Consider the following 174,687-nt stretch of genomic DNA (forward strand, 5'->3'; position numbering starts at 1 on the left):
GGCATCAACATCGTGGCCGGCTGGAACAAGCCGGAGTACGACACCTTCGGTGTCGAGCTTCCCCAGGACCACGACGACCGCTACGCCCTCGCCCAGGAGTGGTGGGACGTCATCCGCAAGATCTGGACGACACCGGGCAAGTTCGACCATGACGGCAGGTTCTTCCATCTCCGACACGTCGAGGGCATGCCCAAGCCCTACGACGGCGTCCTGCCCGTGCTGAACGCCGGCTCGTCCAAGCAGGGACGGGAGTTCGCCGCGCGCAACGCCGACTTCGGGTTCACGATCGTCGGCGGCCCCGAGGACGGGCGCGAGATCGCCGCCTCCATGAAGGCTCAGGCCCGCAACCAGTACGGCCGCGAGGCCGGCGTCTTCACCCTCGGTCACGTCGTGTGCCGCCCCAGCCGGAAGGAGGCCGACGAGTTCCTCCACTACTACGCGGACGAGCAGGCCGACTGGTCCGCCGTCGACAACCTCATGGCCCTCCAGGGCCTGCACGCGCAGTCCTTCACGCCGGAGATGCTCGCCACGTTCCGCGCCCGCTTCGCCGCCGGCCACGGCAGCTGCCCGCTCATCGGCACGCCCGACGACGTCGCCGACGAGATCCAGCGGTTCCACGAGGCAGGCTTCGACGGGATGACCGTGGCGTTCTTCGACTACGCCGGTGAGCTGGAGTACTTCGCCGCCGAGGTCCTCCCTCGCCTCGAGGCCCGGGGTGTCCGCCAGGCCCGCGACTGGGACCGGGAACCCGCGACGCTGAAAGCCTAGACGGCCCGGCCGCGTGTGATGGATGATCACATCCTCAGTCGAGGAGGTGGTCCTCCTGATCACGCAGCAGCCGGCTGGGGGTCGCACGGCGCCGCGCCCCCAGCAGCCGGTGCCACCGCCGGCGAAGTCACGCACTCCCCAGGCCACCGCGGCGGGCGCAGCCGCCGCGCCCGCCGCGGTGGCCCGCATGCGCACGCGCCGGTTGCACGAGCTTCGTGACTCGGTGGCGCGGGCGGCGACTCCCCACGAGATCACGTTGCGGGGCGGGAAACTCGACGGCGCCATGGAAGCGTCGCCGGTGGCCCAGACGAACGTCGTGTTCATCCGCTACGGGGCGGACGTCCTCGTTGAGGCGGGGCCCACCGGCGACCGCTTCGTCCTCACCCTCCCGCTGGGACCGATGGGGGTGGGCAGGGACACGGTGGAGCGCCGGCTCTCCTCCCCCTTCGTGCTCGCGCCCGACCGCCGGACGCTGATGGCCCCGGAGCCGGTGGACGGTGCCCTGGTGGTGGCGACGAGCATCGCCCGGGTACGGGACCAGCTCGCGGCCCTCGCCGGCACAGCCCCCGACGGCGACCTCGAGTTCCGGTCGGAGTCCGCCGAGCGCGCGCCCCTGCCGCCGGCGTACCTGGAATCTGCCTGCCGGTCGGTGGCCGAGACGCTCTTCCGCTGCTCCGGCCTTCCCGACCTTGCCGCCCGGTCGCTCGAGCAGACCCTGCTCTCCGCGGCGCTGCTGGCCGTGCCGCACAACCACTCGCGGATGCTGCTGAGCGGGTCGGCGCGGGTGTCGACGTCGCACGCGGAGACGGCCAGGGCGTGGATGGCGGACAACCACGGGGTCACCGTCACGGTGCCGGACGTCGCGGGCGCGGTGGGCCTGTCGGTGCGCCAGCTGCAGAGCGTCACCATGGAGCGTTTCGGCCTCACGCCGACCGCGCTCCTGCGGGGGATCCGGCTGGCCGACGCGCGCCGCCGCCTGACCGGGGACGGCGGCGACGTCGCCACCACCGTGGCCAGCGCCGCTCATCAAGCGGGTTTTGCCCATCTCGGGAGGTTCGCGCAGGTCTACAGGAGGACGTACGGCGAGACGCCGTACCAGAGCCTGGTCCGCGCGCAGGGGCGTTGACATGTGATCACACTGATCGTAGGTTCGCGCCACGCTGCGACTCTTACCGATCGGAGAAACACGGCATGTCGACCTCGACCCGCGAGCTGGTCAATCCGCCGGCGCTCCACCCGGCGCCCGGCTTCAGCCACATCTGCATCGCCCCGCCCGGCCGCGTGGCTTACATCGCGGGACAGACCGCCCTCGCCCCAGACTTCAGCGTCATCGGCGGCGACGACCTCGGCGAGCAGACGCGGGCGGCCATGGAGAACGTCAGGCTGGCGCTCGAAGCGGTCGGAGCCGGCTGGCACGACGTGGTGCGGCGCACCATCTACACGCTACGGCCCACCGAGTACGAGGTGATCACGGCCGCCGTCGAAGATGTCCAGGGCTCCGACCAGCACCCCGCCCAGACGATCGTCGGCGTCACCGGTCTCGCCGTCGAGGGGCTGCTCATCGAGATCGAGGTCACCGTCCACCTGCCGTGAGGCCGACGGAAGACCGTCGAGCCGGCGGGGCTGACCGTTCCGTCCCGGCGCGCGCACGATGTCTCGCACCTGCGGACGTCGCTGCCGGAATGCGTCATACCGGCCGGCGGGCCACCGCCAGGAACACCGAGTAGCTGACGCCGTCGCGGTCGAACTCGGTGCAGTCCCGGACCGAGACGTCGACCAGGCCGGCCTCCGTCAGCTGCGCGGACAGCTCGTCGCGGTCGAAGCCGTGGTGGCCGTCGAAGTCATGGCCGTGGAAGGAGCCGTCCTCGCGGTCCAGGTCGGCGATGCACAGGTGTCCGCCCGGTTCCAGGAGCTCGGCGAAGCGGGACAGCACCCGGTCCAGGGCGTGGACGTGGTGCAGCACGAGCGAGGTGACGATGAGGTCGAACCGCTCGTCCGGCGCGGGCTGGGACTCCAGATCCAGGTCCCAGACGCGGGCGCTCTCGGGGAGCGCCCCGGCAGCGATCTTGTCCTGGATGACAGCGCGCATCCCGGTCGAGTTGTCCGCCAGGGTCGCCGCGCCCACCTGGTCGCCGAGCGCCTGCGTCACCAGGCCGGTCCCGGCACCGTACTCGAGGAGCCGGGTGGAGGGCCTCAAGGGAACCGCTGCTGCCACGGCGCGTGCGACCTGCCGCGCCCGGACGACCTTCTGCTCATCACGGTCCCAGTCCGCCGCGACCGCATCGAAGTGCTCGGATCCCATGGCCCCACCTTGGCATGCGACCGGCCCGTTCTCGCCGCGGCACAGCCCGGACCGTCCTACATTGCGAAGGACGCCGGCGACCCCGGCGACCGTGAACCATCCGACCGCAACGGAGCGGCGGAGGACGCGCGAACGCTTCTCCCGCGCTCCGCACCACCAGGTGAGGGGTTAGACGTGATGACCGTCGACGACGACCAGCTTCGCGAGATGTACCGCCGGATGACGCGGATCCGGCAGTTCGAGAACACCACCAAGGAGCTCCTGCTCCGGGGCGAGCTCTACGGCGCGTTCCACACCTCCACCGGGCAGGAGGCCTCCATCGTCGGCTCCTGCATGGCGCTGCGGTCGGACGACTACATGGTCGGCACGCACCGCTCCCACGGGCATCCGATCGGCAAGGGCGCCAAGGTCGACCGGCTGCTCGCCGAGCTCATGGGCAAGGAGACGGGCATCAACCACGGCAAGGGCGGGTCGATGCACCTGTCCGACTTCGGTGTCGGATCCCTCGGCGAGACCTCGATCGTCGGCTCGGGGCTGCCGGTGGCCACGGGCGCGGCCCTGGGCTCGAAGATGCAGGGCAGCGACCGCGTCACCCTGTGCTTCTTCGGCGACGGCGCCTCCTCCGAGGGCACGTTCCACGAGTCCCTCAACCTCGCGGCGCTCTGGACGCTGCCGGTGGTCTACGTCTGCGAGAACAACGGCTACGGCGAGATGACCGCCACCCGGGACGCGGTGGCCATCGAGCACATCGCCGACCGCGCCGCTGGGTACAACATGCCCGGCGTGACCGTGGACGGCCAGGACGTCCTCGCCGTCTACGAGGCGGTCGACGCCGCCGTCCGCCGCGCCCGCGTCGGGCAGGGCCCCTCCCTGGTGGAGACGAAGACCTACCGGTTCGAGAACCACGCGATCGGGCTGCCGATCGAGAACTACCGCCCGGCCGAGGAGGTCGAGGACTGGAAGGTCAACCGCGATCCGCTCGAGCTCTACCGCGCCGCCCTCACCGAGCGCGGCTGGGACCCGATCGACCTCAAGGAGATCGACGAGGAGGTGGCCGGAGAGATCGCCGCCGCCGTGGAGTTCGGTCGCTCGAGCGCCACTCCCCCGGTCGACGCCGCCTACACCAACGTGTTCACCAATCCCGTCCCGATCGCGCGCTGAGCGGCGCAGGAAGCAGGACACCATGCACACCGTGACCTACCTGCAGGCGCTCAACGAGGCCCTGCACGAGGAGATGGCCCGCGACGAGAGGGTCTTCATCATGGGCGAGGACGTCGGGTGGAACATGCTCGGCGCCACCGGCGGCCTGAAGGAGGTGTTCGGCACCGACCGGGTGCGCAACACCCCCATCGCCGAGGCCGGGTTCGTCGGCGCCGGCGCGGGCGCCGCCATGGTGGGCATGCGCCCGGTCGTCGACATGCTCATCGCCCCGTTCCTCTACGTCGCGTTCGACCAGATCGCCTCGATCATCGCCAAGTCCACCTACCTCTACGGCGGCCAGGCGAAGATGCCGCTGACGCTGCGCGCCCCGATGATCTACGGCGCGGGCAACGCGGCCCAGCACTCCGACCGCCCGTACTCGACCTTCATGTCCATCCCCGGGCTGAAGATCATCGCCCCGGCCTCGCCCTTCGACGCCAAGGGCATGCTCAAGGCCGCGATCCGCGACGACGACCCGGTGATCTCCTTCGAGGACTTCGGCCTCGCCGGCCTGCGCGAGGACATCCCGGACGACGACTACCTCGTGGACCTGGGCCAGGCCGCCGTGCGTCGCGAGGGCACCGACCTGACCATCGTGGCCGTCGCCGGGGCGGTGCCTCAGGCCCTGCAGGCCGCCGAGCAGCTCGACGGCGCCGGCGTCTCCGCCGAGGTCATCGACCTGCGCTCGATCGTGCCGCTGGACCGCGAGACGATCCTGGCATCGGTGGCCAAGACCGGCCGGCTCGTCGTCGCCGACCCGGCGCACGAGATGGGCTCGGTGGCGTCGGAGATCTCCGCCGTCGTGGCCCAGGAGGGCTTCTGGGACCTGCAGGCGCCCATCGTCCGGGTGACGACGCCGCACACCCACATCCCCTTCAGCGCCCCGCTCGAGCGACCTCTCTACCCCAGCGCCGAGCGGATCCTGGCGGCCGCCCAGCGCGTCATGGCCTAAGGAGGAGCGGCGTGGGCATGGAGATCCGGATGCCGATGTGGGGCATGGGCATGCTCGAGGGCACCGTCGTCGAGTGGTACAAGCGGGAGGGCGACGCCGTCGAGGAGGGCGAGCCGCTCGCCGAGATCGAGGCGGCCAAGACGATCGAGGACCTCGTCGCGCCGGCCGCGGGGATCGTGGAGCGGATCGTGGTGCCCGAGGGGGCGACGGTGCCGGTGCAGGAGGTGCTCGCGATCCTTGCCGCCGACGGTGTGGGCAGCGAATCGGCCGAGGACGGCGCAGCAGGCGTGCGTGGCTCGGCCGCTGCGCCCGCGGGACCCCCGGTGCCCGGCCCGGTCCCGACGGCGGCCGGCGGCCTGGTGCCTGCGGCCGCCCCGGCGGGCGGGGCGGCGGAGGCCCCGCCCCCCGGGCCGGTGCGCAACGTGGTCCCACGAGCCAGACAGCGCGCCAAGGAGCTCGGCGTCGACCTGGCGGCCGTGACGGGCAGCGGGCCGGGCGGGCGGATCGGCGTGGAGGACGTCGAGCGGGCCGCCGCCGTGCCCGCCGCTTCTAAGCCGGCAGCCGCCGGTCTGGCCCCGCCCCCGCCGGCGTCGCCCGGCGCCGAGAGCAGCGTCGCCCTGACGGGCATGCGCGGCACCATCGCCCGGCGCATGCACGAGTCGCTGCAGTCGACGGCGCAGCTCACCCTCGTCACTACCGCCGACGTCACCGAGCTCGTCGAGTACCGGGAGTCGCTGGAGCGGCGGCCGACCTACACCGACTTCGTCGTCAAGGCCGCCGCGCTCGCGCTACGCGAGCACCCCCGGCTGAACGCCACCATCGACGGCGACCGCATCCGGCTGCTGCCCGACGTCCACATCGGGATCGCGACGGCGGTGCCGGACGGCCTGGTGGTGCCGGTCGTCCGGCATGCCGACACCATGCCGCTGGCCCGGATCGCCGAGGAGTCCGCCGCTCTCGTGGCCAAGGTGCGCGCAGGCGCGTTCGGCGCCGACGACGTCACCGGCTCCACCTTCACGGTCACATCGCTCGGCGGGCAGGGCATCGACGCCTTCACGCCGATCCTCAACCCGCCGGAGGTGGCCATCCTCGGCGTGGGCCGGGTCGTCGACCAGGCCGCCCGCGACGGCGACGCACTCGTCTGGCGCAAGGTGATCAACCTCAGCCTCACGATCGACCATCAGGTCGTCGACGGCGCACCCGGGGCGGCGTTCCTCCAGACGCTGGGCGAGCTCCTGGGGAGGCCGGAGCAGCTGGCGCGGTGACCCGTGGGTGGACGGAACCGCTCACCCCTCGTTCTTGCGGCGCACCATCTCGTTGATCCAGATCGGCGCGAAGGGCGACGTGCAGTTGGGCGGGGTCGGGTAGTCCCTGAGCACCTCGAGGCGCTCGCCGATGGCGAGCGCACGGGCACGGTGCTCGGCGTGCTCGATCCCGATCTGGGCCAGGCAGGTGTTCATCGCCCACTGCAGCCGGTCGGGCGCGTCCTTCATCTCCGCCTCGATGACGTCGAGCAGGCCCGGCAGGTCCAGCCCCTCGGGCTTCTTGGCCACCCGCTCGCTCGTCAGCGCCCAGCCGGCACTGGCGACGACGGGATCGGGGTCGGCGGACCAGCCCAGGCGCAGCTCCTCGGCATGGGGGCTCTTCTTCACGACGTAGTTGACGAGCCAGTCGTGCACCTTCGGCGTCCGCGCCTCCCGCAACATGGTGTCCAGCTTGTCGCGCGTGAAGGCCTTGGGGCGGCAGATCAGCAACGCCAGCAGCCTGGCGGCGCTGTCGCCGGTCGCCCAGAGGTCTTGCGCGAGGTCCTGCTGGGTCTTCAGCCGCTTGGCGAGCGCCCGCAGCTTGGTCAGGTTCACCCCGTGGTCATCGCCGTGCCGCTCGTTGACCGCGCGCACCTTGGGGTCCTCGAGCGCGGCCAGCTCAGCCATCACCTCGGTCACCGTCGCCTGGGTCTCCGCCGCCTGCGCCACGCGCGCCTCCCGTCTCTCGCCAGAACGGCTCAGCCTAATGGCCACCGCGAGGCCCGATCGGAGCTGCTCCACCGGCGACAGGCTCACCAAAGTGCAATGGAAGGGTTGCACCTGCGGCCTCGTAGTGCAACTCTGGAGTTGCACACACATTCCACCTTCGAAGGGCAGCGCACCATGGACGAGCTGGACAGGATCGAGAAGCAGATCGACATCGACGCACCCGCGGCGAAGGTGTGGGCGCTGATCAGCGAACCGGGCTGGTTCATCAACGACAACCAGATCGTCGAGCACCGGATCGAGCGGGACGGCGACCTCGACATCGTCCACGACCCCGTCCACGGCGCGTTCGCCATCAGGACCGTCACGCTCGATGAACCGCACTACGCCGCATTCCGCTGGGTGGCCGACCCGACGGCGCCCGACGCCGCCTCCACGCTCGTGGAGTTCTTCGTCGAGGAGACGTCGCCGAGCGCGGTCGTGCTCCGTGTCGTCGAGAGCGGCTTCGCGTCGCTTCCCGGCACCGACGCCGAGCGGCGGAAGCACTTCGACGGGAACACCGAGGGCTGGAACGTCGAGCTGGCGCTGGCCAAGCGCCACCTCGAGGGCGTGGCGGCCCGTGAAGGCTGACGCGCGCCCCACCGCGGCCGCCGAGGAGGCGCCGTCGATCCCTGCCGTCTGCGCCGTGCTGGCCGACGAGACCCGGTGGGCGATCCTCGTGCGACTGGGGACGGCGCCGGCGTCAGCCTCGGCGCTGGCGGCGGAGATGCCCGTCTCGCGCCAGGCGATCGCGAAGCACCTGGCCGTCCTGCGCGACACCGGGCTGGTCTCCGCCGAGCGCGTCGGCCGGGAGGTGCGGTTCGTCGCCGTCGGCTCCGAGCTGAGCCGGATCGGCCGTGCCATCGAGTCCGTCGCCGCCGGGTGGGACCGCCGCCTCGGGCGGATCAAGGCGCAGGCGGAGAAGGGACACCCCGGCGCCGCCGGAACCTGACGGCGCGATCAGCGCACCGGCGCAGCAGGCTCGGGCGGAGTCCAGCCCATCGCGGCCCGCGCCCCGCGGAGGACGGCGGTCGCGGGGGTGAGCCGCATGAGGGCGTTCCGCCCGGTCTGCCGCCATCCGCCGCCGAGGTGGGCGCCGATGCGGCCCGACGCCACGGAGGCGCGGGCGAGCGCGCGGCATCGCGGGCGTCGCGCGGCGTCGAACCCTGCGAGCGCGGGGCCGAGTCGACCGCCGGCTCTGACGGGCTCGCCTACCAGCAGCCCCAGGCACAGTCCGTCCTCGAGCGCGGTCGCGGCGCCCTGCCCCATGGTAGGCAGGGTGCCGTGGGCGGCGTCGCCGACCAGGACGACCCGGCCGGTCGTGTAGCGGGGCACCCCGCCGGGCAGGTGGTCGACCTCGTGCCGCAGGACCGCGTCGGGTGGCGTCGCGTCCATCACCTCGCGCACCGCCGGCGTCCACCTGGCGAACCCGGCCTTGGCGGCGGTGAGCTCGTCATCGAGCACGGTGTGCTGGGGCATCGCCACGTAGCCGTACCAGTACGTCTCGTCGTCGGACACGCGCAGGATGCCGAACTCGGCGCGCGGCCCCCAGTACTGGCGCAGCGCCGTGTCGCCGAACGCGCCGGGGGCGATCGCTCGCCAGCTCGAGAATCCGCTGTAGACGGGCCGGGCGTCGGGAAAGACGGCAGCACGCATGGCGCTGCGTATGCCGTCGGCGCCGACGACGAGCTCGGCCTCCCGGCCGTCGACGACGGCCGACGCCCCCTGCGGGGCCCCCGGGTCCACCGCCGCTACTGGCACGCCGGTGATGATCGCGACCCCGGAGTCGAGGGCGCGTCGATGCAGCGCCGCGTGCAGCCGATGCCGGTGCACGCCGACGAGGCTCACGGTCGCCCGGGTGGCCGGGGTGTCGGGCAGCGCGAGGATCGGCCGGCCGTGGAGGTCGTAGGTGCCGCCCGCCCAGGTCGGGTAGCCGAGCGCGGCGACGTCGTCGTCGTCGAAGCCGAGCCCGCGGAACGCGGCCACGGCGTTCCGCGACATGGCGAGCCCCGCCCCGACCTCGCCGAGATCTGCGGACCGCTCCAGCACCGTGACGCGCCACCCCGTGCGCGCAAGGGCGATGGCCGAGGCCAGTCCGGCGATGCCCGCGCCGACGACGACCGCCGAATCTCCCACGCGCCCTCCTCTCGGCCGGGTACCGCTACGCCCGCGTCCGCTCCCGCACATGGGTCGCCCTCCTGCTTGCCGGACTACACCGCCATGGGCGAGACGACCACGTCGACACTGATCCACCTCGGGATGGGAGGCGTGCTCGTACCGTCCCAGCTGTCGAAGGAGATCGAGAAGAAGGAGGCTTGCGCCACGGCGGCGGCCCCTAGCGCGACGACGATCACGATCGCGCCGGCCAAATCGAGGGCGCGCAGCGCAGCCGCCTCATCATGAGCGTACTGAAGCGCCCTGACGACCGCGCCGAGGACGATCAGTGCGAGCAGCAGGTAGAGCGCCCCACTCGGGCGAAGCGCCATGTCGATGCACGTCGGCACGACATCGGTCGGGTTGCCGAACCGGTCGGCGAATCCACCGTCGGCACTCGTCCCACCGAGACAGGAGCCGTAGCTTGCTGTCGAAAGTCCCGAGTAGGCGAACCCGGCGATAACCGCCGTGACGACGAGCCGGCGGACCCGGGCGCGCACCTCGCCACGAGGCGCGCACGAGATCGGGTAGGCCCGCGCGCTGGTCGTCTCGCTCGGCATTGAGTCGCTCCACTCCGATTCCCGGTGCGCCACCGTTCACCTGGGCGGCGCGGTCGATCGGCTGCTGCACACCCCGGCGCGCCGTCGCTGGCGCTCCGCGTCGATCATGGCACGGGGAGCCCCTGAGAGGGGCGTCCCGGTAGCCGCGGCGGGCCGATGCCGGGCCCCGGAGGCCGTACTCAGCGGTACCGGCCGGCCCCCGCGGGCGCCGCGACGTTCAGGTACGCCTCGTCCACCGCCCGGCGCAGCAGCACCGAGTCCCGCGCCGAGATGACCAGGTCCATGCCGCGCGCCACCCAGTGCCGCGCCGTCGCCGGCTCCGCGCAGTCGACGCCCGCGGCGATGTCGGCGGCGTGCGCCGTCGTCATGACGTGCTCGACCGCCTCCTGCAGCTCGGACGAGTCCTCGAGCGGCACCCGGCCCAGCCCCAGGCTCAGCGCCAGGTCGTTGGGGCCCACGTAGACGGCGTGGACACCGGGCACGCGCACGATCCGCTCGATGTTCTCGAGCCCCGCGGCGGTCTCGATCATGACGATGCAGGTGGCGATCCGGTCGCCCTCGTCCGCCTCGGGGAAGCCGCGGCGGACGTCGCCCCACAGCGGCCCCCAGCTGCGGGTGCCGGCCGGGGCGTACCGGCAGGCGTCGGCGGCCCGGCGGGCCTGGGCGGCGTCGTCGACCATGGGCACCACGACGCCCTCGGCGCCCAGGTCGAGCACGCGCATGATCTGCTCCGGGGCGTTCCACGCCACCCGGACGACGCCGGCCGAAGGGGTGCCGTGCAGGGCGTGCAGGATCCGGCCGACGGAGCCGAGGTGGGCGAAGCCGTGCTGGAGGTCGACGCAGACGAGGTCGTACCCGGCGCGGCCGACGATCTCGGCGGCGACCGGGTCGTCCAGGGCGCTCCACACGCCGTGGGTGACCCGGCCGCCGGCCCAGGCGTCCTTGAGGCTCACAGGCTGACGTCGCCGCACAGGTGGACGGTCACGCCCAGGCGGTCGAACATCGCCGCCTTGGCCACGAGGGCCTTGTCGGCGCTGGCCGCGTCGTCGCCGTAGGCGACCTGGACGTGGTTGGCCTTGTGCCGGGCCATGAACTGGTCCCGGCCCACCCCGTGCAGGACGACGTTGGCCACCGGCCACTCGGGGTTGGTGGCCTGCTTGCGCCGCTCGGTCTCCGCCGCCGGGAGCTCGACGACGCTGGCGCGGCCGAGGTCGACGTGCAACCCGCCGTCGGCGATGTACACCCGGGACCAGACGATCTCGCCGGGCTTGGACACGCCGTTGATGGTGGCGCCGCCGGCGGGGAAGAACACCGGGCCCTGGCGCCAGGCCTCGGCGTCGGCGTAGCCGTTCTCGAAGTGCGAGGGCGGGACGGACCCGGAGATCTCGTAGACCCAGACGAACTGCCCGTCGTACTCCTCGCCCCAGCGCACGTCATGCAGGGTGTTGGCCGGGTCCAGGCCCATGGCGGTCCACACCCGGTTGGTGACCAGCGCGTCGACCGCCACGCCCTCGTCGACCTCGTTGAAGTGCGGCAGCGCCTGGCCCTCCCACAGCACGCGGGAGCCGTCGCGGCTGGTCACCGGCGGGCGGGCGACGTTGTTGAGCAGGCCCTCGACGAGGTCGGAGGCGGGCGCGAGGTCCTTCATGCCCTGCTGGTACTGGATGCCCACGGCGTCCAGGCCGAAGTCGTCGCTGATCCGCAGGGCGGCGATGTACATCTTGTACTGCCAGCGCAGCTGGTTCTCGGTCAGCTCGGTGGCCTCGTCGGTGCCGAGCTTGAACCGCATGCCGGCCTCGCGCAGCCACGCCCCGACGGCGTCGGCCTCGGCGTCGCTGACCTTCTGCATCTCCGCCCACAGCGCCGACTGGGAGAGGCGCTCCTTGTAGATGCCGATGGGGTTGAGCAGCTCGTCGTCGATGATGGCGTTGTACATGCCCATGCAACCCTCGTCGAAGACGCCGATGATCGCCTTCTCCTCCAGCAGCTGCGCGGCCAGGGCCTCGCCGAGCTCGCGCTCGGGGCTCGCGGGCAGGGGCGGCAGGGCGCGCACGTGCGAGGCGTCGTGGCGGATCGCCCCCTCCTGCAGCCAGGAGCGGATGCCGTCCTGGAACCAGGCGTCGGTGCCGTCGACGGTCCAGATCGTCGAGTAGGAGGTGCCCATCTTCGTCAGGCCGGCGTTGAGGCCGAGCAGGCCCACGAGGCCCGGCCAGGCGGGCTCGAAGTTCGCCACGGTGAGGATCGGGCCGCGGTGGCTGCGCAGGCCGGCCAGGACGTGGTGGCTGTACTGCCAGTTGGCGATGGCGACGATCAGCGGGGCGTCGGTGGGCAGGTTCTTGAAGACCTCCAGGCCCATCCGCTGGCTGGTGATGAAGCCGTGCCCGGTGTCCGGGTCGACGTCGAAGCCGCGGACGACATCCCACCCGTGGGCGGTGACGGCGTCGGTGACGATGCGCTCGAGCTGGGCCTGCATCGGCCAGCTCGCCGTGTTGGCCGACTCGCGCAGGTCGCCGCTGGCGATGAGGTAGGCGGTGCGCGGGGCCGCGATCGGCCGGGCGAGCGGGGCCGGGAGGGTGTACGTCATCGGTGGGGCTCCTTCACTGGGTCCGGGCCAGGGCGTGCACGACGTCACGGGTGGCCGGGTAGAGGTCGAGGTAGAGGTCGTAGAGGCGGTCGTAGACCGCGGTGGTGGCCGGGTCCGGGGTGCGGGTGGCGGCCGGCGGGTTCCACTGCGCCATCGAGGCGTCGGTGAGCAGGCGGGCGGCGAGGAACGCGGCCCCGTAGCTGGCGCCGATGGTGCGGGTGGGGATCACCTGCTCCAGGCCGGTGACGTCGGAGACCACCTGCGTCCACAGGTCGCCCTGGGTGCCCCCGCCGACGGCGACGACCCGGTCGATCCGGGCGCCGGCCGCGCGCAGGGCGTCGACGTTGTGCCGGACGCCGAAGGCGGTCGCCTCGAGCACGGCGCGGTAGAGGTCACCGCGCGTGTGGGTCAGTGTCAGGCCGGCGATGACGCCGCGGGCGTCGGGGTCGAAGATCGGGGTGCGCTCCCCCGCGAAGTACGGCAGCGCCAGCAGGCCCCGGGCGCCGGGCCCGGACGCCGCGGCCTCGGCGAGCAGCGTGGGGTAGTCGACGCCGCCGGTGAGGTCGCGCAGCCAGGCGGTGACGGCGCCGGAGGTCGCCATGCCGCCGGCGAGGTTGCGGGTGCCCTCGAACGCCCCGACCGTGCCCCACATCAGCTCGCTGGTGACCCGCACGGGGACGGTGGCCACCAGGAACATCGTGGTGCCGTACATGAGCATGAGGTCGCCGGGGTTCTGCGCGTCCACGCTGATCGCCTCGGACCAGGCGTCGATCGTGCCGGTGATGACCGGCACCCCGGCGGGGATGCCGGCGACCGCGCGCGCGGTCACGCCGGCCTGCTCCCCCGCCCAGCGCAGCGGCGGCAGCTCCAGGTCCGGGGCGATGTGCTCCGCCCACGGGGCGTGCCAGGCCAGCGCCTCGGTGTCGAACAGCGGGGTGCACTGGCTGGCGGAGTGGAAGTCGAGGACGTACTCGCCGGTGAGCCGGTAGGCCAGCCACGAGGCGGGCATGAACAGCCGGCGGGCGCGGGCGAAGACCTCGGGCTCCTCCTCCGCGACCCAGCGCAGCTTGGGGCCGACGGCCTGGCTGGACAGCAGCGAGCCTCCGCGCTCGAGGATGGCCGCGGCGCCGAGCTCGGCGTCGAGCGCCGCGATCTGGGCCTGGGCGCGGGTGTCGACGCCGTAGAGGATGGCGGGCCGCAGCGGGGTGCCGGCCTCGTCGGTCAGGAGCACGCACGGGCCCATCCCGGAGACACCGACCGCCGCGACGTCGACGTCGCCGGGGGCGGTGAGCTCGCTCGCCAGCTCGACGAACTCGGCCCACCACAGCTCGCCGTCCATCTCGACGTGGCCAGGGGCGGGCCGGCTCACGGCGTGCTCGCGCACCGCCGTCCGGAGGATGTCGCCGTCCTCGGCCACGAGCACGCCCTTGCTGCTCGAGGTGCCGATGTCCACTCCCAGAAAACCGCGCCGTCGCATGGCCGGGAGCGTGTCAGAAATCGATTACTGGCGCAAGCCCACCTCGCCCGCCTCCGGCCCGGGGACGCCGTCGATGCGCTGGACGACGAGGCGCGCGGGCTCGTCGTCGCCCGCGATGCGCTCGACGAGCATGCGCGCCGCCGTCATGCCCATCTGACGCGCCCCGAGGGGCACGACGACGAGGCTGTCCGGCGCGGCGGCGAGGAACGGCAGGTCGCCGATGACGGCGACCTGCACGTCGGTGCGCCCGCGCTCGGCGAGCGCCTGCAGCGCGCCGACGCCGACGAGGTTGTTGGTGGCGAGCACGGCGTCCGGCGGCGCCCCGAGCGCGAGCAGCTCGCCCATCGCGTGCCGCCCGCCCTCGACCCGGAAGGTGGTGCGCACGAGGAGCTCGTTGGGGGCGTCGAGGCCGGCCTCGGCCAGCGCCCCACGCCAGCCCTCGGCCCGGTCGTTGGCGGTGCTGGTGGCGGCCGGGCCCGCCAGGCACGCGATGCGCCGGTGACCGCGCTCAACGAGGGCGGCGGTCGCCCGGCGCGCCAGCGTGACGTTGTCGAACACCACCTGGTCCACCGCCCCGGCCACCGGCCGGTCCACGACGACGACGGCCCGGTCCCGCGCGAGCAGCCGGGAGACGGGCGGCTCGCCGTCGGCCGGGGCGATGATGACCCCGGCCATGTTCTCCCGCTCGGCGATGTCGAGGTAACGCGCCTCCTTGGCCGGGTCGTCGTCGCTGTTGCACAGCACCACGGAGTACCCGGCCTCGCGGGCGACGTCCTCCACCCCGCGGGCCAGCGAGGTGAAGAACGGGTTCTCGATGTCGGCGACCACGAGCGCGATGACGTCGCTGTGCCGGCGCCGCAGGGACCGGGCCGTGCGGTCCGGGGAATAGCCGAGCTCGTCGGCGGCGCGGCGCACGGCCTCGGCGAGGTCCGCGCGGACCGTCTTGCCGTTGAGCACGCGCGAGACGGTCGCCGTCGACACGCCCGCCCGGGCGGCCACGTCCACGATCCTGGCCATCACCCCTCCTTGGGAACCGCCTCACTGTAGGGCAACGGCGCAGGTCAGAGCAGTTCCCCGGGCTGCAGGGACTCGTCCGGGCACCGCGGCGCGCCGAACTCCGGACGGGACTTGCGCCTTACCGCCGTCCACCCCTATGTTCCCGGTCAACGGTTAACCGGAAATCGATTACAGACGACGAGGAGGTCGCCGTGAGTCTCAACGGGTCCTGGCGCAACGCGGTGACCACCGTGCGCCCCGCGCCCGCGCTGGGGCGGCACGTGGTCGACCACCTGCGCCGGCTGATCATCACCGGCCAGCTGGCTGCGGGCACCCACCTGGTCGAGTCCCAGCTGTCCGAGACCTTCGACGTCAGCCGCGGGCCGGTGCGCGACGCACTGCGCCAGCTCGAGGCCGAGGGCCTGGTCGAGTCGCGCCGGCGCGGCGTGTTCGTCATCGGCCTCACCGTCGACGACATCGAGGAGCTCTACGTGCTGCGCCATCTGCTCGAGGCGGAGGCCGTGCGGCAGTGCATGCGGCGGGGCGGCGACCTCCTCGAGCTCGACGCGATCGTCCTCACGATGGGCGAGGCGGCCCGTGAGGGTGACGCGGCCGCCTTCGCCGAGGCGGACCTGGAGTTCCACTCCGCCTTCTACGCCCTCGCGGGCCACCGCCGGCTGGAGAAGGTGTGGCAGCAGTACCGCCCCACCTTCGCGGACATGCTCTCGGTGACCAACGCCGAGGACCGCGACCTCGCACCCATCCACCGGGACCACCTCGACCTACTGGCCCGCGTGCGCGCCGGCGACCAGCCCGGCGCCCTGAGCCTGCTGCGCGAGCACATCGACGGCTCGCGAGAACGCATGCTCACCGCCTACGCGCGGTTCATCGCCGATCCGAGCGCCTGACCTCTTTCCCCCGCAGTACCCCTCCAACCCCTGCAGTACCCCGACAAAGGAGTTGTTCACATGAAGCGCACGACCCGCCTGGCCTGCCTGGGCGCCGTCTCCTCCCTCGCCCTGGTGCTCGCCGCCTGCTCCGGCAGCGCGTCCGGCGACGACGCCAGCGGGGACGCCGCGGCGTCCTCCTACCCCGAGAAGGACATCAACTTCATCGTCCAGGCCGCCGCCGGCGGCGGCTCGGACCTCAGCTCGCGCGCCCTCGTCGCCGAGCTGGAGCCGATCCTCGACACCTCCATCATCGTCGAGAACCGCCCGGGCGCCTCGGGCTCGACCGCCATGCAGTACGTCGCCGACCAGGACACCGACGGCTACACCATCGGCTTCGTGCCGGTGGAGATCGCGATGCTGGGCCACCAGAACTTCGACGTCGACCCGGCCGACTTCGACTTCCTCGGCCAGATCATGCTCGCCCCCGGCGTCCTGTCGGTGCCGGCGGACAGCCCGTACCAGACGCTCGAGGAGTTCATCGAGGGCGCCAAGACCGAGGCGCTGTCCGTCTCCAACTCCGGTGCGGGCTCCATCTGGGAGGCCGCCGCCCTGGGCCTGGCGGCAGAGACCGGCGCCAAGCTCACCCCGGTGCCCTTCGACGGCGGCGCGCCGGCGCTGGCCGCAGCCATCGGTGGTCAGGTCGACGCCGCCGTCGGCGGCGCGGGCGAGACCCTGGCCGCGTTCAAGGAGGGCCAGGTGCGCCCGCTCGCGATCTTCCACAACGAGCGTCACCCCGACATGCCCGACGTGCCCACCGCCGCCGAGGCCGGCTACGACCTCGAGTTCGGTGGCTGGGGCGGCATCTACGCGCCCGCCGGTCTGCCGGACGACGTGCGCGAGACCCTTGAGTCCGCCATCGAGGAGGCCGCCGGCTCCGACAGCTTCACCGGCACCATCACCAAGGCCGGCAACCTGCCCGTCTACCGCGACTCGGCCGAGTTCACCGACTTCGTGAACTCCGAGTACGAGCGCTTCGGAGAGATCCTCGGAGCTCAGTGATGACCTCGTCCGCACACCCGCGGCAGCAGGGCGCCCCGTCCGGCCACGTGCCGGACGGGGCCGCCCCGTCCGGCCGGCACGCCACCGGGTCGGACACGACGTCAGGCGTGGTCGACGCCGTCGAGCCCGCCGAGGCCGACCACGCCGTGCTCGCCGCGCCCTCGCGCCGTCTCGAGATCGTCTGCGCGGCCCTTGCCGTCGTCGGCTCGGGCGCGCTCTACCTGCTCGCGCGCGCCATCGAGGTGCGCACCGAGACCGGCGGCATCGACCCGCGCTGGTGGCCCGAGCTGCTCGGCACCCTGGGCCTGGCCCTCGGCGTGGCCCTCCTCGTGGTCGCCGTCGTGCGCCCGCCGTTCTCCCGGGAGGACCTCGAGGCCGCCACCCGCCAGGGCTGGGTGCGCCTCGTGTCGGCCGTCGCCCTGTCGGCCGCGTTCGTCGTGCTATGGCCGCTCGTGGGCTTCCTTGTGGCGACGCCGGTGTTCCTCATCGCCGCCACCTACCTCTTCGGCGGGCGCGGGTGGAAGACGCTGCTGCTCTTCCCCCTGATCACCACCGCCGGCATCAACCTGCTCTTCCACACCCTCCTGAAGGTGCCGCTGTGAACGCCGTTGCCGAGGGCCTCAACGCCCTCATGGACCCCACGGTCGCGATCTGCCTGGTCGCCGGCCTGCTCATCGGAACCCTCGTCGGCGCCTTCCCCGGGGTGACCGGGTCGATGGCGGTAGCGCTGGCGTCCGGCTTCACGCTCACGCTCGAGCCGGTCCAGGGCCTCGCCGTCCTGCTGACCATCTACGTCGGCGCGAACTACGGCGACCGGATCCCCTCCATCCTCGTCAACACCCCCGGAACGCCGGCGGCCATCGCCACCACCCTCGACGGCTACCCCATGGCCAAGCAGGGCAAGGCCGGCCTGGCGCTGGTCAGCTCCTCGATGGTGACCACCGGCGGCATCCTGCTGTCGATGGTGGTGTTCCTCCTGGCCGCCCGCCCGGTCGCGAGCATCGCTCTGAAGTTCGGCCCCGCCGAGATGTTCGCCCTGGTGGTCTTCGGCCTGACGGTGATGATCTCCATCTCGTCGAAGTCGGTGCTCAAGGGCGTGCTCGCCGGCATCGCCGGCCTGGCCATCGCCACCGTCGGGCGCGACCCGATCACGGGCGACTCCCGGTTCGTCTTCGACGTCAACGACCTCAACTCCGGGCTGCCCTTCATCGCAGTGATCATCGGCCTGTTCGGCATCGCCGAGCTGTTCGACCAGCTGCTGACCCATCGCCAGCAGCACATCAAGCCGATCTCCAGCCTGGGCCGCTGGTGGCCCACCAAGGCCGAGTACAAGGAGATGGCCAAGCCCTTCGGGCTCAGCACCGTCATCGGCACCGTGGTCGGTGTGGTGCCCGCCGCGGGTGGCGACATCGCCGGCCTCATCGGCTGGGACCGCGCCAAGCGGATGTCCAAGCACCCGGAGAAGTTCGGCAAGGGCTCCCTCGAGGGGCTCGCGGCGGCGGACACCGCCTCCAGCGCCACCCTGGGCGGCTCCCTGACCACCACCATGGCGCTGGGCATCCCCGGCGACTCCGTGATGGCGGTGATGATCGGCTCGATGATCATCTGGGGCCTGCAGCCCGGCCCGTCGCTGTTCACCAACAACCCGGACCTGATGATCAGCATGGCCGCCATCATGATCCTGGCCACGGTGCTGTCCCTCGGCATCAGCCTGGTGCGCATGCGCGGGATGGTGAAGCTGCTGGACCTGCCCAACCACTACCTGTGGGCCGGCATCCTCATCTTCTGCATCGTCGGTACCTACACCACCACCAACAACCTCTACACCGTGTGGGTGATGCTGGCCTCCGGCGTCGCCGGCGTCATCATGAAGCGCACCGGCTTCCCGCCGGGACCGGTGGTGCTCGGCCTGCTGCTCGGCCCGCTGGCGGAGGCCAACCTGCGGCGCGCCCTGCTCATCGACGGCCCCGCGATCCTGGTCACCCAGCCGATCTCGGCCGGCCTGCTGGCGCTGGCGGCGCTCAGCCTCGTCCTCCCCCTCCTGGGTCGCGCCCGTGCGGCGCGCCGGGCCCGGGCCGAGGTCGCGGCGCCCGAGGACGAGCCGGCCCTGACGCGATGATCACCCCCGGCATCGAGCGGCGCTGGGTCGCCGTCGACCACCCCGGCTGGCGGCAGGCGCACGCCTCCACCGTGCTGGCGGTCGACGGCGGCCTGGTGGCCGCGTGGTTCGGCGGCACCCGGGAGGGCACACCGGACAACCGCATCTGGCTGGCGCACCGCCCGGCCGGTGCGCTGTCCTGGCGCGGGCCGTTCCCGCTGGCCGAGGCCGACGAGGCCCACTGGAACCCTGTCCTCGCCCACGGTCCCGACGGTGCCGTCTGGCTGTTCTTCAAGCGCGGCCCGCTCATCTCCCGGTGGACAACCTGGTTCTGCCGCTCGGAGGACGGCGGCTCGTCCTGGTCCCCGCCCGCCGAGCTGGTCCCCGGCGACGCCGGAGGCCGGGGCCCGGTGAAGAACCCGCCGCTGCTGCTCGACGACGGCGCCTGGCTCGCCCCGGCGTCTTCCGAGCGCTGGGACGACGCCCCCGTGTGGGACGCGTTCGTCGACCGTTCGACCGACGGCGGGCGCACCTGGACCGCCGCGCCCGTCCCGCTCGACCGGGCTCGGCTGATCGGCGCCGGCGTCATCCAGCCGGCGCTGTGGCAGCGCGAGGGCGCGGTGTTCGCGCTCCTGCGCAGCACCGAGGGCAGTGCCTACCGCTCCTGGTCCGACGACGGCGGGGTGACCTGGTCGCCCGCCACCGCGACCGCGCTGGCCAACAACAACTCCGGCCTGACCGTCGCCGCCCTGCCGGACGGGCGGGTGGCCTGCGTGCACAACCCGGTCTCGGAGAGCTGGGGCGCGCGCTGCCCGCTCGTGGTCTCCGTCTCCGCCGACGACGGCCTCACGTGGCGTGCGGCGGTCACCGTGGAGGACGGCGTCACGCCGTTCGACGACCACCCCGGCCGTGCGCCCGCCCTGCCCCCGCCCGGGGCCTTCTCCCCCGCCGACGCCGGGGTCGCCACCACCGGCGTCGGGGAGTACTCCTACCCGGCCGCCCTGGTGGACGGGGACACCTTCGTCATCACCTACACCTGGCAGCGCCGCGGCATCGTGGAGGCGCGGGTCCCGATCGCCCTGCTTCACCCGTAGCCCCATCCCGCGTCCCGCTCGGCCCGCTCCGCTCGTCGTTCCATCCCGCTTCTTCGAAAGGACCCCCATGCCCGCCCGCATCATCAGCGCCGTGCCCGTGCCGTTCACCGCCGACGGCGCCCTCGACCTGTCCGAGTTCGAGGCCGCGCTGCGCACGATCGACCCGCACGTGGACGGGGCGCTGATCGCCGGCACCACCGGGGAGTTCCCCGCCCTGGACGACGACGAGCGTCTCGAGCTCTTCCGGCGTGCCGCCGAGGTGCTGGGCACCGAGCGGGTCATCGCGCACCTCGGCCACGGCTCCGTCCGGCAGGTGCTGCGGCTGGCGGAGGCGACCGCGGAGCTGGGCATCGACCGCCTCGCGCTGCTCTCCCCGTACTACCTGCCGACCGACGACGACGGCGTGGTCGACTTCTTCCGGGCGCTGACCGAGGCCTTCCCGGCCGCGTCGGTGTACGCCTACCTCTTCCCCGAGCGCACCGGCATGGACGTGCCGGTGGAGGTGCTGCGCCGGGTGATGGAGCTGCCCGGCATGGTCGGGGTCAAGCTCTCCGGCGGCGCCGCGGCCCGGCTCACCGAGTACGCCGCCGTGCTGCGCGAAGGGCAGGAGCTCTACTCCGGCGACGACTCGACGCTGCCGTGGGTGCTCGAGCAGGGCGGCACGGGCGTGGTGTCCGGGGTCTCCTCCGCCTTCCCGGAGACCTTCGCCGCGCTCGCCCGGGCCCTGAACGCCGGCGACGCCGCGACCGCGGCTGAGATCCAGACCTCGGTGGTGGAGGTGGTCCGGCTGACCGGGCCGACCATCCCCCGGCTCAAGGCCGCCCTGGCCGCCCGCACCGGCGCACCCTGGGCGAGCCGCATGGCACTGCCGGCGGTCGACGCCGAGCTGCGACGGCAGATCGAGGCGGCCGTCGCGCGACACGGCTGACATGAGCTGAACTCCTGCCATCTGGCATGGTGAGGCGCCGCCGGACCCGTCGGTCCGGCGGCGCCTCTCGTTGCTGAACCGGACGGCCTGCCGAGCACGTCGCGAGGGCCGCGGAGCCGGGCCGGGGACGTTCCAGCCCTCCCTACCGTCCCAGCAGCACGGGGCCATCGGGCGTCTCACCTGCGGCGATCCGGACGTATCAGTATTCGGACATTTGTGGCCACATCGTGATACGGCCGCCGGGCACCAAATGTCTAGATGTTCTACTCGGTCGCGTCGCTCGTCCGGCCCGGCCGATCTCGCGGGCCGAGACACCAGCCCCACCCCGAAGGATCCCGCATGCCCATGCGCAAGCCTGCCCGCCTCGTCTCCGGCGCCGCCGTCGCCGCGGCCGCCCTCCTCCTGGCCGGATGCTCCGCCGCCTCCTCCGACCCCTCGGCGGACGAGGCCGACATCACGATGCAGTCCTCCTGGATCAACGACGCCGAGTTCAGCGGCTACTTCGCCGCCATGGACGAGGGGCTGTACGAGGCCGAGGGGATCTCCTTCGAGTACCTCCCCGGCGGCCCGAGCGTCATCCCCGAGAGCTCGCTGCTCTCCGGCGCCGCCGACGTGGCCCTGACCACGCCCGACACCACCATCAACGCCATCGTGGACCAGGGCGCGGACTTCGTGATCATCGGCACCCAGTACCAGCGCAACCCGCTCGGCGTCGTCTCCCTGGCCTCCTCCGGCATCGACGAGCCCGCGGACCTGGTCGGCAAGACGATCGCCGTCCCGGACGTCAACCGCCTGGCCTTCGACGCGATGCTGACCATCAACGACGTCGACCCCGCGTCGGTGACGGTCGTCCCCTACGCCTACGACCCGACGCCGCTGCTGGAGGGCGAGGTGGACGCCACGATCGACTTCGTCACGAACGTGCCGTACACCATCGAGCAGGCCGGCGAGGAGGCGTCCTCGTTCCTGCTGTACGACGTCGGGTACAAGATCCCCAACGACACCGTCGTGGTCACCCGCGACACCCTGGAGAACAAGCGCGACGAGCTGGTCGCGTGGCTGCGGGCCAGCCGCGCCGGCTGGGACGCGGTGCTCGAGGACCCGGCCGTCTACCCGCCCAAGTTCGCCGACACGTGGTTCAAGGGCACCGGGCGCACGGTGGAGAACGAGATCTACTTCAACACCGCCCAGAAGCCGCTGATCGAGTCGGAGAACGGGGTCTTCGCCCTCACCGACCAGCAGGTCCAGGACACGATCGACACCCTCGCGCTGATCGGGATCGAGGCCGACAAGGCCATGTTCGACACCTCCCTGCTCGACGAGCTGTGACGCCGGCCCGCACGCCCAGCTACGTCCACGTCACGGCCGCGCTGCGCGAGCTCGCGCTGGCCCAGCCGTGGGCGGTGGAGCGGCCGCTGCCGCCGGAGAAGGACCTGGCCGAGCACTTCGGGGTCAGCCGGGGCACGCTGCGTCGGGCCACGGAGGAGCTCGTCCGCGAGGGCCTGCTCAGCTCCGAACCCGGCCGGGGCACCTTCGTGGTGCGCAAGACCCAGATCCGCCTGCTCATGGAGGACGGGCTGCGCGAGATCGCCCGCCCGGACAGCCGCTGGCACCTGGACGTGAGCAAGTTCGTCCCCGACTTCGAGGGCTCCGAGCGCTGCCACGCGGCGCTGCGCGAGCTGCCCGCCTACCGCGCGGCCCGGACGGTGTTCATCACCCCGGACAACAGCCTGCAGGCGGCGGTCCACCATGCGCTCGACGACGGCAAGGCCGTGCTCGTGCCGACCTACGGGCTGCGGCGCGGGATCGTCCTGCTCGACGACGTCGCCCCGGCCGACCGGGCCTTCGCCTCCACCCTCGACGGGCTGGAGCGTTTCGGCCGGACCCTGGACGTCGACGGGCTGCGCGCCGTCGGGTCGGTGGACGTCGTCGTGTCCGGGGCGACGGCGCTCACCCGCGCCGGCCTGCACATCGGCGGCGAGAGCGGCTACTTCGGGCTCGAGTGGGCGATCCTCGCCGACCTCGGCCTGGTCGAGGAGGCCACGCCGATCGTCGCCGTCGTCCACGACATCCAGGTGCTCGACATCGACCTGTCCCCCGGCCCGGAGGACCTCGGTGTCGACACCATCCTGGCCCCCTCCGAGACCATCCACACCCACCGGGCGTTCGCCCGGCCCGTCGGCGCCCACCCGCTCCCTGCCGGCGGCGCCCTCGACCACCTGCCTTACCTCCGCGAGCTCCGTCGCCCCACCCTGAGGAAGTGACCCTGTGACCGACACCGACCTGTACCGCCAGCGCATCTGGGACTCTCTGAAGCGCGTGGGCCGCCCCGACTCCCGCTTCCACTGGGACTTCTCGTCCTTCATCGCCGACTTCGAGGGCAATGAGGCCGCCACCGACCGGATCCTGGCCCTGGACGCCTGGGCCCGGGCCTCCCGGGTGTTCATCACCCCGGACAACTCCACCGAGCTGCTGCGCCGCGCGGCCATCCGCGCCGGCAAGACCCTCCTGGTCACCACCTACGGCATTCGCCGCGGCTTCCTCCAGCTTGACCCCGGCACCGTGCCCGCGGACGAGGTCAGCTACGCGGCCACCCTCGACGGGCTGGACCACTACGCCCGCCCGGTCAGCCTCGCCGAGCTCCGCGACGGCGAGCCGCTGGCCCTGATGGTCACCGGCGGGTCCGCCATCAGCCGCAACGGCATCCGCTTCGGCAAGGGCCACGGGTACTTCGACCTCGAGTGGGCCATGCTCTCCGAGATCGGGCTGACCTCCGCGGCCACGGAGATCGTCGACATCGTCCACGACGAGCAGGTCGTCGACGAGGACCTCGAAGGCGAGCCGCACGACGTCGCCGTGGACTGGATCGTCACCCCCACCCGCACCGTCCACGTCGAGCTCGACGGCGCCCGGGAGCCCGGGCGGGTGTTCTGGGACCTCGTGCCGGGCACCGAGCACGAGACCATCCCCCCGATCATCGAGCTGCGCGAGCTGACGACCGCCGGGGCCGGCCGGTGAGCGGCATCTCCGTGCGCGGGGCCGCCAAGGTCTACGCCGGGCGGCACGGCGAGACGGTGGCGCTGGAGGGCGTGGACCTCGAGCTGCCCGAGCACTCGATGACGGCGCTGATCGGCGCCTCCGGGTGCGGGAAGTCCACACTGCTGCGGCTGCTGGGCGACCTCGAGCAGCCCACCGCCGGCGGGGTCCTCGTGGGCGGCCGGCCGCCGCACGAGCTGCGCCGCCAGGGGCGGATCGGCGTGGCCTTCCAGGACGCCGCCCTGCTGCCCTGGCAGAGCGTGCGCAAGAACATCGCCCTGTCCGTGCGGGCGTCGGGCCGGAAGGTGGACTGGGCGGAGGTGGACCACCTCGTCCGGCTCGTCGGGCTCGAGGGCTTCGCCGACGCCCGGCCCGGCCAGCTCTCCGGCGGGATGCGCCAGCGGGTGTCCATCGCCCGCGCGCTGGCTGTGCGGCCCCAGCTGCTGCTGCTCGACGAGCCGTTCGGGGCGCTGGACGAGCTGCTGCGCACGCAGATGAACATCGAGCTGCAGCGCATCTGGCTCGAGCAGCGCAGCACCACGGTGATCGTCACCCACTCCGTCGGCGAGGCCGTCTTCCTCGCCGACCGGGTAGTCATCATGGGCGCCCGGCCCGGCCGGGTGGTCGACGTCGTCGACGTGCCGTTCCCCCGCCCGCGCGACGCCGAGCTGATGCGCTCGGCGGAGTACCACGCGCTGTGCGACGAGGTCTCCGCCCGCCTGGCCGCCGCCATCGGCGGCGAGGAGGCCGCGCCGTCGGCCCCGGCGGCGGCGGCCCCCGCGCCAGTGCCCGCCGCAGCGGGGGTGGGGGCGTGACCGCGGAGCGGCGCCGCACGCTGGTGACGCTGGCCGGCCTGGTCCTCGTCTGGGAGGTGGTGGGCCGCCTCGGCCTGGTGGCCGACGGCGCGCTGCCGTCGCTGTCCGCCATCGCCGCCTCGCTGGTGCAGAACTGGGCCGTCTACCCGCCGCACCTGGCCGCGACGCTGAGCGCCGCCGGCGCCGGCTTCGTCCTGGGTAACGCGGTCGCCGTCGTCCTGGCGCTGGCCTTCGCGCTGGTGCCGGTGCTGCAGCGGGTGACCTCCACGCTGCTGGTGACCCTGTTCTGCCTGCCCATCGTCGTCGCCGCGCCGATCCTGGGCATCGCCTACGGCGGGGACTGGCCGAAGATCATCCTGGCGGCCCTGGCCGTGTTCTTCCCGACGATGATCTCCACCCTGGTGGGGCTGCGCACCGTACCGCCGGGCGCCGTCGAGGTCGTGCACGCCTCGGGCGGCGGACGGCTGCGGGCGCTGGCCCTGGTGCGGCTGCGCCACGCCCTGCCGGACCTGCTCGCCGGCCTGCAGGTGGCCGCGCCGGCCGCGATGCTCGGCGCGCTGCTCGGCGAGTTCCTCGGCGGACGGCGTGGCCTGGGCGTGTACCTGCTGGGCTCGATGGGCCGGGCCGAGCCGGCGACGCTGTGGGCCATCGGGCTGGTGGCGGCCGGCATCTCCGCCGCCGCATACGGCGTGCTCGGGCTGGTGCGCCGTGCGCTCGGCGCCCACGACGTCCAGCCGATCGCGGACCCGTCAGACTCTGGCGCCGGTGCGGCCGGGCGGCCCGCCGCCCGGGTGCTGCTGGCCCTGACCGGCGTCGTGGTGCTGCTCTGCGCCTGGTACGCCTTCGTCGGGTCCACCGGGCTGCCCACCACGGTGATGAACACGCCGCTGGACGTGTGGCACAACCTGGTCAGCGGGGCCAACGCCGGCCGGACGCGGGAGGCGCTGCTGCCCGCGCTGGGCGGCAGCCTCCTGGCCGCCGCCATCGGCTCGCTCGCGGGCATCGCCGTGGCCTGGCTGCTCGCCGTGGCGCTCACGCTCGTCCCGGCGGCCGCGCGCGTGACCATGCCGTTCGCGTTCCTGAGCCAAACCATGCCGATCATCGCGCTGGTGCCGCTCATCGCCCTGCTGTTCGGGCGCGGGACGCTCACCGTCGTCGTCGTGACGATCTCGGTGACCTTCTTCCCCGCCCTGGTGACCATCCAGCAGGGCCTGGCCAAGGCGCCGCAGGGCCAGCTCGACGTGCTGCGCTCGGTCGACGCCTCCCGGTGGACCACGCTGCGGCTCGTCACCATCCCCAACGCGACGCCGTACCTGCTGGCCTCCGTGCGCCTGGCGGCGCCGCGGGCGCTGGTCGGGGTGCTCCTGGCGGAGCAGTTCGTCACCGGCACCGGTCTGGGCGGGCTGCTCGGCGCGTCCCGCGGCTATCTCGACTACCGCATGATGTGGGTCATCACCGCGGTGGTCGCCGCCGTCGCGGTGCTCACCTACGCCGCGGCCGAGGGTGCCGAGCGGGTCGTCCAGCGGCGCCGGGCTTAGGGTGCCGCGGCGGGACGACGACGTCGGCACCTCCCCCGCTCTCGGCGGGCGGCAATCCAGGGCAGGTAGCCGTTCCGGCCGGTGCCCCGGGCGCGATGGCGTCCGGGGCGCCGGCCGGCGGTGTCAGCCGAGGATCGAGCCGAGCGGAAGCGGTACGCCTGACGGGCCACCAGCCATCACTGCCTGCTCCGCGCGGTGGGCTGCCGTCAGGCAGGTGCGCGGTCCGGCGGGAATCCACCCGTCGCGACCGGACCCCACCCGGTGATGCTGATGCGGATGAGCGACTTGCCCTGCTTGCGCATCGCCGCGCGGTACTCCGCCCAGTCGGGGTGCTCGCCGGCAATGCAGCGGAAGTACTCCACTAGCCCGTCCTCCGCCTCCGGCGAGGGCATGTCCAGGACCTCGGCGGTACCGTCGACCTGCACCCAAGCGTCGTCCCAGTCGTCGGAGACAACCAGCACCGAGGCCGCCGGGTTCCGCCGTAGGTTCACCGCCTTGGCCCGGTCCGGGTAGGTCGAGATGACGAGCCGGCCGCCGTCGTCCACGCCGCCGGTGACGGGAGACAGCTGAGGACGGCCGTCGGCGCGGGTCGTCATGAGGACGTAGCGGTGGCGGCCGCTCAGGAACTGAAGCAGCTCCTCGGGAGAGACCCGGTCGGCAGTGGCGATTTTTGGCATGGCGCAGATCGTACGACGGCGACAACGTCCCGCCGCGGGCCGCCGCCCTCACCGGCCTCCGAGCCGCTCCTCCTCGGTCGGCTGCGTCGCCCCCGTCATCAGGGCTACCACCTCGCTCATCGATCGCTCGCGGGGGCTGACCACCGCTGCCCGCCGGCCCAGCCGGTGGATGTGGATCCGGTCGGCCACCTCGAAGACGTGCGGCATGTCGTGGCTGATGAGGACGACCGGCATGCCCTTGTCCCGGATCTGCTTGATCAGGTCGATGACCGTGCCGGACTCACGAACGCCGAGCGCGGCGGTGGGCTCGTCCATGATGATGACGCGCCGGCCGAACGCCGCCGCCCGGGCCACCGCCACGCCTTGGCGCTGGCCGCCCGAGAGCGTCTCGACCGGCTGGGTCACCGACCGGATGCCGATCTTGAGGGAACGGAACAGCTCCTCGGACTCGCGCCGCATGCGGGCCTTGTCCACCCGTCGGAACACCGCGCCGAGCACCCCGGGACGGCGCGCCTCCCGGCCCATGAACAGGTTGCTGGCGATGTCCAGCGCCGGCACCAGGGCGAGGTCTTGGAACACGGTCTCGATGCCGTGCGCTCGCGCGTCACGGGTGGAGTGGAAGCGCATGAGCTCGCCGTCGATCCGGATCTCGCCGGAGTCTGGGACCACCACCCCGGACAGCGCCTTGATGAGCGTCGACTTTCCGGCGCCGTTGTCCCCGATGACGGCGAGCACCTCGCCCTCGCGCAGCTCGAAGTCCGCCTCGTCCATCGCCGTCACGCTGCCGTATCGCTTGGTCAGCCGCGACGCCGTGAGCACGGGGCGTCCCGCGACGGGCCCCGCGCCCCCGGCGGGCTCGGTGCCCGGGGCAGGCTCGGTGCCTGCGCCGGGGTCGGTCGCCTGGCTCACTGCGTCCTCCTGCGCGTTATCTGGTCGAGGGCCACAGCGGCGACCACGAGGATCCCGGTGGCGATGTTCTGGTAGAGGTTGTCGATGCCGGCCTGCGTCAGCCCGTTGCGCAGCACCGCCACGATGAGCGTGCCCACCAGGGTGCCCACCACCCCGCCGCGACCTCCGAAGAGGCTGGTGCCGCCGATGACGACGGCGGTGATCGTCTCCAGGTTGGCGTTCTGGTAGGCGTTCGGGTCCGCGTTCGGGATCCGGCCGAGTGCCGCCCACGCCCCCAATGCGGCGATGAGCGCCGCCGAGAGGTAGACGGACACCAGGACCCGGGTGCCGCGGATGCCGGACAGCCGCGCCGCCTCGGGGTTCCCGCCGACGGCGTAGAGGTGCTTCCCGGCGGAGGTCTGCGTGAGGACGTACCACGCCCCGACGTAGAGCCCGAGCATCACCACCACGCCCCACGTCGTCGACGCGTTCCCGATCGAGATCCGGGCGCCCAGGACCGTCAGCGGCCCGTCCGGGACCGCGTACGTCGTCGAGCCCGCGTACAGCTGGGTCGCGGCGTAGACGACGGTCAGCATGCCCAGCGTCACGATGAACGGCGGCAGCCGCAGCATGGCGACCAGCGTGCCGTTGACCAGGCCGAGCACGGCGAGGACGACGACGGCGACGACGAGGCCGGCCGCCGGCCCGTGGTCCAGGGAGACCTTGGCCATGATGATCGTGCCGAGCACAGCCAGCGCCCCGATCGACAGGTCGATCCCGGCCGTGAGGATGATCAGCGTCTGCCCGACAGCGAGCATGCCGATGACGACGGACTGCTGGAGGACCAGGGAGAGGTTGTTCGCGGTCAGGAACGTGTCCGTCGCGAAGCTGAAGACCGCCACGGCCACGACGAGCGCGGCGAGCGGCCCGATGAGCGGGTTGCGCAGCACCGTGGCCAGGTCGAGGTGCCCTCGCGCCGTCTCCGGCGGAGTCACGGTCCGATCGCTCATGTGGTCTCCGGTCCGCCCTGGTGGCGCCGTGCTGCCGGGCGCCGTCGTCATTAGCCCCAGCAGTTCTCGAGACCCCAGGCACTGTCCTTGGAGTCGAGCCCGGAGACGGGCTTGTCGGTGATGAGCTGGGCGCCGGTGTCGTTGAACCCCGACGGCTTCGTCCCGTCCTTGGCGTACGCCGCGACGGCCTTGACGCCGTCGGTGGCCATGAGACCGGGGAACTGCATCACGGTGGCACCGATCTGCCCGTCCTTGATGGCCTGGACGCCCGCGCAGCTGCCGTCGATGGAGCCGATGGTCACCTGGTCGGCCAGCCCGGCGTCCTTGAGCGCCTGGTAGCCGCCGCGCGCCGCGGGCTCGTTGATCGTGTACAGCGAGTTGATGTCTCGGCTGCGGGCGATGAGGTTCTCCATCGCCGCCTGCGCCTTGTTCTGGTCGCCGTTGGTGTTCTCCTTGCCGACGATCTCCGGCGAGTCCTCCTTGAGGCCCATCCCGGTGAGGAAGCCCTCGTGGCGGAAGGTGTCCACGGTGCCGCCGGGCGTCCCGTCGAGCATCGCGAGCTTGGGCGCCGTGTCCCCCAGCGTCGCCTTGACCCACTTGCCCTGGAGCTCCCCGGCCATCCGGTTGTCGGTCGCGAACGTCGCGTCGACGGCGTCGGCGGGATCGGTGGCGGTGTCGAGGGCGATGACGACGACGCCCTTGTCGCGGGCCTGCTTGATGGCCGCGAGGATGCCGGAGGAGTTGTTCGGCGTGATGAGGATGCCCTTGGCCCCCTGGGACACGAGGTTCTCGATGGCGGATACCTGGCCCTCGTTGTCCCCGTCGAACTGCCCGGCCAGCGCCACGAGCTTCAGGCCCTCGGCGTCGGCCTCCTTCTGCGCGAACTCCTTCATCTTCACGAAGTAGGGGTTCGTGTTGGTCTTGGTGACCAGCCCGACGACGGCGCCGCCGCCACCGCCGCTGGTCGCACCGCCCCCGGTCGGCGACGAGGACGGCGTCGAGGGGCTCGAGCACGCGGCGAGGAGGAGCGTGCCGGCGAGGACCGCGCCGCCGGCGACCCGAACAAGGCGTCCTGCGATGAACCGACGAGCGTGCGACATGGCGGCCCCCGACCGTGGTCTCCCGGGCGCCGTTGCCCAGGACCTGGCCGTCAAGGTAGGCCCGGACGGGGAAATGGTCAACAAGTGTCGCCGTGGACGACTGGGGTGGACGACTGGGTAAGCGCCCGCCCGCTGACGTGAGCGGACGGTCATCGCCCCCTGCGGTCTTCGACGGCGTCTGCGCGAAGTGCTCCTTGAACACCCCGGAGAAGTGCGCCTGGGACGCGAACCTCCCCCGCCCGGTGATGTCGGCTATTCAGATGCACCGCCCGGCGCAGGCGCGGGAGATCGCCGGGATCGTGCTGTTCCTGTCCTCCGACCAGGCCAGCTCCGCCACCGGCGGGGTGTTCACGGTCGACGGCGGACAGACCGCGCACTGAGTCTCATCGGTCCTCGTTCGGTATGCGTTCCCTGCGCCGCCGTCGCTGATGGAGGACGTCGCCGCCGCGTGGTGCCCAGCGCGGCGGCACCGCAGCGGCGGCCTCAAAGAACGTGGTCGCCGATGAGCCGGTTGAGACCACGGATGTCCACCCCGCGCGCGAACTCGAGCTTGACCCGGCCCAACCCGCTGAACCACAGCTCCATCTCGGAGTCGAGGTCGAAAACGCCGGCGGTCTCCACCGAGAATGCCTGTATCCGGCTGTACGGCAGCGAGGTGTAGTCCTTCTTCTTGCCGGTCATGCCCTGGACGTTCAGCGCGATGAGGCGCTTGTTGGTGAAGGTGACCGAATCGCGGATCCCCTTGAAGGCCAGGTGGACGACCTCGTTCTCGATGAGGATCGGCGCAAACTCTTCCCGCGCCGTGGCAACGTCCCAGGCGCTGAGCTTGATGTAGGAAGCGTTCTGGAAGTCGATCACGGGTGCTCCTCCATATTGGTGAGGGCATGACCGTATCGCTCGCGGCTCGCCTCCCGACGCGAGAACATCCCTGCCAAGGCCCAGGATCCAAACTCCGCCTCTTCGCATTTGACGGTGTGTCGGGGCGGGAAGTCTCCCGCTTCGATCAGCCGCCCGGGATAACGTACCGCGGGGCCCGTCAAGGTCCGGCGGACGGTGGATCCTTTAACTTAGGGCCGGAAGACCTCACCCCGGCGAACGCCGCGCCCACCCCCGACGACCCACAACTGAGACGAGCCACAGGAGCCGAAGATGGACAACGAGATTCAGTTGATCAGCGACGGCGATGGGCTCGCGGTCATCGGGAATGCGACCGACGTCGAACGCTTCCTAGCCTCCGAAGGACTGCCGTCGTCGCGAGACCTCGGACCGCAACGACTCGGATCTCTCCTCAGTACCGGGGCTGCAGCAGTACAGGCGGGCTCCTCGATCGCAGCCAACTCCGGTCGCTGGGTGAAACTGACTGAGAAGTCCGCAGAGCTTGTCAAGAAGTACGGGCTGATGGAGAGCAAGACAGCGGGAGTCAGCCACGCCATGGTGGGGAAGCCAGGCGAGATCGCCAAATGGCTGCAGATCGACAACGCCGGATCGCTTCTGACCAACCCGGCGATGCTCGCTGGTGCCGCGGGCATCATGGCGCAGGTCGCGATGCAACAAACCATGGACGAGATCACCGATTACCTCGCCACGATCGACGAGAAGGTCGACGACGTGCTCCGCGCCCAGAAGGACGGCGTGTTGGCCGACATGATCGGGGTGGACCTCGTGATCGAGGAGGCCATGACCATCCGAGAGCAGGTGGGCCGGGTCTCTGAGGTCACCTGGTCGAAGGTGCAGGCCACAACGGCGACGATCGCACGAACCCAGGCGTATGCGCTGCGTCAGCTGGACGCGCTTGCGGAGAAGTTGGAGCGGAAGCGCGAGATCGGGGATCTCGCCAAGACGGCGAAGGAAGCCGAAGCCAAGGTTCAGGAGTGGCTGGCGGTTCTGGCCCGTTGCTTCCAGCTGCAGGACGCGATCGCCGTGCTCGAGCTCGATCGGGTGTTGGACGCATCTCCAGACGAGCTGGACCGCCATCGCCTCGGGCTCAAGACTGCCCGGCAGAACAGACTAGACCTCATCTCGCGCAGCACCGAGCGGCTCGTGGCGCGCATGCTTGCGGCCGCCGGCACTGCTAACGCGAAGGTGCTGCTGCACCCGACCACGTCCCCGGCTGTCGTCCGATCGAGCAACCACGTCACGGCCGGCGTCCACGACTTCCGCGGGAGGCTCGGGATCGAGTCCGGTAATCAGTCATCGGAGGCGAAGCGATGGGCAGACGCGGCGGCTGAGACCCGAGACAAGGTGCTCGAGACGGGGGCAGAGGGGGTCGATGCCGCCCGGCGCCTCGGTAACCAGACCTTCGACCGAGCCACATCCGTGACAGGAAAACTCTTCAGCGGTATCGCTGAGCGAGGCCAACGTCGGCGCGGGGACGAGCAGAAGCCGACGAGGACGGCTGAGTGAGCGCCGACCGTCGGCCCCGGGAGGCCGCTGCCACACAGTCGAGTCGGACGAGCCTGGGTACGAGCCCAACGGCCCTGTACGGCTGCATGGGGCTGGGCGGCACCTGGGACACCACGGAGTACGGCACGACGGAGATCGACCGCGCCGCGGCAGCCCTCCAGGCGGCACTGGACTCGGGCTTCACCTGGTTCGACCACGCCGACATCTACGGACGCGGCAAGGCAGAGGCGGTCTTCGGAGAGGTCGTCGCGCGCTGGCCCGGGCTGCGCGAGCGAATCGTCATCCAGACCAAGTGCGGCATCCGCCTGCCCGGCGGGGACCGTCCAGGCCTGTACGACCTCCGCCGCGAGACGATCCTGTTGCGCGTGCGCGAGAGCCTGCGGCGCCTTCGCACCGATTACCTGGACGTGCTGCTCCTGCACCGCCCCGACCCTCTCGCCTCTCCCGCCGAGATCGCCGGAGCGTTGGCGCTCCTTCACGAGGAGGGCCTCGTCCGTCAGTTCGGCGTCTCCAACATGAGCGGTCAGCAGATCGCTCAGCTCCAAGCCCATCTCGACCATCCGCTGATGGTCAACCAGCTTGAGATGAGCCTCCACCGGCGCGACTGGCTCGAGGCCGGCGTCCTGGTCAACACTGCGGAGGCCACAAGCAACGGCTTCCCACTCGGCACCCTGGAGTACTGCCGTGAGCACGGCATCGCCCTGCAAGCATGGGGCCCGCTGGCGCAGGGCCGGTACACCGGCCGGCCGGAGACGCCAGCCGATGACGACGCCGCGGAACTCGTGAACTCCCTCGCTGCTGCAAAGGGCACCACGCCGGAAACCGTCGTGCTGTGGTGGTTGCAGCGGCACCCCGCCGGCATCGCGCCGGTCATCGGCTCGACGAACCCGGACCGCATCCGGGCGTGCGGCGACGCTGTCAGCGGCCCGCCCAGGCTGACGCACGAGGAATGGTACGACCTCTGGACCGCCGCCCGGGGCGCGCCGCTGCCCTAATCGGCGAAGTCCCGGCCCCGGGAAACGCCAGCGCAGTCGGCGGCTAGTTGCCCCAAGCTGAGATTCGGGCTCCTTTCTATCCATAACCACCTCGGCTGAGCGAGCAGCCGCCATAGGCTGCGGCCCTTCGATCTCCCTAGGACGGCCATGGACCAGAACATTCGCAGCCAGGGGCACATACCCTCCCCGGTCCTCGACTTAGCCTCCCTGAACTGGCACCAGAGGATCTGGCCGCAGCATCCCGTCGTCTGGCCAACGCAGACGCAGGCCGAGCCGCCGCCATTTGACGGGGCCGCTCAGCGCGGGGTGGTCACTCTCGTGGCGATCAGCGTGCTGGGCATCGCCGCGAGCCACCTCGCCGGCGATTCCAGCGGGGCGGAGACGGTATTCGGCCTCGCCCTGTTCGGCGGCGCCGTCACGTGCGTCGGCCTCCGCGCACGCGGCCGGGCACCGCGCGCTTGCCGGCTCCTCTACCTGGCGGTCACGGCAACGCTCCTCCTCTCGCTCATCTCGAACGGTGTCGGGATGACCGTCTTGCTCGTCTCGGGCGCGCTCCCCCACCCGCTGATGGTCGTCCCCTTCGCCTTTTTAGCCCTGTATCTAGCGCTGCTCCGCCGTGGCTGGCACCGCGCGTCAGCCCTCGCGACCGCCCGTGCGGACGCGCTCAATCGGCGCGCCGCCCGGCTCGATCCCAACTGGGACGCCGAGCAGCGCGCCTTCGGCACCCCGGGCGTGAATCTGGTCGGTGCGCTGCCCCGGTTCGGCGAACGCAACGTCGCGCTTGGCACACTCGGCGAACAGATCACCGCCAGCCTCCTGGAGCACTTCTGCGTCATGCCGGGTGTGCGTGTTGTCCACGGCATGCGCTTCCCTGGATCAGCGCGAGCCGACATCGACCACGCGGTGGTCGCCGGCAATCGTGTGGCGCTCATCGACTCCAAGCTCTGGCAGCCCGCTCTCTACGAGCTCGATCCGTGGCGCCGCATTCTTCGGAACAAGCAGATGCATGCCGGCTATCGCACGAGCTTGGGCACGGCGATCGAGCGCGTTCGCATGCTCATGCCGGGTGCCGAGGTTCGCGGGTGGATCGTCGTGCACCCCAACGCCCCTGGCGCCGTCGGTGTCGTCAACTCTTGCCCATTCATGCGGATCGTCACCGCGCAGACCCTGCTGCAGGAGGTCGGTGAGTGGCTCGCCCCGCAGGGGCACCTGGTGGACCGGTTCGTCCTCGAGGACGTACTGGACATGCGCGTGTAGCCGGGGTCACTGACGCCGCAGACCACCGCACATTCGCATGGCGAGCCCGGGCCGACCTTGCCATGCGGCGTGCGATTTCGGGACGCTGCCCACGTTTTTAGCCGACGGACCCGCCGGTCCGCCAAGCTTCCCGACGACGGCGAAGCTCGGAGTAGTTGGGGTGCGCGCTGTTGTGCACATAGTTCAGCGGGGGCAGCAGGAGCCGAATGACGTCCGCCTCAACGTCACTGGGGTTGGGATGCCTCACCCAGGTCAGGTACAGGTTCTCGCGCATCCATCGCGTGAGCTCGGCCTCGGACGTCGAAGAATGCTGCTGGCGTCCGCTACGCCATTCGCGTTGCCATCCCTCTGCCTCCCCGAGCCACGCGCCAAGCGCGCGGCGAAGGGTGCTCGAGCCCGTTCGGTTGCCGAGGTGATTGCCCACGATCCGCTGCCGCAACGTGCCCGTGGTGAGTCCGACGTACAGGAGTTCCAGTCGGCCGTCCTTACTCACGGTGGGACCGTCGGGGGCGTGCGCAAGGTCCGGGACGAGTCCGGGCTCACACCACCATGCGTACAGCCCTGGACCGTTCGGGCAGACGGCACGCGTGACGTCACGCGCCTTCGTCGCTGGCGTTGATCTCAGAGCGGCAGCGACGTCGACGGGGGAAGAGCGCGCGAGCAGGTCGGCCTGAGGACCGCGTGCGCCGTCCGACCTGGTAGAGGCGTCCGCAGGAGGCTCGGCAGGGCTCGTGGCCGACGTGTTCTCTTCTGGCATGGCTCCATAGACGAGGGCCGATCCAGCCTCCGTTGGAACGGCGAACCACTGCGTCCGCTCGTCCGCGCCCCTGCCCCGCCTCACGGCCGAGTAGTCACCATGCGAGCCGGCGGCGAGGTTGCGCACCATCTGCACTTCGATCCACTCCGTCAGCTGCGACTGACCCAGCTGCTCGACAAAGCCCTTCTCAGTGAGCCGGCGGATGACGGCGTGCGGCAGCTGAGCGGATCTCTTCCGGCTGACCGGCACGGGGCCGCGGAGTTCGAGCACCATGCGGGCAAGGCCATAGGCCTCATCGAACGTGAGATCGCTGGCAGCCACGATGCCGTGTGCAGCGACGAATGCCGGCTTGCCCCCTACCGGTCTGTCCACGGAGCCATCACCCATGGATCAGTCCGTCGGTTTCGCGGAGGCTGCCAGCAGCGAGCGCGCCGTCGAGGACCCGCTCGAGCCGCTCCCGGATCTGGGTTGTCAGCCGCCCGACCCCGAAGACGGCGGCTGTCTCGCGCAACGTCTCTTCTCGTGTCGCGCCGTGGCTCGCCCCGACCACCCAGCTCATCGCGTTGGCAATCTCCTGAGGTGCGACCTCGTGCAGCGTGCGGTCCACCCCATCGGGTGTGGACCGGAAGATCGTGTAAGTCTCCGGCGCGGTGCCCTCCGCCCACACGAACGTGCCGAGCGGTCCGCGGTCCACCAGCTGCCGAGGCACCAGAGACACGATGGCCTCCGACCGCTTTGTCGTCACCCGCTGCAGACCGAACCGTCGACCCACGATCCGGCCGAGGCGGGCGGCCTCAACCGGTGCCTCCACGGCTATGACGTCCATGACGACCTCGCGCACTCGGGATGCACCGCGGCGCTGGTCGATGTGGTCGAGCAGCGCCCGATCGCCAGCGTGAATGGGCGCATCGTCGGCCCCAACGAACACCGGTTCGTCGAGGGCGACCGCGACGGGCGCAAGAGAGACGGTCGCTTCCTCCTGCGCGCCTGAGGCCACGAGCGCGAAGTCCTCCTGGAGGGGGGCAGCCGACGTCGTGAGCGCCGCCGGCGGCGGTCCCGCTGGGATTGCCATCGGCCCGTTGGCTGCTGCTGGCACGTCCACCGGCATCGGCACGCCATTAGCAGGCGCGCCCTCTGCGGCATCGGCTGGGCCATCCGCATGTTCACGCGCGGTGTTAGGCGCGCCATGCTCGGCGGTTTCCGCGGCCTGGACCAGGTGCGTCACGACCTCATCGCGGCGTGCCAGCCATGCGGGCATCCACACGCGCTCGACCGCTGCCCACCCCATGGTGCCCGCGAGCACGGTAGTCGGCAGGGCGTCGCGGTCTCCCACCGTCTCCCGGCTCGCCCAGCCAGGTCCGTCGAGGAGGACCGCCACCCAGGGCCGTCCGGCCCCGGCGCTGACCGCAAGGTCGATGGAGAACGAGGACAGTCCGAGCTCCTCCTGAACCAGCAAGCCCGCCCCGCGCAGCGCTGTGGCGACCTCGTCGCGGTGGAGGTCCTGCACCGGGGCACGCTTGATGCCGCTCGCCCCGCCGACGCCGCGCGCGGCGAGAGTGAGGTAGTCGCGCAGGTGGGCCAGCCCAAGAGAGTTGGTCCGGCTTAGCTCGATGTCCTCCGGGGCAAAGGAGGAGAAGAGCACCACCTGTTGCCGGGCGCGGGTGATGGCGACGTTGAGCCGTCGCTCTCCCCCGACCCGGTTGAGTGGCCCGAAGTTCAGCGGCAGCTTCCCGGTGACCGGATCGACGGAGAATGCGAGGGAGAACAGGATGACGTCACGCTCGTCGCCCTGCACGTTCTCCAGGTTCTTGACGAAGATCGGGTCTCGCTGCGCCTCCAGTGCGGCGCCCACGGCAGGGACGTCCGAGGCCTCGAGTAGGTCGAGGATGAGGTCGCGCTGCTCGACGTTGAAGGTGACGACGCCGATCGAGGTGTCGGGGTCATTCACGAGGCGATGTTCGATCTCAGCGACGATCGCCGCGGCCTCCCCGCGGTTAACCCGGCCCCGACCGCGCTCGAACGTGCCGTCCACCCGGGTCCAGCGCACTCCCAGCTCAGGGCGCTCCTCGGGCGGGCCGGGGAAGCTCGCGAGCCGGTCCTCGTAGTAGTACTGGTTGGAGAACGCGATGAGCGACTCGTCCTGGCTGCGGTAGTGCCAGGACAGCCAGATGCGCTCAAGGTTGGACTCGACCGCCTCGGAGAGGATGCTCTCCTGGTCCACGGGCACCATCCCCGCGGGGATGTCGTCGTCCCCCTCCTCGCCGTCCCCGCCACCGAACGTCGACGGCGGCATCTGCTTCGAGTCGCCGACGACGACGACGGACTTGCCACGCCCCATGGCACCGACTGCCTCGGCCACCTTGATCTGCGAGGCCTCGTCGAAGACGACAATGTCGACGTCGATGGCGCCGGGTTCCAGGAATCGGGCGACCGAGTGGGGGCTCATCAGCAGGCAGGGCGTCAGCTCCCCGATGACCGACCCGAACTTCGACAACAGCGCGCGGGTGCTCAGCGCGCCGCGCCGCCGACCGAGCTCGCGGTTGAGCTCGCCCACGCGCCCCATGAGCCGGTCGGTGCGGAAGCTGCGGGCGGCGATGATCCGGGCCGGCAGCTCGGCGACCATCCGCTTGCGGACGTCCTCGCCGGTTTCGAGGTAGCGGGTGATGAGCCGGCCCCGGTGGGCCTCGTCGAAGCCGTCGAGACCGGCGGCGGAGAGTCGCTCGGTCAGGGCTGCGCGCGCGACGGCATGCCGAACGGTGTCGCCCACATCGAGCGGATCGATTCGTCCGTGGCGGACGGCTTCGGCGATTTCGTCCAGGCCCGCCTTCGCGAGGTCACGGAGGTGGCAGCGCACACGCGACCACCGAGCCAGATGGTGGAACTGACGGCCGTTCGCGTCGGTTTGCCAGGCGGGTGCGGATTCTCGCAGCGCCCCGGTGAGGGATCGGCCAGCACGCCAGGAGTCCACGTCCTTGGGCGTGCAGGCGAGGACGCCGAGCCACTCAGACCAGGCTGCCGCGAGAGTGGCGACGGCAGCGCCCGCGCCGGCAGGCAGTGCAGATCCACCGGTTGGGGCCTGGCTGCCGTTCCCCCCGAAGGGTGGTTGGACGTCCGACGCGGGGACGGCGTGCGAGCTCCACCCGGACGACATACCCCCATCCATCGGTGCCGCGGCACGCGCCTCGGCGGTGGCCTCGGGCAGCAGCCGCCCGAGCACGGCGGAGTCATACAGCGCGACAAGGTTCGCGCCGTATCGGGTGTCGGCGCCGACCTCCAGTGGGTTCCAGCCCCTTGGCAGCGTGACGCCGGGGACGGCGGCGAGCAGAGCGTCGACGCTCTGGCAGTGCGCCCGTAGTTCGAGGAGCTGGGTCAGTGTCGGGGTCAGCTGCTTGGGCGCCACGGCTACGCCGTCGACCATGTGGGGTGCCAGCTGCTCGAGGATGAGGCGGCGCGGCTTGCCCTTGAAGAGCTTGCCGTCTGCTGTTCGGGACTGCCCGAGCAGCCCTTCAAGGTCGGCGCCGAGAACGCTGGGCCGGAAGACGGCAAGCATGGCTGCGGCCGCTTGGCGTACTTCCGCGAGTGCGCCTTCTGCCGTGGTCGCCTGATGCTCCCAATGGGCGTTGACGAGCCGAGCAGCGTCGTCAGGGGCGACGGCGGTCCCATTCTCGGCATGTCCGAGCCAGGTTCCGATTGCGCGAAGCTGGTCGATGGAGTTGGCGCGGCCGACGAGGGCGCGTACCCGGGCGTCCATGATCGATGCATCTGCGGCAACGAGGGCGTCAAGCGCACTCGCGATGCGAGCACGGTCCAGGGTCTCCGGGTCGGCGGGACCGGCGAGCGTCCAGGGATGGCGCGCAACAGAAGTGCCAAGGTCCTGCGCCGACTCCCCCAGGTCGCGGGCAGCGCGATAGACGGCCTCGATGTCCGTGCCACCCGAGACGACGTGCGGCGGAACGGCGAGGTCGGCGTCCTCAGCACGGCCAAGTGTGAGGAGAACCTGTCGGGCGGTCCACGCCGAAAGACCGGCAGGGCCGACGTCGTGCAGGCCCCGGGGGTAGCGGGCCAGGTTGGTGACCAGGCTCCGATAGGTCGCGCGTAGCGCCTCCCACGAGTCGGGGTTGCTTGCGACCTGTCGGGTCAGGGCGGCGCGAAGCTGCTCCCGCACGCCGGTGGCCGACTGCTCCTTGCCGTGCAGGTCGAGACTGAAGTCACCGAGGCCAGCGGCATCGAGCCGCCGCTTGACGACGGCGAGCGCGGCCTGCTTCTCGGCGACGAAGAGCACCCGCTTGCCGTGGGCAAGGCTGTTCGCGATGAGGTTGGTGATGGTCTGGGACTTGCCGGTGCCAGGCGGGCCCTCCAGGACGAAGGACCGACCGGCCGTGGCGGCACGGATCGCCTCGAGTTGGGAACCGTCGGCGGGCACTGGCAGATACGCGGTGGCCTCAGCGTGTGGGTCTGGCTCCGGCGCCGGGACAGGGTCGACGAACGATTCCACCGGAGTTTCGACCATGTGCTTCACGACGGGGTTCTTCAGGTAGGCCTGCCAGTGCTGGCCCATGTCCTGCCAGAGCTGCAGAGTGGAGAACTGAAGGATGGCGAGATGCGCGGTCTCCTCCACCCTGTACGGCAGGCCAGCCTGGACGAGGGCAACGCGAATTTGCTGAAGAGCGTCGGCGAGGTCGATGCCGCTGTCGTCGAGCTCCGGGTTGCGGAATGCCGGCACGTCGAAGCCCTTGGAGAGTTTGAGCTTCTCCATGAGCGTCTGGTTCGGGACGGCGAAGCCGCCCTCCTCGAGCTGCATGACGAACGCCCGGCCGCGCTTACCGCGCAATGTGACCGGGACGAGGAACAACGGCGCCTGGGCCTGTCGGCCGTTGTCCTCCCAGTGCAGCGTCCCGAGCGTCAGGAAGAGGTTGTTGGCTCCGGTCTCTTCGACGATGGTCTTGGCCTTGCGGGCGAGGCCCCGGGCGCGCGCGAGATAGCCAGACTTGGAGATGGCTGCAAAGAGGGTGCGTTCCTCGGCAAGGATCGCCGCGAGCTGGTCGGCGTCGACGTCCTGAGCGGTGCGAGCGCCGGCAACGGCGTGGATCTCTTCGAGCTGGTCATGCGGCAGGAGCGTGATGGCGCGCCCCTCGGCAATGAGGTCCTCCAACCGCGGCAGACTGCCAGAAGGTACGTGTAGCTCCAGGCCGCTGCGCCCGGTACGTAGGTTCAGGAGCGGGTTGCGGAAGCTGAGGTCCAAGAGCGCGTTACGCCATTTGGCGATACGTGCCGGGAACTCATCGGCGGCCGGCTTGCCGGCCTGAACGGCGGGTTCGGCGACCTTGGGTGCGGAGACGGTGCGCGGCACCGGGATCTCTCGTCCCGGCGCGCGTTCCACCTCGACGGTGACGGCACCGTCCGAGGTGATCACCGGAAGCGGTCGGACCCGACGGTGGGCGGCACGCACGTCGAGGAGGTACTCGACCTGGTCGAGGCCTCCGCGGAACCAGTTGCCGGAGGTCGCTCGGGCGTCGCTGAACGAGCCTGGCTTCCCTGCGGTCAGAGCGACGGTCTCAATCGAGACCAGGAGGCCGCTGTCCGCGGAGGTGACGATGACGTTGGGGTCCGTGACCGCGACCTCTGGCAGGTGCACCTCGCTGACCAGAAGGCCGCCGAATGCGTGCCCCTCGCAGACGGTGATCACCGGGTTGAGGCCGGCGGCCTCCAGCGCGGCCGCATAGGTAGTGGCCAGGTCCAGGCATGTGCCCCAGCGATCGTCGAGAACCTCGCCCGGCCGCCGGATCTTCTGACCGGTGCCCTCGAAGGATGGTGGCGGGTCGATGTACCGGATCTCGCGGGCTCGCATCGCGTCGAAGACTGCCTCCGCGATGGCCAGGACGCGCTCGGCGCCAGCCTGGTAGCCCTGGAGGGACGGGTCACCGGTACGGGACGCGAGCAGGTCGCTTGCCTCGGAGAGCAGACGCCCGACAGCCCTGTCGCGAGGCAGGACGAAGGCGGCGAGGGACTCCGGGATCGCGACGGCCCACCACTCGTCCCGGGCCAGCAGCCGAACGTCGGATTCAGTGTGTCGACGCCGCCCCCCGGCCACGACAGAAAGGTGCAGCTGGGCGCCGACGGCCTCCTCGAGCTGGACGAAGGCGCGCGGGTCGAGCGACCACTTGAGGTCGGCGGCGAAGAGGTGAACGTCCCCTCCGGCCGGGATGCTGGGCACGACAAAGTGCAGCTCGCTGGCCACCTCGATGGGCAATGGCGCGGCGATGCTGAGGGAGATGTCGATGTCCCCGGTCGGCTCGGCGCCGGGGTTGGCGATCGCCAGACCGAGCAGCGGAGTGATGCCGTTGTTCACGAGGGCGAAGTTCACCGCGTCGCGGTAGACGAGCTCGACATCGAGGCCAGCCTCGGCGATGACCGTGCGGGCCATGCCGCGACGGAGCTCAGCGCGCTCTCGCCTGGCGAAGTGCTCACCCCCTGTTGCCTCGCGCTCGTTCGTTACCGGCGCTTCGGCTGCTGACGCCTCCGGGACATCGAACTCCACCGCCGCATCTTGACTGGAGGTCGCAGCCTCCGGACCGGTACGAAGTTCGCGGACCAGACCTGCTCGTTCAGTTGCGCCGACCGATCTGAGCAAGCGCTCCATGGTGTCGAGCGCCCGGACGGCGTCCTCGTCGGGAAGGGCCGGCTCGTGGGCCCAGCGGTTTCCCACATCCCGGAGTTCCTGCGCGAGGGCCTGTTGGACGCGGTCGAAGTCCTCCCGGAAAACCCGCCACTCTTCGGTTAGGACCCGCAGGAGGAACCGAGGGTCCTCCATCGAGTACGCCCCGGGAGGAACCGGTGCGCTGTGCATCGCGCGCTCCGAGCAGTGCAACCCAGTCCTTGCCATGGGCCTGGGCGGACATGTGCTCGTCGACGAAGGGACGCAGTCCCTCGGCCAGCAGATCCAGTCCGCGTCCGACACGTTCCTTGGCGGTCAACATCGATCGAGTTCCTTAGGGTGCGATGCAGGGGTGCGACCACAGAGCGGCGATGCCTCGGTGGGCGGTTACTGAACTGTATGGGTGCAAACCCACATCACGCGGCCAGTTTCCGACCAGTACCTAGGAAAAACCGCCAAAGCAGTGCCCACCTTGCCTGCACTGCGGCGCCGGTCAGCCATCGCGCCGCGCTGCGACTCGGGTGGAGACGCGAATGCTTGCTTAACACGACCAGACATGTCATCCATCAACGAAGATCGATGCTCGTCGCCAGCGGATTAAAGGAACGCGGCGGTGCTGACGGAGGCCCCCAGGGATGACCGGAATGTGCCGGACTCCCCGCCCCCGACTCTGCGACGCGCCGGACAGACCCGGATCGTGCCGGGGTTGACCGTCGCCTCCGTGACCACAACCGTGACCACACCGGCGCGCTCGTAGCCGACGATTACGGAGCACGTCGGCGAGTTATGCCGCACTTGGCCGGGTCGGCAATACGCTGCAGCCATGTCGCCCGCCGTGAACCCGTCGACCCCCGATCTCAGAGCGAGCCTGGCCGCGTTCGCTCAGTGGCGCAGAGAGAAGCTCAAGGGGGACGAGAAGGGGGAGGCGCAGCCGTTCCTCGACCGCCTGTTCCGCGCCTTCGGCCACGAGGGCGTCCAGGACGCTGGAGCCGAGTTCGAGTCTCGGCTCCGCCGGCGAGAGGACAAGGGCACCGGCTTCGCGGACCTGATGTGGAAGCCCCGCGTGCTGATCGAGATGAAGAAGGCCGGCACGCCGCTTCGCAAGCACTACCGACAGGCATTCGACTACTGGGTTCGCGCGGTTCCAGACCGGCCGCGCTACGTCGTGCTCTGCAACTTCGACGAGTTCTGGGTCTACGACTTCGAGAACCAACTCGACGAGCCGGTCGACGTGGTGACCCTCGACGAACTGCCGCAGCGGTGGGAAGTCCTCGGCTTCATGCTGCCGCGGGAGGTCAAGCCCGTCTTCGGTAACGACCTCGTCCAGGTCACCCGAGAGGCCGCCGCCGAGGTGGCGCGCGTCTTCACCTCGATGAAGGCGCGCGGCGTCACGACCGAGGTCGCCCAGCGTTTCGTGCTTCAGTGCGTCATGGCGATGTTCTCCGAGGACATCGGCCTGCTGCCTCGGCACTCGTTCACGGAGGCGATCAGCGACGCGCACACCGGGGCCGAGGCGTTCGACCTCATCGGCGGGCTCTTCCGCGAGATGAACACCCCGGGCAAGACCGCGGGAGGCCGGTACCAGGGAACCCCGTACTTCAACGGCGGTCTCTTCGCCCACATCCACCCCCAGGAGCTCACCACCGAGGAGCTCGACCTGCTCCGCGAAGCCTCGCAGACGAACTGGGCCGAAGTGCGACCCGAAATCTTCGGCACCCTCTTCGAGGGCTCGATGGACGCCGGCGAACGGCATGCCAGGGGCGCGCACTTCACCTCCCAGGCAGACATCGCACGGATCGTCGGGCCATGCATCGTCGATCCGTGGCGCGAACGCATCGACTCTGCGACGACGATCCCGCAGCTGCAGGCACTTCTCGACGCGATGGCCATCTACAAGGTCCTTGACCCGGCGTGCGGGTCGGGGAACTTCCTCTACGTGGCGTACCGCGAGCTCCGTCGACTTGAGCACGAGATCGCCGAGAAGATCGCTGCCCGACGCACGGGCCGGCTCACCGTCGGGCAGACGGCCCTTCGGTACGTCGACCCGGAGAACTTCCTGGGGATCGACAACAACCCTTTCGCGGTCGAGGTCGCAAAGGTCACCATGCAGCTCGGCAAGAAGCTCGCCGCCGACGAACTCGGCGACGAGGGCACAGTGCTGCCCCTCGACAACCTCGATGGCGTGATCAGCTGCTCCGACGCACTGTTCTCGCCATGGCCCCGCGCCGACGTGATCATCGGAAACCCGCCTTACCTGGGGAACCGGCGCATGGTCGACGAGCTCGGCGGCGACTACGTCGCCAGGCTGAACGAGCGGTACCCGGCACGAGGCGTCGCCGACTTCGTCACGTACTGGTTCCCCAAGGCGCATGATCACTTGCCGGAGGGGGGACGCGCAGGCTTCGTCGCGACGAACTCCGTGCGTCAGGGCGACAGCCGCAAGGCCTCTCTCGACTACGTCACCGACCACGACGGCGTCATCTTCGACGCTGTCTCTTCAGTGCCGTGGTCTGGCGACGCCGTCGTCCACGTTTCGATCGTGAATTGGCAGAAGGGGGGTCAGCCGCCCGTAACGCGCACGCTCTGGCTGGACGAAGGTCAGCACCCGGTCGAAGTCGCCGAGATCTCCAGCTCCCTGTCGCCCCGCACCGACCTGAGGACGGCTCAGATCATCAAGGCCAACGACGCCATGGTCTTCCAGGGGCAAACCAGCGGAGCCTCCAGCGTGTACGAAATCACCAGCGCAGCGGCTCGGTCCTTCCTACAGGCCGAACCGGCAGACGCCGAAGTGATCCACCCCGTACTCGGTGGCAAGGCGCTCTTGCACCGCACCGACGTGGAGAAGTGGATCATCGATATACCGGTAACCGACGCCGGGGACGTGTGGGCGCGGTACCCGAAACTCATGGCGTACATGGACCGCGACGTCCTGCCGCTGCGACAGGAGAAGGCGGAGGCCGAACGACAGCGGAACGAGGCGAAGCTTGCGTCCAACCCCGCCGCGCGCCTGACCTGGCCCCGCCGGGACTTCATGAGGCAGTGGTGGCGGCTCTGGCGCTCCCGGCCTGAACTGGCGGCAGCGGTGGCGGCTCTGCCGCGCTACATCGCGCTCACGAGAACCACGTCGTTTGAGCGAGGGCCTGTCTTCACCTTCGTGGACGGTCGATACCGAGTGACGGACTCGATCGTTGCTTTTCCCTTCGCCGACGACTACTCCCTCGGAATCTTGCAGGCCGCGCCGCACGTGGCGTGGTACCGGGAACGCTGCACGACGATGAAGGTCGATCCGAACTACACCACGACGACCGTGTCCGACACATTCCCGTGGCCCCAGGACCCAACCCCAGAGGCGGTGCAGGCGGTCGCAGAGGCGGCCGCAGCGATCGTCGACCACCGCGCGAAATCCTTCGCGATGGGCGTGTCCCTCGCGGCCCAGTACGACGTGCTGCGCCGGCCAGGTCGGTCCCAGCTCCGCGACCTTCACGCAGAACTCGACGCCGCCGTGATGGACGCCTACGGCTTCGACGCCGAGGCGGATGTCTTGGCGCAACTCCTTGCTCTCAACCACCTGGTGGCGGAGCGGGAACGAGCGGGCGACCCGGTTACGCGCCCGGGCCCCACCCAGAACGCCGGGATGGTGTCCGACTGGGCGTTCCCGGCGCCCACTCTCTGAACTGTCGCCGGAGGGCCTGCCTCCGGTACGGCCGAACCGCCTAGGGCCGACTGAATGGTGGCGGAGACAAACGCGCCTGGGTGGGGGAACGAGGCGGAGCAGCGCGCCCGACTGAGGTGGGTCGTCGAGATGGGGCGGGGGGCTTCGCGCAAACGCACCCGCCCCCTCCTTGATACGAGGCGGCCGGTTGCCGGGCGGGTGGGGCCGGCGTCCCCCGGCGCCGCGTGTTCTCGCGAGGCGGATCGCCACTGCTACCTCGTGAGCGCCGCGCCGATGCGCGTGTCGGGCATCGAGACGAGCCTGCCTCCATTGAGGTCGAGAGATAGCGGTGACTCGTGGCCGTGGCGGCCGTGGCCGTGGGCCGTGGCCATGGCCGTGCCCGTGTTCGGGTGCGGCGCCGAGCCGGAGGCCCGTCGTCGCTCAATTTTGCGGTCCGGGGCGCCCGATACGGTTCGTGCATGACGTGGGACTTCTCCGCCAACTTCTGGACCGGCGTGGGACTAGCTGCTGCTGCCGCGACGGCGGTGGCGACTGTGACGTCGACGGCAATCGGCCTGTGGTGGCGGCGAGTGGACACCAGAAGGCCCGAGTGGGTGTTCTTCGGGGCGAGGTCCATCTGGAGTGCTTTCGATCGTTACGGGAACGGGGAGCACCCGCACGCGACGTGCTCTCTCGGCAACGCCGGGCAGGGGCCTGGGTTCCGGGTCCGCGTCGAGGGCGTCGGATGTCAGGTCTGGGCGCACGGCGAGATGCGCTACTCCCAAGGCGCCAGGGCACACTTCGCGCAGGACATGGCGCTGGTACCGGCCTTCGCGGCCGGGGAGAAGGTCGAGTTGCACGTGTACTGCGAGCTTGCCGACTGGGACCGGGCGGCGATCGCGATCCTCTGGCGGGAACCTTCTGCCTCGCGCACGCGGCACCGTCGGCGGGTGAGGACCGAGCCCCTGCGGAACGTCGCGGCTCGGCCCAGGCTCACCTCGAGCGACTGGGACCCGGAGGCAGGAAGCGCTGAGCAGGTCCTGCCCGAGCCGGTGGGGCCGGTCCTGCCGGAGGAGTGGCAGGCACAGCACCCCCTGCCGCCGGACGGCGTGCTGGAGCGATTCCGCCACCGCGCACGGCTGCGCCGACTGGCGTGACCCTTCCCCGGTGCGCCGTCACCGGCATGGGTCGGCAGCGGACTCCATATCACCTGCACCTCGAGGTGTGCATCTGCACGGCGCTTCGCTCGAGCCTGAGTGTCGTCTTCGGCACTCGGCCAGCGCCGCGACTCGCGGGGAAGCTACGCAAACAGGCCAAAAAGAGCGACGGTAGCTGGGGCACACGCTCACTCCGCGGTGGGTGGGCCCGTAAGGGTGGTACTCGCACTCGGCACGTCGAGGCGTGCGGCCCTCTGCTTGGCACTGTTCATGCCGAGGACGATCAACTCGCTCGGGCCGACCGGCGATGCTAGACCGACCGCTACCGTGACCCTTCGTGGATTATCCGGGCCTCGGCACCCTCACCAACGTCGGCGCGATCGTCGTCGGCTCTCTCCTCGGGATGGCCGTCGGCCAACGCCTCCCGGACCGTGTGCGCGACGTCGTCACCGACTGTCTGGGACTGGTCACGCTGCTGGTGGCGGCGCAGTCCGCCATGAGCGTGGCGGACCCCGCGCTCGCCGCCGCCGTGGGCTCCGGCGCGGTGCTCATCGTTCTCGGCGCGCTCCTTATCGGCAGCATTGTGGGCTCCGGCCTGCGGATCGCCGACCGCCTCGAGCAGCTCGCCGGTCGCGTCCACACTTGGACCACTCGCCCGGGCACCGTGAGGCTCGAGGCGTCCGGCGCGCGGCAGCGGTTCATCGACGGCTGGCTGACCGCCACCCTGCTCTTCTGCGTCGGCCCGCTGGCGGTGCTCGGCAGCATCTCGGACGGTCTGGGGCTCGGGATCGACCAGCTCGTGCTCAAGGCCGTGCTCGACGGCTTCGCCGCCCTCGCCTTCGCCTCCACCTTCGGCGTCGGGGTGCTGCTCTCCGCGGTGTCCGTTGGCGTGTACCAGGGCGCCCTGACCGTCGTCGGGATGTTGCTCGGCTCGGTGGTGCCCGAGGCGCACGTCGCGGCGCTGACCGCCACCGGCGGGCTGATGCTGGTAGGCATCGGCCTGCGTCTGCTGCGCATCCGGGACGTCCCGGTGGCAGACATGCTTCCGGCGCTCGTCGTCGCCCCGCTGCTCACGCAGGTCGTCGTACTGTTCCGCTGACGCCCGGCCACGCCGTCGGGCGTCGCACGGCGCGCCCAGCCGCCGCCACCGTTCAGTGCAGGCGGCGTCGTTCCCAAGCCGACCCCAAGTGGCGCCCAAGCGTCCTCGGCCACGGTGATCCCAACAGATCACCATCACACCGAGAGCGAGCTCATGTCCCCCGACATGCCCACCGGCACCACCACTGCCACCGACCTGCGCGAACCCGGCGCGGGCACCGTCCACCTGCCCGGCGACCCCGGCTACGACGCCGCCCGCCAGCCCTGGAGCATCGGCCACGACCAGCGCCCCGCCGCCGTCGCCACCCCTACCACCGCCGCCGAGGTCGCCGCCGTCGTGCGCCGCGCCGCGGCCGCCGGGCTCCGCGTGGCCCCGCAGGGCACCGGCCACAACGCCGGCCCGCTGGCCGCCCAGGACCTCAGCGACGTCGTCCTCCTGCGCACCGGCGCCCTGGACGAGGTCACCATCGACCCCGCCACCCGCCGCGCCCGCGTCGGCGCCGGCACCATCTGGCAGCCGGCCGTCGAGACCGCCGCGGCGCACGACCTGGCCGCCCTGCACGGCTCCTCCCCCGACGTCGGCATCGCCGGGTACTCCCTGGGCGGCGGCATCGGGTGGTACGCCCGGCAGCTGGGCCTGGCCGCGAACAGCCTGACCGCCGTCGAGCTGGTCACCGCTGACGGCGAGCTGGTCCGCGCCGACCGGCACGAGAACGCCGACCTGTTCTGGGCGCTGCGCGGCGGGGGCGGCGGCCTGGGCCTCGTCACCGCCCTGGAGTTCCGCCTCTACCCCATCGAGTCCGCCTACGCCGGCTTCCTGCTGTGGGACGTCGCCGACGCCGAGAAGGTGCTGCGCACCTGGGCCGCCTGGGCTCCGACCGCCCCCGACGAGATCACCACCGCCTTCCGGCTCATGAAGCTCCCGCCGCTGCCCGAGTTGCCCGCGCTCGTGCGCGGCCGGCACCTCGCCGTGGTCGACGGCGCCGTCCTCGCCTCCGACGAGCGGGCCACCGAGCTCCTCGCCGAGCTGCGGGCCCTGCGCCCGGAGATCGACACCTTCGCCCGCATACCGGCCCCGGCCGTCACCCGCATCCATATGGACCCCGAAGGCCCGACCCCGTCGGTCTCCGACGCCGCCCTGCTCGCCGGCGCCCCGGACGGCGCCGTCGACGCCCTGCTCTCCCAGATGGGCCCGGGATCGCCGTCCACGCTCCTCATGGCCGAGCTGCGCCAGCTCGGCGGGGCGCTGGGCCGCCGGCACGAGGGCGGCGGAGCCCTCGACCGGCTCGACGCGGCCTTCACCGCCTACGGCGTGGCGATCGCGGCCACGCCGGAGATGGCCGCCGCCGGCGCGGCCGACGCCCGCGCCCTGATCGGTGCTCTTTCCCCCTGGGCCAACGGCCGCCAGTACCTCAACTACGCCGAGAATGTTGTCGACCCGCGCACGGGGTTCGACGCCGACACCTGGGCGAAGCTGTCGGCAATCCGTGCCTCGGTGGACCCGGGCGGGCTGTTCGTGGCCAACCACCCGGTGGGCCGGGAGACGGCCACCTCCTGACCGGTTGCCGGCACGTGGGAGAGCCGGCCGGCAGAGGCGTCCGTGCCGCCGACGGCACGAAGGGCCCGCCACCTCTTGCCAGGTGGCGGGCCCGTTCGGCGCGGTGTCGTCAGAGCGTGCTCTTGTTGAGGAGCCGGTTGGCGGTGCCGCTCGGGTTGGACTTCACCACCCCGGGGGTCGCGATGCTCTTGAGGTAGCTCTGCACGGTGGCCGAGGAGGCCTCGCCGACCGCGTCCTTGTACAGGGCGGCCACGGCGGCGACGTGCGGGGCGGCCATCGACGTCCCCGACCCGGTGGCGTACTTGCGGCCCAGGAACGTCGAGGTGATCGCGGTGCCGGGCGCGTACAGGTCCACGACCGGGCCGTAGTTGCTGTACGCGGCGCGGTCGTCGTTCTTGTCGGTGGCGGCGACGGTGATCGCCGAGGGGGCCGAGGCCGGGCTGACGTTCGCGGCGTTCCGGCCCTCGTTGCCGGCGGCGACCACGACGGCCACGCCGGAGGCGGAGAGGTTCTCCACGGCGGTGTTCAGCGCGGCGCTGTTGGGGCCGCCGAGGGACAGGTTGGCCACGGCCGGACCGGGCGAGTTCTTCGCGACGTAGTCCAGGCCGGCGATGATCGCCGAGTAGGCGCCGTTCCCGGAGGCGTCGAGGACCTTCACCCCGGCCAGGCGCACGTCCTTCGCCACGCCGACGGTCTTCCCGCCGATGGTGCCGGCGACGTGGGTGCCGTGGCCGTTGTCGTCCTTGCCGGTGCCGCCGAAGGCGTCGAAGACGTTGACCGCCCGGCCTCCGAACTCGGGGTGAGTGGTGTCGATGCCGGTGTCGACGACGAAGACGGTGACGCCGTCGCCGGTCTCGGTGTACCGGTAGGACCCGTTGAGCGGCAGCCTCGGCTGGTCGAGGCGGTCCAGGCCCCACAGGTCCAGGTTGCCGGGCAGGTTCTGCGTCGTCACCTTCGTCGCGGTGGCCGTCGCCGTGGTCGGTGTGATGGCCGGCTCGCCGAGGGAGATCACCTGGTCCTTCTCGACGGCCTTGACGGCGGGGTTGCGCAGCAGGGTGCGCACCTGGGCGTCGTTCAGGTCGGCGACGAAGCCGTCGAGCGCGGTGTCGTAGACGAACTTGGGGTTGGCCTGCACGGCCCTCGCGACGCCGCGGGCCGGCACATCGTCCTTGAGCGTGACGATGTAAGTGGCCTTGGCGGCCTGCGGGGCGGCCTTGGCGGAGGGAGCCGCGTACGCCGCCGCCGGCACGGCGAGCGAGGCGGCGGCGAGCAGCGCGGTGGCTGCGGCGAACGCGCGCGACCGGTGACCGGGGCGCGAGGGACGGTTGGACATGCTGCTCTCTTCTCGAGCGATGTGGTTTTGCCAAGCAGTTTCATCGGCAGCGCGGCCGGAAATGTGCGGGGTTGAGCGGCACGCCGCCCCGGCGGCAGCGGTCGTCCCGCGCCCTCACCCGGCCCGCCCACAAGGAGCCGGACCGGCGCGAAAGCACCGCCGGAGCGCCCCGCGCGGCCCTATGCTCCGGCGCGTGAGGATCGCCGTGCTCGGTCCGGTGGAGGCCCACCGCGACGCCCCGGTCGACCTCGGCACCCGCAAGCAGCGCGCCCTGGTGGCCGCCCTCGCGCTCCACCGCGGCCGACCGGTGCCCGTCGACACCCTGGTCGACCTGCTCTGGCGCGACGCCCCGCCGCCCGGCGTGGCCGGCACCCTCCAGGCCTACGTCGCCGGGCTGCGCCGCGGCCTCGAGCCGGACCGGCCCGCCCGCGCGCCCGCCACCGTGCTGATCACCCGCGGCCCCGGCTACGCCTTGCAGCTCGAGCCGGCCGGGCTGGACGTCGCCGTCTTCGAGGACCTGGCGGGCGAGGCGCACCGCGCCCTCGCCGGGGCATCCTCCATTCCCGACGGCGCCCCCGCCCCGCGCCCGGACCCCGCCGCCCTCGACGACGCCGCGGGCCGCCTCGCCGCGGCGTTGGCGCTGTGGCGCGGCGCGCCGTTCGTCGAGCTCGAGGACGCCCCGGCCGCGCTGGCCGAGCGGGCCCGGCTGGAGGAGCTGCGCCTGCTCGCCGTCGAGGACCTCGCCGTCGCCCACCTCGCCCAGGGCCGGCACAGCGCCGTGGCCGCCGAGCTCGAGGCGCTGACCGCCGCCCACCCGCTGCGCGAGCGGCTGTGGTCGCTGCGCGCGGTGGCCCTGACCCGAGCCGGCCGCCAGGCCGACGCCCTCGCCGCGCTGCGCCAGGTGCGCGACCTGCTCGCCGACGAGCTCGGCCTCGAGCCCGGACCGGAGCTGCGCCACCTGACCACCGCGATTTTGCGGCAGGACCCGGCGCTGGCGTGGAGGCCGCCGCGTGCGGCGAACGGCACCACCGGGAGCACTGCGGATGCCCGTACCCGGCACGCCACAGCGGGCCTGGCCGGACCGGCAGCACCGGCACCACCCGCAGCATCCGGGCCCGCACCGGCCGCCGCCACCCCGCTCCCCCACGCCTGGCCCCTGGCCGGGCGCGACCACGAGCTCACCGCGCTAAGGGACCTGCTTGCCCGGGCCGAGGCCGGCACGCCAGCGTTCGCCGTCGTCACCGGCGAGCCCGGCATCGGCAAGTCGCGTCTGGTCGCCGAGCTCGCCGGGCACGCCCGCGCCCGGGGCGGGCGGGTGTTGGTCGGCCGCTGCTCGCAGGATGACGGCGCCCCACCCCTGTATCCGTGGGCCGCGGTGCTCCGGGACATGGGCCAGGAGCTGCCGCTGGGTGTGGGCGGGGAGGACGAGGGCGCGGCCTTCCGCACCTGGGAGCGCATCGTCGCGGCCCTCACGACGGCAGCCGCCGAGGACCCGGTGCTCCTCGTGCTCGACGACCTGCACTGGGCCGACCCGGCCAGCCTGCGGGTGCTGCGCCTGCTCGGCGAGACCGTCGAGCAGGGCCGGCTGCTCGTCGTCGCCACGTGGCGCGAGGGCGCGACCGGCGAGCCCCTGGCGGCGGTGGCCGAGACGCTCGCCCGTCGCCACGCGCTGCGCCTGCACCTGCACGGCCTCGAGCGGGACGCGGCCGCCGCGGTGGTCACCGCCGTCGCGGGCACCGCGCCCGGGCCGGCCGCGACAGCGGCGCTTTGCGAGCGCACGGGCGGGAACCCGTTCTTCCTCGTGGAGTACGCGCGCCTGGCCGGCGAGGGCGGCGACCTTGCCGCCCTGCTCGCCGAGCCGGACCCACCCGCGGCGGTCCGCGACGTGCTGCGCCGCCGGCTGGACCGGCTACCCCAGGCGACCGTGACGGCGCTGCGCGCGGCCGCCGTCGTCGGGCGGAGGTTCGTCCTTGCCACGGCGGCCGCGGCCGCCGGCACAGCGGAGGACGACCTGCTCGACGCGCTCGAGCCCGCGCTGGCCGCGGGGCTGGTGCGCGAGGAGGACGTCGATGCCTTCGCCTTCGCGCACGCCCTGGTCCGCGACACGCTGTGGGCCGCGCTGCCCGCCTCCCGGCGCGCGCGGGTGCACGCCCGGGTCGCCGCGCACCTGGAGCCGACGCCGGGGCACGAGTCGCAGACGGCGCACCACTGGCTCCGCGCTGGACCGGGCCACGCCGGCCGGGCGTGGCGCGCCGCCGTCGCCGCGGCCGCCGTCGCCCGCCGGCTGCACGCCCACGACGACGCCGTCGGCCTGCTGCGCGCCGCTCTGGAGGCCCTTGCGGCCGACCCGGCCGCCACCGCCCGGGACCGCTACGCCCTCCTCATGACGCTGGCCGAGGCCCACCGGTGGGCCGCGGACTGGGTCGGGCTGGCGGCCGCCTCCCGGGATGCGGCCGCCGTGGCGGATGAGCTCGACGACGTCGAGCTGCTGGCCCGGGCGGCGTGCGCGCCGACCACGGGGGCGCTGTGGCAGCTGGCCGAGGCCGGGATGGTGTCGACGCTGGCGGTCGCGACGCTGCGGCGAGTCCTCGTCGCCTTGCCACCCGGCGACGGGGCGCCGCGCTGCCGGGCGATGCTCAGCCTCGCCGCCGAGCTGTATTACGCCGCGGACGTGCCCGAGCGGCGCGAGCTGGTCGAGGGCGCCCTGGCGATGGCGCGCCGACTCGGCGACGACGCGCTGCTCCTCGACGCGCACCCCATCGCGTATATCGCTCTGTGGCACCCGGCCACCCGCCAGGACCGGCTCGGCTACGCCACCGCCGCCGCCGGGCTCGCCGAGCGTCTGGGCGACGACCGCGCGCTCGTCGTCGCCCTCTGCCTCCTGGCCGTCGTGCAGGGCGAGCTGGGGCTGGTGGCCGAGATGTGGGTGACCGCGGCGCAGGCGCGCGAGCACGCGACCCGGCTGCGGCTGCCCTTTCCCGCTGCTGGTGCTCGACAACCTCGAGCTGCCCTGGCTGGCGATGGGCGGGCGGTTCGATGAGGCCGAGCGGCGCATGGCGGACATCGAGGCCCGCCACCGCGCCGTCTCCCTGCCGCTGACGCCGGCCGCCGTCGCCGGCACCCGCATCGCGCTGCGGATCTGGCAGGACCGCAGCGCCGAGGTCGCCCCGCTGCTGCTCGGGCTGGAGGGCGGGTACCTGCCGGTCACAGCCTCGGTGCTCGTGCACTTCCTGCGCGCCGGGGAGGTCGAGCGGGCGAGGGCGCACCTGGCCGCGCACCCGGTGGACCTCGGGCACGACTTCTGGTTCTCGGTGCTCGACTGGGGCATGACCGGCGAGGCGGCCCTCGGGCTCGGCGACGCCGAGCTGGGCGCCGCGGCTCACGCCAAGCTGGCGGCGTACGCCGGGCAGGTCTGCTACGCGGGCGGGGGCAACGCGTCCGGCCCGGTGGACATGTACCTCGCCATGGCGGCCTTCGCGGCCGGTCGGGTCGGGGAGGCGACAGCGCACGCGGACCGGGCGGAGGAGCTGTGCGCGGCGTGGGAGATCCCGCTGGCGGCCGCGCGGCTGCGGCGGCACCGGGAGCGGCACGGCTTCTGAAAGCGGCCAGAAATCCACTTGCTGGAGCTGCTCCCCCGGGTCACGATCCAGGGGAAGGTCACCGGCGTAAGGTGAGGGCAGCGGAAGACGTCAGCGTTCCGCGGAGGCGACGATGCCCCAGAGGAAACCCTCTGACGCAGGCTCCTCGTGGAAGAAGCCCGAGGTCCTCGCGGCCGCGCTTGCTGCCGCAGCGGCGGTGACTGTGGCTCTCATCAACGTCGCGGGGAATGACGGCGAGAGGAATGACGTCGCCGGGAACAACGGCGAAGGCAAGGAAGCGACGACGTTCTCCGGGGCCAGGATCGAGCTGCTGAAGACGGGGACGATGCCCGCCGACCCACCACCGGGCGTCTCGTACTGGTTCGAGGGACGGGTGCGCGAGCTGAAGCCCAACCAGCGCGTCTTCGTGTTCGGCTACTTCGACAACGCAGCGCCAACCAATCCCCCAAGCGACGCGCTGGGCGCGGAGGAGCAGGCCCAGCCGGTCTCGCCGCCCGCCCAGTACTTCCCCGGGGGGTCGTGGCGGGTCGACTGGACGCTGGAGGAGCCGCCCGGCACCACCCGGTTCGAGGCGGTGCTCGTCGAGGTGCCCGTCAGCGGTGACGCCGGCAATCCTGGCGGCCCCGCTACGCCGAGCGGGGGCCCGACGGTCAGCGGGCCCCCACCGGGCGAGACCGGCTCACCGACCGAGCCCACCTCCACCGCGTCACCCGCGGTGCCGTCTCCTGACGATGAGCTCTCCCGCACCCTCCGGAACCGGCTGCTGCGCACTGGGCCGACGAACCCGCTCATCGTGGCCCGGGACGACGTGGTCGTCGGTTCGGCGGAATCGGATTCTTCTCAGCCCTGAGGCCGCGCCTGCAAGCTACCGATCGCGCGAGCGGTCAGGCGGCTCACTACACGCGACGAGCGGGCCAGGCGCCACCGGGCCCCGCTCGGTACGGTCAGTCGGCCTGGGTGTCCCAGCCGTAGTCCGGCAGCTCGAAGAAGTCGTCCCCATCGAGGGTGTCGACCTCGCCGGTGGCCATGGCGTCGATCAGCGACTCGACGCCGGTCTGGACGCTCCGCACGAGCATGCCGTGGAGCTTCTGACCCAGGTCGTCCTGCTGCCCGCGCACCTCGAACAGCACGGTGGCCGAGCCGTTCAGGGCGAAGGCGGACCGGCCCTGGCCGGCGTACTCACGCTCGTCCGGGTGGTAGTAGCGGCCCACCGCCGCCAGCGGCGACTGCGAGCCGTACGCCTCCTGAATGCCGTTGGCGACCGCGAGGGCGTGGCGGCGGGAGGCGTCCTGGTCGAGCAGCGGCCAGTCCTGCTGGTACGCGGCGCCGTCGTCGACGCCGAGCGGCGGGTAGTCCAGGGAGACGGAGATGGGCTTGCCGTCCTGCGGCCCGCCGGTGAGGGCGTCGCACGGGCCCATGTGGTGTAGGTCGACGACGGCGTCGACCTCGCCGAACTCCGCCTGCAGGTCCACGTACACGTCGCGGATGGCGCGGGACTCGGGCGAGAGGAAGAAGCCGGCGTCGCGCTGGTTGCCGGGCAGGTCGCCCGGCTGCGGGACGTAGTCCAGGTCGGGGTTGAAGTCGCGGTTGAGGTCGAAGCCCGGCAGGTTGATGCCGTCGCCGCGCAGCGAGTGGTACCAGGCCCGCGGCGCGCCCTCCAGCTGTGGGTAGTCCTCGACGACGTCGGCCCAGTCGACGACGTTGATCCGGCGGTTCAGCTCGCCGCCGTCGGGGTTGACCATGGGCATCGCCACGAGGGTGACGCCCTCGAGCGCCCGCGTGGTGTCGGGGTCGTTCCCGCTGGCCAGGTCCTTGAGGATGGCGAGCAACGCCTCCGTGCCCGTGCGCTCGTTGCCGTGGATGGCGCTCTGCACCATGAGCACGCGGTCGCCGGTGCCGACGCGGCCGGCGTGGATGTCGCGGCCCTCCTTCGTCTGGCCCACGACCTCGACGTCGACCCGCCCGCCGCTGGTCGCCTCGATGCGCTTCAGCTGGGCCACCACCTCCTCGTAGCTGGACCAGCCGGTGTACTGCGGGTCGTCGAAGATCTTGCAGGAGCCTGAGGCCGGCTCCCCTGCGCCCTGCGGCGGTGCGGCGGTGCGGCGGTCGCGGCGGGTACGAACGCCAACGGTGCGGCCAGCGTGGCGGCGATGGCCACGCCGAGAGCGGTGCGACGGCGACGTCCTACGTGTGTCATGTGAAGCCCCCTGGTGCGGACCGGCGTTACCGGTCGAGCGGAATGGTGCGTGGCCGAGCGGCCAGGGAGGGCGGTGCCGTCGCGGCTCGTCGGGCGTGACCGTGCTGCGATCACGCCGAAACTCACCGAGCCAGGCCAGTCAATCCCCCCATTGACTGCTCGCGCCGCGGAGCCGGACTCCGATGTCCCGGTCCCCGTGACGTTGAGTCATATCCAGCCAGGACCTGTCCGGTAGGTCAAGGGGTTGCAAAGAACGTCGGCAGGAGTCGACGAACGGCTGCGCCGGCGCACCTCGCATGAGCTGCGCCGACGAAGCCGTCCCAGGGCGAGCGATGAGGTTGGTCCTACCAGCGGGCCGCCGCTTCCTTCCTACGGTCAGCAATCACGGTCTGGCGGTCAGGCAGCTCCTTGCGGTGGTCGGCCGTCTCCACCCGGCGGTCCAGCCAGAACGCGAGCCCGAGCGTCAACGCGCCAGCGACCCAGAGGTTGAGCTCGGTCCACGCCCAGTGCCCCGCGACGCGGTCGCCCACCAGGGCGCCGACGAGGACGACGGCGACCCAGCCCGCCGCGACGGCCCCCAGGCTCGCCGCGATCCTGACAGGGGTGGGCGCGCCACGGGTCAGGGCGGCGCCGCTGGCGGCCAGGGCCACCATCCAGGCGGCGAGCCCGAGGAAGAAGAGCGGGTTCTCGAATGGGCTTCTGTCGAGCCCGCCGGCAATCCCGATGGCGACGGCCTTGGCGGTCCAGGCGCCAGCGGCGAGGAGGGCGGTGGTCAGGGCGATGCGTGTGGTGTTCATGGCGAGAAGACTGGCCGCGCAGGAGGTCCCGAAACGTCCCTCTCCAGAGTGACGTCCGACGATTCTGCTCGGCCCTATGCTCCCTGCCGTGGCGGCGATGAGGACGCGCGCGAGGTGGCGCGAGGCGATCGTGCTCGTCGCGCTGAGCGCCGGCACGGTGGTCGTGGTGCTGGCCGTCCTCGGCGGGTCCCCTCTGACCGAGGGCCCGGTGCTGCTTCCGATAGCTGCCTTCGCGGGCGCCCTGGTAGGGCTGTGGTGCCGGCCCGCGCCGGGCGCAGCCGGGGCTGCCGTGGCGGCGGTCGGCCTGGCCGCGGCCAATCAGATCGTCGCCCCGCAGGAGTACGCCCCGCTCGACGACCTCGTCTTCTTCGCCGCGGTGGTCGGTGGCCCGGCGCTGGCCGGCGCGGTCGTCGCCGGCCGGCGCACGCAGGTGCGGCGACTGCGGGAGCTGTCCGAGCAGCGGCTGGCCCAGCGCGCCGCCGAGGTCCGCGCGGCCCGGCTCGAGGAGCAGAACCGGGTCGAGACCCTGGTCCAGCACGACATCATCCAGCGGATGGGCGCCATCGCGCTCCAGGCGGCCGGCGGCCTGTCGCACCCTGCCGGTTCACCAGCCGCCGGTTTCGCGGCCATCGAGACCACCGCCCGGGAGGCGCTCGACGAGCTGCGCGCCGCCGTCGGCGTCCTGCGCGCGCCCGCCGACCTCGCGCCGGGCGCCGAGGCCCCGCTGCCTCGCCGCGCCCCCAGCCCGATCGGCCGCACCGACGTGCTCGTCGGCCTGTGGGGCGTCGCCATGGCGGTGGAGGGCGTCGCCGTCGCCTCCTCCCGGGGCCCGGTAAGGCTGAACGCCGCGTGCTGCCTGGCGCTCGGGGCGCTGCTCGTGGTGCGCCGCCGGCGACCGGTGACGACGGCGGCGGCCGGGATGGCGCTGGCCGTGCTCATGGAGGTCGCGCTCACCCCGCCGACGGTGATGGTGACGACCATCGTGTGGCTCCTGCTGCTCGGCTTCGCCGTCGGCGCCCACGCCACGGGAGCGCGGCGCCTGGCCGGGGCCGCGGTGCTGGTGCTCGGCACGGTGCTGATGGTCGGTGTCCCGACGGCCGGCGCCGTCGCCGCCGCGACGGTGATCTGCGGGCTCGTGGTCGGCTCCGGCGCGGTGGCGGCCACATGGTCCGCGCGGGCGGACGCTCTCGACCGCCTGCTGCAGCAGGTCGAGCGCGGCCGGGAGGCCGAGGTCCGCCTGGCGGTGGCGGAGTACCGGCAGTCGATCGCGCGCAGCCTGCACGACTCGGTGGCCCACGCCATGACCGTGGTGTGCCTGCACGCCTCCGCCGCGCAGCGCCTCGGCGACGACGCCGATCGGGCGGCGCAGTCCCTGACCACGATCGCTGAAGCGGCACGCGCGGGGATGGCGGAGCTGCGCCGCGGGCTCGACAGCCTCGACGCCCCGGCGGGCCTCTCCCTGCCGGCCGTGGTCGACGACGCCCGCCGGCTGGGCGTGGAGGTCACGCTCGTCACCGCACCGGGCGGGCCGCCGCTTCCCCCCGAGACCGAGGCGCTGCTCGCCCGCGCGATGCGCGAGGGGCTGGTCAACGTCGCCCGGCACGCCCCCGGGTCCCCCGCCCGGGTGGAGCTGTCCGCCGTCGGCGACCGGGTCCAGGTAGAGGTCGTCGACCACGGCGGCGCTGCGCCGTCGGCCCCGCGGATCGCCGGAACCGGCACCGGCCTCGCTGGGCTGACCGAGGCGTTCGCCGCCCGGGGCGGTGCAGTGCACGCCGGCCCCGACCCCGACGGCGGCTTCCGCCTGCGCGTGTCGCTGCCCCTGCCGGCGGTGGTGGTCGCATGAGCGAGCCCGGTGGTGGTCGGATGAGCGAGGCCGAGGTCGCCGTCCTGCTGGCGGACGACCAGGAGCTGGTGCGCACCGGGCTGCGCATGATCATCGACTCCGAGCCCGGGCTGGCCGTCGTCGCCGAGGCGCAGGACGGCGCCGAGGCCGTCGCGCTGGTGAGCGAGCGGCGTCCCGACGTCGTCCTCATGGACATCGCCATGCCCCGGCTGGACGGCATCGACGCCACCCGGCGGATCACCACGCACTCCCCGCGACCCGGGTGGTCATGCTGACGACCTTCGACCGTTCGCAGCTGGTGTACGACGCCCTGCTGGCCGGGGCCAGCGGGTTCCTGCTCAAGGACCTGCCCGCCACCCAACTGGTCAACGGCGTCCGGGCGGTCGCGCGCGGGGAGGAGCTGCTGGCGCCGAGCATCACCCGCCGGCTCATCGAGGAGTTCACCCGCCGTCGTCCCAGCCCGCCGCCCGGTCACGACACCCTGACCGAGCGGGAGGCCGAGGTCCTCGTGCTCGTGGCCAGGGGGCTGTCGAACGCCGAGATCGCCGCGACGCTGTACGTCAGCGTCCAGACCGTGAAGACGCACGTGGCGCGCATCCTGGCCAAGCTCGGACTGCGCGACCGGGTGCAGGCGGTGGTCGCGGCGTACGAGTCGGGGCTGGTGCGCCCGGGCGAGGACGGGACGCCGTAGGCCCGCCTCTCTCGGCCTCATCGCAGGTGGGGAGCGGTGCCGAAGTGCGGCGCCCCATCGGGACGAACGTCCCCGGGATCCCGGGCCCCGCGGTGGCAGGCTGGAGCCAGTTGAACGGCACGACGCCCCACCCGGAAACGGCGGCTCGGGGATCTCCCCGACGGCGACGCCGAGGACGGCGAGGGTCGGCGGAGTCGCTCAGCGGCAGGGAAGCGAGGACGCTCCCGAAGCACGCGAGGGGAAGCAGGTGATGTGCAGGTAGTGGGTACTCACAGAGCGCTGCCAGGCTGTCAGGCGACTCGCGAACGAACCGGCCGTTGATGCTCACCGAAGCACCGGCACCGCCCACGGGGCATATGTCGAGGCGCTGACCCACCAGGTGGCGGAGGCGGCCCGGGCGATCACGCGCCCGGGCCGCCTCGGCGTGTCCTCTGAGGGGGCGTCTCGCTGTGTCCCCGGAGGGGCCGCCCGACGTGCGGCCGGGCACATTTCCGGCGCTCGGACGCCACGAAGCGGAGATTCTCGTCTCATTCGACGCGCCGGGGAGCCGCCGGCATGGATTCGCGACGTCCGAGGCCTTACAAGTGGGATGTGAGCGACGATCCGAACCTGATCCGTGTAGAAGGCACCGACCGTGTTTTCCATCGCGGCCGGATTCTCGTCGTCCTCCTCATCCCCATCGCGATGGCGCTGGTCGCCGTCTCGTCGATCAACGTCGCATTGCCGTCGATCTCCCGCGGCCTGGGCGCCACCGACACCGACCTGCAGTGGGTGCTCTCCGGCTACGCGCTGACGTTCGGGATCAGCCTCGTGCCCGCCGGCCGCGCCGGCGACGTGCTGGGTCGGGGCGCGTTCTTCGTCATCGGGCTGCTGCTGTTCTCGGTCGCCTCGCTCGCGTGCGGGCTGGCGCCGACCCCGGACTTCCTCAACGTCGCCCGGTTCGTCCAGGGCATCGGGGCCGGGCTGTACAACCCGCAGACGATGGGGATGATCCAGCAGTACTGGCGCGGGATGGAGCGCGCCCGGGCCTTCGCGCTGTTCGGCATGGTCGTCGCCGTCTCCGTGGCCGTGGGGCCGGTGCTGGCCGGGTTCATCATCCAGGCGTTCGGCCCGGAGATCGGCTGGCGGGCCTCCTTCCTCATCAACTTCCCCCTTGGGCTGATCGGCTGCGTCCTCGCGCTGCGCTGGTTCCCCTTCGGCAAGGAGCGCCAGCGGCGGGCGGCCAAGAAGGGGCTGCGGGAGGCGCGGCGGCTGGCGCGCCGGAACCGCCGGCCCGGCCGGCTCGGCTCTCCCGGGCTGGTGCGTGAGCGGATCGACCTCGACCCGGTCGGCGCCGTCGTCCTGGCCGTCGCGGTGCTGTGCGTGATGCTGCCGTTCATGTCCCGCACCGGCGGCGTCATCTGGCTGCTGCTGCCGGCCGGGCTCGTTCTCGTGGCCCTGTGGGCGATGTGGGAGCGGCACTACAAGGCGCGCGGCCGGGCGCCGATGGTGGACCTGGAGCTGTTCTCCTTCACCTCCTTCTCCAACGGCACCCTCGTCGCCGGCACGTACTTCCTCGGGTCGACGTCGATCTTCGTCGTCGTGGCGCTGTACCTGCAGAACGGCCTGGGGGCGAGCGCCCTGGAGACCGGGCTGGTCGGGCTGCCCAACGCCGTCGTCTCGGCGTTCTCGTCGGCCTGGGCCGGGCGCCGGGCGCTGATCAAGGGGCGGAGCATCGTCGTCGGGGCGCTGGTGTGCGCGATCGTCGGATCGGCGCTGAGCGTGGCGGTCGCCGTCCTCATCGAGAACGCCGGGATCGGCTTCGGGTGGCTCGCCCTGCCCCTCATGCTCGTCGGCCTCGGCCAGGGCGCGCTGGGCTCGGCGAACCAGACCCTGTCCCTCGAGGACGTGCCCACCAGCTACGGCGGCACGGCCGGCGGGGTGAAGTCGACGGCCGAGCGCATCGGCACCGCGATCGGCAACGCGATGATCACCGCGATTTTCTTCGGGGTGGTCGGGGTGGCCGCGTGGGAGCACGGCTTCGCCGCGGCGTTCGGGGCGATCTGCGTGTGCCTGCTGGTCTCGCTCGTGGTCGCGGTGCGGGACCGCAAGGTGTCCGGGGACGGCCCGATGGCGGTAGAGACGCGCTGACGCCGGGCCACGACGCGCGGGAACGCCCGCGATGGCCTGCAGCGCGTCACGCGCGCGCCAACGGTGCATGGTAGACAAATCCGCTAGGTGCGTTGTCAGCTATGGGCCATGGTGCTCTCCCGGCTGATCCTCGGCCTCCTCGCGCTCGCTCCGATGAGCGGTTACGACGTCAAGAAGCACGTCGACTCGACCATCCGTCACTTCTGGGCCGCCGACAAGGCGCAGGTCTACCGCGCGCTCGCCTCCCTGGTCCGCGAGGGCCTTGCCACCGTCGAGGTCATTCCGCAGGAGGGCCGGCCCGACCGCCAGGAGCACCGCATCACCGAGGCCGGCCGCCGAGCCCTGCGGGACTGGCTCGCCTCTCCCCTGCCCACCCCCACCGACCGAGACCCCTTCCTCGCGCGCGTGTTCTTCGCCGGTGACCTGGAGCCCGAGGAGGTGCGTGTCCTCCTCGCGCAGCGCCGGGAGCAGACCCAAGAGCTCCTCGCCGCGCTCACCGCCCTCCGCCCCGCCACGGCTGTCACCGACCGTGCCGGCTACCTCCGCGTCGCCACCCTCGAGAACGGGCTCGCCCACGCGCGCGCCGAGCTCGACTGGCTCGACACCCTCGAGAAGGACCTGCCATGACCACCCACACCGCCGGCCGCCCGCGGTCCTACCCCGTCGAGCACCATGCCTCCGCCGAGTCCGACACCACGATCGTCCTGCTGCACGGCGGCAACGTCGCCAACTGGATGTGGGACCCCCAGGTGAAGGCCCTGACCGACCACCACGTGCTCACGCCGCACCTCCCCGGCTTCGGCAACCGCGCCGGCGAAATTTGGCAGTCTCTCGCGGCCACGGCGGACGACGTCGCCGCCACCATCGCCGCACACGCCAGGGGCGGCCGCGCCCACGTCGTCGGACTCTCCCTCGGCGGCGTGGTGACCACCCGCCTGCTCGCGCGCCACCCCGAGGTCGTGCGCTCCGCGCTCATCACCGGCGTCCCCCTCGCTGGGGTCCATGGCCTCACCCGCTGGCTGGGCGACCTCCAGCTCGGACTCTGGGACAAGCGATGGTTCTGGCAAGCGCAGTCCTACGCCTTCGGCCTTCCCGCGGAGGACCGCGACCTCTTCGTCGAGCACGGCCTCACCGTCAGCAAGGACAACGCCGTGCGCCTGATGCGGGAGGTGTACGACGGCGGAGCGCCGGACGGCATCGGCGCCTACCGCGGCCGGCTGCTCGCCATCGCCGGCGGGAAGGAGTCGGCGTCGGTGCGGCGGTCGTTCCCCCATCTGCGCCGAGCGGTCCCGCAGGTCGAGTGCCGGATCGCCCCCGGCATGCACCACGCATGGAACATCGAGGACGCCGGCCTGTTCACCGACGTCGTCCGCGCCTGGGTGCACGGCGAGGTCGACCCGCGCCTCCGTCCCGCCTGATCCACATCCCGGGGGCCAGGCGGCGCGCGAAGACCGCTGGGGGTGCGCGGCCCACGCGCGGCCCGACACGAGACCGCCGAGCGGTCACGTCACTGACGCACGTCGGCCGGTCCCTGGCCCATCGGCAGCCCGGCGGCCCGCCACGCGTCCACGCCGCCGATCATGTCCGTGGCCCGGTGGAGGCCCACAGCCCGCAGCGACGCGGCCGCGAGGCTCGAGCTGTACCCGTGGCGGCAGGCCACCACGACCTGCAGGTCGTAGCCGGTGGCTTCGGGGATGCGCCAGGGGCAGGCGGGGTCCAGGCGCCACTCCAGCACGGTGCGGTCGATGACCAGCGCGCCGGGGAGCTCGCCCTGCTCGCGCCGCTGGGCCTCGGTGCGGGTGTCCACCAGCAGCGCCCCGGCGGCGACCGCCGCCCGCACCTCCAGCGGCTCGAGCCGCTGGACTCCTACTCGTGCCGCGGCGAGCACCTCGTCGATACCCACCCGCACAGCATCGCGCCTGGCCGGTGGACGCGCGAGGTAGCGGGGTGACCACCGGCACACCCGGTCACGGACGCCGGTCCCAGGTTGAGGCCGACCGCCGTCCGTAGCGTGGCGGCATCCCAGACCCTCACCCGGAAGGCGGCAGATGTCCTACGTCGAGCCCGCCGCCGTCGTTGACGCGATGGTGGCCCTCGGGGCTAAGAAGGCGCACCTGCGTCGGGGGCAGCTGGTGCTGCGCGGCACGCTCGGCGGCATGTTCCTCGGTGTGGCGACGACGCTGGCGCTGACCGCCGCCACCCAGACCGGGCTCCCGTTCGCCGGTGCCCTGGTCTTCCCCGTCGGCTTCGTGATGGTGCTGCTGCTCGGGTTCGAGATGGTCACCGGCTCCTTCGCCGTCGTCCCGCTCGCCGTGCTCGAACGGCGGGCCACCGCCACCGAGATGGCACGGGCGTTCTGGTGGGTGATCGTCGGGCACCTGCTGGGCGGCGTGCTGTTCGGGCTGCTCTTCGCCGCCACGGCCAGCGAGATGTGGACGACGCCGGACGCGCCGGTTGCGCGGGCGCTGGTCGACCTCGCCGCGCACAAGACCCTCGACCATCAATACCTCGGCGCCGCCGGGATCCTGCTGGTCGTTCTGAAGGGGGTGCTGTGCAACTGGCTGGTCGGCACCGGCGTCGTGATGGGGCTGACGTCGACCAGGACCGGCGGGAAGATCCTCGCGATGTGGCTGCCTGTCATGACCTTCTTCGCGCTCGGGCTCGAGCACGGCGTAGTGAACCTGTTCGTCGTCCCCGGCGCCATGATGCTCGGGGCGCCGATCGGGCTCGGCGACTGGTGGCTGTGGAACCAGATCCCGGCACTGGTGGGGAACTTCCTCGGGGCGCTGGTGTTCGTCGCGCTGGCCATGTACGCCGCGCACCGGCGCCCGGCGCCGGAGGTGGCCCCGGTGCCCGCCGTCTCCCCGCGGAGCCGCTCCGTGGCGGATGCCTGAGCTGACGTCTCATCGCGCCTGTCGGCGGCCGTCGGGATGATGCGGCGCGGGTGTCAGCCGCGCCCGTAGTCCAGGTGCACCACGCCGTTGTCGTAGACGTCGTGGGCCTTCAGCGTGAGCCGGGTGGGGACGGCGCCGTCGTCGAACAGGCGCGCGCCCGTGCCGCGGGCGACGGGATAGACGAACAGGTGCAGGTCATCGACGAGGCCGTCGCGCAGCAGCGCGCGGACGAGCGTGCCGCTGCCGGAGACGTAGATCGCGCCGTCGGTGCTCTCCTTCAGGCCGAGGATCGCGTCCTTCGAGTACGGCAGCGTCGTCGAGGGGCCCCAGTCCGCGCTGGGCTCGCGGGAGGCGACGACGTACTTGTGGGTGTCGTTGAAGAACGGGGCGCCGGGGTCGTCCTCGGCGGTGCGCACCGACCAGGCCGGTGCGAACATCTCGTACGTCCGGCGGCCCAGGAGGATCGCCGTCGCGGCCCCTGTGATCGCCCCGAGGGTCTCCCCCATCTGCGGGTCGAAGCCGTACTCGAACGTCCAGCTCGGGTCCTCGTAGACGCCGTCGAGCGAGATGAACTCGTGCACCGCGATCGTGCCCATGGATACGCCCCTTCGTTGGTCGGCCGAGCGCCCAGCCTTCACAAGCCCGCGTGAACCGTCAACGGGTTTGGCCGGAAGACGCCGTCGTGCATCGCGGGCGGGTTCAGCCACAGCGCCCCCGACACCGAGGAAACCTGATCACGGATCCTCGACGGACTCGACGCCCTGCTGCGGCACTGGCCCGCGCCCTGACGGGGGCCGGACCCCGTGGTGGTGCCCGGCCCCTGCCGGCGTGCTTCAGCGCCCCGGGGTCACTTGATGCGCAGGTCCGAGACGACCGCGGAGTGGTCGGAGGAGAACTGCTCGGCGCCGGGCTGCGCGGCGATGGTGTAGGAGTCCTTGACCTGGACCACCTGGCCCTTGGCGTAGATGAAGTCGATCCGGTCCGGGGTGATCATGTCCAGGCGGGGGCTCCAGGTCATGCCGGGGGCCTGGCAGACGTTGGGGTTGGCGGCCCGGTAGGTGTCCACGAAGCCGGCGTCGGTGAACTGGTCGGTGGCCTCCAGGTCGTAGGACAGGCCGAAGTGGTCGGCGCAGCCGGCCCACTGGGAGGTCCAGTCGGACCCGGGCATGGTGTTGAGGTCCCCGCCCATGAGGACCGGCTCGCCGGAGGCGGCGTGGGTGTCGACGTAGTCGAGGAACTCGGCGACCGTCCGGGTCTGGCGCTGGTCGGCGTCGACGATCTCCTGCGCGGGCACCGACGGCTCGCGGCCGGCGGCGACGTCGCGGGCGTTGGCCTCGATGAGGTCGCCCACCCAGGGGTTGGTGTAGTTGCTCCAGAAGGTGAAGGCGTTGAGCGCGCGGCCGTCGTCGGCGATCACCCGGGCGCCGCCGAGGTGGAAGGCGCCGGTCTCCAGGTAGCCGGCCGGGGCGGGGAACACCTCGTCGACGTCGAAGTGGGTGAAGAGCCAGAGGTTGTCGTTGCCGGTCGAGCTCGGCGTGATCTGCACGCCGGCCCAATCCTTGCCGGTTGCGTCCTCGAGCGCGGCGGCGATCTCGTCCCCGGCGCCATAGGTCTCGACGGAGAAGAACACGTCCGGGTTGACCTCGACGATCTGGTCGATGACCTCCTGGCGGTTGTCGACGTCGTCCCAGTTGTCGTCGAGCCCGCCGTGGTAGATGTTCCAGGCCAGGACCCGCACGTCGGTCGGCTTGCCCGCGTGGGCGGGAGGCGTGGCCGTCGCGGGGGCGGCGGCGAGGACGGCGGCGCTGGTGAGCAGGCTGGCGAGGGCGACTCTGCGAAGGGTTCTCATGCCGCCAACGTAGGGAGCCGTGGTGAACGGTTGACCAGCGCGTGGCCAACCTCGGGGGAACCCGCGGTGATCCGGCTCGTCGCCTGAGACGCCCACGATCGGGCGCATGTCGTTGCGCCACGAATGCGCGGACGGAACGACCGGCCGTTCGGGACGATGACAGCATGAGCAGCGTCGACCAGGCCATCGCCGAGGTACCCTCGCCGTCGCGCGAGGCCCTTCAGCACGTCATCGACATCGCCCGGCGCCTCGCCCCGGACGCTGAGGACGGCATGAGCTACGGGATGCCCGCCCTGAAGGTCGCGGGAAAGCCCCTCGTCAGCGTCGTCGCCACGGCGAAGCACCTGTCCCTCTACCCGTTCTCCGGCGCGGCGATCGACACCGTGCGCGAGGAACTCGCGGGCTACTCCCTCTCCAAGGGCACGGTGCGCTTCTCCGCCGAGCACCCGCTGCCCGACGACGTCGTCGAGCGCCTCCTGCGGGCGCGGCTGGCGGAGATCACCGGCGCCTGACCCACGCCCGCGGCTCGGAACGGTGGCGCACCCTCATGTCCCCGGTCCACGCCCCTCAGAACGCCACAATTGCTAGCTGCGTGACAGATGTGGCGGCACTGCGAGCCACTTCCGCCACTGCAGCCCCAATTGTGGCGTTTCATGCTGTGGCCTCGTCGGCGGGCCGACCGCTCAGCCCACCTCGTTAGGCTGCGGGCATGCCGAACCCCACCGCCGCCATCCTCGTCATCGGCGACGAGATCCTGTCCGGACGCACCCGCGAGGCCAACGCCTACCACCTGGCCGGCGAGCTGAGCCGCGTCGGGATCGACCTGCGCGAGATCCGGGTCGTGCCCGACGACCACGCCGTGATCGTCGACGCGCTCAACGCCCTGCGCGTCGCGCACGCCCACGTGTTCACCTCCGGCGGCATCGGGCCGACCCACGACGACATCACCGCTGACGCCGTCGCCGCGGCCTTCGGCGTCGGCATCGACGTGCGCGACGACGCCCGCGAGCTCATCGAGAAGGCGCTCGCCGCGCGCGGCGTCACCGCCACCGCCGACCAGCTGCGCATGGCCCGCATCCCCGACGGCGCCACCCTCATCGTCAACGGCGTCTCCGGCGCGCCGGGCTTCAGCATCGGCAACGTCCACGTCATGGCCGGGGTGCCGAGCATCTTCGTGGCGATGCTGGCCATCGTCCTGCCGAAGCTCGAGGCCGGCACCCCGCGCCTGTCGCGCGAGGTGCGCTTCGAGGTGGGCGAGGGCCGGATCGCGACCCCGCTGCGCCGGCTCGCCGAGGAGATGCCGCAGCTGACCGTCGGGTCCTACCCGTTCCGCGACGGCGACGTGCGCGGCACGAACATCGTCGTGCGCGGCACCGACCCGGCGCTGCTCGACGAGGCGGTGGCCCGGCTCGAGGAGCTGCGCGCGAGCGTCGGCTGAGCGGTCGGTCAGCCGCGCCCGGGGGTCGGGTGCGCGGCGCCGTCGTCGCCGGTGTCCGCCTCGGGGTGGGCCGGGCCGTCGCCCGCGGTTCCCGCCTGGGGCCTGGCCGGCCCCTCAGGATGTGACGGCGCGTCGATCGCGCCGGCGATCCGCTGCTCGAAGGCGTCGGTGGTGGCGGTCGGCAGCACGACGAGCCCCTCGAGCTCGCGGGTCGCGCGCCGGTAGGCCGACTGTCGCTCGGCGTAGGTGGCGGCCGGGTCGTCGGCGAGGGCGATGAACCGCTTGGCCCGGATCAGCGCCTGCTGCTCGGTCACGGTGAAGTCGGACGCGCGCCGGCGGCGGGCCTCCTGCTCGGCCAGGTCGAACGCCGTCTCGTAGCGGCGCACGGCGTCGCGGTACTCGGTGAGCCGGCTGGGCTCCTTCAGCTCGTCGGGGTCCTCGGGCCGCAGGGCGTCGGCGTCGCGCCTGGCGCGGTGGAAGTCGAGCGTGAGCGGCTCGCGCATGTCGGTCATGAGCGGGTAGTCGATGAGCTTGGCGACGTCGAGCTCGTAGTCCAGCCACCGCTTGTTGGCCGCGTCGTGGCGGGCCAGGGTCCGATCGATCTCGCTCTGGGTGATCTTGGCCTGCTCGGCCGCCGCGGCGCGGGCGCCATACTTGATCCGGGCGAGCTCGATCTTGTCCTGCCTGCGCCGCTCGTCCCAGCTGCGCGCGTTACGCGCGATGGAGTTGATGGTGCCGCCCAGGGCCCCACCGATGGGAAACACGAGCCACCAGTAGTTCCCGATGAACTCGAAGACGTTCACGAGCGGCAGTCTAGGTGGCAGCCGAGTGCAGGGGACGTAGGGCTGACAAGGGTGGCCGGCCGGTCGACACTGGCGGGGTGCGCGCCAGGCGGAGTCGCGCCCCCGGGTCGACGGCGACCGGCGAGGTGGGCACCGAGCGGTCGGTGACGGCGTTCGTCGTCCTCGTCGTCGTGCTCTCGGCCGTCTTCTGGGCGCTCGACCCGCTGCTCGGCGACGCCCCCGCCCGGCTCACGGGCGCCGACCTGCCCGCGAGCGCGCTGATGTTCGTCGTCCCCGGCGTGGCCGCCCTCGTCCTGGCGTGGCGGCGCGGCGGGCGCGCGGCCGTCCGGCGGCTGCTGACGACGGCGACCCGCCGGCCGCGTCCGCCCTCCCCCGGCTGGTACGTGCCCACCCTGCTCCTCATGCCTGCGATCGTGGCGGCGAGCTACGTGGTCGCGCGCGTGGCCGGGCTACCGCTCCCCCAGCCCGTGGTGGTGGCGTGGGCGTCGATCCCGGTGCTGGCCGGGCTGTACCTGGTCACCGGGTGGTGCGAGCAGCTGGGGTGGACGACGTACGCCACCGACCCGCTGCAGGAGCGGCACGGCGCGCTGCGGGCGGCGCTGATGCTCGGGGCGGTGTGGGCGCTGGTGCACGTGGTGCCGTACGCACAGGCCTGGGCACGGCGCGCGCTGGGTGCTCGGCCAGTGCCTCTTCACGGTGGCGCTGCGCGTGCTGCTGGCGTGGATCTACAACAACACCGGCCCCGGCGTGCTGGCCGTCGTCGCCTGCCAGGCGTCGTCGAACGTCGCCTGGTCGCTGTTCCCCAACCACGGCTCGCACTACGACCCGGTGGTGACCGGGCTGCTCACCGCCGCCGTCGCCCTCGGCGTGGTGCTGCGCTTCGGGGGCCGCACGCTGGTGCGGTGAACCGCGGCCACCCGGGGTCACCGCCGTCGTCCCCCTTGGGCGTCCGGTGCGTGGTGCCCGCCGCTGGCGGTCAGAGGCGGGCGTGCTCGGGGCAGAAGGTCGCCACCGAGGTCTCGAGCAGGCGGTCGAACACGGCACGGTCGACGTCGTAGGTCTTGGCGGCCGCCGCGAAGGACGCCGCCGTGGCGCCCGCGTCGAGCTCCGCGCACAGGCGCCGGCCGGAGGCGACCAGCTCGCGGTCCGTCCGCTGCTCGGCGCTCGTGCCGGAGGCGATGCGCCGCACCTGGCCGGGGAAGCGCTCCTCCGACGGCGGGAGCAGGGTCGGCGCCGCCTGGGCCGCGACGGCGGCGCACGCGGCCAGGGCCAGCACCGTGGCCAGCGACAGGACGCCCGCGCGGCGGGAACGCCGGCGCACGTCGCTTCTGGTCACGGGTCCGATGCTGCCATCGCCCGGTGTCATCCCCACCGTGCGGGCGGGCTGGCCTCGGGTGCTGCGGCGCCTGCTCGACCGGCAGCCGTGGCACGGCCGCCGGTCACCCCATGCGGGATCCGAGGACCGTTGCCGTGACGAGGAGGTACTGCCGCTCCATCGCGCGGCCACCCGCGCCGGCCGCTTTCGTCCCGCCGACGGCCGTGCCGGGCGAGGGCACGCCGTCGACCAGGCCGAACCGGCGGGCGAGCTCGTCGAGGGCGTGGTCCAGCCGCGCCGCCCGCACCGCGTCGAGCGTGCGGTAGACCGCGATCGTGGGGCCGTAGCGCGCCTTGAAGTACTCGCGGAACTCCTCCGGCGAGGCGAAGCGGTCCACCGGCAGGTCGCGCCGCTCGGTGACGACGGCGCCGGCCCGGCCGGCGAAGAGCTCGCGCACGTGGTCCTCGTCGCCCCACAGCGGCGGCGGCTGCGCCCCGGGCGGCGGCGGCGGGGCGTAGGGCTTCATGGTGACGAACATCTGGCCGATGAAGCCCGCCGGGGTCCAGGAGGCGAGCGCGATCGTGCCACCGGGCCGGACCACCCGGACCAGCTCGTCCGCGACCCGTTGGTGGTGCGGCGCGAACATGACGCCCACGGACGAGAGGGCGACGTCGAAGGAGGCGTCGGGGAACGGCAGCGCCTCGGCGTCGGCCTGCCGCCATTCCAGGGCGAGGCCCTCGCGCTCGGCCCGGGAGCGCCCGGCGGCGAGCAGCTCGGGCGTCAGGTCGGTGGCCACCACCTCGGCACCGGCGCGCGCGGCGGGGATGGCGGCGTTGCCGCTGCCGGCGGCGACGTCGAGCACCCGGTCGCCGGGCCGCACACCGGCGGCGTCGACCAGGACCTGCCCCAGCCGCGGGATGACCTCGGTCGCGACCGCCGGGTAGTCGCCGAGCGCCCACGTGGCGGCGTGCTTCGCCTTCAGCGCCCGGTCGGTGTCGTCGGCGATGAGCTGGCTCATGGGAAGAACTCCTTCGTCGTAGAGGGAGCTCCAGCGTCCGGCCACGGCCGCGGCGCCTCCAGTGCCGCCTCTGTACCGGCCGCGGTACAGGATCTGTACTGGTGCGCCGGACCGGCCAGGGGTGTACTGGGGGTGTCCGCCGGGAGGTGGAGATGACGACGTACGGCCAGTTCTGCCCGGTCGCGAAGGCCATGGAGGTCCTCGACGAGCGGTGGACGCTGCTGGTGGTCCGCGAGCTGCTGGCAGGGAGCACCCGGTTCAACGACCTGCGGCGGGGCGTGCCGCGGATGTCACCGGCCCTGCTCTCCAAGCGGCTGCGGACCCTCGAACGGGCGGGGGTGGTCACGCGCCGCGAGCTCGACGGCCACGCCCGCTACCACCTCACCCCGGCCGGCCGGGAGCTGTCCGAGGTCGTGGACGCGCTCGGCCGCTGGGGCATGCGATGGGTCGGCGAGCTCGGCGACGAGGACCTCGACCCGCACCTGCTCATGTGGGACATCCGCCGCACCGTGCCCGTCGAGCGGTGGCCGCGCTCCCGCACGGTCATGGCCTTCCACCTCGACGGCGTCGACGCCCGCGCCGCGCGGTGGTGGCTCGTGGTGGCCGAGGGCGCCGTCGACCTGTGCGACTTCGACCCCGGTTACGACGTCGCCGCCACCGTCCGCAGCAGCCTGCGGGACCTCACCCGGCTGTGGCGCGGCGACCTCTCCTGGCCCGCGGCCCTGCGCACGGACAGCGTCCTCGTCGACGCCGCGCCGGCGGTCCGCCGTCAGGTCCCCGACTGGGTGGGCCAGGGCAGGCTGGCCACCGGCGCCGGCCTGGCCGCGGCCGGCGGCTGACCGGCGGCACGCGCTCGCTGGTGCCGGTCGGGGCGCCGGACGAAGGACATCGGCAGGGGCGTCAGGTGCAGCGCCGCCACCGCGCCGCCCGGGTCACGGCCGAACACCACGCGGGTGGGCCCGAGCCCGAGGGATGACAGGTCGACCCGGAAGACGTCGGGGTCCTCGCGGTCGGGATGCAGGCGCAGTCCCCGCCGCACCGCGGGCACCGGCATCTGGCCACGGAGGACGAGGTGCCCGTGCCGGACGGCGACCTCGAGGCCCGCGCCGAGCAGCAGGCGCGGCTGCGGGTCGACGAGCACGCCCGGGCCGAAGCCGTACCGGCCGCACAGCTCCGGCCAGGTCCACGGGCGCTCGGGGACGGCGTCGTCGTCCTGCTCGGGGGCGTCGAGCAGGAGCCGCAGCAGGGCCTCGACGGCGGATGCGGGCGCGCCGCGCGGCTCGAAGTTGCCGGTGCTGGCGAGCGCGAGGACGCCGACGCCGTCGTCGGGCGCGATGCGCAGGTCGGCGAGGAAGCCGAGCCAGATGCCGTCGTGCCCGACGGTGCGATGCCCGCCGACCTCGCCGCGCAGGAAGGCGAGCCCGATGCCGGGGACGCGCGGGTCGGGCTGGTACTGGGGTGCGAACATCGTCGCAAGCGTCGCGGGGCGCAGGACCGACCCGTGCTCGTTGGTGCCGCCGCCGAGCAGGGCCTCGGCGAACCGGGCCAGGTCGCGGGCGGTGGACCAGGCGCCGCCCCCGGCCGCGGTGACGACCTCCAGGTCGCGGACCGCCGCGGGGCCGTGGGCGCGCAGCCGGTACCCGGTCGCCCGGCCGCTGGCGGGCCGCGCGAGGCCGGTGGCGTCCATGCCGAGCGGGGCGAAGACGTGCGCGCGCAGGTAGGTGGCGAGCGGGACGCCGGTGACGTCCTCGACGACCTGGCCGAGCGCCGTGAAGCCGTGGTTGCTGTAGCCGAACCGGGTGCCGGGCTCGACGGCGACGCGCAGGCCGTGGCGGTAGTACGCCGCCGGCGGCGGGACCGGGCGGCCGACCGGGACGCCCCAGCCCAGCCGGGCGGAGCAGGTCCGCCGGGCCGCGCACCGCCACCACGCCCGCGATGTGGGTGAGCAGGTGGCGGAGCGTCACGGGCCGGAAGCCCACCTCGGCGGGCACGAGCCGGAAGGCGCGCAGGTATCTCGCGGCGGGTGCGTCGAGGTCCACCAGGCCCTGCTCCCACAGCTGCATGACCGCGATCGCGGTGACGACCTTGGTGACCGAGGCGATGCGGAAGGCCGTGTCGGCGTCCACCGGGGCGCCGCCGTCGAGGTCCGTGACGCCGTGGCTCGAGAACCACGTCGGTGCGCCGCGCCGGACCACCGCCACCGCCATCCCGGTGGTCGCCCACCGGCCGAGGACCTCGTCGAGCGCGGCGGTCAGCTCGCGCTCACCGGTCATGGTGCTCTTGTCGGCCATCGTGGGCCCCCTCTCGCCGGGCCGCTCCCCTGCGGCGCGGACGGTCGAGACCGACCTGACCTCATGGTGCGCCGCGGGGGCGCGCGCGAACAGGGGCGGAGGTCGCGTCCGCGACGTCGTCGGCGCCTGGAGCCCGCGGCCGGCGAGGCGGACAGGCCGCCCAACCGCACCGAGCCGCCGGGACCGTCCTGCCATGCTGACTCCCATGGCCGAAACCACCGAGACGCTCTCGCTCGCGAAGGTCGCGTGGCCCCTGCGCACGGACCGCCTGCTGATCCGGCCGGCGACGGCGCTCGACGCCGTCACGACCTGGGAGTACCGCCGGCTCGAGCCGGTGTACCGGTGGCTCTCCCGCGCCCCGCGCACCCTGGCCGACTACCGGGCGTACTTCGAGGCCCCGGCCACCCTCGCCAAGACCCTGGTGGTGGAGCGGGACGGGGAGGTCATCGGCGACCTCATGGTCGCCGTCGAGGACGCGTGGGCCCAGGCCGAGGTGGTGGACCAGGCCCGCGGCGTGCACGCCGAGCTGGGCTGGGCCTTCCACCCCGACCACGGCGGCCGCGGCTACGCCACCGAGGCGGTGCGCGAGCTGCTCCGGCTCTGCTTCGACGACCTTGGACTGCGGCGGGTGACGGCGAACTGCTTCGCGGCCAACGAGCCGTCCTGGCGGCTCATGGAGCGCGTGGGCATGCGGCGCGAGCTGTACACGGTCCGGGAGTCCCTGCACCGGTCCGAGGGATGGCTCGACGGCACGGGGTACGCGCTGCTGGCCGAGGAGTGGCGCGAGCAGGACTGACCGCCCCCGAGGGTGCCTCGTCGGCCTCCGTCGGATGCCGCTGAGGCGTCAGCCACGAGAGGTCCCCGGCGCGCGCAGACCCCACGCCCGCGCACGGGTCAGGGGTGGAACGGCGCCGGGGACGGCGTGTTGGTCGCGATGGAGATGACGTCCGCGGCGATCCCGTAGCACCCCCACGCGACCATGAGGACGAACAGCACCCTGCCCGCCACGGTCACGGCATCGCTGCGCCAGAACCGCACCGCCGAAGCCGACAGGCGGATACCGAACGCGGCGGCCACCGGCAGCGCGACGACCACAAGCGCGAGGTTCAGCACGGCGACGCCGGCACCGATCACCAGCCAGGCGGGCCCGCGGTGAGCCCAGCCGCCGGGCGCTTCCAGCCGGTCGATCATCGATGGGGCGAGGAACCCGAACAGGGTCGGGATGGCGACGAACGAGACGACGGCGAGCCACTCCGGGCGCAGCACCGAGTAGTCGAACGAGGGATGGTCGTGGACGAGGAACGCGCCCCCGATGCTGCCGACGAACAACGCGAACAGCCCCGATCGGGCCCGCCGCGACGGCGGCAGCACCCGGCGCACCCACAGGTAGATCAGACCCGCGATCGCGCCGAGCGCGACGGTGGTGATGCACAGCTGCAGCGTGCCGGCGAGGGAGATCTGACCCACCGGCTGGATGTCGTCGGTCATCCGGCCCTGGACCGACTCCGGCGACGTGACCGCGAGGAGCCGCATGATCAGCCGGCCCAGCACACCCCCGACGATGAGACCGACGAGGCCGCCACCGACCGCGCCCGCGGCGAGCGTGCAAGCGAACGACAGCGCCGTGTTCTCCGTGCCACGGCTGACAGTCCGTTTCCCGATCACTGACATGGCTGGCTCCTCATCGACCAGACGTCCCAAATGGATCAAGGATGCCGGTGCCCGACCGCCCCGTCAGCGAGTTGACCGTCCTGCCTTGGCGATGGTCCATCGCGTTACCGGCTGCTCAACCAGCACAGGGTGCGCGCCCGTCGACCGGCTCGGCGCGGGGAGCGCCGGGAAATTCCGTGGACTCGGGAAACGTTCAGGACTCACCCTGGTGGTTCCGCACCATTTCGCGCCGGACCGGCGCGCGCACGAAAGAGGCACCATGTCGCAGGCCCCGACGCCGACCACGCGCCGCCGGGAGCTCCCCCGCGCCTTGCGCCCGTTCGGCGTCCCCGCGTACCGCACGCTCGTGGGCGCCCTGACGCTCTCGCTGCTCGGCACCGGCATGTGGCTGGTGGCGGTGGTCTGGCAGGTCATCGACCTGGGCGGCGGACCGGTGCAGCTGTCCCAGGTGGCCACCGGCGCCGCGCTCGGCGCGGTGGTGGCGGTCCTGTTCGGCGGCGTGCTCGCCGACCGGGTGCCGCAGCGGCTGATCCTCATGGGCGTGGAGGCATCAAAGGCCCTGCTCATCGGCGTGGCCGCGTGGCTCTCGCTGACCGGCCACCTCGAGCTGTGGCACATGGTGGTGCTCTCCGTCGCCGTCGGGGCGACCGACGGGTTCTTCTACCCCGCGTACACGGCGATGCTGCCGACCATCCTGCCGCCCGCGCAGCTGCTCGCCGCCAACGGCGTCGAGGGCATGATGCGCCCGGCGCTCATGCAGGCCGCCGGCCCGGCCCTGGCCAGCGCCGTGCTCGCGGCCGCATCCCCCGGGCTCGCCCTGGCGGCGGTGGCGGGCTCGCAGGTGCTCGCCGTCGTCGGGCTGAGCCTGCTGCGGGTCGAGACCGCGCGCCGCGAGCCGGCACGTGGGGACATCCACCCGATGCGGGCGATGGTTGCCGACCTGCGCGAGGGCTTCGCCTACATGGTGCGCACGCCGTGGCTGCTCGGCACGCTGCTGTTCGCGTGCGGCTGGGTGCTGCTCATGATGGGACCGATCGACGTGCTGCTGCCCTTCGCGGTGCGCGACCACGCCGGCGGCGGGCCGGGCGAGTTCGCGCTGGTGCTCGCGGCGTTCGGGGTCGGCAGCGCGATCGGCTCCCTCGCCGTCGCCTCCTGGCGCCTGCCCCGCCGGTACCTGACCGTGCTCGTGTTCTCCTGGAGCGTGGGCAGCGTGCCGCTCGCCCTCGTCGGCCTGACCAGCCAGCTGTGGGTGATGGTGGCGGCGGTGTTCGTCGTCGGGGTGAGCAGCGGCATGGGCAACGTCATCTGGGGCACGCTGCTGCAGCGGCGGGTGCCGCCGGCGCTGCTGGGCCGGGTCTCCAGCCTGGACTTTTTCGTCTCCCTGCTGCTCATGCCCGTCTCGATGGCGCTGGCCGGGCCGGTGGGCGAGGCGGTCGGAATCCGGGAGGTGTTCCTGGTGGCGTCGCTGGTGCCGGTGCTGTTCGGCGTCGCCGCGTGGGTGCTGGCCCGGATGGGCCGCGATGAGGTCGCGCACCCGCTCGACCGGACCATCCCCGAGCCCGAGCACACCCTGGCGGGCTGAGCCGGTCAGACCGCCGGGCGCGCCCCTGAGGGCTCGGCTCGGCGGTCCGGCCGCGGCGGGTGGTGGCCGGCCCTCGCCCGACGCTCGGCGTCAGGGCCGCAGCAGCGTCTTGATGGCGCGCCGCTCGTCCATGGCCTGGTAGGCCTCGACGGCCTGGTCGAGCGGAAGCTCGAGGTCGAAGACCTTGCCCGGCTCGATCGTCCGGTCCCAGATGAGCTGGACGAGCTCGGGCAAGAACCGGCGCACCGGGGCCGGGCCGCCGTGCAGGTGCACCGCGGAGAAGAACAGCTCCTCGCCGGGCAGCTCGACGCCGTGGGCCACGCCCACGTAGCCGACATGCCCACCCGGGCGGGTGGAGCGGATCGCCTGCATCATCGACTCCTGCGTGCCGACCGCCTCGATCACCGAGTGCGCGCCCAGGCCGCCGGTGAGCTCCTTGATGCGCGCCACCCCCTTGTCCCCGCGCTCGGTGACGATATCGGTAGCGCCGAACTCCCGGGCGAGCTGCTGGCGCGGCTCGTGGCGGCTCATCGCGATGATCCGCTGGGCGCCGAGCTGCTTGGCGGCGAGGACGGCGAGCAGGCCGACGGCGCCGTCGCCGACCACCGCGACCGTCTTGCCGGGCCCGGCCTCGGCGGCGACGGCACCGAACCAGCCGGTGCCGAGGACGTCGGAGGCGGCCAGCAGGGACGGGACGAGGTCGGGGTCGGGGATGCCGGGGGTGGCGACGAGGGTGCCGTCAGCCAGCGGCACCCGCAGGAACTCCGCCTGGGAGCCGAACATCCCCATGGGGACGTTGTGCACGCACCGGCTCTGGTAGCCGGCCCGGCAGATCTCGCAGGTGTTGTCGGAGGCGAAGAAGGAGCCGACGACGAAGTCGCCGACCGTGATGTTCTCGACCGCATCGCCGATCTCCTCGACGATGCCGACGTACTCGTGGCCCATGGGCTGCGGCTGGTCCGAGGTGTCGATGCCGCGGAACGGCCACAGGTCCGATCCGCACACGCACGCGGCGGTCACGCGGATGATCGCGTCGGTGGGCTCGACGAGGGTGGGGCGGTCACGCTCCTCGACGCGCACGTCGCCGGGGCCGTAGAGGACTGCTCCTCGCATGAGGGTGCTCCTTGTGGTTGTCGGTGGGGAGTCGTCGGGGCGGGCGATCCCACGCCCCCGGCGCCGCATCCATGACATCCTTCCCGGCGCCGGCGCGGGAGGTCGCGTTGGTAGGGGGTTGAACGACAACCTCCCTCGGCCCAGAAGGGCCGCCCTACCGTGGAGGCGTGGACAACCGCTCCGACATCCGCGACTTCCTGGTCACCCGACGCGCCAAGCTCACGCCCGAGCAGGTCGGCCTCCCCGCCGGCGGACGACGGCGCGTGCCCGGGCTCCGCCGGGAGGAGGTCGCCGTCCTCGCCGGGGTGAGCACGGAGTGGTACACCCGGCTCGAGAAGGGCCACATCAGCGGTGTGTCGGAGGACGTCCTCGAGGCCGTCGCCCGCGCGCTGCGGCTCGACGCCGCCGAACGCGCCTACCTGTTCGACCTCGCCCGCGCCGCCCGCCCCGCCAACCGGGCACCGCGGCGCCGCAAGCGGGCCGAGGTCCCGCCCCGGGTGCAGTGGATGCTCGACTCGATGACGGAATCCGCCGCGTTCGTGCGCAACGGCCGCATGGACATCCTCGCGATCAACGCCCTCGGTCGGGCGCTCTACTCACCGCTGTACGCCGCCCCTCGCCGGCCGGCGAACATCGCCCGCTTCCAGTTCCTCGACCCGGGCGCCCGGGACTACTTCGCCGACTGGGACAGCGCCGCCAACGTCACCGTGGCGCTGCTGCGCGCCGAGGCCGGCCGCGACCCGGACAACATGGACCTGCGCCAACTGGTGGGCGAGCTCTCAACACTCAGCGATGAGTTCCGCACCCGGTGGGCGGCGCACGATGTGCGCATCCACACCGCCGGCAAGAAGCAGTTCATCCACCCTGAGGTCGGCCCGCTCGACCTCGTCTACCACTCCATGGGTCTCGCGGCCGACGGTGACTGGGTGCTCGACCTGACGATCTACACCGCCGAGCCCGGGACCGCCTCCGAGGAGCGGCTCAAGCTCCTCGCCAGCTGGGCGGCGACCCACCTCCCGGCGCCGACCGTCGCCGACACCACAAGCTGACCCGCGCGGCGAACCCTTCGTCGCTCACCACAGAATTGAGGGCCGCCTCCATGCAGATCACGCGCAGCTCCATCGGCACCGCCAAGGGCCCGGCCGACTGGTTCACCGGCGACGTCTACATCGACTCCGTCGCGGCGTCGCCGGCCCCCTCGCGGGTGCAGGCCAGCCTCGTGCACTTCATGCCGGGCGCGCGCACCCACTGGCACCGCCACCCGCTGAGCCAGACGGTCTTCGTCACCGAGGGCGTCGGCCTGTGCCAGCGGCGGGGCGGGCCGGTCGAGGTCATCCGCCCCGGCGACCGCGTGCTGTTCGAGGCCGACGAGGAGCACTGGCACGGCGCCGCGCCGGACCGCCTCATGGTGCACCTGGCCATCAACGAGGGCGACGCCGAGCACGACGTCGTCCAGTGGCTGACGCCCGTGACCGACGAGGAGTACGGCGCCGCCCCGACGCCGCAGGACTGACGCGGCGCGGCCGCTCTCGCCCCGGGCGCCCGTTCGCGCCACCGGCGCGTGGTAGACCACCCGCCCGCGGCGCGAGGACCCGCGCTCGCGACTTAGCCTTCCCGGCGCGCCACGCGGTACCGCTCGATGAGCGCGTTGGTGGAGGAGTCGTGCCCGAGCGCCGGCTCCTCCTCCGCGGTGAGCTCGGGCGTGATCCGGTTCGCGAGCACCTTGCCCAGCTCCACGCCCCACTGGTCAAAGGAGTTGATGTTCCAGATCACGCCCTGGGTGAAGACCTTGTGCTCGTACAGCGCCACGAGCTGGCCTAGCACCGACGGCGTGAGGCGCGGGGCGAGGATCGTCGTCGTCGGGTGGTTCCCGGCGAAGGTCTTGTGCGCCACGAGCTCCTCGGGCACGCCGTCGGCCCGGACCTCCTCGGGGCTCTTGCCGAACGCCAGCGCCTCGGTCTGGGCGAGCAGGTTGGCGGTGAGCAGGTCGTGATGACCGGGCACCTCGTCGGCCGGGTGGACGAAGCCGATGAAGTCCGCCGGCACGGTCTGCGTGCCCTGGTGGATGAGCTGGTAGAAGGCGTGCTGGCCGTTGGTGCCGGGCTCGCCCCACACCACCGGGCCGGTCTGGTAGGTGACCGGGGCGCCGTCGAGCGTGACGGACTTGCCGTTGGACTCCATGTCCAGCTGCTGCAGGTAGGCCGGGAACCGCGAGAGGTACTGGTTGTAGGGCAGGACGGCGTGGGTCGCGGTGCCCTGGAAGTTGCGGTACCACAGCCCGACCAGGCCGAGCAGGACGGGGACGTTGCGCTCGAGCGGGGTGGTGCGGAAGTGCTCGTCCATGGCGTGGAAGCCGGCGAGCATGTCGCGGAAGTTACCCGGGCCGACGGCGATCATCAGCGACAGGCCGACGGCGGAGTCGTAGGAGTACCGCCCGCCCACCCAGTCCCAGAAGCCGAACATGTTGGCGGTGTCGATGCCGAACTCGGCGACCTTCTCGGCGTTGGTGGACACGGCCACGAAGTGCTTGGCGACGGCGGCGTCGTCGCCGAGGGCGTCGAGCAGCCAGGCGCGGGCGGTCTTGGCGTTGGTGATCGTCTCGATGGTGGTGAAGGTCTTGGACGCGACGATGAACAGCGTCTCCTCGGGGTCGGCGCCCTTGAGGGCGGCGGCGATGTCGTCGCCGTCGACGTTGGAGACGAAGATCGAGGTGATGTCGGGGTCGGCGTAGGGCGCGAGGGCGAGGGTGGCCATGTGCGGGCCGAGGTCGGAGCCGCCGATGCCGATGTTGACGATGGTGGTCAGCCGCTTGCCGGTGTGCCCGGTCCACTCCCCCGAGCGGACCTTGTCCGCGAAGGCGGCCATGCGGTCGAGGACCTCGTGGACGTCGGCGACGACGTCCTGACCGTCGACGACGAGCGCGGCGTCGCGCGGGGCGCGCAGGGCGGTGTGCAGGACGGCGCGGTCCTCGGTGACGTTGATGTGCTCGCCGCGGAACATCGCCTCGATGCGCTCGGGCAGGCCGGCGGCCCGGGCCAGGTCCACCAGGAGGCGCAGCGTCTCGTCCGTGACCAGGTTCTTGGAGTAGTCGACGTAGAGGTCGACCGCCTCGGCGGCGAAGGTGGTGCCCCGCTGGGGGTCGGCGACGAAGAGGTCGCGCAGGTGGGTGCCGCGGAGCTGGTCGGCGTGGGCGGTCAGCGCCTGCCACTGGCTGGTGGTGGAGATGTCCTGGTGGGTCACGGTCATGACGCTCCTCAGCTGCGCGCGCACCCGTCGGCTCGGGTGTCCCTGGGGCCATGATCGTCCGACGGGCCCCGATACACCCGTTGACGGGTGTCGATGTGTCGCGCCCGGGCACACACGGGCCGATGCGGGAGGGGTCAGAACAGGGCGAGCTGGGCCGGCGCCGGGGCTTCGGGCAGGGCCGGCGCCGGGTCGCGCGGCACGCCGCGGGCCGGGTCGTGCGCGGCCAGCGCCCCGGGCGCGGTCTCGGAGGCGTCCCGGGCCCAGCGGCGCGGGGCCCGACGGTCGAAGCCGTGCTTCCTCCGGGCCCGGCCGGCCCGCTCGCCCAGCCACTGCCGGTAGTCCTTGGGCGCGTACGAGCCCGAGCCGTACAGTCGCCGGTAGCGCGGCACCAGGGCGGGGTACTCCCGGCCGAGCCAGGCCATGAACCACTCGCGGGCGCCGGGGCGCAGGTGCAGGGCGCCGACGGTGACGTCGGAGGCACCGGCGTCGGCGAGGGCGCCGAAGAGCGTGTCGAGCTGGTCCTCGGAGTCGGTCAGCCAGGGCAGGATCGGCATGGCGAGCACCGAGCACTCCAGCCCGGCGTCGGCGATGGCGCGGATGAGCTCGAGACGTGCCTTGGGCGTGGCGGTGCCGGGCTCGACCCGCTGCTGCAGATCCGGGTCGATGAGCGCGAGGGACACGGCCACCGAGACCGGCACCTGCTTGGCGGCCTCGACGAGCAGCGGCAGGTCGCGGCGCAGCAGCGGGCCCTTAGTGAGGATGGAGAACGGGGTGCCGGAGTCCGCGAGCGCCGTGATGATCCCGGGCATGAGCTTGTAGCGGCCCTCGGCGCGCATGTAGGGGTCGGAGTTGGTGCCGAGCGCGACGTGCTCGCGCTGCCAGGAGGGCCGGGCGAGCTCGCGGCGCAGCACCTCGACGACGTTGGTCTTGACGATGATCTGGGTGTCGAAATCCTGCCCGGCGTCGAGGTCGAGGAACTCGTGGGTGCGGCGGGCGAAGCAGTACGTGCACCGGTGCAAGCAGCCGCGCGTGGGGTTGATCGTCCAGTGGAACGGCATCGCCGACTGCGCGGGCACCCGGTTGAGCGCGCTCTTGCAGACCACCTCGTGGAAGGTCACCCCGGCGAAATCGGGGGTCTGGACGCTGCGCACCAGCCCGGCCAGCGGCAGCAGCGCCGTCGCGTCCGTGACCTTCAGCTCTTGCCTCTCCCAGCGCACGAGATAATTCGAACAAAGTTTCGAGGCGGAGTCAATCGCTGGAGCGCGGTGGGGCGGTCGGCTTCCGCGACCTAGTTGACACCTCGCGGCGTACTTGACGTCTCGTGGCGTACTTGACGTTTCGCGGGGAGAGGGGGGCGGGGAGCTCTTCAGCCGCCCGGCCACACCCCAGGCTCCGGCATCCCGCCGGATGCGGCCGTCCAGCCGAACTGGCCCCCGTCCGGCCCGGGGCCGGCGAGCCCGCCGCCGACCAGGACCCGGGTGAGCGCCTCGCCGTCGTCCATCATCTCCGTCAACGCGGCCCGCAGGTCCGCGTCCCCGACGTCGGCTCCCCCGCGCTCGACGGCGCGCAGCACGGCCCGGCGCACGAGCTCCTTGGTGAACGAGGCCGTCGTGCCCTCCGCCGCGGCGGCGACCTCGTCGAGCGCGGCGGGCGAGAACGGCAGGCCGGCGGCGTAGAGGGCCAGCAGGGCCCGGCGCGCCTCGACGCCCGGCAGGGGGATCTCGACCGCCAGGTCGACCCGGCCTGGGCGCTGGGCCAGCGCCGGCTCGAGCATGTCGGCGCGGTTGGTGGTGAGCAGGAAGACGACGTCGGCGTCGGCGGCCAGTCCGTCGAGGGTGTCGAGCACCTCGAACAGCAGCGGGGAGGAAGTGCGGTGGCTGCGCTCCTCGGCGACGAGGTCGCAGTCCTCGAGCACGACGATCGCCGGCTGCAGCGCCCGGGCGACCTCCGCGGCCTGATGGATGAACTGCAGCGACGTCCCCGACAGCAGGATGACGGTGGCCTCGCGGGCCGCGCCGACGAGGTAGCGCACGGTGTGGGTCTTACCGGTCCCGGGCGGGCCGTAGAGCAGCACCCCGCGCTTGAGGTGCTGGCCCGCGGCGAGCAGGTCTCCGCGGTGCCGGGCGATGCCGAGCACGTGGCGCTCGATCCGCTCGAGCCGGCCGGGCGGCAGCACGACGTCGACGGCGGCCACGTCGGGCCGCGGCACGAAGGTCACCCCGCCCGCGCTGGGCCCGTACTCCGACGGCGCGAAGGTCACCACCTGCCCGCGCAGCACGCTGTGGGCGTTCATGGCCGCGCGGATCTCGGCGAGCAGCGCCTCGGCGACGCCGTCGGCGGCCGCGAGCACCTCGAGCCGGGGCGGCTGGCCGAACTGGGAGACGCCCGCGCGCTCGAGCACGGCGACAGGGTGGCGGTCGCCGTCACGGGTGACGTGGAACAGGTGCAGCCCGAAGGCGACGGTGGAGCGTTCCTCCTCCGGTCCCACGGGCGTGGTGCGGTAGTCGACCGGGCCGAGCGGGAACATCCCGTGGACGGTCATCTGCAGGATCTCGGAGAGGGTGTTGTGCCAGCGCTGGTCGCCCCCGCCGATGCCGATGAGTTCACCGCCGCCGTGGGCGGCGACGACCCGCTCGATCGCCACGTCGGCGTCCACGACGCGCAGCGGGCTGAGCATCTCGGTGAGCACCGCGATGCCGCGCGGGTCCGTGCCCAGGTGCGCCTCGAGGACGGGGAGCAGCGGCGCGGCGCCGGCCGCGCGCCGGGCCTGGGCCTGCTCGGCGGCAGCCTCGGCGAGGCGGTGGAAGGCGTCGAGGAAGTCCTCGAGGGGCGCGGGCGAGTCGCTCATGCCCCGCATCGTGGCAGCCGAACCGGACGTCCGGACACGTTTCGGACGCGAATGTGCACCTCTCGTCTGATTGCTGGCCGTCGTGTCCCCGCGTTCTGGTAGAGATGCTCCGTATCTGTTGCCGAGCACGGAACGAGCGGCACATGAACGGCTACGCCGTCGTCGACCTGGAGACCACCGGCCTGCGCCCCGGCGGGCACGACCGCATCGTCGAGGTCGGTGTCGTCCTCCTCTCCCCCGTCGGCGAGGTCGAGGACACCTGGTCCACCCTGGTCAACCCCGAGCGCGACCTCGGCCCTCAGGAGGTCCACGGCATCCGCGCCGCCGACGTCCTCGCCGCCCCCACGTTCACCGAGCTGGCCGGGGCGCTGACGGCGCTCCTGCGCGGGCGCACCTTCGTCGCGCACAACGCCCGGTTCGACGCCGGCTTCCTCGCCGCCGCCTACCGCCGGCTCGGCCACGAGGTGCCGCTGACCGCCGAGACGACGCTGTGCACGCTGCGCTGGGCAGGCCGGCTGCTCCCCCAGGCGCCGCGCACGCTGGCCGGGTGCTGCGCCTACGTCGGCGTCCCGCTCGAGCACCACCACAGCGCGCTGGCCGACGCCACCGCCGCCGCGGGCCTGCTGCGCCACTACCTCGAGGTCGCGGGCCTGCCCCGGGCCGAGGTCGCCCTCGGCCTGGACGCGCCGCGACGGTGGACGGCGCCGTGGTGGGAGACGGTCGCGGCCGCCGAGCAGGCGAGCTGGCCGGAGATCCCCGTCGGCGGGGCCCGGTGCGTGGTGCGCGGCAACGCGACCGAGCGGGAGGTGCCCTTCCTCTCCCGCCTGGTCGACTCGCTGGTGGCGGTGCCCGGCAGCGAGGCGCAGACGGACTACCTCGCCCTGCTCGACCACGCGCTCATGGACCGCGTCCTGTCCGTGCGGGAGCAGCAGGCGCTCGTCGCCACCGCCCTCGACCTGGGCATCGACCAGCCCACGGCCATCGCCCTGCACCGCGCCTACCTGCGCTCGCTCGCCCGCGCGGCCCTCACCGACGGCGTCGTCTCGGGCGCCGAGCGGGAGGACCTCCACGCGGTCGCGGCGCTCCTCGACCTGGATCCCGTCGAGGTCGACGACGCGCTGGAGGTCGAGGCCGGCACCGTTGCCGTGCTCGACGACGCACCGGCTCCGGCGGTGGAGCACTTCCGGCTCGCCCCCGGCGACAAGGTGGTCTTCACCGGCGAGATGGCCGAGCCGCGCGAGGTCTGGCAGGCCCGTGCCGCGGCGGCGGGCCTGGTCCCGCACCCGAGCGTCACCAAGCAGGTGCGCCTCGTCGTCGCCGCGGACCCGGACTCCCTGTCCGGCAAGGCCCGCAAGGCGGCCGGCTACGGCATCCCGATCGTCACCGAGGAGGCCTTCGGCCGGATGCTGGCGACGGCCCTCGTCTGACGCTCAGCCATCGATGAGCCGCTGCACCACGGCGCCGTAACGCCGAGTGACCTCCGCCGGGTCGGCGCCCGACGCGGGCGCCTGAAGGATGCGCACGCTCACGGCCAGCCCGGCGAGCGCGGCGACGACGAGCTCCGCGCGCAGTCGGGCGGCCTCGTCGCCGCCCAGCCGCTCGGTCAGGGGGTCGAGGTAGCCGATGGCGAAGCGCTCGCGGACCGAGTCGGGGTCCGGGCCGGACAGGGTGAGCACGAGGACGCGTGTCAGCGGCTCGATGGCGGCCCGGTGGAAACGCTCGAGCAGGTCCCGGACGAGCGCCTCGCCCAGCTCGGCGTCCGGCACGTCGGGCAGGGGCGGAGCCGAGAACGTCGCGGCGGCGTAGAAGAGGTCCCGCTTGCTGCCGCCGCACTTCATGACCATCGCCGGCGAGAGGCCGGCGCGGGCGGCGATGTCACGGATGGTGACCTGGTTGAAGCCACGCTCGGCGAACAGCTCGGCGGCCGCGGTGAGGACGGCGCCCCGGGAGCCCGCGGCCGGCGCGGCGTCGTGACCGGTCTCGGCGGTCACCTGTCCCGCGCTCATCATCGCGCGATCTCCGGCGCGGCGGCGCGGGCGCGGGCGCGAGCGCCGGGCACGGCGTCCCGGGGCCTGGGCTCGGTCACCGGCTCCGCGTAGTCGCGCATGCGGAACATGGGCACGGCGAGGAGCGCCGTCGCGGCGGACATCGCGCCCGCCACCCAGAAGACCGCCATGAGCGCGCCGAAGCCCGGGAAGATCTCGGCCCCCACGCGCACCGCCCCCATGGTCGCCACAGCGGCCATCGTCGCGCTGGCCGTGGACGTGCCCACCGAGCGCAGCAGGGTGTTCAGCCCGTTCGCGGACGCCGTCTCGGTGACCGGCACCGCGCGCATGATGAGGGTGGGCATCGCGGCGTACGTCATGGACGTGCCCACGGCGACGACCATCGACCCGGCCACGATCTGCCACAGGTCGGCGCTGTAGAAGACCCGGGCCGCGTAGGCCGCAGCCATGCTCGCGGCTCCCGCCAGCAGCGTCGCCTGCGGGCCGTACCGGCGCGTGACGGCGGCCGAGACGGGCGCCATCAGCCCGAAGACCAGGGCGCTGGGGGCCATCCACACGCCGGTGTGCAGGACGTCGAGGCCCAGGCCGTACCCGGTCGCCGGGGGCAGCTGGAGCAGCTGGGTGGTGACGAGCATGTTGGAGAACATCGCGAACCCGGTGAGCACGGCCGCGACGTTGACGAGCAGGACCGCGGGTCGCGCCGCCACCCGCAGGTCGACCAGCGGCCGGCGGACCCGGAGCTCCAGCGGCACCCAGACGGCCAGCAGGGCCAGACCGACGACGCCCAGCGACAGGGTCGTCGGGGAGGTCCAGCCCCAGTGCGCGCCCTTGGACAGCGTGAGCAGCACGGCTGTGAGGGCCGCGGAGAGGACGGCCGCGCCGCGGAAGTCGAAGGCGCCACCCGTGCGCACCAGCGACTCCGGGACGATCACCGCCACCGCGACGAGCATCGCGGCGCCGAGCCCGCCGGTGAGCCAGAAGATGGCGTGCCAGTCCATGTGCTCGCTGATGGCCCCGGACAGCGGCAGCCCCAGGCCGGCGCCGATGGCCAGCGTGGCACTCATGAGAGCGACGCCGAGCGGGACGCGGTCATGCGGCAGCGCGTCGCGCATGGTGGCGATGCCGACCGGGACCAGCGCCATGCCCACGCCCTGCAGCACCCGGGCCGCAAGGACCAGCGGCAGCGCCGCGCTCAGGGCCCCGAGCAGCGAGCCGAGCACCATGGCGCCCAGCGTGATGACCATCAGCCGCTTCTTGCCGAACATGTCGGCCAGGCGGGAGATCGACGGCGTGGCGACCGCCCCGGCCAGCAAGGTGGCGGTGACGAGCCAGGACGCGCTGTCGACGGAGGTGTGCAGCAGGTGTGGGAAGTCCGGCAGCAGCGGCAGGACGACCGTCTGCTGCAGCGACACCACCGTGCCGCACAGGGCGAGGGTGGCGAGCACGAGCGCTGTGCGGCGCCGCGGCACAGCGCCGCCGGCGGACGGGGCCGCGGCGACGGCATGGTCGACCATGGCTCTCCTCGGCTGGTGGTGAACAGGCATTCACCACCAGTGAAGCAACCTTTGCTGCCGATGCCTACCCCTGGGCTGGCGACAGTCTCCAGGCGGGGCGCAGGGTCAGCCCGCGCTCGGGCTGGCCGGCGCCCCGGACGGGGTGCCACCGTCCTGCTCGCCCGAGGGGCACAGGTGCGGCACGCCGTCGCCGTCGGCGGTGTAGAGCCACTCGCGGTCGGCGTGACCCAGCACTACGCGGTAGCCGTCGACGAGCGCCTGGGTGTACATGTGACCCGGCTGCGGGCAGCCGAGGGCGCCGTCGGGGAAGGTCTCGCGCTGGGCGAGGACCACGGTGATCGTCTCGCTCCCGGTGCTGAGCCGGTTGGCGAGGTCGGCGACAGCGGCATCGGCGACCGCCGCGGGTTCCGGTGGCATGGTGCTCCCCTGGGTCGGGCCCGGCGTAGGGCTGGCGGAGCTCGGCGCCGATGACGGGGCCGTGGGGCTGGGCCCGCCACCTCCGCCGCAGCCGGCGAGCAGCGCGCCGGCGCAGGCCGCGGCTGCGAGGAGCCGGACGGCACCGCGGGCTCTGGCGAGGACGGCGCCGCTGGCTCTGGCGAGGTCGGCGCCGCGCGCGATCGCGAGCCCGGCGCCGGGCGCGCGGGTCGGAGCGGGACCCATGTCAGCCCCAGGCCTCGCGGTGCCGGCTCTTGAGCGCCACGTAGGTCGCGGAGTTCTCCAGCATCCTCGCGCGCTGATCCTCAGACAGCTCGTGGCGCACCTTCGCCGGCACGCCGGCGACCAGGGAGCCCGGGGGCACCTCCATGCCCTCGGGGACCACCGCCCCGGCGGCGACGAGGCTGCCGCGGCCGATGCGCGCGTCGTTGAGGACCACCGAGCCCATGCCGATGAGGCAGTCGTCCTCGACCGTGCACCCGTGCAGCACCGCCCGGTGCCCCACCGAGACGTTCTCGCCCACCCGGACGGGGTGGCCGGGGTCGGTGTGGACGATGCAGCCGTCCTGGATGTTCGAGCCGCGGCCGATGTCGATGGTGTCCATGTCCCCGCGCAGCACCGCGTGGTAGAAGACGCTGGCGTCCGCGGCGAGGGTCACCTTGCCGACGAGCACCGCCCCAGGCGCCACCCACGCCTGCGAGTCCACCACCGGCTCGACGTCGTCGAAGCGCAGCCTCACGGCCTGGTCGGTGCTGCGGTCGGTGTCCATGTGCCATCCCCATCTCGTCGTCGAGGTCGAGTGCCGCGAGCCCGCGGCGTCCGCTGCCCGCAGCCTACGATGCCGCGGCGACGACGCGCCGTCGCCTCCGGGCCTGCGCCACGTTCCGCACGCCGGCTGCGTTGTGAGCACCGAGGGCCCTCCGGCGCGAGCAGCGGCTGAGGACCCTGGGCGGGCATGCCCCCGGACTGACCCGGCACCCGCCGAAAATTACGGCATAAATCCCCACAAATAGCCGCAACATTCGCCAATTGACGCCGCCGCGAAATCGCGCTTACGGTGAAAACCCCTTCGTCGCTTGGAGAGGCACCAATGATGGTCCTCACGAGTGCGTCTCGGTCGTTGGCTCTTCTCGGCATGGCCGCCGCCCTGGCAGCGACCGGAGCGACGAGTACTCCACCGACGGACGATCTCCGAAGCGGCGAGGAGGGCTCCAAGGCGGCCCTCGTGCGCATCGAGCTCTCCGCCGTGGCGGAGATCGCCCACATCGACCACAGCACCGGCGAGGTGCAGATCGCTCGGGGCAGGTCCACCGTCCCCCTCGGCGCCGGGACCGGGGTGCTCACCTCCGCCGACGGGGTGGTGGCCACGACGTGGGAGAACCTCGACGTCGACGAGGACGCCGTGGCGGTCTACGCGGCGAACGAGCTGTTCACCAAGGTCATCGGTGTGCCCGTCGTGGGAAACGACGGTGACCCCGCCCGCAAGGGCACCACCCCGGACCTCCACTGGGGTCCGCACCTGCAGCACTGCTATCAGCAGGTGACCCACTGCATCCTCTTCGTCGCCCCGCAGTACCGGGTGCTGACGTACACGACCGAGCCGGGCGGCAGCCGAGCGGAGCTGCTCAACGCGCCGTCGGCACCGACCGACGTCGCGCTGCTGCGCATCACCGGCGGCGGCGGGGCGCCCACCGCCCGCCTCGCGGCCACCGACGCCGATCCGGCCTCCGAGACCGACCTGGTCGGCTTCGCCGGCCCACCCGGGAAGGACCAGCCACCGCAGGTGCTCCCCGTCACCGCGGACGGCGCCACGAAACAGATCACCGCGAAGGATGACCTGGCCGGACCGCTGCGCTCCGGGCTGTCCGGCGGTCCGGTCCTCGACCGCGCCAGCGGTGACGTCGTCGGTCTGGCCGCCGCGGGCCCGTCGGGCGCCCCCGCGACGCTCGTGCCGGCCGCGGCCGTCGCCGCCGCGATGGAGCAGGCGGGCGTGGACGCCTCCCCCTCCCCGTTCGACGGCGTCTTCCGCCGCGGCGTCGACCACCTCGCCCAGGGGAACGCCGACGGCGCCGCCAGCGAGCTCCAGGAGTCCCTGACCTACTACGACTCGGCGCTGGCGGCGGGCCACCTCGACGCGGCGCGGGCCCAGGGGGGCACGCCCGCCGCCCCCGCCGCAGCCTCGACCGGATCGGACGACGGTCCGTCCGTCCCCCTGCTCGTCGGCATCGCCGGTGCCGCCCTGGCGGTGGCGCTGACGGTCGTGGTGCTGATGCGCCGCCGCGGGTCGCCCGCTCCGCCGCCTGTCATGGCGGCTCCTCCGCCGGTGGGATCACCGCCGTCTGCGCCGGCCGCGCCGCCCCCGCCGCCGCGCGGCGCGACCGTCACGGCCGCCGCCCCGCCCGCCGCACGGCGCGACGAGAGGCCCGCCGCGCCGGAGGCCGCCGCCGAGGAGCCCGGGCCGGCACCACCGGCGGGAACGCCGCCAGCTGCGGAGCCCACGCGCACCGCCGGGACGCAGGCTCCTCGCGCCGCGGCCGGCGCCACACCGTCGTTCTGCCCGGAGTGCGGCACGGCCGTGACGCCCAGGGCCCGGTTCTGCACCGGCTGCGGCACCCGCCTGGGTGACGCCGAGAAGTGACCGATGGCGCCGCCGCAGCCCCACCTCGACCCGGGCACGGAGCTGGCGGGGTACCGCATCCAGTCGCTCATCGCACGCGGTGGCATGGGCGTGGTGTACCTGGCCACCGACGTCCGGCTGAACCGCCCGGTGGCCCTCAAGGTCCTCGCCCCGGAGCTGTCCGAGAACGAGAAGTTCCGCAGCCGCTTCGTCCGTGAGTCGCAGCTGGCTGCCTCCGTGGACCACCCCAACGTCATTCCCGTCTACGGCGCGGGCGAGTGGCAGGGGCACCTGTACATCGCCATGCGCTACGTCCAGGGCACCGACCTACGGGCCGAGCTGGCGCTCCGTGGCCCGCTCGCCCTTCCCGAGGCGCTGCGGATCCTGCGGGACACCGCGGCCGCACTCGACGCGGCGCACGACGCCGGGCTCGTCCATCGCGACGTCAAGCCGGGCAACATCCTGCTGGCGGACGACCGCAAGGACGGCCACCGCCACGTCTACCTCACCGACTTCGGACTCACCAAGCGGTCCTCGTCCGTCACCGGCATGACCACGGTGGGCCACTTCCTCGGCACGCTCGACTATGTCGCGCCCGAGCAGATCCGGGGGGAGGACGTCGACGGCCGCGCCGATGTCTACGCCCTGGCGTGCGTCGCCTTCGCCCTCCTGGCGGGCCGTCCGCCGTTCGACCACGACGACGACTCCGCCCAGCTCTGGTCGCACATGTACCGGGACCCCCCGAGCCTGACGGCGGTCCGGGCCGAGGTACCGGCCAGGGTGGACGCGGCCATCCGCGCCGGGATGGCGAAGCGGCGCGAGGACCGGCCCAGCACCTGCGGCGCCCTCGTCGCCCTGATGGAGACCGAGCAGGCAGCTCGAAAGCCGCGGAAGGCGGACCGGGCGATACCGGCCGTGGCCGCCGGGTCGAAGGCCGGCCGACCAGGCCGGGCGGCACCCGCCCCGGCGCCGGACCGGGTGGGTGGTCGCCCCGGTCGCGGTGCCCGGCTGCGTCAGCGGTTGCGAGGCCCGGCCAGGAGGCGGCCCGTTCTCCTCGCGGCGCTGGGCGTCGCCGTGGTCGGCCTCGTCGCCGCCGGGTTCGTCGTCGCTGCGCTCACGCCCGAGGAGCGAACCACCGCCACGGACGAGGGTCTGCCGTACACCCTCGAGGTGCCACAGAGCTGGACGGTGCGCACCGGGGGCACGGGCAACACGACCGTCAGCGTGCTGTCCCCGACCAACCTCACCGCCCTGTTCCTCGACGAACCCGCCGCGCTCGAGGGCGCGGCGCGAACGGCCAAGCAGGACCCCGCCAGCGCCGTCGGGCTGGCCGTCTATCACCGCCCTTTCCTGCCCGCCGGCGCCAGTCCCGCCGCCCGCGTGCGCGGCGCCGAGGGGCTCCTGCCCGGCACCGGCGCCCATCTCGCCGACCTCGGTACCCGAACCGCCGGGGACGCCCACGCCCAGGCCATGCACGGCACCCTGCCGCTCGACCCCACCGAGACCCTCGAGGTGCAGGTCCTCGTCGTGGAGACGGACCCGGTGCAGATGCTGGTCTTCTTCGCCCCCACCCGGTTGTACGACGACCGCGTCGAGCTGTTCACCGAGGTGGCCGACTCCCTGCGCCTGAAGGGATAAGCGACCATGTCCGTACCTTCGAGTGGCCCCCTCGCCCTGCACGTCGCCTGCGGGGCGCGCCAGTGGACCTTCCCGCCGGCGCAGGACGTCATCGTCGGCCGGGACCCGCGCTGCCAGGTCCGGCTCGACGACGACCGCGTCAGCCGGGAGCATGCCCGCCTGTGGTACGCCGAGAACGCGTGGTGGCTCACCGACATGGGCAGCCACAACGGCACGTGGCTCGTCGGCGCGCGGCGCGCCGTCGACCAGCCGGTCCGCCTCGACGGGGAGCCGGCACGGCTCCGGGTCGGGGCGATGGACGGCCCGGAGCTGGTGCTGACGCCGGTGGTCACGCCTCGACGCACGCAGGTGCTCACCATCGGCCGGTCCCCCTCGTGCGACGTCCCGGTGGACGACCCCCTCGTGTCACGGCGGCACGCCGCCATCGACGTCGGCGAGCAGGCGGTGCTGCGCGACCTCGCCAGCTTCAACGGGACATTCCTCGACGGCGAGCGCATCTCCGGACCCCGGGTGCTCGCCCCGGGCGCCCGCATCGGCGCCGGGACGACGACCCTGGTGTGGGACGGCGCGAAGGTGGTCGCACCGGCCGAGGCGCGGCGTCCGGCCTTCGACGCCAGGCATCTGGAGGTCACCACCCGGTCCGGTGCGCACCTCCTCGACGACGTCTCCCTCACCGCACCGACCGGCACGCTCGTCGCCGTCATCGGCCCGTCCGGCGCGGGCAAGTCCACGCTGCTCGGTGCGCTCACCGGCCTGCGCCCGGCCACCCGGGGACGCGTGACCTGGAACGGCCGGGACCTCTACCGCGAGTACGACCAGCTCCGCTTCCTCGTCGGCCTCGTGCCCCAGGAGGACATCCTGCACCGGCAGCTGACCGTGCGCCGCGCCCTCGACTACGCCGCCCGCCTGCGCCTCCCGCCGGACACGAGCGCGACCGAGCGGGCGGCGCGCGTCGCCGCGGTGCTGGAGGAGATGAACCTGTCCGCCCAGATCGACCAGCGCATCGACTCGCTCTCGGGCGGGCAGCGCAAGCGCACCTCGATCGCCCTGGAGCTGCTCACCGCACCGCACCTGCTCTTCCTCGACGAGCCGACGTCGGGCCTCGACCCCGGCCTCGACCGGCAGGTCATGCGGGGGCTGCGGTCGCTGGCCGACGCCGGGCGGGTGGTCGTCGTCGTCACCCACAGCGTGCTCGCGCTGGACGAGTGCGACCGGGTGCTCGTCCTGGCGCCCGGGGGCCGCGTGGCCTTCTTCGGGCCGCCCGCGGAGGTGCTGCCGTTCTTCGGGGCCCAGGACTACCCCGCGGCGTTCGCCGCCCTCGAGAACCAGACGTGGGTGCGCCGCTACGGCGAGTCACCGGCGCGGGACAGGTACATGGGGCGGACCGGCGTCGCCGACGTGCCCGTTCCCGCCGGCGTGGCGTCCCCTCCCCCACGGCCGGCCCCCCTGCACCAGCTCGGAGTGCTCGTCCGGCGGAGCGTCGCGGTCTTCGCGGCGGACCGGCTCTTCGTCGCGCTGCTGGCGGGCATGCCGCTCCTGCTGGCGTTGATGTCCCACGCCTTCCCGCCCGACAACGGCTTCTCGGTCCAGTCGGCGACGGCGGAGGACCTGCTGTCGGTGCGCCTGCGCCTGATCGTGCTCGTCGTCGGCGCAGCGCTCATGGGGGCGGCGCTGGCGGTGCGCGAGCTGGTGGGCGAGCGGCTCATCTACCGCCGGGAGCGCGCCGTCGGCCTGTCCCCGGCCGCGTACCTGATCAGCAAGATCCTCGTCCTCGGGGTGCTGGTCGCGGCGCAGTGCGTCGTGTTCACCGCGCTCGCCCTCGTCGGCGTCCGCAGGCCCGACCAAGCGCTCGTGCTGGGGTCCGGCTCGCAGGAGCTGGCCGTCGCCGTCGCCGCGGTGGGCGTCACCATGACGATCGTCGGCCTGCTGATCTCGGCCTTCGTCACCTCGGCCGACCAGACCATGCCCGCGCTCGTCGTCGTCATCATGGCCCAGCTCACCCTGTGCGGCGGCCTGTTCACCGTCTCCGGGCGCGCGGTGCTCGAGCAGCTGTCGTGGCTGCTTCCCGCCCGCTTCGGGTATGCGGCCGGGGCCGCCACGGTGGGCCTCGAGCGTCCGCCCACCCCGGCGACCGATGCCCTGTACGAGTCCACCGCCGAGCAGTGGCTGACCGACCTCGGACTACTCGGCGTGCAGGCGGTGTGCTTCGCGGTCCTGGCCGCCTGGGCCCTGCACCGGTCCGTCACCCGCAACCCCCTCAAGTGAGGCCGACCGCGGCGCGGGCGACGGATCAGGTCACGTGTCCAGGCGCCGGTAGTGGTGGCTGGTCTGCAGGTCCAGCTCGCGCAGCACGGCGTCGACCGCCTCGGGGTCCACCCCCGGCTCCCCGCGCATGCGCAGCACCTCGGCCCTCGCCGCGGCCAGGGCGCCGTTGCGGCGCCGCTCGATCTCCTCGCGCCGGTGCACCGCCTCCCTGACGCGCTCGGCGTACTCGGCCGGGTACTCCTCGGCCGGGCCGGGCAGCGCCTCGTCGAGCCGGGCGAGGTCGACCCGGATGCGGGTGGCCTCGTCCTCGGACAGCTCGCCGTCCCCGAGGTTGTGCAGGTGCTCGGCCGCCGCCCGCTTCGCGCGCTGGGCCACCCGCTGCTCGGCGAGGTTCTCCTCGTCCCCCTCCTTGACCACGCCGAGCGCCCGGACCAGCGCCCGCAGCGTGAACGCCGGCAGGATCAGGGTGACCACGAGGACCGCGACGGCGGTGACGACGAGCTGGTCGTAGCCGGGCAGGGGCGTGCCGTCCGGCAGGGCGCGCGGGATGGCCAGGGCGAGGGCGAGCGTGGCGAGCCCGCGCATGCCGCACCAGGTCATCACGAGCGCCTCGCGGCCGGTGCGCGGGGCCAGCCACCGGCGGCCGGACCGGCGCACGGCGAGCACCGACAGCGTCATCCACGCCGCCCGGACCACGACGACGACGCCGCAGACCGCTGCCGCCGTCCCCAGGAGGCGTCCGAGCGAGGCCTCGGAGGTGTCGAGGATGTAGCGCAGCTCGACGCCGATCAGGCCGAACGCCATGCCGGTGACGAGCAGCTCGACGACGTCCCAGAACGCCTTGCCCGTCAGCCGGTCCTCGACGGCGTCGACCTGCTGGGCGCTGCCCATCTGCAGCGCCGCGACGACCACCGCGATGACCCCGGAGACGCCGAGCTCCTCGGCGATGAGGTACACGGCGAAGGGCAGCACGAGGCGCAGGGCGTTGCGGGCGGCGACCAGGGTGAGGTGGGTGGTCAGCCAGTCGGCCACCCAGGCGACGACGAGGCCGAGCAGCCCGGCCAGCACCAGGCCGACGACGAAGTCCAGCACCACCCGCGGCCCGAGCTCGGTGTGGTTGGCGAGGCTGCCGACGGCGGCGTGGAAGACGACGATCGCGACGGCGTCGTTGAACAGCCCCTCGCTCTGCAGGGCCGAGACGATGCGCCGCGGGATGCCCAGCGGGCCGGCGACCGCCTCGGCCGCGATGGGGTCGGGCGGGGCGACCGCCGCGGCGATGGCCACCGCGGCGGCCACGGACACCCCCGGGACGAGCGCCGCGACCGTGCCCGCGACGGCCGCGATGGTGACCACCGTGAGGAGCAGGGCGAGGCCGACGACGGCGCGCCAGCGGGCGCGGAACATCGCCCACGAGGTGCGCTGGGCGGCGGCGAAGAGCAGCGGCGGAAGGAACAGCGGGAGGATGAGGTCCTCGCTGATCGGCACCTCCTGGGCGACCGGCAGCAGACTGCCGACGGCGGCGAGGACCACCATGAGCGCCGGCCAGGGCAGGCGCAGCCGCTCCCCCAGCCCCACCAGCAACACCGAGGCCAGCGCGAGCGCGACCAGGATCGCGAGGGCATCCACCTCGTCACGATGGCCACACGGGCCACCGAGCGCACGCCGAACTGCCGCCCGGCTCCGCTTGCGGGCACCGGCGACCCCTGCCACTTTGTTGAGCGGTTTTCCGATTATCTCGGGCGCAGAAGCCTGAGCACCTCACGCTGGGAGGAGCGCGACGATGAACGACGAGGAACTCACCCCGCTGTCGGAGGGCGAGCTGGCGGCCGAGGCCGGCGCCGCACTGCCCGACAAGGAGGTCATCAGCCTGCTGGACCTCAACGCCGACCTGGACCTGGGCCTCGACGCCGCCGCCCCCATCGACCTTGCTGTGGCGGCGAACGCCAACGTCGCGGCCCCGATCGACGCCGCCGTCGGTGCCAACGTCCTCTCGTCCGGGTCGGAGGCGCAGGCCCTGGCGGACCAGGGCGTCATCATCGACCAGGGCATCACCGGCGAGGCCGTGGCCGAGGGCGTCCAGGACAGCACGATCGACCAGGCCGCCGACGGAACGGGCGGGGACGCCACGGACGGCTCCGACGGCGCCACGGACGACACCGGAACCACCACGCCGTCGGACACGGAGGCGACGGACCCCACCGACACCGGGTCGGTCCTGGACGGGGACCTGCTCGACGTGGACGTCGACCTGGCCGCCGACCTCGACCTGGCCGCCCCCATCGGCGGCGCGGTGGCCGCGAACGCCAACGTCGCCGCCCCGATCGACGCCGCCGTCGCGGCGAACGTCGGCTCGGTGGACTCCGACGCGACCGCCATCGCCCAGCAGGACGCGATCATCACCCAGGACATCGACGCCGACGCCGAGGCCACGATCGACCAGAGCTCGCAGATCGAGCAGTAGGCCCGCGTGAGCTCGATCGACGCGGCCGGCACCTCGCCGGGCGACACGGCCACGCGACCCCCGGCGCCGGGCGCGCCACCTGCGATGCCGGGCGCGCCGGTCCGGGCGCGCGGCGTCGAGCTGCTCGGCGAGGTGGCCGGCTCCGGCTACCGCCAGCCGCCGGCCCTGGTCCGGCGGTCCGACGGGCAGGTCGTCCAGCTGACGAAGCTGCTCTACCTCGTGCTGGCGGCGGTCGACGGCGTGCGCACCCCGGAGGGCATCGCCGAGCTCGTCGGGCGCCAGGTCCGCCGGGCGGTCACGGCGGAGAACGTGCAGGCGCTGTGCGACCGGCTCCGCACCCTCGGCCTGCTCAGGCGGGCGGACGGGTCCGAGCCCGAGCTCAGGCGGGCCAACCCGTTGCTCGCGCTGCGCTTCAAGTACGTCGTCTCGGACCCGGAGGCGACGAACCGGCTCACCGCGCCGTTCGCCGCGCTGTTCGCGCCGGTGGTGGTCGCCCTGGTCTGCCTGGCCTTCGCGGCGGTCTGCGCGTGGCTGCTGCTGGAGAAGGGCCTGGGCTCGGCGACCCACCATGCGTTCGACCGGCCCGGGCTGCTGCTGCTCGTCTTCGTCCTGACGGTGATCTCGGCCGGGTTCCACGAGATCGGGCACGCGGCCGCCGCCCGCTACGGCGGCGCCCGGCCCGGTGCCATGGGCGCCGGGCTCTACCTGATCTGGCCCGCCTTCTACACCGACGTCACCGACAGCTACCGGCTCGGACGGGCCGGCCGGGTGCGGACCGACCTGGGCGGGCTGTACTTCAACGCGGTCATCGCCGTGCTGATGTTCGGGGCGTGGAGGGTGAGCGGGTGGGACGCCATCCTGCTGATCATCGCGACCCAGGTGCTGCAGATGCTGCGCCAGCTCGCGCCCCTCGTCCGGTTCGACGGGTACCACGTCCTCGCCGATCTCACCGGGGTCCCGGACCTGTACCGCCGGATCCGGCCGACGCTGCTGGCCCTGCTGCCCGGACGGCGGGCCGACCCCGAGGCCCGGGCGCTCCGGCCGTGGGCGCGCGCGGTGGTGACCGCGTGGGTGGTGGTGGTCGTCCCGGTGCTGCTGGGCACGCTCGTGCTGATGGTCCTCGCCCTGCCGCGGCTGCTCGGGACGGCGGCGCACAGCCTGCGCGAGCAGGCGGGCCTGCTCGGTCAGCATCTGGGTGACGGCGACGTGGCGGGCGCGTTGGTCCGCCTGCTGGCCGTGGTGGCCATCGCCGTCCCGGTGCTCGGCGTCGTCTACCTCCTGGCGCGCACCGTTCGCCAGGTGCTGCAGCGCGTCTGGCGCGGCACCGCGGGCCGGCCCGGACGGCGCGCCCTCGCCGCCGCGGCGGCGCTCCTGGCGGCGGGCGGGCTGGCCTGGGCGTGGTGGCCGACGCCGGGCGCCTACCGGCCGGTGCAGGCGTACGAGCGCGGTGCCCTCCAGGACGCCCTGCCGGCGGCGCTGCTGGAGCGGCTGCCCGTCGCCCTGGACCGGGGCACGCCGACGGGCCTCGTGGAGGGAAGGCCCGGCCGCGCCCAGGTCGTCTGGCCCTCCGACACCTCCCTGCCCGCCGCGGACGCCCCCGAGCTCGCCGTCGTCCTCGTCCCGCGGGCCGATGGCGACCCGGCAGCGCAGCCGCCGGATGCAGGAACGTCCGCCGAGCCGGCGTGGGTCTTCCCGTTCGACCGGCCGCTGCCGCCCGAGGAGGGCGACAACCAGGCCCTCGCCGTCAACACCGAGGACGGCGGCACGCTCTACGACGTCGCCTTCGCCCTCGTCTGGGCCGACGACGACACCGTCCTGAACACGAACGAGGCCTACGCGCTGGCCAGCTGCACCGACTGCACGACGGTGGCGGTCGCGTTCCAGGTGGTGCTGGTCGTCGGTCAGGCGGACGTCGTGGTCCCGCAGAACCTCTCCGCGGCCGTGAACTACAGCTGCGTCGAGTGCGTCACCTACGCACTGGCCACCCAGCTCGTCATCACCCTCGACGGCCCCGTGCAGGACTCGACCGGCGCCCGGCTCGCCGCGCTGTGGTCGGAGATGCAGGAGTTCGGCAGATCGATCCAGGACGTGCCGTTGGCGGAGCTGCAGGCCCGGCTCACCGCCTACGAGGCGCAGATCCTCGAGATCCTGCGCGAGGATCCCACAGCGCGGCCCGCCGCGGAGGCGCCCACGCCCGGCGGGACGGCGTCGCCGGGCGGCGCGCAGAGCCCGGAGGCGACACCGACGGCGACCCCGGGCGAGCCGGCATCCACGCCGTCGTCGACCCCCACCGGAGGCACGACGGAGAAAGCCTCACCGAGCGCACCGGCCACGTCCGCCACCCCCACGGCCGACCCGACGGGGAGCGCCACACCGTCGCCCACGCCCACGCCGTCCGGGGACTCCACGCCGACACCAACGCCTTCCGGCACCGGCACCCCCGAACCCACCCCGACCGGAAAGACCGACCCCACATCCACCAGCGCCGGCTGAGCGGGTGGCTGCACCACCCCGGCCGCTGCTCAGAACGGCACCCCGCAGCGCAGCAGGACGTTGGCGTAGGGCGTCGCCTCGCCCGTGCGCACGAACAGCTTCGCCCCGGCCGAGGCGGCCTTGAAGTCCTCGTGGCTCAGCGCCGCCGGCTCCCCGAACCGGGCGGTGACCAGCGCCAGCGCGTCGGGGTTGGCCACCTTGATCTCGGAGGCCACGGTGGCCTGCTCGACGACGAGCTCGGCGGCCACGGCGTCGACGACCTGGGCGAAGCTCGGCACGCCGAAGGTCAGCGCGAGGTCGACCACGGGCACCCCGGCCGGGCGGGGCAGCCCGCAGTCGCCGATCACCACGAGGTCGGTGTGGCCCAGCCGCGCCAGCGCGGCGGCGAGCTCGGCGTTGAGGATGCCGGTCCTCTTCACCGCACCTCCTCCCGCGCCGGGTAGGAGGCCTGCGCGCCGCGCCGGCCCACCGCGACCGCGGCGACGTCGGTGGCCCGCTCGACGGCGGTGCGCAGGTCGCGCCCGTCGGCCAGCTCCACCGCGAGCGCCCCGACGAACGCGTCGCCCGCGCCGGTGGTGTCCACCGCGGTGACCTTCCGGGCGGGCACATGGCCGGGTTCGGCGCCGCGCGCGGCGAGCACCGCGCCGTCGGCCCCGAGGGTGAGGACGACCGAGCGCGGGCCGAGGTCGAGCAGCGCGACCGCGGTGGCCGCCGCGCCGCCGGGCTCGGCGGCCGCGGCCGGGACGCCGCCGAGCAGGAACGCCGCCTCGGACTCGTTGACCACCAGCGGGTCCGCGGCCGCGAGCACCTCCGGCGGCAGCGCCGCGGCCGGGGCGGCGTTGAGGATGACCCGGACCCCGGCCGCGTGCGCCGTCGTCGCCGCGTGCGCCACCGTGGCGAGCGGGATCTCGAGCTGGAGGACCATGACGGCGGCGCCCGCCCACGCCGCCCGGCTCTCCTCGACCAGCTCCTCGGTGACCCGCCGGTTGGCCGAGGGCGAGACGATGATGGAGTTCTCGCCGTCGGGCGTGAGCAGGATGATCGCGTTGCCGCTGGCGCCGGGCACGGTGCGCAGGTGGGTGACGTCCACCCCGGCGTCGGTCAGGGAGCGGCGCAGCAGCTCGCCGTAGCCGTCGTCGCCCACGCAGCCGACGAAGGCGACGTCGCCGCCGAGCCGGCCGGCCGCGACCGCCTGGTTGGCCCCCTTGCCGCCGGGGGTGACGACGAGGTCGGAGCCGAGCACGGTCTCCCCCGCCGCCGGCCGGTGGTCGATGTCGAGGACGAGGTCGGCATTGGCCGAGCCGATGACGACGATCCTGGGCACTACGGGCTCCTCCCTTGGAGTGCGAGACGTCAACTGCGTCGCGAGGCGTCAAGTGCGTCCCGAGACGTCACGTTCGGCGCCCGGTCCCGTCACCACGCCCCACGCCTCGCGGTGTGGCACGCCAGCGGTGGCGGCCCGCGCACCACTTGACGCCTCACGCACTACTTGACGCCTCACGCACTACTTGACGTCTCACGCTAGGCGGGGTGGTCACATGCTCGGCGAGGCGGACGGAGACATGCTCGGGCTGCTGCCGGCGGTCCCGGACAGCGACTCCTTGGTCATGACCACCACGGGCACGGAGATGGTCTTGTCCACGCCCTCGCCCTTGATGAGCTTGATCGCCGAGTCCACCGCCGTCTTGCCCAGCTCCTCGGGCTGCTGGGCGATCGTGGCGTACATCGTCCCGGCCTTGACCGCCGCCTGGGCGTCCGGGGTGCCGTCGAAGCCGACGACGAAGACGTCCTTGCCGGCCCGTGCGCCGAGCGCCTGGACGGCGCCGAGGGCCATCTCGTCGTTCTGCGCGAAGACGCCGGTGACGTCGGGGTGGGCCTGCATGAGGTTGGTGGTAACGTCCAGGCCCTTGGTGCGGTCGAAGTCGGCCGGCTGGGTGGCCACGACCTCGATGTTCGGGTACTTCTTGATGCCCTCGTCGAAGCCCTGCCCGCGCTCGCGGGAGGCGGAGGTGCCCGCCACGCCCTGCAGCACGATGATCTTCCCCTTCTCGCCGATGGCCTTGGCGAGCTGGTCGGCGGCCATCCGTCCGCCGTCGACGTTGTCGGAGGCGACGAAGGAGTTGACCTCGGCGCCGTTGACGGCCCGGTCCACCGCGACCACCGGGATCTTCGAGCTGACCAGCGGGGCGATCATGGGCCCGGCGGCGTCGGAGTCGACGGGGTTGATGACCACGGCGTTGAGCTGCTGGGTCTGGAAGTTCTGGATCTGGTTGGCCTGCTGCGTGGCGTCGTCACGGGCGTCGGTGACCGTGAGCTTCACGCCGGCGGCGTCGGCGGCCTTCTGCGCGCCGTCGCGCAGCGAGACGAAGAACGGGTTGTTCAGCGTGGACAGGGCCAGGCCGACGCTCTGCCCGCCCGACGTCCCCGCGGTGCCGCCGGTGTTGGCGTTGGTGTTGGGGTTGCCGGAGTTCTGGTTGCCGCACGCGGCCAGGGCGAGCGCGGCGGCCGCCGCGAGGGCGGCGAGCTGGGCGAGGGGCTTGCGCATCTGGGTCGATCCTTTCGTCGGGCCGGGCCGTTCCGGCCGGTGACGGGTCCCGCCGTCGTCAGGCGCGACGACGGCGGAGGGTGTCGGACAGCACGGCGAGGGCGATGACCACGCCGATGGCGACCTGCTGCCAGAAGGAGGAGACGTTCAGGAGGTTCAGGCCGTTGCGGATGACGGCGAGCACCAGGGCGCCGACGAACGTGCCGAACGCCCGGCCCTGCCCGCCGGCGAGACTGGCGCCGCCGATGACGACGGCGGCGATGGAGTCCAGCTCATACCCGGTGGCGGCCTGCGGCTGACCGGAGGCGAGCCGGCCGGCCAGGACCAGGCCGGCGACGGCGGAGTACAGCCCCGCCAGGGAGAAGATGACCAGCTGCTGGCGGCGCACGTTGATCCCGGACAGGCGCGCCGCCTCCTCGTTGCCGCCGATGGCGTACATCGCCCGGCCGGTGTAGGTGCGGTTGAGGATGAACGCCGCGAGCAGGCCGAAGACGATCATGATGACCACCGGCACCGGCAGCCACCCGCCGATCGTCTGCCCGAGCGCGGCGACCTCCGGGGGCTGGTTCAGCGGCACGCCGCCGGAGAGGACGAGGGCCAGGCCGCGGGCGATGGAGAGCATGGCCAGGGTGGCGATGAACGCCGGCAGCCGGCCGTAGGCCACGAGGACGCCGCTGACCAGCCCGCAGGCGATACCGGTGAGCACGCCCAGGATGATGGCGAGCACGGGGTTCACGCCCATCGTGCTGGCCGTGTAGCCCGTGACGATGCCGCCCAGCGCGGCCACCGACCCCACCGACAGGTCGATGCCGGCCGAGACGATGACGAAGGTCTGCCCGAAGGCCAGGATCGCCACGACGGCGGCCTGCACGCCGATGTTGAGCAGGTTCTGGGGGCTGAGGAACACCGGGCTGAGGAAGGCCAGGATGATCCCGAGCAGCACGAGGGCGACCAGGGCGCCGTTCTGGCCGAGCAGCCCCTGGGCGCGGGCGCCGAGGGTGCCCGCGCGCGGGCGGGCGGCGGTCTCAGTGGACACGGGTGGACTCCACCTCCTGCACGGCCAGCGCCATGACGGCGTCCTGGGTGGCCTCGTTATGGGAGAGCTCGCCGACGAGGCGGCCCTGGGTCATCACGAGGATCCGGTCGCAGATGCCGAGGACCTCGGGCAGCTCGGAGGAGACCATGAGCACCCCGCGGCCGGCGGCGGTGAGCTTGTTGATGAGCTGGTAGATCTCCACCTTGGCGCCGACGTCGACGCCGCGGGTGGGCTCGTCGAGCAGCAGGACGGCCGGGTCGGCCGCCAGCCACTTGCCCATGACGACCTTCTGCTGGTTGCCGCCCGAGAGGTTGCGCACCGGCGCGGCGATCGAGGGGGTGCGGATGCCCAGGTCGCGCACGGCGCGGGTGGCGACGTCGCGCAGCCGGCCCCGGTCGACGACGCCGCCGCGGGTGGCCCGGCGCAGCTGCACGAGGGCGAGGTTCTCCCCCACCGTGGCGCCGAGCACGAGGCCCTGGGCCTTGCGGTCCTCCGGGACGAGGCCCAGGCCGGCCGCGATCGAGGCGCGCACGTCGTGGCGGGGCAGCTCCTTGCCCCGCACCCGCACGGTGCCCGAGGCGTAGGGGTCGGCGCCGAAGATCGCGCGCAGCACCTCGGTGCGCCCGGCGCCGACCAGGCCGGCCAGGCCGACCACCTCCCCGGCGCGCACGGTGATGCTGACGTCCTCGAAGACGCCCGGGCGGGTCAGGTGCTCGACGGCGAGCAGCTCCTCGGCCACCGGGGTGCGCTCGCGGGGGAACTGCTGGTCGATGGAGCGGCCGACCATCATCCGCACGAGCTCGTCGGTGCCGGTGGTGGCCGGGACGGTGCCCACCGAGCGGCCGTCGCGCAGCACGGTGACCCGGTCGCCGATGCGGCGGATCTCCTCGAGGTGGTGGGAGATGAAGATCTGGCCCACCCCGCGCTCGCGCAGCTCGGTCATCAGCCGCAGCAGGCGGTCGACCTCGTCGTCGGTCAGCGCCGCCGTCGGCTCGTCGAGGATCAGCACCCGGGCGTCCAGGCTCAGCGCCTTGGCGATCTCGACGAGCTGCTGGCGGGCCACCCCCAGGCGGCCGACGGGGGTGCGCGGGTCGAGGGTGAGGCCGACCCGGGCGAGGGCCTCGCGGGCCTGGGCGTTCATGCGGCGCTTGTCGACGACGCCGAAGCGGCGCGGCTGGCGCCCCAGCAGGACGTTCTCGGCCACGCTCAGCTGGGGGACGAGGTTGAACTCCTGGTAGATCGTGGCGATGCCGAGCGCCTCGGCCGCGGCGGTGGTGGGTAGGTGCACGCGGGTACCGTCGACGAAGATCTCCCCCGCGTCCGGCTGGTACACCCCGGCCAGGCACTTGATGAGGGTGGACTTGCCCGCGCCGTTCTCGCCGAGGAGCACGTGCACCTCGCCGGCGTGCAGGTCGAAGGAGATCCCGTCGAGGGCGACGACGCCGGGGAAGCGCTTGCCCAGGCCCTCCACGCGCAGCAGCTCGGGGCCGGCCGGGTGGGTGGCGTCGGTCGGGCCGGCCGGGGCGGGTGCCGCCGTCGGCTCCGTGTCGGCTGGGGCGGGAGCCGCCGTCGGCTCCGTGTCGGCCGGGCGGGGTGCCGCCTCGCGGGATGCGGCGGTCGGGTCCGGGCCGGCCGCGGGGCGGGCGTCGTCGTCGCTCATCGGCGTCCCTCGAGCGGGCCGGACGCGCGTCGTGCCAGGCCGGGCGCGGGCGGAAGGGCGCGCCGTCCCAGGCCGGGCGCGCGCGGGAGGCCGCGGGGGATGCCCCCGTCGCCCGCTACGTCAGCCCTCGTCCTTGCCATCGACGTCCGTCCCCCACGCCGTCATGGATCGATTGCCGCGAGTGTGGCCCCGCGGGTGAACAACGGCAAACGGGGCGCTCCGGGGTGCGGGCGCCCGGGGGTGCGGCCACGCTGGGGGCAGGACCGTGCACGGGCGGCGCGCCTCCGCGCCGTCGGCAGGAGGGAGAACCGCGATGCCCAAGACCAACAAGGACGGCTCGGCCAAGCAGAGCGAGCTGCCCAGCACGCTGAAGAAGTCGCCCGGGAAGGCCCAGCGCACCTTCGCCAAGGCGCACGACTCCGCCGCCGAGACCTACGGCGAGGGCGAGCGCGCCAACCGCACCGCGTACTCGGCGCTCAAGCACTCCTACGAGAAGGTCGGCGACCACTGGGAGGCCAAGGACGAGAAGGGCCCCTCGGATAAGAAGGCCGCCGGCACCCGCGGCTCGAAGGGCGAGACGAAGGGCGGCGTGGACGCCAACGCGTCCAAGGAGCACCTGTACGACGTCGCCAAGAAGCTCGACATCCCGGGCCGGTCCTCGATGAACAAGGACCAGCTGGTCGAGGCCATCCAGAAGGCCAACGCCAAGGAGACGCGCAAGAAGCGCTGAGGTCCGGCGCGGCGACGCTCTCCAGGCCGAGTCAGCGCCGCAACGGCGAGACAGGAGCAGACCGGCGAACCAGCAGCCGATCTTCGGCGACCTCACCGGATCCGTTCGACTCCGCCGGAAAGGTTCGACCTCGACGCCGGCCGCACCCCATGCGTGACACCGGGACGCGGCCGGGGCGGCCTGTCCTGTGCGCGACGCGGTGACTTGCCCGGGGCTGCGTGCCTGCGCACGACACCGGGACGCGCGCGGGAGCGGCACCGGTGACCGCCGCCGCATGGGGAGAAGTCCCCATGCCCCCTAGTACGGCGCCCGCCCCGCGAGCAGCTCCCGCCCGGCTCCCCGGCGGCCGCGGCGCACCCTGGTGACGGAGGCTCGGAACCGCGGGATGCCGCCGTTCCCGGGAGGTTCGTGACGGTGCACGGACCGCCGCCGAGGAGGCACCCACCCACTCGCCCGCCCGGTTCCCGGTGGCGCTCGCGGCACCGTTCGAGTTGCGGTTCCCACAACCTGAGCGATACTCCGTCCGATTTCTCTCATCCCCCGTCCGGTACGGTCACGGCCGAACGGGGAGGCACCGTGGGTGTGCACCCGTGAGGAGACGCACCGACCGTGACCACTTCCCAGATGCCGGCCCGCCCGGCGCGCCGCGGCGTGCTCAGCGGTCTGACCGCCGGGCGCGCGGAGTCCGTCCTCGCGCAGCCGGCCCGGGCACAGAACCACCGTGCGCCGCACGCCATCCGGCGCCGTCCCCGGCGCCTGCTCGACGAGGGCTGGCTCGTCGCCCGCAATGACGGCGCCGCCGCCCGCCACCACGCAGCCGTGGCCTGGCGACCCGCCACGCTCCCGCACCTGGACGCCACGCCTGAAGGTGGCGCCAGCCCGATCTGGTACCGCCGCGCCCTGCACGTGCCCGAGGCCTGGCGGGACAAGCGCCTCTTTCTCCTCCTCGAGGGTGCCGGCGACCTCGCCGAGGTCCACGTCGACGGCCACCGGGTGGGCGGGCACGTCGGCGGGTCCACCGCCTTCGCCGTGGACGTCACCGAGCCGCTGGGCCGCCACGCACCGGGCGGGGAGGCCACCGTCACGGTCCGGGTCGACGGCGCCCGGCACCCTGGCGCGCGGACCGGCCACGGGAGCGCGGGGCTCCACCGCAACGTCTGGCTCGTCGCCACCGAGCAGGTGCACCTCGCCCTGCTCGACCACGGCTCCCCCGGGGTCCGGGTCGAGACCGTCGCCCTCGGCCCGACCCGCGGCGTCGTCCGCGTCCATGGCCGGGTGGTCAACGACGGCGCCGCCGAAACCACCGCCCGGGTCCGCAGCCGGGTGCTCGACGCCGACGGCGTCGTCGTCGCCGACGCCCGGGCCGAGGTCCGTCTGGCCGCGGGAGACGCCGCGGACGTCGTGCTCGAGCTGCCCGCGATCGAGCGGCCGCACCTGTGGTCGCCCGAGGCCCCCTACCTCTACCGGGTGAGCACGGTCGTGGACTCCGAGCACGGCCGGGACCGCGTCGACACCCCGCTGGGGCTGCGTCACCTCGGCGCCGGCGGCGCCGAGTTCCGGCTCAACGGCGCGCCGTACCGGCTGGTGCCCACCGGCCTGCACGGGGACGGCGCGGACGGGCGCGCCTACACCGACGCCGACCGCATCCGGGGGCTCGAGCTCGTCAAGCGCCTGGGCGCCAACGTCGTCCGGCTCACCCACGACGCGTCCTCGCCGGCGGTGCTCGAGGCGGCCGACGAGCTCGGCCTGCTCGTGTGGCAGGAGGTCCCGCCGGTCGGGCCCGCCGCCCTCGCGGGCGCGTTCGCGGAGGACCACCTCGCCTCCGTGCGCGAGATGGTGCGCCAGCTCGCGCACCACCCCTCCGTCGCGGTGTGGGGAACCCTCGACGAGCTCACGCTGCCCGCGTCCGGCTTGACGGTCCGGCCGGGCGACGTCGCCGGGGAGGCGCCGCCCAGCGAGTTCGCCCGTGAGCTGGTGCGGCTGGGCGACGAGCTGGTCCGGGCGGAGGACCCGACGCGCCCCACCGCCTCGGTCAGCGACGACACTCGTGCCCCGTGGGCGGCCCCGTTGTACCAGGCGTGGGCACTGGGCCACCTGTATCCCTCGCTCGCACTGCCTTACGCCGGGGCGCCCGGTCGCCCCGGGCGTGCCGAGGAGAGCGTCACGGTGGGTGCCGGCGTCGAGCACCTCGCAGCACAGGGAACGCTCCTCCTGGCGAGCTCACCTGGTCCCGACCGGGCCCTTGGCGTCGGCTCACCCAGCCCCGACCGGGCCCACACCACCGGCGACGGCGGGTCGAAGCCGCACCGCGCGCCCGTGAGACGCCGCCGGGCGGCCGGGGCGCTGCACCGCCGCAGCGCCTGATCGCCTGGGTCGCCGCGCGCGCTTCCTCGTGCCGGCGGCCCGGCCCCAGCGCGGTCTCAGGCTCGCGGCCAGGGCGCGACGCCGTCGCCCGACCCGGTCGGCAGCCCGTGCTCGCTCCCCGGCGGGGGCGAGCCCGACGGGGTGCGTGGCTCGGTCCGCGTGCGGCGAGCCGCGTGCCCGCGGGCGAGCAGGTCGCGCGGGAGGTGCTCGGCGCCGCGCACGCCGGCGAGCATGCCCGGAGCCAGCGGCTCACCGCGGCGCAGCACGCTCAGCGTGCCCGACGGCTCCAGCACCACCGCCGCGACCTCGGCGTCGGAGCGGATCCCGGCCTGGCGCAGCCGCGAGCGCAGCTCGGCCTCGGTGATGCGCTGGCGGCGCAGCTCCTCGTGCAGCATCCGGCTCCCGGCCATGAGCACCGCCGGCTGGTTCGCGACGAACCGCTCCCACCGCGGCTGCTTGCGCAGCTGGCCGATGAGCCCCTCGAGCGTGAAGAGGGTGACCAGCGCGACGAGGCCACCGGACAGGGTCGGGGTGTCCCCCATCGTCGCCCGGCCGAGGATCGCGCCGAGCACGATGACGACCAGCAGGTCGAAGCTCGACAGGCTCGCCAGGACGCGGCTGCCGAGCACCCGGGTCAGGACGATGAAGGCCAGGTAGAGCACCGTGGTGGCGAGGGCGACGGCGACCACCCCCATCGGGGTGATCCCGACGTACCCCCACAGGTCCGCCAGCACAGTCATCGACACCTCCGTCACCGATTCGGGCGACGACCATCATCCGCCCACCCCGGGCCGCACGCCCCCGGTGGGCCACCGTCGTCGTGACTGCTGCCACCGGTCGACGCCGGGCGACCTATCCTGCGTCACGTGCCTCGCTACTACGACCTCACCGTGACGCTCGAGGGCGTGGACGCCCCGCCATGGCGGCGCTTCCTCGTCGACGCCGGGGCGACCCTCGCGCATCTGCACCAGGCGATCCAGGTCGCGTGCGGCTGGGAGGACCGCCACCTCTTCGAGTTCGCGTCCACCGCCGGCGAGCCCCTGGCCGGGCTGCCCGACGACGAGAGCGAGCCGCCGGTGCCCGACGCCTCGACCGTGCGGCTGGGCACGGTCCTCGGCGACGAGCGGACCGAGCTGCTCTACGCGTACGACTTCGGTGACGACTGGCAGCACCGGGTCCGGCTCGAGGCCGTCGTGGAGACAGAGGAGGTCTTCCACCGCCGCCTGGTCGACGGCGACCGCGCCTTCCCGCCCGAGGACTGCGGCGGCGTCGGTGGCTACGAGGAGTGCATCGCCCTCGTCCGTGGCACTGCGGACGACGACGACCTCCGCACGTGGCTGGGCGACTGGACGCCGGAGCGGTTCGACCTGGCCTCCACACGCCTCGCCTTCGACGCCGACCAGGCCCCCGTCACCTTCCTCCGGCCCGGCTTCCGGCACCCTTCCCACCTCGCCGGCGTGGAGGTCTCCACCGCCGCACACCCGGCACCGGATGAGGTGGTCGACGGCGTCGCGCTGCTCCACCGCCTCCGCGCGTTCACCCAGTGGGCGGGCGAGGGCCGCAAGCTCACAGCCACCGGCAACCTGACGATGGCGGCCGGCGCGGAGCTGATCGGTCGGCTCGGTACCGACGACCTCCTCGACAAGCGCATCGGTGACCGCGTCTTCAAGACCAAGAGCACGGTGGAGCTCCGGGGCGTCGATCTCACCTTCCGTCTCGCCCGCCAGGCCGGCTTCGTCAAGGTGCGCACGGGTCGCGTGTCGGCGACGAAGCGTGGGACGCAGCTCGGGCGCGATCCGCTCGCCGACTGGCGGAGCGCCCTCCGGGGGCTGCTCAGCCTCGGCGTCCTGCAGCACCGCTATGCGCACGCGACCTGGTTGGATCCGTACTGGAAGGAGCTCGTCGACGGCGAGACCCCCGGCCTGCTCGCGCACCTGCTCGTCGTCGGCGAACCCGTGCCGATCGCCGAGCTTCAGGAGCGGCTGTGGCAGCTCATCGAGGTGTCGTTCGTCCTCGACGACCTCGGCGAGGAGGATATGCGCCGGCACCGCCGCCTTCTCGACGCCGACGTCCGGCATATCTGCCGGGCCCTCGCCGATCTCGGGGCCGTCGAGGTCACCGGCGTGGAGAAGGCCACCGACGCCTACGGGTTGGCGGTCGAGCAGGGCGGCGTGGTGACGGCGGCCCCGTTGGCGGCCGCGGCGGTGCCGGACCTCGCGGCGTGGCGATAGGGACGACGATGGCATCCATCGACCCGCGGGTCACCCGCATGGCCGAGGAGGCGCTGCGCGAGCAGGGCTACGTGTCGCTCATCGATGTGCTCATCGGCATCGGCTGGCTGCACCCGGTGCACCGGGACCTCTGGCGCCAGGGGCGGGTGGCCTGCCTGGAAGAGGTGGTGCAGGTCGGGCCGGACAAGGTTTCCACGGCGATGGCGGCGTTGCGGCGGTGGGCCCGTGAGCGGGGGCTCGAGCCCGACGAGACGGCCTACGTCGCCCGCACCCGGGACCGCAGGACGCTGCGGTTCTCCGCCGGCGGCGACCCGGGGACCGAGCTTGCGTACCGCACGCACTGGATCTCCCCGGCCCTGTCGGAGGCGAAGCGGGCGCGCCTGCAGGAGAAGGCCAGCCGCCCGCCCGAGCTCGTCGTCGTCTCGCCGCTCGGGGACTGGACCTGCGCCCGGTGCGGCGGGACCGGGGACCTGCTGCTGATGGAGGACGACGCGCCGCTGTGCCTGCACTGCGCCGACCTCGACCACCTGGTCTTCCTGCCCGCCGGCAACGCCACGCTGACGCGCCGGGCGAAGAAGGCCAGCCGCCTCACGGCAGTCGTGGTCCGCTTCAGCCGGTCCCGCGGCCGCTACGAGCGCCAGGGCGCCCTCGTCGAGGAGCGGGCGCTGGAGGAGGCCGAGGCGTCCTGCCTCGCCGACGCCGACGCGCGCGCCCGCCGCCGCGACCGTGACGAGGAGCGACGGCGCAGGGCCGACAGCGAGCTCGCGAAGCGGCTCACCGACGAGATCGGGCGGACGTTCCCGGGCTGCCCGCCCGAGCGGGCGGCCCGGATCGCCCTGCACACCAGCGTGCGAGGCAGCGGCCGGGTCGGTCGGACCGCCGCGGGCCAGCGTCTGGAGGCCGGCGCCGTCGAGCGGGCGGTCGCGGCCTCCGTCCGTCACGAGGACACCGGGTACGACGAGCTGCTCATGGCGGGCGTCCCGCGCGACGAGGCCCGCACCCAGGTGCGGGCGGGGGTCGCGGCGGTGCTCGACCGCTGGCGGCGGGGCTGAGGAGCGAGCCACCTACCAGCCGAGCGTGCGCAGGCCACCGAGTGCACGGACCGCCGCATCAGTGGTGACCAGGATGAGGTTGCCCTCGATCGCCTGTGCGACCAGGAGGCGATCGAATGGATCACGGTGATCCCAGTCGAGCGATCCGGCGAGGAGGGCGGCGTCCGTCGAGAGAGGAAGCTCGCTTGCCCCCATCTCGACCACGCGAGCCGACCAGGTGGTGACGAGAGGACGCGCGACATCGAGCTTGCCCAGACGAACCTTCGTCGCGGTCTCCATCGCAGAGACCGCCGAGACGAGAAGGTCGTTACCGGGCTCGGCGAGCTCCTGCCGGACCTCCGGAGGGATGATCTCCGGCTCGCCGAGCAGCCAGAGAAGGACATGTGTGTCGAGGAGGTACCTCACTCCCACGATTCGAGCTCTGCTTCCGGCAACGGCTCGAAGAACGTCTTCGGGACGTGGAAGGACATCGTTCCGAAGGTCCGAGCCGGGGGCTTCACGATGGGGTCCAACCTGGCCACCGGAACACCGGCCCGCGCGATGATGATCTCCTCACCGCGCTGGACCCGGGCGAGGAGCTCGGAGAGCCGCGTCTTCGCCTGCTGCACGTTCACCGTCTCGGCCACGATCCCCACGCTACGCGCGAGCAACCAGGTTGACCAGGCTCGGTTGGTCAACCTCGCAGAGCCCCCGCGCACGCGCCGCCGTCCGCTGTGCGCGGCGGCTCGAGTGTCAGCCTTCCCCGCCGAGCCCCGCCTCCCGGGCCCGCACGATGGCCGCCGAGCGGTGCGGCACCGCCAGCTTCGTCAGCACGTTGGCCACGTGGTTGCGCACCGTCTTGGGGCTGAGCACCAGGCGCCGGGCGATGGCGGTGTTGTCGTGTCCGCGGGCCATGAGGTCGAGCACCTCGCGCTCGCGGTCGGTGAGCTCGGGGAACGGCGTGCGCGCCGCCGTCCGCCCGGCCACGAGGGAGGACATCGCCCGCGCGGCCACCTGCGGGCCGAGGATCATCTCCCCGTGCGCCACCGCCCGCACGGCCCGTTCGACGGCGTCGGGCCCGGCGGACTTGAGCAGGTACCCCCGCGCGCCCACCCGCACGGCGGCGACGACGGACTCGTCGTCCTCGCTCATCGTCACCACCAGCACCGCCAGGCGCGGGTGCCGGGCCGTCAGCTCGCGGGTGAGGTCGATGCCGGAGTCGGCGCCGAGGTGCAGGTCCATGAGCACCACGTCCACCGCGTCGCCGACGACGGCGCGGGCCTCGGCGGCGTCGGCGGCCTGCCCGGCCACCTCGATGCCGGGCAGGGAGCCGAGCAGCCCGGCCATGCCGAGCCGGAACACCGGGTGGTCGTCGACCACCACCACCCGGATGCCCCCGCTCACCGGGCGCCCACCGGCAGCACGGCCACGACGGACGTCCCGCGCGGCACGAGGGCGCGGATCTCGAGGCGGCCGCCGAGCTCCTCGGCGCGCTCGCGCATGGCGCGGGTGCCGACGCCGGCCGTGACGTCCGCCGGGAGGCCGGCGCCGTCGTCGCGGCAGGAGACCCGCAGGGCGGCGCCGTCGAGGACCACCTCGACGTCGCAGCTAGCCGCGCCGCTGTGCCGGGCGGCGTTGAGGATCGCCTCCGCGGCGATGCCGTACGCGGCCGCGGCCACCGTCGCGGGCAGCTCCGGCGGGACGTCGCACGCCAGCCGGACCTCGAACCCGTTCTCGCCGTGCCGGGCGGCCGCCTCGCGCAGCGCCGCCTCGAGCCCGAGCTCCTCCAGGACCGGCGGGAGCAGGGCCCGGGCGAGGTCGCGCACGTCCTCGACCCGCTGGTCGAGCTCGGCGGCCAGCGCGGCGAGCATCTCCTTCGCGGCGGCCGGGTCCGTCTCCACCAGGTTGGACACCCCCTGCAGGCCGAGGCGCAGGCCGGCGAACCACGGTCCCAGCCCGTCGTGCAGCTCGCGGCGGATGACCCGCCGCTCCTGCAGCCGGGCGGTGGTCAGCCGCTCGCGGGTGCGCGCGAGCTCCTCGGCGGTGCGGGCGAGCACGAGGCCGGAGGTCACCACGGCGGCGAGCTCCTCCAGCGCCCGGCCGGTGCGCGCGTCCAGCGCCTCCCCCGGCCGCGCCGTCACCGCCAGCACCCCCACCTGCTCGGTGCCGGCGACCAGCGGGACCCGGGTGGGGCCCGTCGTCGGGGTCCCCCAGGTCGTCATGACGCCCTCCTCTCCCGGCGCGCCGGCGAGCAGGGTCACCGACTCCAGCCGCAGCGCGGTGCCGACGCTCTCCACGAGCGAGGCGAGCAGCGCCTCGGGGTCGGGCGAGCGGCCCAGCGCGGTGCCCATCCGGCCCGCGACCCGCCAGGGGTCGTGCGCGGCGCCGTAGACCATCACCCGCACCCGGCGCTGCAGCCACAGCCGGGTGGGCTGGACGGCGACGACGACGGCGGCGGCCGCGAGCGCCTGGGCCAGCCCCTGCCCGGGGACCAGGCGGGCCAGCAGCACGCCGACCCCCAGGTAGATCGCCGCCAGGCCGACGGTCAGCGCGCCGGCGAGCAGGGCGCGGGAGACGGCCACCTCGATGCCCCACAGCCGCTGGCGCAGCACCACCGACAGGATCGCCGCCGGGAACAGCGCCTGGCTGGCCAGGTGCAGCGCCGGCGTCAGCCACGGCGCGACGAGCCCCTCGGGCAGCAGCAGCGGCACGAAGGAGACGGCCAGCACCGCGGTGCCGGCGGCGAGCCAGTCCAGCCCGACCGCCTCCGCCTCCCCGGCGCGCCGCCGTCGGACCGCCGTGGCGCCGGCGGTGACCAGGCCGAGGACGACGGCGGCCCCGAGCGTCGGCATGAGCGCGCCGTAGGCGCTCAGCAGGGAGCAGCCGAGGGCCGTGAGCGTGACCAGGCCACCGGCGGCCGGCCCCCACCAGGCGCGGCCGAGGGGCCGCTCGCGCACCAGCCAGGGCACCACCAGGAACAGCGCGAGGGTGCCCGGCACCCAGGCCCAGCCGAAGGGGTCGGCGAGCGGGCCGGGGTCCACGCCGCGGGCCAGGGCGAACACCTGCCACCCGCCGGCGACGGCGGAGACCGCACCGCCGACGCTCGTGACCGCCAGCAGGTAGCCGACGACGTGGCGGCGCCGGGCGAGCACGAGGGCGGTGACGGCGCCATAGACCAGGCCGACGGTGACGTCGACGAGCAGGAACAGGTCGCCAGGGGTCAGCCGCGGGCCCGAGGCGAGGTAGAGGGCCAGCCCGGCGAGGGAGAGGAGCCAGGCGGTCCCGCCCAGCGTGAGGGCGAGTGCCGGTGATCCGCCGGGCCCGGGCCGGGCGCGCGGCAGGACCCCGGACGCGGGGCGTCCGGGGTCCTGCCGGGTGGGCTCACCCATGGGGGTGCGGGTCGGTCATGGCCGCAATCTAGGGACGATCCGGCCCGCCGGAGGCGCTATCGGGCGGCGCGTTCGCCGCGCAGCAGCGCCAGGGCGGTGACCAGCAGCCACACCGGCCCGATGAAGCCGGCCATGTACTGCAGCGGGGAGACGCCGAACAGCACCATCAGGCTGCCGAGCACGACGCTCGTCACGCCGAGGGCCTTGCCGGCCGCGCCGTGGCGCAGCGCCGCGATCCCGAGCGCGAGGGCGCTGACCCCGGCGGTGACCCACAGCCAGGCGATGGTGGCGACCCAGTGCGAGTAGAAGGACACGTCGGTGGCCGTCATGAGCTCGGGCTCGGACAGGCCGAAGACGAACTCGGTGTCGAGGCCGGAGCCGAGGACGAGGACGGCGGAGAGCACGCCCAGCCCGGTGGCCGCCACGGCCGGGAGCACGGAGCGGGCCGGCGACTGCCCGGCGAGCCGGCGGTACAGGCCGGCCGCGAACGGGATGAGCAGCAGGGCGGCGACGACGGTGGCGACGTGGAAGCCGATGAGCTGGGGAATGACCGTGCCGAGGTGCTCGGTGATCATCTCCGGGGTCGGCGGGTCGTTGCGGTCGAAGGCCGGGCTGACGCTCATCGACAGGTAGATGCTGGCGGCGCCGGCCAGTCCGGCGAGGACGCCGGCGACGGCCCAGCCGCGGCCGCCGGCCGCGGTGCGTCGGGTGGCGGGGGTGGTGGGGGACGTGACTGCGGAGGCGGTCATGGAAAGGGACTCCTTGGCTCTGCCCGCTGTGCTCCGGCCACCGTGGCCGGTTCGGGCTCGACACCGAGCCTGGGGCGCCCGGCGTCCCGGGCGGCAGGGGCGGGTGTCCCGACCTGCCGGGCGGTTCGCGCGGGCTCTCAGAGCCCGGCGAGCACCCGGCGCACCGCCTCGAGGCTGCGGGCGACGTCGTCGTCGCTGGTGGACCAGTTGCTCACGGAGATGCGCAGCACGTCCCGCCCGCGCCAGCGCGAGCCGGTCATCCAGGTGGTGCCCTCCGCCAGCAGCCCCTCGACCACTCGCCGGGTGCGCTCGTCGTCGCCGAAGGAGACGCACACCTGGGTGAAGTCGACGTCGTTGAGGACGACGGCGCCGTCGAGGGCGGCCAGGCCCCGGGCGAAGGCCTGGGCGTGGTCGCACAGCCGCTCGACCAGCTCGGCGGTGCCCGAGCGGCCCAGGCTGCGCAGCGCGGCCCACACCGGCACCCCGTGCGCGCGGCGGGAGAGCTCGGGCACGGTGTCCATGGGCTCGCTCGCGGCGCCGGTGAGCAGGTAGTCGGCGCGCATGCCGAGCGCGGCGCGGGCCGCGGCGGGGTCGCGCACGACGGCGAGGCCCGAGTCGTAGGGCACGTTGAGGGTTTTGTGGGCGTCGGTGGCCCAGGAGTCGGCGAGGTCGTGCCCGGCGAGCAGCGGGCGGGTGCGCGGGGAGGCCGCGGCCCACAGCCCGAAGGCGCCGTCCACGTGTACCCAGGCGCCGCGGGAGTGCGCGACGGCGACCGCCTCGGTGAACGGGTCGAAGGCGCCGGAGTGAACGTTGCCGGCCTGCAGGCACACGATCGCCGGGCCGTCCGGCGCCGCGTCGAGGGCGGCGGCCAGCGCGTCGGGGCGCAGCCGCCCCTGGTCGTCGGCCGCCACCACCTCCGGGGCGCCGAGGCCGAGGTAGCGCAGCGCCACGGCGACGGACTCGTGGTGCTCGGCGCCGGCCAGGACCCGCAGGGGCGGGGCGCCGATCAGGCCCCGCTCGGCCACGCCCCAGCCGGCCCGCCGCAGCACCTCGTCGCGGGCGGCGGCCAGGCAGGCGAAGTTGGCCATCGTGCCGCCGGTGACGAAGCCGACCGCGGCGCCGGCGGGCAGGCCGAGCAGGTCCAGCAGCCAGGCCGCGGCGACCTGCTCGACGGCGGCGCTGGCCGGGGACAGGCGGCGCAGCAGCGCGTTCTGGTCCCAGGCGGACACCAGCCAGTCCGCCGCCAGCGCCGCGGGCAGCGTCCCGCCGATGACGAACCCGAAGAACCGCCCCGACGGCATCGCCGTCAGCCCGGCGTCGACGGCGGCGGCGAGGTGGTCGACGACGTCGGCGGGCGGGGTCGGGCCCGCGGGGAGCTCGGTGCCCAGCGCCGCGACGACGTCGTCGACGTCCGCGCGCGGGGGCACGGGCCGGTCGGCCAGCGAGCCGAGCCAGTCGCGCGCGTGCCGGTGGGCGTGCTCGAGCGGGGCGTCGTAGTCCCCGGAGGGCCAGGCCATGGCCCAGTATGGGCGGCCGAGCGCTGTCAGGAGCGGGAAACGACGGCGCCACCGGGGGGCGTAGCGAGATCGGCGCACCTCGAGGGGCGTTCGACCCCCCACTTCAGGGGCAGGGAGGTTACTCTGGTCACACAAGACCGCGACTCCCCCGGGCGATCGGGCGGCGGTGCACACCGTCCATCGGCGGAGGGACCGCGGTGCCCAGCGGACCAGGCCAGGTGATGCGTAGCAGTGTGGAAGCCATACACCGCCACCCCGGCCGCCAGGCGAGCCTTGCGATCCGTTGGCCGTTGATGCGCAGTCAGCACCGGCACCACCCAGGATCGGGCAGAGGTCGAGAAGCCGGCCCACCGAGGTGACGCGTACGAGGCCCGGGTCTTCGGACCCGGGCCTCTCGCCGTGCCCGGCGCCCGCCGCGCCGAGCCGCTAGGGTCCGCCGGGTGAAGGGCGGACGAGGCAGCACGGTCGAGGTCGAGAGCCTCGACGAGTTCGACAGCCGCGTCGCGGCCGGGGCCACGTCGCTGGGCGGATGGCACCTGCAGTCGATCGACCTGACAGCGCGCGGGGGCGTCCTGCGCGAGCTCGACCCCGCCGGGGCGCTGTTCCTCGGCTGCGCGCTCGACCGGGCCGACGAGCAGAGCCTGCGCGACCGCGGCGCCCTGATCTTCCCCGTGGTGCCCGCGGTGCCGATCGACCCCTACCGGGGCCGCCTGTACACCGCCGAGGAGCTCTACGCGGGTCTGGGCACCGGCTACGAGCACACGCTCGACGCGCGGGTGTACGCCTGGTCCCAGCAGCCGGCCACGCTCGACGTCACGCTCGCCCGGGCGCTGCACGACCACGCGATCGACGACGCCCTGCACGACCTCGTGCCCGGCCGCCGGCTGGTCGGCGTCATGGGCGGCCACGCCGCGGCCCGCGGCAGCACCACCTACGCCGACGCCGCCCGCCTCGGCCAGCAGCTGGCCCGGGCGGGGCTGACCGTCCTCACCGGCGGCGGGCCGGGCGCGATGGAGGCCGCGAACCTCGGCGCCTACCTCGCCGACCGCTCGCCCGGCGAGCTGGGCGAGGCGCTCGCGACGCTCGCCGCCGTCCCGGGCTTCGTGCCCTCGGTGAGCGACTGGGCGCGGGTCGCCTTCGACGTGCGCGCCCGCTGGCCGCGCGGCACCCGGTCCGTGGGGATCCCCACCTGGCACTACGGCCACGAGCCGCCGAACGTCTTCGCCACCGACATCGCCAAGTACCTGCGCAACGCCATCCGCGAGGACGTTCTGCTGCAGCTGGCCACGGCCGGGATCGTCTTCCTGCCCGGCGCCGGCGGGACCGTGCAGGAGATCTTCCAGGACGCCTGCGAGAACTACTACGCCGACCCGTCCTCCGTCGCGCCGATGGTGCTGGTCGGCCGCAGTTACTGGACCGAGGCGGTGCCCGCGTGGCCGCTGCTGCAGTCGCTGGCCCGGGGCCGGGAGATGGCGGACAGCATCCACCTCGTCGACGACGTCGCCGAGGTGCCGCCGCTGCTCGCGCAAAGCTGAGCGGCCACCGGTTCGCCGCGGCGCCCGCTGTGGCACGATCGAGACGACCCACGATCCGGACACCCCTTCTCATCGCGGGTTTCCCTTCGAAGGAGAGAAGAGACGAGGACGATGACGACCGACGTCACCACGCAGTGGTCAGGCAAGCTCTACTCCGGCGGCTGGGTCGCCGGTTCCGGCCCGCGCATCGAGGTCCGCTCCCCCGCCACCGGCGAGCGCCTCGACGAGGTCGCCTCCGCGAGCACCGAGGATCTCGACGCCGCGGTCGCGCAGGCGCGCGAGGCCCAGCGGGCCTGGGCGGCGCTGCCCTACGACAAGCGGGCCGCCGTCCTGCTCAAGGCCGCCCAGCTGCTCCAGGAGAACCCCGAGCGGCTCGCCCGCTGGCTCGTCGCCGAGGCCGGCTCGGGCCAGGGCAAGGCCGCCTTCGAGGTGGGCCTGGTGACCACCGAGCTGCAGGAGTCCGCCGCGCTGGCCTCGCATCCGTACGGGGAGATGCTCCGCTCGGTCAAGCCGCGCCTGTCCGTCGCCCGGCGGGTGCCGGTCGGCGTCGTCGGGGTGATCTCGCCGTTCAACTTCCCCGGCATCCTGTCCATGCGGTCGGTGGCGCCGGCGCTGGCGGTGGGCAACGCCGTCATCCTCAAGCCCGACCCGCGCACCACCATCAGCGGCGGGTTCGCCCTGGCGGCGCTGCTGGAGGAGGCGGGCCTGCCCGCCGGGGTGCTGCACGTGCTGCCCGGCGGCGCCGAGCTGGGTGCCGCGCTGGTGGCCCACCCGGGCATCCCCTGCCTGTCCTTCACCGGCTCGACGACGGCCGGCCGCAAGATCGGCGAGGCGGCCGGGCCGCTGCTCAAGAAGGTCCACCTCGAGCTCGGCGGCAACAACGCCCTGCTCGTGCTGCCCGACGCCGACCTCGACGCGGCCGCCTCCGTGGGGGCGTGGGGTTCCTTCCTCCACCAGGGCCAGATCTGCATGACCACCGGGCGCCACTTCGTGCACTCCTCGGTGGCCGACGAGTACGTCGCGGCGCTGGCGGACAAGGCGAAGAACCTCACCGTCGGGGACCCGGCCGACCCCACCAACGCCCTGGGCCCGATCATCGACGCCCACCAGCGCGACCGCATCCACGCCATCGTCACCGGCGCAGTCGAGCAGGGCGCCACCCTCGCCGCCGGCGGGGAGTACACCAACCTGTTCTACCGGCCCACCGTGCTCGGCCACGTCCGGCCGGACAGCCCCGCCTACACCGAGGAGATCTTCGGCCCCGTCGCCCCGGTCATCACCTACGACACGGTCGAGGAGGCCATCGAGCTGATCAACGGCTCGGACTACGGCCTGTCGGTGAGCATCCTCACCTCGAACCCGTACGCGGCGTACGAGCTCGCCGACCGCATCGACTCCGGCGCCATCCACATCAACGACGCCACGGTCGACGACGAGGCGACCGCCCCGTTCGGCGGCTCGAAGGCCTCCGGGGTGGGCGGCCGGTTCGGCGGCCCGCACGCCGGCCTGGAGACGTTCACCGAGACGCAGTGGATCACCATGCAGCAGGAGATCGAGCGCTACCCGTTCTGATGCCGGCGGCTGTCTGACGAGCCCGCGACCGACGGCGCCGGTGACCTTCCTCGGGAGGCCGCCGGCGCCGTCGTCGTGGGTGCCGCCCTCGGGAGGCCACCGGCGCCGTCTCTCGTGGGTCAGCGTGGGGAGATCGTCACGTCGTGCTCCCCGGTGGAGTCCTCGACGTCCTCGGCGGCGTCGGCGAGCAGCTCGTCGGCGAGGTGGTGCAGCGCCCGGGCGACGGCGACCTTGTCGCCAATGCGCGGCACCGCGCGGTCCCGGATGCTGCGCCGGGACTCCCCCGCCGCGCTCATTCCCGGCGCCTCCCCCGCGACGACGGCGACCTTCGCCGTCGTCGTGTCGTCGCCGAAGGCGTAGATCGAGACCCGGATGTCCCACTCGCGCACCAGCCGCCCCTGGGCGTCGGCCGGCACCCCGCTCGGGGCCTCCGCGCCGTGCTGGGCGCGCACCTCCGCGCTGGCCCCGGGGTAGATGATGCCCTCGCGCCCGTCGCCCCACCGCACCCGGTAGGGCGGCCCGCCGTCGGGGCCGCGCACCTCGATGATCTCGCCGTCACGCACCGCCTCGCCGACGTGCGTCCCCGCAACGACGATGTGGTCTCCTCGCTGAGCCCGCATGTCACTCTCCTCGTCGTGGATCGTGCCGTTGGCTCTACTGTGGCCGCACGGGCCCGGCCGGGGAAGCCCCTCCGGGCGCATCGCCGGTGTCGATCCGAGCCCGCCTCGTTGCCGGAGCGGCATGCTGGACCAAACCTCACGCCCCGGGATGCTCCGGCGTCTTCCCGGTGTTGACGTCCGCGCGGAGCGCTCGTCCCCGCGGCAGCGGCGGGACGGACCGGGAGAACGGAGCACCACATGGGCCAGGTCACGACCGGGCGCGGCACGGCGATCAAGTTCGCCGCGCTGGCCCTGATGTGGGGGTCGAGCTTCCTGTTCATCCGGGTGGCGGTGGGCGCGCTGGCCCCGGCGCAGGTGGCGCTGGGCCGGTTGGTCGTCGGCGCGGCGACCCTGGCGCTCATCATGACCCTGACGCGGCGGCGCTGGCCGCGCGAGGCGCGGGTGCTCGGCCACCTCGCGGTGGTCGCCGTGCTGCTGTGCGTGGTGCCCTTCCTGCTCTTCTCGTGGGCCGGGCAGCACATCCCCTCGGGCCTGTCGAGCATCTACAACGCGACCACGCCGATCATGACGCTGCTCGTCTCGCTCGTCGCGCTGCCCCAGGAGCGGCTGACCGCGGTGCGGACGGCGGCGCTCGCCCTGGCCGCCGCCGGCGTCGTCGTCATTGCCGCGCCGTGGATGCTGGGCACCGTCCCGCACGGCGAGAACTTCGGCCTCGGCCAGCTCGCCGCACTCGGCGCGACCGCCTGCTACGGCACGGGCTTCGTCTACCTGCGGTGCTTCCTCGCCGGGGTGCGCTACGACGCCGTGACGGTGGCCGCCACGCAGGTGGGCATCGGGGCGTTGATCATGCTCGCGCTCGCCCCGTTCATCGCCCGCGCGCCCGTCCACCTCGACGGCGCCGTCCTCGCCTCGGTGCTCGCCCTCGGGGCGCTGAGCACCGGCATCGCCTACATCTGGAACTTCGACGTCGTGCGCGCCTGGGGCGCCACGGCGGCCTCGACCGTGACGTACCTGACCCCCGTGGTCGGCGTCGTGCTCGGCGCGCTGGTCCTGGGCGAGCGTCTCAGCCTCAACGAGCCGCTCGGCGCCGTCCTGGTCATCCTGGGGATCGTCGTCGGCCAGGGGCACGTGCGCCTGGCCCGCCGGCCGCGGAAGGCCGGCGCGCGCACGGCGCGGCGGGGGCCGCACGGCGCGGGTGCGGAGGAGCCCGTGCCGTCGGAGCAGCGGGTCAGCTGACGCCGTGTGAGCCCCGGTCAGCCGACGCCCGCCGCACCGCCCGCGCCGCGGGTCAGCCGACGCCCGCCGCGGCGTCGGCCAGCGGGTAGTCGTTGTACCCGCGGTCGTCACCGCCGTAGAAGGTGGCGGGGTCGGGTTCGTTGAGCGGCAGGTCCTCGCGCCAGCGGCGCACCAGGTCGGGGTTGGCCAGCACCGGGCGGCCGACGACGACGGCGTCCGCCAGCCCGTCGGCGAGGAAGCCGGCGGCGGCCGTGCGCGTGGTGACCAGGTCGAAGCCGTCGTTGAGCAGGAGGGCGCCGTCGAACTGCCGGCGCAGGCCCTGGACGAGCTCGCCGGCGGGGTCCGGGCTGAGCACGCTGAGGTAGGCCAGGCCGATCCCGGTCAGTCCGGCCACGAGCGCGCCATAGGTGTCGCGGACGTCGGGCACGTGCCGCTCGTCGAGGCTGTTGCGCACCCCGGCGGGCGAGATGCGCAGCCCCGTGCGGTCGGCGCCGACGGCGTCGGCCACCGCGCGGGTGACCTCGACGACGAGGCGGGCGCGGTTGGCGGGGCTGCCGCCGTAGGCGTCGGTGCGCTGGTTGGTCGTCGGCGAGAGGAACTGGTTGAGCAGGTACCCGTTGGCGCCGTGCACCTCCACGCCGTCGAAGCCGGCGTCGATCGCCCGGCGCGCGGCGGCGACGAACTCCTCCACGACCGCCGGCATCTCGTCGGTGCGCAGCGCCCGCGGCACGTAGAAGGGCCGCTCGCCGTCGGGCAGCCGCAGGGTGCCGGGGACCGGGATGGCGCTGGGGGCGACGATGTCGCGGGCCGCGCCGTCGGGCAGGTGCACGACCCGCCCGCCGTGCATGACCTGCAGGACGATGCGCCCGCCGCGTTCGTGCACGGCGTCGGTGACCCGGCGCCACCCGGCCGCCTGGGCGGCGTCGGCGATGCCCGGCTGATTGAGGTAGGTCTGGCCGCGGCGGCTGGGGTACGTGCCCTCAGCGACGATCAGGCCGGTGCCGGCACGGTCGGCGTAGTGGCGCGCCATGCTCTCGGTGGGCACGCCGTCGTCGGTGGCGCGGCGCCGGGTCAGCGGCGCCATGACGACACGGTTGGGCAGCTCCATCCGGCCCACGTGCACCGGGGTGAACAGGTCGGGCGCGGGTGCGGACGCCGCGGCGGGGACGTCTACGAGAAAATCGGTCACCCATCGAGGCTAAGCCCGGCCGGTCGGCTCCTCCGGTGCCGGGCCGCGTGAGATGCCGGACGCGCGCTCGCGTCGGCACTGCTTGACGTAGGAGACGATGCGCTGGACGGTGGCGGCCGCCTGCGGGTCGAGGCGGTGGGTGTCCACCCCGACGCACCGGTCACCGTCCGGCGCGGCGAGCACGCGCACGCTCACGCGCGGGGCGAGGTCCGGGACGATGACGCGCAGGGCGTGCTGGGCCTCGACGACGACGGCGTCGAGGTCGTGCTGCTCGGTTGCCTGGGTGGTCACGACTGATATACGTGCGGGCGCCGCCGGTGGATGCACCCGGCGTCCGGTCCGGCGCCGACGCGAGGTCAGGCGCCGGCGCCCCAGTGGCCCGGCCGGGTGAGCGCGGGCGGGAGGCGGGTGGCGCCATCGCCCTTGGCCGCGGTGACCTGCGGCTGGGTGAGGAAGAGCGCGCCGGTGAGGTCGGCGCCGGCGAGGTCCGCGTCGCGCAGGTCCGTCCCGATCAGGTCGGCCCGCCGCAGGTCCGCCCCGCGCAGGTCGGCGGCGATGAGCAGGGCGCCGCGCAGGTCGGCCCCGCGCAGGTCCGCGCCGTGCAGGTCCGCCCCGAGGAGGTCGGCGTGGCGCAGCCGCCGGCCGGGGGCACCAGCGCGGGCGAGCTCGCTGGCGCGCAGCAGCAGCGGGTTGACCCGGGCGCGGTGGGCGGCGACGTCGAGGGCGAGCAGCTCGTCAGCGCCGGCGGCGGCCAGCCGCTCGGTCTCCGCCTCCGCGGCGGCGAGCGCGGTGTGGAGCGAGCGGGCGGCGGGGAGGGTGCGGGCCTCGGCGAGGTAGACGAGCATCTCGTGGAGCTGCCGCACGACGGGGAAGACCGCGAACATGCGGCGCGCGGTGCCCGGGTCCTCTCGCCAGGAGCGGCCCGCGAACGTGGCCTGGGACACCCGCTGGCCGGCGCCGAAGCAGTCGTAGACGGTGCAGCCGGGGAAGCCCTCCCGCCGCAGCCGGCTGTGGATGCCGCAGCGGTAGTCGGCCTGGAGGTTCCGGCACGGCTCCCCGGCCGGCTTGTCGATGGCGAAGTCGGCCGAGGCGGTCAGCGGCAGCGCGACGCAGCACAGCCCGAAGCAGCTCGCGCAGTCGGCGCGCAGGGCGCCGATTGATGGGGCGGGCAGGGCGGGCACGGGGACTCCTCGGGCGCCGGGCGGCTGGGGCGGGGTCCATTGTCCCCCAGCGGCGGGCGGTGCCTCGCCCCTCCGGCTGCCCTCACTCCTCCACCCGCAGGCCCGACTCGTAGGCGAAAACGACCAGCTGGGCCCGGTCGCGCGCGCCGAGCTTGAGCATGGCCCGGCCCACGTGGGTGCGCACGGTCGCGGGGCTGACGGTCAGCGCCGCGGCGATCTCGTCGTTCGACCGGCCCGTCGCGACCCAGGCGACCATCTCCCGCTCGCGCTCGGTCAGCCGCTCCAGGCCCGGCCGCGGGGCCTGGGCGGGCCGGGCCCGCCGGGCGAACTCGCTGATGACGGTCCGGGTGACCGACGGCGCGAGGAGGGAGCCGCCGTCGGCCACCGCCCGCACGGCGCGCAACAGCTCCGCGGGGTCGGCGTCCTTGAGGAGGAACCCGCTCGCCCCGCCGCGCAGGGCCTCGAAGACGTACTCGTCGAGCTCGAAGGTGGTGAGCATGAGGACCCGCACGCCCGCCAGCGCGGCGTCGGCGGTGATCTGCGCGAGGGCGGCCAGGCCGTCGACGCCGGGCATGCGGATGTCCATGAGGACGACGTCGGGCCGGGTGGCGCGCACGGCCGCGAGCGCCTCGCGCCCGTCGCCCGCCTCGGCGACCACCTCCAGGTCGTCCTCGGCCTCGAGGATGGTGCGCAGCCCCACCCGGACCAGGCTCTGGTCGTCGACCACCACCACGCGGATCACCGGCCCGCCTCCACCGCCGTCCGCCGTGCTGCTCACGACGCCTCCTCCCCGACCGGCCGGTCGCCGTCGAGCGGCCACGACGCCCGCACCCGGACCCCGCCGCCGGGATGGCCGCCGACCTCCACGCTCCCGCCGGTGCGCACCGCCCGCTCGCGCATGCCGGCGATGCCGCTGCCCTCGACCAGCCCGCCGGCCGGCGGGCCGTGGCCGGTGTCGGCGACCTCGACGGTCAGCCGGCCCGGCGCCCGCCGCACGCGGACGACGGCGCCGGCCGCCCGCCCGGCGTGGCGCAGCACGTTGGTCAGCGCCTCCTGCACGATGCGATAGGCCGCCCCGGCGACGTCGTCCGGCACGCCGTCGGCCTGGCCGACGTCGAGGCGGACGTCGAGGCCGCCCGAGCGCACCCGCTCCACCATCGCGGCCAGGTCGGCCAGGCCCGGCGACGGGGCGCGCGGGGCGCCGCCGCGCAGGGCGACGACCTCGGCGCGCAGCCCGTCGAGGGCGTCCTTGCTCGCGGTGCGGATCGCCTCCAGCGCCGCGCGCGCCTTGGCCGGGTCCCGGTCGAGCACGTGCAGCCCGGCCCCCGCCTGCATCGCGATGACCGCCAGCCCGTGCCCGACGACGTCGTGCAGCTCCTGGGCCATGCGCAGCCGCTCGTCCGCCACCGCCCGCAGCGCCTGCTCCTCGCGCACGCGGGCCGCCGCCTCCCGGCGGGTGCGCACGGCGACCCCGATGGCCAGCGGCAGCGCCGTCCACACGAGCACCCCGAGCACGTGGGTGAGCGCCTCCGGCCAGGCGCGCACGACGTCGCGCACGAGGATGACCGCGACGAGCACCACGGCGTCGGTCGCCCCGGCGACCACCGCGGTGCGCAGCGGCACCGACGCGGCCAGCAGCCCGGCGGCGACCGCCGCAGTGATCATGATGGGGCCGTAGGGATAGCCGACGCCGAGATAGACGGCGACCAGGGCGCTCGTGGCGACGAAGACGGCGAGCGGGTGCCGCCGCCACGGCACCAGCGCGGCGGCGGCGAGCGTGGTGAGCGCGTACGTCCAGGCGTCCAGCGGGGCGGCCTGGGGCTGGTCCTGCCCGGCTCCCCCGGTCCCCGCCAGCGCGAACAGCGCCAACGCCACGGCGAGCAGCACGTCGCCGGGCCGGATCCCGCGCGGTTCGTCGGCCGCCACGGCGCCCACGATAGGGGCGGGCGGCCCGGACCGCGTCCGCCTCGAGGCGGCGCCGACCTACACAGATCCGCGTACGGTCCCGCCGCCCGGCCCGCGCGGAACCTCGTACACCGGTGCCGCCCCGGGGCCGACGACGCCCGGCGCGCCGCGGCGGAGCCTGGGAGGCATGAACACCGCGATCGTCACCACCGACAAGCTCACCAAGGTCTACGGACCGCGCCGCGCCGTCGACGCCGTGTCCATGACCGTCCGGGCCGGGGAGGTCTACGGCTTCCTCGGTCCCAACGGCGCGGGCAAGACCACCACCATGCGGATGCTGCTCGGGCAGGTCCGCCCCACCGCCGGCACCGCCACCGTGCTCGGCGCCCCGCCCGGCACCCCGGCGGCGCTGGCCCGCATCGGCGCCCTGGTCGAGGGCCCGGGCTTCTACCCCTACCTGTCCGGGCGGGAGAACCTGCGGGTGCTGGCGACCTACCGCGGCCTGGACGTCCGCGCCGCCGACGCCGCGCTGGCCCGGGTGGACCTCGCCGGCCGCGCCCGGGACCGGTTCCGCACCTACTCCCTCGGCATGAAGCAGCGCCTCGGCGTGGCCGCGGCGCTGCTCGGCGAACCCGACCTGATCGTCCTCGACGAGCCCACCAACGGCCTCGACCCCGCCGGCATGGCGGAGATGCGCGACCTCCTCGTCGACATCGCCGCCGGCGGGCAGACCGTCCTGCTCTCCAGCCATCTGCTCGCCGAGGTCCAGCAGATCTGCGACCGGGTGGGCGTCGTCGCCCAGGGCCGCCTGCTCGCCGAGAGCACCGTCGCCGAGCTGCGCGGCGGGGCCGGCCTGCGGCTGCGCGCCGACCCGCTCGAGACCGCCGCCGCCGTCGCCACCCGCGTCCTGGGCCCGCACGCCGTCGCGATGGTCGACGACGACCACGGGGATCCGGCGCTGCGGCTGGCCGCCGGGGCCGAGGCCGTGCCCGACCTGACCCGGGCACTGATCGCCGCAGACCTCGACGTCCACGAGATCAGCCCGCTCGAACGCTCCCTGGAGGAGGTCTTCTTCGAGATGACCGCCGCCGTTCCCGCCCTGGAGGTGTCCCGATGACCGCCCTGACCGCGCTGACCCGATCCACCCGCGCCGAGCTCCGCCGCCTGTGGCGCTGGCCCGCCACGTGGGTGCTGGTCGGGGTCTGGGCCGTGCTCAACCTGCTCTTCGCCTACGCCTTCCCGTGGATCGGCTATCGCGGCGGGGGCGGGCCCGACGCCGCGGCGGGCACCCCGCCCGAGGCGCTGCTCGCCGGGCTGCTGCCCGCGAACGTGCCCGCCACGCTCGTCCAGGGCATGCCGATGTTCGGCGGGGCGGTCGTCATGATCCTCGGCGCCCTGGCCATCGGCAGCGGCTACGCGTGGGGCACGTGGAAGACCGTGCTGACCCAGGGGCCGGGCCGCCTGGCGGCGTTCGGCGGCACCCTGGTCGCGCTGGCAGTGACGGTCGTCGGGCTCGTGGCGCTGACCACCGCGACCGACCTGGCCACGGCGCACCTCGTCGCCGCCGTGGAGGGCGGCTCGACCACCGGGCCGGCCGCGGGCGACCTGGCGCAGGCGATGGCCGCGGGCCTGCTCATGCTCGGCATGTGGGCGGCGGGCGGCGTCCTCGTCGGTGCGCTGGCCAAGGGCCCGGCGCTCGCCGCCGGCCTGGGCCTGGTGTGGGCGCTGGTGGTGGAGAACCTGCTGCGCGGGGTGTCCGGGCTGATCGACGGGATGGCGACCCTGACCGACCGGCTGCCCGGCTCGGCCGCGGGCTCGCTGGCCGGGGCGCTGGGCGCCGTCGGGGTCAACCCGCGCGGGGAGGGCACCCCGGGGGTGCTCACCGTGCTGGACGGCGCCGCGGCCGCGTGGCTGCTCGCCGGGTACCTGGTGGTCTTCGCGGTCGTGGCGCTGGTGCTGGTGCGGCGCCGGGACCTCACCTGAGCGCGCTCGACGGCGGGGCCGCGCCGCCGATCAGCGCCGCAGGTACGGGAACCTTGCCCCGATGGCCGCGATGCGCTCCTCGGCGAGGTGGTCCGCGGCCCGCGCCGGGCTGATCCCCTGCTCGGCGGCCCGGGCCAGCACCGCCTCGGTGGTGGCGAACAGGCCCTCCACGCGGTGGCGGGCCCGCTCCATGTCGAAGCCCTCCTCCTCGTCGCTGACCTGGATGACCCCGCCGGCGTTGACGAGGTAGTCGGGGGCGTAGGTGATGCCGCGCTCGAGCAGCCGCTCGGCCAGGTGCCCGGCGCCGTCGTCGGCCAGCTGGTTGTTGGCCGCGCCGCAGACGATCTTCGCGCTCAGCGCGTCCACCGTGGCCCGGTCCAGCGCCCCGCCCAGGGCGCACGGGGCGTACACGTCCAGCGTCGAGCGCACCAGGGCGTCCGTGCCGGCGACGACGTCGACCGCGGGGTGCTCGGCCCGCACGCGCTCGACCGCGCGGGTGCTGACGTCGGTGACGACGACCTGCGCGCCGGCGTCGACCAGGTGGCCCACCAGCAGGTGGCCGACCTTGCCCACCCCCGCCACCCCGACGGTCCGGCCGCGCAGGGCGTCGCTGCCCCACACGTGGGCGGCGCAGGCGCGCATGGCGGTGAAGACCCCGAAGGCGGTCAGCACCGAGGAGTCGCCGGAGCCGCCGTGGACCTCGCTGCGCCCGACGACGTGGCCGGTCTCGCGGTGGATGACGTCCATGTCGGCGACGTAGGTGCCGACGTCGCAGGCGGTGACGTACCGCCCGCCCAGGGACTCCACGAACCGGCCGTACGCGCGCAGCAGCGCCTCGGACTTGTCCCGGGCGGGGTCGCCGATGATGACGGCCTTGCCGCCGCCGTGGTCCAGCCCGGCGAGGGCGCACTTGTAGGTCATGCCCCGCGACAGGCGCAGGACGTCGGCGAGGGCGTCGTCCTCGGTGGGGTACGGGTAGAACCGGGTGCCGCCGAGGGCCGGGCCGAGGGCGGTGCTGTGGATCGCGATGATCGCCCGCAGGCCGCTGGCACGGTCGTGGCAGTAGACCACCTGCTCGTGCCCGTGCTCGGGGTCGAACGGCCCCGGGGAGCGGAAGGCGGTGGTGCGTTCGGAGGTGGTCGGGTCGAGCTCGGGGTGGGTCAACAGGCTCACGACGACTCCTTCGTCATCTCGTGGATGCGACGGCGCCGGGCGGGGGTGTGCCCGGTCACCGCCTCCAGGGTAGGTCCGGCGGTGAGCGCCGGCAGCCCGAGAAACGGTGGGTTTCCGCCGGTCGGACGGGTGGCGGAGCGCTACGCCGGCCGCCACCCACCCTGCGGTAGACAGGAGGCATGGACATCTCCGACGTGCGCACCCGGCTGCGTGCCTTCGCCGACGAGCGGGACTGGAACCAGTTCCACACGCCCCGCAACCTCACCCTCGCCCTCGTCGGCGAGGTGGGCGAGCTCGCCGAGCTCATGCAGTGGCGCAGCGACGACGACGTCCGGGCCTTCGCGGCGACCGCCGCCGGCCGGGAGGCCCTCGCCGACGAGCTCGCCGACGTCTTCACCTACCTCGTCGAGGTGGCCGACGCGCTGGGCATCGACCTCGACGCCGCCGTCCATGCGAAGATCGACAAGAACGCGGTGAAGTACCCCGTCGAGCTCTCGCGCGGGTCGAACGCGAAGTACACCGAGCTGCCGGGCCGGTAGCGGCGCGGCTCACGCCGACGCGGCTCCCTCGCCGGCGGTCCACGTGGACGACCGGCGGGCCGCGGCGTAGAGGGTCGCCACCCGGGCGCCGTCGAGCACCTTCGGCCGCCCGGCGAGCCACCGGCCCAGCCGCACCCGCTCGACGACGGCGACGCCGGCCGGCGCCGCCCGGACCACCACCTCCTTGGCCCGCACCGGCACGACCAGGCCGGTCACCGCCACCTCGAACCCGCACGCGGCGGTGAGCCGCCGGGCGGCGTGCGCCGCCTCGGCCCGGCTCTGGCCCACGTACGGCTGCGGCACGTCGTCGACCAGCAGGCTGTCGCCGGACACCCGCACCCGCGCGCCCGGGTGGTGCACGGCCCTGATGGTGAACACCCCGGCCGGGCCGATGACGACGTGGTCGATGTCGCATCCCTCGGGACCGACCGGCAGGGCGTGGAGCATGCGCCAGCGCGGGTCGCGGCGCACCAGCCGCTCCAGGCCCGCGGCCACGCGCTCCTCGGCCCGCGCCGCCACGCGGCGGGCGCGCTCGGGGGTAGGCAGGCCGATGACCCGGGCGACGAACGTGCGCACGGGCGCCTCCCGCCGCAGCTCCCCAGCCTGCGCGCGCGGTACCGCCCCGGGCCGGCGTCCGGCCAGGTCCGTCCATCCCCCGCCGAGCGCGGCGAGCGCGACGTCGTGGTCGCCGCCCGCCGCCTCGGCGCGCTCGCGCCAGGTGGCGAGGGCGCCGTCGAGGGCTGCGGCGCCGCCCGGGGCGGCGGGGTGCGCGGTGAGGGTGACGAGGTCGTACCAGCCGACGAGGGCGCCGTCCGCCGCGGTGACGTAGAGGCGGTCCTGGCCGTAGCGCTGCCAGCGGCGCACGTGAGTACCGCGGGAGGCGCCGGCGCGGCCGCCCCGGGCGCGGCGGGCAGCGCGGCGGCCGGGCGCGGCGGGGTGGGCGTCCTCAGCGGTGAGGACGGGCATGCGCTGGGCCATGGGGCGGATGGTGCCAGCAGCGCGTGCCACGCGCTCGTTGTAGGGCGAGGCACCCCCGAGGACTGGGGGCCACGGGAAAAAGCCCTTCCGCCTCGCCGAGGCCTCGGCAAGAATCGGCCCACCACCCGACCGACCGAGGGAGACCGATCGTGGCGACCGTCCGGCTCAACCCGTATCTCAGCTTCCGCGACACGGCCAAGGAGGCCATGGAGTTCTACCACTCGGTCTTCGGCGGCGAGCTCAACACCAGCACCTTCGGCGAGTTCCACGCGAGCGAGGACCCTGCCGAGCAGGACAAGATCATGCACGCCATGCTCGAGACCCCGGGCGGCCTGGTGCTCATGGCCGCGGACACCCCCAACAGCATGGACCTCACGCCCGGCGACAACCTCGCGGTCTCGCTCAGCGGCGACGACGAGGCGGAGCTGCGCGGGTACTGGGAGAAGCTGTCCGACGGCGGGCAGGTCACCATGCCGCTCGAGAAGGCGCCGTGGGGCGACCACTTCGGGATGTGCACCGACAAGTTCGGGATCCACTGGCTGGTCAACATCGCCGGCGAGGGCGGCGGCGAGCAGCCCTGACGGCGCGGCCGCGCCCCTGCCTCCGCGCCTCCTGGGGCTCACGGGTCAGCGCCAGCCCCACAGCAGCGCACGGATGAGGTCCTCGAGGCCGGCCGGGGCTGCGCGCCGGCCGGGGCGGTGCGACGGCGGGGTGTCGCCCTCGTAGTGCACCGGCCCCACCCGGATCTCGATGCCGGGGTGCATCGGGGCGCCGGCGCGGACCTCGGTGCTCACCCTGATCTCGGCGCCGGTCCAGACCTCGGCGCCGGCCCGGACCGTCGAGTCGGTGGGCGCGACGGCGGCGTCCCTCGCACGCCGGTCGCGGTCGTACGCCGCCCGGCGAACGTCGTCGTGCAAGGTGGCATACGCGGCCATGACCTGCCGGAGCGCGCGGTCGTGGTCGCCGACGGCGTCGCCGGGCCCGGGAGCGGTCCGGCTGTCGGGGTGGTGGCGGCGGACGAGTGCGCGGTAGGCGTGGGAGATCTGCTCGGGCGTCGCCGTCGGCGGCACCCCGAGCACCTCGTAGGGGTCCTGCTCACTCATGGCACGGTCCCAACTGGGCACGATGAGGCGGCTGGTCCGCCCCCGCTGCCCTGTGCGGGCGGACCAGCCGCGGAATGCGTGGACTACCGGGCCGCGCCGGCATGGATCGTTCGCCCTGATCGCTGGGGCCGGGTGCTTCGTGGAGCTCGCCGGCCAGAGGGTGCGCCTCGCCGCGCGCCCGGGTAGCCGTCAGATGTGCTCAACGTGCGGGTATCACCTCCCCTGTCCTACGGGTCGTCGGCGCCTCTGGCGGCGGTCCGCGGCCTCGGGCCCAGCCGTCCGCGCCCGGGTGCCGGGGCCGCGCCCGCAGGATTGGGCGCGACGCCGGGCGCCGGTACCGCTCCCACCCCTCTGCCGTGGGGTCGGCCGGCCGTCCGGGCGACGGCGGATGAGGACCGTCCCAGGCGCGCGCGACGATCTCGTCGAACTCCGCGGCGAGCAGCTCGTCGTCGTCGCAGACGAGCTCCAGGAACTGCTCGTGCACGGCCGGCATCGCGGCGTCCGGCCGCGGCGCCGGGTCGGTGAGCATCATCGGGCGATCACCTGCCTGTCCCTCAGGCTGATGGGCCTTGATTCCTCGAGTCGGCGACGCGGATCTGTGTCAGCCGACACAAATTATGTAACACGGGTGGCATCGTTCGTGCAAGGGTACGAGGGAAGTTCGGAGGTGGCATGAGCGCGACGGCAGCGGAGGGTCGGAGCGGCCCCGCCGGTGAGCGGGGTGTCTTCGGCATCTCCGTCGCGGCCGAGATGGTGGGGATGGACCCGCAGAGCCTGCGCCTGTACGAGCGGCGCGGGCTTCTCCAGCCCGACCGCACGCCCGGGGGGACCCGGCGCTACAGCGCCGACGACGTCGCCCGGCTCGGCCGCATCGGCGAGCTGCTCGAGGCCGGGCTGAACCTCGCGGGCGTCGCCGCGGTCCTCGGCCTCGAAGCCGACAACGCCGAGCTGGCCGCCGACAACGCGAGCCTGACGGCCGACAACGCCGAGCTCAGCGCCGACAACGCCGAGCTGGCCGCGGACAACGCCCGACTGCGCGCCGAGCTCGGGCGCTAGGCCGACCGCGCGCTCCGCCGAGCTCGACGCGCCGGGCGGCGCGAGACCCGGGGACGACGTGGCCCGGGGACGACGGCGTCGCTGGTCCGCCCCCGCGACCCTGCGGGAGCGGACCAGCGTCGGTGGACGCCACCGTCCGCCGAGCCCGGTCGTCGAACCGGGCAACGCGGCGTGGGCGACGCGGCGGCACGCCGCGTTGTGCGGTCAGGCCTGCCCTGCGGGCGAAGTCGGCATCGAGGACGTCCGGCTGTTGCTCCCGAGCGCCTGCGCCTTGAGCGCCTCGTACTCCGCTGGTGTGATCGCGCCGCTGTCGAGCATCTCCTTGGCCTTGGCGATCTCGTCGGCCGGGCTCGAGGACGCAACGTCGCGGATGTACCGGTCGGTGGCGGCCTTCTGCGCCTCCATCTGCCGCATGTTCCGCTCGGCCATCCCCCGGCCCCGGGCGATGAGGTAGATCAACGCCGCGAGGAACGGGAAGAACAGCAGGAAGAGCAGCCACAGGGCCTTGAACCAGCCGTTGAGCCGGTGGTCACGGAAGATGTCCGTGATGATCGCGAACAACGCCCAGAGGTAGGCGATGAAGAGGGTGAACCACAGGGTCCACCAGAGGATCTGCCAGAACTGCGACCAGAAGTCCATCCGGACCACCTTCCCGTGTGTGGCGACACGACGAGCGTCGCGCGAGTGCTGTTTCAGTACCTCCCCCGCGTCGGGTGATTCCGAGTGCGGTCATCTGAAGTAGCGGGGGTAGAGCTGCAGGAAGAGCGCCTCGGAGTGGGCCATGGCCGCGATCTCCCGCGGGTCGACGCTCTCGTTGGGGGCGTGGATGAGGGCCTGCGGCTCCTCGACCCCCATGAGGATGAGCTCCGCGTCCGGGTAGGTCGCCGCGAAGACATTGCACAGGGGGATCGACCCACCCTGCCCGAGCGTGCTCATCGGCTTGCCGAACGCCTCCCGCATCGCCTCGGCGATGGCCCGGTAGGCGGGCCCGTCCACGGCGGCCTGGAAGGGTGAACCGGTCGCCTCGGTCTCGACCGTGACCCGCACGCCCCAGGGGGCGGCGGCGTGGAGGTGGTCCGCCAGAGAGGCCCTGGCGGCGTCGGGCGCGAGGCCCGGCGGGATACGCAGGTTCAGACGCGCAGCCGCGCGCGGGGAGATCGCCGCGGCCGAGCCCAGCACCGGCGGGCAGTCGATCCCGAGGACGGTGACCGACGGCCGCGCCCACAGCATGTCCGAGACCGTGCCGTCCCCGAGAAGCTCGACCCCCTCGAGCACTCCGGCGTCCTGGCGGAACTGCTCGGGCGGGTAGGGCGCCCCGGACCATCCGCGGGTGCCGTCCAGGCCGGCGACGGTGGTGTTGCCGCGGGCGTCGCGCAGCGAGGCCAGCATGGCGATGAGCGCGGCCAGCGCATCGGGCGCCGCTCCGCCGAACATTCCGGAGTGCAGCTCGGTGGCGAGAGCTTCGACCGTCACGACGACGTTGACCATGCCGCGCAGGCTGACGGTCACGGCCGGACTGCCGACCGCCGCGTTACCCGTGTCGCAGACGAGGATGGCATCCGCACGCAGGAGGTCGGCGTGGGTCGGGACGAACGCTTCCAGTCCCCCGGTCCCCTGTTCCTCCGAGCCCTCGACGACGAGCTTGAGATTGACCGGGATGTCGGCGCCGAGAGCCCGCAGCGCGGCGAGGTGCATGACGATGTTGCCCTTGCAGTCGGCCGCGCCCCGGCCGTACCAGCGCCCTCCGACCGTCGTCAGCTGGAACGGCGGGGTGTGCCAGGCCCTCTCGTCGAGCGCCGGCTGCACGTCGTAGTGGGCGTAGAGCAGCACCGTGGGAGCACCACGGTCGGCGCACGGCCGCGAACCCACGACCGCCTGGCTGCCGTCCGCCGTCTGCTCGAGGTGTGCGTCGCCGAAGCCGACGCCGACGAAGCGGTCCGCGACCCACCGGGCTGCCTTCTCGCACTCCTCGGGCGGAGACTGCCGAGGGTCGGCCACCGACCGCAGCGCGACAAGCTCGGCGAGCTCGTCCCGGGCCAGCGGCATGAGGTCGGTCACGCGCGCGCTGAGCTCGGCGGTGCGCATCAGCCCGCGACCTTCTCGTCGAGCTTGAGCCCCTCCACCGTCTGGACGAACTCGGGCAGCTGGTCCGGGCAGTACACCTGCATGATCGCCAGCTGGCCCTGGACCACCTTGTTGTCCGCGATGACGGGCCGGTAGCCGGGGCCTGCCGCCCCGTTCGCCAGCTGGCCGAGGAAGATCGCGCGGCTCAGCGCGTCATTGGGGTTGGCGCACACCGCGCCGCCGTCCGCGCCAAGCACATGGACGATCTGCTCGCGGGACGGCGCCCGCGCCCCACGGTCCTCCAGCAGCGCGATGAGCTCGTCCGCCTTGCTCTGGGCCGCCTGCGTGACGCGTGCACCGCGGAAGGCGAGCAGGCCGCCGACGGCGAGCGCGACCAGGAGCACGATCGCCGTGATGTACAGCCACGAGCGCTGCCGTCGGGTCGTGGTCTCCTCCACCGTGCTCATGACGTCACCTCTTCCGCCTCTGGCTGCCGCCAGGAGGGCTTGCGCAGCCGGTAGAACAGGAACGGCACCAGCAGGCCGAGGCCGAGGGCGCCGCCCGCCACGATCACGAAGTAGATGCCCTCGTTGCCGCCGCCGAACTGCGACGGTGGGATGAATCCGACGAGGAGCGCGGCGAGGGACGCGGCGAACCCGACCCCGCACAGGGAGACCAGCATCGGGGCGCGGTATCCGCGGGGGTGGTCGGGGTGGCTGCGGCGCAGCTTCACGGCCGCGACGAACATGAGGAGGTACATGATGAGGTAGACCTGCGTGGTGATCACCGAGAAGAGCCAGTACGCGCTGGAGACGCTCGGGATGAGGGCGTAGCCGAGCGCGATCACCGTCGTGACCACGCCTTGCGTCACGAGGATGTTCTGCTGCACGCCGTGCTTGTTCAGCCTCTGCAGGAACGGCGGGAGGTACCCCTCCTGGCGGGAGATGAGCAACAGCCCCTTGGACGGGCCCGCCAGCCACGTGAGCATCCCGCCGAGGGAGGCGGTGACCAGCATGATGCCGAAGATCGGCGTCAGCCACTGCACCCCGAACTCCCCGAAGATCGCGTCGAACGCCTGCATGATCCCCGCGGTGAGCGAGAGCGTCTCGGCCGGAACGATCCAGCTGATGGCGAGCGCGGGCAGGATGAAGATCAGCAGCACCAGGCCCATGGCGAGGAAGATCGCCCGCGGGAACTCGCGGGCCGGTTCCTTCAGCGAGGACACGTGCACCGCGTTCATCTCCATCCCGGAGTAGGACAGGAAGTTGTTGACGATGAGCACGAGGCTCGCCAGGCCGGCCCACTGGGGCAGGAAGTGGTCGGCGGTCATCGGAGCCGCCGACGGGTTGCCTTGACCGAGGAACACCAGGCCGAGGACGACCAGCACCACGCCGGGGATCAGCGTGCCGATGATCAGGCCGCCGCTCGCGAGGCCGGCCACGCCCTTGGTGCCACGGGAGGACACCCACACACCCGTCCAGTAGACGACCACGATGACCAGCGCCGTCCACACGCCGCTGCTGGCCAGAGCGGGGTTGAAGACGTACGCGAGCGTGCTGGCCACGAAGCCCAGCAGGCTCGGGTAGTAGAAGATCGTCATCGCGAACTGGCACCACACGGCGAGGAACCCCATGGGCTTGGAGATGCCGAGTGCCACCCAGTTGTAGACCCCGCCCTTCCAACCCGAGGCCAGTTCCGCGGAGACGAGCGAGGTGGGCAGCAGGAAGACGATGGCGGGGAGCAGATACAAGAACACCGCCGCCAGCCCGTAGACGGCCATCGTCGGCGCCGGTCGCAGGCTCGCGACGGAGCTGGTCGTCATCAACGCCAGTGCGACCCACGAGATGTAGTTGGCAGCAGGCGGGCGCGTGCGCGTGTCAGGCGGCGCCGGCACCTTCTCGGCGCTCACCTGTCTCGCCCCCGCCCCGAGCACCAAGCGCGCTCCCATGATGCGGCATGCGTGACCATCGCCCTCGCCCCACTTCGTCGTAGGTGGACAGGCCAAAGGTAGGGACGCGGCTTTTCGGTCACCTCATCCGGGCGGGACTACCGTGCGCCCCCCGTCCCACTCAACGACGCTTACCGGACGCAGCTCCCCGTCCTACTCGACGACGCGGAGATCGCGCTCGGTGGTGTTGAGCCGGCGGCCGCCGTCGTGCTCCACGGTGACGATGTCCTCGATGCGCACGCCGAACCGGCCCGGGAGGTAGATGCCCGGCTCGATGGAGAAGCACATGCCCGGCCGGAGCTTCTGGTGCTCGCCCTCGACGAGGTAGGGCGGCTCGTGCGTGGTCACTCCGATGCCGTGGCCCACGCGGTGGATGAATCGGTCGCCGTACCCGGCCTCGGTGATCACCCGGCGGGCCACCCGGTCGATCTCCTGGCAGGTCACCCCCGGCCGGACGGCCTCGAAGGCCGCCTGCTGGGCGTGGCGGACGACGTCGTGCACCCGGCGCACCTCCGCGCCCGGCTCGCCGACCGACACTGTGCGGGTGGTGTCCGAGCCGTAGCCGTGCATGAGCCCGCCGAAGTCGAGGACGACGACGTCGCCCGGCTCGATCACCCGCTCCCCCGCCTCGTGGTGGGGGTTGGCGCCGTTGGGGCCGGACCCGACGATGGTGAAGTCCACCTGCTCGTGCCCGTGGGCGCGCAGCAGGTCCGCCAGGTCGGCGGCGACGTCCGCCTCCCGTCGGCCCGCGAAGCGCGCGCCGACGATGTCCTCGTAGGTGGCGTCCGCGGCGGCCCCGGCCGCCGTCAGCCGGGCGAGCTCGGCGGGGTCCTTGACGGCCCGCAGCATGGGTAGGGACTCGCCGAGGCCGCGGTACCGGCTGCGGGGCAGGGCGCGCTGCAGGCCGAGCAGGTGCAGGGCCCAGGCGCCGTCGGAGATCGCGAAGCGCCCGTCGGGCCGGAGCAGCTGGGCGACGACGTCGTAGGGGTCGGCGCCGTCGGCCCAGCCGACGACCTCGAAGATGTCCGCGCCGGGCGCCGCCTCGGCGTCCGGCCGTTCCAGGGTCGGCGCGACCAGGGTCGGCTCCTGGTCGGGCCGCAGCAGGAGGAGCGTGAGCCGCTCGGTAGGCGGGGGCTGGTACCCGGTGAGCCAGACGAGGTCCGGCCCGGGGGCGACGAGGACGCCGTCCAGCTCGGCCTCGTGCGCCTCGTGGACCGTGCGCATGAGCCGGCGGGCGTAGTCGTCGCTCGTGAAGGGCGCGAGGGAGGTCGTCATGGTGTTCTCCGTCCTCGGTACATCAGTGGCGTCAAGCTGTGACCGGCGCTGCGGCCACCACCGAGCATGCCCGCTCATCGGCGGTTTCACCCGCCTCACCCCACCCGGATGATGCCACCCCGCCGAGACGAATGGTTCGGTCGGCGCATGTGCAGATGGATGGCGTACTCCGGCCGGCCCATCCTGGCCGAGGACCTCCTGTTCCGGCCGGAACACTCCCTGATCGACCAGAGCCTGCACTCCCGCCTCGGGGCAACCACCACGAACGGCGACGGCTTCGGCATCGGCTGGTACGGCGAGGGCGACGAGCCCGCGCTGTTCAAGGGCGTCGACCCGGCGTGGAACGACCGCAACCTGCGCGAGATCTCCCGCCAGATCCGCACGCCGATGTTCTTCGCGCACATCCGGGCCTCCACCGGGACCGCGGTCCAGCGCAGCAACTGCCACCCCTTCCGGCACGGGCGGTGGCTGTGGATGCACAACGGCGTGGTGGCCGGCTTCCACGACCTGCGGCGCGACCTGGTCATGGCCGTCGATCCGGAGCTCTTCCCGGACATCGAGGGGACGACGGACTCCGAGCTCCTCTTCTTCCTGGCCCTCACCTTCGGCCTCGAGGAGGACCCGATCCCCGCGGTCGAGCGCGCGGTGGGCCTGGTCGAGGACGTCGCCGCCCGGCACGGCGTGCCCCACCCGGTGCAGATGACCGTGGCGACCACGGACGGCGTGGGCATGTGGGCGTTCCGGTACGCCAGCGCGGGCCAGGCGCGCTCGCTGTACTTCTCCACCCGGGTGGACAAGCTCGCCGCCCTGCACCCGGAGGTCGAGGTGCTGCACGAGCTGGGCACCGAGGCGCGGTTCATCGTCTCCGAGCCGCTGCGCGACCTCAGCGGGGCATGGAACGAGGTCCCCGAGTCCTCCTGCGGCTTCGTCCGCCCCGGGGAGGCAGAGATGCTGCCGTTCCGGCCGCTGCTGGCCGCGGCCTGACGCCCGGCGAGGCACCCCGGACCGACACCCACCCGTGGACCCCGGCGGCGCCGTCGGAGGAGGTTGGCCATGACGGTGCACCCCCGGATCCTCACCCACCTGGGCTCGGGACAGGTCTCGCGGGTGGTGTACGGCTCGATCATCGGGCTCGCGCTCGTCCTGACGCTGGAGGCCCATCCGCCCGCGCCCCCCGCCGCCGTCGGCACCCTGCTGGCCACCGCCCTGGCCGTCGCGCTCGCCGAGCTGTACAGCGAGCACCTGGGGAGCCGGGCGCGGGCGAGCATGGGCGGGCATCGCGAGCCGCCGCGCGCCATCACCGAGAACGCGGTGGCCGTCGCCTTCGGGATCGCCTTCCCCAGCGTGTTCTTCCTCGCCGTCGTGCTCAACGTGATGGCCTACGAGACGGCGTTCGCGGTGGCCAAGTGGTCCGGTCTCGCCCTCATCGCCGGGTACGGGTTCCTGGCCGCGCGTCTGACCGGTGCCGGGATGCTCCGCGCCCTGCTGGAGGCCGGCGCCGTGGCGGCCATCGCCGCGATCCTCATCGCCCTCAAGGCGCTGGTGCACTGAGCGCGCCTCGTCGAGACCGCCCGCGGCGCTCTGCCGACGGCGCTCCACGCGCCGTCGAGAGACGAAAAAACCCCCGAACCGAGCGTTCGGGGGTTCCGGATCTCGTGAGACCCTTGGTGGAGCTAGAGGGATTCGAACCCTCGACCTCTTCCATGCCATGGAAGCGCGCTACCAACTGCGCCATAGCCCCTTGCTGTACTGCCTGCCCCGTGGGGCGTTGACTACTTTAGGGCATCGCCGTCCGCGAGTGCTAATCCGAGACCCCCTCGGAGCGCGTGAGCCTCGCCACCCCCGTGCCTGCGGCGGGTCACCTTGACGCCTCCTACCCTGTCCCCATGACCGCTCCCACGCCCGACGAGGCCGCCATCGCCTACGCCCACCAGCTGTTCGACCTCGCCCGGGCGGGCGGGACGGCGGACCTGATGGCCGCCGTCGACGCGGGCGTGCCGGTCAACCTCACCAACGCCAAGGGCGACACGCTGCTCATCCTCGCCGCCTACCACGAGCACGCCGAGACGGTGCGGGAGCTGGTGGCCCGCGGAGCCGACGTCCACCGCCTCAACGACCGCGGCCAGAACGCCCTCGTGTGCGCCGTCTTCCGGCAGAACGAGGACATCGCGGCCATGCTGGTCGAGGCCGGCGCCGACCCGGCGGCCGGCACACCGTCGGCGCTGGAGACCGCGCGCTACTTCCAGCTGCCGCAGATGACCGCACTCCTCCAAGGACGCTGACGCCGTTGCGTCAGGCCTCCAGCCCCGCCGCGGCGACCTCCGGGACCATGTCGGCACGGGCGGAGCGGCCGCCGAGCGGGGACTAGGCCTGGGCGCCGGTGCGTAGGAAGTCGTCGCTGATCGCCAGGCCCGCCCGGTGCATGCGGCTGACGACGAACGGGACCCGGGCGGCCGGCATCCGCTCCGTCGGGGCGGCGACGGCGACCGCGCCCACGGGCTGGCCGGCCTGGTTGCGCACCACCACGCCCAACGCGGCGACGCCCTCGGCGCTCTCGCCGTAGTTCGTGGCGTAGCCCGCCCGCGCCACCTCCTGCAGGTGCCGCTCGACGTCGTCGAGGGTCTGCAGCGTGGCACCGGTGAGCGTCTGCAGCCCGCGCGGGTAGAGGGCGCGGACCTGTTCCGGGGGCAGGGCGGCCAGGATGGCCTTGCCCGCCGCGGTGGCGTGGGCGGGGAGCACCAGCCCGGTGCGCAGACCCACGCGCACCACCTGGGCACTCTCCACCCCGTCGAGGAACCGCGCCCCGTTGCCCTCCAGGCGCACGAGGTGGACCGTCTCGCCCACCTCCTGGGCCAGGGCCTGCAGGTGGGGGTGGGCCACCTGGCGCAGGTCCAGGCGGGCGATGGCCCGCAGGCCGGCGTCGGCGAGGGCCGGCCCCGGTGTGTAGGTTCGGTCGGGGCCGTCCTGGGCCGCGAAGCCGCGGAACTTCAGCGTGGCGAGCAGGCGGTGCGCGGTGGAGCGGGCGATGCCCAGCAGCTCCGCCGCCTCGGACACGCGGAGGCGGCCGCGCTCGTCGAGGGCCTGCACGAGGCGCAGCGCGTTGTCGACGGAGTCGAGGCTGTACGCCGGCGCCGGGGAGCGCCACTCGCCCGGGCGCGGGTCGTGAACCGGCGCGGGCGACTCCCCCGGGCGCGGCTCACGGCCCGGGGAGGGCCACTCGCCCCGGCCCGGCTCGCGGCCCGGCTCGGCCGCCGTCACCGCACCACCTCACTGCTGGGTGCGCAGGATGTCCTTGTCATACGCCGCGATGCGCTTGTAGCTGTTCGAGATGGCAGCCATCTCGTCGGTGCCGATGACGTCCTCGATCCGGCGGAACGGGCGGTCAGCGGTGCGCTCGTACACCTCCTTGAGGATGGTATCCGGCGGCGTGCGCCGGTTGGCCTCCACCACGGCCGCCGTGGCCGGGCGCCGTTGCTCCTCGTAGCGGCGCAGCGCGTCCAGCGGGTCCGGAACCTGCTCCAGTGCCAGGCGCAGCGCCCGGGCGTCGAGGATGGCCTGGCCCGCGCCGTTGGAGCCGCGCGGCACCATCGGATGGGCGGCGTCGCCGAGGAGCGTGGCGTGCCCGAACGTCCAGCGCGGCAGCGGGTCCTGGTCGACCATGGGGTACTCGAGGACGCGCTCGGCGCCCCGGATGAGCGCGGGGACGTCCAGCCAGTCGAAGTGCCAGTCCTCGAACACGTCGATGAAGTCCTCGACCCGGCCCTCGCGGTTCCAGTCCCGGCGGGCGGGCCGGGGCCGCTCGACCTCGGCCACCCAGTTGACGAGCTGCGTGCCGTGGCCGTCGATGTCGTCGCGCACGGGGTAGATGACCATCTTGCCGGAGGCCAGCCAGCCGGCGCGGACCATGCTCGCGCCGGTGAGGAACGGCTGCCAGGGCGTGACCCCGCGCCACATGGTGACGCCGGAGTACAGCGGGTCGCCCTCGTCCGGGTAGAACTGCTTCCGCACCGCCGAGTGCACGCCGTCGCAGCCGACGACGACGGAGCCGCCCAGCTCGTACCGCGCCCCGGAGGACTCGTCGACGACCTCGACGCGCACGCCGTCACCGTCCTCGGCCACCCGCACGACCCGCTGGCCGAGGCGGACGGCGTCGGCCCCGAGCCGCTCCTGGACGATCCGGAGGAGGGTGAGCTGGAGGTCGCCGCGGTGGATGGACAGCTGGGGCTGGTCGTACCCGGCGTACCGGCCGGCCGGCTCGCGGTAGACGAACTGGCCGAACCTGTTGAAGAACACCGACTCCTGGGTCGCGATGCCGACCTTCTCGAGCTCGCCGGCGACGCCGAGCCTGTCCAGCACCTGCGTCGCGTGTGGGAGGAGGTTGATCCCGGCGCCGACCGGCTCCAGGTGCGGCGCCGCCTCGAGCACGCGACACGGGATGCCGGCCTGGTGCAGCTCGAGGGCGAGCGTCAGACCGCCGATTCCTGCTCCCACGATCAGGACGTCCACGCCATCTCCCTCGTCCACCGCCGGCCCAGCTGCCGGCGCCACCACGGTAGGGAGCCGCGCGAGCCCCGCCCACGCCCGGGCGTCGATCGTTCGCCATGGCGGAACTTGTCTCGTTGGCGACGTAGCCGCCGTCGGGCACGCAAAGGCCGCCCCGCGGCCCGTGCGCGCTCACACAAGACTGCCGCGCCCGCCCCGCCCGGCCGGCGCACGCCCGCACCCGACGGTTCGTCATGGCAGAACGTGCGGGTCGGTGCGGTTCCCGCGGGCGGACTCCGGCCTACGGTGTCCTCGGCCCGCAAGGGACATAGGTCCCACCGCCGGGGCCAGCGCCGTCGCCGCGCCCTCCGGCGCCGCGGGAGCACGCGCGCCAGGGAGGAACTGAGATGAGACGCGGTGTGATCGCGGCGGTGGCCGCCGTCTGCGCAGCGACGATGATGACGCTCGGAGCCTGCGGCTCCACCGACAAGGGCGGCACCCCGAGCGCCAGCGCGAGCAGCGCGGCGTCCGCCGGGACCCTGACGACCGTGCGGATCGGGGAGACCGCGGGGATCCCCTCGGCCTTCCTGGCCTATGGCGAGCAGCTCGGCACCTTCAAGGACCAGGGCCTCGCCCTCGAGGTCGACACCTCCGCCGGCGGGGCCGCGACCATCCCCGCCCTGGTCAGCGGCAACTACGACCTCGCGGGGTCCAACACCGTCAGCGTGCTCCGGGCCGGCGCCCAGGGACTGCCGCTGCAGGTCGTCGCCTCGGGCACCTTCGCCACCACCGACCCGCAGAACGACTTCTCCGCGGTGCTGGTGCGCCCGGACGGCAAGATCACCGACGCGGCCGGCCTCGCCGGCAAGACCATCGCGGTCAACACCCTCGAGAACATCGGGGACATCACCATCACCGCGGCGCTGAAGAAGCGCGGGGTGGACACCTCCGGCATCCACTTCGTCGAGATCGGCTTCCCGGACATGCTCGCCGCCCTCGCCAACGGCAACGTCGACGCCGCCTGGGTGATCGAGCCGTTCCTCGCGATCGGCAAGCAGCACGGCGACGTGCCCGTGCTCTATCCCTACGTGGAGGCGAAGGAGGGGCTCCAGGTCGGCTCGTTCGTCGCCACGAAGCAGTACCTCGGGCAGCACGGCGACGTGGTGCAGCGCTTCCGCGACGGGGTCGCGGCCACCGCCGAGGCCATCGCCAAGGACCCCGACGCCTTCAAGAAGGCTCTCGTCGACATCGCGAAGATCGATCCCGCCGTGGCGTCCGACGTCGTGCTCCCGGAGTGGAAGGGGCCGGTCGACCTCGATTCGCTGACGTTCCTCGCCGACGAGATGCGCCAGCAGGGCGTGGTCGACAAGGACATCGACGTCGAGTCCCTCGTGCCGGCCGACGCCCGCCAGTAGCACCACGAGCCGCAGGGCGGGGACAACGGCGTCCCCGCCCTGCGCCCGCGCCGCGCAGCCAAGACGCCCATTGCCGGCGACCAGAAGGGCAGGCGGGCGGCAGCCAGGAGGGCAGGCTGGCTGCGACCAGAAGGGCAGGTGGGCTGCCGTCAGTCCCCGGCGCCGACGTTGTACCCGGCCATCCGCCAGGCCGGCGCGCGCCCCCGGTTGGGGTGCATGGACGTCCAGCGGCAGTTCTCCAGGCCCACCAGGCCGAACCACTCCCCCGGCTCCAGGCCGAGGAGGACGGTCTGCCCGCAGGTGATGGCGGCGCCGTGGGCGACGACGACGAGCACGTCCTCGCGGCCCAGGTCCGCCGCGGCCTCCTCGACCGCCTCGGCCACCCGCGCCCCGCACGCGGCGCGCCCCTCGGCCTCGATGCCCCGCGGCTCGTGACCGCGGCGCCACGCCGCGTACGCCTCGGGCCAGCCCCCCTCGATCTCCGCGTGCGTCAGGCCCTCCCACACCCCGAAGCTGCGCTCGCGCAGCCGGACGTCCGTCGTCGGCTCGAGGCCGAGCAGGCCGCCGAGGGCCCGGGCGGTGTCGCTGGCCCGGACCAGGTCGGAGCTGACGATCCGCGTCGGCTCGAGCGTGGCCAGCACCTCGGCGGCGCGGGCGGCCTGCCGGCGGCCGGTCGCGTTGAGCGCGATGTCCGACTGGCCCTGCAGCCGCCCGGAGGCGTTGTACTCGGTCTGCCCGTGGCGCCAGAGGATGACGGTGCCGGCGGTCATGCCCCGGCCGGCTCCGCGCCGTCGGTGGGGGCGTAGAGGTCGGCGGGCAGGTCGACGACGGGGCAGTCCTTCCACAGCCGCTCGAGGGCGTAGAACTCGCGGTCCTCCTCCTGCTGGACGTGGACCACGATGTCCTGGAAGTCCATGAGCACCCAGTGGGCCTCGTTCAGGCCCTCCTTGCGCAGCGCCTTGGCGCCCTCCTTGTGCAGGGCCTCCTCGATCGCGTCGACGATGGCCCGCACCTGGCGGTCGTTGGCGCCGGAGGCCACGAGGAAGACGTCGGTGAGCGCCAGCCGCTCGCTGACGTCCAGGGCGATGATCTCCTGGGCCTTCTTGTCGGCCGCGGCACGGGCCGCGACGACGGCAAGGTGGCGGGAACGGTCGTCAGCGGGCACGGGTCTCCTTCAGGTCGGCTGCGGACCTGGCGATCCTACGCGAGCAACCGGGCACGGACGACGGCGAGCACCCCGTCCAGGGCCTGGGCACCGGCCCCGCTCTGGCCGTCACCGCCGAAGGCGAGCAGGCCGATGAGGAGGCCGATGATGATGGCCGCGACGAGGAGGATGACGATCTTGACGACCGAGGTGGCGGGGTTCTCCCGTTCCTCGTCCAGGTCGTCCTCGTCGTCCCAGGCGTCCTCGGGCGAGTGCGCCGAGGCGCCGGTGACGGTCCGGGCGGTCTCGCTCATCCGCTCGCGCAGCGGGCGCCGCGCCTCGGCCTCGCGCAGCGCACGCCGGCTCGCGGTGTCGCCGGCCTCGTCCGGGGAGGCGCCGGTGGCCGCGCTGTAGTCGGCCAGGGTGGTCCACTGCGGCCGGGCCGGTTCCTCGTCGTCGAGGTCGCGCGCGGGGTCGTCCGCCTGCTGCTCGGCGCCGTCGGCGACGTCGTCCTCGTCGTCCCACACCGGGGTGGGCATGGCCATGGTGCTCTCGAGCTCGGGCTCCGGCTCCGGCTCCGGCTCGGGAGCGGGCGCGACGGCGGGCACGGTGATGGTGTGGGCGTCGATGACGGGCAGGTTCACGGCCGAGGCCCAGTCGGCGGGGTCGGTCGGGCTGTCGGGTGCGGGCAGCGCGGACAGGGGTGCCGCGGCCGGCACGGGCTGGATCCCGGTGAGGGTGCCGGTGGCGTCCAGGCTGCGCATGCCCTTGGCGGCGTGCGGGGCCCGGACGACGGGGCGCCGGCCGGGGCGCTCGAGCTCGGCCTGGCGGGCCGGGGCCCCGGCGAACGCCGGCTCGGGCGACGGGGCGGGCCCGGCCGGGCGTGCCGGGCCAGGCTTGGCCGGGGCGGGGACGTCCTGGACGGCCGTGGCCCGCGCCCGGGCCGCACCGGCCGGGGCGGACCCGGCCGACGCAGACCCGGCCGGCGTCGGAGCCGCCGAGGAGGGCCCGTCCGCGGGGGCGGACCCGTCGCGGCGCTCGCGCCGGCGCACGGGCGTGCTGTCCGACGACCCGGCGGCGCGCGCGACGGCCTGGTCCGAGCTCAGCGGGTTGCCCTGCTCGTCGCGCAGCTGGAGCTCGCCGGTGGCGATGGCCTGGCGGCGGGCCTCCTCCTCGAGCTGGCGGCGACGGATCTCCTTGCGGGTCAGCGGCCGGCCCTCGCGCTCGGCCTGGGCGGCGGCGGCGCGCTCGGCCTCGCGCCGTCGGCGCCGCTCCCCCAGCCCGCCGGTCTCGGTGCTCGGCTCCTGGCTCACTTCGCTGCCTCCACGATGCGCGGCGGGACGTCGGCGCGCGTGGCCGCGACGTCCCGGTCCATCGTCAGCCGGCCCACGCCGGCCTCGCCGTCCTCGGGCAGGTACAGCCCGTACTTGGCGATGTACTGCACGACGCCGTCGGGCACGAGGTACCACACCGGCTTGCCCGCCCGGACCCGGGCGCGGCACTCCGTGGAGGAGATGGCCATGGCCGTGACCTCCATGAGCGAGACCCCGGCGGCGGGCAGACCCGTCATGTCGAGGTCGTGCCCGGGGCGCGTGACCCCGATGAAGTGGGCCAGCGACCAGAGCTCGTCGGCGTCCTTCCAGGTGAGGATCTGGGGCAGCACGTCGGCGCCGGTGATGAAGAACAGCTCCGCGTCGGGCAGCTCGCGCCGCAGGTCGCGCAGGGTGTCGATGGTGTAGGTGGTGCCGGGCCGGTCGATCTCCATCCGGGAGACCGTGAAGCGCGGGTTGGACGCCGTCGCGATCACGGTCATGAGATAGCGGTGCTCGGCGGCGGTGACGTCGTTGCCCTGCTTGAAGGGCTGCTCACCGGTGGGGACGAAGATGACCTCGTCGAGGTTGAAGGCGTCGCGCACCTCGCTGGCGGCCACGAGGTGGCCGTGGTGCACCGGGTCGAACGTGCCGCCCATGACACCGATCCGGCGCCTCTGCTTCGCACCCCACGCCATGCTCGTGTCCCTCGTCCCCTCGGTGCTCGGTGGTGCCGCGACGGCTCAGTGGTGCTGCGGCGACTGGGCGTTGACCTTGTTCACCGCGTGGCGGTGGTAGGTGTGCCGGAAGGAGTAGGTCAGCAGCAGGAGCAGGATGAAGATGCCGAGGGTGATCACGCCGAGCACCCAGGGCTCGACGGTCAGGGTGGGGCTGGTGGTCTGCGTCTCGGCGGCAAACCTCACGAGCGAGCTGGTCATGGGGGTCCTTTCTCCAGTCCCGGCGGTTCAGGGGCCCAGTGTGTCACGACTGCGCCCGCCGGTGCCGCCAGGGGCCCGCCGGGCGTGGTGGGCGTGACGCGTCGCCCGGGCCGTGGGCAGGATGCCACCATGACGACGGCGATCCCCCCGGCGCTCGTCGGCGTGCTGCCCCGGCTGCGCTGCCCGGTGTGCGCCGGGACGCTCCGGCTCACCGCCGACCAGGTGCGCTGCGAGCACGGCCACGCCTATGACCTCGCCCGGCAGGGCTACCTCAACCTCGTCACCGGCCGCCGCCACGTCACCGGCGACACCGCCGCGATGGTCCTCGCCCGCGAGGCGTTCCTGGCCGGCACGCACTACGCACCCGTGGCCGACGCGCTGGCGGACGCGGTGGCGCGCACGACGGCCACCGTCGGCGGGCTCGTCGCCGACCTCGCCGGCGGCACCGGCTACTACCTGGCACGGGTGCTCCAGGAGCTCCCGGGGTGGGACGGGGCCTGCCTGGACGTCTCGGTGCCCGCCCTCAAGCGCGCCGCGCGCGCCCACCCGCGCGCCGCGGCCATCGGCGCGGACCTCCTGGGGCCCCTCCCGCTGCGCGACGCCGCGGCCGACGTCGTCCTCAGCACCTTCGGGCCCCGGCCGGCGGCGGAGGTCGAGCGGGTGCTCAGCCGCCGGGGCGTGTTCGTGGTCGTGGCGCCGACGGCGGACCACCTGCGCGAGCTCGTCGGACCGCTCGGCCTCGTGAGCGTCGACGAGGCCAAGGACGAGCGCCTCGCCGCCCGGCTGGCCGGCTTCGAGCGCACCGCGGTCGAGGAGGTGGCCTACGAGCTGCGCCTGGCGCACGCCGACCTCGAGGCGCTGGTGGGCATGGGGCCCAGCGCCTTCCACGTGCCGGCCGAGGAGCGCCGCCGGCGCGTGGCCGCGCTGCCCGACCCCGCGGCGGTGACGGTGTCCGTGCGGGTCGCGACGTACCGCCCCCGCGGCGCCGGGACCTCCGGCGCCACGGTGCTGAGACCGCCGGCCGACGGCGAGGAGTAGCCGGGCCCCGGCCCGACGGCGAGGGGTCGCCGGGCCCCGGCCCGGAGGCGAGAGGTAGCCGGGCACCGGCCCGACGGCGGGGGCCGCCCGCTACCGGCCGGCGTCGTGCCCGGCGACCTCCTCGTGCACGCCGGGCAGGAACTCCTCGGGCAGCTCGCGCACCGGGACGACCACCATGTCCTGGATCTTCCAGTCCACCGCGAGGGCCTCCTCGCGGGCCTCGGCCAGGTCGGCCAGCGACGGCGCGGCGTCGCCGGCGGGCACCACGAAGGACTCGACATGGAAGACGTGGCCGAGGTCGCGCACCCGCGACCGGGCCTGCGCCACCCAGGGCAGCGCCTCGAGGCGGCGGTCGATCTCGGCCAGGAGCGGGTGGGGCTTCGCGCCGTCGTACGTCGACGCCCGGGCGTCCATGAGGGCGGCGGTGGCGACCCGGAGGTTCGTCACGCCGTCGCGCACGATGCTGGCGGAGATGAACAGGGCGGCGACGGCGTCGGCCCACCACAGCCCCACCCCGATCCCCAGGACGCCGACGACGGCGCCGCCGGCGGTCATCCAGTCGGCCTTGTTCATGTCGGCGTCGGCGAAGAGCACCCGGTCGTGCAGGGTGCGGGCGAGCGGCAGCTTGAGCCGCCCGAAGATCACCGGCGGGACGCCCGTCCACACCAGCACGATGATCATCAGCCAGCCGGACCAGACCTCGCGCCCGGCGATCTCCATGAGGCCCACGGGCGGGTGCTCGGCCTTGACCAGCAGCGTGGCGGAGTCCCACACGAGCAGGGCGCCCATGCTCAGCAGCGCCGTGGCGGCGACGAGGTGCCCCACCCCGATGGCGCGGTGGTAGCCGTAGGGGTGCTTCGGGCTCGGTGGCCGGCGGGTCACCCGAACCGCGACGAGAAGGGCGATGGGCGGGATGAAGGAGAGCATGTCCTCCGCCCACGCGGCCTTCATCGCCTGCGAGGAGCCCATCACCAGGTAGACGGGGATGACGGCGGTGACCAGGTAGGCGATCCACACCCACTCCAGCCGCACCGCCCGGCGCAGGGCCCGCTCCTGCTCGGCGGGCAGCTCGGTGTTCCCGAAGCGCGCGCTCATGCCAGGTCCTTCCCGAGGAGGAAGTGCTCGAGCTCGACGAGAAAGGCGTTCTCCCCCATCGGCGCGGCCATGACGTGCAGCTCCTTCTCCCCCTCCGGGCCGACCGCCTCGGTGTACCGGTAGGTCAGCGCCGCCTTCTCGGCCCAGGGCGAGCGGGCCGTCAGGCCGCCGACGACGAGGTCGAGCTGGCCGCGCTCGAGCCGCCCGACGAGCGCCTCCTCCCCGCCGACCGTCCACTCCACCTCGGCATCGAGGGACCGGGCGAACTCCTCCACGAGCACCGCCTCGGTGCCGGCGGGCGGGGCGTCCGCGGCGGTGACGATCGTCCACGGCGGGTTCGGCGAGACGCCCACCCGCAGGACGTCGCCGCGCACCCGCTCGAGGGTGCCGTCCGGATCGCTCGGGATGGTGGCGGAGCAGCCCGCGGCGAGCCCGGCCAGGAGCAGGCCGGCCAGCAGGCCGCGCAGCCCGCGAATCTTTCGGACCATGCCCGTGAGTTAACGACAGCCAGGACATTCCGCATCTCGAGGGGGTCGCTCCGGGCGCGCCCGGCCGCTTCCCGACGCCGCCGTGTTGCCGACCGGACGGTTCGGCAATGAGAGCACTCTCACGGCCGCCCCCACCACGGGGGCCCTTACGATCGACACGTGTCGTTAAGTCTTTCCCGAACCACCGCCGTGCCGGCTGCCCCCGCGCGCCCGGGGCTCGAGGACTCCCCGCGGAGCGAGGCGGGCGGGCCTCCCCGCGAGGCGCCGCGCGCCCCCGCGGCGGCACCGCGCCGCTTCCGTCCCGAGATCCAGGGGCTGCGCTCCCTCGCGGTCCTGATGGTCGTGACCTACCACGTCTTCCTCGACCGGGTCTCCGGCGGGGTGGACATCTTCCTCATGATCTCGGCCTTCCTCCTGACCCTGTCCTTCACGCGCAAGGTGGAGGAGGGCCGCCCGCTCGCCCTCGGCCGGCACTGGCTGCACCGGTTCAAGCGGCTCATGCCGGCCGCGGCCGTGACCATCGCCGGCACGCTGGCCGCCGCGTGGCTGTGGCTGCCGCCGTCGCGCTGGGCCGCCGTGCTCGACCAGGCCTGGGCGTCGGTGCTCTACGTGCAGAACTGGCTGCTGGCGACCACCGCGGTGGACTACTACGCCAGCGACGACTCCCTCGCCAGCCCGCTCCAGCACTTCTGGTCCCTGTCGATCCAGGGCCAGGTCTTCCTCCTGTGGCCGCTCGTGCTCGCCGGCGGCGCCTGGCTGAGCCGCCGCTGCGGCTGGCGCTACCGCGCCGTCCTCGCGGTGGCCTTCGGGCTGGTCTTCGCCGCCTCTCTCGCCTTCTCGATCTACGAGACCGCGACCAGCCAGGCATTCGCGTACTTCGACACCCGCGCCCGCCTGTGGGAGTTCGCCGCCGGCTCGCTGCTGGCCCTGGCCCTGCCGTACCTGCGCGCCCCGCGCCCGCTGGGGGTGGTGCTGGGCTGGACCGGCGTCGTCGCCATGCTCGCCTGCGGGCTGGTGCTCCCGGTGGGCCAGTCCTTCCCGGGCTCCGTGGCGCTGTGGCCCATCGGCGCGGCCGCGCTGGTCATCGTCGCCGGGCAGACCGGCTCACGCCTCGGCGCGGACCGGCTGCTCTCGACCCGCCCGCTGGTGGGGATGGGCAACGTCTCCTACGCCCTCTACCTCGTGCACTGGCCGATCCTGACCGTCTACCTCGCGGTGATCGGCGAGGCGCGGGCGTCCCTCGGGGCCGGGCTGGCCATCATCGGCGCCTCGGTGGTCGCCGCCTACCTCCTCACCCACCTCGTGGAGACCCCGCTGCGCCGGGCCGCCTGGACCGAGGCGCGCCGGTGGCGGATGGCGGCGGTCGTGGCCGCGTGCCTGGCCGTCGTGGCGGTCCCGGCGGCCGCCTGGCAGGCGGGCATCGCGCGCACCGCCCAGGCCGCCGGCGTCAGCGGGGCGGCGACCAACCCCGGCGCCCTGACGCTGCGGACCGGCGTGGCCGGCGACGCCTCGGCCCCCGTCCTGCCGCTCGCCACCCAGCTGGACCAGCAGTGGGTGAACCTGGACCACCAGTGCCAGGGCCGGTTCGCGCCGTCGGACCCGATCCTGGAGCAGTGCGAGCAGACCCAGGTCGCGGGCGAGCCGAGCAAGGTCGTCGTCGTCGTGGGCAACTCCCACGCCGAGCAGTGGATGGCCGCGCTCGAGCCCGTGGCCCGGGAGCGGAACTGGCAGCTCGTGGCCCTGCTCAAGGGCGGGTGCGCCTTCGGCGAGCCCACCGACCCCGGCCAGTCGGACTTCTGCGCCGGATGGCTCGCCGCGGCCAAGGACTACGTGCTGGGCGTCCAGCCCGACGCGGTGTTCACCGTGGCGACCGCGGCGGCGGCCAGCGCCCCGGACGAGCGGCAGGTCACCGGTTACGAGCAGGTGGTCCGGGAGCTGACCGGCCGCGGCATCGAGGTCGTCGGGGTGCGTGACAACCCCCGGTTCACCCACAACATGTACCAGTGCGTCGAGGATCGCGGCGCGGCGGCCTGCGAGGTGCCGCTCGAGCAGGCCCTCGCCCCCGCCAACCCGGCGTTGCCCCTGGCCACCATCCCGGGGCTCCACCTCGTCGACCTGACCGACCGGCTGTGCCCCGACGGCGTCTGCCGGCCCGTCATCGGCAACGTCCACGTCTATCTCGACGACAACCACCTCACCGCGGACTACTCCGCCACGCTCGCCGCGGACATGCGGGACCGGCTGCTGGCCGCCACCGGCTGGTGAGCCCGCCCGGGGGTCGGTCCCGGCCGACCCCCGGGCGGCGCCGTGGTGCGCGCCGCGCACCGAGCCGGTTCACTGGCCTCCCAGGAGGTGAGGACGATGTGCCGCTGGCTGGCCTACTCCGGCTCGCCGATCCTGGCCGAGGAGCTGCTGCTCAAGCCGACGCACTCGCTGATCGACCAGAGCCTGCACTCCAAGCTCGGGGTGGAGACCACGAACGGCGACGGGTTCGGCCTGGGCTGGTACGGCGAGGGCGAGGCCCCGGCGCTGTTCAAGAGCATCGAGCCGGCCTGGAACGACCAGAACCTGCGCGAGGTGGCCGGCCAGATCCGCACCAGCCTGTTCTTCGCCCACGTGCGCGCCTCCACCGGCACCCCGGTCCAGCGCACCAACTGCCACCCGTTCCGGTACGGCCGCTGGATGTGGATGCACAACGGCGGCATCGCCGGCTTCCGGCACCTCAAGCGCGACCTCGAGGCCGCCATCGACCCCGAGCTCTACCCGCACATCGAGGGCTCCACCGACTCCGAGGTGCTCTTCTACCTCGCGCTGACGATGGGCCTGATGGACGACCCGCCCGGGGCGGTGGAGCGGGCGGTCGGCTTCGTCGAGGACGTCGCCGCCCGCCACCGGGTGATGCACCCGGTGCAGATGACCGTCGCGACCTCCGACGGCGCGTCGGTGTGGGCCTTCCGCTACTCCAGCGTCGGGAAGTCGCGGTCGCTGTTCTACTCCGCCGAGGTGGCGACCATGCGCAAGCTGCACCCCGAGCTGCCGGTGCTGCGGCTGCTGGGCGAGGAGTCCCGCCTCATCGTTTCCGAGCCGCTGCGCGACCTGCCCGGGGCGTGGCACGCGGTGCCGGAGTCGCGCTGGGGCGTCATCCGGCCCGACGGCGACGACGAGATGCACCGCTTCCGCCCGGTCTCCGCCCCGCGGCTCCTCTGAGCGGTCACCCCAGCACCGCCCAGGCGTGCGGCGGGACCCGGACGAGCCCGTCGCCGACCGTCGCGTGCCCGGCCAGGACCGCGAGGGGCGCCGGAGCCTCGCCGTCGGCCGCCTCGTGCGCCACCTGCGCCTCGCCGTCGGCCGCCGCCTCGTACGCCACCTCCGCCTCGCCGTCGGCCAGGTTGAGGACGACGACGAGGCGGCCCGCCGCGGGCCCCTGCGGCGCAGCGACCTCGTAGGCGAGCACCTCGTTGGTCAGGCTCAGCGTGCGGGTGCGGGCCCGGTGCAGCCAGGGGTGGCGCCGGCGCAGGGCGACGAGCTCCTGGTGCAGGTGGTAGACCGGCCAGCCCTGGTCCGGCAGGTCCGCGGGGCCGGCGGGGAAGGGCTGGCGGATGGCGTCGTCGCCGCCCAGGCGCTCCTCCTTCAGACCGGTCAGGCCCTGCTCGTCGCCGTAGTACAGGCTCGGGGTGCCGCCGACGGTGAGCAGGACGACCAGCGCGTGGGGCAGGTGGCGGTGGTCGGCGAGCTGGGTGGCCAGGCGGGTGACGTCGTGGTTGCCCACGAAGGTCAGCGGCGCGAAGGTCGCGAGCATGTCGTTGTGCCGGCCCAGGGCGTGGTCGAGCTCCCACAGGTTGCGGTCGTTGAGCGAGCTCCAGATCGCCTTCCACAGCTCGTACTGGGTGACGGCGTCCATCCCGGACTCGGCCACGACGGCGGCGTAGTCGCCGTGGATGACCTCCCCCACCACGTACGCCTCGGGGAACTGCTCGCGCACGCCCGGCAGCACCTGGGCCCAGAAGGCGGGCGGGACGGCGTACGCGGCGTCGAGGCGCCAGCCGTCCGCGCCCCGGCCGAGCCAGTAGCGCATGACCTCTCCGACGAGGTCGGCCACGGCGGCGGCGTCGTGGTCGAGGGCCACCAGGCCGGCGTGCCCCTCGAACGTGGCGTAGGTGGGCTCGCCCTGCGCCGGCCAGGTGAGGTGGAAGAGCCCGCCCTCGGGCGCGTCGGGGCGGCCGAGGGCGGCCCGCACGAGCGGGTGGCGCGAGCCGAGGTGGTTGAACACCCCGTCGAGGACCACCTTGAGCCCACGGGCGTGCGCGGCGGCCACGAGGGCGTCGAAGTCGTCGAGGTCGCCCAGGCGCGGGTCGATGGTGAAGTGGTCCACGGTGTCGTAGCCGTGGCTGTAGGAGGTGAAGACCGGGCCGAGCAGCAGACCCGAGACGCCCAGGTCGACGGCGTAGTCGAGCCAGTCCACCAGGCGCGGCAGCCGGTGGGTCACCGCCTGGTCCTCGGCGAGCACCGGCTCGGCGCCGAGGAAGCCCAGCGGGTAGACCTGCCAGAAGATCGCGTGCTCGTGCCAGCTCATGGGGGCATCCTCGCGGACCGGTGCCGGGATGGGCGACCGGGGCGGCCCGCCGGCGGCGGGCCCGGGCGGCTCGGCGACTCAGGCGCGCGCCGGCTCCCACCCGATCGCCGGGGCGACGTGCCGGGCGACGGACTCGAGCAGGTGGGTGTTGTAGTCGACGCCGAGCTGGTTGGGGACGGTGAGCAGGACGGTGTCGGCCGCCCGGACGGCGGCGTCGCGGGCCAGCTCCTCGGCGATGACGTACGGCTCGCCGGTGTAGCTCTTCCCGAACCGGGCCACGACCCCCTCGAGGAAGCCGACCTGGTCCTCGTTCTCCTCGGCGCGGCCGCCGCAGTAGGCCCGGTCCTCGTCGGTGGTCAGCGGGATGACGCTGCGGCTGACCGAGACCCGCGGCTCGCGCTCGTGGCCGGCGGCGCGCCAGGCCTCGCGGTAGGCCTCGATCTGCTGGGCCTGCAGCTCGTCGAAGGGCACGCCGGTGTCCTCCGAGAGCAGGGTCGAGCTCATGAGGTTCATCCCCTGCTCGGCGGTCCACCGGGCGGTCCGCCGGGTGCCTGACCCCCACCAGATCCGCTCGCCGAGCCCCGCGGAGTGCGGCTGGATCGCCAGCCCGCCGGACGAGCCGGTCATCTGCGGATCCGCGCGTGCCACCGGCGCCCCGGCGATCGCGGCGCGGAAGATCTCCGCATGCTCCCGCGCCATGTCGGCGTCGCTTCGCCCGTGCCCGGGCACGTACCCGAAGGACTCGTAGCCGCGCAGGGCCGGCTCGGGCGAGCCGCGACTGATCCCCAGCTGCAGCCGCCCGCTGCTGATCAGGTCGGTGGCGGCGGCCTCCTCGGCCATGTACAGGGGGTTCTCGTACCGCATATCGTGGTTGCAACGCCCGTTCACGTAAGCTTGGTTGCATGGTCGAACTGGTAGCGCTGAGGAAGACGAACGAGGTGGCCGCGTACGTCCGCGCCTCCATGGACCGCAAGGGCGACCGCTGGACGGTCGATACGCAGCTGAGGAAGATCAGGGCGCTGGCCGAGGCCAAGGACTGGAACGTCGTCGAGGTCTACGAGGACAACGCGGTGTCGGCGACGAAGAAGCGCCGCGCTGGCACCCGGTGGGCCGAGATGCTGGACGACGCCCGCGCGGGCCGGTTCTCGATGGTGGTCGCCGTGGACATGGACCGGCTCCTGCGCAGCACGAAGGACCTGAACACGCTGATCGACCTCGGTCTGCGCGTCGTCACCGTGGACGGCGAGATCGATCTCTCGACGGCGGACGGCGAGTTCCGGGCGACGATGCTCGCCGCTCTCGCCCGGTTCGAGGCGCGTCGCAAGGCCGAGCGACAGATCAGGTCGAACGAGCGCCGACGTGCCGAGGGCATCCCCACGTCCGCCTGGAAGGCGTTCGGATGGTCGAGGGAGGGTGAGCTGATCGAGGAAGAGGCCGACGCGGTTCGGCGGGCCTTCGACGCGTTCCTCGGCGAGCCGTCGCTGTCGATCCGGCGCATCCGCGAGGACCTGAACAGCGCTGGTCACCTCACCGCCCGCGGCTCGGAATTCTCCGTCGATGCCGTGCGCTACCTGCTCGCGAACCCGCTTTACTGTGGCTACATCAAGCACTACGCATCCGGCGAGCTGTACCCGGTGCAGGGCGAGGCGTTCCCGCCCATCGTCAGCGAGCAGACGTGGCGGACCGCGGTGGCGAAGCTGGAGGACAACGTGCGGAGGTCGGCCAGGCAGGGCAACCAGCCGAAATACCTCCTGTCGACGATCGGGCTGTGCGGGAAGTGCGGTGCGACGCTCGTCTCGGGGACGAACAGCCGCAAGCAGCCGACGTATCGCTGCGGCGAGCAGTTCCACCTCACCCGCCAACGCGAGCCCGTCGATGCGATGGTCACCGAGGCAGTGCTCACCCGCCTGTCGTCGGTGGACGTGCACGACCTCGTGATGCCGCAGGAGGACGACGGGCCGGACCGCGAGGAGCTGCTGACCGAGCGGAACGCCCTGGTCGAGCGCGTAAAGGAGCTGAGCCCGCTGCTGCGCGACATCCATCAGCCGGTCCTGGAGATCACCGCGGCGATCAACGACGTGAAGGTCCGCATCGACGAGATCGACGCGGAGCTGCTCGACCGCTCGGTATCCGTGGCGGCGAAGCTGCTGGCAGACGTGGAGGAGGCGGTCGGCACCGCGGAGCGTCGCGAGGTTGTCGAGTCGAAGTGGAAGGCGTTGGACATAGACCGCCGCCGGATGCTCGTGGACGAGCTGGTGACTGTGACCATCGAGCCCATCGCGCCCGGTCACGTGAAGTTCGACCCCGACCTCATTCGCATAGAGCCGCGTCGCGACTGACTCATGAGTCAACTCGTCATTGCAATGGTGAGTCGACTCGTGGGAGAGTGGTTGCAGACAAGAAAATCCCACCGGGGCCGCGACTTAGAAGCGCGGGGTTCTGCTCCCGGATGAGTAGCCGGTCAAACAGCCCAACTACCGTGGCGGGGAACCGGAAGATACTCATATCTGAGGACTTCCGATGTCTGTCGTTATCGACGTTCCCCGCGCATCCGCGCTTGACTGCCCTGCTCTCGATCAGGACTCGTCTCCCGTTCCGCATGCTGATGGGCTCGATCCCGTCATCGCCGCCGCCCGCGCCGCCGGTCGCCGAGCCGGTGAGCGCCTGGCACTCACTCCGCTGACGCCGCGACAGCGCGCCGCCGTCGCCGCCGTGATGGGCGGTGGTCGCTGATGAGCGCGAACTCCGCCGCCTTCGATCACCTGACCAGCTTCCGCTGGCGACAGGGCGACCCGTCCCTCGCCGATGGCGAGGCCCAGCTCTACGACCTCGGCGTGCTCCGCTCCGTGCTGGAGGAGGCCGTCGAGATCGCCGTCGCCGACGCCCGCGCCGACGGGGTGACCTGGGCCAGGATCGGCGACGCCCTCGGCGTCACGCATCAGGCTGTCATCAAGCGCTACGGCCGGGGCGGTGGTCGCTGATGCACGCCGACGCACGCAACCTCAGCACCGCACCCGCCGACCTGACCCCGCCCGGAGGGCCTGGCCTGGTACCCGCCGAAGGCGGGCTGCCCATCGCCGTGATGACGGTCCGCAGCCGTGCTTCGCACTCCAAGAGTTTCGGGGGCCTCATTCGTTCCTACGGGCGCGGCAAGGGCTTGTCGATTGCCGCGCCTTGCAACAACGCGCCTGGTCAGAAGCCGATTCCGTCTTCGCTGCGTCGCGTCGCCTCGCGGGTTCATTTGAGGTCTCATTTGGGGGTCAATACGGGGTCATTTAGGCGCCGCACCCCCTCTGCGGCCCTCCACGCCGCCTGCGACGGGGGTGGTCGCCGTGGCTAAGCAGGAGAACAACCCGACGAGCATCGGGCTCACGCAGTACCTCGATCCGTCGTACTGGACCTGGGCTGCCGAGGACCCGAACGGGGCCGCGCTGCTCGAGCAGGGAGCCGGGGCGATCCTCGCCTACGTCGCGCAGCGGCTCGAGGCCATCGGCTGCGAGGTCATCGAGGCCTACGGAATCGTGCACGACAAGGATGAGCGCGAGGTCTGGAGCGACACGGAGAAGGCTCTGGTGGTCGAGCCGAAGCCCGATCACCTGCACGCGGTCATCAAGTTCGCCAGCCGTGCGAAGAGCGCGCCGCTGGCTCGGCTCGCGTTCGGCATCGGCGTCGAGCCCCAGTACGTCGAGAAGCCGGGCCGCGGTCGGTACGCCTTCGACAACATGCTGTCGTACCTGACTCACGTGAAGTATGCGGACAAGCATCAGTACGCGCCGTCGGAGGTCGCCACGGTGCGCGGGCCGGACTACCTCGGGATCGACGCCCAGCGCCGGGAGACCTGGCTCAAGGGGCGCGCCCACGTGAAGAAGAAGGTCGTCGCAGAGAACTTCGAGGACATGCGGGAGCGGGTGCTGCAGGGCGAAATCACGCGGGATCAGATCATGCTCACGGACGAACTGTTCGACATCTACTCGCGGCATCAGCGGGAGATCGACGACGCGCTGTCGGCCTACGGCCAGCGCCGCGCGTACCGGGCGGCCGCGAAGCTGCGCGCCGGTGCCTTCTCGACGCACGTGGTGTTCGTCCACGGGGATGCCGGGATCGGCAAGACTCGGTTCGCAACGGATTTCATCACCGAGGCGATTAGCGCGGCCAATGCACATGGCGAGCGGTGGCAGGTCTACCGTGCCGCGACGGGGAACCCATTGGATGACTGGCGGGGCGAGGAGGTGCTGCTGCTGGACGATCTGCGGGCCTCGGCGATGGACGCGAACGATTGGCTGCTGCTGCTCGATCCGTATAACGCCTCGCCTGCGAAGGCTCGGTACAAGAACAAGGGCGAGGTGGCTCCGCGCCTCATCGTGATTACGGCGACGATCGAGCCGGTCGAGTTCTTCTACTACGCCCGCCAGAAGGGCAACGTGGACGAGGCGCTGGACCAGTTCATCCGCCGCCTGGCGTCGGTCGTGAAGGTCTACCGCGCCGACGACATCAACCGCTACCTCGTGCAGCACATCGGGAAGATCGAGCCCTACGAGTGGCACCAGTGCAGCATCCCGACCGCCGCGCACACGCCCGGCATGTACGGCAACGCGTACCACCAGAACGCCGGGTCGCGGGAACTGACGTACGGTCCGGAGACCTCGGCGGAACACGACGCGGACGGTGCGGTCGCGGAGCTGCTCAGCGGGCTCGCGGTGCGAAGTCCGGACGTGCCGCTGGCGCTGATCGAAGGTGCCGCATGAGCACCGATCAGCATTCGCTCTTCCAGGGGGTCGAGGGGGCCGGAGGCCCCTCGCAAGCAGGGCTGGAGGACACGAGCGTCAGCGATGTGTCCGACAGGCCTACTGCTTGCCACTCTGGCGTACAGGTGGAGCAGCAGACCGACTCCCAGGTGAACACCGGTCGGGCTGATGCGGAGGCTGTGCGTCAGAGTCACGGCGGCGCGAAGCGTCGTCGTGGGGGCCGCGCGAAGCTCGATACCGACTTCGGGGAGGAGACGCTCGCGGCGCTTCGCACTCGTGCGAAGCGGCTCGGGCTGGCTCCGAGCACGTGGGTACGGACCGTCGTACGCGATGCCCTCCACGCCTCCCGCTCGGAGGAGTTGGACGCCGCCGTGGCGGCGCACCTGCTCGGGGTCGAGGCGCGTGTGCAGGCGTCGGCGGACGCTCGTGAGCTGGCTGCCCAGGTGCGCCCGCTGGCGATCAACGTCAACGACTTGGATCGCCGCGCGCGCGCCGGTGAGGCGGTGGCGCTGTCGTCGGAGGTGCCCGAGCTGATCGAGCTGCTGCGCGAGGTCCGCGCCTTGCTCGGGGATCGGACGGCCGCATGAGCACCACCCACTACAGCCCGAGCACCAGCGCCGCCGACACCGAGCGCTATATCCGCGGGAAGGAGGACGAGCGGGGCGTCGCGATCACGTGCGAAGTGCCGGGAGGCCCTGGCGCATTCTCGGCGCGCGCACGGGCGCTCACGCAGAACACCACGCGCGAGGTCGAGGCGCTGCATTACCGGCAGTCTTTCAGCGACGAGGAGTTCGACCCGAAGAACCCGGAGCACGTGCAGCGGGTGAACGATCTCGGCTATCAGCTCGCGAAGAGGATGCACCCCGACTCGGACTGCCTCGTGGTCAGTCACGTGGATGGCCGGGGCAGAAAGCCGCATAACCACATCTTGGTCATCAATCACAGCAACCGGACCGGAAAGGCGCTCTCGGACTACCGGACGTTCCACGATCGCAAGGCCGGGAACCAGCGGGGCGTGCAGTCGGCGAACGACGAGCTGATGCGAGAGCACGGGCTCTCGGTCGTGAAGCGGCTGGAGCACGCGCCGAAGGACTGGGAGCTGCGCCGCGAGGACTTCGCGGAGGGCGGGCTCGACCGCGAGATGGGTGACCGGATGAGCGCCGCACTGGCCGACCCCCGCGTGGTGGACAAGGCCGGTCTCGAAGCGGTGATCGAGGAGCAGAACCAGCAGCTCGACGACGCCGGGGAACGTGTGCCGAGGATGCGGCTGCACAGCCCCGTCAGCAAGAAGGGCAAGCGCGCCGGGCAGGAGACCTGGACGCTCTACATCGAGGACCGCCGCGGCGAGTCCGGCCGCGCCGATCGCCGCAAACGCGCGAGCGCGCTCTCGGCGGACTTCACCCCGGAGGGCGCGCAGGCGTTCTTCGACTACCACCAGCAGCAGAAGGAGCAGGAACATGAGCGCAGCGCTCGACAGGCTGAAGCAGCAGAACGGGCCCGTGCAGTCGCCGCAGCCGCTCGGCAGTCCGGAGACGATGGAGCTGTTGACCTCGATCCTCGCCGCCGTCGAGGCGCAGAATACGAGGATTGCCACGCTGACCGAGCAGCAGAAGAAGCTCGCGGGGTTCGTGAAGGTCATGGACGAGGAGACGACGAGGCGGCTGGAGCGGATCACGACCCCGGCGTCGACCTCCTCGCCCTCCAGCGACGTGTCCGCGAGGATCGCGAGTATCGAGAGCAGGCAGAACGAGATCGCGAGCACGCTCGGCGAGTTCGCGCAGAGTCTCAACGGCGAGAGCTTGAACGCCGCGTCGCGAACCTTGGTCGCGGAGGCGCAGAAGAATCGCGCGGCTACGGCCTCGGCGATTGAGGGTCTGAAGGTGCAGGCCACAACGAACCAGAAGCTTGTGAGCCAGGTCGGCGGCGCGGTGCAGCGGATCGAGAAGCGTACTGAGGAGCGGGTCGAGAAGGCCGTCGAGCAGGTCGCCGGGGAGGCCTCGGCCACGATGACCGCGAACCTCGACGCCTCGAACGAGCGCGCCGAGCGGATGATGGCGGCGACGGCGAAGCTCGAAGCGCGTCAGCTCTGGTCGGCCGCCGCTGCGATGTGCCTCGCCCTGCTGCCGGTGGTCGTGGTCGTCGCCGGGCTCTGGATGGGCATCGCCGGTCTCATCACGGGCGCTCAGTGGGCGCTCGACGTGGACGGGCGCATCTGGCTCGGCATCGGGCGCTGGCTCGTGGTCTCCGTGGGTCTTGCCGGGGCCGGCTACGGGCTCTTCGCGTCCGTCCGCTCGGCCGCCGGTCTCGTGGAGACGTGGAAGGGTCGCGGGGTGCCGAAGTGGCCGAGGTGGCGATGATGGCTGGATCCGCTCGAGCTACCGGTTCCGATCAGCGGTCGAAGGATTTTCGCAGCAGCCGGTCCTGCGGCCTCGGTGCCGCCGCCCTAACCTGACGAGCATCCCCGCCGTGACGGCCATCACGACGGCGATCCCGGCACCGATGATCCAGGGGTTACCGAGGAGCCCACCGACGCCCGCGAGTGCTCCGCCCGCCGCGATGAGCGGCAGGCCGCAACAGAGCAGCAACGGAAGCGCGCAGCATGCCAGCAAGAGCAGTCCGGTCCCTGCAGCGACGACGGGACCGGCGCGCCGTTCGTCGCGGTCCTGATCGGCGCTCGTCGTCTGCACCTCTTCAGGATGAGATCTCCCCGATTGCCTGCGCTGCCGGTCATGCGCAGCACGACAGCAGCGACGGGTCGGTGGTGAAGGCCTTCGCGGCGATCCGGATGCCCTCGGCCATCGTCAGGTAGGGAGCCCAGGCGTCGGCGATCTCGGCGACGGTCTTGCCGAGCACGTGGACACCGGCGGCGGCGAGCTCTCCGGCGTCCTTGGCGACGGCGGTCAGGCCGAGGATCTCGTTCGTGTCGGCGTTCACGACGATCTTGATGAACCCGCGGGTGTCGCGGTTGACCAGCGCGCGGGGCACGTGGTGCAGCGGCAGGACGCGGCAATCGCAGCGGATCCCCGCAGCAAGCACTTCCTTCTCGGTCATCCCGACCGCTCCGATCGCGGGCCCGGTGAACGTCACCCGCGGCAGGCGGGAATAGTCGACGGCACGATCGGCGTCGGCGAACGCGTTCTCGGCGACGAGGGTGCCGTGGTGGGCGGCGACGTAGACGAACTCGGGGTGCCCGGTCACGTCGCCCGCGGCCCAGATCCGCGGGTTCGAGGACCGCAGCCGGTCGGAGACGACCACCTCGCCGGAGTCCCCGGTCTTCACCCCGACCGCATCGAGGTTCAGGCCATCGGTGACGGGACGGCGTCCGAGGGCGACGAGCACCTGCTCGGCGCGGAACTCCTGCGAGTCGCCGGACACGTCGGCGGTCACGACGGCCTCGCCTCCCGTGCCGCGGGAGACCCGGGTGGGCACCACGCGGCGGACGACGCGGATGCCTTCGTCGGCGAACGCCTCCTGAAGCGCCTTGGACACCTCCGGCTCCTCCTTCGAGGCGAGCCGGGACCGCACCAGCAGCGTGACCTGCGAGCCGAGGCGAGCGAACAGCTGCGCCTGCTCCAGGGCGACGTAGCCGCCGCCGAGCACCAGCAACGACTCAGGAACCTCAGCGAGTTCCATTGCCGTGGTCGAGGTCAGGTACCCGGTCTCCTCCAGGCCGTCGATCGGCGGAGCCCACGGGCGAGAACCAGTCGCGACCAGGAAGTGGTCGGCCTCGATGGTCTCGACCGTCCCGTCGCCGGCGATGATCTCCAGTACCGGGGCGTCTGGGCCGCCGGCGAACGATGCATCGCCGCGGCGGACCTGCCAGCCGTAGGAGTCGGCGACGTCGGCGTACTTCTCGCCGCGCAGCGACTCGACCAGCGCCTGCTTCCCGGCGATCAGCGCAGGCATGTCCACTGTCTCAGCCGTCGCCGCGATCCCCGGGAACCGGCCTGAAGCGTCGGCGGCGACGTGACGGGTGTCGGCAGCGGCGATGAGGGCCTTCGACGGCACGCAGCCGGTGTTCACGCAGGTGCCGCCGAGCGTCCCGCGCTCGATCATCACCACCGACTTGCCGAGCGTGGTCGCACGGATGGCGGCGGCGAATGCTCCGCCTCCGGATCCGATGATGGCGAGGTCGTACTTGGTAGGCATCGCTGCTCCTGTCAGTCCTTGGATTTCTGCTCCGTCTCAGCCATACTGGACCTTCCAGTACAGGGGAAGGTCAAGCGCGGCCGCGACACGGATGGAGGAGGCCATGAGGATCGGGGAATTCGCCGAGGCGGCCGGCACCACGGCGAAGACGCTGAGGTTCTACGAAGAGCAGGGGCTGCTCCCCCCGCCCGACAGGACGTCGTCGGGGTACCGCGACTACCCGCCGGACGCAATCGCGCGCGTCGACTTCGTCCACCGCGGCCAGGCCGCGGGCCTCACCCTCGCCCAGATCCGCCAGATCCTCGACATCCGCGACGGCGGCCATGCGCCCTGCGAGCACGTGCGCGACCTGCTTGACGTGCGCCTCGCTGAGATCGAGCAGCAGATCGCGCAGCTCTCCGTGCTGCGCGACACTATCGCGGACCTCAGACAGGACGCCGCGCACCCGGACCCTGAAACGTGCAGCACCGATCAAGTGTGTAGGTACTTGTAGACGACGGTAGCCAATGACTCCAACGCTACAACCCCGATATGCGCTAGCGCATGTCGACGACGGCGGTGCCCATCTCGATCCGCCGGGTGGACGCCGCGATGGCCGCGAGCAGCGGGAAGGGCGAGGCGAGCTGGCGGGCGAAGTGGTGCACGCGCACGAAGGCGCCGTCCAGGCCGAGCTCCTCGGCGGCCACGGCCAGCTCGACGGTCTGCAGGTGCGCCTCGGCGGCGCTGCGGGTGCGCGAGCCGGGCACGGCCTGCCAGTGCCCGAAGGACAGGAAGCCGATGCGCTTGCGGGGCCCGCTCACGGCCGGCGCCAGTCGTCGCTCGTCAGGTGCGAGCCCGCCTGCGGGCCCATCTGCAGCATGCCGCCGTCGACCACCCACGACGCCCCGGTGACGTACCCGGCGTCGGGCCCGCACAGGAACGCCACGGTGGCGGCGACCTCGCGCGCGTCGCCCGGGCGGGCGACGGGGATGCCGGGTCGCTCCTTGCCGCGCAGCACGCTCTCGTCCTCCTGGCCGGTCATCGGGGTGGCGATCTCCCCCGGCGCGACGGCGTTGACCGTGATGCCGTGCTCGGCCAGCTCGAGGGCCGCGACCTTGACGAGCAGCCCGAGGCCGCCCTTGGCGGCGCAGTAGGGCGCGGCGCCCACCCGCGGGGCGTGCTCGTGCACGGAGGTGATCGCGACGATGCGCCCGCCGGTGCCGCCGGCGACCATGTGCCGGGCCGCGGCCTGCAGGCAGCAGAACGCCCCGTCGAGGTCGACGCCGACCACCTGGCGCCACCGGTCGAGGTCCATGTCCAGGAGCTGCTCGGCGCTGCCGGTGCCCGAGCACATCACCAGGGCGTCCAGGCCGCCCATCTCCTGCGCCAGGGCGTCGACCACCGTGGTGCCCTGGCGCGGGTCGGTCAGGTCCAGGCGCTGGACGTGCGCGGTGGCCCCCCGGGCACCGATCTCCTCGGCGGTGCGGCGGGCGCCGTCGTCGTCCTCGTGCCAGGTGATGGCGATGTGGCGGCCGGGCGCGGCCAGCGCGACGGCGGTGGCCTTGCCGATGCCGGAGTCGGCGCCGGTGACGACGACGCGGCGCGGCTCGAAGGCGGCGGGCGGCTGGGTCGGGCTGGGGGTGGCGCTCATGCGGTCTCCCTCGGGCAGGGGCGCGCGCCCCGTCGGTCGGACGGGGCGCGCGTGGTCCGGTGGCGGTCGGTCAGCTGCTGGCGGAGAGCCGCTTGGCCAGCAGCGCCTTGCCCTGCTCGGCGCCCTTCTTGCTGTCGTGCTGGGCCTTGCGGAAGAACTCGGCGAGCTCGTCGTCGCCGGCCTTCTCCGCGTCCTGGATGTAGGTCTCCAGCCGCAGGGCGTTGGACAGGCACGCCTCGGTGAACCAGATGATGTCGTAGTCCTTGTCCTTGGTGCCCGTGGTCCCGCCGGACTCGCTGCTGCTCATCGGTGCGCTCCCCTCGTGTGTAGGTGGCCGTGACCGGTCCCGGCCGCGGCGCCGACGGCCCGCCCGGCTCCGGTGCCGGGCGCCGCCCGGTCAACCCTCGCGGGCGACCAGCTTGAAGAAGGTGCTGTCCGAGCCGTCCGCCTTCTGCTCCTGGTAGAGGAAGGCGAGCTGCTCGGCGTCGAACTTGGCGAACCAGTCGTCCCAGCTGATGTGCTCGAGGTCCGACTCCCCGGCCCCGCCGGGGAAGTCGATGCGAAGCACCCCGGCCGTGCCGGACTTCTCGGTGCCCCGCACGCTCGCGGGCTTGCCGTCGTGCTCCTCGACCCAGCTGCGGATCTCGTCGTGGTCGGTGGTCGTGCGGCTCGTCGAGGCCATCGTCTCCTCCTCGGCTCAGCTCGGCTTGAGCGGGTCGTGCCCCAGCGACATGAGGCGGTGGCGCCACGCCTCCGAGCCGGCGGTGGGCTCGGGCTCCTCCCCGCGGGCCCCGCGGACCTGCTCCACGACGTCGCGCATGACCACGATGTCGTCGTCGGTGAGGTCGGTGCGACGCTTGCCAAGCACCTCCAGGACCGTGCGGGAGCGTTCGTTGCCGGCCTGGTCGGGAAGGACCTCGCCCTCCTCGCCGGCCGCCGAGGTGGCGAGCCAGTCGCGTAGCTCCGCCGACGTCATGTTGACCAGGGCGTGGAACTCGTTCCACAGCTCGTCGTCGATCGCGGTCTCGGCCATGCGTCCTCCTGCCGTGTGGGGGCTGCTGTCCGTCCCCCGACCGTACGAGCGATGGCAGGCCCGCGCACCTCGGCACCGGGCACCCGGGAGCCGCGTGGAGGGTGGCGTGAGCGCGGTCAGCGGCGCTGCGAGACCGTCGCCCCCGCCCGGGTGGTGGGGTGCGCGGGGAGCGTCAGAGCCGCTCGAGGCGCGGGCTGTTCAGCGCCACCCGACGACGGTCCCCGTTGCCGAAGTCGACGATGACCGAGGCGGGGCCGTCGAGGGCGACGACGCGGCCGAGGCCGTGACGGTCGTGGCTGACCTGCTCGCCGACGGCGATCGGGGCCGCCTTCGCGGCCGCCGCCTCCCGGGCCGCGTTGAACGGGCTGTTGGCGAGATGCGGACGCTTGCCGGTGGAGGTCATGGGTCCAGTCTCCCCCGGTCTGGGGCCTGGCGTGAACCCGAGCGCAATTTTCGTCGCCGTTCTCACGTCGCCGCGCGTGTCGGCACGCCCCGCGCGCGGATGGGTCACAAGCCGCCCGCCGGGGCCGGGCCGCGGGCCGTCGCGGCCGGGACCCGCTCGCGTATCGGCCATCGCTGGACCGGTAGCACATCGGACGTTATCGAACTGTTACCTTGTCGCCCGTCCTTCACCCTCCCCAGGAGAACCAGCTGTGACTGCCCAGTCCTCCCGCCGGCGCCGGTCCGCCCTCGCCGCCCTGGCCGCCGCCGCCGTCGCGATCCCCGCCGGCCTGGCCGCCGCCCCCGCCACGGCGGCCCCGGCCGCGCCCGCCCCCGCCACGCTCCAGGCCTCGGTCACCGCGCAGATCGAGGCGGCGATCTTCACCCAGGTCAACGCCTACCGCGCGACCAACGGCGTCGCCCCGCTCACCCGCAACGGTGGCATCGACGCCGTCGCTCGCGGCTGGAGCCAGACCCAGGCCGACCGTGGCAAGCTGTCGCACAACCCCAGCTACGGCGACCAGATGCCGGCCGGGGCGTCGGCATGGGCCGAGAACGTCGCGTACCTCCAGGGCTACAGCGTGAGCCAGATGGCCAAGGTCTTCGTCGACGACTGGATCAGCTCCCCCGGGCACCGCCGCAACATCCTCGACGCCGGCATGACCCACACCGGCATCGGCGTCGCGCAGAACGCCGCCGGTGAGGTGTTCGCCACCCAGAACTTCGGCCGCTACGCGGGCGGGATCTCCGGCGACGCCTCGCCGGCGCCGGCCCCCCAGCCCGCGCCGTCGACCCCCGCCCCGGAGCGCACGACGCGGCCCGCGCCGGCACCGACGAAGGCCCCCGCCCCGGCGCCGTCGAAGGCCCCCGCGCCCGCGCCGCAGCCCGAGCGGCCGAGCGCCGCGGCGCCCGCGCCGGCCCCGAGCACCCGCCCCGGCGACGAGCCGACCACGCCTGCGCAGGAGGAGTCCGCCCAGCCGACCGCGGAGGCGACCGAGGACGCCCCCACCGCCGACGCCGGCACCCCGGGCGAGAACCAGGACGCCGCCGAGGCACCGGCGGACCGCGCCGGCGGCCCGGCTGGAGCCACGGGCCACGAGCCGGCCACGGAGCACGACCGGGCCTCGGGCCACGAGGACGCGGCCGGCCGCGAGTCCGGGCACGCGAGCGAGCGCCTCAACCGCTTCCAGCGGATGGTGCTCGAGATCCTCATGAGCGTCTTCACCCGCTGACCGCGCAACCCGGCGGCAGGTCCGTCCGGGAGCAGGAGTCCGGCCGGAGCCCGCACCCCACGGTGCGGCTCCGGCCGTTCGCGACGGCTGGTGCACCGGCCATGGCGCGACGTCACGACGCGAACGGCACGGCCTCCCACTCCAGGACGTCGTCCGTGCCGGCGGCGTTGGGCGCGACGGTGAAGCGCAGGTAGCCCGTGGCGTTCGCCGCGCCGTCGACCGTCACGCGGCGCAGGTCGTCGGCCGCGGGCGTGCCGTAGACCCCGAGCCAGGGCGACCCCGCCGCCAGCGGCGCGTCGGCGGCGTAGGCGTGGCTGTCGCCGTTGACGAGGTACACGGGGCCGTCGAACCGGTTGGCCTCTTCCGCGAGCGCGGCGACGATCGCCCGGAAACCGCTGACCGCCGCCGGATCTGCCTGGGCGGCGGCGAGCTGGGAGGGGTCGAACATGTCTGCCTGGGTCAGGACGACGACGGCGCGGTCGTGCCGTTGGCGGGCCTCGGCGAAGGTGGTCCGGAGCTGCTCGACCACGGCGGCGGTGCGGTGCTCGACCTCGGCGAGCTGCGCCGTCGTCGGCTCGCTCAGGCCACGCCCCGTCCAGGGCTGGAGGCTGTTGTTGCTGCCCTGGACGTTGACGACGGCGAACGCCACCCGGTTGTGACGGAACGCGACGTTCTCCGGGAGCCCGAGCGCGGCCTGGGACCGCACCGGCATGGTCGCGCCGAGCGTCTTGCCGGGCACCGGGAAGAAGACCTCGCGGACCGTGGCCAGACGCTCGAGCGGGTCGTAGGCGCCGTTGTTGGTGCGGTGACAGTCCACCCACTCGTTGTCGCCGGGAGTGTAGACGAGAGGGTGCTCGAAGGTGTCCAGCGCGGATCGGACAGCGGCGAAGTAGGCGTCGGAGCACTCGGACGAGCCGTCCTTGATGTCGCCGACGTGTGCGACGAAGCGCAGGTCGTCCTCGTTCATCTGCTGGATCTGGCCGGGGAAGGCCGCGCGGGCCGCGGCGCCGTAGGGCACGTCGCCGATGACGGCGAAGGTGAAGGCGTCCTGCCCGACTGACGCGTGCTGGGCCGGCGAGGCTGCGGCGTGCGCGGCGGGCGTGTGCTGGGCGGGCGAGGCCGACGCCGGCGCGGCGGCCAGGGCGGCCGTCAGGGCCAGGCCGGCGCCGACGAACGTGCGAGAGATGGGCAACGTGTCCTCCTGGGTCGATGGGCGCGGGGACGCTATCGGACCTGGAAGTCCGCTAACCCTCGTGCGGATGAACGCTGGGTGACCGGGACACGGACGGAGCCGCACGGAATGCTCGGCGGGGCCGCCGGGTTGACCCGGCATGAGCCAACCCATCTCCGTGCACGTGTGGTCCGACATCGCCTGCCCCTGGTGCTTCATCGGCAAGCGCCGTTTCGAGAAGGCCGCGGCGGCCTTCGACGGGGAGGTGGAGGTCGTCTACCACTCCTTCGAGCTGGCCCCGGACACCCCGGTGGACTTCGAGGGCAGCGAGGTGGACTTCCTCGCCGACCACAAGGGCATGCCGCGCGAGCAGGTCGCCCAGATGCTGGGGCAGATGACCCAGCTGGCCGCCGCCGAGGGCCTGGCCTACGACTTCGACAAGGTGCAGCACACCAAGACGCTCAAGGCGCACGAGCTGCTGCACCACGCCAAGACCCAGGGCCGGCAGCTCGAGGTCGCCGAGCGGCTCTTCTCGGCCTACTTCGAGCAGGGCCGCCACGTCGGGCACGAGGAGGACCTGGTGGCCCTGGCCGTCGAGGCCGGGCTCGACGCGGAGGAGACGCGCCGCGTCCTCGCCGACGGCACCTACCGCGCCGACGTCCAGGCCGACATCACCGCCGCCCGGCAGCTCGGCATCCAGGGCGTGCCGTTCTACGTCGTCGGGGAGAAGTACGGCGTCTCGGGCGCGCAGAGCCCGGAGGTCTTCGCCGAGGCGCTGCGCCGGGCGGCCGCCGAGCGCGACGCGGACGAGCCGGCCGGGCAGGGGGCCCGATGAGCGGCCCGGAGCCGACGGCCCACGCCGGACCGGTCGCGGCCGGCACGACGGCGCCCGCGGCGGGCGCGCCCGTGCCCGGGTCCAGCACGCTCGCCGGCCTCGGCGGCCTGGTCGACCTCGGCGGGCTCGAGCCCCTCGGTGACGCCGCCGCCGGCGTGTGCATCGACGGCGTCTGCGCGGTGCCCGGCGTCGTGCCGCCCGCTGCCGCGCCCCCGGAGTAGCGCTCCGGCGGCCCCGTCCCACACACCATGGGCCGGGGCCGCTTCTCGGAGGGGTGGTGTGCCCCGTCCGCGGCCCTGATGTCGGCGGGAGGTGCCATGCTCGGGACCGACCCCGAGGGAGGACCCGTGAAGTACCTGCTGCTGATCGCCGTTCCCGAGGCGGAGGACCGCCCGGACGACATCCCGCCCGGCTGCGGCACGTGGAGCGAGGACACCGTGCGGCGTGGCGTCATGCGCCACACGAGCCAGCTGCGGCCCCACGCGGAGGCCCGCACCGTGCGCGTGCGCGACGGTCGGCCCCAGGTCTCCGACGGGCCCTACACCGAGGCCAAGGAGGTCATCGCCGGTTACGCGCTCATCGAGTGCGACACCGCGGAGGAGGCCCTGGAGGTGGCGGCGCAGCACCCGGTCGCCTCGTACGGCGCGGTCGAGGTGCGCCCACTCCTCGAGGGCAGCGGGGGCCCGCTCGGCTGACCGGCCTCCTCGGCGACGGGCAGGGTCGCGCCTCGCCGCCGGCGCCGTCGCTCGGTGCGACACCCCGACGGCATCAGCCGGCCGCCGCCTCCCTCACGCGGACGCGGGCCAGCGGCGCGTCGCCGCCGACGCTGCGCCGGGCGAGCGCCCGGGCGAGCCGGGCGACCGCCACTGCCTGAGCCACGGCGACGACGGCGAAGCCGACGAGCACCAGGATCGCCAGGGCGAGCATGAGGCTTCCCGCCTCGATCACCTCGGTCGCGTCCTCCTGCACGGCGATGTTGACGCTCTGAAAGATGAGGAAGCCGGCGCCGAGCCCGAGCAGAACGTGACCGGTCCGCCGCGCGCCCAGGGCGCCGGTGACCGCGCCGGGCACCATGGCGATGATGAACACGACGACGATGAAGAAGGTGCCGAGCACCGAGAAGCGCGGCTCGCCGCCCGAGAGGACGACGAGGAGGCGCATGAGCAGCCGCGCTGCCGCGCCGGCCAGGACGCCGACCGCCACGGCGGCGAGCAGGCCGGCCAGCACGCGGGTGCCGATGGTTCTGAGCATGGAGGGGTCCGTTCGTCCGGGGCGGTCGCCGTCGACCGCGCACACGGCCCGAGCCTAGGAACGCCATCCGTTCCGGTCATTCCCGATTTTCTGGGGCAGTTCTCGCCCGCCCCGCCGCGGGCCGCCCTAGGCTCCGCCGCATGTCCCGACGTCTTCCCGGCGTCCTTGCCGCCCTCGCCGGCCTGGTCGCCATGGTGGTGCTCATCACCGTGCCGACGGTCCAGTGCCTGGCGTGCCAGGCGCCGCTGGGCTCGACCGACCAGACCCTGGTCCGCATCTTCACGCGGTGGGAGCACGCGTTCACCGCGGCCGCCTACGCCGAGCTGCTCGCCCTGTTCCTCTTCATCTGGTTCCTGGCCTACCTGCACGGCGAGCTGCGCCAGGTGGTGACCGGGCGGGTGCTGGCCACCGTCGCGGCCGTCGCCGGCGGGCTGTTCGGCGCGGGCGTGCTCGTCCAGGTCCTGCTCTCGCTGGCCGCCACCACCGTGGCCGTCAGCGCCGACGCGACCATCGCCCGGGTGGTGCTCGCCGTCTCGTACGAGGGCGCCTTCGCACTCGCCGCCCCCGTGGCCGCCCTGGTGGGGGCGACGAGCCTGGCCATCCTGCGGACCCGGTGGCTCCCCCGGGCGCTGGGCTGGGCGGGGCTGCCGGTCGTGCTCGCGGCGCTGGCGTGGATCACCCCGGGCATCGGCGCCGTCGGTGGCATGGCGTGGCTGGTGTCGCTGAGCGTGTGCCTGGGGGTGCGTGCCCTCCGCCCGCCTCCGGTGGCCGCGCCGCCTGTGCCGGCCGCGGCCGACGCGACGCCTTGACGCCGCCCGGCGGCTACCGCCAGGGGCGGCGCTGCCCGATCCGACGGGCCTGAGCCGCCGCTCGCCGCCGCGGGCCCTGCGTCGCCCGCGCCGCCGCACCCGCCCAGTGCCGGAGCACCTGGCCCACGTGCTCCCCCGCTTCGCGCAGCTGGGTCGTCCCCGTGCGCGGCCACAGCGCCGCCCGCGCCCGGGCGCGCCAGCCGGCCGCCGCCCGGACCTGACGGGTCACCACCCGCACGTCGTCGACCATGGTCCCCACCGCGGCGCCGCCCGGGGCGTACCGGGCGGCCTCGACCCGCCCGGCGGCCCGGGCCAGGGCCCGCGCGCCGTCGACGTCCAGCGGCGCGGCCCGCTCGTAGTGCGCCCGCAGCTGGCGCGGGGTGGCCGCGCGCGGGGGCGGCACGCCGAGGTCGGTCAGGGTCGCGGTGAGCGTCTCCCACTCCCCCTCCACCACGGCCGCCTCGTCGCCGGCGCCGCGCCGCGCAGCCCGGCGCCGCCACCGGGCGGCCAGCGGGACCAGCGCGCCGAGGAGGGTCAGGGCGACGCCGGCGGCCGCGCCCGCCGCGAACCGGCGCACGGTGTCCCACGGGGACGGCTGGTGCAGCACCGGGGTGTCGCCGAGGCCCGTGTCCATGCTGGGCCGCTCGGCCGCCGCCGTCGGACTGGGCGCCGGGGCCGGCTGGATCGGCGCCCCCGGCGTGCGGTAGATGGGCGCGGTGCCCGACCGGGCGCCGGGAGTGGGCTCGTAGCGGGTCCAGCCCAGGCCGTTGATGTACAGCTCGGGCCAGGCGTGCGCGTCCGCGGCGACGACGGTGCGGGCGCCGTCCTCGCCCTTCTCGCCGGGCAGGAAGCCCACCGCGAGGCGGGCGGGGATTCCGGCGGCGCGGGCCATCATGACCATCGCGGTGGCGAACTGGACGCAGTAGCCGACCTTGGTCTCGAGGAAGTGCGTGATGGGGTCGAGCGGCTGCCCGTCGGGCCCGGGCACCGGGTCGGCGAGGGTGAGGGAGTACCGGAAGGCGCTGCCGCGCAGGTAGGACTGGATGGCCATGGCGACCTGCATCTGGTTGGTCGACCGGCCGGCGAGCTCCTGCGCGAGCGCCGTCACCGCCGGCGCCGAGGCCGGGTCCACCTCGAGGGTGGCGGGATCGGCGTCGAGGGGCGGGCCGCCCTGTCCCGTGCCCTCGGGCAGCGTGCCGAGGACGCGCCAGTAGCTCGCGCCATAGCTCTCGGGGCGCTCGGCGACGACGACGGCGCCGGTCGCCGGGCGCATGCCCCAGCGGATCGCGCCGAAGTCGGCCTCGGTGAGGTTGGCCGGGACCGCGACCTGCGGGGCGCGCAGCTCGTTGTGGAACACCGTCAGCGAGTGGTGCTCGACGTCGATGCCCCCGGGTGGCAGCGGGTACCCCTGCTGCACCGGCGGGTCCTGCGCGGCGGGCACCCAGCGCCGCCCGTCGTAGGTGGTGCTCACGGCCACGCGCAGCGGCGTGCCCACCGGGTCGTCGGTGCGGTAGCGCAGCACCGGGCGGGTGCTGCGGCTGGCGAGGTCGGCGGCCAGGTCGAGGGTGTCGGTGAAGCTCACCTGGCCGTCCTGGGCCTGCCCGGCCGCGCGCACCAGGCCCTGGGCCAGGACGGTGGGCGGCAGGTGCGGCAGCGCGGCGGGCACGAGCAGGGCGAGGACGACGGCGGCGGCGCCGAGCGCCCGGCCCCACCGGGCGTACCCCTGCGCGCCCTGGGCCACGCCCCGCTCGACCTCGGCGCGGTCGTGGCTGAAGGGGTCCTCCTCGCCCCGGGCGCCGCCGTCGGCCCTGCCGCCGTCGGCCCGCCCCCACCCCCCGGCCCGGGCGCCCGTCCGGCGCCAGGCGCGGACCTCGCCCACGCCCTGGCGGGCGACGAGCAGCAGCCAGGCGGCCGCCGCGGCGAGGAAGTACTTCGGGTGCAGCGCGACCCCGGTGCCCGAGGCGCTGACCGTGAGCACCACCAGCAGCGGCAGCCCGGCGAGCGCCGGGGACCGGCGGGTGGCCGCCAGCGCGTCGACGGCGAGCCCCACGAGGGCGATCGCCACGACGACGACGAGCACCATGCCCGGGCGGGCGGGGACCGGGACCATCTCGTCCCGGATGGTGGCGACGCCCTCCCCCACGAGCCGGGCCGCCTCGCCCACCGCCGTCAGCCGGGGCAGCCCGAGCCAGTGATAGCCCGGGACGAGGATCCAGGACAGCACGAGGGCCGTGACGCCGGCCTGCAGCGCGACCACCGCCGGCCCGGACCGGTCGGCGGCGCGGGCCAGCGCGCCGGTGACGGCGATGACGCCGAGCCCGACGAGCGCCGGGGCCACCCAGCTCCCCTCGCGCAGCAGCAGGGTGACGGGCCAGCTCGCCACCGCCGTCGTTAGGGCGGCCAGCCCGGCCTGGCCCCACCGGGCCCGGTCGGAGCGGACGGCGAGCACGGCGCGCTCGGCGGCGCCGGCGGCCTCCGCGGGGCTCACCGGGCCACCGCCGGGGCGGGCGACGCGGTCGCGGCGCGCCAGACCGTGCCGGGCCGG

General features: G+C 73.4%; 160 protein-coding genes, 1 tRNA gene and 6 pseudogenes (1 of these 167 cut by a window edge). 82 read left to right on the top strand and 85 right to left on the bottom strand.

The features are described from left to right. The 3 genes from GD970_RS00280 to GD970_RS00290 all read left to right on the top strand — a co-directional run. Positions 1–768, top strand: the 3' portion of a protein-coding gene (locus GD970_RS00280; RefSeq protein ID WP_152199386.1) for an LLM class flavin-dependent oxidoreductase. Its footprint begins 366 nt before the window's first position; the window shows 768 of its 1,134 coding nt (coding positions 367–1,134); its start codon lies beyond the left edge, outside the window; its stop codon occupies positions 766–768. Positions 769–955: 187 nt separating this feature from the next. Then, positions 956–1,894 carry a helix-turn-helix transcriptional regulator gene (locus GD970_RS00285; RefSeq protein WP_170297132.1) on the top strand — a complete coding sequence of 313 codons (939 nt, stop codon included), beginning with the start codon at positions 956–958 and terminating at the stop codon, positions 1,892–1,894. A gap of 65 nt (positions 1,895–1,959) precedes the next feature. Continuing rightward, complete coding sequence (locus GD970_RS00290) at positions 1,960–2,361, top strand: RidA family protein (protein ID WP_152199399.1); 402 nt, start codon at positions 1,960–1,962, stop codon at positions 2,359–2,361. A 94-nt stretch (positions 2,362–2,455) separates the two neighbouring features. On the opposite strand, the gene GD970_RS00295 is transcribed toward GD970_RS00290, so the two are convergent. Next, positions 2,456–3,070 carry a class I SAM-dependent methyltransferase gene (locus GD970_RS00295; RefSeq protein WP_152199401.1) on the bottom strand — a complete coding sequence of 205 codons (615 nt, stop codon included), beginning with the start codon at positions 3,068–3,070 and terminating at the stop codon, positions 2,456–2,458. 177 nt (positions 3,071–3,247) lie between these two features. Between GD970_RS00295 and GD970_RS00300 the strand changes: the two genes are divergently transcribed. From GD970_RS00300 to GD970_RS00310, 3 genes are read left to right on the top strand one after another with little or no spacing between them, the layout of a single operon-like run. Further along, positions 3,248–4,231: a thiamine pyrophosphate-dependent dehydrogenase E1 component subunit alpha gene (locus tag GD970_RS00300; RefSeq protein WP_152199740.1), complete on the top strand. Its 984-nt coding sequence runs from the start codon at positions 3,248–3,250 to the stop codon at positions 4,229–4,231. 22 nt (positions 4,232–4,253) lie between these two features. After that, on the top strand, positions 4,254–5,222 hold the full coding sequence (locus GD970_RS00305) for an alpha-ketoacid dehydrogenase subunit beta (protein ID WP_152199404.1): 969 nt from the start codon (positions 4,254–4,256) through the stop codon (positions 5,220–5,222). A gap of 17 nt (positions 5,223–5,239) precedes the next feature. Beyond that, positions 5,240–6,487, top strand: a complete 1,248-nt coding sequence (locus tag GD970_RS00310; protein ID WP_226925040.1) for a dihydrolipoamide acetyltransferase family protein — start codon at positions 5,240–5,242, stop codon at positions 6,485–6,487. A gap of 21 nt (positions 6,488–6,508) precedes the next feature. On the opposite strand, the gene GD970_RS00315 is transcribed toward GD970_RS00310, so the two are convergent. Further along, on the bottom strand, positions 6,509–7,153 hold the full coding sequence (locus GD970_RS00315; protein WP_152199743.1) for a DNA alkylation repair protein: 645 nt from the start codon (positions 7,151–7,153) through the stop codon (positions 6,509–6,511). 216 nt (positions 7,154–7,369) lie between these two features. On the opposite strand from GD970_RS00315, the gene GD970_RS00320 reads away from it, so the two are divergent. Together GD970_RS00320 and GD970_RS00325 are read left to right on the top strand one after the other, a co-directional pair. Further along, positions 7,370–7,822, top strand: a complete 453-nt coding sequence (locus GD970_RS00320; RefSeq protein WP_152199409.1) for an SRPBCC family protein — start codon at positions 7,370–7,372, stop codon at positions 7,820–7,822. Between the two features lie 37 nt (positions 7,823–7,859). Next, positions 7,860–8,183, top strand: coding sequence for a metalloregulator ArsR/SmtB family transcription factor (locus tag GD970_RS00325; RefSeq protein WP_193314857.1), 324 nt, complete (start codon positions 7,860–7,862; stop codon positions 8,181–8,183). A gap of 8 nt (positions 8,184–8,191) precedes the next feature. On the opposite strand, the gene GD970_RS00330 is transcribed toward GD970_RS00325, so the two are convergent. The 6 genes from GD970_RS00330 to GD970_RS00355 all read right to left on the bottom strand — a co-directional run bounded on the left by GD970_RS00330 (position 8,192) and on the right by GD970_RS00355 (position 15,023). Then, complete coding sequence (locus tag GD970_RS00330; RefSeq protein WP_211489623.1) at positions 8,192–9,367, bottom strand: FAD-dependent oxidoreductase; 1,176 nt, start codon at positions 9,365–9,367, stop codon at positions 8,192–8,194. Positions 9,368–9,441: 74 nt separating this feature from the next. Beyond that, complete coding sequence (locus GD970_RS00335) at positions 9,442–9,945, bottom strand: hypothetical protein (protein WP_152199417.1); 504 nt, start codon at positions 9,943–9,945, stop codon at positions 9,442–9,444. 179 nt (positions 9,946–10,124) lie between these two features. Continuing rightward, positions 10,125–10,898 carry an HpcH/HpaI aldolase family protein gene (locus tag GD970_RS00340; protein WP_170297133.1) on the bottom strand — a complete coding sequence of 258 codons (774 nt, stop codon included), beginning with the start codon at positions 10,896–10,898 and terminating at the stop codon, positions 10,125–10,127. Further along, the gene (locus GD970_RS00345; RefSeq protein ID WP_152199422.1) at positions 10,895–12,529 is read right to left on the bottom strand and encodes a fucose isomerase; all 1,635 of its coding nucleotides are present in this window, start codon (positions 12,527–12,529) and stop codon (positions 10,895–10,897) included. Before GD970_RS00345 ends, GD970_RS00340 begins: the two co-directional genes overlap by 4 nt. 13 nt (positions 12,530–12,542) lie before the next feature. Further along, positions 12,543–14,006 carry an FGGY-family carbohydrate kinase gene (locus GD970_RS00350; protein ID WP_152199424.1) on the bottom strand — a complete coding sequence of 488 codons (1,464 nt, stop codon included), beginning with the start codon at positions 14,004–14,006 and terminating at the stop codon, positions 12,543–12,545. A 24-nt stretch (positions 14,007–14,030) separates the two neighbouring features. Continuing rightward, positions 14,031–15,023, bottom strand: coding sequence for a LacI family DNA-binding transcriptional regulator (locus GD970_RS00355; protein ID WP_152199427.1), 993 nt, complete (start codon positions 15,021–15,023; stop codon positions 14,031–14,033). Between the two features lie 191 nt (positions 15,024–15,214). Between GD970_RS00355 and GD970_RS00360 the strand changes: the two genes are divergently transcribed. The 11 genes from GD970_RS00360 (at position 15,215) to GD970_RS00410 (ending at position 26,460) form a co-directional block, all read left to right on the top strand. Next, complete coding sequence (locus GD970_RS00360; RefSeq protein WP_226925027.1) at positions 15,215–15,910, top strand: GntR family transcriptional regulator; 696 nt, start codon at positions 15,215–15,217, stop codon at positions 15,908–15,910. A gap of 60 nt (positions 15,911–15,970) precedes the next feature. After that, a complete protein-coding gene (locus tag GD970_RS00365; protein ID WP_152199430.1) occupies positions 15,971–16,951 on the top strand; it encodes a Bug family tripartite tricarboxylate transporter substrate binding protein in 981 nt (326 codons plus the stop codon). Next, positions 16,951–17,553, top strand: a complete 603-nt coding sequence (locus tag GD970_RS00370; protein ID WP_152199433.1) for a tripartite tricarboxylate transporter TctB family protein — start codon at positions 16,951–16,953, stop codon at positions 17,551–17,553. Before GD970_RS00365 ends, GD970_RS00370 begins: the two co-directional genes overlap by 1 nt. Then, on the top strand, positions 17,550–19,070 hold the full coding sequence (locus tag GD970_RS00375) for a tripartite tricarboxylate transporter permease (RefSeq protein WP_152199435.1): 1,521 nt from the start codon (positions 17,550–17,552) through the stop codon (positions 19,068–19,070). Before GD970_RS00370 ends, GD970_RS00375 begins: the two co-directional genes overlap by 4 nt. Continuing rightward, positions 19,067–20,143, top strand: coding sequence for a sialidase family protein (locus tag GD970_RS00380; protein WP_152199438.1), 1,077 nt, complete (start codon positions 19,067–19,069; stop codon positions 20,141–20,143). Before GD970_RS00375 ends, GD970_RS00380 begins: the two co-directional genes overlap by 4 nt. 67 nt (positions 20,144–20,210) lie before the next feature. Further along, positions 20,211–21,071 (top strand): dihydrodipicolinate synthase family protein, encoded by an 861-nt coding sequence (locus GD970_RS00385; RefSeq protein WP_152199440.1) that lies wholly within the window; start codon positions 20,211–20,213, stop codon positions 21,069–21,071. 339 nt (positions 21,072–21,410) lie between these two features. After that, a complete protein-coding gene (locus GD970_RS00390; RefSeq protein WP_211489624.1) occupies positions 21,411–22,400 on the top strand; it encodes an ABC transporter substrate-binding protein in 990 nt (329 codons plus the stop codon). Beyond that, complete coding sequence (locus tag GD970_RS00395) at positions 22,397–23,335, top strand: 5-formyltetrahydrofolate cyclo-ligase (RefSeq protein WP_152199443.1); 939 nt, start codon at positions 22,397–22,399, stop codon at positions 23,333–23,335. The genes GD970_RS00390 and GD970_RS00395 overlap by 4 nt, the downstream gene beginning before the upstream one ends. Before the next feature lie 4 nt (positions 23,336–23,339). Then, on the top strand, positions 23,340–24,089 hold the full coding sequence (locus GD970_RS00400) for a 5-formyltetrahydrofolate cyclo-ligase (protein ID WP_152199446.1): 750 nt from the start codon (positions 23,340–23,342) through the stop codon (positions 24,087–24,089). Next, positions 24,086–24,922 (top strand): ABC transporter ATP-binding protein, encoded by an 837-nt coding sequence (locus tag GD970_RS00405; RefSeq protein WP_152199449.1) that lies wholly within the window; start codon positions 24,086–24,088, stop codon positions 24,920–24,922. Before GD970_RS00400 ends, GD970_RS00405 begins: the two co-directional genes overlap by 4 nt. Beyond that, positions 24,919–26,460, top strand: coding sequence for an ABC transporter permease (locus GD970_RS00410; RefSeq protein WP_170297134.1), 1,542 nt, complete (start codon positions 24,919–24,921; stop codon positions 26,458–26,460). The genes GD970_RS00405 and GD970_RS00410 overlap by 4 nt, the downstream gene beginning before the upstream one ends. 206 nt (positions 26,461–26,666) lie before the next feature. Here GD970_RS00410 and GD970_RS00415 read toward each other — a convergent pair whose 3' ends face one another. From GD970_RS00415 to GD970_RS00430, 4 genes are all read right to left on the bottom strand, one after another. Then, complete coding sequence (locus tag GD970_RS00415) at positions 26,667–27,137, bottom strand: PPOX class F420-dependent oxidoreductase (RefSeq protein WP_152199455.1); 471 nt, start codon at positions 27,135–27,137, stop codon at positions 26,667–26,669. Positions 27,138–27,185: 48 nt separating this feature from the next. Continuing rightward, a complete protein-coding gene (locus tag GD970_RS00420) occupies positions 27,186–27,908 on the bottom strand; it encodes an ATP-binding cassette domain-containing protein (protein ID WP_152199750.1) in 723 nt (240 codons plus the stop codon). Between the two features lie 134 nt (positions 27,909–28,042). Continuing rightward, a complete protein-coding gene (locus GD970_RS00425; protein ID WP_152199457.1) occupies positions 28,043–29,035 on the bottom strand; it encodes an ABC transporter permease in 993 nt (330 codons plus the stop codon). A gap of 50 nt (positions 29,036–29,085) precedes the next feature. After that, entirely contained in the window at positions 29,086–30,135 is a 1,050-nt protein-coding gene (locus tag GD970_RS00430) for a substrate-binding domain-containing protein (RefSeq protein ID WP_152199459.1), read from the bottom strand. 194 nt (positions 30,136–30,329) lie between these two features. On the opposite strand from GD970_RS00430, the gene GD970_RS00435 reads away from it, so the two are divergent. Next, a complete protein-coding gene (locus tag GD970_RS00435; protein ID WP_211489626.1) occupies positions 30,330–30,515 on the top strand; it encodes an SDR family oxidoreductase in 186 nt (61 codons plus the stop codon). A 103-nt stretch (positions 30,516–30,618) separates the two neighbouring features. On the opposite strand, the gene GD970_RS00440 is transcribed toward GD970_RS00435, so the two are convergent. After that, positions 30,619–30,993: a PH domain-containing protein gene (locus GD970_RS00440; RefSeq protein WP_152199463.1), complete on the bottom strand. Its 375-nt coding sequence runs from the start codon at positions 30,991–30,993 to the stop codon at positions 30,619–30,621. 291 nt (positions 30,994–31,284) lie between these two features. On the opposite strand from GD970_RS00440, the gene GD970_RS00445 reads away from it, so the two are divergent. The 3 genes from GD970_RS00445 (at position 31,285) to GD970_RS00455 (ending at position 34,790) form a co-directional block, all read left to right on the top strand. Further along, entirely contained in the window at positions 31,285–32,538 is a 1,254-nt protein-coding gene (locus GD970_RS00445; RefSeq protein ID WP_152199466.1) for a hypothetical protein, read from the top strand. 86 nt (positions 32,539–32,624) lie between these two features. Then, positions 32,625–33,533 (top strand): aldo/keto reductase, encoded by a 909-nt coding sequence (locus GD970_RS00450; protein WP_152199754.1) that lies wholly within the window; start codon positions 32,625–32,627, stop codon positions 33,531–33,533. Between the two features lie 147 nt (positions 33,534–33,680). After that, complete coding sequence (locus GD970_RS00455) at positions 33,681–34,790, top strand: nuclease-related domain-containing protein (protein WP_152199469.1); 1,110 nt, start codon at positions 33,681–33,683, stop codon at positions 34,788–34,790. Between the two features lie 97 nt (positions 34,791–34,887). Here the strand turns inward: GD970_RS00455 and GD970_RS00460 are convergent, their stop codons facing one another. Beyond that, entirely contained in the window at positions 34,888–35,934 is a 1,047-nt protein-coding gene (locus GD970_RS00460) for a GIY-YIG nuclease family protein (protein ID WP_152199472.1), read from the bottom strand. Further along, positions 35,927–42,394 carry a DUF3320 domain-containing protein gene (locus tag GD970_RS00465; protein WP_152199474.1) on the bottom strand — a complete coding sequence of 2,156 codons (6,468 nt, stop codon included), beginning with the start codon at positions 42,392–42,394 and terminating at the stop codon, positions 35,927–35,929. The genes GD970_RS00460 and GD970_RS00465 overlap by 8 nt, the downstream gene beginning before the upstream one ends. Before the next feature lie 631 nt (positions 42,395–43,025). Between GD970_RS00465 and GD970_RS00470 the strand changes: the two genes are divergently transcribed. The 4 genes from GD970_RS00470 (at position 43,026) to GD970_RS00485 (ending at position 49,667) form a co-directional block, all read left to right on the top strand. After that, positions 43,026–45,875, top strand: a complete 2,850-nt coding sequence (locus tag GD970_RS00470; protein ID WP_211489628.1) for a DNA methyltransferase — start codon at positions 43,026–43,028, stop codon at positions 45,873–45,875. A 458-nt stretch (positions 45,876–46,333) separates the two neighbouring features. After that, positions 46,334–47,011 carry a hypothetical protein gene (locus GD970_RS00475; protein WP_152199476.1) on the top strand — a complete coding sequence of 226 codons (678 nt, stop codon included), beginning with the start codon at positions 46,334–46,336 and terminating at the stop codon, positions 47,009–47,011. A 337-nt stretch (positions 47,012–47,348) separates the two neighbouring features. Then, positions 47,349–48,110: a DUF554 domain-containing protein gene (locus tag GD970_RS00480; RefSeq protein ID WP_152199478.1), complete on the top strand. Its 762-nt coding sequence runs from the start codon at positions 47,349–47,351 to the stop codon at positions 48,108–48,110. A 153-nt stretch (positions 48,111–48,263) separates the two neighbouring features. Next, the gene (locus GD970_RS00485; protein WP_152199481.1) at positions 48,264–49,667 is read left to right on the top strand and encodes an FAD-binding oxidoreductase; all 1,404 of its coding nucleotides are present in this window, start codon (positions 48,264–48,266) and stop codon (positions 49,665–49,667) included. A 109-nt stretch (positions 49,668–49,776) separates the two neighbouring features. Here GD970_RS00485 and GD970_RS00490 read toward each other — a convergent pair whose 3' ends face one another. Next, on the bottom strand, positions 49,777–51,000 hold the full coding sequence (locus GD970_RS00490; protein WP_152199483.1) for a S8 family peptidase: 1,224 nt from the start codon (positions 50,998–51,000) through the stop codon (positions 49,777–49,779). A gap of 193 nt (positions 51,001–51,193) precedes the next feature. Here GD970_RS00490 and GD970_RS00495 point away from each other — a divergent pair, with 193 nt between their 5' ends. From GD970_RS00495 to GD970_RS21435, 3 genes are all read left to right on the top strand, one after another. Further along, the gene (locus tag GD970_RS00495; protein ID WP_170297135.1) at positions 51,194–54,040 is read left to right on the top strand and encodes a BTAD domain-containing putative transcriptional regulator; all 2,847 of its coding nucleotides are present in this window, start codon (positions 51,194–51,196) and stop codon (positions 54,038–54,040) included. After that, positions 53,988–54,599: a hypothetical protein gene (locus tag GD970_RS00500; protein WP_152199488.1), complete on the top strand. Its 612-nt coding sequence runs from the start codon at positions 53,988–53,990 to the stop codon at positions 54,597–54,599. The genes GD970_RS00495 and GD970_RS00500 overlap by 53 nt, the downstream gene beginning before the upstream one ends. 196 nt (positions 54,600–54,795) lie before the next feature. Further along, positions 54,796–55,449 (top strand): SRPBCC family protein, encoded by a 654-nt coding sequence (locus GD970_RS21435; protein ID WP_155524105.1) that lies wholly within the window; start codon positions 54,796–54,798, stop codon positions 55,447–55,449. A gap of 94 nt (positions 55,450–55,543) precedes the next feature. Here the strand turns inward: GD970_RS21435 and GD970_RS00510 are convergent, their stop codons facing one another. Beyond that, positions 55,544–56,599 (bottom strand): M14 family zinc carboxypeptidase, encoded by a 1,056-nt coding sequence (locus tag GD970_RS00510; RefSeq protein WP_226925028.1) that lies wholly within the window; start codon positions 56,597–56,599, stop codon positions 55,544–55,546. A 541-nt stretch (positions 56,600–57,140) separates the two neighbouring features. Further along, positions 57,141–57,593, bottom strand: coding sequence for a hypothetical protein (locus GD970_RS00515; RefSeq protein WP_152199492.1), 453 nt, complete (start codon positions 57,591–57,593; stop codon positions 57,141–57,143). Between the two features lie 97 nt (positions 57,594–57,690). On the opposite strand from GD970_RS00515, the gene GD970_RS00520 reads away from it, so the two are divergent. The 5 genes and pseudogenes from GD970_RS00520 to GD970_RS00540 all read left to right on the top strand — a co-directional run bounded on the left by GD970_RS00520 (position 57,691) and on the right by GD970_RS00540 (position 63,675). Further along, positions 57,691–59,436, top strand: coding sequence for a sensor histidine kinase (locus tag GD970_RS00520; RefSeq protein WP_152199495.1), 1,746 nt, complete (start codon positions 57,691–57,693; stop codon positions 59,434–59,436). Positions 59,437–59,456: 20 nt separating this feature from the next. Next, a pseudogene (locus tag GD970_RS00525) lies at positions 59,457–60,127 on the top strand (response regulator). Positions 60,128–60,718: 591 nt separating this feature from the next. Further along, positions 60,719–62,257 (top strand): MFS transporter, encoded by a 1,539-nt coding sequence (locus tag GD970_RS00530; RefSeq protein WP_226925029.1) that lies wholly within the window; start codon positions 60,719–60,721, stop codon positions 62,255–62,257. A gap of 108 nt (positions 62,258–62,365) precedes the next feature. Then, the gene (locus GD970_RS00535) at positions 62,366–62,884 is read left to right on the top strand and encodes a PadR family transcriptional regulator (protein WP_152199499.1); all 519 of its coding nucleotides are present in this window, start codon (positions 62,366–62,368) and stop codon (positions 62,882–62,884) included. Next, positions 62,881–63,675 carry an alpha/beta fold hydrolase gene (locus GD970_RS00540; RefSeq protein ID WP_152199502.1) on the top strand — a complete coding sequence of 265 codons (795 nt, stop codon included), beginning with the start codon at positions 62,881–62,883 and terminating at the stop codon, positions 63,673–63,675. The genes GD970_RS00535 and GD970_RS00540 overlap by 4 nt, the downstream gene beginning before the upstream one ends. Before the next feature lie 89 nt (positions 63,676–63,764). Here GD970_RS00540 and GD970_RS00545 read toward each other — a convergent pair whose 3' ends face one another. After that, positions 63,765–64,160: a rhodanese-like domain-containing protein gene (locus GD970_RS00545; protein ID WP_211489629.1), complete on the bottom strand. Its 396-nt coding sequence runs from the start codon at positions 64,158–64,160 to the stop codon at positions 63,765–63,767. A 145-nt stretch (positions 64,161–64,305) separates the two neighbouring features. On the opposite strand from GD970_RS00545, the gene GD970_RS00550 reads away from it, so the two are divergent. Next, positions 64,306–65,151 carry a formate/nitrite transporter family protein gene (locus tag GD970_RS00550; RefSeq protein ID WP_152199507.1) on the top strand — a complete coding sequence of 282 codons (846 nt, stop codon included), beginning with the start codon at positions 64,306–64,308 and terminating at the stop codon, positions 65,149–65,151. Positions 65,152–65,204: 53 nt separating this feature from the next. On the opposite strand, the gene GD970_RS00555 is transcribed toward GD970_RS00550, so the two are convergent. Together GD970_RS00555 and GD970_RS00565 are read right to left on the bottom strand one after the other, a co-directional pair. Beyond that, positions 65,205–65,747, bottom strand: a complete 543-nt coding sequence (locus tag GD970_RS00555) for a dihydrofolate reductase family protein (protein WP_152199509.1) — start codon at positions 65,745–65,747, stop codon at positions 65,205–65,207. A 251-nt stretch (positions 65,748–65,998) separates the two neighbouring features. Next, complete coding sequence (locus GD970_RS00565) at positions 65,999–67,000, bottom strand: endonuclease/exonuclease/phosphatase family protein (protein ID WP_152199511.1); 1,002 nt, start codon at positions 66,998–67,000, stop codon at positions 65,999–66,001. 164 nt (positions 67,001–67,164) lie between these two features. Between GD970_RS00565 and GD970_RS00570 the strand changes: the two genes are divergently transcribed. After that, a complete protein-coding gene (locus GD970_RS00570) occupies positions 67,165–67,512 on the top strand; it encodes an iron chaperone (protein ID WP_152199514.1) in 348 nt (115 codons plus the stop codon). Positions 67,513–67,709: 197 nt separating this feature from the next. Next, positions 67,710–68,438 (top strand): competence/damage-inducible protein A, encoded by a 729-nt coding sequence (locus GD970_RS00575; RefSeq protein ID WP_152199516.1) that lies wholly within the window; start codon positions 67,710–67,712, stop codon positions 68,436–68,438. Positions 68,439–68,446: 8 nt separating this feature from the next. On the opposite strand, the gene GD970_RS00580 is transcribed toward GD970_RS00575, so the two are convergent. Then, entirely contained in the window at positions 68,447–69,241 is a 795-nt protein-coding gene (locus GD970_RS00580) for a hypothetical protein (protein ID WP_211489630.1), read from the bottom strand. A 672-nt stretch (positions 69,242–69,913) separates the two neighbouring features. On the opposite strand from GD970_RS00580, the gene GD970_RS00585 reads away from it, so the two are divergent. Continuing rightward, positions 69,914–70,147 carry a hypothetical protein gene (locus GD970_RS00585; protein ID WP_152199519.1) on the top strand — a complete coding sequence of 78 codons (234 nt, stop codon included), beginning with the start codon at positions 69,914–69,916 and terminating at the stop codon, positions 70,145–70,147. Positions 70,148–70,217: 70 nt separating this feature from the next. Here GD970_RS00585 and GD970_RS00590 read toward each other — a convergent pair whose 3' ends face one another. Then, positions 70,218–70,577: a DUF732 domain-containing protein gene (locus tag GD970_RS00590; RefSeq protein WP_170297136.1), complete on the bottom strand. Its 360-nt coding sequence runs from the start codon at positions 70,575–70,577 to the stop codon at positions 70,218–70,220. Between the two features lie 103 nt (positions 70,578–70,680). Next, entirely contained in the window at positions 70,681–71,574 is an 894-nt protein-coding gene (locus GD970_RS00595) for a class I SAM-dependent methyltransferase (protein ID WP_152199524.1), read from the bottom strand. A gap of 152 nt (positions 71,575–71,726) precedes the next feature. Between GD970_RS00595 and GD970_RS00600 the strand changes: the two genes are divergently transcribed. Continuing rightward, positions 71,727–72,413 carry a winged helix-turn-helix transcriptional regulator gene (locus GD970_RS00600; RefSeq protein ID WP_152199526.1) on the top strand — a complete coding sequence of 229 codons (687 nt, stop codon included), beginning with the start codon at positions 71,727–71,729 and terminating at the stop codon, positions 72,411–72,413. On the opposite strand, the gene GD970_RS00605 is transcribed toward GD970_RS00600, so the two are convergent. Together GD970_RS00605 and GD970_RS22550 are read right to left on the bottom strand one after the other, a co-directional pair. After that, the gene (locus GD970_RS00605) at positions 72,344–73,462 is read right to left on the bottom strand and encodes a serine hydrolase domain-containing protein (RefSeq protein ID WP_152199528.1); all 1,119 of its coding nucleotides are present in this window, start codon (positions 73,460–73,462) and stop codon (positions 72,344–72,346) included. The genes GD970_RS00600 and GD970_RS00605 overlap by 70 nt on opposite strands. A 70-nt stretch (positions 73,463–73,532) precedes the next feature. Continuing rightward, positions 73,533–74,072: pseudogene (locus GD970_RS22550) on the bottom strand (serine hydrolase domain-containing protein); the annotation flags it as partial. Here GD970_RS22550 and GD970_RS00615 point away from each other — a divergent pair. Continuing rightward, a complete protein-coding gene (locus tag GD970_RS00615) occupies positions 74,071–74,661 on the top strand; it encodes a GNAT family N-acetyltransferase (RefSeq protein ID WP_152199531.1) in 591 nt (196 codons plus the stop codon). The pseudogene GD970_RS22550 and the gene GD970_RS00615 sit on opposite strands and share 2 nt — an antisense overlap. Before the next feature lie 98 nt (positions 74,662–74,759). On the opposite strand, the gene GD970_RS00620 is transcribed toward GD970_RS00615, so the two are convergent. Beyond that, positions 74,760–75,566, bottom strand: coding sequence for a hypothetical protein (locus tag GD970_RS00620; RefSeq protein WP_152199534.1), 807 nt, complete (start codon positions 75,564–75,566; stop codon positions 74,760–74,762). A 229-nt stretch (positions 75,567–75,795) separates the two neighbouring features. Here GD970_RS00620 and GD970_RS00625 point away from each other — a divergent pair, with 229 nt between their 5' ends. Continuing rightward, the gene (locus tag GD970_RS00625) at positions 75,796–77,118 is read left to right on the top strand and encodes an MFS transporter (RefSeq protein WP_152199536.1); all 1,323 of its coding nucleotides are present in this window, start codon (positions 75,796–75,798) and stop codon (positions 77,116–77,118) included. A 90-nt stretch (positions 77,119–77,208) separates the two neighbouring features. Here the strand turns inward: GD970_RS00625 and GD970_RS00630 are convergent, their stop codons facing one another. Continuing rightward, on the bottom strand, positions 77,209–78,231 hold the full coding sequence (locus GD970_RS00630) for a zinc-dependent alcohol dehydrogenase family protein (protein ID WP_152199539.1): 1,023 nt from the start codon (positions 78,229–78,231) through the stop codon (positions 77,209–77,211). A gap of 167 nt (positions 78,232–78,398) precedes the next feature. Here GD970_RS00630 and GD970_RS00635 point away from each other — a divergent pair, with 167 nt between their 5' ends. Next, positions 78,399–79,280: a helix-turn-helix transcriptional regulator gene (locus tag GD970_RS00635; protein WP_152199542.1), complete on the top strand. Its 882-nt coding sequence runs from the start codon at positions 78,399–78,401 to the stop codon at positions 79,278–79,280. Positions 79,281–79,330: 50 nt separating this feature from the next. Then, on the top strand, positions 79,331–79,744 hold the full coding sequence (locus GD970_RS00640; RefSeq protein WP_152199544.1) for a (R)-mandelonitrile lyase: 414 nt from the start codon (positions 79,331–79,333) through the stop codon (positions 79,742–79,744). A gap of 92 nt (positions 79,745–79,836) precedes the next feature. Here GD970_RS00640 and pgi read toward each other — a convergent pair whose 3' ends face one another. From pgi to GD970_RS00655, 3 genes are all read right to left on the bottom strand, one after another. Then, positions 79,837–81,477 carry a glucose-6-phosphate isomerase gene (pgi, locus tag GD970_RS00645; protein ID WP_152199547.1) on the bottom strand — a complete coding sequence of 547 codons (1,641 nt, stop codon included), beginning with the start codon at positions 81,475–81,477 and terminating at the stop codon, positions 79,837–79,839. A gap of 134 nt (positions 81,478–81,611) precedes the next feature. Next, positions 81,612–82,694: an Rv2578c family radical SAM protein gene (locus tag GD970_RS00650; RefSeq protein WP_152199549.1), complete on the bottom strand. Its 1,083-nt coding sequence runs from the start codon at positions 82,692–82,694 to the stop codon at positions 81,612–81,614. A gap of 149 nt (positions 82,695–82,843) precedes the next feature. Further along, positions 82,844–84,325 (bottom strand): ATP-binding protein, encoded by a 1,482-nt coding sequence (locus GD970_RS00655; protein WP_152199551.1) that lies wholly within the window; start codon positions 84,323–84,325, stop codon positions 82,844–82,846. Between the two features lie 143 nt (positions 84,326–84,468). Between GD970_RS00655 and GD970_RS00660 the strand changes: the two genes are divergently transcribed. Beyond that, positions 84,469–85,752 carry an exonuclease domain-containing protein gene (locus tag GD970_RS00660; protein ID WP_170297137.1) on the top strand — a complete coding sequence of 428 codons (1,284 nt, stop codon included), beginning with the start codon at positions 84,469–84,471 and terminating at the stop codon, positions 85,750–85,752. A 3-nt stretch (positions 85,753–85,755) separates the two neighbouring features. On the opposite strand, the gene GD970_RS00665 is transcribed toward GD970_RS00660, so the two are convergent. From GD970_RS00665 to GD970_RS00680, 4 genes are all read right to left on the bottom strand, one after another. Next, positions 85,756–86,316 carry a TetR/AcrR family transcriptional regulator gene (locus GD970_RS00665; protein WP_226925030.1) on the bottom strand — a complete coding sequence of 187 codons (561 nt, stop codon included), beginning with the start codon at positions 86,314–86,316 and terminating at the stop codon, positions 85,756–85,758. 14 nt (positions 86,317–86,330) lie between these two features. After that, positions 86,331–87,845, bottom strand: coding sequence for an MFS transporter (locus tag GD970_RS00670; RefSeq protein ID WP_170297139.1), 1,515 nt, complete (start codon positions 87,843–87,845; stop codon positions 86,331–86,333). A gap of 105 nt (positions 87,846–87,950) precedes the next feature. After that, positions 87,951–88,262 carry a hypothetical protein gene (locus GD970_RS00675; protein ID WP_152199562.1) on the bottom strand — a complete coding sequence of 104 codons (312 nt, stop codon included), beginning with the start codon at positions 88,260–88,262 and terminating at the stop codon, positions 87,951–87,953. Positions 88,263–88,506: 244 nt separating this feature from the next. Beyond that, on the bottom strand, positions 88,507–89,049 hold the full coding sequence (locus GD970_RS00680; RefSeq protein WP_152199564.1) for a gamma carbonic anhydrase family protein: 543 nt from the start codon (positions 89,047–89,049) through the stop codon (positions 88,507–88,509). 456 nt (positions 89,050–89,505) lie between these two features. Between GD970_RS00680 and GD970_RS00685 the strand changes: the two genes are divergently transcribed. From GD970_RS00685 to GD970_RS00695, 3 genes are read left to right on the top strand one after another with little or no spacing between them, the layout of a single operon-like run. Continuing rightward, entirely contained in the window at positions 89,506–90,918 is a 1,413-nt protein-coding gene (locus tag GD970_RS00685; protein ID WP_152199568.1) for a zinc-ribbon domain-containing protein, read from the top strand. Positions 90,919–90,921: 3 nt separating this feature from the next. Beyond that, positions 90,922–92,535, top strand: coding sequence for a serine/threonine-protein kinase (locus tag GD970_RS00690; protein WP_152199571.1), 1,614 nt, complete (start codon positions 90,922–90,924; stop codon positions 92,533–92,535). A 6-nt stretch (positions 92,536–92,541) separates the two neighbouring features. Next, positions 92,542–94,800: an FHA domain-containing protein gene (locus GD970_RS00695; RefSeq protein WP_152199573.1), complete on the top strand. Its 2,259-nt coding sequence runs from the start codon at positions 92,542–92,544 to the stop codon at positions 94,798–94,800. Between the two features lie 30 nt (positions 94,801–94,830). Here GD970_RS00695 and GD970_RS00700 read toward each other — a convergent pair whose 3' ends face one another. Next, the gene (locus GD970_RS00700) at positions 94,831–96,426 is read right to left on the bottom strand and encodes a cation:proton antiporter domain-containing protein (RefSeq protein ID WP_152199575.1); all 1,596 of its coding nucleotides are present in this window, start codon (positions 96,424–96,426) and stop codon (positions 94,831–94,833) included. A gap of 154 nt (positions 96,427–96,580) precedes the next feature. Here GD970_RS00700 and GD970_RS00705 point away from each other — a divergent pair, with 154 nt between their 5' ends. Together GD970_RS00705 and GD970_RS00710 are read left to right on the top strand one after the other, a co-directional pair. After that, positions 96,581–97,261 (top strand): peptidoglycan-binding protein, encoded by a 681-nt coding sequence (locus tag GD970_RS00705; RefSeq protein WP_152199577.1) that lies wholly within the window; start codon positions 96,581–96,583, stop codon positions 97,259–97,261. Positions 97,262–97,267: 6 nt separating this feature from the next. Continuing rightward, a complete protein-coding gene (locus GD970_RS00710; protein WP_152199580.1) occupies positions 97,268–99,754 on the top strand; it encodes a hypothetical protein in 2,487 nt (828 codons plus the stop codon). Between the two features lie 29 nt (positions 99,755–99,783). On the opposite strand, the gene rbsD is transcribed toward GD970_RS00710, so the two are convergent. The 4 genes and pseudogenes from rbsD to GD970_RS00735 form a co-directional block, all read right to left on the bottom strand. Beyond that, positions 99,784–100,173, bottom strand: a complete 390-nt coding sequence (gene rbsD, locus GD970_RS00715; RefSeq protein ID WP_152199582.1) for a D-ribose pyranase — start codon at positions 100,171–100,173, stop codon at positions 99,784–99,786. Further along, positions 100,170–101,078, bottom strand: coding sequence for a ribokinase (rbsK, locus tag GD970_RS00720; RefSeq protein ID WP_170297217.1), 909 nt, complete (start codon positions 101,076–101,078; stop codon positions 100,170–100,172). Before rbsK ends, rbsD begins: the two co-directional genes overlap by 4 nt. A gap of 210 nt (positions 101,079–101,288) precedes the next feature. Next, positions 101,289–103,335, bottom strand: a pseudogene (locus GD970_RS22735) (ABC transporter permease/substrate-binding protein). Further along, the gene (locus tag GD970_RS00735; protein ID WP_152199593.1) at positions 103,325–104,995 is read right to left on the bottom strand and encodes a sugar ABC transporter ATP-binding protein; all 1,671 of its coding nucleotides are present in this window, start codon (positions 104,993–104,995) and stop codon (positions 103,325–103,327) included. Before GD970_RS00735 ends, GD970_RS22735 begins: the two are co-directional and overlap by 11 nt. Before the next feature lie 313 nt (positions 104,996–105,308). Between GD970_RS00735 and GD970_RS00740 the strand changes: the two genes are divergently transcribed. Further along, entirely contained in the window at positions 105,309–105,725 is a 417-nt protein-coding gene (locus GD970_RS00740) for a ChaB family protein (protein WP_152199595.1), read from the top strand. A 609-nt stretch (positions 105,726–106,334) separates the two neighbouring features. After that, positions 106,335–108,089, top strand: a complete 1,755-nt coding sequence (locus tag GD970_RS00745; protein ID WP_152199598.1) for a glycoside hydrolase family 2 protein — start codon at positions 106,335–106,337, stop codon at positions 108,087–108,089. Between the two features lie 56 nt (positions 108,090–108,145). Here the strand turns inward: GD970_RS00745 and GD970_RS00750 are convergent, their stop codons facing one another. Beyond that, positions 108,146–108,829 (bottom strand): DUF421 domain-containing protein, encoded by a 684-nt coding sequence (locus GD970_RS00750; protein ID WP_152199600.1) that lies wholly within the window; start codon positions 108,827–108,829, stop codon positions 108,146–108,148. A gap of 126 nt (positions 108,830–108,955) precedes the next feature. Between GD970_RS00750 and GD970_RS00755 the strand changes: the two genes are divergently transcribed. Together GD970_RS00755 and GD970_RS00760 are read left to right on the top strand one after the other, a co-directional pair. After that, positions 108,956–110,320 carry a plasmid pRiA4b ORF-3 family protein gene (locus GD970_RS00755; protein WP_152199604.1) on the top strand — a complete coding sequence of 455 codons (1,365 nt, stop codon included), beginning with the start codon at positions 108,956–108,958 and terminating at the stop codon, positions 110,318–110,320. Positions 110,321–110,328: 8 nt separating this feature from the next. Then, positions 110,329–111,372: a DUF2293 domain-containing protein gene (locus GD970_RS00760; protein WP_152199606.1), complete on the top strand. Its 1,044-nt coding sequence runs from the start codon at positions 110,329–110,331 to the stop codon at positions 111,370–111,372. Between the two features lie 12 nt (positions 111,373–111,384). Here GD970_RS00760 and GD970_RS00765 read toward each other — a convergent pair whose 3' ends face one another. From GD970_RS00765 to GD970_RS00790, 6 genes are all read right to left on the bottom strand, one after another. After that, positions 111,385–111,777, bottom strand: coding sequence for a type II toxin-antitoxin system VapC family toxin (locus tag GD970_RS00765; protein ID WP_226925032.1), 393 nt, complete (start codon positions 111,775–111,777; stop codon positions 111,385–111,387). Beyond that, on the bottom strand, positions 111,774–111,998 hold the full coding sequence (locus tag GD970_RS00770) for a type II toxin-antitoxin system Phd/YefM family antitoxin (RefSeq protein ID WP_152199610.1): 225 nt from the start codon (positions 111,996–111,998) through the stop codon (positions 111,774–111,776). The genes GD970_RS00765 and GD970_RS00770 overlap by 4 nt, the downstream gene beginning before the upstream one ends. 106 nt (positions 111,999–112,104) lie before the next feature. Beyond that, complete coding sequence (locus GD970_RS00775; RefSeq protein WP_211489728.1) at positions 112,105–112,755, bottom strand: response regulator; 651 nt, start codon at positions 112,753–112,755, stop codon at positions 112,105–112,107. Further along, a complete protein-coding gene (locus tag GD970_RS00780) occupies positions 112,752–114,740 on the bottom strand; it encodes a sensor histidine kinase (protein ID WP_152199613.1) in 1,989 nt (662 codons plus the stop codon). The genes GD970_RS00775 and GD970_RS00780 overlap by 4 nt, the downstream gene beginning before the upstream one ends. Before the next feature lie 56 nt (positions 114,741–114,796). Next, a complete protein-coding gene (locus GD970_RS00785; protein WP_152199615.1) occupies positions 114,797–115,489 on the bottom strand; it encodes a hypothetical protein in 693 nt (230 codons plus the stop codon). A 137-nt stretch (positions 115,490–115,626) separates the two neighbouring features. Next, complete coding sequence (locus GD970_RS00790; protein WP_152199617.1) at positions 115,627–117,006, bottom strand: pyridoxal phosphate-dependent decarboxylase family protein; 1,380 nt, start codon at positions 117,004–117,006, stop codon at positions 115,627–115,629. Between the two features lie 440 nt (positions 117,007–117,446). Here GD970_RS00790 and GD970_RS00795 point away from each other — a divergent pair, with 440 nt between their 5' ends. Both GD970_RS00795 and GD970_RS00800 read left to right on the top strand, forming a co-directional pair. Next, positions 117,447–118,541 carry an LOG family protein gene (locus tag GD970_RS00795; protein WP_152199619.1) on the top strand — a complete coding sequence of 365 codons (1,095 nt, stop codon included), beginning with the start codon at positions 117,447–117,449 and terminating at the stop codon, positions 118,539–118,541. 111 nt (positions 118,542–118,652) lie between these two features. Further along, positions 118,653–120,113 (top strand): benzaldehyde dehydrogenase, encoded by a 1,461-nt coding sequence (locus GD970_RS00800; protein WP_152199622.1) that lies wholly within the window; start codon positions 118,653–118,655, stop codon positions 120,111–120,113. Positions 120,114–120,232: 119 nt separating this feature from the next. Here GD970_RS00800 and GD970_RS00805 read toward each other — a convergent pair whose 3' ends face one another. After that, a complete protein-coding gene (locus GD970_RS00805) occupies positions 120,233–120,733 on the bottom strand; it encodes a DUF1918 domain-containing protein (RefSeq protein ID WP_152199624.1) in 501 nt (166 codons plus the stop codon). Positions 120,734–120,970: 237 nt separating this feature from the next. Here GD970_RS00805 and GD970_RS00810 point away from each other — a divergent pair, with 237 nt between their 5' ends. After that, on the top strand, positions 120,971–121,969 hold the full coding sequence (locus tag GD970_RS00810) for a DMT family transporter (protein WP_152199626.1): 999 nt from the start codon (positions 120,971–120,973) through the stop codon (positions 121,967–121,969). A gap of 52 nt (positions 121,970–122,021) precedes the next feature. On the opposite strand, the gene GD970_RS00815 is transcribed toward GD970_RS00810, so the two are convergent. From GD970_RS00815 to GD970_RS00835, 5 genes are all read right to left on the bottom strand, one after another. Then, on the bottom strand, positions 122,022–123,158 hold the full coding sequence (locus tag GD970_RS00815) for an alkene reductase (protein ID WP_226925033.1): 1,137 nt from the start codon (positions 123,156–123,158) through the stop codon (positions 122,022–122,024). 9 nt (positions 123,159–123,167) lie between these two features. Beyond that, positions 123,168–123,449 carry a hypothetical protein gene (locus tag GD970_RS00820; protein WP_152199628.1) on the bottom strand — a complete coding sequence of 94 codons (282 nt, stop codon included), beginning with the start codon at positions 123,447–123,449 and terminating at the stop codon, positions 123,168–123,170. A gap of 65 nt (positions 123,450–123,514) precedes the next feature. Next, complete coding sequence (locus GD970_RS00825; RefSeq protein ID WP_152199630.1) at positions 123,515–124,339, bottom strand: pentapeptide repeat-containing protein; 825 nt, start codon at positions 124,337–124,339, stop codon at positions 123,515–123,517. Positions 124,340–124,421: 82 nt separating this feature from the next. Then, entirely contained in the window at positions 124,422–125,081 is a 660-nt protein-coding gene (locus GD970_RS00830) for a response regulator transcription factor (protein ID WP_152199762.1), read from the bottom strand. Between the two features lie 32 nt (positions 125,082–125,113). Beyond that, a complete protein-coding gene (locus GD970_RS00835; RefSeq protein ID WP_211489729.1) occupies positions 125,114–126,265 on the bottom strand; it encodes a sensor histidine kinase in 1,152 nt (383 codons plus the stop codon). A gap of 166 nt (positions 126,266–126,431) precedes the next feature. Between GD970_RS00835 and GD970_RS00840 the strand changes: the two genes are divergently transcribed. Both GD970_RS00840 and GD970_RS00845 read left to right on the top strand, forming a co-directional pair. Further along, on the top strand, positions 126,432–127,361 hold the full coding sequence (locus GD970_RS00840) for an ABC transporter ATP-binding protein (protein WP_152199635.1): 930 nt from the start codon (positions 126,432–126,434) through the stop codon (positions 127,359–127,361). Further along, positions 127,358–128,227 carry an ABC transporter permease gene (locus GD970_RS00845; RefSeq protein ID WP_152199637.1) on the top strand — a complete coding sequence of 290 codons (870 nt, stop codon included), beginning with the start codon at positions 127,358–127,360 and terminating at the stop codon, positions 128,225–128,227. Before GD970_RS00840 ends, GD970_RS00845 begins: the two co-directional genes overlap by 4 nt. A gap of 30 nt (positions 128,228–128,257) precedes the next feature. On the opposite strand, the gene GD970_RS00850 is transcribed toward GD970_RS00845, so the two are convergent. Further along, positions 128,258–129,298: a Glu/Leu/Phe/Val dehydrogenase dimerization domain-containing protein gene (locus GD970_RS00850; RefSeq protein WP_226925042.1), complete on the bottom strand. Its 1,041-nt coding sequence runs from the start codon at positions 129,296–129,298 to the stop codon at positions 128,258–128,260. Between the two features lie 281 nt (positions 129,299–129,579). Between GD970_RS00850 and GD970_RS00855 the strand changes: the two genes are divergently transcribed. Next, entirely contained in the window at positions 129,580–129,939 is a 360-nt protein-coding gene (locus GD970_RS00855; protein WP_152199639.1) for a nucleotide pyrophosphohydrolase, read from the top strand. A 9-nt stretch (positions 129,940–129,948) separates the two neighbouring features. On the opposite strand, the gene GD970_RS00860 is transcribed toward GD970_RS00855, so the two are convergent. Further along, a complete protein-coding gene (locus GD970_RS00860) occupies positions 129,949–130,947 on the bottom strand; it encodes a nuclease-related domain-containing protein (RefSeq protein WP_152199641.1) in 999 nt (332 codons plus the stop codon). 119 nt (positions 130,948–131,066) lie between these two features. Here GD970_RS00860 and GD970_RS00865 point away from each other — a divergent pair, with 119 nt between their 5' ends. Then, complete coding sequence (locus tag GD970_RS00865) at positions 131,067–131,498, top strand: VOC family protein (RefSeq protein WP_211489730.1); 432 nt, start codon at positions 131,067–131,069, stop codon at positions 131,496–131,498. 45 nt (positions 131,499–131,543) lie between these two features. Here the strand turns inward: GD970_RS00865 and GD970_RS00870 are convergent, their stop codons facing one another. Then, entirely contained in the window at positions 131,544–132,020 is a 477-nt protein-coding gene (locus tag GD970_RS00870) for a J domain-containing protein (RefSeq protein ID WP_152199644.1), read from the bottom strand. A gap of 199 nt (positions 132,021–132,219) precedes the next feature. Then, entirely contained in the window at positions 132,220–132,552 is a 333-nt protein-coding gene (locus GD970_RS00875; protein WP_152199646.1) for a hypothetical protein, read from the bottom strand. 140 nt (positions 132,553–132,692) lie between these two features. On the opposite strand from GD970_RS00875, the gene GD970_RS00880 reads away from it, so the two are divergent. Then, positions 132,693–133,076: a MerR family transcriptional regulator gene (locus tag GD970_RS00880; protein ID WP_152199648.1), complete on the top strand. Its 384-nt coding sequence runs from the start codon at positions 132,693–132,695 to the stop codon at positions 133,074–133,076. A 204-nt stretch (positions 133,077–133,280) separates the two neighbouring features. On the opposite strand, the gene GD970_RS00885 is transcribed toward GD970_RS00880, so the two are convergent. From GD970_RS00885 to GD970_RS00905, 5 genes are all read right to left on the bottom strand, one after another. Beyond that, positions 133,281–133,715: an SHOCT domain-containing protein gene (locus GD970_RS00885; RefSeq protein WP_152199650.1), complete on the bottom strand. Its 435-nt coding sequence runs from the start codon at positions 133,713–133,715 to the stop codon at positions 133,281–133,283. Positions 133,716–133,805: 90 nt separating this feature from the next. Beyond that, a complete protein-coding gene (locus tag GD970_RS00890) occupies positions 133,806–135,161 on the bottom strand; it encodes a dipeptidase (protein ID WP_152199652.1) in 1,356 nt (451 codons plus the stop codon). Next, a complete protein-coding gene (locus GD970_RS00895; RefSeq protein ID WP_152199655.1) occupies positions 135,161–135,607 on the bottom strand; it encodes a hypothetical protein in 447 nt (148 codons plus the stop codon). Before GD970_RS00895 ends, GD970_RS00890 begins: the two co-directional genes overlap by 1 nt. After that, complete coding sequence (locus GD970_RS00900) at positions 135,604–137,088, bottom strand: APC family permease (RefSeq protein WP_152199657.1); 1,485 nt, start codon at positions 137,086–137,088, stop codon at positions 135,604–135,606. Before GD970_RS00900 ends, GD970_RS00895 begins: the two co-directional genes overlap by 4 nt. A 153-nt stretch (positions 137,089–137,241) precedes the next feature. After that, the gene (locus GD970_RS00905; RefSeq protein WP_152199659.1) at positions 137,242–138,363 is read right to left on the bottom strand and encodes a M24 family metallopeptidase; all 1,122 of its coding nucleotides are present in this window, start codon (positions 138,361–138,363) and stop codon (positions 137,242–137,244) included. A gap of 159 nt (positions 138,364–138,522) precedes the next feature. Here GD970_RS00905 and GD970_RS00910 point away from each other — a divergent pair, with 159 nt between their 5' ends. Together GD970_RS00910 and GD970_RS00915 are read left to right on the top strand one after the other, a co-directional pair. Beyond that, on the top strand, positions 138,523–139,347 hold the full coding sequence (locus GD970_RS00910) for a class II glutamine amidotransferase (protein WP_152199768.1): 825 nt from the start codon (positions 138,523–138,525) through the stop codon (positions 139,345–139,347). A 69-nt stretch (positions 139,348–139,416) separates the two neighbouring features. Continuing rightward, a complete protein-coding gene (locus GD970_RS00915; protein WP_152199661.1) occupies positions 139,417–139,914 on the top strand; it encodes a hypothetical protein in 498 nt (165 codons plus the stop codon). A 114-nt stretch (positions 139,915–140,028) separates the two neighbouring features. Here the strand turns inward: GD970_RS00915 and GD970_RS00920 are convergent. After that, positions 140,029–140,104: transfer RNA gene (locus GD970_RS00920), tRNA-Ala, on the bottom strand. A gap of 145 nt (positions 140,105–140,249) precedes the next feature. Between GD970_RS00920 and GD970_RS00925 the strand changes: the two genes are divergently transcribed. Further along, a complete protein-coding gene (locus GD970_RS00925; protein ID WP_152199663.1) occupies positions 140,250–140,645 on the top strand; it encodes an ankyrin repeat domain-containing protein in 396 nt (131 codons plus the stop codon). Between the two features lie 82 nt (positions 140,646–140,727). Here GD970_RS00925 and GD970_RS00930 read toward each other — a convergent pair whose 3' ends face one another. Both GD970_RS00930 and GD970_RS00935 read right to left on the bottom strand, forming a co-directional pair. Continuing rightward, positions 140,728–141,621 (bottom strand): IclR family transcriptional regulator, encoded by an 894-nt coding sequence (locus tag GD970_RS00930; protein WP_211489731.1) that lies wholly within the window; start codon positions 141,619–141,621, stop codon positions 140,728–140,730. A gap of 9 nt (positions 141,622–141,630) precedes the next feature. Then, positions 141,631–142,869 (bottom strand): flavin-dependent oxidoreductase, encoded by a 1,239-nt coding sequence (locus tag GD970_RS00935; RefSeq protein WP_152199666.1) that lies wholly within the window; start codon positions 142,867–142,869, stop codon positions 141,631–141,633. A 383-nt stretch (positions 142,870–143,252) separates the two neighbouring features. Here GD970_RS00935 and GD970_RS00940 point away from each other — a divergent pair, with 383 nt between their 5' ends. After that, positions 143,253–144,260: an ABC transporter substrate-binding protein gene (locus GD970_RS00940; RefSeq protein ID WP_152199668.1), complete on the top strand. Its 1,008-nt coding sequence runs from the start codon at positions 143,253–143,255 to the stop codon at positions 144,258–144,260. A gap of 149 nt (positions 144,261–144,409) precedes the next feature. Here GD970_RS00940 and GD970_RS00945 read toward each other — a convergent pair whose 3' ends face one another. Genes GD970_RS00945 through GD970_RS00965 form a run of 5 tightly spaced genes read right to left on the bottom strand, consistent with a single transcriptional unit; the run spans position 144,410 to position 147,652 of the window. Beyond that, a complete protein-coding gene (locus GD970_RS00945) occupies positions 144,410–145,030 on the bottom strand; it encodes a histidine phosphatase family protein (RefSeq protein ID WP_152199670.1) in 621 nt (206 codons plus the stop codon). Further along, a complete protein-coding gene (rsfS, locus tag GD970_RS00950) occupies positions 145,027–145,425 on the bottom strand; it encodes a ribosome silencing factor (RefSeq protein WP_152199675.1) in 399 nt (132 codons plus the stop codon). The genes GD970_RS00945 and rsfS overlap by 4 nt, the downstream gene beginning before the upstream one ends. Before the next feature lie 35 nt (positions 145,426–145,460). After that, positions 145,461–146,717, bottom strand: a complete 1,257-nt coding sequence (locus tag GD970_RS00955; protein WP_152199678.1) for a hypothetical protein — start codon at positions 146,715–146,717, stop codon at positions 145,461–145,463. Then, positions 146,714–147,412: a nicotinate-nucleotide adenylyltransferase gene (gene nadD / locus GD970_RS00960; protein ID WP_152199680.1), complete on the bottom strand. Its 699-nt coding sequence runs from the start codon at positions 147,410–147,412 to the stop codon at positions 146,714–146,716. The genes GD970_RS00955 and nadD overlap by 4 nt, the downstream gene beginning before the upstream one ends. Before the next feature lie 45 nt (positions 147,413–147,457). Further along, the gene (locus GD970_RS00965) at positions 147,458–147,652 is read right to left on the bottom strand and encodes a hypothetical protein (RefSeq protein ID WP_152199682.1); all 195 of its coding nucleotides are present in this window, start codon (positions 147,650–147,652) and stop codon (positions 147,458–147,460) included. A 129-nt stretch (positions 147,653–147,781) separates the two neighbouring features. Between GD970_RS00965 and GD970_RS00970 the strand changes: the two genes are divergently transcribed. Further along, positions 147,782–148,690: a putative RNA methyltransferase gene (locus tag GD970_RS00970; protein WP_152199685.1), complete on the top strand. Its 909-nt coding sequence runs from the start codon at positions 147,782–147,784 to the stop codon at positions 148,688–148,690. Positions 148,691–148,780: 90 nt separating this feature from the next. Here the strand turns inward: GD970_RS00970 and GD970_RS00975 are convergent, their stop codons facing one another. Then, a complete protein-coding gene (locus GD970_RS00975) occupies positions 148,781–149,785 on the bottom strand; it encodes a cation transporter (protein ID WP_152199687.1) in 1,005 nt (334 codons plus the stop codon). Continuing rightward, positions 149,782–150,273, bottom strand: coding sequence for a transporter substrate-binding domain-containing protein (locus GD970_RS00980; protein WP_152199689.1), 492 nt, complete (start codon positions 150,271–150,273; stop codon positions 149,782–149,784). Before GD970_RS00980 ends, GD970_RS00975 begins: the two co-directional genes overlap by 4 nt. A gap of 159 nt (positions 150,274–150,432) precedes the next feature. On the opposite strand from GD970_RS00980, the gene GD970_RS00985 reads away from it, so the two are divergent. Both GD970_RS00985 and GD970_RS00990 read left to right on the top strand, forming a co-directional pair. Then, positions 150,433–152,538 (top strand): acyltransferase family protein, encoded by a 2,106-nt coding sequence (locus GD970_RS00985; RefSeq protein WP_226925036.1) that lies wholly within the window; start codon positions 150,433–150,435, stop codon positions 152,536–152,538. 96 nt (positions 152,539–152,634) lie between these two features. Beyond that, positions 152,635–153,480, top strand: coding sequence for a class II glutamine amidotransferase (locus tag GD970_RS00990; protein ID WP_152199692.1), 846 nt, complete (start codon positions 152,635–152,637; stop codon positions 153,478–153,480). A 4-nt stretch (positions 153,481–153,484) separates the two neighbouring features. Here GD970_RS00990 and GD970_RS00995 read toward each other — a convergent pair whose 3' ends face one another. Further along, on the bottom strand, positions 153,485–154,846 hold the full coding sequence (locus tag GD970_RS00995) for an alpha-amylase family protein (RefSeq protein ID WP_152199694.1): 1,362 nt from the start codon (positions 154,844–154,846) through the stop codon (positions 153,485–153,487). Positions 154,847–154,924: 78 nt separating this feature from the next. Further along, positions 154,925–155,713, bottom strand: a pseudogene (locus GD970_RS01000) (LLM class flavin-dependent oxidoreductase); the annotation flags it as partial. A gap of 35 nt (positions 155,714–155,748) precedes the next feature. Between GD970_RS01000 and GD970_RS01005 the strand changes: the two are divergent. From GD970_RS01005 to GD970_RS22565, 7 genes and pseudogenes are all read left to right on the top strand, one after another. Beyond that, positions 155,749–157,185 (top strand): recombinase family protein, encoded by a 1,437-nt coding sequence (locus GD970_RS01005; RefSeq protein ID WP_006358979.1) that lies wholly within the window; start codon positions 155,749–155,751, stop codon positions 157,183–157,185. Positions 157,186–157,366: 181 nt separating this feature from the next. Further along, positions 157,367–157,579, top strand: a complete 213-nt coding sequence (locus GD970_RS22555; protein ID WP_006215449.1) for a hypothetical protein — start codon at positions 157,367–157,369, stop codon at positions 157,577–157,579. After that, a complete protein-coding gene (locus tag GD970_RS01015) occupies positions 157,579–157,827 on the top strand; it encodes a hypothetical protein (protein WP_006215448.1) in 249 nt (82 codons plus the stop codon). Before GD970_RS22555 ends, GD970_RS01015 begins: the two co-directional genes overlap by 1 nt. A gap of 342 nt (positions 157,828–158,169) precedes the next feature. Next, positions 158,170–159,591 (top strand): Rep family protein, encoded by a 1,422-nt coding sequence (locus tag GD970_RS01025; RefSeq protein WP_040340996.1) that lies wholly within the window; start codon positions 158,170–158,172, stop codon positions 159,589–159,591. After that, complete coding sequence (locus GD970_RS01030) at positions 159,588–160,178, top strand: hypothetical protein (RefSeq protein ID WP_006358982.1); 591 nt, start codon at positions 159,588–159,590, stop codon at positions 160,176–160,178. Before GD970_RS01025 ends, GD970_RS01030 begins: the two co-directional genes overlap by 4 nt. Further along, positions 160,175–160,636: pseudogene (locus GD970_RS22560) on the top strand (relaxase/mobilization nuclease domain-containing protein); the annotation flags it as partial. The gene GD970_RS01030 and the pseudogene GD970_RS22560, both read left to right, overlap by 4 nt. A gap of 412 nt (positions 160,637–161,048) precedes the next feature. Next, positions 161,049–161,948 (top strand): hypothetical protein, encoded by a 900-nt coding sequence (locus GD970_RS22565; RefSeq protein ID WP_040004151.1) that lies wholly within the window; start codon positions 161,049–161,051, stop codon positions 161,946–161,948. An 18-nt stretch (positions 161,949–161,966) separates the two neighbouring features. Here the strand turns inward: GD970_RS22565 and GD970_RS01045 are convergent, their stop codons facing one another. Both GD970_RS01045 and merA read right to left on the bottom strand, forming a co-directional pair. Continuing rightward, on the bottom strand, positions 161,967–162,278 hold the full coding sequence (locus tag GD970_RS01045; RefSeq protein ID WP_006358984.1) for a hypothetical protein: 312 nt from the start codon (positions 162,276–162,278) through the stop codon (positions 161,967–161,969). Between the two features lie 40 nt (positions 162,279–162,318). Further along, entirely contained in the window at positions 162,319–163,740 is a 1,422-nt protein-coding gene (gene merA, locus GD970_RS01050; RefSeq protein WP_006215442.1) for a mercury(II) reductase, read from the bottom strand. Between the two features lie 103 nt (positions 163,741–163,843). Here merA and GD970_RS01055 point away from each other — a divergent pair, with 103 nt between their 5' ends. Beyond that, positions 163,844–164,233: a heavy metal-responsive transcriptional regulator gene (locus GD970_RS01055; protein ID WP_152199702.1), complete on the top strand. Its 390-nt coding sequence runs from the start codon at positions 163,844–163,846 to the stop codon at positions 164,231–164,233. 46 nt (positions 164,234–164,279) lie between these two features. On the opposite strand, the pseudogene GD970_RS01060 reads toward GD970_RS01055, so the two are convergent. The 6 genes and pseudogenes from GD970_RS01060 to GD970_RS01085 form a co-directional block, all read right to left on the bottom strand. After that, positions 164,280–164,540, bottom strand: a pseudogene (locus GD970_RS01060) (LLM class flavin-dependent oxidoreductase); the annotation flags it as partial. Continuing rightward, positions 164,537–165,370 carry an SDR family oxidoreductase gene (locus tag GD970_RS01065; RefSeq protein ID WP_152199707.1) on the bottom strand — a complete coding sequence of 278 codons (834 nt, stop codon included), beginning with the start codon at positions 165,368–165,370 and terminating at the stop codon, positions 164,537–164,539. The gene GD970_RS01065 and the pseudogene GD970_RS01060, both read right to left, overlap by 4 nt. Positions 165,371–165,440: 70 nt before the next feature. Continuing rightward, the gene (locus GD970_RS01070; protein WP_152199710.1) at positions 165,441–165,677 is read right to left on the bottom strand and encodes a hypothetical protein; all 237 of its coding nucleotides are present in this window, start codon (positions 165,675–165,677) and stop codon (positions 165,441–165,443) included. A gap of 90 nt (positions 165,678–165,767) precedes the next feature. Beyond that, on the bottom strand, positions 165,768–166,052 hold the full coding sequence (locus tag GD970_RS01075; protein ID WP_152199712.1) for a hypothetical protein: 285 nt from the start codon (positions 166,050–166,052) through the stop codon (positions 165,768–165,770). Positions 166,053–166,067: 15 nt separating this feature from the next. After that, positions 166,068–166,403, bottom strand: coding sequence for a DUF3140 domain-containing protein (locus GD970_RS01080; protein WP_152199714.1), 336 nt, complete (start codon positions 166,401–166,403; stop codon positions 166,068–166,070). A 172-nt stretch (positions 166,404–166,575) separates the two neighbouring features. Beyond that, complete coding sequence (locus GD970_RS01085; protein WP_152199716.1) at positions 166,576–166,806, bottom strand: hypothetical protein; 231 nt, start codon at positions 166,804–166,806, stop codon at positions 166,576–166,578. Between the two features lie 250 nt (positions 166,807–167,056). Between GD970_RS01085 and GD970_RS22435 the strand changes: the two genes are divergently transcribed. Then, a complete protein-coding gene (locus GD970_RS22435; RefSeq protein WP_193314855.1) occupies positions 167,057–168,076 on the top strand; it encodes a CAP domain-containing protein in 1,020 nt (339 codons plus the stop codon). Between the two features lie 112 nt (positions 168,077–168,188). Here GD970_RS22435 and GD970_RS01095 read toward each other — a convergent pair whose 3' ends face one another. Then, on the bottom strand, positions 168,189–169,268 hold the full coding sequence (locus GD970_RS01095; RefSeq protein ID WP_226925038.1) for a hypothetical protein: 1,080 nt from the start codon (positions 169,266–169,268) through the stop codon (positions 168,189–168,191). A 139-nt stretch (positions 169,269–169,407) separates the two neighbouring features. Here GD970_RS01095 and GD970_RS01100 point away from each other — a divergent pair, with 139 nt between their 5' ends. From GD970_RS01100 to GD970_RS01110, 3 genes are all read left to right on the top strand, one after another. Next, positions 169,408–170,082, top strand: a complete 675-nt coding sequence (locus GD970_RS01100; protein ID WP_152199721.1) for a DsbA family oxidoreductase — start codon at positions 169,408–169,410, stop codon at positions 170,080–170,082. Beyond that, positions 170,079–170,303: a hypothetical protein gene (locus GD970_RS21440; RefSeq protein ID WP_155524141.1), complete on the top strand. Its 225-nt coding sequence runs from the start codon at positions 170,079–170,081 to the stop codon at positions 170,301–170,303. The genes GD970_RS01100 and GD970_RS21440 overlap by 4 nt, the downstream gene beginning before the upstream one ends. 126 nt (positions 170,304–170,429) lie before the next feature. Further along, a complete protein-coding gene (locus GD970_RS01110; protein ID WP_152199723.1) occupies positions 170,430–170,777 on the top strand; it encodes a YciI family protein in 348 nt (115 codons plus the stop codon). A 73-nt stretch (positions 170,778–170,850) separates the two neighbouring features. On the opposite strand, the gene GD970_RS01115 is transcribed toward GD970_RS01110, so the two are convergent. Then, the gene (locus GD970_RS01115) at positions 170,851–171,333 is read right to left on the bottom strand and encodes a hypothetical protein (protein WP_152199726.1); all 483 of its coding nucleotides are present in this window, start codon (positions 171,331–171,333) and stop codon (positions 170,851–170,853) included. 140 nt (positions 171,334–171,473) lie between these two features. Here GD970_RS01115 and GD970_RS01120 point away from each other — a divergent pair, with 140 nt between their 5' ends. Then, positions 171,474–172,142 carry a hypothetical protein gene (locus GD970_RS01120; RefSeq protein ID WP_152199728.1) on the top strand — a complete coding sequence of 223 codons (669 nt, stop codon included), beginning with the start codon at positions 171,474–171,476 and terminating at the stop codon, positions 172,140–172,142. Between the two features lie 13 nt (positions 172,143–172,155). On the opposite strand, the gene GD970_RS01125 is transcribed toward GD970_RS01120, so the two are convergent. Then, a partial coding sequence (locus GD970_RS01125) for a transglutaminase family protein (protein WP_226925039.1) occupies positions 172,156–174,687 on the bottom strand: 2,532 nt, incomplete at its 5' end.

The sequence above is a fragment of the Georgenia thermotolerans genome (genome assembly GCF_009193185.1).
GTDB lineage: Bacteria > Actinomycetota > Actinomycetes > Actinomycetales > Actinomycetaceae > Georgenia > Georgenia thermotolerans.

What these genes read in the sequence shown, in the direction of transcription:
- GD970_RS00285 (WP_170297132.1), top strand. Translation starts at nt 956, where the DNA reads ATGCGCACGCGCCGGTTGCACGAGCTTCGTGACTCGGTGGCGCGGGCG.
- GD970_RS00290 (WP_152199399.1), top strand. Translation starts at nt 1,960, where the DNA reads ATGTCGACCTCGACCCGCGAGCTGGTCAATCCGCCGGCGCTCCACCCG.
- GD970_RS00295 (WP_152199401.1), bottom strand. Translation starts at nt 3,070, where the DNA reads ATGGGATCCGAGCACTTCGATGCGGTCGCGGCGGACTGGGACCGTGAT.
- GD970_RS00300 (WP_152199740.1), top strand. Translation starts at nt 3,248, where the DNA reads ATGACCGTCGACGACGACCAGCTTCGCGAGATGTACCGCCGGATGACG.
- GD970_RS00305 (WP_152199404.1), top strand. Translation starts at nt 4,254, where the DNA reads ATGCACACCGTGACCTACCTGCAGGCGCTCAACGAGGCCCTGCACGAG.
- GD970_RS00310 (WP_226925040.1), top strand. Translation starts at nt 5,240, where the DNA reads ATGGAGATCCGGATGCCGATGTGGGGCATGGGCATGCTCGAGGGCACC.
- GD970_RS00315 (WP_152199743.1), bottom strand. Translation starts at nt 7,153, where the DNA reads ATGGCTGAGCTGGCCGCGCTCGAGGACCCCAAGGTGCGCGCGGTCAAC.
- GD970_RS00320 (WP_152199409.1), top strand. Translation starts at nt 7,370, where the DNA reads ATGGACGAGCTGGACAGGATCGAGAAGCAGATCGACATCGACGCACCC.
- GD970_RS00335 (WP_152199417.1), bottom strand. Translation starts at nt 9,945, where the DNA reads ATGCCGAGCGAGACGACCAGCGCGCGGGCCTACCCGATCTCGTGCGCG.
- GD970_RS00345 (WP_152199422.1), bottom strand. Translation starts at nt 12,529, where the DNA reads ATGACGTACACCCTCCCGGCCCCGCTCGCCCGGCCGATCGCGGCCCCG.
- GD970_RS00350 (WP_152199424.1), bottom strand. Translation starts at nt 14,006, where the DNA reads ATGCGACGGCGCGGTTTTCTGGGAGTGGACATCGGCACCTCGAGCAGC.
- GD970_RS00355 (WP_152199427.1), bottom strand. Translation starts at nt 15,023, where the DNA reads ATGGCCAGGATCGTGGACGTGGCCGCCCGGGCGGGCGTGTCGACGGCG.
- GD970_RS00365 (WP_152199430.1), top strand. Translation starts at nt 15,971, where the DNA reads ATGAAGCGCACGACCCGCCTGGCCTGCCTGGGCGCCGTCTCCTCCCTC.
- GD970_RS00370 (WP_152199433.1), top strand. Translation starts at nt 16,951, where the DNA reads ATGACCTCGTCCGCACACCCGCGGCAGCAGGGCGCCCCGTCCGGCCAC.
- GD970_RS00380 (WP_152199438.1), top strand. Translation starts at nt 19,067, where the DNA reads ATGATCACCCCCGGCATCGAGCGGCGCTGGGTCGCCGTCGACCACCCC.
- GD970_RS00385 (WP_152199440.1), top strand. Translation starts at nt 20,211, where the DNA reads ATGCCCGCCCGCATCATCAGCGCCGTGCCCGTGCCGTTCACCGCCGAC.
- GD970_RS00390 (WP_211489624.1), top strand. Translation starts at nt 21,411, where the DNA reads ATGCCCATGCGCAAGCCTGCCCGCCTCGTCTCCGGCGCCGCCGTCGCC.
- GD970_RS00415 (WP_152199455.1), bottom strand. Translation starts at nt 27,137, where the DNA reads ATGCCAAAAATCGCCACTGCCGACCGGGTCTCTCCCGAGGAGCTGCTT.
- GD970_RS00420 (WP_152199750.1), bottom strand. Translation starts at nt 27,908, where the DNA reads ATGGACGAGGCGGACTTCGAGCTGCGCGAGGGCGAGGTGCTCGCCGTC.
- GD970_RS00425 (WP_152199457.1), bottom strand. Translation starts at nt 29,035, where the DNA reads ATGAGCGATCGGACCGTGACTCCGCCGGAGACGGCGCGAGGGCACCTC.
- GD970_RS00430 (WP_152199459.1), bottom strand. Translation starts at nt 30,135, where the DNA reads ATGTCGCACGCTCGTCGGTTCATCGCAGGACGCCTTGTTCGGGTCGCC.
- GD970_RS00445 (WP_152199466.1), top strand. Translation starts at nt 31,285, where the DNA reads ATGGACAACGAGATTCAGTTGATCAGCGACGGCGATGGGCTCGCGGTC.
- GD970_RS00450 (WP_152199754.1), top strand. Translation starts at nt 32,625, where the DNA reads ATGGGGCTGGGCGGCACCTGGGACACCACGGAGTACGGCACGACGGAG.
- GD970_RS00455 (WP_152199469.1), top strand. Translation starts at nt 33,681, where the DNA reads ATGGACCAGAACATTCGCAGCCAGGGGCACATACCCTCCCCGGTCCTC.
- GD970_RS00460 (WP_152199472.1), bottom strand. Translation starts at nt 35,934, where the DNA reads ATGGGTGATGGCTCCGTGGACAGACCGGTAGGGGGCAAGCCGGCATTC.
- GD970_RS00465 (WP_152199474.1), bottom strand. Translation starts at nt 42,394, where the DNA reads ATGCACAGCGCACCGGTTCCTCCCGGGGCGTACTCGATGGAGGACCCT.
- GD970_RS00470 (WP_211489628.1), top strand. Translation starts at nt 43,026, where the DNA reads ATGTCGCCCGCCGTGAACCCGTCGACCCCCGATCTCAGAGCGAGCCTG.
- GD970_RS00475 (WP_152199476.1), top strand. Translation starts at nt 46,334, where the DNA reads ATGACGTGGGACTTCTCCGCCAACTTCTGGACCGGCGTGGGACTAGCT.
- GD970_RS00485 (WP_152199481.1), top strand. Translation starts at nt 48,264, where the DNA reads ATGTCCCCCGACATGCCCACCGGCACCACCACTGCCACCGACCTGCGC.
- GD970_RS00490 (WP_152199483.1), bottom strand. Translation starts at nt 51,000, where the DNA reads ATGTCCAACCGTCCCTCGCGCCCCGGTCACCGGTCGCGCGCGTTCGCC.
- GD970_RS00515 (WP_152199492.1), bottom strand. Translation starts at nt 57,593, where the DNA reads ATGAACACCACACGCATCGCCCTGACCACCGCCCTCCTCGCCGCTGGC.
- GD970_RS00520 (WP_152199495.1), top strand. Translation starts at nt 57,691, where the DNA reads ATGAGGACGCGCGCGAGGTGGCGCGAGGCGATCGTGCTCGTCGCGCTG.
- GD970_RS00535 (WP_152199499.1), top strand. Translation starts at nt 62,366, where the DNA reads ATGGTGCTCTCCCGGCTGATCCTCGGCCTCCTCGCGCTCGCTCCGATG.
- GD970_RS00540 (WP_152199502.1), top strand. Translation starts at nt 62,881, where the DNA reads ATGACCACCCACACCGCCGGCCGCCCGCGGTCCTACCCCGTCGAGCAC.
- GD970_RS00550 (WP_152199507.1), top strand. Translation starts at nt 64,306, where the DNA reads ATGTCCTACGTCGAGCCCGCCGCCGTCGTTGACGCGATGGTGGCCCTC.
- GD970_RS00555 (WP_152199509.1), bottom strand. Translation starts at nt 65,747, where the DNA reads ATGGGCACGATCGCGGTGCACGAGTTCATCTCGCTCGACGGCGTCTAC.
- GD970_RS00565 (WP_152199511.1), bottom strand. Translation starts at nt 67,000, where the DNA reads ATGAGAACCCTTCGCAGAGTCGCCCTCGCCAGCCTGCTCACCAGCGCC.
- GD970_RS00570 (WP_152199514.1), top strand. Translation starts at nt 67,165, where the DNA reads ATGAGCAGCGTCGACCAGGCCATCGCCGAGGTACCCTCGCCGTCGCGC.
- GD970_RS00575 (WP_152199516.1), top strand. Translation starts at nt 67,710, where the DNA reads ATGCCGAACCCCACCGCCGCCATCCTCGTCATCGGCGACGAGATCCTG.
- GD970_RS00595 (WP_152199524.1), bottom strand. Translation starts at nt 71,574, where the DNA reads ATGAGCCAGCTCATCGCCGACGACACCGACCGGGCGCTGAAGGCGAAG.
- GD970_RS00600 (WP_152199526.1), top strand. Translation starts at nt 71,727, where the DNA reads ATGACGACGTACGGCCAGTTCTGCCCGGTCGCGAAGGCCATGGAGGTC.
- GD970_RS00615 (WP_152199531.1), top strand. Translation starts at nt 74,071, where the DNA reads ATGGCCGAAACCACCGAGACGCTCTCGCTCGCGAAGGTCGCGTGGCCC.
- GD970_RS00625 (WP_152199536.1), top strand. Translation starts at nt 75,796, where the DNA reads ATGTCGCAGGCCCCGACGCCGACCACGCGCCGCCGGGAGCTCCCCCGC.
- GD970_RS00630 (WP_152199539.1), bottom strand. Translation starts at nt 78,231, where the DNA reads ATGCGAGGAGCAGTCCTCTACGGCCCCGGCGACGTGCGCGTCGAGGAG.
- GD970_RS00640 (WP_152199544.1), top strand. Translation starts at nt 79,331, where the DNA reads ATGCAGATCACGCGCAGCTCCATCGGCACCGCCAAGGGCCCGGCCGAC.
- pgi (WP_152199547.1), bottom strand. Translation starts at nt 81,477, where the DNA reads ATGACCGTGACCCACCAGGACATCTCCACCACCAGCCAGTGGCAGGCG.
- GD970_RS00655 (WP_152199551.1), bottom strand. Translation starts at nt 84,325, where the DNA reads ATGAGCGACTCGCCCGCGCCCCTCGAGGACTTCCTCGACGCCTTCCAC.
- GD970_RS00660 (WP_170297137.1), top strand. Translation starts at nt 84,469, where the DNA reads ATGAACGGCTACGCCGTCGTCGACCTGGAGACCACCGGCCTGCGCCCC.
- GD970_RS00670 (WP_170297139.1), bottom strand. Translation starts at nt 87,845, where the DNA reads ATGGTCGACCATGCCGTCGCCGCGGCCCCGTCCGCCGGCGGCGCTGTG.
- GD970_RS00675 (WP_152199562.1), bottom strand. Translation starts at nt 88,262, where the DNA reads ATGCCACCGGAACCCGCGGCGGTCGCCGATGCCGCTGTCGCCGACCTC.
- GD970_RS00680 (WP_152199564.1), bottom strand. Translation starts at nt 89,049, where the DNA reads ATGGACACCGACCGCAGCACCGACCAGGCCGTGAGGCTGCGCTTCGAC.
- GD970_RS00690 (WP_152199571.1), top strand. Translation starts at nt 90,922, where the DNA reads ATGGCGCCGCCGCAGCCCCACCTCGACCCGGGCACGGAGCTGGCGGGG.
- GD970_RS00695 (WP_152199573.1), top strand. Translation starts at nt 92,542, where the DNA reads ATGTCCGTACCTTCGAGTGGCCCCCTCGCCCTGCACGTCGCCTGCGGG.
- GD970_RS00705 (WP_152199577.1), top strand. Translation starts at nt 96,581, where the DNA reads ATGAACGACGAGGAACTCACCCCGCTGTCGGAGGGCGAGCTGGCGGCC.
- GD970_RS00735 (WP_152199593.1), bottom strand. Translation starts at nt 104,995, where the DNA reads ATGAGCGACGACGACGCCCGCCCCGCGGCCGGCCCGGACCCGACCGCC.
- GD970_RS00740 (WP_152199595.1), top strand. Translation starts at nt 105,309, where the DNA reads ATGCCCAAGACCAACAAGGACGGCTCGGCCAAGCAGAGCGAGCTGCCC.
- GD970_RS00750 (WP_152199600.1), bottom strand. Translation starts at nt 108,829, where the DNA reads ATGACTGTGCTGGCGGACCTGTGGGGGTACGTCGGGATCACCCCGATG.
- GD970_RS00760 (WP_152199606.1), top strand. Translation starts at nt 110,329, where the DNA reads ATGGCATCCATCGACCCGCGGGTCACCCGCATGGCCGAGGAGGCGCTG.
- GD970_RS00780 (WP_152199613.1), bottom strand. Translation starts at nt 114,740, where the DNA reads ATGGGTGAGCCCACCCGGCAGGACCCCGGACGCCCCGCGTCCGGGGTC.
- GD970_RS00785 (WP_152199615.1), bottom strand. Translation starts at nt 115,489, where the DNA reads ATGACCGCCTCCGCAGTCACGTCCCCCACCACCCCCGCCACCCGACGC.
- GD970_RS00790 (WP_152199617.1), bottom strand. Translation starts at nt 117,006, where the DNA reads ATGGCCTGGCCCTCCGGGGACTACGACGCCCCGCTCGAGCACGCCCAC.
- GD970_RS00800 (WP_152199622.1), top strand. Translation starts at nt 118,653, where the DNA reads ATGACGACCGACGTCACCACGCAGTGGTCAGGCAAGCTCTACTCCGGC.
- GD970_RS00805 (WP_152199624.1), bottom strand. Translation starts at nt 120,733, where the DNA reads ATGCGGGCTCAGCGAGGAGACCACATCGTCGTTGCGGGGACGCACGTC.
- GD970_RS00810 (WP_152199626.1), top strand. Translation starts at nt 120,971, where the DNA reads ATGGGCCAGGTCACGACCGGGCGCGGCACGGCGATCAAGTTCGCCGCG.
- GD970_RS00840 (WP_152199635.1), top strand. Translation starts at nt 126,432, where the DNA reads ATGAACACCGCGATCGTCACCACCGACAAGCTCACCAAGGTCTACGGA.
- GD970_RS00845 (WP_152199637.1), top strand. Translation starts at nt 127,358, where the DNA reads ATGACCGCCCTGACCGCGCTGACCCGATCCACCCGCGCCGAGCTCCGC.
- GD970_RS00855 (WP_152199639.1), top strand. Translation starts at nt 129,580, where the DNA reads ATGGACATCTCCGACGTGCGCACCCGGCTGCGTGCCTTCGCCGACGAG.
- GD970_RS00870 (WP_152199644.1), bottom strand. Translation starts at nt 132,020, where the DNA reads ATGAGTGAGCAGGACCCCTACGAGGTGCTCGGGGTGCCGCCGACGGCG.
- GD970_RS00875 (WP_152199646.1), bottom strand. Translation starts at nt 132,552, where the DNA reads ATGATGCTCACCGACCCGGCGCCGCGGCCGGACGCCGCGATGCCGGCC.
- GD970_RS00880 (WP_152199648.1), top strand. Translation starts at nt 132,693, where the DNA reads ATGAGCGCGACGGCAGCGGAGGGTCGGAGCGGCCCCGCCGGTGAGCGG.
- GD970_RS00885 (WP_152199650.1), bottom strand. Translation starts at nt 133,715, where the DNA reads ATGGACTTCTGGTCGCAGTTCTGGCAGATCCTCTGGTGGACCCTGTGG.
- GD970_RS00890 (WP_152199652.1), bottom strand. Translation starts at nt 135,161, where the DNA reads ATGCGCACCGCCGAGCTCAGCGCGCGCGTGACCGACCTCATGCCGCTG.
- GD970_RS00895 (WP_152199655.1), bottom strand. Translation starts at nt 135,607, where the DNA reads ATGAGCACGGTGGAGGAGACCACGACCCGACGGCAGCGCTCGTGGCTG.
- GD970_RS00900 (WP_152199657.1), bottom strand. Translation starts at nt 137,088, where the DNA reads ATGGGAGCGCGCTTGGTGCTCGGGGCGGGGGCGAGACAGGTGAGCGCC.
- GD970_RS00905 (WP_152199659.1), bottom strand. Translation starts at nt 138,363, where the DNA reads ATGACGACCTCCCTCGCGCCCTTCACGAGCGACGACTACGCCCGCCGG.
- GD970_RS00910 (WP_152199768.1), top strand. Translation starts at nt 138,523, where the DNA reads ATGGCGTACTCCGGCCGGCCCATCCTGGCCGAGGACCTCCTGTTCCGG.
- GD970_RS00915 (WP_152199661.1), top strand. Translation starts at nt 139,417, where the DNA reads ATGACGGTGCACCCCCGGATCCTCACCCACCTGGGCTCGGGACAGGTC.
- GD970_RS00925 (WP_152199663.1), top strand. Translation starts at nt 140,250, where the DNA reads ATGACCGCTCCCACGCCCGACGAGGCCGCCATCGCCTACGCCCACCAG.
- GD970_RS00940 (WP_152199668.1), top strand. Translation starts at nt 143,253, where the DNA reads ATGAGACGCGGTGTGATCGCGGCGGTGGCCGCCGTCTGCGCAGCGACG.
- GD970_RS00945 (WP_152199670.1), bottom strand. Translation starts at nt 145,030, where the DNA reads ATGACCGCCGGCACCGTCATCCTCTGGCGCCACGGGCAGACCGAGTAC.
- nadD (WP_152199680.1), bottom strand. Translation starts at nt 147,412, where the DNA reads ATGGCGTGGGGTGCGAAGCAGAGGCGCCGGATCGGTGTCATGGGCGGC.
- GD970_RS00965 (WP_152199682.1), bottom strand. Translation starts at nt 147,652, where the DNA reads ATGACCAGCTCGCTCGTGAGGTTTGCCGCCGAGACGCAGACCACCAGC.
- GD970_RS00970 (WP_152199685.1), top strand. Translation starts at nt 147,782, where the DNA reads ATGACGACGGCGATCCCCCCGGCGCTCGTCGGCGTGCTGCCCCGGCTG.
- GD970_RS00975 (WP_152199687.1), bottom strand. Translation starts at nt 149,785, where the DNA reads ATGAGCGCGCGCTTCGGGAACACCGAGCTGCCCGCCGAGCAGGAGCGG.
- GD970_RS00980 (WP_152199689.1), bottom strand. Translation starts at nt 150,273, where the DNA reads ATGGTCCGAAAGATTCGCGGGCTGCGCGGCCTGCTGGCCGGCCTGCTC.
- GD970_RS00990 (WP_152199692.1), top strand. Translation starts at nt 152,635, where the DNA reads ATGTGCCGCTGGCTGGCCTACTCCGGCTCGCCGATCCTGGCCGAGGAG.
- GD970_RS00995 (WP_152199694.1), bottom strand. Translation starts at nt 154,846, where the DNA reads ATGAGCTGGCACGAGCACGCGATCTTCTGGCAGGTCTACCCGCTGGGC.
- GD970_RS01005 (WP_006358979.1), top strand. Translation starts at nt 155,749, where the DNA reads ATGGTCGAACTGGTAGCGCTGAGGAAGACGAACGAGGTGGCCGCGTAC.
- GD970_RS22555 (WP_006215449.1), top strand. Translation starts at nt 157,367, where the DNA reads ATGTCTGTCGTTATCGACGTTCCCCGCGCATCCGCGCTTGACTGCCCT.
- GD970_RS01015 (WP_006215448.1), top strand. Translation starts at nt 157,579, where the DNA reads ATGAGCGCGAACTCCGCCGCCTTCGATCACCTGACCAGCTTCCGCTGG.
- GD970_RS01030 (WP_006358982.1), top strand. Translation starts at nt 159,588, where the DNA reads ATGAGCACCGATCAGCATTCGCTCTTCCAGGGGGTCGAGGGGGCCGGA.
- GD970_RS22565 (WP_040004151.1), top strand. Translation starts at nt 161,049, where the DNA reads ATGAGCGCAGCGCTCGACAGGCTGAAGCAGCAGAACGGGCCCGTGCAG.
- merA (WP_006215442.1), bottom strand. Translation starts at nt 163,740, where the DNA reads ATGCCTACCAAGTACGACCTCGCCATCATCGGATCCGGAGGCGGAGCA.
- GD970_RS01055 (WP_152199702.1), top strand. Translation starts at nt 163,844, where the DNA reads ATGAGGATCGGGGAATTCGCCGAGGCGGCCGGCACCACGGCGAAGACG.
- GD970_RS01065 (WP_152199707.1), bottom strand. Translation starts at nt 165,370, where the DNA reads ATGAGCGCCACCCCCAGCCCGACCCAGCCGCCCGCCGCCTTCGAGCCG.
- GD970_RS01070 (WP_152199710.1), bottom strand. Translation starts at nt 165,677, where the DNA reads ATGAGCAGCAGCGAGTCCGGCGGGACCACGGGCACCAAGGACAAGGAC.
- GD970_RS01075 (WP_152199712.1), bottom strand. Translation starts at nt 166,052, where the DNA reads ATGGCCTCGACGAGCCGCACGACCACCGACCACGACGAGATCCGCAGC.
- GD970_RS01080 (WP_152199714.1), bottom strand. Translation starts at nt 166,403, where the DNA reads ATGGCCGAGACCGCGATCGACGACGAGCTGTGGAACGAGTTCCACGCC.
- GD970_RS01085 (WP_152199716.1), bottom strand. Translation starts at nt 166,806, where the DNA reads ATGACCTCCACCGGCAAGCGTCCGCATCTCGCCAACAGCCCGTTCAAC.
- GD970_RS01100 (WP_152199721.1), top strand. Translation starts at nt 169,408, where the DNA reads ATGAGCCAACCCATCTCCGTGCACGTGTGGTCCGACATCGCCTGCCCC.
- GD970_RS21440 (WP_155524141.1), top strand. Translation starts at nt 170,079, where the DNA reads ATGAGCGGCCCGGAGCCGACGGCCCACGCCGGACCGGTCGCGGCCGGC.
- GD970_RS01115 (WP_152199726.1), bottom strand. Translation starts at nt 171,333, where the DNA reads ATGCTCAGAACCATCGGCACCCGCGTGCTGGCCGGCCTGCTCGCCGCC.
- GD970_RS01120 (WP_152199728.1), top strand. Translation starts at nt 171,474, where the DNA reads ATGTCCCGACGTCTTCCCGGCGTCCTTGCCGCCCTCGCCGGCCTGGTC.